General features: G+C 59.3%; 209 protein-coding genes, 3 tRNA genes, 2 pseudogenes and 1 riboswitch (2 of these 215 running past the window's edge). Of the genes and pseudogenes, 92 read left to right on the top strand and 122 right to left on the bottom strand.

Annotated elements, in window-relative coordinates; translation table 11 throughout:
• The 3 genes in view from ACO08A_RS24645 to ACO08A_RS24655 are tightly spaced (at most 56 nt apart) and all read left to right on the top strand, a layout consistent with a single transcriptional unit that may run on beyond the window.
• Positions 1 to 324 carry the 3' end of a thioesterase family protein gene (locus ACO08A_RS24645; RefSeq protein WP_422038507.1) on the top strand. 471 nt of this gene lie to the left of the window's left edge, so only the last 324 of its 795 coding nucleotides appear in the window; the start codon falls outside the window, past its left edge; it ends in the stop codon at positions 322 to 324.
• A 56-nt stretch (positions 325 to 380) separates the two neighbouring features.
• Positions 381 to 1,355, top strand: a complete 975-nt coding sequence (gene lipA, locus ACO08A_RS24650) for a lipoyl synthase (protein WP_422038508.1) — start codon at positions 381 to 383, stop codon at positions 1,353 to 1,355.
• A 19-nt stretch (positions 1,356 to 1,374) separates the two neighbouring features.
• Positions 1,375 to 1,827 carry a type II toxin-antitoxin system RatA family toxin gene (locus ACO08A_RS24655; protein WP_422038509.1) on the top strand — a complete coding sequence of 151 codons (453 nt, stop codon included), beginning with the start codon at positions 1,375 to 1,377 and terminating at the stop codon, positions 1,825 to 1,827.
• Positions 1,828 to 1,849: 22 nt separating this feature from the next.
• On the opposite strand, the gene ACO08A_RS24660 is transcribed toward ACO08A_RS24655, so the two are convergent.
• The 5 genes from ACO08A_RS24660 to ACO08A_RS24680 all read right to left on the bottom strand — a co-directional run bounded on the left by ACO08A_RS24660 (position 1,850) and on the right by ACO08A_RS24680 (position 5,382).
• Entirely contained in the window at positions 1,850 to 2,284 is a 435-nt protein-coding gene (locus ACO08A_RS24660) for a hypothetical protein (RefSeq protein WP_422038510.1), read from the bottom strand.
• A gap of 94 nt (positions 2,285 to 2,378) precedes the next feature.
• On the bottom strand, positions 2,379 to 2,855 hold the full coding sequence (locus ACO08A_RS24665) for a hypothetical protein (RefSeq protein WP_422038511.1): 477 nt from the start codon (positions 2,853 to 2,855) through the stop codon (positions 2,379 to 2,381).
• A 195-nt stretch (positions 2,856 to 3,050) separates the two neighbouring features.
• Positions 3,051 to 3,515: a hypothetical protein gene (locus tag ACO08A_RS24670; RefSeq protein WP_422038512.1), complete on the bottom strand. Its 465-nt coding sequence runs from the start codon at positions 3,513 to 3,515 to the stop codon at positions 3,051 to 3,053.
• A gap of 81 nt (positions 3,516 to 3,596) precedes the next feature.
• Complete coding sequence (locus tag ACO08A_RS24675) at positions 3,597 to 4,121, bottom strand: CinA family protein (RefSeq protein ID WP_422038513.1); 525 nt, start codon at positions 4,119 to 4,121, stop codon at positions 3,597 to 3,599.
• 7 nt (positions 4,122 to 4,128) lie between these two features.
• A complete protein-coding gene (locus ACO08A_RS24680; protein ID WP_422038514.1) occupies positions 4,129 to 5,382 on the bottom strand; it encodes a bifunctional 2-C-methyl-D-erythritol 4-phosphate cytidylyltransferase/2-C-methyl-D-erythritol 2,4-cyclodiphosphate synthase in 1,254 nt (417 codons plus the stop codon).
• Positions 5,383 to 5,517: 135 nt separating this feature from the next.
• On the opposite strand from ACO08A_RS24680, the gene dusB reads away from it, so the two are divergent.
• The 9 genes from dusB (at position 5,518) to hflX (ending at position 17,223) form a co-directional block, all read left to right on the top strand.
• Complete coding sequence (gene dusB / locus ACO08A_RS24685) at positions 5,518 to 6,555, top strand: tRNA dihydrouridine synthase DusB (RefSeq protein WP_422038515.1); 1,038 nt, start codon at positions 5,518 to 5,520, stop codon at positions 6,553 to 6,555.
• A 32-nt stretch (positions 6,556 to 6,587) separates the two neighbouring features.
• Positions 6,588 to 7,703, top strand: a complete 1,116-nt coding sequence (locus ACO08A_RS24690; protein WP_421984477.1) for a two-component system sensor histidine kinase NtrB — start codon at positions 6,588 to 6,590, stop codon at positions 7,701 to 7,703.
• Between the two features lie 2 nt (positions 7,704 to 7,705).
• Positions 7,706 to 9,145 carry a nitrogen regulation protein NR(I) gene (gene ntrC / locus ACO08A_RS24695; RefSeq protein ID WP_319382246.1) on the top strand — a complete coding sequence of 480 codons (1,440 nt, stop codon included), beginning with the start codon at positions 7,706 to 7,708 and terminating at the stop codon, positions 9,143 to 9,145.
• Between the two features lie 204 nt (positions 9,146 to 9,349).
• Positions 9,350 to 11,614, top strand: a complete 2,265-nt coding sequence (locus tag ACO08A_RS24700) for an ATP-binding protein (protein ID WP_422038516.1) — start codon at positions 9,350 to 9,352, stop codon at positions 11,612 to 11,614.
• Entirely contained in the window at positions 11,604 to 12,971 is a 1,368-nt protein-coding gene (locus tag ACO08A_RS24705; RefSeq protein WP_422038517.1) for a sigma-54-dependent transcriptional regulator, read from the top strand. The genes ACO08A_RS24700 and ACO08A_RS24705 overlap by 11 nt, the downstream gene beginning before the upstream one ends.
• A 48-nt stretch (positions 12,972 to 13,019) precedes the next feature.
• Entirely contained in the window at positions 13,020 to 14,396 is a 1,377-nt protein-coding gene (gene trkA, locus ACO08A_RS24710) for a Trk system potassium transporter TrkA (protein ID WP_421983115.1), read from the top strand.
• 102 nt (positions 14,397 to 14,498) lie between these two features.
• Positions 14,499 to 15,362: a D-amino-acid transaminase gene (locus ACO08A_RS24715; RefSeq protein ID WP_422038518.1), complete on the top strand. Its 864-nt coding sequence runs from the start codon at positions 14,499 to 14,501 to the stop codon at positions 15,360 to 15,362.
• Positions 15,363 to 15,552: 190 nt separating this feature from the next.
• A complete protein-coding gene (gene hfq, locus ACO08A_RS24720; protein WP_172670818.1) occupies positions 15,553 to 15,810 on the top strand; it encodes an RNA chaperone Hfq in 258 nt (85 codons plus the stop codon).
• Between the two features lie 120 nt (positions 15,811 to 15,930).
• Positions 15,931 to 17,223 carry a GTPase HflX gene (gene hflX / locus ACO08A_RS24725; protein ID WP_422041804.1) on the top strand — a complete coding sequence of 431 codons (1,293 nt, stop codon included), beginning with the start codon at positions 15,931 to 15,933 and terminating at the stop codon, positions 17,221 to 17,223.
• Positions 17,224 to 17,232: 9 nt separating this feature from the next.
• Here the strand turns inward: hflX and ACO08A_RS24730 are convergent, their stop codons facing one another.
• The 10 genes from ACO08A_RS24730 to ACO08A_RS24775 all read right to left on the bottom strand — a co-directional run bounded on the left by ACO08A_RS24730 (position 17,233) and on the right by ACO08A_RS24775 (position 27,927).
• On the bottom strand, positions 17,233 to 18,519 hold the full coding sequence (locus tag ACO08A_RS24730) for an MFS transporter (RefSeq protein ID WP_422038519.1): 1,287 nt from the start codon (positions 18,517 to 18,519) through the stop codon (positions 17,233 to 17,235).
• Between the two features lie 303 nt (positions 18,520 to 18,822).
• Complete coding sequence (gene mazG, locus ACO08A_RS24735) at positions 18,823 to 19,662, bottom strand: nucleoside triphosphate pyrophosphohydrolase (protein WP_422038520.1); 840 nt, start codon at positions 19,660 to 19,662, stop codon at positions 18,823 to 18,825.
• Between the two features lie 77 nt (positions 19,663 to 19,739).
• Entirely contained in the window at positions 19,740 to 20,885 is a 1,146-nt protein-coding gene (locus ACO08A_RS24740; protein ID WP_422038521.1) for an ABC transporter permease, read from the bottom strand.
• Positions 20,882 to 21,808: an ABC transporter permease gene (locus ACO08A_RS24745; RefSeq protein WP_422038522.1), complete on the bottom strand. Its 927-nt coding sequence runs from the start codon at positions 21,806 to 21,808 to the stop codon at positions 20,882 to 20,884. The genes ACO08A_RS24740 and ACO08A_RS24745 overlap by 4 nt, the downstream gene beginning before the upstream one ends.
• Positions 21,805 to 22,284 (bottom strand): GNAT family N-acetyltransferase, encoded by a 480-nt coding sequence (locus ACO08A_RS24750; protein WP_422038523.1) that lies wholly within the window; start codon positions 22,282 to 22,284, stop codon positions 21,805 to 21,807. The genes ACO08A_RS24745 and ACO08A_RS24750 overlap by 4 nt, the downstream gene beginning before the upstream one ends.
• Positions 22,274 to 23,065 carry an ABC transporter ATP-binding protein gene (locus tag ACO08A_RS24755; RefSeq protein ID WP_422041805.1) on the bottom strand — a complete coding sequence of 264 codons (792 nt, stop codon included), beginning with the start codon at positions 23,063 to 23,065 and terminating at the stop codon, positions 22,274 to 22,276. The genes ACO08A_RS24750 and ACO08A_RS24755 overlap by 11 nt, the downstream gene beginning before the upstream one ends.
• A 296-nt stretch (positions 23,066 to 23,361) precedes the next feature.
• Positions 23,362 to 24,819 (bottom strand): dihydropyrimidinase, encoded by a 1,458-nt coding sequence (gene hydA / locus ACO08A_RS24760; RefSeq protein ID WP_421983109.1) that lies wholly within the window; start codon positions 24,817 to 24,819, stop codon positions 23,362 to 23,364.
• Between the two features lie 198 nt (positions 24,820 to 25,017).
• On the bottom strand, positions 25,018 to 26,274 hold the full coding sequence (locus ACO08A_RS24765) for a Zn-dependent hydrolase (protein WP_422038524.1): 1,257 nt from the start codon (positions 26,272 to 26,274) through the stop codon (positions 25,018 to 25,020).
• 10 nt (positions 26,275 to 26,284) lie between these two features.
• Entirely contained in the window at positions 26,285 to 26,572 is a 288-nt protein-coding gene (locus ACO08A_RS24770; protein ID WP_422038525.1) for a cupin domain-containing protein, read from the bottom strand.
• 26 nt (positions 26,573 to 26,598) lie between these two features.
• Complete coding sequence (locus ACO08A_RS24775) at positions 26,599 to 27,927, bottom strand: aspartate aminotransferase family protein (RefSeq protein WP_422038526.1); 1,329 nt, start codon at positions 27,925 to 27,927, stop codon at positions 26,599 to 26,601.
• A gap of 487 nt (positions 27,928 to 28,414) precedes the next feature.
• Between ACO08A_RS24775 and rutR the strand changes: the two genes are divergently transcribed.
• Positions 28,415 to 29,089 carry an HTH-type transcriptional regulator RutR gene (gene rutR / locus ACO08A_RS24780; protein ID WP_422038527.1) on the top strand — a complete coding sequence of 225 codons (675 nt, stop codon included), beginning with the start codon at positions 28,415 to 28,417 and terminating at the stop codon, positions 29,087 to 29,089.
• Between the two features lie 41 nt (positions 29,090 to 29,130).
• Positions 29,131 to 29,553 carry an alternative ribosome rescue aminoacyl-tRNA hydrolase ArfB gene (gene arfB, locus ACO08A_RS24785; RefSeq protein ID WP_422041806.1) on the top strand — a complete coding sequence of 141 codons (423 nt, stop codon included), beginning with the start codon at positions 29,131 to 29,133 and terminating at the stop codon, positions 29,551 to 29,553.
• 64 nt (positions 29,554 to 29,617) lie between these two features.
• Here the strand turns inward: arfB and ACO08A_RS24790 are convergent, their stop codons facing one another.
• From ACO08A_RS24790 to ACO08A_RS24830, 9 genes are all read right to left on the bottom strand, one after another.
• The gene (locus tag ACO08A_RS24790; RefSeq protein ID WP_422038528.1) at positions 29,618 to 29,890 is read right to left on the bottom strand and encodes a DUF4242 domain-containing protein; all 273 of its coding nucleotides are present in this window, start codon (positions 29,888 to 29,890) and stop codon (positions 29,618 to 29,620) included.
• A gap of 172 nt (positions 29,891 to 30,062) precedes the next feature.
• The gene (locus tag ACO08A_RS24795; protein WP_422038529.1) at positions 30,063 to 30,530 is read right to left on the bottom strand and encodes a hypothetical protein; all 468 of its coding nucleotides are present in this window, start codon (positions 30,528 to 30,530) and stop codon (positions 30,063 to 30,065) included.
• A gap of 429 nt (positions 30,531 to 30,959) precedes the next feature.
• A complete protein-coding gene (locus tag ACO08A_RS24800; protein ID WP_422038531.1) occupies positions 30,960 to 31,484 on the bottom strand; it encodes a regulatory protein RecX in 525 nt (174 codons plus the stop codon).
• The gene (locus ACO08A_RS24805; RefSeq protein ID WP_422038533.1) at positions 31,474 to 32,310 is read right to left on the bottom strand and encodes an MBL fold metallo-hydrolase; all 837 of its coding nucleotides are present in this window, start codon (positions 32,308 to 32,310) and stop codon (positions 31,474 to 31,476) included. Before ACO08A_RS24805 ends, ACO08A_RS24800 begins: the two co-directional genes overlap by 11 nt.
• A complete protein-coding gene (locus ACO08A_RS24810) occupies positions 32,307 to 33,113 on the bottom strand; it encodes a TatD family hydrolase (protein WP_422038534.1) in 807 nt (268 codons plus the stop codon). The genes ACO08A_RS24805 and ACO08A_RS24810 overlap by 4 nt, the downstream gene beginning before the upstream one ends.
• Positions 33,114 to 33,188: 75 nt before the next feature.
• On the bottom strand, positions 33,189 to 34,250 hold the full coding sequence (locus tag ACO08A_RS24815; RefSeq protein ID WP_422038535.1) for a DNA polymerase III subunit delta': 1,062 nt from the start codon (positions 34,248 to 34,250) through the stop codon (positions 33,189 to 33,191).
• Positions 34,250 to 34,936 carry a dTMP kinase gene (tmk, locus tag ACO08A_RS24820; protein ID WP_422038537.1) on the bottom strand — a complete coding sequence of 229 codons (687 nt, stop codon included), beginning with the start codon at positions 34,934 to 34,936 and terminating at the stop codon, positions 34,250 to 34,252. The genes ACO08A_RS24815 and tmk overlap by 1 nt, the downstream gene beginning before the upstream one ends.
• A gap of 123 nt (positions 34,937 to 35,059) precedes the next feature.
• On the bottom strand, positions 35,060 to 36,181 hold the full coding sequence (locus tag ACO08A_RS24825) for a D-alanyl-D-alanine carboxypeptidase family protein (RefSeq protein ID WP_422041807.1): 1,122 nt from the start codon (positions 36,179 to 36,181) through the stop codon (positions 35,060 to 35,062).
• Between the two features lie 125 nt (positions 36,182 to 36,306).
• Positions 36,307 to 37,404, bottom strand: a complete 1,098-nt coding sequence (locus ACO08A_RS24830; protein ID WP_422038539.1) for a septal ring lytic transglycosylase RlpA family protein — start codon at positions 37,402 to 37,404, stop codon at positions 36,307 to 36,309.
• Between the two features lie 579 nt (positions 37,405 to 37,983).
• On the opposite strand from ACO08A_RS24830, the gene ACO08A_RS24835 reads away from it, so the two are divergent.
• The 4 genes from ACO08A_RS24835 to ACO08A_RS24850 all read left to right on the top strand — a co-directional run bounded on the left by ACO08A_RS24835 (position 37,984) and on the right by ACO08A_RS24850 (position 40,004).
• Positions 37,984 to 38,136: a hypothetical protein gene (locus tag ACO08A_RS24835; RefSeq protein WP_422038541.1), complete on the top strand. Its 153-nt coding sequence runs from the start codon at positions 37,984 to 37,986 to the stop codon at positions 38,134 to 38,136.
• Positions 38,132 to 38,221: transfer RNA gene (locus ACO08A_RS24840), tRNA-Ser, on the top strand. The genes ACO08A_RS24835 and ACO08A_RS24840 overlap by 5 nt, the downstream gene beginning before the upstream one ends.
• A 518-nt stretch (positions 38,222 to 38,739) precedes the next feature.
• Entirely contained in the window at positions 38,740 to 39,447 is a 708-nt protein-coding gene (locus ACO08A_RS24845) for a Crp/Fnr family transcriptional regulator (RefSeq protein WP_319387544.1), read from the top strand.
• Positions 39,429 to 40,004, top strand: coding sequence for a DUF4202 domain-containing protein (locus ACO08A_RS24850; protein WP_422038542.1), 576 nt, complete (start codon positions 39,429 to 39,431; stop codon positions 40,002 to 40,004). Before ACO08A_RS24845 ends, ACO08A_RS24850 begins: the two co-directional genes overlap by 19 nt.
• Here the strand turns inward: ACO08A_RS24850 and ACO08A_RS24855 are convergent.
• Genes ACO08A_RS24855 through ACO08A_RS24880 form a run of 6 tightly spaced genes read right to left on the bottom strand, consistent with a single transcriptional unit; the run spans position 39,994 to position 45,451 of the window.
• Complete coding sequence (locus ACO08A_RS24855) at positions 39,994 to 40,266, bottom strand: hypothetical protein (protein ID WP_422038543.1); 273 nt, start codon at positions 40,264 to 40,266, stop codon at positions 39,994 to 39,996. The two genes, ACO08A_RS24850 and ACO08A_RS24855, sit on opposite strands and share 11 nt — an antisense overlap.
• A 7-nt stretch (positions 40,267 to 40,273) precedes the next feature.
• Positions 40,274 to 40,837, bottom strand: a complete 564-nt coding sequence (locus ACO08A_RS24860) for a cytochrome c oxidase subunit 3 (protein ID WP_422038544.1) — start codon at positions 40,835 to 40,837, stop codon at positions 40,274 to 40,276.
• 4 nt (positions 40,838 to 40,841) lie between these two features.
• Positions 40,842 to 42,779, bottom strand: coding sequence for a nitric oxide reductase activation protein NorD (locus ACO08A_RS24865; RefSeq protein ID WP_422038545.1), 1,938 nt, complete (start codon positions 42,777 to 42,779; stop codon positions 40,842 to 40,844).
• A gap of 10 nt (positions 42,780 to 42,789) precedes the next feature.
• Positions 42,790 to 43,605 (bottom strand): CbbQ/NirQ/NorQ/GpvN family protein, encoded by an 816-nt coding sequence (locus ACO08A_RS24870; protein WP_422038546.1) that lies wholly within the window; start codon positions 43,603 to 43,605, stop codon positions 42,790 to 42,792.
• Entirely contained in the window at positions 43,605 to 44,975 is a 1,371-nt protein-coding gene (locus ACO08A_RS24875) for a cbb3-type cytochrome c oxidase subunit I (protein ID WP_306144033.1), read from the bottom strand. Before ACO08A_RS24875 ends, ACO08A_RS24870 begins: the two co-directional genes overlap by 1 nt.
• 23 nt (positions 44,976 to 44,998) lie before the next feature.
• Positions 44,999 to 45,451: a c-type cytochrome gene (locus tag ACO08A_RS24880; RefSeq protein ID WP_422038547.1), complete on the bottom strand. Its 453-nt coding sequence runs from the start codon at positions 45,449 to 45,451 to the stop codon at positions 44,999 to 45,001.
• Between the two features lie 292 nt (positions 45,452 to 45,743).
• Here ACO08A_RS24880 and ACO08A_RS24885 point away from each other — a divergent pair, with 292 nt between their 5' ends.
• The 14 genes and pseudogenes from ACO08A_RS24885 (at position 45,744) to ACO08A_RS24950 (ending at position 57,977) form a co-directional block, all read left to right on the top strand.
• Entirely contained in the window at positions 45,744 to 47,348 is a 1,605-nt protein-coding gene (locus tag ACO08A_RS24885; RefSeq protein ID WP_422038548.1) for a cytochrome D1 domain-containing protein, read from the top strand.
• Positions 47,349 to 47,527: 179 nt separating this feature from the next.
• Positions 47,528 to 48,082: pseudogene (locus ACO08A_RS24890) on the top strand (NapC/NirT family cytochrome c); the annotation flags it as partial.
• Between the two features lie 90 nt (positions 48,083 to 48,172).
• Entirely contained in the window at positions 48,173 to 49,327 is a 1,155-nt protein-coding gene (locus tag ACO08A_RS24895) for an ethylbenzene dehydrogenase-related protein (RefSeq protein WP_422041808.1), read from the top strand.
• A 54-nt stretch (positions 49,328 to 49,381) separates the two neighbouring features.
• The gene (locus ACO08A_RS24900; protein ID WP_422038549.1) at positions 49,382 to 49,804 is read left to right on the top strand and encodes a cupredoxin domain-containing protein; all 423 of its coding nucleotides are present in this window, start codon (positions 49,382 to 49,384) and stop codon (positions 49,802 to 49,804) included.
• 116 nt (positions 49,805 to 49,920) lie between these two features.
• Positions 49,921 to 50,718, top strand: coding sequence for a uroporphyrinogen-III C-methyltransferase (gene cobA / locus ACO08A_RS24905; protein WP_422038550.1), 798 nt, complete (start codon positions 49,921 to 49,923; stop codon positions 50,716 to 50,718).
• Entirely contained in the window at positions 50,711 to 51,016 is a 306-nt protein-coding gene (locus ACO08A_RS24910) for a c-type cytochrome (protein ID WP_422038551.1), read from the top strand. Before cobA ends, ACO08A_RS24910 begins: the two co-directional genes overlap by 8 nt.
• Positions 51,013 to 52,176 carry a cytochrome D1 domain-containing protein gene (locus ACO08A_RS24915; RefSeq protein WP_422038552.1) on the top strand — a complete coding sequence of 388 codons (1,164 nt, stop codon included), beginning with the start codon at positions 51,013 to 51,015 and terminating at the stop codon, positions 52,174 to 52,176. The genes ACO08A_RS24910 and ACO08A_RS24915 overlap by 4 nt, the downstream gene beginning before the upstream one ends.
• A 3-nt stretch (positions 52,177 to 52,179) precedes the next feature.
• On the top strand, positions 52,180 to 53,169 hold the full coding sequence (locus tag ACO08A_RS24920) for an Lrp/AsnC family transcriptional regulator (protein ID WP_422038553.1): 990 nt from the start codon (positions 52,180 to 52,182) through the stop codon (positions 53,167 to 53,169).
• Entirely contained in the window at positions 53,166 to 53,621 is a 456-nt protein-coding gene (locus tag ACO08A_RS24925; protein ID WP_422038554.1) for an Lrp/AsnC family transcriptional regulator, read from the top strand. The genes ACO08A_RS24920 and ACO08A_RS24925 overlap by 4 nt, the downstream gene beginning before the upstream one ends.
• Positions 53,618 to 54,106 (top strand): Lrp/AsnC family transcriptional regulator, encoded by a 489-nt coding sequence (locus ACO08A_RS24930; RefSeq protein ID WP_422038555.1) that lies wholly within the window; start codon positions 53,618 to 53,620, stop codon positions 54,104 to 54,106. Before ACO08A_RS24925 ends, ACO08A_RS24930 begins: the two co-directional genes overlap by 4 nt.
• A 3-nt stretch (positions 54,107 to 54,109) precedes the next feature.
• Positions 54,110 to 55,330 (top strand): heme d1 biosynthesis radical SAM protein NirJ, encoded by a 1,221-nt coding sequence (gene nirJ, locus ACO08A_RS24935; RefSeq protein WP_422038556.1) that lies wholly within the window; start codon positions 54,110 to 54,112, stop codon positions 55,328 to 55,330.
• Positions 55,305 to 56,837: a cytochrome D1 domain-containing protein gene (locus ACO08A_RS24940; protein WP_422038557.1), complete on the top strand. Its 1,533-nt coding sequence runs from the start codon at positions 55,305 to 55,307 to the stop codon at positions 56,835 to 56,837. The genes nirJ and ACO08A_RS24940 overlap by 26 nt, the downstream gene beginning before the upstream one ends.
• Positions 56,794 to 57,744: a hypothetical protein gene (locus tag ACO08A_RS24945; protein ID WP_422038558.1), complete on the top strand. Its 951-nt coding sequence runs from the start codon at positions 56,794 to 56,796 to the stop codon at positions 57,742 to 57,744. The genes ACO08A_RS24940 and ACO08A_RS24945 overlap by 44 nt, the downstream gene beginning before the upstream one ends.
• On the top strand, positions 57,741 to 57,977 hold the full coding sequence (locus ACO08A_RS24950; protein ID WP_422038559.1) for a hypothetical protein: 237 nt from the start codon (positions 57,741 to 57,743) through the stop codon (positions 57,975 to 57,977). Before ACO08A_RS24945 ends, ACO08A_RS24950 begins: the two co-directional genes overlap by 4 nt.
• Positions 57,978 to 58,028: 51 nt before the next feature.
• Here ACO08A_RS24950 and ACO08A_RS24955 read toward each other — a convergent pair whose 3' ends face one another.
• From ACO08A_RS24955 to ACO08A_RS24990, 8 genes are all read right to left on the bottom strand, one after another.
• Positions 58,029 to 59,042, bottom strand: coding sequence for an FAD:protein FMN transferase (locus ACO08A_RS24955; RefSeq protein ID WP_422038560.1), 1,014 nt, complete (start codon positions 59,040 to 59,042; stop codon positions 58,029 to 58,031).
• Positions 59,039 to 59,587 carry a nitrous oxide reductase accessory protein NosL gene (locus ACO08A_RS24960; protein WP_422038561.1) on the bottom strand — a complete coding sequence of 183 codons (549 nt, stop codon included), beginning with the start codon at positions 59,585 to 59,587 and terminating at the stop codon, positions 59,039 to 59,041. Before ACO08A_RS24960 ends, ACO08A_RS24955 begins: the two co-directional genes overlap by 4 nt.
• A complete protein-coding gene (locus tag ACO08A_RS24965) occupies positions 59,584 to 60,414 on the bottom strand; it encodes an ABC transporter permease (protein WP_422038562.1) in 831 nt (276 codons plus the stop codon). Before ACO08A_RS24965 ends, ACO08A_RS24960 begins: the two co-directional genes overlap by 4 nt.
• A 3-nt stretch (positions 60,415 to 60,417) precedes the next feature.
• On the bottom strand, positions 60,418 to 61,323 hold the full coding sequence (locus ACO08A_RS24970; protein WP_422038563.1) for an ABC transporter ATP-binding protein: 906 nt from the start codon (positions 61,321 to 61,323) through the stop codon (positions 60,418 to 60,420).
• Positions 61,320 to 62,603 (bottom strand): nitrous oxide reductase family maturation protein NosD, encoded by a 1,284-nt coding sequence (locus ACO08A_RS24975; protein WP_422038564.1) that lies wholly within the window; start codon positions 62,601 to 62,603, stop codon positions 61,320 to 61,322. Before ACO08A_RS24975 ends, ACO08A_RS24970 begins: the two co-directional genes overlap by 4 nt.
• Before the next feature lie 3 nt (positions 62,604 to 62,606).
• Positions 62,607 to 64,517 (bottom strand): TAT-dependent nitrous-oxide reductase, encoded by a 1,911-nt coding sequence (gene nosZ, locus ACO08A_RS24980; RefSeq protein WP_422038565.1) that lies wholly within the window; start codon positions 64,515 to 64,517, stop codon positions 62,607 to 62,609.
• 29 nt (positions 64,518 to 64,546) lie between these two features.
• Positions 64,547 to 66,712, bottom strand: a complete 2,166-nt coding sequence (locus tag ACO08A_RS24985) for a 4Fe-4S binding protein (protein ID WP_422038567.1) — start codon at positions 66,710 to 66,712, stop codon at positions 64,547 to 64,549.
• 178 nt (positions 66,713 to 66,890) lie between these two features.
• A complete protein-coding gene (locus ACO08A_RS24990) occupies positions 66,891 to 68,132 on the bottom strand; it encodes an NnrS family protein (protein ID WP_422038568.1) in 1,242 nt (413 codons plus the stop codon).
• A gap of 354 nt (positions 68,133 to 68,486) precedes the next feature.
• Here ACO08A_RS24990 and ACO08A_RS24995 point away from each other — a divergent pair.
• Together ACO08A_RS24995 and ACO08A_RS25000 are read left to right on the top strand one after the other, a co-directional pair.
• A tRNA-Ser gene (locus ACO08A_RS24995) sits at positions 68,487 to 68,573 on the top strand.
• A 241-nt stretch (positions 68,574 to 68,814) separates the two neighbouring features.
• Complete coding sequence (locus ACO08A_RS25000; RefSeq protein WP_422038569.1) at positions 68,815 to 69,159, top strand: hypothetical protein; 345 nt, start codon at positions 68,815 to 68,817, stop codon at positions 69,157 to 69,159.
• Between the two features lie 97 nt (positions 69,160 to 69,256).
• Here ACO08A_RS25000 and ACO08A_RS25005 read toward each other — a convergent pair whose 3' ends face one another.
• The 3 genes from ACO08A_RS25005 to ACO08A_RS25015 all read right to left on the bottom strand — a co-directional run bounded on the left by ACO08A_RS25005 (position 69,257) and on the right by ACO08A_RS25015 (position 70,570).
• The gene (locus tag ACO08A_RS25005) at positions 69,257 to 69,505 is read right to left on the bottom strand and encodes a hypothetical protein (RefSeq protein WP_422038570.1); all 249 of its coding nucleotides are present in this window, start codon (positions 69,503 to 69,505) and stop codon (positions 69,257 to 69,259) included.
• A 230-nt stretch (positions 69,506 to 69,735) separates the two neighbouring features.
• Positions 69,736 to 70,194 (bottom strand): hypothetical protein, encoded by a 459-nt coding sequence (locus ACO08A_RS25010; RefSeq protein ID WP_422038571.1) that lies wholly within the window; start codon positions 70,192 to 70,194, stop codon positions 69,736 to 69,738.
• 112 nt (positions 70,195 to 70,306) lie between these two features.
• A complete protein-coding gene (locus tag ACO08A_RS25015) occupies positions 70,307 to 70,570 on the bottom strand; it encodes a hypothetical protein (protein WP_422038572.1) in 264 nt (87 codons plus the stop codon).
• 445 nt (positions 70,571 to 71,015) lie between these two features.
• On the opposite strand from ACO08A_RS25015, the gene ACO08A_RS25020 reads away from it, so the two are divergent.
• From ACO08A_RS25020 to ACO08A_RS25055, 8 genes are all read left to right on the top strand, one after another.
• Entirely contained in the window at positions 71,016 to 71,417 is a 402-nt protein-coding gene (locus tag ACO08A_RS25020) for a hypothetical protein (protein WP_422038573.1), read from the top strand.
• Between the two features lie 200 nt (positions 71,418 to 71,617).
• Positions 71,618 to 71,735, top strand: a riboswitch (guanidine-I (ykkC/yxkD leader).
• A 111-nt stretch (positions 71,736 to 71,846) separates the two neighbouring features.
• The gene (locus ACO08A_RS25025; protein ID WP_422038574.1) at positions 71,847 to 72,917 is read left to right on the top strand and encodes a putative urea ABC transporter substrate-binding protein; all 1,071 of its coding nucleotides are present in this window, start codon (positions 71,847 to 71,849) and stop codon (positions 72,915 to 72,917) included.
• A 71-nt stretch (positions 72,918 to 72,988) separates the two neighbouring features.
• The gene (locus ACO08A_RS25030) at positions 72,989 to 73,810 is read left to right on the top strand and encodes an ABC transporter permease (protein ID WP_422038575.1); all 822 of its coding nucleotides are present in this window, start codon (positions 72,989 to 72,991) and stop codon (positions 73,808 to 73,810) included.
• Positions 73,807 to 74,640: an ABC transporter ATP-binding protein gene (locus tag ACO08A_RS25035; RefSeq protein ID WP_422038576.1), complete on the top strand. Its 834-nt coding sequence runs from the start codon at positions 73,807 to 73,809 to the stop codon at positions 74,638 to 74,640. Before ACO08A_RS25030 ends, ACO08A_RS25035 begins: the two co-directional genes overlap by 4 nt.
• A gap of 9 nt (positions 74,641 to 74,649) precedes the next feature.
• Positions 74,650 to 75,888, top strand: a complete 1,239-nt coding sequence (locus tag ACO08A_RS25040) for an agmatinase family protein (RefSeq protein ID WP_422038577.1) — start codon at positions 74,650 to 74,652, stop codon at positions 75,886 to 75,888.
• Between the two features lie 4 nt (positions 75,889 to 75,892).
• Positions 75,893 to 76,375 carry a hypothetical protein gene (locus ACO08A_RS25045; RefSeq protein WP_422038578.1) on the top strand — a complete coding sequence of 161 codons (483 nt, stop codon included), beginning with the start codon at positions 75,893 to 75,895 and terminating at the stop codon, positions 76,373 to 76,375.
• Positions 76,372 to 76,584: a hypothetical protein gene (locus ACO08A_RS25050; RefSeq protein ID WP_422038579.1), complete on the top strand. Its 213-nt coding sequence runs from the start codon at positions 76,372 to 76,374 to the stop codon at positions 76,582 to 76,584. The genes ACO08A_RS25045 and ACO08A_RS25050 overlap by 4 nt, the downstream gene beginning before the upstream one ends.
• 513 nt (positions 76,585 to 77,097) lie before the next feature.
• Complete coding sequence (locus ACO08A_RS25055; RefSeq protein WP_422038580.1) at positions 77,098 to 78,747, top strand: alpha/beta hydrolase; 1,650 nt, start codon at positions 77,098 to 77,100, stop codon at positions 78,745 to 78,747.
• Positions 78,748 to 78,750: 3 nt separating this feature from the next.
• On the opposite strand, the gene ACO08A_RS25060 is transcribed toward ACO08A_RS25055, so the two are convergent.
• On the bottom strand, positions 78,751 to 79,692 hold the full coding sequence (locus ACO08A_RS25060; protein WP_422038581.1) for a patatin-like phospholipase family protein: 942 nt from the start codon (positions 79,690 to 79,692) through the stop codon (positions 78,751 to 78,753).
• A 228-nt stretch (positions 79,693 to 79,920) separates the two neighbouring features.
• Between ACO08A_RS25060 and ACO08A_RS25065 the strand changes: the two genes are divergently transcribed.
• Positions 79,921 to 81,129, top strand: a complete 1,209-nt coding sequence (locus tag ACO08A_RS25065; RefSeq protein WP_422038582.1) for a mandelate racemase/muconate lactonizing enzyme family protein — start codon at positions 79,921 to 79,923, stop codon at positions 81,127 to 81,129.
• Positions 81,130 to 81,179: 50 nt separating this feature from the next.
• On the opposite strand, the gene ACO08A_RS25070 is transcribed toward ACO08A_RS25065, so the two are convergent.
• The 12 genes from ACO08A_RS25070 to ACO08A_RS25125 all read right to left on the bottom strand — a co-directional run bounded on the left by ACO08A_RS25070 (position 81,180) and on the right by ACO08A_RS25125 (position 95,065).
• Positions 81,180 to 82,244, bottom strand: a complete 1,065-nt coding sequence (locus ACO08A_RS25070; RefSeq protein ID WP_422038583.1) for a BMP family ABC transporter substrate-binding protein — start codon at positions 82,242 to 82,244, stop codon at positions 81,180 to 81,182.
• 101 nt (positions 82,245 to 82,345) lie between these two features.
• Positions 82,346 to 83,260 (bottom strand): ABC transporter permease, encoded by a 915-nt coding sequence (locus tag ACO08A_RS25075; protein ID WP_422038584.1) that lies wholly within the window; start codon positions 83,258 to 83,260, stop codon positions 82,346 to 82,348.
• Positions 83,253 to 84,341, bottom strand: a complete 1,089-nt coding sequence (locus ACO08A_RS25080; RefSeq protein ID WP_422038585.1) for an ABC transporter permease — start codon at positions 84,339 to 84,341, stop codon at positions 83,253 to 83,255. The genes ACO08A_RS25075 and ACO08A_RS25080 overlap by 8 nt, the downstream gene beginning before the upstream one ends.
• Complete coding sequence (locus tag ACO08A_RS25085) at positions 84,341 to 85,885, bottom strand: ABC transporter ATP-binding protein (protein WP_422041809.1); 1,545 nt, start codon at positions 85,883 to 85,885, stop codon at positions 84,341 to 84,343. The genes ACO08A_RS25080 and ACO08A_RS25085 overlap by 1 nt, the downstream gene beginning before the upstream one ends.
• A 60-nt stretch (positions 85,886 to 85,945) precedes the next feature.
• Positions 85,946 to 86,956, bottom strand: coding sequence for a xanthine dehydrogenase accessory protein XdhC (gene xdhC / locus ACO08A_RS25090; protein ID WP_422038586.1), 1,011 nt, complete (start codon positions 86,954 to 86,956; stop codon positions 85,946 to 85,948).
• Positions 86,953 to 89,292 (bottom strand): xanthine dehydrogenase molybdopterin binding subunit, encoded by a 2,340-nt coding sequence (gene xdhB, locus ACO08A_RS25095; RefSeq protein ID WP_422038587.1) that lies wholly within the window; start codon positions 89,290 to 89,292, stop codon positions 86,953 to 86,955. The genes xdhC and xdhB overlap by 4 nt, the downstream gene beginning before the upstream one ends.
• Positions 89,276 to 90,757, bottom strand: coding sequence for a xanthine dehydrogenase small subunit (gene xdhA, locus ACO08A_RS25100; protein ID WP_422038589.1), 1,482 nt, complete (start codon positions 90,755 to 90,757; stop codon positions 89,276 to 89,278). The genes xdhB and xdhA overlap by 17 nt, the downstream gene beginning before the upstream one ends.
• A 3-nt stretch (positions 90,758 to 90,760) precedes the next feature.
• Positions 90,761 to 91,111, bottom strand: a complete 351-nt coding sequence (gene uraH / locus ACO08A_RS25105) for a hydroxyisourate hydrolase (protein ID WP_422038590.1) — start codon at positions 91,109 to 91,111, stop codon at positions 90,761 to 90,763.
• A 90-nt stretch (positions 91,112 to 91,201) separates the two neighbouring features.
• On the bottom strand, positions 91,202 to 92,161 hold the full coding sequence (locus tag ACO08A_RS25110; RefSeq protein WP_422038591.1) for a LysR family transcriptional regulator: 960 nt from the start codon (positions 92,159 to 92,161) through the stop codon (positions 91,202 to 91,204).
• A 13-nt stretch (positions 92,162 to 92,174) separates the two neighbouring features.
• Positions 92,175 to 93,152, bottom strand: coding sequence for a quinone oxidoreductase family protein (locus ACO08A_RS25115; RefSeq protein WP_422038592.1), 978 nt, complete (start codon positions 93,150 to 93,152; stop codon positions 92,175 to 92,177).
• 92 nt (positions 93,153 to 93,244) lie between these two features.
• Entirely contained in the window at positions 93,245 to 93,961 is a 717-nt protein-coding gene (locus ACO08A_RS25120) for a CDP-alcohol phosphatidyltransferase family protein (protein ID WP_421983070.1), read from the bottom strand.
• 183 nt (positions 93,962 to 94,144) lie between these two features.
• Positions 94,145 to 95,065, bottom strand: a complete 921-nt coding sequence (locus ACO08A_RS25125; RefSeq protein WP_422038593.1) for a DUF2182 domain-containing protein — start codon at positions 95,063 to 95,065, stop codon at positions 94,145 to 94,147.
• A 200-nt stretch (positions 95,066 to 95,265) separates the two neighbouring features.
• Here ACO08A_RS25125 and ACO08A_RS25130 point away from each other — a divergent pair, with 200 nt between their 5' ends.
• The gene (locus ACO08A_RS25130) at positions 95,266 to 96,468 is read left to right on the top strand and encodes a UbiH/UbiF family hydroxylase (RefSeq protein ID WP_422038594.1); all 1,203 of its coding nucleotides are present in this window, start codon (positions 95,266 to 95,268) and stop codon (positions 96,466 to 96,468) included.
• 36 nt (positions 96,469 to 96,504) lie between these two features.
• On the opposite strand, the gene ACO08A_RS25135 is transcribed toward ACO08A_RS25130, so the two are convergent.
• Entirely contained in the window at positions 96,505 to 96,921 is a 417-nt protein-coding gene (locus ACO08A_RS25135) for a DUF1801 domain-containing protein (RefSeq protein WP_422038595.1), read from the bottom strand.
• A gap of 74 nt (positions 96,922 to 96,995) precedes the next feature.
• Positions 96,996 to 97,949 (bottom strand): AEC family transporter, encoded by a 954-nt coding sequence (locus ACO08A_RS25140; protein ID WP_422038596.1) that lies wholly within the window; start codon positions 97,947 to 97,949, stop codon positions 96,996 to 96,998.
• Between the two features lie 223 nt (positions 97,950 to 98,172).
• On the opposite strand from ACO08A_RS25140, the gene ACO08A_RS25145 reads away from it, so the two are divergent.
• From ACO08A_RS25145 to hspQ, 3 genes are all read left to right on the top strand, one after another.
• Positions 98,173 to 99,138, top strand: coding sequence for a lysophospholipid acyltransferase family protein (locus ACO08A_RS25145; protein ID WP_422038597.1), 966 nt, complete (start codon positions 98,173 to 98,175; stop codon positions 99,136 to 99,138).
• A 91-nt stretch (positions 99,139 to 99,229) separates the two neighbouring features.
• On the top strand, positions 99,230 to 100,270 hold the full coding sequence (locus tag ACO08A_RS25150) for an HpcH/HpaI aldolase/citrate lyase family protein (RefSeq protein ID WP_422038598.1): 1,041 nt from the start codon (positions 99,230 to 99,232) through the stop codon (positions 100,268 to 100,270).
• Positions 100,271 to 100,372: 102 nt separating this feature from the next.
• The gene (gene hspQ / locus ACO08A_RS25155; RefSeq protein ID WP_029065428.1) at positions 100,373 to 100,696 is read left to right on the top strand and encodes a heat shock protein HspQ; all 324 of its coding nucleotides are present in this window, start codon (positions 100,373 to 100,375) and stop codon (positions 100,694 to 100,696) included.
• A gap of 74 nt (positions 100,697 to 100,770) precedes the next feature.
• Here the strand turns inward: hspQ and ACO08A_RS25160 are convergent, their stop codons facing one another.
• Positions 100,771 to 101,382: an invasion associated locus B family protein gene (locus ACO08A_RS25160; protein ID WP_421983063.1), complete on the bottom strand. Its 612-nt coding sequence runs from the start codon at positions 101,380 to 101,382 to the stop codon at positions 100,771 to 100,773.
• 266 nt (positions 101,383 to 101,648) lie between these two features.
• Between ACO08A_RS25160 and ACO08A_RS25165 the strand changes: the two genes are divergently transcribed.
• From ACO08A_RS25165 to ACO08A_RS25180, 4 genes are all read left to right on the top strand, one after another.
• On the top strand, positions 101,649 to 103,520 hold the full coding sequence (locus ACO08A_RS25165) for an extracellular solute-binding protein (RefSeq protein ID WP_422038599.1): 1,872 nt from the start codon (positions 101,649 to 101,651) through the stop codon (positions 103,518 to 103,520).
• A gap of 24 nt (positions 103,521 to 103,544) precedes the next feature.
• Positions 103,545 to 105,176, top strand: a complete 1,632-nt coding sequence (locus tag ACO08A_RS25170) for an AMP-binding protein (protein ID WP_422038600.1) — start codon at positions 103,545 to 103,547, stop codon at positions 105,174 to 105,176.
• A gap of 116 nt (positions 105,177 to 105,292) precedes the next feature.
• Positions 105,293 to 106,474 carry a hypothetical protein gene (locus tag ACO08A_RS25175; RefSeq protein WP_422038601.1) on the top strand — a complete coding sequence of 394 codons (1,182 nt, stop codon included), beginning with the start codon at positions 105,293 to 105,295 and terminating at the stop codon, positions 106,472 to 106,474.
• 197 nt (positions 106,475 to 106,671) lie between these two features.
• A complete protein-coding gene (locus ACO08A_RS25180) occupies positions 106,672 to 107,337 on the top strand; it encodes a DsbA family oxidoreductase (RefSeq protein ID WP_422038602.1) in 666 nt (221 codons plus the stop codon).
• A 76-nt stretch (positions 107,338 to 107,413) separates the two neighbouring features.
• On the opposite strand, the gene eno is transcribed toward ACO08A_RS25180, so the two are convergent.
• Both eno and kdsA read right to left on the bottom strand, forming a co-directional pair.
• Entirely contained in the window at positions 107,414 to 108,688 is a 1,275-nt protein-coding gene (eno, locus tag ACO08A_RS25185) for a phosphopyruvate hydratase (RefSeq protein WP_421983058.1), read from the bottom strand.
• Between the two features lie 140 nt (positions 108,689 to 108,828).
• A complete protein-coding gene (kdsA, locus tag ACO08A_RS25190; RefSeq protein ID WP_422038603.1) occupies positions 108,829 to 109,665 on the bottom strand; it encodes a 3-deoxy-8-phosphooctulonate synthase in 837 nt (278 codons plus the stop codon).
• A 377-nt stretch (positions 109,666 to 110,042) separates the two neighbouring features.
• Between kdsA and galU the strand changes: the two genes are divergently transcribed.
• A complete protein-coding gene (galU, locus tag ACO08A_RS25195) occupies positions 110,043 to 110,942 on the top strand; it encodes a UTP--glucose-1-phosphate uridylyltransferase GalU (RefSeq protein WP_422038604.1) in 900 nt (299 codons plus the stop codon).
• A 427-nt stretch (positions 110,943 to 111,369) separates the two neighbouring features.
• Positions 111,370 to 111,804: a DUF4864 domain-containing protein gene (locus ACO08A_RS25200; protein ID WP_422038605.1), complete on the top strand. Its 435-nt coding sequence runs from the start codon at positions 111,370 to 111,372 to the stop codon at positions 111,802 to 111,804.
• A 25-nt stretch (positions 111,805 to 111,829) separates the two neighbouring features.
• On the opposite strand, the gene tgt is transcribed toward ACO08A_RS25200, so the two are convergent.
• The 5 genes from tgt to coaD all read right to left on the bottom strand — a co-directional run bounded on the left by tgt (position 111,830) and on the right by coaD (position 115,834).
• Positions 111,830 to 112,963 (bottom strand): tRNA guanosine(34) transglycosylase Tgt, encoded by a 1,134-nt coding sequence (tgt, locus tag ACO08A_RS25205; protein WP_422038606.1) that lies wholly within the window; start codon positions 112,961 to 112,963, stop codon positions 111,830 to 111,832.
• Between the two features lie 10 nt (positions 112,964 to 112,973).
• Positions 112,974 to 114,062, bottom strand: a complete 1,089-nt coding sequence (queA, locus tag ACO08A_RS25210) for a tRNA preQ1(34) S-adenosylmethionine ribosyltransferase-isomerase QueA (protein ID WP_422038607.1) — start codon at positions 114,060 to 114,062, stop codon at positions 112,974 to 112,976.
• Positions 114,063 to 114,237: 175 nt separating this feature from the next.
• A complete protein-coding gene (locus ACO08A_RS25215) occupies positions 114,238 to 114,711 on the bottom strand; it encodes a peptidylprolyl isomerase (protein ID WP_421983052.1) in 474 nt (157 codons plus the stop codon).
• A 40-nt stretch (positions 114,712 to 114,751) separates the two neighbouring features.
• Positions 114,752 to 115,291, bottom strand: coding sequence for a peptidylprolyl isomerase (locus tag ACO08A_RS25220; RefSeq protein WP_422038608.1), 540 nt, complete (start codon positions 115,289 to 115,291; stop codon positions 114,752 to 114,754).
• A gap of 36 nt (positions 115,292 to 115,327) precedes the next feature.
• A complete protein-coding gene (gene coaD, locus ACO08A_RS25225) occupies positions 115,328 to 115,834 on the bottom strand; it encodes a pantetheine-phosphate adenylyltransferase (RefSeq protein ID WP_422038609.1) in 507 nt (168 codons plus the stop codon).
• 161 nt (positions 115,835 to 115,995) lie between these two features.
• Between coaD and ACO08A_RS25230 the strand changes: the two genes are divergently transcribed.
• Complete coding sequence (locus ACO08A_RS25230) at positions 115,996 to 116,412, top strand: phosphopantetheine adenylyltransferase (protein ID WP_422038611.1); 417 nt, start codon at positions 115,996 to 115,998, stop codon at positions 116,410 to 116,412.
• A 94-nt stretch (positions 116,413 to 116,506) separates the two neighbouring features.
• On the opposite strand, the gene gyrA is transcribed toward ACO08A_RS25230, so the two are convergent.
• Positions 116,507 to 119,254 (bottom strand): DNA gyrase subunit A, encoded by a 2,748-nt coding sequence (gyrA, locus tag ACO08A_RS25235; RefSeq protein WP_422041810.1) that lies wholly within the window; start codon positions 119,252 to 119,254, stop codon positions 116,507 to 116,509.
• Between the two features lie 301 nt (positions 119,255 to 119,555).
• Between gyrA and ACO08A_RS25240 the strand changes: the two genes are divergently transcribed.
• Positions 119,556 to 120,191 carry a MarC family protein gene (locus ACO08A_RS25240; RefSeq protein ID WP_422038612.1) on the top strand — a complete coding sequence of 212 codons (636 nt, stop codon included), beginning with the start codon at positions 119,556 to 119,558 and terminating at the stop codon, positions 120,189 to 120,191.
• 262 nt (positions 120,192 to 120,453) lie between these two features.
• Here ACO08A_RS25240 and ACO08A_RS25245 read toward each other — a convergent pair whose 3' ends face one another.
• A complete protein-coding gene (locus ACO08A_RS25245; protein WP_422038614.1) occupies positions 120,454 to 120,831 on the bottom strand; it encodes a hypothetical protein in 378 nt (125 codons plus the stop codon).
• A gap of 151 nt (positions 120,832 to 120,982) precedes the next feature.
• On the opposite strand from ACO08A_RS25245, the gene ACO08A_RS25250 reads away from it, so the two are divergent.
• Entirely contained in the window at positions 120,983 to 121,315 is a 333-nt protein-coding gene (locus ACO08A_RS25250; RefSeq protein ID WP_422038615.1) for a TraR/DksA family transcriptional regulator, read from the top strand.
• A 9-nt stretch (positions 121,316 to 121,324) separates the two neighbouring features.
• On the opposite strand, the gene ACO08A_RS25255 is transcribed toward ACO08A_RS25250, so the two are convergent.
• The 4 genes and pseudogenes from ACO08A_RS25255 to guaA form a co-directional block, all read right to left on the bottom strand.
• Positions 121,325 to 121,864 carry a hypothetical protein gene (locus ACO08A_RS25255; protein WP_422038616.1) on the bottom strand — a complete coding sequence of 180 codons (540 nt, stop codon included), beginning with the start codon at positions 121,862 to 121,864 and terminating at the stop codon, positions 121,325 to 121,327.
• Between the two features lie 230 nt (positions 121,865 to 122,094).
• Positions 122,095 to 124,224 (bottom strand): acyltransferase family protein, encoded by a 2,130-nt coding sequence (locus tag ACO08A_RS25260; protein WP_422038617.1) that lies wholly within the window; start codon positions 124,222 to 124,224, stop codon positions 122,095 to 122,097.
• 341 nt (positions 124,225 to 124,565) lie between these two features.
• A pseudogene (locus ACO08A_RS25265) lies at positions 124,566 to 124,757 on the bottom strand (integrase core domain-containing protein); the annotation flags it as partial.
• 69 nt (positions 124,758 to 124,826) lie between these two features.
• Positions 124,827 to 126,383, bottom strand: coding sequence for a glutamine-hydrolyzing GMP synthase (gene guaA, locus ACO08A_RS25270; protein ID WP_422038618.1), 1,557 nt, complete (start codon positions 126,381 to 126,383; stop codon positions 124,827 to 124,829).
• A gap of 266 nt (positions 126,384 to 126,649) precedes the next feature.
• On the opposite strand from guaA, the gene ACO08A_RS25275 reads away from it, so the two are divergent.
• Positions 126,650 to 127,855 (top strand): tetratricopeptide repeat protein, encoded by a 1,206-nt coding sequence (locus tag ACO08A_RS25275; RefSeq protein WP_422038619.1) that lies wholly within the window; start codon positions 126,650 to 126,652, stop codon positions 127,853 to 127,855.
• Between the two features lie 37 nt (positions 127,856 to 127,892).
• Here ACO08A_RS25275 and ACO08A_RS25280 read toward each other — a convergent pair whose 3' ends face one another.
• The 5 genes from ACO08A_RS25280 to ACO08A_RS25300 form a co-directional block, all read right to left on the bottom strand.
• Positions 127,893 to 129,182 carry an RsmB/NOP family class I SAM-dependent RNA methyltransferase gene (locus tag ACO08A_RS25280; protein ID WP_422038620.1) on the bottom strand — a complete coding sequence of 430 codons (1,290 nt, stop codon included), beginning with the start codon at positions 129,180 to 129,182 and terminating at the stop codon, positions 127,893 to 127,895.
• Between the two features lie 51 nt (positions 129,183 to 129,233).
• Entirely contained in the window at positions 129,234 to 130,736 is a 1,503-nt protein-coding gene (gene guaB, locus ACO08A_RS25285; RefSeq protein WP_422038621.1) for an IMP dehydrogenase, read from the bottom strand.
• Between the two features lie 149 nt (positions 130,737 to 130,885).
• Positions 130,886 to 131,239 carry a YunG family protein gene (locus ACO08A_RS25290; RefSeq protein WP_422038622.1) on the bottom strand — a complete coding sequence of 118 codons (354 nt, stop codon included), beginning with the start codon at positions 131,237 to 131,239 and terminating at the stop codon, positions 130,886 to 130,888.
• 35 nt (positions 131,240 to 131,274) lie between these two features.
• Positions 131,275 to 131,985: an RlmE family RNA methyltransferase gene (locus ACO08A_RS25295; RefSeq protein ID WP_421983038.1), complete on the bottom strand. Its 711-nt coding sequence runs from the start codon at positions 131,983 to 131,985 to the stop codon at positions 131,275 to 131,277.
• Between the two features lie 2 nt (positions 131,986 to 131,987).
• Positions 131,988 to 133,673, bottom strand: a complete 1,686-nt coding sequence (locus ACO08A_RS25300) for a Ppx/GppA phosphatase family protein (protein ID WP_422038623.1) — start codon at positions 133,671 to 133,673, stop codon at positions 131,988 to 131,990.
• Positions 133,674 to 133,950: 277 nt separating this feature from the next.
• Here ACO08A_RS25300 and ACO08A_RS25305 point away from each other — a divergent pair.
• Positions 133,951 to 134,024, top strand: a tRNA-Gln gene (locus ACO08A_RS25305).
• Here the strand turns inward: ACO08A_RS25305 and ACO08A_RS25310 are convergent.
• From ACO08A_RS25310 to ACO08A_RS25320, 3 genes are all read right to left on the bottom strand, one after another.
• Entirely contained in the window at positions 133,992 to 134,753 is a 762-nt protein-coding gene (locus tag ACO08A_RS25310; RefSeq protein WP_422038624.1) for a creatininase family protein, read from the bottom strand. The two genes, ACO08A_RS25305 and ACO08A_RS25310, sit on opposite strands and share 33 nt — an antisense overlap.
• A complete protein-coding gene (locus tag ACO08A_RS25315) occupies positions 134,750 to 135,376 on the bottom strand; it encodes a glutathione S-transferase family protein (protein ID WP_422038625.1) in 627 nt (208 codons plus the stop codon). The genes ACO08A_RS25310 and ACO08A_RS25315 overlap by 4 nt, the downstream gene beginning before the upstream one ends.
• A 62-nt stretch (positions 135,377 to 135,438) precedes the next feature.
• Positions 135,439 to 136,215, bottom strand: coding sequence for a transporter substrate-binding domain-containing protein (locus ACO08A_RS25320; RefSeq protein WP_422038626.1), 777 nt, complete (start codon positions 136,213 to 136,215; stop codon positions 135,439 to 135,441).
• 145 nt (positions 136,216 to 136,360) lie between these two features.
• Here ACO08A_RS25320 and ACO08A_RS25325 point away from each other — a divergent pair, with 145 nt between their 5' ends.
• The 6 genes from ACO08A_RS25325 to ACO08A_RS25350 are packed head-to-tail and all read left to right on the top strand — an operon-like array spanning position 136,361 to position 141,117.
• The gene (locus ACO08A_RS25325) at positions 136,361 to 137,089 is read left to right on the top strand and encodes an amino acid ABC transporter ATP-binding protein (protein ID WP_422038627.1); all 729 of its coding nucleotides are present in this window, start codon (positions 136,361 to 136,363) and stop codon (positions 137,087 to 137,089) included.
• 15 nt (positions 137,090 to 137,104) lie between these two features.
• Complete coding sequence (locus ACO08A_RS25330; protein WP_422038628.1) at positions 137,105 to 137,851, top strand: amino acid ABC transporter permease; 747 nt, start codon at positions 137,105 to 137,107, stop codon at positions 137,849 to 137,851.
• Positions 137,852 to 137,859: 8 nt separating this feature from the next.
• Positions 137,860 to 138,438, top strand: a complete 579-nt coding sequence (locus ACO08A_RS25335) for a carboxymuconolactone decarboxylase family protein (protein WP_422038629.1) — start codon at positions 137,860 to 137,862, stop codon at positions 138,436 to 138,438.
• Positions 138,439 to 138,497: 59 nt separating this feature from the next.
• A complete protein-coding gene (locus ACO08A_RS25340; protein WP_422038630.1) occupies positions 138,498 to 139,466 on the top strand; it encodes an isopenicillin N synthase family dioxygenase in 969 nt (322 codons plus the stop codon).
• A gap of 2 nt (positions 139,467 to 139,468) precedes the next feature.
• Positions 139,469 to 140,044, top strand: a complete 576-nt coding sequence (locus ACO08A_RS25345; protein WP_422041811.1) for a helix-turn-helix domain-containing protein — start codon at positions 139,469 to 139,471, stop codon at positions 140,042 to 140,044.
• Positions 140,041 to 141,117 (top strand): hypothetical protein, encoded by a 1,077-nt coding sequence (locus ACO08A_RS25350; protein WP_422038631.1) that lies wholly within the window; start codon positions 140,041 to 140,043, stop codon positions 141,115 to 141,117. The genes ACO08A_RS25345 and ACO08A_RS25350 overlap by 4 nt, the downstream gene beginning before the upstream one ends.
• Positions 141,118 to 141,127: 10 nt before the next feature.
• On the opposite strand, the gene ACO08A_RS25355 is transcribed toward ACO08A_RS25350, so the two are convergent.
• A complete protein-coding gene (locus ACO08A_RS25355) occupies positions 141,128 to 142,246 on the bottom strand; it encodes an isopenicillin N synthase family dioxygenase (protein ID WP_422038632.1) in 1,119 nt (372 codons plus the stop codon).
• 330 nt (positions 142,247 to 142,576) lie between these two features.
• On the opposite strand from ACO08A_RS25355, the gene ACO08A_RS25360 reads away from it, so the two are divergent.
• From ACO08A_RS25360 to ACO08A_RS25385, 6 genes are all read left to right on the top strand, one after another.
• On the top strand, positions 142,577 to 143,689 hold the full coding sequence (locus ACO08A_RS25360; protein ID WP_422038633.1) for an ABC transporter substrate-binding protein: 1,113 nt from the start codon (positions 142,577 to 142,579) through the stop codon (positions 143,687 to 143,689).
• A 152-nt stretch (positions 143,690 to 143,841) separates the two neighbouring features.
• Positions 143,842 to 144,957 (top strand): ABC transporter ATP-binding protein, encoded by a 1,116-nt coding sequence (locus tag ACO08A_RS25365; protein WP_422038634.1) that lies wholly within the window; start codon positions 143,842 to 143,844, stop codon positions 144,955 to 144,957.
• Positions 144,954 to 145,976, top strand: a complete 1,023-nt coding sequence (locus ACO08A_RS25370) for an ABC transporter permease (protein ID WP_422038635.1) — start codon at positions 144,954 to 144,956, stop codon at positions 145,974 to 145,976. The genes ACO08A_RS25365 and ACO08A_RS25370 overlap by 4 nt, the downstream gene beginning before the upstream one ends.
• Positions 145,973 to 146,779, top strand: coding sequence for an ABC transporter permease (locus tag ACO08A_RS25375; RefSeq protein WP_422038636.1), 807 nt, complete (start codon positions 145,973 to 145,975; stop codon positions 146,777 to 146,779). Before ACO08A_RS25370 ends, ACO08A_RS25375 begins: the two co-directional genes overlap by 4 nt.
• Before the next feature lie 19 nt (positions 146,780 to 146,798).
• Positions 146,799 to 147,416 (top strand): cysteine hydrolase family protein, encoded by a 618-nt coding sequence (locus tag ACO08A_RS25380; RefSeq protein ID WP_422038637.1) that lies wholly within the window; start codon positions 146,799 to 146,801, stop codon positions 147,414 to 147,416.
• Positions 147,416 to 148,228 carry a hypothetical protein gene (locus tag ACO08A_RS25385; protein WP_422038638.1) on the top strand — a complete coding sequence of 271 codons (813 nt, stop codon included), beginning with the start codon at positions 147,416 to 147,418 and terminating at the stop codon, positions 148,226 to 148,228. The genes ACO08A_RS25380 and ACO08A_RS25385 overlap by 1 nt, the downstream gene beginning before the upstream one ends.
• Before the next feature lie 9 nt (positions 148,229 to 148,237).
• On the opposite strand, the gene ACO08A_RS25390 is transcribed toward ACO08A_RS25385, so the two are convergent.
• A complete protein-coding gene (locus ACO08A_RS25390) occupies positions 148,238 to 149,035 on the bottom strand; it encodes an MBL fold metallo-hydrolase (protein ID WP_422038639.1) in 798 nt (265 codons plus the stop codon).
• A 562-nt stretch (positions 149,036 to 149,597) separates the two neighbouring features.
• Between ACO08A_RS25390 and ACO08A_RS25395 the strand changes: the two genes are divergently transcribed.
• Both ACO08A_RS25395 and ACO08A_RS25400 read left to right on the top strand, forming a co-directional pair.
• The gene (locus ACO08A_RS25395) at positions 149,598 to 149,798 is read left to right on the top strand and encodes a helix-turn-helix domain-containing protein (RefSeq protein ID WP_422038640.1); all 201 of its coding nucleotides are present in this window, start codon (positions 149,598 to 149,600) and stop codon (positions 149,796 to 149,798) included.
• Positions 149,799 to 150,094: 296 nt separating this feature from the next.
• Positions 150,095 to 151,192 carry a leucine-rich repeat domain-containing protein gene (locus ACO08A_RS25400; protein WP_422038641.1) on the top strand — a complete coding sequence of 366 codons (1,098 nt, stop codon included), beginning with the start codon at positions 150,095 to 150,097 and terminating at the stop codon, positions 151,190 to 151,192.
• Between the two features lie 45 nt (positions 151,193 to 151,237).
• Here the strand turns inward: ACO08A_RS25400 and ACO08A_RS25405 are convergent, their stop codons facing one another.
• The 6 genes from ACO08A_RS25405 to ACO08A_RS25430 all read right to left on the bottom strand — a co-directional run bounded on the left by ACO08A_RS25405 (position 151,238) and on the right by ACO08A_RS25430 (position 156,369).
• Positions 151,238 to 151,669 (bottom strand): hypothetical protein, encoded by a 432-nt coding sequence (locus tag ACO08A_RS25405; protein ID WP_422038642.1) that lies wholly within the window; start codon positions 151,667 to 151,669, stop codon positions 151,238 to 151,240.
• Entirely contained in the window at positions 151,666 to 152,298 is a 633-nt protein-coding gene (locus tag ACO08A_RS25410; protein ID WP_422038643.1) for an ABC transporter ATP-binding protein, read from the bottom strand. The genes ACO08A_RS25405 and ACO08A_RS25410 overlap by 4 nt, the downstream gene beginning before the upstream one ends.
• Positions 152,295 to 153,020: an ABC transporter permease gene (locus ACO08A_RS25415; RefSeq protein WP_422041812.1), complete on the bottom strand. Its 726-nt coding sequence runs from the start codon at positions 153,018 to 153,020 to the stop codon at positions 152,295 to 152,297. The genes ACO08A_RS25410 and ACO08A_RS25415 overlap by 4 nt, the downstream gene beginning before the upstream one ends.
• 27 nt (positions 153,021 to 153,047) lie before the next feature.
• On the bottom strand, positions 153,048 to 153,977 hold the full coding sequence (locus ACO08A_RS25420) for an ABC transporter substrate-binding protein (protein ID WP_422041813.1): 930 nt from the start codon (positions 153,975 to 153,977) through the stop codon (positions 153,048 to 153,050).
• A 151-nt stretch (positions 153,978 to 154,128) separates the two neighbouring features.
• The gene (locus tag ACO08A_RS25425; RefSeq protein WP_422041814.1) at positions 154,129 to 155,130 is read right to left on the bottom strand and encodes a PQQ-dependent catabolism-associated beta-propeller protein; all 1,002 of its coding nucleotides are present in this window, start codon (positions 155,128 to 155,130) and stop codon (positions 154,129 to 154,131) included.
• 30 nt (positions 155,131 to 155,160) lie between these two features.
• Positions 155,161 to 156,369, bottom strand: coding sequence for an ABC transporter substrate-binding protein (locus ACO08A_RS25430; protein ID WP_422038644.1), 1,209 nt, complete (start codon positions 156,367 to 156,369; stop codon positions 155,161 to 155,163).
• A 108-nt stretch (positions 156,370 to 156,477) separates the two neighbouring features.
• Here ACO08A_RS25430 and ACO08A_RS25435 point away from each other — a divergent pair, with 108 nt between their 5' ends.
• Positions 156,478 to 156,978: a DUF3280 domain-containing protein gene (locus ACO08A_RS25435; RefSeq protein ID WP_422038646.1), complete on the top strand. Its 501-nt coding sequence runs from the start codon at positions 156,478 to 156,480 to the stop codon at positions 156,976 to 156,978.
• A gap of 110 nt (positions 156,979 to 157,088) precedes the next feature.
• Here the strand turns inward: ACO08A_RS25435 and ACO08A_RS25440 are convergent, their stop codons facing one another.
• The 7 genes from ACO08A_RS25440 to ACO08A_RS25470 form a co-directional block, all read right to left on the bottom strand.
• Positions 157,089 to 157,670, bottom strand: a complete 582-nt coding sequence (locus ACO08A_RS25440; protein ID WP_422038647.1) for a PQQ-dependent catabolism-associated CXXCW motif protein — start codon at positions 157,668 to 157,670, stop codon at positions 157,089 to 157,091.
• Position 157,671: 1 nt separating this feature from the next.
• Complete coding sequence (locus ACO08A_RS25445; protein ID WP_422041815.1) at positions 157,672 to 158,517, bottom strand: substrate-binding domain-containing protein; 846 nt, start codon at positions 158,515 to 158,517, stop codon at positions 157,672 to 157,674.
• 31 nt (positions 158,518 to 158,548) lie between these two features.
• Positions 158,549 to 159,034 (bottom strand): c-type cytochrome, methanol metabolism-related, encoded by a 486-nt coding sequence (locus ACO08A_RS25450; RefSeq protein ID WP_422041816.1) that lies wholly within the window; start codon positions 159,032 to 159,034, stop codon positions 158,549 to 158,551.
• 180 nt (positions 159,035 to 159,214) lie between these two features.
• Positions 159,215 to 161,014 (bottom strand): lanthanide-dependent methanol dehydrogenase XoxF5, encoded by a 1,800-nt coding sequence (gene xoxF5 / locus ACO08A_RS25455; protein WP_422038648.1) that lies wholly within the window; start codon positions 161,012 to 161,014, stop codon positions 159,215 to 159,217.
• A gap of 138 nt (positions 161,015 to 161,152) precedes the next feature.
• Positions 161,153 to 161,575: a c-type cytochrome gene (locus ACO08A_RS25460; RefSeq protein ID WP_422038649.1), complete on the bottom strand. Its 423-nt coding sequence runs from the start codon at positions 161,573 to 161,575 to the stop codon at positions 161,153 to 161,155.
• The gene (gene fghA, locus ACO08A_RS25465) at positions 161,572 to 162,435 is read right to left on the bottom strand and encodes an S-formylglutathione hydrolase (RefSeq protein WP_422038650.1); all 864 of its coding nucleotides are present in this window, start codon (positions 162,433 to 162,435) and stop codon (positions 161,572 to 161,574) included. The genes ACO08A_RS25460 and fghA overlap by 4 nt, the downstream gene beginning before the upstream one ends.
• An 11-nt stretch (positions 162,436 to 162,446) precedes the next feature.
• On the bottom strand, positions 162,447 to 163,559 hold the full coding sequence (locus ACO08A_RS25470) for an S-(hydroxymethyl)glutathione dehydrogenase/class III alcohol dehydrogenase (RefSeq protein ID WP_422038651.1): 1,113 nt from the start codon (positions 163,557 to 163,559) through the stop codon (positions 162,447 to 162,449).
• Between the two features lie 217 nt (positions 163,560 to 163,776).
• On the opposite strand from ACO08A_RS25470, the gene ACO08A_RS25475 reads away from it, so the two are divergent.
• Positions 163,777 to 164,349, top strand: a complete 573-nt coding sequence (locus tag ACO08A_RS25475; protein WP_422038652.1) for a hypothetical protein — start codon at positions 163,777 to 163,779, stop codon at positions 164,347 to 164,349.
• 27 nt (positions 164,350 to 164,376) lie between these two features.
• On the opposite strand, the gene ACO08A_RS25480 is transcribed toward ACO08A_RS25475, so the two are convergent.
• Complete coding sequence (locus tag ACO08A_RS25480) at positions 164,377 to 165,414, bottom strand: quinoprotein relay system zinc metallohydrolase 2 (protein ID WP_422038653.1); 1,038 nt, start codon at positions 165,412 to 165,414, stop codon at positions 164,377 to 164,379.
• A gap of 361 nt (positions 165,415 to 165,775) precedes the next feature.
• Between ACO08A_RS25480 and ACO08A_RS25485 the strand changes: the two genes are divergently transcribed.
• On the top strand, positions 165,776 to 166,507 hold the full coding sequence (locus tag ACO08A_RS25485; protein ID WP_422038655.1) for a quinoprotein dehydrogenase-associated SoxYZ-like carrier: 732 nt from the start codon (positions 165,776 to 165,778) through the stop codon (positions 166,505 to 166,507).
• A gap of 82 nt (positions 166,508 to 166,589) precedes the next feature.
• On the opposite strand, the gene ACO08A_RS25490 is transcribed toward ACO08A_RS25485, so the two are convergent.
• From ACO08A_RS25490 to ACO08A_RS25510, 5 genes are all read right to left on the bottom strand, one after another.
• A complete protein-coding gene (locus tag ACO08A_RS25490; protein ID WP_422038656.1) occupies positions 166,590 to 167,000 on the bottom strand; it encodes a hypothetical protein in 411 nt (136 codons plus the stop codon).
• The gene (locus tag ACO08A_RS25495; RefSeq protein ID WP_422038657.1) at positions 166,997 to 167,719 is read right to left on the bottom strand and encodes a hypothetical protein; all 723 of its coding nucleotides are present in this window, start codon (positions 167,717 to 167,719) and stop codon (positions 166,997 to 166,999) included. The genes ACO08A_RS25490 and ACO08A_RS25495 overlap by 4 nt, the downstream gene beginning before the upstream one ends.
• A 93-nt stretch (positions 167,720 to 167,812) precedes the next feature.
• Entirely contained in the window at positions 167,813 to 170,056 is a 2,244-nt protein-coding gene (locus ACO08A_RS25500) for an ATP-binding protein (protein WP_422038658.1), read from the bottom strand.
• Positions 170,053 to 171,222: an FIST N-terminal domain-containing protein gene (locus ACO08A_RS25505; protein ID WP_422038660.1), complete on the bottom strand. Its 1,170-nt coding sequence runs from the start codon at positions 171,220 to 171,222 to the stop codon at positions 170,053 to 170,055. The genes ACO08A_RS25500 and ACO08A_RS25505 overlap by 4 nt, the downstream gene beginning before the upstream one ends.
• A gap of 5 nt (positions 171,223 to 171,227) precedes the next feature.
• Positions 171,228 to 171,950, bottom strand: a complete 723-nt coding sequence (locus ACO08A_RS25510; protein ID WP_422038661.1) for a response regulator — start codon at positions 171,948 to 171,950, stop codon at positions 171,228 to 171,230.
• 643 nt (positions 171,951 to 172,593) lie between these two features.
• Between ACO08A_RS25510 and ACO08A_RS25515 the strand changes: the two genes are divergently transcribed.
• From ACO08A_RS25515 to ACO08A_RS25555, 9 genes are all read left to right on the top strand, one after another.
• Entirely contained in the window at positions 172,594 to 174,198 is a 1,605-nt protein-coding gene (locus tag ACO08A_RS25515; RefSeq protein ID WP_422038662.1) for an arylsulfatase, read from the top strand.
• Positions 174,199 to 174,326: 128 nt separating this feature from the next.
• Positions 174,327 to 175,304, top strand: a complete 978-nt coding sequence (locus ACO08A_RS25520; protein WP_422038663.1) for an HAD family hydrolase — start codon at positions 174,327 to 174,329, stop codon at positions 175,302 to 175,304.
• Positions 175,305 to 175,366: 62 nt separating this feature from the next.
• Positions 175,367 to 176,362, top strand: a complete 996-nt coding sequence (locus ACO08A_RS25525; RefSeq protein ID WP_422038664.1) for an AAA family ATPase — start codon at positions 175,367 to 175,369, stop codon at positions 176,360 to 176,362.
• Positions 176,363 to 176,372: 10 nt separating this feature from the next.
• Entirely contained in the window at positions 176,373 to 177,380 is a 1,008-nt protein-coding gene (locus tag ACO08A_RS25530; RefSeq protein ID WP_422038665.1) for a DUF58 domain-containing protein, read from the top strand.
• On the top strand, positions 177,373 to 177,849 hold the full coding sequence (locus ACO08A_RS25535) for a DUF4381 domain-containing protein (RefSeq protein ID WP_422038666.1): 477 nt from the start codon (positions 177,373 to 177,375) through the stop codon (positions 177,847 to 177,849). Before ACO08A_RS25530 ends, ACO08A_RS25535 begins: the two co-directional genes overlap by 8 nt.
• A complete protein-coding gene (locus tag ACO08A_RS25540; protein ID WP_422038667.1) occupies positions 177,842 to 178,825 on the top strand; it encodes a VWA domain-containing protein in 984 nt (327 codons plus the stop codon). Before ACO08A_RS25535 ends, ACO08A_RS25540 begins: the two co-directional genes overlap by 8 nt.
• Positions 178,822 to 180,336, top strand: coding sequence for a VWA domain-containing protein (locus tag ACO08A_RS25545; RefSeq protein ID WP_422038668.1), 1,515 nt, complete (start codon positions 178,822 to 178,824; stop codon positions 180,334 to 180,336). Before ACO08A_RS25540 ends, ACO08A_RS25545 begins: the two co-directional genes overlap by 4 nt.
• A complete protein-coding gene (locus ACO08A_RS25550) occupies positions 180,333 to 181,628 on the top strand; it encodes a BatD family protein (protein WP_422038669.1) in 1,296 nt (431 codons plus the stop codon). The genes ACO08A_RS25545 and ACO08A_RS25550 overlap by 4 nt, the downstream gene beginning before the upstream one ends.
• A gap of 129 nt (positions 181,629 to 181,757) precedes the next feature.
• Positions 181,758 to 182,444, top strand: coding sequence for a phosphatase PAP2 family protein (locus ACO08A_RS25555; RefSeq protein WP_422038670.1), 687 nt, complete (start codon positions 181,758 to 181,760; stop codon positions 182,442 to 182,444).
• A 61-nt stretch (positions 182,445 to 182,505) separates the two neighbouring features.
• On the opposite strand, the gene ACO08A_RS25560 is transcribed toward ACO08A_RS25555, so the two are convergent.
• The gene (locus ACO08A_RS25560) at positions 182,506 to 184,719 is read right to left on the bottom strand and encodes a peptidase domain-containing ABC transporter (RefSeq protein WP_422038671.1); all 2,214 of its coding nucleotides are present in this window, start codon (positions 184,717 to 184,719) and stop codon (positions 182,506 to 182,508) included.
• Positions 184,716 to 186,431 (bottom strand): peptidase domain-containing ABC transporter, encoded by a 1,716-nt coding sequence (locus ACO08A_RS25565; RefSeq protein WP_422038672.1) that lies wholly within the window; start codon positions 186,429 to 186,431, stop codon positions 184,716 to 184,718. Before ACO08A_RS25565 ends, ACO08A_RS25560 begins: the two co-directional genes overlap by 4 nt.
• 200 nt (positions 186,432 to 186,631) lie before the next feature.
• Between ACO08A_RS25565 and ACO08A_RS25570 the strand changes: the two genes are divergently transcribed.
• Complete coding sequence (locus ACO08A_RS25570; RefSeq protein WP_422038673.1) at positions 186,632 to 196,918, top strand: cadherin domain-containing protein; 10,287 nt, start codon at positions 186,632 to 186,634, stop codon at positions 196,916 to 196,918.
• A 96-nt stretch (positions 196,919 to 197,014) separates the two neighbouring features.
• Here ACO08A_RS25570 and ACO08A_RS25575 read toward each other — a convergent pair whose 3' ends face one another.
• Positions 197,015 to 198,334: an HlyD family type I secretion periplasmic adaptor subunit gene (locus ACO08A_RS25575; RefSeq protein WP_422038674.1), complete on the bottom strand. Its 1,320-nt coding sequence runs from the start codon at positions 198,332 to 198,334 to the stop codon at positions 197,015 to 197,017.
• Between the two features lie 231 nt (positions 198,335 to 198,565).
• Positions 198,566 to 199,048 carry a DUF3291 domain-containing protein gene (locus tag ACO08A_RS25580; protein WP_422038675.1) on the bottom strand — a complete coding sequence of 161 codons (483 nt, stop codon included), beginning with the start codon at positions 199,046 to 199,048 and terminating at the stop codon, positions 198,566 to 198,568.
• A 211-nt stretch (positions 199,049 to 199,259) separates the two neighbouring features.
• On the opposite strand from ACO08A_RS25580, the gene ACO08A_RS25585 reads away from it, so the two are divergent.
• Positions 199,260 to 200,369: a zinc ABC transporter substrate-binding protein gene (locus ACO08A_RS25585; protein ID WP_422038676.1), complete on the top strand. Its 1,110-nt coding sequence runs from the start codon at positions 199,260 to 199,262 to the stop codon at positions 200,367 to 200,369.
• Between the two features lie 77 nt (positions 200,370 to 200,446).
• On the opposite strand, the gene ACO08A_RS25590 is transcribed toward ACO08A_RS25585, so the two are convergent.
• Together ACO08A_RS25590 and ACO08A_RS25595 are read right to left on the bottom strand one after the other, a co-directional pair.
• Complete coding sequence (locus tag ACO08A_RS25590; protein ID WP_422038678.1) at positions 200,447 to 202,426, bottom strand: L,D-transpeptidase family protein; 1,980 nt, start codon at positions 202,424 to 202,426, stop codon at positions 200,447 to 200,449.
• A gap of 496 nt (positions 202,427 to 202,922) precedes the next feature.
• Entirely contained in the window at positions 202,923 to 203,453 is a 531-nt protein-coding gene (locus ACO08A_RS25595) for a single-stranded DNA-binding protein (RefSeq protein ID WP_422041817.1), read from the bottom strand.
• A gap of 452 nt (positions 203,454 to 203,905) precedes the next feature.
• On the opposite strand from ACO08A_RS25595, the gene uvrA reads away from it, so the two are divergent.
• The 4 genes from uvrA (at position 203,906) to trmFO (ending at position 209,537) form a co-directional block, all read left to right on the top strand.
• Complete coding sequence (uvrA, locus tag ACO08A_RS25600; protein ID WP_422038679.1) at positions 203,906 to 206,836, top strand: excinuclease ABC subunit UvrA; 2,931 nt, start codon at positions 203,906 to 203,908, stop codon at positions 206,834 to 206,836.
• 229 nt (positions 206,837 to 207,065) lie between these two features.
• A complete protein-coding gene (locus ACO08A_RS25605; protein ID WP_421982974.1) occupies positions 207,066 to 207,218 on the top strand; it encodes a DUF1127 domain-containing protein in 153 nt (50 codons plus the stop codon).
• Positions 207,219 to 207,609: 391 nt separating this feature from the next.
• Complete coding sequence (locus ACO08A_RS25610; protein ID WP_306144983.1) at positions 207,610 to 207,759, top strand: DUF1127 domain-containing protein; 150 nt, start codon at positions 207,610 to 207,612, stop codon at positions 207,757 to 207,759.
• 359 nt (positions 207,760 to 208,118) lie between these two features.
• Complete coding sequence (gene trmFO / locus ACO08A_RS25615) at positions 208,119 to 209,537, top strand: methylenetetrahydrofolate--tRNA-(uracil(54)-C(5))-methyltransferase (FADH(2)-oxidizing) TrmFO (protein ID WP_422038680.1); 1,419 nt, start codon at positions 208,119 to 208,121, stop codon at positions 209,535 to 209,537.
• Positions 209,538 to 209,562: 25 nt separating this feature from the next.
• Here the strand turns inward: trmFO and ACO08A_RS25620 are convergent, their stop codons facing one another.
• From ACO08A_RS25620 to yajC, 5 genes are all read right to left on the bottom strand, one after another.
• On the bottom strand, positions 209,563 to 210,414 hold the full coding sequence (locus ACO08A_RS25620; RefSeq protein ID WP_422038681.1) for a phytoene/squalene synthase family protein: 852 nt from the start codon (positions 210,412 to 210,414) through the stop codon (positions 209,563 to 209,565).
• Between the two features lie 27 nt (positions 210,415 to 210,441).
• Positions 210,442 to 210,819 carry an Mth938-like domain-containing protein gene (locus ACO08A_RS25625; RefSeq protein WP_422038682.1) on the bottom strand — a complete coding sequence of 126 codons (378 nt, stop codon included), beginning with the start codon at positions 210,817 to 210,819 and terminating at the stop codon, positions 210,442 to 210,444.
• An 11-nt stretch (positions 210,820 to 210,830) separates the two neighbouring features.
• Entirely contained in the window at positions 210,831 to 211,781 is a 951-nt protein-coding gene (secF, locus tag ACO08A_RS25630; protein ID WP_422038683.1) for a protein translocase subunit SecF, read from the bottom strand.
• A 15-nt stretch (positions 211,782 to 211,796) separates the two neighbouring features.
• Entirely contained in the window at positions 211,797 to 213,407 is a 1,611-nt protein-coding gene (gene secD / locus ACO08A_RS25635) for a protein translocase subunit SecD (protein WP_422038684.1), read from the bottom strand.
• Positions 213,408 to 213,475: 68 nt separating this feature from the next.
• The gene (gene yajC / locus ACO08A_RS25640; RefSeq protein ID WP_421982967.1) at positions 213,476 to 213,808 is read right to left on the bottom strand and encodes a preprotein translocase subunit YajC; all 333 of its coding nucleotides are present in this window, start codon (positions 213,806 to 213,808) and stop codon (positions 213,476 to 213,478) included.
• A 238-nt stretch (positions 213,809 to 214,046) separates the two neighbouring features.
• On the opposite strand from yajC, the gene ACO08A_RS25645 reads away from it, so the two are divergent.
• Positions 214,047 to 214,919, top strand: a complete 873-nt coding sequence (locus tag ACO08A_RS25645) for an ATP-binding protein (protein ID WP_422038686.1) — start codon at positions 214,047 to 214,049, stop codon at positions 214,917 to 214,919.
• 46 nt (positions 214,920 to 214,965) lie between these two features.
• Here ACO08A_RS25645 and ACO08A_RS25650 read toward each other — a convergent pair whose 3' ends face one another.
• The 11 genes from ACO08A_RS25650 to nagZ form a co-directional block, all read right to left on the bottom strand.
• Complete coding sequence (locus ACO08A_RS25650) at positions 214,966 to 216,312, bottom strand: peptidoglycan DD-metalloendopeptidase family protein (protein WP_422038687.1); 1,347 nt, start codon at positions 216,310 to 216,312, stop codon at positions 214,966 to 214,968.
• Between the two features lie 280 nt (positions 216,313 to 216,592).
• Positions 216,593 to 217,285: a protein-L-isoaspartate(D-aspartate) O-methyltransferase gene (locus ACO08A_RS25655; RefSeq protein ID WP_421982964.1), complete on the bottom strand. Its 693-nt coding sequence runs from the start codon at positions 217,283 to 217,285 to the stop codon at positions 216,593 to 216,595.
• 20 nt (positions 217,286 to 217,305) lie between these two features.
• Entirely contained in the window at positions 217,306 to 218,064 is a 759-nt protein-coding gene (gene surE / locus ACO08A_RS25660; protein WP_422038688.1) for a 5'/3'-nucleotidase SurE, read from the bottom strand.
• A gap of 116 nt (positions 218,065 to 218,180) precedes the next feature.
• Positions 218,181 to 219,461: a serine--tRNA ligase gene (gene serS, locus ACO08A_RS25665; protein ID WP_422038689.1), complete on the bottom strand. Its 1,281-nt coding sequence runs from the start codon at positions 219,459 to 219,461 to the stop codon at positions 218,181 to 218,183.
• Positions 219,462 to 219,533: 72 nt separating this feature from the next.
• On the bottom strand, positions 219,534 to 220,334 hold the full coding sequence (tatC, locus tag ACO08A_RS25670; RefSeq protein WP_421982961.1) for a twin-arginine translocase subunit TatC: 801 nt from the start codon (positions 220,332 to 220,334) through the stop codon (positions 219,534 to 219,536).
• Entirely contained in the window at positions 220,331 to 220,789 is a 459-nt protein-coding gene (gene tatB / locus ACO08A_RS25675; RefSeq protein ID WP_422038690.1) for a Sec-independent protein translocase protein TatB, read from the bottom strand. Before tatB ends, tatC begins: the two co-directional genes overlap by 4 nt.
• A 40-nt stretch (positions 220,790 to 220,829) precedes the next feature.
• Positions 220,830 to 221,054 (bottom strand): twin-arginine translocase TatA/TatE family subunit, encoded by a 225-nt coding sequence (locus ACO08A_RS25680; protein ID WP_305985536.1) that lies wholly within the window; start codon positions 221,052 to 221,054, stop codon positions 220,830 to 220,832.
• A 133-nt stretch (positions 221,055 to 221,187) separates the two neighbouring features.
• Entirely contained in the window at positions 221,188 to 222,327 is a 1,140-nt protein-coding gene (locus ACO08A_RS25685; RefSeq protein ID WP_422038691.1) for an ABC transporter ATP-binding protein, read from the bottom strand.
• Positions 222,327 to 223,025, bottom strand: a complete 699-nt coding sequence (scpB, locus tag ACO08A_RS25690; protein ID WP_422038692.1) for an SMC-Scp complex subunit ScpB — start codon at positions 223,023 to 223,025, stop codon at positions 222,327 to 222,329. Before scpB ends, ACO08A_RS25685 begins: the two co-directional genes overlap by 1 nt.
• A complete protein-coding gene (locus ACO08A_RS25695) occupies positions 223,015 to 223,854 on the bottom strand; it encodes a segregation and condensation protein A (RefSeq protein ID WP_422038693.1) in 840 nt (279 codons plus the stop codon). Before ACO08A_RS25695 ends, scpB begins: the two co-directional genes overlap by 11 nt.
• 11 nt (positions 223,855 to 223,865) lie before the next feature.
• Positions 223,866 to 224,885, bottom strand: coding sequence for a beta-N-acetylhexosaminidase (gene nagZ, locus ACO08A_RS25700; RefSeq protein ID WP_422038694.1), 1,020 nt, complete (start codon positions 224,883 to 224,885; stop codon positions 223,866 to 223,868).
• Positions 224,886 to 225,005: 120 nt separating this feature from the next.
• Here nagZ and ACO08A_RS25705 point away from each other — a divergent pair, with 120 nt between their 5' ends.
• On the top strand, positions 225,006 to 226,022 hold the full coding sequence (locus ACO08A_RS25705; RefSeq protein ID WP_422038695.1) for an alpha/beta hydrolase: 1,017 nt from the start codon (positions 225,006 to 225,008) through the stop codon (positions 226,020 to 226,022).
• On the opposite strand, the gene ACO08A_RS25710 is transcribed toward ACO08A_RS25705, so the two are convergent.
• Positions 225,943 to 226,242: the final stretch of a DMT family transporter gene (locus ACO08A_RS25710; protein WP_422038696.1), read on the bottom strand. Its footprint extends 678 nt past the window's final position; only the last 300 of its 978 coding nucleotides appear in the window; its start codon lies off the right edge, out of view; the stop codon is at positions 225,943 to 225,945. The two genes, ACO08A_RS25705 and ACO08A_RS25710, sit on opposite strands and share 80 nt — an antisense overlap.

A 226,242-nucleotide genomic window follows, 5' to 3' on the forward strand; every position in this document is an offset into this window, starting at 1 on the left:
ACCTTTCTGGAAACGGGCAGGGTCGAGCTGCTGTTCGGCGACGAGCTGATGTGTGAGGGGGCGTCATTCGTGATCGCACGGCTCGAACTCGACTTCCTGTCGGAGATCAACTGGCCCGGGGAAGTCCAGATCGGTACCGCGGTCAAGGAAATCGGCCGCAGTTCCTTCAAGCTCATTCAGCGTGTCTATCAGGATGGACGTCCGGCCGCCCAGGCGACGACCGTGATTGTCCAGATGGACGATGCGACGCGAAAATCCCTGCCGCTGTCGGAAACGGCACGCCAGAGATTTTCAGAATTGTTGAGGCCTGCGCTCAGCACATAGCTGACGCGGCGCCGATATGTCTTGACCTTTCATAGGAATAACGACACTTAGGTCCCATGGTTACGATCGTAGACACGCTCAATCGCCCGCAGGAAAAATCCGATGTGCGCCCGCGCCATCCGGAGAAGGAACACCGTCCGGACAATCCGGTGCAACGCAAGCCGAAATGGATACGCGTGAAGGCGCCGACGTCACCGGTCTACCGCGAAACCCAGAACGTGGTGCGCGAGAACAACCTGGTGACCGTCTGTGAAGAGGCCGGCTGTCCGAATATCGGCGAGTGCTGGTCCAAAAAACACGCCAGCTTCATGATCCTCGGCGATACTTGCACGCGCGCCTGTGCGTTCTGCAACGTCAGAACGGGGATGCCGGGTCCGGTCGATCCCAAAGAGCCGCAGGGTGTCGCGGACGCCGTTGCGACCATGGGACTGGAACACGTGGTTATCACGTCCGTGGACCGGGACGATCTCGACGATGGGGGCGCCCGGCACTTCGCGGATGTGATAACGGCGATCCGCAAGACCTCGCCGTCGACGACGGTGGAGGTCCTGACACCCGACTTTCTCAGGAAAGAGGGTGCGCTCGAGATCGTGGTCGAAGCAAAGCCGGATGTGTTCAATCACAACCTTGAAACCGTTCCGTCCAAGTATCTCACGGTCCGGCCCGGTGCCCGCTATTTCCATTCCATCCGCCTGCTTCAAAAGGCAAAGGAGCTTGATGCGGAAATGTTCACCAAGTCCGGAATCATGGTCGGCCTGGGCGAGGTCCGCAACGAGGTTCTGCAGCTCATGGACGACCTTAGGGCAGCCGATGTGGATTTCCTGACCGTTGGCCAATATCTGCAGCCGTCCAAGAAACACCATCCGGTGATGTCTTTCGTGACGCCGGAGGAGTTCAAGGGCTATGAGCGGATCGCCTACGCAAAGGGCTTCCTGAAGGTTTCGGCAAGCCCGCTGACACGGTCATCCCATCATGCAGGCGAAGACTTCGCAGACTTGCGTGCAGCACGAAAAGCCAAGCTTGGTCATTGAACGGACGCAGAAACGCCGAATGCCGAGTTTTTCTTCAACGCACAAAGTCAATCACAAGGCGGACGACATGTTCCGCCTCGTTGCTGACGTTGAAAAGTATCCCCAGTTCGTTCCGCTTTGCCAGGACCTTCACGTGCGGGGCAGAAAGCAGCTCGACGGCGGCCTGACGGTTCTCGTCGCCGACATGACGGTGGCTTACAAGCTGTTCAAGGAAACGTTCACGAGCCGGGTTGAATTGCGGCCCGACGATCAGGTGATCCTGGTCGAGTATCTGGATGGCCCGTTCAAGCATCTCGAAAACAAGTGGACGTTCGAGGAGGCCGGGGAAGGGGCATGCAATGTCGGTTTCTTCATCACTTACGAATTCAAGAGCCGCACGCTCGGGTCTTTGATGGGCGTGATGTTCGACAAGGCGTTCCGGAAATTCTCCAGCGCGTTCGAAGCGCGCGCGGACGATGTCTACGGCGTTTAGAGCATCGGACGATCAGTCTGCATCACTTGTATTGCTTGAAGGCGTCCCGGATTGTTCTCAGGCGGCTTGATTTCATGTCGAGCGGTTCGTTTTCCGCCCGTATCTTCGCAAGTTCCGCTTTTGACAGACCGAGATCCTCCAGCGTTGCGAAGGCATCATTGTCCTTGCAGACGATCGTGCGGCTCTTGCCGTCGTTTTCTTCCAGGACAAGGGTGCGGCCGGCTGCGTTCTGTTCCTCTGTCCAGATGACAGTGCCGGACGAAACCCAGAAGACCCGGTCGCAGTAGCTGGCCTGATGGTAGCCTTTCTTCTGCTCGGTCAAAATCTCGTGGAAGCCGGTGAACGTGCCGTTCGAATATTGTGACCGGATGTAGAAGTCACTCTGGGCAAATGCAGCCGTTGCGCTGCAGATTGCTGCCAGCGCCGATATCGTCAGACATGTGAAAGAGCGGTTCATGCGTGTGCTCCTCTCCCGAACCAATGCTCGCCCCACGCATGAATTTTAGGTCATTTTGTTTACCCGTTCGTTACCGAATTGGTAACGAATTGAATCATTCGTCATGAAACGATTTGGCCGCTTTTTCCTTGCCCTGGGACATGAAGGCATCCCGTATTGCCGCGAACCGGCCGGCCTTGTCGACGGTGGTTCTGCCGTTTTGCACGACAACACGGGGGTCTTCGGAAATCCCGAGCCCCTCCAGTGTCACCTGTTCCTCCGGATGGTCGCAAATCGGCCGCCAGCCCTTGCCCCAGTTGAATTCCACCCGCACCTTGTAGCTGTTTTCCACTTCAAGTTGGGTCCAGGCGACCGTGGCGTATCTTACCCAGTAGGACCGGTTGCAGTATTCGACCTCAACGAGGCCCTCGGCCGGTCTGTTGTAGATCCGGTGCGAACCGCGAAAGTTCCGGCCGTCATCCCTGGAAATGATATAGGTGTCGCCAATCCTCGGGATTTCGCCCTGCGCGCCTGCATGTGTCGATGAAATGAGGAGAAAGCCGATCGTGAGTAGGATTTTCTGAAATTGCATTGTCTGTTGTCCCTGCCGCGAAGCTGCTTGCGTGCCGGTAAGTCCAGCGAAATTTTAAGCATTTGTTCTCAGGGTAGGGGGTGAAGTTCACTATCGGATTGAAAGCTGCACGGGTGTTTTATTAAAAATTTAGGTGCTCGTAAAACGCGCATTCATTCAAGGCTTCACCCGCATATTCCAAGCGGCAGAAGCGGGTCACATGCCGAGGCCGCTCTTGGAGTCCTCAAACACGCTTGTCCGGAACATGGCGCCGATCGTCGCCAGCCGGCTCGCAGTCGAGGGGGCTGTCGATACGCCGGCCAAAACCTCTCTTGCGTCCAGGGAAACTCCGATATCGGCAAGCGTCACCTCGCGCTCGGGATTGGCGCAAATCGGCCGCCATCCCTTGCCGAAGTTGAACTCCACATGGACGACGTGGCCGAATTCCGCTTCCAGTTCTGTCCAGGCGACGGAACTGTCGCGAACGAAGTACTCGTTTCCGCAGTATGTGACCTGCTTCAAGTCGTCGCTTTCGTTCTTGAACAGTTTGTGGCTGCCAAGGAACTTGCCGGCATGATCTCTCGAAATCAGGTAGTAGTCCCCGGGCTTTGGCAGAGAGTCCGCATGCGAAGCGGTGGCGGCACAAAGCGCAGCGAGACATGTCGCGAGACGTAAAATCATTCGTGAAAACAACCGATGTTCAACCCAACGTAAGTCATACGGGGAATTGCCATCCAGCGCCAGCACGAACACATTCGATCGTTAATGAGATTTTGCCGCCTTGAGTGCATTTAGAACTGACGTTAGGGCAGTCTTCACGGTCTCAAGTCGTATGGATTGACGGCCGTGATCGGCGAACCAGCAGTGAAAATGCTGTGTCGGACTGCCGGTGGCTGCAACCGCTATGTGGACGGTGCCGACGGGCTTGTGTTCGGACCCGCCGCCCGGTCCCGCGATACCGGTGACCGAGACCGAGATATCGCCGTTCGAACGCGCCAGTGCGCCTTCAGCCATGGCGATTGCAACATCCTTGCTGACGGCACCTTCCCGCGCGATGAGGCTCGCCGGAACGCCGACAAGGTCTGTTTTCGCCTCGTTCGAATAGGTCACGAAGCCCCGGTCCACCGCCACCGACGAGCCTGCAATTTCCGTTAGGGCGGCACAAATCAGACCGCCAGTGCACGATTCGGCCGTAGCGATCATTTTGCCCTGGTCCTTGAGTTCTTCCAGAACCTCCCGGGTCAGGGGGGCAAGGTCATCGAGACTTGCCGGACGATTATCCTTCATTGTCTATTCACTCGTCTTCTGGAAGCGGCAGGCGAACCGTCACGCTCGCAAGTGCCGCAATGCCTTCCCTGCGCCCGGTGAAGCCGAGCCGCTCGGATGTCGTTGCCTTGACGGACACCCTTGAGACCTGAACATCGCAGATCTCGGCGATTGCCTGTCTGATTCCTTTTCGGTGCGGGCCGATCCTGGGTTCCTCACAGACGATGGTGACGTCGATATGGGCAAGCCGTCCGCCAAGCTTCGTCAAACGATCCATTGCATCGCGCTGGAACCGATCGGAGGAAGCGCCTTTCCACTCGGGATCACTCGGCGGAAAATGGCTGCCGATGTCACCGTCACCGATCGCACCAAGCGTGGCATCCGTAATCGCATGTAACACAACATCCGCGTCGGAGTGCCCCTTGAGTTTCCTGTCATGGGGAATGATTGCGCCGCCGAGTACAACGGCCGTTCCGGGTTCAAACGCATGAACGTCATATCCGATGCCGGTTCGGACATCCAACAGCTCTGACAGCCGGGGGCGTGTGCGGGTTTCCTGCTTCATCGGAATTTGTTTTACCTGTCCTTCGGCGCGTGCCAGATCCTGCCGCGTTGTGATCTTGAAGTTTACCGGATCGCCGTCACTCAGTTCTACAGTCATGCCGGCCCATTCGGCCAGACCGGTGTCGTCGGTAAAGTCATGCCGGCCGTCTTCGGCGGCATTCAGATGGGCGGCCAGGATCGTCCCGAACGGAAAAGCCTGCGGTGTTTGCGCTGCCCACAAGCTGCTTCGGTCGACCGTCTGCATTTGCCCGCCTGCGTCGCCGCACCGTTTCAGCGTGTCGACAACCGGAACAGCCGCGAGCACGCCCTCCGCACCCTCGTCCAACCTTGCAAGAATGCCGTCAATCACCGTTTCGGAGACGAAGGGGCGCGCGGCGTCGTGAATGAGCACGTAGTCGCAGCCGGCGTCCTCAAGCGCCTTCAAACCGGCCAGCACGGACTGTTGACGGGTGTCGCCGCCGATCGTCGTCATTAGTTCCGTGGCGTCAGCCCCAGAACGCGTGGCAGCGACAGCCTCGCCGTAAAGCGTGGTGTCATCTGCATGTATGACCGTCATAATTTTTGCGATTCGAGGATGATTCAGGAAGACGTCCAGTGTATGAGACAGGATCGGACGTCCGGCAATCGTCTTGTACTGCTTCGGCTGGCGATTGTCAGGGTCCGAAAGGCGCGTTCCACGTCCTGCCGCGACGATCAATGCGGCGGCCGTTTTGTTCATTGTTGTCTCCTCGAAGGCAATTGAAGCGAAAAACGCTGACGGCCATTAACGATGAACCGTATCAATAAGCAAATTTAGACTTGTTGCGATGCGCAAATTGGCTACAATATAGGCAATTGGCGTTTTGCACAGGTAATGAGCAGAAAAGAGAACTGTGTGTCGATAGTCTCGAACTCTCTTTCCATTGGACCGCATACACTTTCCAACCGGGCCGTTCTGGCTCCCATGTCGGGTGTCACCGATCTGCCGTTTCGTCGGCTGGCCGCCCGGTTCGGTGCCGGTATGGTGGTCAGTGAAATGGTCGCCAGCGAAACCTTCGTGAAAGGGGACGCGGAAACGCAGATGCGCGCCGAGGCCCAGGAGAGCGGGTTGCATGTGGTGCAGCTCGCCGGCAGGGAAGCCCGCTGGATGGGCGAGGCGGCGAAGGTCATTGCCGGTCTTGGTGCTGATGTAATCGATATCAACATGGGCTGTCCGGCAAAGAAGGTCACGTCCGGTTATTCCGGCTCGGCATTGATGCGGGATCTGGATCATGCCCTGACCCTGATTGATGCAACGGTCGCCGCGGTCGATATTCCGGTCACGGTCAAGATGCGCCTCGGCTGGGACGACACATCCCTGAATGCCGCGGACCTGGCGCGCAGGGCTGAAAACGCCGGCGTCCGGCTTGTTACGGTTCACGGCAGAACGCGCTGCCAGTTCTATAAGGGAACCGCGAACTGGCATGCCATTCGGGACGTCAAGAAAGCGATCTCGATTCCGCTGATTTCAAACGGAGACTGCAAATCCGTCGAGGACGCTGAAACCATGCTCTCGGTAAGCCGGTCCGACGGAATTATGATCGGGCGCGGTGCCTATGGCCGGCCCTGGTTGCCCGGCCATGTTGGACACTATCTGGCAACCGGCGAGCACCTCGAAGCCCCATCCGGTCAGGCGCTCGCGGATCTTGTCGCCGGACACTACGAGGACATGTTGAGCCACTACGGGGAAAATGCCGGGATCCGGATCGCCCGCAAACACCTGGGCTGGTATCTCGATGACGCCGTCACCCGTGGGGCAAGCCGGTGTCCGGCCAACGAGAGACGGATTCTCATGACATCCAATTCGCCTGCCGAAGTGCTGCGATTGATCATCGACTGGTTCTCAACATCCAACGATCGGATAGCGGCGTGAGCGAAGTGAGTGTTGAAACGGGCCGCATAGCCATGCTCGCGAGTGATGGTCCGACCATTCTCGACGCGCTTCCGCACCCGGTGCTGCTCGTGGCGCCCGACGGTGTCATCGAGTCGGCGAACATGGCCGCTGAAATCTTCATGCGCTCCAGCGCCTCCGTCTTGCGGCGGCATCCGATCAGCGACTTCGTGCCCTTCGGCAGCCCGCTGCTCACCCTGATCGAACAGGTGCGCGAACGCGCGGCACCCGTCAATGAATACAAGGTCGATATCGGGTCACCGCGCATCGGTGCGCCGAAGATGGTCGACATCAATGCCGCGCCGGTTTCGGACCGGCCCGGTGCCGTGGTCCTGATGTTTCAGGAACGGACCATGGCTGAGAAAATCGACCGGCAGCTCACCTCCCGTGGCGCGGCGCGCACCGTGACCGGACTTGCCGCGATGCTGGCACACGAAATCAAGAACCCGCTCTCCGGCATTCGCGGTGCCGCGCAGCTGCTGGAGCAATCCGTCGTCGATGACGACCGCTCCCTGACCCGGCTCATCATGGACGAGACCGACCGGATCGTGAAACTTGTCGATCGGATGGAAGTCTTTTCCGACGAGAGACCGATCGAGCGCGAACCGGTCAACATCCACGTCGTGCTGGACAGGGTGAAAAGCCTTTCCGACAACGGGTTCGCCCGGAACAAGAGGATCGTGGAGATCTACGATCCGTCGCTGCCGCCGGTCTTTGCCAACAAGGACCAGCTCATCCAGGTGTTTCTCAATCTTGTGAAGAACGCGAGCGAGGCGATTGGAGACGACCCCGACGGCGAGATCCGGATCTCGACAGCCTTTCGCCCGGGTGTCCGCCTCTCGGTACCCGGAACAGAGCAGCGAGTCAGTCTGCCGCTCGAATTCTGCGTGCAGGACAACGGTCCGGGCGTTCCCGACGACCTCCTGCCGCATCTTTTCGAACCTTTCATCACGACGAAGACCAACGGGTCCGGCCTGGGCCTGGCACTCGTTGCAAAGATTATCGGCGATCATGGCGGTGTCATCGAGTGTGACAGCCAGCGCGAGAGAACCATTTTTCGCATCCTAATGCCTGCGTATTCCGGCGAGACGACGCCAGACTCCGACACGGCGAGCGAGGGAACAGAATAACGATGCCGACAGGTACGATCCTTGTTGCAGATGATGACGCGGCGATCCGCACCGTCCTCAATCAGGCCCTCTCGCGGGCCGGGTACACGGTGCGGCTGACGTCGAATGCCTCCACGCTCTGGCGGTGGGTTTCATCCGGAGATGGCGATCTCGTCATCACCGACGTCGTGATGCCGGACGAGAATATTTTCGATGTTCTGCCGCGCATGAAAAAGATGCGCCCGGAGCTGCCGGTGCTGGTCATGAGCGCCCAGAACACGTTCATGACGGCGATCAAGGCGTCCGAAAAGGGGGCTTACGAATATCTACCCAAGCCTTTCGACCTGAAGGAACTCACCAACATCGTGCAGCGGGCGCTCGAGGAGCCCAAGAAAAGACCGGCGCTCGACATCGAGGATGCCGGCGAAGGGATGCCGCTTGTGGGCCGCTCGCCGGCCATGCAGGAGATCTACCGTATTCTTGCGCGGCTGATGCAGACCGACCTGACGGTGATGATCAACGGGGAATCGGGCACGGGCAAGGAACTCGTCGCGCGCGCATTGCATGACTACGGAAAGAGACGGAACGGCCCGTTCGTCGCCATCAACATGGCGGCCATTCCGCGGGACCTGATCGAGGCCGAGCTGTTCGGTCATGAGAAGGGTGCCTTTACCGGCGCGCAAAACCGGAGTTCGGGCCGGTTTGAGCAGGCTGACGGCGGCACGCTGTTTCTCGACGAGATCGGCGATATGCCGATGGAGGCACAGACACGGTTGCTGCGCGTCTTGCAGCAGGGCGAGTACACCACCGTCGGCGGACGGACACCGATCAAGACGGATGTGCGCATTGTTGCCGCAACGAACAAGGATCTGCGCCACCTGATCAACCAGGGTCTGTTCCGGGAAGATCTCTATTTCAGGCTCAACGTGGTTCCGATCCGGTTGCCGCCGCTGCGTGAACGGGTCGAGGACATTCCGGACCTGGTGCGGCACTTCTTCTCGCTTGTCGAGAAGGAGGGGCTGCAGGCAAAACAGATTGACGTCGGCGCGCTCAACATGCTGCGGCGCTACCGCTGGCCGGGCAATGTGCGCGAGCTTGAAAACCTCGTGCGGCGCCTGGCGGCGCTTTATCCGCAGGACGTGATCAGTGAGAGTCTTCTCGACCAGGAACTGAGCCAGCCCAGCGCCGTTTCGAGTTCCGAGGAAGTGAGCGAGAATGTCAATCTGGGGGGCTCGGTCGAGAAATACCTTTCGGGCTATTTCGACACTTTCGGCGAGGCCCTTCCGCCTCCCGGTCTCTATCACCGCATCCTGCGGGAGGTGGAATACCCGCTCATCAGCGCCGCTTTGGCCGCAACACGCGGCAATCAGATCAAGGCAGCCGAGCTTCTCGGGGTGAACCGGAACACCTTGCGCAAGAAAATCAGGGATCTCGATATCCAGGTGATGCGCTCCGCCAGGTGAGCGCATTCCGCCCCAGCGTGTTGATTTCAAACCGTCCGGGGCGCTGAATTTTCCGGAAAACTGACCGTGGCCTCAAGCTCTTCCACTGCAAAATGACGGGAGGGCACAGGTCTGTCGCAATTTCGCAACATTGTGTGATAAGTTTGCAGCGAATGTTTTGGCAAGCCGCAATTATTCAGTGGTTTGCAGTGTTTTAGAGGCTGCATGATACTGGAGACAGTTCAGCAATCCGTCGTGCAATCCAGCGCTTCGGGCAAGCTTTGGCGGCGTGCCGGGCTTGCCGTCATGGTGGTTGCGCTGATCTCGATTGCGATCACGTTCGTCATTCTCATGGGTTTGACATCCGTCGATCCCACCCGAGAGGTCATCATGACGGCGATGGCCATCAACGGTGCGTTGGCGGCCGTTCTGCTGGGTGTGGTCTCCGTTGAAATCTACAAGCTCTGGCAAGCGCGCCGGCGTGGTCGGGCCGCTGCGCGACTGCATGTCCGCGTCGTTGCCCTGTTTAGCCTCGTTGCCGCCGTTCCGGCCGTCATGATGGCAATTCTGGCGGCCGTAACGCTCGACCGGGGGCTGGATCGATGGTTCGAGGACCGCACCAGGCAGATCATCGACAATGCCCTGACCGTTGCGCAGGCCTATCTTCAGGAACATGCGCGCGTCCTCAGGGGCGACCTGATTGCCATGACGAAAGACATCGACCGGGCAAAGGCGATCTATGAGTTCGAGCCGACACGGTTCGACCAGTTCTTTGCGACTCAGGTATCGCTTCGCGGTATTCTCGGCGCCATGATCCTCGATGAGAACGGCGACGTGGTCACGCGGGTCATTCTCGATCCGAACGCGCAGATACCGCTTCCGCCCGCGGACAGTTTCTTCAAGGCCCAGTCGGGCGATCCCATCCTGATCGCACCTGGGAGTTCGAATCTCGTCGGCGGCGTGATGAAGCTCTCGGCATACGACAATTTCTACCTCTATGCCGTTCGTGTCATCGATCCGCGAGTGGTCGAGTACCTGCGCCTGGCGGAAACCGGCGCGTCGCAGTACCAGCAGATGGAAAACAGCCGTTTTGGCGTCCAGGTTGCGTTCGCGCTGGTCTATCTCGGGGTTGCGCTCATCCTGCTGTTGTCGGCGATCTGGATCGGCTTCGGTTTCGCAAACCGACTTGTTTCTCCGATCCGGGTGCTGATATCGGCCGCCGACGAGGTGTCTAAGGGGAACCTTGCGGTCAAGGTGCAGACGGAGAAATCCGGAGGTGACCTGACCAATCTCGGACTGACCTTCAACAAGATGACCGGACAGCTTCTCGGCCAGCGGGACGCCCTGCTTGCCGCCAACGAGCAGATCGACCGACGGCGCAGGTTCAACGAGGCGGTCCTGTCCGGGGTGTCGACCGGGGTGATCGGTGTTGATGACGAAGCGTCGATCATGCTGATCAACCGCTCCGCGCTCGAACTGCTGCAGCTCGATGAGGTTCAGATCCTCAACAGGCCGCTGACGGAGGTCGTGCCGGAGCTTGCCGAATGCATAGACGGCGCTCTTGAAAACAGTACGGAAAAACTGCCTGAAACGCAGATCGAGGTGACGCGGAACGGACGGCTGCGGACGCTGAACGTGCGCATAACCAGCGAGCAGTCGACACGGCGCGAGCACGGCTTCGTGGTGACGCTGGATGACATCACCGATCTCGTTTCGGCGCAGCGGAATTCCGCCTGGGCCGATGTCGCGCGCCGGATCGCCCACGAGATCAAAAACCCGCTGACCCCTATCCAGCTGTCAGCGGAACGCATTCGCCGCCGCTACGGCAAGCGCATCGAAGAAGACCGGGAGGTCTTCGACCAGTGCATCGACACCATTGTCCGGCAGGTGGGCGATATAGGGCAGATGGTCGATGAATTCTCCTCCTTTGCCCGGATGCGCAAGCCCAACAAGATCAGCTCCGATCTGCGCGAGGCGGTGAGGGATGCAGCCTTCATGCAATCGGTTGCCAATCCGGAGATTTCGGTCACCGCCGACGTTCCCGAGACGGCGGTGACCGCCGTCTTCGATCCGCGGCTCGTCGGACAGGCTTTCACGAACGTGGTCAAGAATGCGACCGAGGCTGTTGCCGCCCGGACGGGCGACGACTTGCCGAAAGGTCAGGTTCTTGTCCGTCTGCGTGGAGAATCCGACGAAATGCCGGGACGGATCGTCGTCGACGTGATCGACAACGGTGTCGGGCTGCCTGAGGAAAACCGCAGCCGATTGCTGGAACCTTACATGACGACGCGGGAGAAGGGCACGGGCCTGGGTCTGGCGATTGTCCGGAAGATTATGGAAGACCACGGCGGGGGCGTCGAATTGCTGGACGCCCCGAAATCAACCCCTGATGCAACAGGCACTCTGGTGCGGCTCACTCTGGCAGCTTCTGCCGAGGCCGAGGCGGAGAGCGATGAACAAGAGCAAGCAGTGACAGCTCATGGCGCATGATATTCTAGTTGTAGATGACGAAACCGATATCCGGGAGATGATTGCAGGCATCCTGGACGACGATGGCTACGGGACACGGACGGCACATGATTCCGACAGTGCGCTCGCGGCCGTCAAGGAGCGCAAGCCGTCCCTTGTGATCCTGGACATCTGGCTGCAGGGGAGCCGGCTGGACGGCCTGGCGCTCCTGGACGTTCTGAAGGACACGGACCCCGACCTGCCGGTGGTCATCATCTCCGGTCACGGCAATATCGAAACGGCCGTGTCCGCGATCAAGCGCGGAGCCTATGACTACATCGAAAAACCGTTCAAGGCCGACCGGCTCGTTCATATCGTGGAAAGGGCGCTTGAGGCGTCCAGCCTGAAGCGCGAGATCCGGGATCTCAAGCAACGCAGCGGCGAGACCAGCGAAATCATCGGCGGGTCCTCGGCCGCGCACAACCTTCGGCAGACCATCCAGAAGATTTCCGGAACGAACAGCCGGATCCTGATCGTCGGCCCGTCCGGTGCCGGCAAGGAACGGGCGGCGCGGATGATCCACGACCAGTCTCCCCGAATGAAGAGTCCCTTCGTCGTCCTGAATGCCGCCACCATCACGCCTGCGCGCATGGAGGAGGAGCTGTTCGGCATTGAGGATGAAAACGGCAACCTGAGGAAAATCGGCGCACTGGAGGAAGCGCACGGGGGCACGCTCTATCTCGACGAAGTCGCGGACATGCCGGCCGAAACGCAGGGAAAGATCCTCAGGGTGCTCGTCGAGCAGAGTTTTGCGCGGGTCGGCGGGACCCAGAAAGTCCAGGTCGACATCCGGATCCTGTCATCCACGTCCAAGAACCTCGAGGAACACATTGCCTCGGGTCTCTTCCGCCAGGATCTCTATCACCGGCTCAGCGTCGTGCCGCTCAGGGTGCCGGGACTTGCGGAACGGCGCGAGGACATACCGGTGCTGGTGCATCATTTCATGGAACAGATTTCGGCAGCATCTGGAATTCCGCTCCGCCCGATCGGGGACGATGCGATGGCAGTGCTGCAAACCCATGACTGGCCCGGAAACGTTCGGCAGTTGCGCAACAATGTCGAGCGGCTGATGATCCTGAGCCGGGGTGAGCCCGACAGCACGATTACCGCGGACCTGCTGCCGGCGGAAATCGGGGAGACACTCCCGAACCTGCCGACGTCCGGAACGGGCGAGCATCTGATGTCGGTGCCTCTGCGCGAAGCACGCGAGATCTTCGAACGTGAATACCTGCAGGCCCAGATAAAGCGATTTGACGGCAACATCTCGAGAACGGCAGAATTCGTCGGAATGGAACGGTCCGCCTTGCACCGCAAACTGAAAACACTTGGAATGACCTGAAAACGGTAACGTTCATCAACGAAAAGCGAATCGGGAAAGAGTCTTTCCATGAAAATCGTCATTTGTGGCGCCGGTCAGGTCGGATACGGGATCGCAGAGCGTCTTGCCGCGGAGCAGAACGACGTTTCGGTCATCGATTCTTCACCGCAGCTGATCAACGCGATCGGGGATCATCTCGATGTGCGCGGCTTTGTCGGCCATGGTGCGCATCCGGACGTTCTGGCGCAGGCGGGCGCCGAGGAAGCCGACATGATCGTCGCGGTGACACTCTACGACGAAGTGAACATGGTTGCCTGCCAGGTTGCGCATTCCCTTTTCAACGTCCCGACGAAGGTCGCGCGTATCCGTGCGCAATCCTACCTGCAGGGCCGCTGGCGCAATCTGTTCTCGCGCGACAACATGCCAATCGACGTGATCATCTCGCCGGAGATCGAGGTCGGCGAAATGGTGCTCCGGCGCCTTGCCTTGCCCGGTGCCGTCGAAACCGTCCGTTTCGCGGACGATCATGTGGTTGTCGTCGGCATCATGTGCGAAGAGGACTGTCCGGTGGTCGACACGCCGCTGAGGCAGCTGACGGAACTGTTCCCGGACCTCGGGGCCGTCGTCGTCGGGCTTTACCGGAACAACCGTCTGTTCGTGCCCAAGAGCAGCGACAGCATTCTGACCGGCGACCTTGCCTATGTCGTGGCGCGGCGCGACCAGGTCCGCAGGACATTGAGCATCTTCGGACACGAGGAGCCGGAGGCGGCCAAGGTGGTGATCGCCGGCGGCGGCAATATCGGGCTTTATGTCGCCAAGGCGCTCGAGCAACGTCAGAGCGGAACGAAGATCAAGCTGATCGAGGCGTCCCGCGAGCGAGCCATGTCGGTTGCCGACGAACTCAAGCGATCGGTCATCCTGCACGGCAGTGCGCTCGATCAGATCATCCTGAACGAGGCCGATGCGGGCGATGCCGACACGATGGTCGCCCTCACCAACGAGGACGAGGTCAATATCCTATCGTCCGTGATGGCCAAGAAGCTCGGATGCCGGCGCTCGCTGTCGCTTCTGAACAACCCGAGTTATCCGGCCTTTGCCAATGCGCTGGGGATCGACGCGTTCATCAATCCGCGGGCCGTCACGATTTCCAGAATACTCCAGCATGTGCGCCGTGGCCGGATACGCGGCGTTCATTCGCTGCAAAACGGTGCAGCGGAAATCGTGGAGGCCGAGGCCCTCGATACATCTCCGCTGGTCGGCAAGCCGCTCCGCGTCATCGATCTGCCCTCCGGAATTCGCGTCGGAGCCGTTTTCAGGGGCGGCGAGGTTCTCACACCGAACGGGGAACTTCAGATCCAGGCGCAGGACCGTATCGTCATCTTCGCGGTTGCCAATCGTGTCCGGCAAGTCGAACAGATGTTCCGCGTGAGCCTCGATTTCTTTTAGGCGAATTGCCGCTAATCTGAGCTTGCAATTATCTGACCGAACGTTCAAAAACGTGCGAAAGGCCGTTTGGCTGGATATGTTTTTGCTTGTTTTGGAGTGTTCATGAGCCGGATTGCTTATGTCAACGGTCAGTACGTTCGTCATGGCGACGCAGCGGTGCATGTGGAAGACCGCGGCTATCAGTTTGCAGACGGTGTGTACGAGGTATGTGAAGTCTGGCACGGCAAGATTGTCGACATGCCGAGACACCTCGACCGGTTGAGCCGATCCTTGAGCGAACTTCAGATCGACTGGCCGATGAGCCGGAGCGCGGTTGAATTCGTGCTGCGCCAGGTGGTCCGCAGAAATCTCGTGAAGAACGGGCTGGTCTATATCCAGGTCACGCGCGGCGTGGCCAAACGGGATCATTTTTTCCCGCCTGAGAATGTCGCTCCGTCGATCGTCGTGACCGCCAAGTCAACCAGTCCGGCCGCTGCCGAAGCACAGGCAGAAAAGGGCATCTCCGTTGTCAGTTATCCGGAGAACCGCTGGCCACGCGTCGATATCAAGACCGTTGCGCTGCTGCCCAACGTGCTGGCGAAACAGCACGCCAAGGAAAACGGCGGCAAGGAGGCCTGGTACATCGACGGCGACGGCAATGTCACGGAAGGCGGTTCCACCAATGCCTGGATCGTGACAAAGGACGGGGCGCTGGTGACGCGACCGGCCGAGAACGGAATTCTCCGCGGGATCACGCGGGCGGTGGTGCTTGACCTTGTCGAAAGGGAAGGGCTGACGTTCGAAGAACGGCCTTTCAGTCTCGAAGAGGCCTTTGAGGCCAAGGAAGCATTTGTTACCGCTGCGTCAACGCTTGTGATGCCTGTGACACGTGTCGATGGCAGAATTGTCGGTAATGGTCATCCGGGTTCTGTTGCATTGCGATTGCGTGAACTGTTCCATACTGCTACTGATTTGCAGACGGCATGACTCAATTGGTCTTGTCTAGGTGTATAAATACGACGTAAAAGGGGCTGAGGCAGACAGCTCTTTGAGTGGGCGAAACAAAACGCGGGCAGAACTTCAAACCTTAACGTTTGAAATTCAATAGCTTTTGACGGTAAGCTGCCGACAAAGCCGGATGCTCGGCCGCATCCGGGGGTAAAACAGGATAAAAACACTGATGGCTGAGCGCGCACAAAATCTCCAAGACACTTTCCTCAACCACGTTCGCAAACAAAAAACTCCCCTGACAATTTTTCTCATCAACGGTGTGAAATTGCAGGGTGTCGTAACCTGGTTCGACAATTTTTGCGTCCTGTTGCGCCGCGACGGGCACTCCCAGCTCGTCTATAAACACGCGATTTCCACAATTATGCCAAACGGCCCTGTTCAACTGTTCGATCAGGCTGAGGAAAACGCTGAAAAGGCTGGCTGATTGAAACCTAAGTCTCGCGCAGACGATTTTTCGAAATCAAACGGACCCGAAGAACCGGGACACAAAACGCTCAGAATAAAAGACACTGGGGTGGATCGCCTGCCTCAGCCCTTCCGTGCGATGATTATCGAGCCGGTGCTGCAACTTCGCGGCGAGGCCGGACAGCAGGATCTGCGCGGCAATCGAAGCCCCGAGGCGCGCCTGGACGAGGCGATCGGGCTGAGCGCGGCGATCAACCTCCAGATCATTCACTCCGGCGTCGTCAAGGTGAACAATCCCAAGCCCGGGACCCTTTTTGGCGAGGGCAAGGTCTCCGAACTGGCCGGAGTGGTCGCAAGCGAAGACCTGGATCTCGTTGTCATAGACCATCCCCTGTCGCCCGTTCAGCAGCGAAACCTCGAGCGGCGGCTCAAAACCAAGGTCATCGACAGGACCGGCCTGATCCTCGAAATTTTCGGCGATCGGGCCCGCACCAAGGAAGGCCGCCTGCAGGTCGATCTGGCGCACCTGACCTGGCAGAAGAGCCGCCTTGTGAGGTCCTGGACGCACCTTGAGCGGCAAAGGGGCGGTGCCGGCTTTATGGGCGGTCCGGGCGAGACCCAGATCGAGGCCGACCGCAGGCAGATCCAGGACCGCATCATCGCGCTGCAGAAGCAACTGGAGAGCGTTCGCCGTACGCGAAACCTGCATCGGAAGAAGCGCAAGAAGATCCCGCAGCCGGTCGTGGCGCTGGTCGGCTATACCAATGCCGGCAAGTCGACGCTTTTCAACCGGCTGACCGAGGCAGATGTCTTCGCCAAGGACCTGCTTTTTGCCACGCTCGACCCCACGCTCCGCAAGGTGACCCTTCCACACGGCAAGGAGGTCATTCTCTCCGACACGGTGGGGTTCATTTCGGACCTGCCAACGCATCTGGTTGCAGCATTCCGGGCGACGCTCGAGGAGGTCCTCGAGGCGGACCTGATCCTGCACGTGCGCGACATTTCCCATCCGGACAGCGATGCACAGGCAGAGGACGTCAAGAAAACGCTCGATGAGCTGGGTGTGGATGCGTTGACCGGAGCGCCTGTCATCGAAGTCTGGAACAAGATCGACTGCCTGGACGCGGCGTACCGTGAAAAACTGCTTTCTGAAGCCGGAGAGGACGGGCCTGTCGCCGTCTCCGCGCTGACCGGTGCCGGTGTCGAGCAGCTCTCATCCCGGATCGATCAGTTCATCGCCCAGCATGATGACATTCTGAGCGTTCGTCTCCCAGTTGCAGAGGGCGCGCTCCTGGCGAAGCTCTACCAGATGTCCGAGGTTCTCAACCGTGTCGACAGCGAGGAAGCGGTGACCGCTGAGGTCCGTGTGTCCGACAAGCAGCGGGGCCCGTTCCGCGATCTGTTTGCCGCGTATGTCGAGGCAGACGGCTGACGCGAACTATCAGGCGTCGGCGGAGCCGGAGGCATGGCTGGTATTGCCCGATCGCGTCAGAAAGTAACTGAAAACCGCAGCACCGAAACTTGCCAGGGTTATGAACAGGATGGCCCATGCCGTTTCGTGCAAATGGGCGACGGCAGCCAGTGTCGCCGAAAGACAGATCATTGCAACACGCACAAACGATCTCGCAACGGCGATACCGTTCACGCGCTGTTCCTTGGGCGCGATGTCCATGTAGTAAAGGCTGAGAACGGCACCGATACCCCTGACCGCGACGCTTACGGTGAATATTGCCATCGCATGTATCCTGACATCGTGATCAATATCCAGAAAGTGCAGGGTGGCGAGGGTGGCGCCGGACATGCCGACCAGAACGGCACAGGAAAACATGACGAGCCGGTGCGATATGTTGTTCAGGGTTCCCCAGAGCGGGCCGGCAACGATATAGCCCAGCGCATAGGAAATGATGAGCGCGGTCAGCCCCTTGTTTGAGGCATGATGCGCTTCCGCGGATATCAGGGAAAAGAAGGGAACGGCCAGGATGACACTGGCGAAAACGATCCTCAATGTCACGAACTTGCGGAACCAGTCGAATTCCAGCATCTGGACGGCATTCGAGACATAGGCCATCAGGGCTTTGTAGGGGGACGTTCTGGCCTGTTCCGGAAGCGCTGATTTTTCGGCGAAGTCCCTGACAGCCAGAACGGCGAAGGCCGACAGGGCGAAGCACAGGACGCCGATCGCAACGATGATCGAGTGCCGGTGCAATGGCGGCAATTCGAGCGTCATTTCGTGCGCGAACCAAGTCAGCGCCACGGCAAATATGCCCCCAAGCGCCATCTGGGCGTATTTCAGTTTCAATCGCGCGTGAGATTTCAGATTGTCGCTGATGAAGTCCGTCAGCAAAAGTTGCTGGAATTCGTCGACGATGCCCATGACGAACACGCAAATGACGAATACGACCATCGCCTGGGACCTGTCGCCGAACAGCACGACGACGATGGTCGCGCCGAAACAGAGTGCCAGCGTCAGATCGGTCAGGGACAGTGCCCGCTTCCGGTTTTGAATTCTGGTTATGGCATTGAACAGGAAAATGTCCGTCAGCGAACTCGCCAGCTGCCGTATCGAAACCAGGGCACCAATCAGGAAGATCGGCATGTCCAAGGATACTGCCAGAAACGTGAGCACGATGGACGGGCTCGCCATCATCCAGGCGGCTGTCGCAAGCGTGCTCTGCCCGGTCAGGAGCGGGAGATTTCGGTCATGCGTGGTGTCGGCGTCGCGCGTCATCGTGTTGCCAGGGGTCGCTTCTGGTGTGATCCGGTTCCCATTCTTGCGTCAGGAACCGTTACTTCGAGGCTAAGAACTCTTCTTGGTGAATTTCATGGGTTTGTGGTGAAATTGGTTCGCCGTAAAACAAAAAACAGAGATCGCGCATTGCAGCCCCTGGGCGGTGTTCGCTTGTTTTTCCAGGATGTTGCGGACAGTGAGTGTAAGTTCAATGGGACAGCTGCGCTGCAACCAATGTTGCAGCGAGCCGACGGCTCGGAAACAGAGGCGGCGGAAAAGTTACCGTGTTTCAGGTATCTGCTTCTACCGCCCGTCTGCATCCCCTGATTGTTTTGCCGCCTGCCAGGCTGCTTCCATTTCATCGAGGGGCATTGCCAGGAGCGTGGTGCCGTTCCTGTCGGCGTGCTCTTCGATTGCCGCGAACCGGGTCCGGAATTTCCGGTTGGTCCGCCGCAAGGCCTCTTCCGGATCAATATCGAGATGCCTTGCGAGATTGGCGAGGGCGAAAAGCGTGTCTCCGAGTTCATCGGTGATGCGCGCCTTGTCCGGCGTACTCCGGGACAGTTCCTCGTCGAGCTCGTGGGTTTCCTCGCGGATCTTGTCGAGAACGAGACGCGCATCGTTCCAGTCGAAGCCGACTTTCGACGCCTTGCGCTGCAATTTGTCCGCTTCCTGCAACGCGGGAAAGGCGGTCGGTACCTCGTCCAGGAACCGACTTTTGTCTTCGCTTAGGCCGTGCGCCTGCCTTTCCGCGAGTTTCTCGGCTTTTTCCTCGGCCTTGATCCGTTCCCATATCCCCTTGACGTGATCCGCCTTTTCGCCGTTCTCATCGCCGAAAACATGCGGATGGCGCCGGATCATTTTCTTGGTGACGCCCTCGACGACGTCTCCGAAATCGAAGTGGTCTTCTTCCTCGGCCATGCGGGCGTGGTAGACGACCTGGAGAAGCAGGTCGCCCAGTTCCTCGCGCAGGTCCAGCATGTCGTTCTTGGCGATCGCATCGGCAACTTCATAAGCCTCTTCGAGCGTATAGGGCGCGATCGTCTCGAAGGACTGTTCCAGATCCCAAGGGCAGCCGGTTATGGGAGTCCGCAGCGCGGCCATGATCTCGATGAGGCGGGCAATATCACGGCTGGGTGTCATGAGGGCGCTTTTCCCGTTTGCTTGTCATTCCGGTCAAAGCCTTTTGGCATATCCGGAATGACAAGTGGAGTGGCAAACTAACCCCGTATCGACGGGTGCCAGAAGGTGACGGCCCGTTCCAGAAGAGCGATGACGCCGTAGAAGAGCGAGCCAGCCAGGGCGGCAATCGCGATCTCCGCCCAGACCATGTCCACGTTCATGCGTCCAACCTCCGTAGATATCCGGAAACCCATGCCGACAATCGGCGTGCCGAAGAATTCGGCGACGATGGCCCCGATCAGGGCGAGGGTGGAATTGATCTTCAGGGCGTTGAAGATGAAAGGCATGGCCATCGGCAGGCGCAGCTTGAAAAGGGTCTGCCAGTAGTTCGAGGCGTATGTCCGCATGAGATCGCGCTGCATCGCATCGGAGGCGGCCAGTCCAGAGACCGTGTTCACCAGCATCGGGAAGAAGGTCATGATCACGACAACGGCGGCCTTGGAGGGCCAGTCGAAGCCGAACCACATCACCATGATCGGGGCGACACCGATGATCGGAAGGGCCGAGACGAGATTGCCGATGGGAAGCAGGCCGCGGCGCAGGAACGGCACGCGATCCACGAGAATGGCGATCAGGAACGCGGAACCGCAGCCCATGGCATAGCCGGCCAGAACCGCCTTCAGGAAAGTCTGCTGAAAGTCCGCCCAGAGGATCGGCACAGACGTCGCCAGACGCACCCAGATTTCGGACGGGGCAGGGAGCAGCACTTTCGGAACGCCCGCGCCTGTGACGATGACTTCCCATAGGAGCAGGATGGCCATGCCGAAGAGCGCCGGAATGGCGAGATTGACGAGCCGGGCAGCAAGAGGTGAGGCGGTTTTCCAGATGGCCAGTCTTTCGACAAAAAGCCAGGACGCCGCCCAGGTGGCCGCCGTCAGTGCCCAGAAACCGAGCGCTGCCTCGCCTTCGTGGTTGGACGCCACGCTGATGAGCAACCAGGCGGCGATCGCGGTCACGAGCCCGAGGATCAGATCGCCGATCCGGTTGCGCATGAAGCCGAGTTCGTAGCGGACGGCGGCGATGCCGAGGATCACCAGGCAGATCGACAGACGCGGAACGTCCATCACCCCGAGGTCCGGTTCGAAGATGCGGCTGAAGAGGCCCACGACCACCATCGCGACGATGAACCAAGCGAGGATGGCGGGCATGTCGAAACGCCGTTTCGTGACTTTTGCCGGTGTCATCGCGCCATCCCCATCCGTTTCAGCGTGACTTTTTCCATGATGCCGATCAGCGCCACCAGCGAACCGGCCAGGAACGCCGCGACGATCAATGCCGACCAGATCTGGATCGTCTGGCCATAGTAGGAGCCCGCCAGCAGGCGCGCGCCCAGGCCGGCGACGGCGCCGGTCGGCAACTCGCCGACAATGGCACCGACGAGCGAGGCCGCCATGCCGATCTTCATGGAGGTGAAGAGAAAGGGCACCGCGTAGGGCAGGCGCAGTTTCCAGAAAGCCTGGATCCGCGTCGCAGAATAGGTGTGCATCAGGTCCATGTGGATGACTTCCGGCGATCTCAGCCCCTTCACCATGCCGACGGTGACCGGGAAGAACGACAGGTAGGTGGAGATCATCGCTTTGGGCAAAAGCCCGGAAATGCCAATGGCGTTGAGGACCACGATGATCATCGGGGCAATCGCCAGGATCGGGATCGTCTGGGAGGAGATGATCCAGGGCATCAGCGACTTGTCGAGAACGCGGGAATGCACGATGCCGACGGCAAGCAGTATGCCCAGCGTCGTACCGATCAGGAAACCGAGCAGGGTCGAGGAGAGGGTGATGCTGCTGTGATAGACCAGCGAGCGCTTGGAGGTGATCTTCTTTTCGACCGTGGTGTTCCAGATCTCGATGACGACCTGGTGCGGTGCCGGCAGAACAGGCCGCTCCTGGGCCCAGGTATCGGCGATGAGCTGGCTGAACTGGACATGTTCCTGCCCGGCGCGCTCGTACATTTCCTGCTGGAACGGCGTGTTGAGCGCGGCTGCGGCGATGTACCAGATCGCCAGGATCGCGAGAACGACCACCGTCACCGGTCCGATCGTGCCGGACATGAGCCCGGCAAACGGGCTGTGATTGGTGCGGGGCGAGGCGAGGGCGGTGTCACTCATGCGGCCGCTCCTTCCGGTTGCCAGCGATAGAGAATGTCCGGCAGGTTTTCCTCGTTGTCGCCGTCTGTCCGGCGTTCCTCGGAAAAGCCTTCGCGCTCATAGAACTTCCGGGCACCGGTGTTGGCCACGAAGGTCCAGAGGCTGAGGCCGGACGGATACGCCTGTTTGATCTGGTTCAGCATCTGACGGCCAAGGCCTTTTCGTCGGGCGTCCTGTGCCAGGTAAAATCCGGTGACGACGGCATCGGAGCTTGTCGCAGCAAAGCCCTGAACGTCACTGTCATTGCGCTCCGCAACCAGGACGTCGCGGTTTTTGTGAACGAAGTCAGTATGATACCGAACAACGTCCTGATGAGAGTGGACGCGTGGCATCCAGGGTGTTTCATCGATCCAGTCGTTCAGGATCGTGCCGCACCTTGTCATGTCGCTGCGGGTTGCACTGCGGATCTTGAAAATGTTCCCCGGTTCAATCCTCATAGGAGTGCCCCGCACGCAAGCCGTCGCGGACGCGGTGCGCAATCTTCAGGAATTCCGGGGATTCGCGGATGTCGAGGTTCCTGTCACGCGGCAGGTCGCTCTCGATGACATCGTAGATGCGGCCCGGGCGCGGGCAGAGCACGACGATCTTGGTGGAGAGAAACACGGCTTCCGGAATGGAGTGGGTGACAAAGACAACCGTCTTGTTGGTCTTGGACCAGAGCTGAAGCAATTGTTCGTTGAGATGATCGCGGACGATCTCGTCCAGCGCGCCGAAGGGCTCGTCCATCAGGAGAAGATCCGGCTCAACCGCCAGGGCGCGGGCGATGGACGCGCGCTGCTGCATGCCGCCGGAGAGCTGCCAGGGGTACTTCTGCTCGAAACCGGAGAGGTTGACCAGGTCCATGTTCCGCGCGATCCGTTCCTGCTGCTCGGCCCTGGACAGCCCCATGATTTCCAGCGGCAGGGCGACGTTCTTGGCAATCGAGCGCCAGGGATAGAGGGCGGCCGCCTGGAAGACATAGCCATAGGCCCGGTTGAGGCGCGCCTCCTGCGGGGACACGCCATTGACGGTGATCGTGCCTGCCGTGGGCTGTTCCAGATCGGCAATGACGCGCAGGAGCGTCGTCTTTCCGCAGCCGGACGGGCCGATAAAGGACACGAAGTCGCCTTCGTCGATCTTCAGATCGATGTCGGATAGCGCATGAACGGGACCGTCATTCGTCTGGAAGGTGAGCGACAGCTTGTCGATGTCGATAACCCGCTTGGCCTGTTCCTTCATTGCATCGTCCAGTCCGTCTTCGATTTCAGCGGCAGTCAACATTCTCTTTTCCGTTTTTCTTTTTCCAGCACATGCCCTGCAGTTTCGGCGTTCATGGCAAGTATTCAGCGCAACGGGTTCGCCCCAAGTCACCTCTCCCGTTGGGAGAGGTCGGACCGCAGGTCCGGGTGAGGGGACAAATCTGTCCGCATTCCGCTGCACCCGACCCCCTCACCCCGGCCCTCTCCCGACGGGAGAGGGGGCAATTTGTGCCTTCTGCGAGGTCGCTCATTGGCAATCGCGGAGGACTTCCGCCATCAAACGCCGCTGGCGGGAATGCCGGTGCGCTCCACCTTGCGCGGCGCGGTCAGCTCCTTCCAGGTGCTGAGCGCCTTGTTGACGGCGTGGAACGGTTCGCGCGCCACGAACTCGCCGTGGCCCTGCTTGTGGTTGACCGTGCCGTCTTCTACGGCGACGCGGCCCCGGGTGAGCGTGTAGCGCGGCAGGCCCTTGACCTTCTTGCCTTCGAAGACGTTGTAATCGATCGCCGACTGCTGGTTGCCCGCGGTGATGGTCTTTTCCTTTTCCGGGTCCCAGACCACCAGATCGGCATCGGCGCCAACAAAAACAGCGCCTTTTTTCGGGTAGATGTTGAGGATCTTTGCAATATTGGTTGAAGTGACCGCGACGAATTCATTCGGTGTCAGGCGGCCGGTGTTGACGCCGTAGGTCCACAGCATCGGCAATCTGTCCTCAAGACCGCCGGTACCGTTCGGGATCTTGGTGAAATCGCCGACGCCGGTGCGCTTCTGTTCGGTGGTGAAGGCGCAGTGGTCGGTGGCAACGACCTGGAGCGAGCCCGCGGCGAGACCCGCCCAGAGCGAATCCTGATGCTTCTTGTCCCGGAAAGGAGGCGACATCACACGGCGTGCCGAGTGATCCCAGTCGTGATGGTAATACTCGCTGTCGTCCAGTGTCAGGTGCTGGATGAGCGGCTCGCCATAGGCTCGGATGCCGTTCTGGCGCGCACGGCGGATCGCCTCGTGAGCCTGCTCGGAGGAGGTGTGCACGATATAGACCGGGACGCCGGCCATGTCGGCGATCATGATCGCGCGGTTGGTGGCTTCGCCTTCCACTTCCGGCGGACGGGAATGGGCATGGCCCTCCGGTCCGTTGTGGCCTTCTGCCAGCAGCTTCTGCTGCAGGCTGGCGACGACATCGCCGTTTTCGGCGTGGACGAGGGGCAGGGCGCCGAGTTCGGCGCAGCGCTGGAACGAGGCGTACATCTCGTCGTCGTTCACCATCAGGGCGCCCTTGTAGGCCATGAAGTGCTTGAAGGTGTTGATGCCCTTTTTCTGGACGACTTCCTGCATGTCATTGAAGACCTGCTCGCCCCACCAGGTGATCGCCATGTGGAAGGAATAGTCGCAATGGGCCATTGTCGACTTGTTGTCCCACATCTGCAGCGCTTCCAGCAGCGACTGGCCGGGCGAGGGCAGAGCGAAGTCGACAACCATGGTCGTGCCGCCGGCAAGCGCCGCGCGGGTGCCGCTGTCGAAATTGTCGGAAGAGAATGTGCCCATGAAAGGCATTTCGAGGTGCGTGTGCGGATCGATGCCGCCTGGCATGATGTAGCAACCGGTCGCGTCGAGTGTCTCGTCACCCGAGAGATTCGGGCCGATCTCGACGATCTTGCCACCCTCGATCTTCACATCGGCTTCATAGGACAGGTCGGCGGTGACAACCGTGCCGCCCTTGATCACTTTGCTCGCCATCATCGTTCCCCTTTGCTCTACCGCGTTCTGTCGCATTTCAGGTCCCGATCCGGGTTCGGGACAATCCTCTGGCCTATCGCCAAGGTCCCGGCTCAGGGCCGGGACGGCAACTCTTTTGTCCGTTTTGCCAGCTCTATGCAGGCCTCCAACGTTCCTGTTGCGCCGTCCCGGACCTGATCCGGGACCCATGATCGATCATTACCCCACGATTTCCGCCGTCTCGACAACCGCGTGGAAGAGAACATCCGCGCCGGCCTTGGCCCATTCGCGGGTGATTTCTTCGGCTTCGTTGTGCGACAGGCCGTCAACGCACGGGCACATGATCATTGCCGTCGGGGCCACCTTGTTGATCCAGCAGGCATCGTGTCCAGCGCCGGAAATGATGTCCCGGTGGCTGTAGCCAAGGCGTTCGGCGGCATTGCGCACGGCTTCGACGCAACCCTTGTCGAACTCGACCGGATCGAAGCCGCCGACCTTTTCGAATTCCACCTCAAGGCCCATGTCGTCGCAGATCTTATTCGCGCCGGTCTTCAGCCGTTCTTCCATGTCCTGGATGACGGTCAAGTTGGGGGAACGAAAATCGACCGTGAAGACCACCTTGCCGGGGATGACGTTGCGCGAATTCGGATGAACATCGATATGACCGGCAGCACCGACTGCATGGGGCGCATGCGACCAGGCGATCTCGTCGACAAGTTCGAGGATCTTCGCCATGCCGAGGCCGGCGTTCTTGCGCATCGGCATCGGTGTGGACCCCGTGTGGCTGTCCTTGCCGGTGACGGTGACCTGCGTCCAGGAGAGGCCCTGGCCGTGGGTGACGACACCGATATCCTTGCCTTCAGCCTCCAGGATCGGTCCCTGCTCGATATGCAGCTCGAACATCGCGTGCATCTTGTCCTTGCGGGCACCTACCTCTTCGTCGCCAACCCAGCCGATGCGTTTCAGCTCATCGCCGAAGGACTTGCCCTCGGCGTCTTCGCGGTCATAGGCCCAGTCCTGGGTGTGAACGCCCGCAAACACGCCGGAGGCCAGCATTGCAGGCGCATAGCGCGTGCCTTCCTCGTTGGTCCAGTTGGTGACCACGATCGGATGTTTTGTCTTCACGCCGAGGTCGTTCATCGAGCGCACAAGCTCAAGTCCGCCCAGGACGCCGAGTACGCCGTCATACTTGCCACCGGTCGGCTGGGTGTCGAGGTGGGAGCCGACATAGACGGGCAGGGCATCCGGATCGGTGCCCGGACGGGTCATGAACATGTTGCCCATGGTGTCGACCGCCATGCTCATGCCGGCCTCCTCGCACCACTTCTGGAACAGCTTGCGGCCTTCGGAATCCTCGTCCGTGAGGGTCTGCCGGTTGTTGCCGCCGGCAACGCCGGGACCGATCTTGGCCATCTCCATGAGGCTGTCCCACAGACGGTCCGCGTTGATCCTCAGGTTTTCGCCCGGAGCTGCCATCTGAAATCTCCTATTTCAATTCCGTTTCGACGAAGGACATGCGTTCGTCCCCGCCGTTGATTACATTGTGTTCGACGCCTTCATCGCGGCGGTAGACGGTTCCGGCCGGAACAAGGACCTCTCGGCTTTCTCCGCCGGGTTCTTCCAGAAGCATGCGGCAGTCGGTCAGCGCCGTGATGACGTAGTCCATTTCGTGCCGGTGCCAGCCGGTTTCGGCGCCCGGCACAAAGTCGAAACGGGTGACACGGACCCTGTCGTCGTCAATCAGCTGCGTGGCTATTGCCTGTTCCCGTTTCATGACGCCTAGCCTTCTGTTCGATCCCGTCAGTCAATCGCCTCGAGGACCGCACGCAATTTCCCGAAGAGCTCATCAATCTGTTCCTTCGAGATGATGAGAGGCGGGGAGAGGGCGATGATATCACCGGTCGTGCGGATCAGGATGCCATCATCATAGGCTTTCAGGAAGGCGGAGAAAGCGCGTTTTGTCGGCTCTCCGGCGATCGGCTCAAGTTCAACCGCGCCGATCAGGCCAAGATTGCGGATATCGATGACATGCGGGCAGTCCCTGAGCGCGTGCAGGCCGTCTTCCCAGTATTGTGCCAGCCCTGCCGCCCGTGTCAGCAGGTCTTCCTCGTCATAGGTGTCGAGAGTTGCGAGCGCAGCGGCGCAGGCCACCGGGTGACCGGAATAGGTGTAACCGTGAAACAGCTCGATCATGTGTTCCGGACCGGTCATGAAGGCCTGGTAGATGTCCGAGGAACAGAACACGGCGCCCATGGGGATGACGCCCGAGGTGAGACCCTTGGCCGTCGTTACCAGATCCGGCGTGACACCGAAGAAATCGGTCGCGAAGGGCGATCCGAGGCGACCGAACCCGGTGATGACCTCGTCGAAAATCAGCAGAATGCCGTTGTCGGTGCAGATCTTGCGCAGCCGCTCCAGGTAGTTCTTCGGCGGGATCAGGACGCCGGTTGACCCTGCGACCGGCTCGACGATGACAGCCGCAATCGTGGAGGGGTCGTGCAACTGGATGATGCGGATCAGGTCCTCGGCATATTCGGCCCCGTTTTCCGGCATGCCGCGCGAGAATGCATTGCGCTCCGGATCATGAGTATGGCGCATGTGGTCGACACCGGTCAGCATCGTCCCGAAGGTTCTGCGGTTGGCGACGATGCCGCCGACCGAGATGCCGCCGAAGCCGGTGCCGTGATAGCCGCGCTCACGGCCGATCAGGCGTGTGCGGGTACCCTGTCCAATGGCACGCTGATAGGCGAGCGCGATCTTCAGGGCCGTGTCGACGCTCTCGGAGCCGGAGTTGGTGAAGAAGACATGGTCGAGCGGCGAGGGCATCATGGCCGACAGGCGCGCGGCCAGTTCGAAGGCCTTCGGGTGCCCCATCTGGAAGGCGGGCGCATAGTCCAGCTCTGCGATCTGTTTCTGAACCGCCTCGACGACCTTGGGGCGCGAATGGCCGGCGTTGCAGCACCACAGGCCCGCGGTTCCGTCAAGGACCTGACGGCCATCGGCGGTCGTGTAGTGCATGTCCTTGGCCGAGACGAACATGCGCGGCGCCTTCTTGAACTGGCGATTCGCCGTATACGGCATCCAGAAGGCTTCAAGATTGTTGGTTGCTGCCTGTGCCGGCGCTGACATGCGTCCTCCTTGCAGCCCGGGTAAAAGGGCTGGCGGTCTATCTGCTCGTGCTGGAGAAAGCGCCCACGATTTGCCGGCCTGCAGGGAGCAAGCGCCCGGCGATGCTGGTCCTCTCACCACACTGTTCCCGGCTCTTCCTGCAGTACTCTCCAAGCAAAGAAGTGCCGATCGATCTCTGGATGGCCGTTTCGGCCTTGTCCGGCATTCACCGGTTCTGATTATGATGATCAGATAGGTGCGAAGCTTCAAGAGTTCCCCGTTGCAGGCAACCAGATGTTCGACTAGCCTTCTGACCAGTTGGTCAATTTACCCTAGGAGTAATTTGACCAAATGGTCAAGATGCAATTCCATTCGGCATGACCAATTTGTGGTCAATCAGCTTCAGAAGCAGACATGACCGCTCAAAAATGGCCGAATTCAACGAGTTTGGCCGGTTGCGACACGTGCCCGGCACAGGGCGGTTTAAGGTTGGAAGCGGACGTATTTGATGACAAGTCTTGAAGGGCAGGGATCGATTTCTCAGAAAAATGGAGGCCTCAGCCGGATTCAGGAGCGAAACCGTTCGCTTATTCTGGAGGCCGCCTTGAGCGAATTCTCGAGAAAGGGGTTTTCCGGCGCAACGGTTGAACGCATCGCGGCGGAAGCGGGCATGTCGAAGTCGAACCTGCTCTATTACTTTTCTTCCAAGGAAGCGATCTACAAGGCAACGCTTGCGCACATCCTGGAGGTCTGGCTCGCACCACTGAAAACCCTTGACGCGGACGGCGAACCGGCGCGGGAACTGGCGGCCTATATCCGTCAGAAGATTCAGATGTCGGCGGATTATCCCGAGGCGTCCCGGTTGTTCGCCAATGAGGTCATGCAGGGCGCCCCCCAGATCCTGCCGATCCTGGAAGGCGAACTGAAACGTCTCGTCGAAGAAAAATCGCAGGTCATCGACAACTGGATCGATACCGGCAGAATGCAGCCGATCGACCCCGTGCACCTGATCTTCACGATCTGGGCGACAACGCAGCACTACGCGGATTTCTCCATACAGGTCAGAGCGTTGACAGGGAAGGATCTCGGTGATCCGGAGTTCTTCGAAGAGACCGTTGCCTCGGTGACCAGGCTTCTGCTCAACGGGGTCGGCCTGACAGTTCCGCAGGACGGCGGAGCGTAATTGTGGACGACGAACCGGCAGACCCTCATTCCGCATCGCGCATTCCGGTTCTTGGCAAGATCCATATCAGAAAAGAGGATATCTCCGAAGAGTTCATCCGGGCGTCCGGGCCCGGTGGGCAGAACGTCAACAAGGTCTCCACGGCCGTGCAATTGCGGTTCAATCTCGCGGGCAACGAGAGCCTGCCGGAAGACGTCAAGTCACGCGCGGCGCGGATTGCGGGCAGCCGCCTCACGCAGCATGGCGAAATCGTCCTTCAGGCCGACCGCTTCCGAACGCGTGAGCGCAACCGTGAGGACGCGCTCGAACGGCTGTTGGACCTGCTGCGCAAGGCGATGGAGAAACCGAAGCCCCGCAAGGCAACCAAGCCGACACTGGGGTCGAAGAAACGCCGCCTGGACGCCAAAAAGCAGCGCGGTCAGATCAAGAAAATGCGCGGGCGAGGGGCACGCTACGACGACTGATCCCGCAGTTCGCGTGCCGGGCATGACGGCGCGCCTTTCGCGAAGCTCCGTTTTTCCGTTCTGATCAGCCTGCCGTTGTCGGGTCGATCACGGTAACGACTTCGGTAATCCTGTTCGCCGGAAAACCGCTGATTTCCGCGTGTTTCCGGATCGCCTGCTCGTCCTCAGCAAGATAGATGCAAAAGGTCTTGTCGCCCGTGACATATGAGTGCTGCCACTGCACCTTTGGGGCTAGCTGGGCCAAGGCATCATTGGATGTGTTGGCTGCGCCGCAAAGCTGTTCGGCGTTCATGCTGCCGACACCTTCGATGTCGCGCTCAATGACGTATTTTTTCATGAGACTGCCTCCCTTAGTGACCCTGCCGATCTGATCAAACCGGGCGACAATCTCGACGACCTGTGCGCTTCCAGATTTCACCAGTGCGGGAAGCACAGGCTAACATCCAGATTACGCAGCGTAAATTTGTGCAAATTGACAGGTCTCTGCGAGAAAAAACGTATCTTGTGGTTCACGTCATCGAATAGCCCAGGACGGTCACACGTGCCCAGATGCCCATCGTGGTCATCGCGGATGCACCTGCCGTGAAACCCGGTCCGTTGACATCCTGGCTGCTGAAAAGCATGCCGCCCATGTTGCCGGCCGTGATGCTGCACAGGCCGTAACCTGCGCCAGCACCGGCGCCCGCCGTCGTCAACCGGCCATAGCAGCCGTCCAGGTCGTTGGCGCTGAAAATGCGGTTGCAGTTGATGCGCGTATAGGAGTAGTGCGCAGCTTCGCCGCCGAACTCGGGAAGGGAAATCGATCCGCCGCGACCGCCGAAGCCCAGTCCACCGCCGGCAAATCCGTAAAGGCCTGCATAGTTCGCTGCGCGGCTTCTGAATATGAACGTCCAGTATCCGCCGGCAATACCCGCACCGACGCCGCCATCCATGTAACCGGACACTTCCCAATCAGATGCATTAAAAGTCGCGGACATGGTCGCCATCCTCGTGTCGTGAACCGGATATGTGACCGGCCGGTTTCCCGGCGGACGCTTCAAACAGTCAAACACAAGTCTATCAAAAATCCAGGTTTCGTCCGTGTTCTGAATCACATTGCCGTAGGACGCGCTTGCGGCGCGCGGGCGAACCCTAATCCTGTAGATTGGCAACAAGCAAGTTTCTATTGCCGGTGTGTCTCGACGAAGGCCTGACCCTGGAACGACGACGGCAGGGATACGCGACACGCTGTTCAAGAAGTGCGTGACGGATCGAGGGGTGGGTTTGAAGGTGCCGGTATTGTATCAGGCGAGATCCATATCACTAATTCGCATAATCAATATTATGGAACATTTTTGGTTGGGCGAAACAGCGCTTCATTTCAGACGTTTAGCGCAACGTGCCTGTGGCCGCGTCTGCCTGCACTGCTACGCGTCGTCTTTTGCGGCATCGATGACCCGCAACGCGATGTCGAATGAAAAGCCTGCGCGGCACATGGCAGCAAGATCTTTCTCGCGGCGTGCGGCTCTGTCTGCGGCGTTTCGAAACGGACCGAGCCTGCGTCTTCGTGCATACGCTGCGGCGGCTTCTTCCTCGGTTCCGGCGCCGTCGTCCAGCACGGACCGGATCGTGTCGCGATCGACGCCTTTCTGTGTCAGTTGCGCTTCGATCTTGCGGCGCGAACCGCCGCGGCGTCTGAGGCTTGCCGTTTTGGTCTCTGCATAGCTGCGATCATTGACCAGCCCTGAATCGACACATCTTTTCAGAACCTTGTCGATCATTTCGGAAAACTCTGCCGGGTCCAGGCCGTGATGACGGCAGGCTTTCAGGACACGGCGTTCCAGCACCTTGCGCAGATTGTTTTGCGACGAACTGTAGCGTTCCAGGTAGTGAACGGCCGACCTTGTCAATCGTTCGATCGTCGGCAGTTTCGGGTTTGTTTTACCCGGCATGACTCATCTGACCGGTTTCGTCTTCAAGAACTGTCAGATCGATCTGCATACCGTCATAGGCAGGCTGGATCGTTTCCGGCAATTCGCGGCTCAGTTCGGCATAGTCGAGATCGCAATGCAGGTTCGTGAAAACCGCGGTTTTCGGCTTGATCCGAGCCGTCCATTCCAGCGAATCCTCAAGGCAGAAATGGCTTGGATGCGGTGTGCGTCGAAGGCAATCAAGAATGAGAATATCCAGTAATTTCAATTTATTGAGCGAATTTTCTGAGATATCGGATACATCCGGGATGTAAGCCGCGTTATCTATCCTGTAGCCAAGCGCATCAATGTCGCCATGCCTGACGGTGATCGGCTCGAATGTCAGCGTACCGCCGTCTCCGACGATCTCGACCGGCTTGCCGTGTGCGACCGACCGGTGCTCCAGGATCGGAGGATAGTTCGAGCCTTCCGGTTTTTCGAAACAATAGCGGAAGGCCTCCAGGGCGCGCTGGTGTGTTTCATCGTCCATGTAGACGGGTGTGCGGCGACGGCTGAGCAGCCAGAAGGCGCGCAAGTCGTCGATCCCGTGCAGATGATCGGCATGTGCATGGGTGTAAAGCACCGCGTCGACATGGCTGACATTCGCCGCCAGCATCTGTTCGCGCAGGTCCGGTCCCGTGTCGATCAGGACGCTCGTGCACCCGTATTCACCGCGTTTTTCGACAAGGAGCGCGCAGCGCCGGCGGCGGTTTTTCGGCTCTTCCGGGTCGCAAGCGCCCCAGTCATTGCCGATGCGCGGTACGCCGGCGGACGATCCGCACCCCAGGATTGTCAGCCGGACACTCATTGCTGCGCCGTCCCGCCGACTGCGGCAGGCCTCGGGACCTTTTGAAAAAGCCGGAAAAAATTCTCGGTTGTCTGACGCGCCATTTCCTCTTCGGAGACACCCCGTGTTTCAGCCAGAACGGCAGCGGTCATGGCCGTATAGGCAGGCTCGTTGCGTTTGCCGCGCCGGGGCTGGGGTGCGAGGTAAGGCGCATCCGTTTCAACGAGGAGCCGGTCGGCCGGAAGGTCCCGGGCGATCGCACGCAGGTCTTCGGACTTCTTGAAGGTCAGAATGCCGGAGAAAGAAACATAGAGACCGAGTTCAATCCCGGTAAGGGCAAGATCCCTTCCTGAGGAAAAACAGTGCAGGAGAGCAGGGAAGGCCCCCTTCCCCATTTCATCGCGCAGGATCGCCGCCATGTCGTCGTCCGCGTCGCGCGCATGAATGACAAGCGGCAGTCCGGTCTGGCGCGCGGCCTCGATATGAACGCGCAGGCCCTCGGCCTGTGCATCGCGCGGTGCCTTGTCATAGAAATAGTCGAGACCGGCTTCACCGATTGCAACGACCTTCGGATGCGCCGCCAGGGCAACAATGTCGTCCACCGGGATGCCGCGTTCGACGCCGGCATTGTGCGGATGCGTGCCGACGGAACAGTAGACCTCGTCATAGGTCTCCGCGATTGCCTTGATCCGGTCGAACTTGCGGATATGCGTGCAGATGGTGACCATCAGATCGACGCCCGCGGCATGCGCCCGCGCGATCAGATCGTCCCGCTCGTTGTCGAAATCTGGAAAATCAAGGTGGCAATGGCTGTCGACAAGCATGAAAGATCCTGGAATCGAGACTGTTCGGCGCGCCTTGATAGCCGGAAACCGGTTATTTCCCAAGAGCGGTTCCGCTCAGGCTGCGCGCAAGGCGAAGAAAAAGTCGAGCACCACTTGTTTCCGGTCGAGATTGAGCGCGTCCGCATCGCGGATCGCACGGCTGGCGTTTTCCCAAAGCTCGACGTGGCGATAGGCTGACCGCACGCCGGCCTTGACATCCCGGCTCATGCGTTCGTGACACAGGCGTTCCAGAACATGCTGAAAATTCAACCAGTTGTCGGATTGACCGCGCGCGGTGACGAGATCGGCAAGCGCATGGACGGCGCTGAGGTCCAGTTGTGCTGCATTGTCGGCCAGACGCCGCACGCCCTTGGCGATCGCGAGCCCGTCACCGGACAACAGGGAAATGGCCGCCCGCAGACTGCCGTCGGCCGTCGCTGCAAGTTCATCAAGGTCATTGGCCGTCGGTAGGGGATCCACGCCAAGCAACTGCAGGCCTTCCGATATTTCGGATGGGCTGAGCGCGTCCAGGCCGAGCCGGCGGCACCTGGAGCGAATGGTCGGCAGGAGGCGTCCCGGCGCGTGGCTGAGAACCAGAAAGAGGCAGCGCTCCGGCGGCTCCTCGAGTATCTTCAACAGGGCGTTGGCAGAACTTGCATTCATGTCGTCGGCAGCGTCGACAATGCAAATGCGCCAGGCTTTCGCCGAAGCCGTCGTGCCGAAAAACGAGACGGTTCTGCGGACCTCGTCCACCGGGAGATCGGTTTTGAACCGCTTTGACTTTTCGTCCCAGGGCCTGCGCAGGTGCAAGATGTTCGGGTGACCGCCCGCCGCCACCTGCCTCAACACCGGATGATCCCCGGGAACAGAGAGATCGGCTGCGGCGGACACCTCGGACCCGAACCGGTCGGGATTGGCGACGATGAATTTCGCGAACCGGAAGGCCAGGGTCGCCTTGCCGATGCCCTTGGCGCCACCGAGGATCCAGGCGTGATGGATGCGCTGCGAACGGTAGGCATCCAGGAGTTCTCTCTCCGTCGCCTTGTGCCCGACAAGGCGCGTCTGTTCATTCGGCAACGGGTACCCGGGCAGCGCATCCACCTCCGGGATGTCGAGGGGTTCATTCCGGCGTGCCATCAGAACGGCCTCTCGGGTGTCGTCACATGCTCCACGTCGAGGTCAAATTCCTCGGGAAAGGTGCTCAGTACAGCCTTGCGGACTTCGCGCTCGACAAAGTCCTCGTCGCGCGACCCGTCAATAATCGTGAATCTGTACGCTTCATCAAGCGCCAACTGCAGGAACATTTTGCGTCTTCGCTCGTGAACGGCGACAGCTTCATCTTCGAAACGGTCCGGTCCGCCACTGTCGTCGGACTGGGATCGCTTGGCGACGCGGCTCAGGCCGATCTTTGGAGGAACATCGATCAGGAGCGTCATGTCCGGCCTCAGACCTGCAACGGCGGCCAGTTCGAGAAGCTTGAGGTAGTCCTGTTCGACGCCTGCCTCGCCCTGATAAACGCGCGTGGAATCGGAGTAACGGTCGCACAGAACCCAATCACCGCGTTCCAGCGCCGGCTTGATCGTGGCATCGACATGATCCGCGCGCGCCGCCGCGAACAGCATGGCTTCCGCGTGCGGTCCCTGATCCTTTGCGCCACCCGACAGCAGCAGCGACCGGATCTTTTCCGCGCCCGGCGAGCCCCCCGGCTCTCGCGTGACGACAACCGACTTGCCGTTTTTTTCCAGAAACGCCTTCAGACGGGTAATCTGAGTCGACTTGCCCGCCCCCTCTCCGCCTTCGAAGGTAATGAAATATCCCGACAAGCTTTTCCCGTCTCCTTCAGGCCGGCCCGTCACATGAACGCTTGGCCTTGCCTATCAACTGATACAGGGCAAACGTGCCGCTTTCAAACAGGGAATCGTGTCCGGCTGCACCGTGTTGGGGACTTATCCGATCCAGCCGAACAGGAGTTCCTGCAGACCGTCCATCGCCCTGTTCATCAGCGTGCCCTCGGGAACGTCCGCACCGGTCACCAGCGGTGCCCTGTAGACGACCCCTTCCTTGCCGATGACACGCAGTTCTCCGGCAGGCGTTCCCTTGTTCACGGGAGCCTGCAGCGGGCCATCGTAGACAACGCGCAGCCGGTAATCGAGGCTTCCGCCCCGGGCGAGCAGGACGTTGACATCAGTCTTTGCCACGAGCGGCACCGTGCCGGCAACGCCACCGAAAACGCGTCCGTCGGCGATCTTTTCGCCGGCCGGGTAGATCGTCTTGATGGCGTAGAATTCCCACGCACCGCCGATCACCTCGTTGAGCGACTGCAGCCGGTGCTTGTCCGAATTGAGGCCTGCGACGGCTGCAATGATGCGCCGTCCGTTGCGGTCCACCGAGGCAAGACCGGAAAAGCCGTCCTCCGGGTGATTGCCGCCGCCCAGTCCGTCGAGGTTCCTGATTTCCCCCAGAAGCGGGTTCTTGTTCCGCTGGTAGATCTTGTTCCAGGTGAATTCCGGAATGGAAAACAGATCGTAGAGGTCCGGATGCTGCTCAACGATATATTCGGCGAGCCGCGCCTGGTCGCGCACTGTCGTGCTGTTGGGCGCTTCGTCATAGCCGGTTGCATTGGAAAAGGTGCTCGCGGTCATGCCGAGGGACGCGGCCAGGTCCGTCATGCGCTGTGCAAAAGCCTCTTCGGAGCCGTCGATGCACTCCGCAAGCACAATCGCCGCATCATTGGCATTGTGGACGAGCAATCCTTTCAGAAGGTCCTCGATCGCGATGTCCGACTTGATGGCGGCAAACATGGTCGATTTGCGTGACGGTGCACCGCCCGTTCGCCAGGCGTGTTCACTGACATTGCAAAGCTGGTCGGGCTGCGCCTCGCCTTCCTTCAGAAGCTTGAAAATGGTCGCCGCGGTCATGACCTTGACGAGCGAGCCCGGCGTAAACGGTTCGTCCGGGGCCTTCGAATAGAGAACAGTGCCGGATTCAGGTTCGAGCAGGAAAGCCTTCGGTGCCTTTGTGACGATGGATTCAACCGCCGACGCCGGGCCGGGCGTTGCAGCGGACACAGCCAACAAGGCGGCGCAGAAGGCTCTTGTTTGCAGTCGCTTGCGCCATGCTGAAATTGAGAGGCCCATCACCCTGCCGTTTCCTTTCTTAGGTCAACGGGCACAGTGATCAGATCCCGTTTTTGCTAGTTGCCCGATGGGATCTTAGCAGCCAGCTGACGCATGGAAAGACCTTGCGACGCGGTTGTGGACAAGACCGCGTGAGCCCCGGAAATGCGCTGGTTCGCCGTATAGGACGAAATCGCGCTTCCGGACTGGAAGCCGTCAGCCGAACCCGGGAACGGAGCTTGTAGCGGCTTGTTCGCCGGAGCGTAGCTGGACGAAAGGGACCCCGTGGCTGGCTGGAAGCGGTTGTTGGACGCGACCTTGATGGCGGGGTTTCCGGCTTCGAAGGCAATCGCCGGGTCGAACGCCGCGACCTGTACGCCTGGCTGGCCCCGTTTCGCGGAGGCAAGTGTTGCCGCGGAAAGGTAAGGCCGTGCGGCGGGAGCCGGAACCTTGCCGTAGATGAGTTCAGCCGGGACCTGGGCGATCAGAGTGCCCGGACGCGATGCGCCGGGTGCGACGGAGCCCGGGCCGGTATAGGACGCCATCAGGTATTCTTCGTCCTCACCGTGAAGCGGAGCCCGGCCGACATACTCGACCTTGACCTTGCCCACGCCCGCCGATTTCGTGTCCAGCATCGTTGCAACACGTTCGGACAGGTCGATGATGCGATTGCCATGGAAGGGGCCGCGATCGTTCACGCGGACGATCATCGAACGGCCGTTGGCCGTGTTCGTCACGCGTGCATAAGACGGCAGGGGCATCGTGGTGTGAGCGGCGGTCAGAGCGTTGCGGTCAAAGATTTCGCCGTTCGCCGTCTTCCGTCCGTGGAATGTCGGGCCGTACCAGGAGGCGAGTCCTGTCTTCCTGTAGTCCGGGTCATGCTCCGGGTAGTACCACTTGCCGGCGATCTTGTACTTCTTGCCGATGACATAGCGTCCGCCGCCCTTGGGCACCGGTTTGCCGGCAGCGACCATGCGCGGGCTGGCCTTCACGCCGTATTTTTCGGGGCTGAACTTGGCCTTGGGTTTTTCGGGAGCGGAGCTGCACGCGGCCACAAACGATACCGCGGCGACCGTCAGCACCACCGTGCGCAGTTGTTTCCAGCTGCTTCGCTCAGATCCGCAGCGGTTTGTCCCCGAAGACGTTCCTGCCGTGCGGCAAGTTTCTACGCCCATCCCTTGCATCCTGCCGTCCTACTCATAAACGCGCTGGCGGCCCCGTAGCTCACGCGATACTCCGGCTTCAAACAGGCCGGTTCCAGGCTACTTTTTCCGTCTGCCGGTTTTTACACCGTCGATGTACTGCCCCCGCGGTACATCCCAGACATCCAGCCTGTTTAATCGCAAGTGTCTTACTGCAAAGTAAACGCCCCGTCGAGGCTGTCCGGCGCGCCTTTTCCGGACAGTCACAGGTTTTGACGCCGTTTACGCTCCCGGGTCGAGTTCCGTTGCGGTAAGTAACTGAAATACATGAAATTTGTACGATCCCGAAATTGTTGCAGACAAGTGACAGTCCGCAAAAAATCGTCAAATGATCAGGTTGTGATGTAGGTCACATCGGTTGCCGGCGGTTCGGCCTAGTGTGTCTTCATTGCTCGTGACCGCCCTGTCACAGCAATGCTGGAACCCACCTCCAGCTTTGGCCGCCGGTTCAAACCCTGCCCACGACACCGGACCGGCGGCCCCACACTTTGTCATGTTCCGGTGCCGCTGCGCACCCTGCCCTACCCAACCCAAAGCGCCCGGAACCGGAACATGCCAAAGGCCCCGCCTGCGGCCTTCGCCGCCCTCCACACGATTTTTCCGAATTCCCCGCCCGCCGAATGGCTGGCTCTTGACTTTCCGCTCAAGACCAACGAAACGGAAACACATGCCGCCCGCGCCGACGCGCCATGGCTGCATTGGTGAGGTGGCCGAGTGGTTTAAGGCAGCGGTCTTGAAAACCGCCGTGCGTGAGAGCGTACCGTGGGTTCGAATCCCACCCTCACCGCCATTTATTTTTACAATTAGACTTACTTGCCCGTTTTTTTGTTCTTTTCGCATTCCTCGGCCAGCAAAACACCTATCAAACAGACGAAAGCCGGGCCGGGCAAAGTCAGCTGACTTCGCCCGGCTGCTCCGATCGCCTTTGGCCTCGGAAAGGCGACCAAACACGTTCCTGTCGTTCCAACCAATCGTGCGGCGATCGGCGGAAGAACCTGCGGGCATTCGGAATGCAGCGCATGGACAAGAGGGTCTATGGCATCATTGATCGCGGCGAGAAGCGCGGGACATCGCCAAAGGGCCAGATACTTTGACCTGACCGCATCCGGGCTCGTCATGATGTGCCGCTTTCCCGACTGGCAAGAACCCTAACGGCGGTGCGCCGCGCGCTACATGACATTGGTCAAGGGACAGATATTCGAAACGCGCTTTGATCAGGAGCAAATCGCGTGTCCCGTCATTCTGCTAATCTGAGTTGCAAATTTGGGAGGGAGCGGGTTCGCGCAGGTGAATCCGGATAAAACTGAGATGCCAAACGAACGCCGCCGCAAGATCGCGCAGACCTCTTTGCTGTTGCAGAGTTTTCCGCAGGACATACAGGACACGCTCCTCGGCTTGTCGAGCTGGCGCGAATATGATCGCGGCGAAACACTGTTCCTTCAGGGCGAAACCGCTCACGCCATTCACATTGTCACCGAAGGCTGGGTCAAGCTTTACCGGATCGCCCCGAATGGCGGTGAAGCCGTTGTGAATGTCTTCGCAAAGGGTGAGAGCTTCGGCGAGGCGGTCGCTTTCCGCGGACATGCCTATCCGGTCTCCGCGGAAGCCGTGACGGCTTGCGAAGTCATGCGCATTCCGAGCGTTGCTCTCCTGGAGGCGATGCGACGGGACCCGGAAATCGCGGTTTCAGTGTTGGCATCTACCTTCACGCACCTGCACTCTCTCGTCGCCCAACTGGAGCAACTGAAAGCGCAGACGGGGCCTCAGCGGGTCGCCGAATTTCTCTTGGGTCTCTGTCACCAGGAAGAAGGCAGTTGTGTCGTGACCCTGCCCTATGACAAGTTCCTGATCGCAGGACGCCTCGGCATGAAGCCCGAAAGCCTGTCCCGATCCTTTTCCAAGCTTAAAACGATCGGTGTCCACATCAACAGGAACAACGCCGCAATCGAGAATATCGATCGTTTGCGAGAATATTCCGAAACCGACCCGGTTGAAGCATGGCACAAAGCACAGTGAGTTGCCTGAATGGCGCCCTATCGGCGATTGATGAAGCGAATGCAGCCGATCCCAACCTTGAAGACGGTGAACCTGCCGCGTTACTCTACGGAAGGCGCATGAGCGCCGAACTCGAACGGCTTTATCCAGATGCCTCCGATCCGCTCAGGATCGCCGCGCGGGGACAGCATATCGAGCGTTGGATCTTGCCGCGCGCGACCTACCCTGAAGGCAAGGCGGGCTATCATGCCTGGCGCCGTGAACTTGCCGAACATCATGCGCAGCGGGTTGGTGCAATCATGGCTGCGGCCGGGTACGGCGTTGCGGATATCGACGCAACCGGCCGGATGCTTCGCAAGGAAGGCATCAAGCGCCACAAGGACGTCCAGTCGCTGGAAGACGTCATCTGCTTCGTGTTCCTGAAGTGGTATTTCTCGCCCTTTGCCGCCAAGCACAACGACGCGAAAGTGCTCGGGATCGTGCAAAAGACGGCACGCAAGATGTCGGACGACGCGCGTCAAAGGGTCCTTGCCGAATTCGACCTGCCTGAGCCGCTTGCCGCAGCCTTCAGGCAATGACCTCAGGAGCCAGGTACAGGCCGAGCAGCAGCAGACAGAGAAGACCGAGTGCCCAGTTGAAGCCGGATAGGATGCGCGGTGCCTGGCCGAGGCCGAGATACCTGGAAAGGACGATGCGTGCCTTGATCCAGGCAAACACCAGCACCAGCGCCCCTGTTCCCCAAGCCGCATGCATCTGCGCAGCTCCCGCCGCGACCATAACCGATGCACAGCTGATGATGAGAAGGCTGAACCAGGCCCGGGTTGTCGGGTTGAAACTCATGTCATCGTCACGCCAAAAGATAGATCACGGGAAACAGCAGCACCCAGACAAGATCGACCATGTGCCAGAAAGCCGTACCGACTTCCAGATTTCGGGGCGTGACCTTCCATGCGATCAGCACAAGGATGAGCATGCCTGCCACAACATGCAGGGCATGAAAGCCGGTCAGGAGATAGTAGAACGTGAAAAAAGGATGGGTTTCGGTCGAATTTCCCCTGGCAGCCACTTCGGCGTATTCATAGATCTTGATCGCGAGGAACAGGGCTCCGAGCCCCCCTGCTTCAAGAAGCGCTAGACGTGCGGCAGGTATCCTGCCGGCCAGGCTGAAATCAAGCGCACGGGCGGCAAGGAAACCGCTTGTGATCAAGATCAGCGTGTTGACCCCTGCAAGCGTTGGATGAAGATGGGTACTGGCAGCGGCGAACCCCGCCGGATCGGTGATCCTTACAGCGAGGAAGGCGGCAAGCCCGGCTCCGAAGACCAACAGTTCGCTCACGATCAGGACCCACATCATCAGATCGCCGGGCAGATCATCCAGACCGCCGGTTCTGTCCAGTTGCCCGGCGGACATTCCGTCACCCTCCAACGAGCTGTCTGTAGATCTGCGGCAACGCCTGGGTCAGCCGGTCCGGATGCGGGATAACCGCGAACCCTCCCTGTCCGAACAGGCGCGGGAACCAGGATTTCGCGGATTTGTCGATGGTCACGCCGAAGACCGATTGCCCGGCCCGCCGGGCCTCCCGAACAGCCATTCGGGTGTCTTCGATCCCGTGCCGGCCCTCATAGTGATCCAGATCATTCGGCTTGCCGTCGGTGATGACCAGAAGCAGCCTGCGCTTGCGGGACTGGGTTTCCAGTTCCTTGGATGTGTGGCGCATGGCAGCTCCCAACCGGGTGTAGAACCCCGGTTTCAGGCCACGTATGCGATGTTCTACCGTTGCCGACATCGGTTCGTCGAAACGTTTGCATCTCTGCAGATAGACGCGGTGCCGCTTCAACGAAGAAAAAGCGGAGATGGCAAAATCGTCGCCGCAGGCATTCAGCCCCCAGGCGAGTGCCGTCAGCGCTTCGCGCTCGATGTCAATGACCGCCCGCCCGGTAACCGCACTCTCCGTCGACCGGGACACGTCCAGAAGAATGGAAACGGCAAGGTCACGTGCTTCCGGCCGTGTTTGCTGCCAGATCCGCTCGTTGCCGATGCCGCTGGCAATCCGTTCAACCTGGGACCTGACGGCCGCGTCCATGTCGAGGCCGTCACCCTCAAGATGCCCACGGGTTGTGACACGTCCGGGACGCAAGGCCTCGAACTGCCGCTTGACCGCGCGGATGCGCCTTGCAGCACGGGGATCTTCATCGGCAGTCTCCCGGTCCGGATCGGCATCGGCAACACTCGTCAGAACACAGGCGTGATCAGGCAGATACTTGCCGGTGCGCGTGTCCCACTCCGGATAAAGAACTTTCCCGGACAGTTTTTCCCTGTCGACATCTTCCGGTGCCAGATCAAGATGCAATTTCAATCGTGTTGCCGGCGCCTTGGAAATCTGACCCAAGCCAATTTCCTCCTGATCCTCCGCAGCCTTCTTTGCATCGTCATTGTCATCGTCATCGACGCGGCGGTTCAGATTGAGGAACTCGGCCCAACTCAGAATTGCCTCGAACTTGTGCAGGATCAGGCTGTCCTTTCGTTCCGCCTGGTCGGCTTTTCGTCTCCTCGCCTTCAGGGTCTTGCCTGAGGCCTCTTCGGGCGTACCCTCCGTATCGCGGTCTTCAACCGCGTCGCCTGTCGAGAACATGACTTCACGCACCTTCAGCCAGACCGGGACAGGCCGAAATGGCCGATACCCGCGCTGAGCGCAAATGTCCGAAAGATCCCCCTCCCGGACCTTGGCCTTCAGTTCCTCGACGTCCGCGGCAAGCTCGGTTGGATCGCCAAGCATGTGACGCACGAGCTTTTCAATCCGCGCTTCCATGACGGGAAGGCCTGTCAATTTGCGCGTTGCGAGAGCGCCTCGGCTGAGTTCCCGGTACAGGGGCTCGAGCCCAGGAGCCGTTTCGAGAGTCTTGCGGATACTTGCCTCGACATGATGCAGCGTCCGCAAGTCTGCGCGCAGCAGATCATCCTCCGGCTGAAAACGCGGCGCATGCGCGGCCATGGCCGTCAGCCAGACGTAGAGCGCGGCATTTGCCTCCCGGAAGGGAAAGACGGCCAGCGTCTCCGGCAGACGGAAGGTCTCTCCATCGAAGCTTGCCTGCGGAACGGTTTCCGTTTCAGTCCCGAGCCGCCTCAGGAAACCGAGGCGGTGGTGTGAAACTTCATCGGAGACCGGGCGCAAATCAACACTGTGACTTCCCCCCAGCCCCCGAAAAAGCACTGCAAGCCGCCCGCCGACCTCTGAGAGGCCGACCGCGGCTCCATGATGCACCTCGGGTGCATCCAGGCGGCTTGCAAATGCGTGCCACAGTTTCCCGACGGTTTCTTCGGGTTCCCATGGCTCGAAGTCGATCCTGCCCATCGGTCTGGCCTCACCCAAACACGGCCGTGGCAAGATCGAGGAGCCCGCGTTTCACGTCCTCGTCGTCGGTCAGCGGCTCGACCATCGCCGCGAGAATAGCGCGGTCGACCGGCATACCCTGTGCGATCAGCGTGGCCGCGTAGACGACCAGCCGGGTTGAAACACCCTCTTCAAGATCCTGGCCTTTCAGAGCCCGCAGCTTTCCGGCCAGCCGAACAAGCGCAGTCACCCGGTCCCTATCCAAACCGCTTTCCTCGGCCACGATCTCGACTTCGAGACTGGGTGACGGGAAGTCGAATTCAAGCGAGATGAAACGCTGGCGCGTCGAGGGCTTCAGCGTCTTCAGGATGTTCTGGTAACCGGGATTGTAGGAGGCAATCAGCATGAAACCGGGCGCGGCCGCCAGTTCTTCGCCGGTCCGGTCAATGGGAAGCGTTCTGCGATCATCGGTCAGCGGATGCAGCACGACGGTAACGTCCTTGCGTGCCTCCACGACTTCGTCCAGATAGCAGATCGCCCCTTCCCGAACCGCCCGCGTCAAAGGGCCGTCGACCCAGACCGTTTCCCCGCCCTTGAGCAGGTACCGGCCAATCAGGTCGGCGGCGGCAAGATCGTCATGGCAGGCAACGGTGTAAAGCTTGCGCCCCAGCGTTGCCGCCATATGGGCGACGAAACGCGTCTTGCCACAGCCCGTCGGCCCTTTCAGAAGAACCGGCAGGTTGTTGCTGTAAGCGGCTTCAAACACCGTGCGTTCGTCGCCCTGAGGGAGGTAAAAAGGGACGCCTGCCGCCCCTTTTCCCAAGGATACAGATCCTTCCATCTCCATTACTCCGCAGGCATGCCGGCAGCTTTGCCGGGCTCGATGACCTCGCGTTTCGGCACCGCAATCGCGTAGATAAACAGGACCGCCCCAAGCACGAACACCGCTCCGGATCCAAACCGCATCCAGTAGAACAGGGCCAACTGATCCTGGACGTCCATGAAATACTCACCATTGACGCGTTGCAGATGGGTCTGGATGGTCCCGGCAAAGGTCAGCACGAAGGTCATGAAAGCCATGCCGCTCGACATGAGCCAGAAGGAGGCCATGTTGAGCACCTGGTTATAGGGCTCCCGGTTCCGCAGAAGCGGCATTGCATAGGTGATGATTGCCAGGTTCAGCGACACGTAAGCGCCGAAGAAGGCCAGGTGTCCATGCGCGGCCGTGATCTGCGTGCCGTGCGTGTAGTAGTTGACACCGTGCAGCGTGTGCAGAAAGCCCCAGACACCGGCACCGAAAAAGGCAAGTGTCGCGCAGCCGAGGGACCACAGGAGCGCGGCCTTGTTCGGATGGTCGCGCCGACCCTTCCAGACCATGACGAACGCAAAGGCCATCATCGCGAAGAAGGGGATGACTTCCAGGGCAGAGAAAATGGACCCGATCCACTGCCAATAACCAGGCGTGCCGATCCAGTAGTAGTGGTGGCCCGTTCCCAGAATGCCCGAGAAGAGCGCTGCGGCGACAATGACGTAAAGCCATTTTTCGACGACTTCGCGGTCGACACCGGTCAGCTTCAGCATGAGATAGGCGAGAATGGAGGCCATGATCAGCTCCCAGACGCCTTCAACCCAAAGGTGGACGATGTACCACCAGTACTGCTTGTCCAGCGACAGGTTGCTCGGATTGTAGAAGCTGAACAGGAACAGCAACGCCAGGCCCCACAAGCCCAGAAGAAGGATATTTGTGATCGCGGTCTTCTTGCCCTTCAGCACCGTCATGGTGACGTTGTAAAGGAAGATGAGCGCGGCCACGACGATCCCCGCCTTGACCCATTTGGGCTGCTCGATGAACTCCCGGCCTTCCTTGCCGAGCAGGAAATTGCCTTCGAACAGGTTGAAGACATAGGTGACGACCACGCCCAGAGTGCCGATCACGAGGATCGCCAGTTGCAGGTATGCGAGCTTGGGCGAATGGATCTCTCTTTCCGCTTCCTCGGGAATGAGAAAATATGCGGCTCCGAAGAACCCAAGGAGCAACCACACGATCAGGCTGTTCGTGTGCAGCATGCGAATGATGTTGAAGGGCAGCAGTTCGGACAGGAAGTTCGGCTGAACATAGACCCAGCCCGCCAGTAGTCCGCCGAGCACCTGAACTGCAAACAGGGCCAGCGCGACTGCGAAATACGCCATGGCGACCTTTTGTGATTCGTATTTCATCTTTCGTTCCTCTTGCTTTCGGATCAGCCGGCGTCGTTCGGCGGCCAGCCCTGGGCGTCGATCTTGTCGGTCCAGATCAGGAAGTTCGCGAGGTCGCGGATTTCCTCGTCGGTCAGGTTGAAATTCGGCATCTGCCTGCGCCCCTCGATGCCGGTCGGCATGGATTCCATCCATCCTTTCAGCGTCTCGAAGGCTGCGTCCGGGTCGTCAAGAACACCCCAGCGGGTCATCACGTTGCCCACTTCAGGCGCGAAGTACGCCCCTTCCCCCAAGATCGTGTGGCAGTTGATGCAGGCCTTGTCTTCCCAGACACGCTTGCCGGCAGCCACGCTTGCGGTGATGCCGGCGTGATTGGTCGACGTCCCGGTTATGTAGAGGTGACTGTGGATCGACAGCCCCAGGAAGATGATGATGAAGAAGAGTGACCCGCCATAAAAAATATTTCGGGCCATGCTTTTGGTCATGACTTCGCGCATTACGCGCTCCTTTCCCCGAGTTGATCGTGGCCTTGAGGGTGACAGGGCGCGCACTCGTTTCCTTAACCAAAGTCAAGCCCGGCACCGGCCGGATGCAGTTGCTCGGAAGATGTTTCGATGTCTTGGGAAAGACCGGCTGGCCTTCTTAACGAAAGTCAAGGAAGCCTTCCGGCGTTTACGCAAACTCGCGAGTGCCTCACCAGCATTTGGAGTTTGGAGAATGTCACATCCAAGGAAGAAAAAAGGGTCAGGTTATGCGTTAGCGACCTGTCTGGCGCTGCTGATGGGCAGCATGACGGCGCCTGCCCTTGCCGAAGGTCCGACCCTCAGCGAGGAGGCCTTCGAAAGTTCCAAGCAGCTCTATTTCGAAAGATGCGCAGGTTGCCACGGCGTCCTGCGCAAGGGCGCAACGGGGAAGAACCTGGAACCCGAGTGGAAAAAGACCGCAGCTGACGGCACCGTCACCAAGGGTGGCACGCTGCAGCTGGGACAGGAACGACTTGAGAAAATCATCTCCTGGGGCACAGAAGGCGGCATGAACAACTTCTCGGACATCATGACCGAGCAGGAAATCAAGGACATGGCCACCTACATCATGATGGAGGCGCCGACACCGCCGGAAATGTCGCTGGCACAGATGGAAGCAACCCGGAAAGTCTATGTCGAACCGGAGGACTATCCGAGCGAGCCGTTGCATGGCAGGAACTGGGAAAACTTCTTCGTCGTCATCGAGCGTGACGTGGGCAAGGTTGCGGTTGTCGACGGCGACACCAAGGAAGTCCTGGCACACATACCGACCGGTTACGCGGTGCACGTCCTGAAAGCTTCCGAGCACCACAAACTGGAAGAACCGGAGCATCCGGGACGCTTCTGGTACACGATGGGCCGCGACGGCAAGATGACCAAGATCGATCTCTGGCAGAACCCGGAGAACATGCTGGTTGCCGAAGTGAAGATCGCCTACGACGCACGCGACGTCGCGGTTTCCGGCGACGGCAAATACGTCATCGGCGGAGGCTACTGGCCGCCGCACTTCGCGATCGTCGATGCGGAAACCATGGAGCCGAAAAAGGTCGTTTCCACGCGCGGTGTGAATGTTGACGGCGAGTATGTGGAAGAAAGCCGCGTTGCGGCCATCTACACAACTCCGAACGAACCGACCTGGATCGTCGCCGTCAAGGAACTCGGCCAACTCTGGCAGGTCGATTACAGCGATCTGGACAATTTGCGCATCGACAAGATCGATTCCGCTAAATTCCTGCATGACGGTTTCTTCGATCCGTCCGGCCGCTACTTCCAGATCGCCGCGAATGCGTCGAACAAGATGGTTGTCGTGGACACCAAGACCCACAAGCTGGAAGCCATGATCGACACCGCGCCGCTGCCGCACCCCGGCCCGGGCGCCAACTGGAATGACCCGAACTGCGGTCCGGTGGCAGGAACCACGCACCTCGGAGAAGGCACCGTAACCGTCTGGGGCAATGACCCGGAGAACCGTCCGGATGACGCCTGGAAGGTCTGCTACGAGGTCGAAACAGACGGTGCGGGACTGTTCATCAGAACGCACCCGACTTCGGATTATATCTGGGCCGACCAGACCAAGCATCCGGAACCGGAAGTGCAGCAGTCCGTTCAGGTCATCTCCAAGGAAACGGGAGAGATCGTCAAAACCATCCAGATCACCGAAGAAGAAGGCAACGTCGCCGTTCACTTCGAATTCAACCAGGATGGTTCGGAAGTCTGGGTCTCCAAGTGGAACCGCTCCACCTCCAAGGAGCCCAACGGTGAAATCGTGATCTTCGACGCCAAGACGCTGGAAGAAAAAACGCGGGTCAAGGGCCTCTTCGCTCCGACCGGCAAGTTCAACGTCTACAACCGTTCGAACCACGTCACCTGATGTGAGCCAGCACTCCGGAAGGGCGGGCAAAGATCCCGCCCTTCCTCTTTGCCAGCGGTGAAGGGACTGCATCGACCACGGGTCGCCTGAGTGAGGGCAAACGCTCCCCGCATCCGCATTGCGATCGCTTATGGCCCGGTCAAAAGGGCCTGCGGAGAAATCCAAAACGGAGCCTGGACATGTCCGAGAACAGCCAAGGTGACAAGAAGAAACCGATCTGGCGCAGATACCTGATATGGGGCATGCCCATTGGCGGTGTTGCGGCCGTCTTTGCCGGTGGCATCATTTTCTGGGGCGGCTTCAACACCGCGATGGAAGCTACCAATACCAAGCAATTCTGCATCTCCTGTCACGAGATGCGCGACTTCGTCTACGAAGAATACAAGGGCACGATCCACGACGTGAACCGCTCCGGTGTCGGTGCAACCTGTTCCGACTGCCACGTGCCGAAAGACTGGACCCACAAGATCATCCGCAAGGTCCAGGCCTCCAAGGAACTTTACGGCAAGGTGATGGGCACCATCAGCACGCCCGAAAAGTTCGAGGCGAAGCGTCTGGCGCTCGCAATGAACGAGTGGGAGCGGATGAAAGCCAACGATTCGCGTGAGTGCCGGAACTGCCACGACTTCAATTCGATGATGCCGGAATTCCAGAAACCGCGCGCGCGTCAGCAGCACCTCAATGCCATGTCGACCGGCCAGACCTGCATCGACTGCCACAAGGGCATTGCCCACTCGGATCTGCGTGACCGGGCGGACGAGGCATATCTGGAAGAGCTCGAAGCCCCTCACCCCGGATTCGTCCGGGACGTTCCGCAAGAATACATGGCAAGCCTTGCCCGCGTTGAAGCCAGGGAGGCAAGCGAGGCGGAAGCGGCCAAGGCCGACCAGAAGGCCCGGCAGGAGGCTGTCCAAGCCCAGATTGCTGCTGCCGTTGACGCCGCGGTTGCCGAGGAGCGCGCCAAGGCGGACGGCAACGCGGTCGAGGCTGCGCCAACGTCGCCGGGAGGCGGTGGCAATGTCGCTCCCGATATCGACTGGAACGCGGTCCCCGTGACCGACCTGACCCTGTTCTATCCCGGTCAGGCTTCGTTTGAATGGGTTCAGAACGGCAAGACCCACGGCGGTGCCCGTCCGCTCACCAAGGGCGGCGATGCGTGCACCACCTGTCATGCCAAGGAAGTCACCGCGATCGGCACCAAGATCGTCGCAGGCGGCGAGATCGAACCCACCCCGATACCAGGCAAGCGCGGCACGATCGATGCAGCCATTCAGGCCGCCCATGACGATGAAAACCTTTATGTGCGATTGCAGTGGCCGGATACCGGTCACAACCCCGTTCCGTTCGTCGACGGCGGCAAGATGGATCCCGACAACCAGGTCAAGGTTGCCATGATGATCACCGGGACCGGCATCGAGATGGGAGAGACAACCGGGTGCTGGGCGTCGTGTCATGCGGACAACACCTACATGCCGTTCGATCCCGGTGCCGAGGCAATTGCCGCCAATGCCGATGTTGCAGGCAGACTGGAGGCGAAGGACACGATCACCAAATACCTGACCGAGAGCCGGACCAAGGTCGAAATCAAGGGGCGGCGCGGCAAGGCCCAGGGCGGCTGGGACAAGCTGAAACCGGTCGAAGAGATCGATCAGCTTCTTGCAGACGGCACGTTCCTGGATCTGCTCAGGGTCTATGCGGACGGCTCGTCTTCAAACGGCTATCTGCTGGACCGCCGGGTTGCGAATGACGGCGAGATGGCGGCTGAGGCAAGTCTGTCGAGCGGCGTCTGGACCGTCGTGTTTTCCCGGCCACTCAAGTCCGGTGCACCGGGTGACGTCCCACTGGAACCGGGCAAGGTCTACACGGTCGGTTTTGCGATCCACGACGACTATGCGGCGGCACGTTTCCACCACGTGACCTTCGACACCAGTCTCGCACTTGATGACGAGGCCGCACAGATCAACGTGTCCAAACAGTAGACGGCAGGCGGCCGGCTTTCCGGCCGCCGTTTCCGCATGAAAGGGAGAAATCTCATGTTCATGAATGTTTTGCTTCTTGCCGCTGTCATGTTGCCGGTGACGGTCGCTCTTCCCGCCATGGCCGCCGAAGAAGACACGGCTGTGATCTGCGCGGAAGCGGAAGACCGTTATGTCGAGATGTTCGGCCATTCGTCGTCCGAGGAAAAAGGCGTCAAAGTGGTCAAGATGTACAAATACAGGTTCTGCCCGGAAGACCTCAGCATTCCCGTGGGTACGACTGTCCGATGGGTGAATGTCGACAAGCGAACCAGCCATAGCGTCATTCTCTCAGACGAGGGCATCGCCGAGTCGGACCGGTTGTTTCCCGAAGAGACCTTCGAGTTCACGTTCCTGACTGCCGGGCCGCCGCAAAGCTACCTGTGCGGACCACATTGGGAAACCCAGGAAATGATCGGCAGAGTTACCGTAACTCCCTGATTTTATTGATCTTAAAAATAAGAAAAAGCTGCCGGGCGCTTGACAATAATCAAGCAGGTCGTGCGCGAAATGAGTGACCATTGGCCATCGAGTATTCAGGCGAAGCGAGGGTTTTCATGACTGGAAAAGTCTTTCTCATCGGAGCAGGCCCAGGCGATCCTGAACTTCTGACCCTCAAGTCCGTGCGCATGCTTCAGGACGCTGATGTGGTCGTCTACGACCGGCTGGTGTCTCCGGAAATCCTGTCGCTGGCGCCGGCGGGGGCACACCTGGTTTCGGTTGGCAAGTCGCCTGACAACCACCCGGTTCCGCAAGAGCGCATCAACGAGATGCTCTGCAATTTCGCGCAGGACGGATTGACAGTGGCGCGCCTCAAGGGCGGCGATCCACTGATATTTGGCCGCGGATCCGAAGAAGCCGCGTATCTTGCTGCAAACGGTGTTCACATCGAGTACGCACCCGGCATTACCGCGGCACAAGGCGTTGCTTGCGTGAGCGGCGTTCCCCTCACTCACCGAGGCCTTGCCACCGGTGTGCGCTATGTTACCGGACACCGCAAATCGAACGGGTCGCTCGATCTCGACTGGAGCGGTCTCGCCTGTGAGGACACCACCCTAGTTGTCTACATGGGTGTGGCGAATATCGGCCAGATCGCTCTGCGTCTTGTCGCCGAGGGGTTGAGCGAAGAGACCCCGGTCATGGCGGTCGCACAGGCGACGACGCCTCGCGAAACCAGACTGTTTTCGAAACTCGGCACGGTTGCAATTGATCTGCGGCAGGCTGGTCTCAAGGCCCCTGTCCTCTTCGTCATCGGCAAGGTCGTCACGCTGAGTGCCGATTGGACCGCACATGAACTGGACATTTCAAAGCCGCTACCGGGCGTTTCGGCAGCCGGGCAGCAGGCCCATGCTTAGACTTCTTTCCATCGCTGTCCTGCTTTGTGCGCCTGCAATGGCGGAAGAGAGCAGCGCGAAAACGGAACTGATCAATCTGGTCCATCAGGACTGCGGTTCCTGCCACGGCCTGACGCTCAAGGGCGGCCTCGGACCCGATATCCGGCCTGAATCATTGTCCCACTACGACATTGAAACCCTTGCCACCGTGGTGCTCGACGGCATCCCGGAAACCGCAATGCCGCCCTGGCGGCCGTTGCTCAGCGAAGCGGACGCAGATCGGATTGCGAAGTATCTCTTGCAGGGAGAATTGAAATGACGGCTCTGAAGGGCTCCGCTCTGGCACTTGCAATGGCTGCAGCGGTACTGGCAACCCCATTGAAATCCGAGACCATTGTCGCCACGGGTGACCTTGGCCTGGTGGTGGAGCGCGCAAACGGGTCTCTTCTCCTCATCGACCAGTCCGAACGTGCTGCCATCACCAGGATCGAAGGTCTCGGAGACCTTTCGCACGCCAGTCTCGTCTATTCGCCCGACCAGAGGTTTGCCTATGTTTTTGGGCGCGACGGCGGTCTGACAAAAGTCGACATCACATCCGGGCAGATCGTCAAGCGCGTCGTCCAGTCCGGCAATGCCATCGGCGGCGCGATTTCCGATGACGGAAAACTGGTCGCCGTCTCCAACTATGAACCCGGCGGCGTCCGCATTTTCGATGCGGACTCGCTCCACCTCGTCGCCGACATTCCGACCGGCTCGAAAACAATCGGTCTAGTGGACGCGCCCGGCCGGAAATTCGTGTTTACCCTCTGGGATGACGGTGAAACCTGGATTGCGGATCTGTCAGCCGGGGAGCCGTCGATCACCAGGATCAGGGAGATCGGTGCCAACCCGTACGACGCCCTGATCACCGGAGACGGCCGCCTCTACATCACCGGCCTTTTCGGCGAGGACGGATTGACCGCGATCGATCTTTGGGCAGCCGAACCGGCTCCGATCCGGGTGCTGCCTGAGTACGGCCGTGGCCAGAAAGAGCTGCCGGTCTACAAGATGCCTCATCTTGAGGGCTGGGCCCGGGCCGGACAGGAATTCGTGCTTCCCGCCGTCGGACACCACCAGGTTCTGTGGATCGATGCGAGCGACCTCTCCGAAACAGGGCGAACGGAAACTTATGGGCAGCCGGTCTTCGCCATGTCGCGGCCGGATGGGCGGCAGGTTTGGGTGAATTTCGCCCATCCTCTCAACGACACCATTCAGGTCATCGACACGGTTTCCAAGGAAGTCGTACACGAACTCAAGCCGGGCAAAGCGGTCCTGCACATGGAGTTCACACCTCGCGGTCACGAAGTCTGGGTGTCCGTACGCGATTCAGGAAAAGTCATAATCTACGACACGAGAACGTTCGAAAAGCGGGGCGAGATCGACGCAGAAAGCCCGTCGGGCATCTTCTTCACATCGAGGGCGCACAGAACGGGACTTTGAAAGATGGAACGTATAGGCGACCGACTTGATCTGAAGCTTCTGGATGACTGGCAACGCAGTCTTCCCATCGCACCGCGCCCATTTGCACGGATCGGCCAGGTGCTGGGATGCGGTGAAACGGAAGTCATTCGGCGACTGGAGTTCCTGAAGGCGACCGGCCGCGTCACCCGGGTCGGCGCGACGTGCGCGCCCAACACCGTCTCGGCAAGCACGCTTGCCGCACTCGCCGCACCAGCCGAAAGACTTGAAGATGTGGCGGCAATCGTCGGCAGCCAGCCCGGCGTCAATCATTCCTACGAGAGAGAGAACCATTGGAACCTCTGGTTCGTCGCGACCGGCCCCGACAGAGCGCATGTCGATCGCGTCCTGGAGGAAATACAGGGTCGCACAGGGCTTCGTGTCCTGGACCTTCCACTTGTCAGACCGTTCAACGTCGATCTTGGATTCAGACTGAACGGAGAGATGGACCGGCCACCCGCGCCCCGGCCGGTTCGTAAAGAGCACCTGCAGGAGGGTGACAACGATCTCCTGCAGGCGCTCGCCACCGGCATGCCCCTCACCGAACGGCCCTATCGTGAGATCGCCTCGGAACTGGGCTGGCAGGAAGAAGACGTTCTGGACCGGGTCGCGGTGCTGCAGGACGCAGGGATTATTTCGAGACTTGGTGTGATCGTCCGACACAGGGCGCTCGGCTGGCGCTCCAACGCCATGGTTGTCTGGGAAATCTGCCCGGAACTGGTGGGCTCTGCCGGGCCTGCGCTGGCCGCCGTGCCGGGCGTGACCCTGTGCTACGAGCGCCGGCCCGTTGCTGGCGTCTGGCCCTACCGGCTTTACTGCATGATCCACGCGCGGAGCCGCAAGGAAGCACTTGAGACCTTGACCAGAGCGTCGGCACTTCCGGAGCTGACGGGCGTTGACCGGCGTATCCTGTTTTCATGCCGCTGTTTCAAGCAGACCGGAGCGATGATCGCACCTCAGGGGGCTGCCGCATGACCGTGACGCTGACCGATCTCGATCGCCGGCTGATCAACCGCCTTCAGGATGATCTGCCGCTCGTCCCGCATCCATTCGCCTCGCTGGCCGAAGAACTCGGTTTGTCCGAAGAGGCAATTGTCGACCGGATCCGTCAGCTGCGGGACGACGGTCTGCTGACGCGCTTCGGACCCTTTTTCGACGCCGAAGCCCTCGGCGGCGCCTTTTGCCTGTGCGCCATGTGCGTTCCCGAAGACCGCTTCGAAGACGTCTTAACCAAAGTCAATGCTCATGCGGAAGTCGCGCATAACTATGAACGGGACCACGAGTTGAACATGTGGTTCGTGCTGGCGACCGAGGAGCGCGGCGACATCATGAGAACGGCCAAGGACATCGAGCACGACACGGGATTGGAAGTTCTTCTTTTTCCCAAGAAACGCGAGTTTTTCGTTGGCTTCCGGGTAGACGCATGACACTGGATCCAAAAGACAGGGCAATCATCGAGGCCACACAGGCCGGCCTGCCGCTCGTGCCGCAGCCATTTGCGGTTGTCGCCGAAACGCTTGGCATCACCGAGGCCGAACTGCTGGACCGTCTGGATGCTCTCAAGAAGCAGGGCGTCGTACGACGCATCGGCGCCGCACCGAACCACTATCGCCTCGGCATGACCGCAAACGGCATGTCCGTGTGGGACGTCGACGATACCGTTGTCGACAGTCTGGGTGAAATCATCGGTGGCCTCTCCTTCGTGACCCATTGCTACCGGCGTCCGCGCGTTCTTCCGGTGTGGCGCTACAACCTCTTCGCGATGGTCCACGGTTCCAGCCGCGAGGAGGTCCTCGTCAAGAGGGACAAGGTCGCGGACCTGCTCGGTGATGCCTGCCGGGCCGGCGACATCCTGTTTTCAACCCGGATCCTGAAGAAAACGGGCATGCGGCTTGCCGGCAAGAGAGGTTGAACGATGTTTCGTCTGACGGAATACATGCAGCAGATCACCAATCCGACACCGGTTCGCACACGCGTAAGCAGCGGATCGGTGAAACCGGTCGTGATCTGGAACCTGACACGCCGCTGCAATCTCAGATGCCGGCATTGCTACACGGTGTCCGCCGATATCGATTTTCCGGGTGAGCTGACGCACGAACAGGCCATGGAAACGCTGGAAGATCTTGGCCGCTTCAAGATCCCCGCATTGATCCTGTCAGGCGGTGAACCACTTGACCGGCGTGATCTCTTCGACATTGGCGCACGCGCACGCAAACTCGTGCGCATGCTGGCGCTCTCGACCAACGGCACAAAGCTTCAAGGTGATGCGCTCGATCGTGTCGCGGAGATCGGCTTCGATTACGTCGGCATTTCAATTGACGGCATCGGTGCGACCAACGACTGGTTCCGGGGTGTCGAAGGCGCTTATCAGGCCGCCCTTCGCGGGGTTCGTGAATGCAGGGCGCGGAACATCAAGGTCGGGCTTCGTTTCACGTTGACCGAGGGAAACCACAAGCATCTGCCTGATCTTCTGAACCTCTGTGACGATGAAGATGTCGACAAATTCTACCTGTCGCACCTCGTCTATGCCGGGCGCGGTGACAAGAACCGTGGAGAAGATGCGGAACACAAGCGATCCCGCTGGGCAATGGACCTCCTTCTCGACAGGGCATGGACCGGCGTCAGCGGCGGGCGGAAACTCGATATCGTTACCGGGAACAATGACGCCGACGCGGTCTATTTCCTGAACTGGGTGCGCGCAAAGTTCGGTGATGACATCGCTGACCATGTCCGCAGCCATCTTGCCGCCTGGGGCGGTAATTCGTCCGGACTCGGCGTCGCCAATATCGATACGCTCGGCAATGTTCATCCAGACACCTACTGGTCCGACTACACGGTCGGCAGCGTGAAGGACAAACCTTTCTCCGAGCTTTGGTCCGGCGACGATCCCGTGCTGAAACAGCTCAGGACACGGCCGAGGCCCCTGAAAGGCAGATGCGGCTCCTGCGCAGTCCAGGACGTCTGCGGCGGTAACACGCGCATCCGCGCGCTGCAGCTCACGGGCGATCCCTGGGCAGAGGACCCGGCCTGCTATCTCGACGACAACGAGATCGGCCTCTTCGGCGAGACTTGCGAACGCCTGACCGTGACACCCTTCAGAGGAAAACGCCATGACCCGGCTCATCGTTTCGCTTAGCGCTCTTGTGATGACCGTGTCCGCCCCGTTTGCGGATCCGGTTACGGACTATGCCGAAAACTGCCAGGAATGCCACGGCGTCAATCGCCTCGGCGGCCTCGGCCCTGCCCTCATTCCGCAGACACTTGGCCGAATGCGCGGACCCAACCTAGTCTCCGTGATCCGCAACGGCCGCGCGGCAACGCAAATGCCCGCCTTCGGCGAAATCATGAGCGATAGCCGGATTGATGCGCTTTCTGCTTTCCTGCAAGAGCCGCTGGCCGATGTTCCGCCCTGGGGGGATGAAGAGATCATGGCCAGCCGGGTCCTCAATGAAGACTATCAGCCGGCGGACAAGCCCGTCTGGTCGTCAGACCCGATGAACATCACGCTTGCCGTCGAGACCGGTGATCACCACGTCAGCGTGCTTGATGGCGACACGTTCGAAACGCTCGACCGGTTCGCGACGCCTTTCGCGGTGCATGGCGGGCCCAAATTCAGCCCGGAAGGCCGATACGTCTTCATCATGTCCCGCGACGGCTGGGTCCAGAAATACGACCTCTATGCGCTCAAGGAAGTCGGGCGCGTTCGTGCCGGGCTCAACAGCCGCAACATCGCCATGAGCCATGATGGCAAGTGGATTGCCGTCGCCAACTATCTGCCGAACACCCTGACGATCCTTTCTGCCGAAGACCTGAGCGTCGCGGCGGTGCAGGAAATCAAGGGCAAGGACGGGACCCCGAGCCGGATTTCCGCGGTCTATCAAGCGCCGCCACGCAAGAGTTTTGTTCTGGCGCTGAAGGATGTGCCGGAGATCTGGGAGGTGTTCTACGGCCCCAACCCGCCACATTACGGCTTTGCCCATGACTGGCGGATAGAAGGCCCTGCCCCGCACACCAAGCCTTTTCCGGTGCGCAAGATCACGACGCCCGACTATCTTGACGACTTCTTTTTCGATCAGAGCTACGAATATGTCATGGGCGCTTCGCGCAGTGGTGCGGGCGGCCAGGTCATCGACCTGGTCATCGGCCAGAAAACCGCTGATCTGGACCTGCCGGGAATGCCGCATCTCGGCTCCGGCATCACCTGGAAGCATGGTGATACGACCGTCATGGCGACCCCTCACCTCAAGGACAATGCGGTCTCCGTGATCGACATGCAGACCTGGAAGACGGTGAAACGCATCGAGACGCTGGGGCCGGGTTTTTTCATGCGCAGCCATGAAAACTCGCCCTATGTCTGGGTCGATGTCTTCTTCGGTCCGAACAGGGACGTCATGCATGTGATCGACAAGGAGAGCCTTGAGATCGTGAAAACCCTGCGGCCGGAGAAAGGCGCGACCGTTGCGCATGTCGAGTTCACCCGCGATGGCGCTCATGCCCTTGTTTCGATCTGGGAAGAGGACGGTGCCGTGATCGTCTACGACGCGCAGACGCTTGAAGAAATAAGGCGTCTGCCGATGAAGAAACCTTCGGGAAAATACAATGTCTGGAACAAGATCACCTTCTCGGAAGGAACCAGTCACTGAAGCCCTGATCGTTTCGCACGGTCAACCCTCCTGCCCGGTATCGGGCGAGGCGCAGCTTGAGTTGCTGACACAGCAGATCAGGTCGCGGCTTCCAGATTGGCATATCCGGTCCGCCACTCTGGCCGCTCCCGGCACATTTGAGCGGGAACTGAGGGAATGCGGCGGCATTCCGTTTGTGTATCCCGTCTTTATGGCCGACGGCTGGTTTACAAAAAAGGCGTTGCCGGAACGCACAGGTGGCCGTGAGGTTCGGCAGCTCAGCCCTCTCGGTCTTCATCCGATGTTGCCGCACAGGACCGTCCAGCTGCTGAAACAGGAGGCAGAGCAACGTGGCTGGTCCTTACATTCCTGTAACGTCATGATCGCGGCGCATGGCTCCGAAACCGGTCCGGCTGCGGCTGACTGCGCCCTCTATTTCGCAAAACGCGTGCGCGCCCTGATGCCTTTCAAGAAGAAGATCCACACGGGTTTTCTCGCGCAGGAACCGTTTCTTACAAGGGTGGCGCAGGTGAGTACGCCCAGAACGCTTCTCCTGCCGTTTCTGGCCGGAACCGGATCTCACCTAACAGAGGACATTCCGGATGCCCTCGTCGAAGGCGGTTTCAAGGGCGTCCTGCTCCCGGCTGTCGGAGAGGCCGATTTCATTGCGGACCTCATCGCTCACAGTCTGAGCACTGCCTGGCTGAAAGCGAAAAATTTCGACCCGGTCAGCCAACACCGCACCGTGGAACATCAATCAGCCGGTGTGGAGATAGACGCAGAAACGGTTGTTCCGGGCGGGACAGATCCCGGAATTGCGCGGTGTGCCCAGCCCGATCTCAGTTCTTGCAACAGGTTAAGAGTTGTCTCTTTATTATTGAAAAAAATGCGAAACTTCCGATCTTCGATGAAGAGACAAGCAGCATGACCGCGACAGACAGCACATGGTCGGTGAAAAAGCTCGCCTTGCTGCTTTACCCGTTTACGGCGGCGGCGGTTGCAATCAATCTCTTCCTGTTGGGGCTGATCGGCATTTCACTCGGGCTGCCTGCGATTTCACCTCAAGCGGCTATCTGGTCGAGCATACCGTTGGGTGTTCCCGCGGCCTGGTGGGCTGCCAAATGGGTACGCGGATTGATGGATGAGGCTGACGGGAAATAAGTCGCCGGTCAAACACCACCGATTTTGCACGCTCTTCGCCGTGTCCCGGCTTCACATCCAGCCCGCGGTTCCGTCTTCACGAACAACGAATGCCTTTGTTGCGGGGAGTTGAGACAACGTAGTGCCGAGCCCCTTCCTGCCGGTGACCAGAGCTGCCGTCGACACGCCGTCTGCCAGCGCCGCGCTGGGGGCAATCACGCTTGCAGCGATCAGATCCGCATTCACCGGGTGCCCCGACCGGGGATCAAGAATGTGCGAGTGGTTCCCTTCACGATCGAGTGTCGTTCCCAGTCGTGCAGAACTGGCGACGGCTGCATCCTTCAGACGGATGCCGGTCCTTGCCGACGGATGTGCCGGGTCAGGTCGCAGTGTCACGCTCCAGCCGCCATTGTCGTCATGCTGCCCGCTGGAGCCTCCGCCCCTGGCTGATATTTCGCCGAGATCGACGACGACGTTCCGGCATCCTCGAGCCTCCAGCAACGCGGTGACGCGATCCGTGATGTAACCCTGGGCAATACCGTTTAGGGTCATCGCCATACCGGATTTTTCGTAACGGATCTGCGAAGGATCAAAGCGGACCTTTGCGAAACCCGTGCGGCTCGCGGCATCCGCGAAAGCGCGCATTTCGGAGAGATCTTGAGGCGCGGTGCCATTCGCAAAGCGAATCCAGAGTGGCTGAACGGTCGGATCAAACGCGCCATCGCTCACCCTGTGGACAAGGCGCACGGTTCCGAGAAGCTCAATGAATTCAAGCGACGGTGCCTTGAGGCATCCGTCTTTGTTAAGTCTGACCAGCTCGCTGTCGTCGCGAAAGAGACTGAAAATTCCCTCCAACCTGCGGATTTCATGGTCGACCAGACGGAACAGCGCCCGTGCCTTTTCGCCGTCGACCCCGAGCAGGTTGATCTCGGCAGGCGCTCCGAGCGCGGTACCGGTCCAGCGCTGCAGGGCCTGATTTGCTCCAGGAGCCGAAGAGGGCAGACATGCACTGGCCGAGGCGATGGCGCAGATCCTGAGAAAGCGTCGCCGGTTTATCCTACGCCTCAGTGTACTGGAACACGTCATCTCACGGCCTCACCCGACCCGTTGGAGGTCAACCCGGTCGCCGAGGAGAGCTCAACCGGCGCCAATACGTAGTCAACAGGGATATCATGGAGGCGAAGGATGCGGCCGCCGTTGGCGGCGGCGAATGCCTTTGCGCCCTCTTCAGTTCCGAACGGTATCGTCTCGGGCGCGCCCATCCCGCCGGTCTGTCTGCTGTCAACGACAAACCAGGCCGCCTCTGCTTCGATCCAATTTTCAAAACCAGGCTCCTTCCAGCTGCGTGCCGCACCCATATCATTCACGTAGATCGCGGCAATGTTCTTGGGTTCTTCCGGGGAGTGCATGAACGCAACCGCATCCCTCACCTGTGTGAACCAGAATGGAAACGGATTTCCGGTGAGGTGGATCTGCGCCTTCGGACCGTCGTGCTCCAGGACGGTCATCTGACAATAATGCCCCGCCGCCTCCGGTGTCAGGACTATTGCCGCCGGTTTTACAATCTCAACCTCCTCCTGACATCCTGCGAGGAGACCGAGCGCAAGGAGAAAAATGAACCTTCGTTTCATGGCGTGATCCTCCGGATGAGAGTGGCCGACGCTGCCAGGGCGGCACCGGCGAAGACAACCAACGACACAAGTGCGAATGCAGGATCGAAAGGCAACGTTTCCGCAACACCAGCCATGCCGCCAACAAGATCACTGGCGCCTAGTGCCGCAAGGTTGAAGAGCCGGAAGGCATCAGCCGGGTTCAAGAGAACGGCGTAAGGGAAAACCTGCGATGCGAATATGCCGCTCGGATTGGCGACAAGTGCGCCCAAAAGGGCAAGGTCGTAAAGAACAACAAGGAGGAGCCACGCGGCGATCGCCAGCGCCGCGGCTGTTCCCGACTGACGGGTCAGCGAGCTCAGCACGTAGCCGAGTGCAAGAAAACAGATGCCGAGGAGCACGGATGTTGCAATCAGCCGTGCGAAGTCTGTCAGCCCAGAGAGCGAACCGGTTCCCGTTGCCAAAAGGACAAGAGCCGTGAGGCCATAGCCCGCGACCAGTGCAATTGTGAGCACAAACGCATGCCCGACGGCTTTTCCAAACAGGAACTCCGTGCGCGATATCGGGCACGAGAAGGTCATGAGCAGGGTCCCCCGTTCGATCTCGCCGCACACCGCATCAAAGGCGAGCAATAGCGCGATCAAGGGGACCAGGTAGACGGACAGGCTTGCAAGCGAAGCGACCGTGATCGTCAACCGGTCTATTCCAAGTGTTCCCGCCGGCGCGGACCCCAGCAGGGCCAGAGCCAGCGAGAAAACGGCGAGTATCAATGTGGCCAGCAGAACCCAGCGGTTTCTGATGCCAATCCGGACTTCCTGTTGTGCGATCGTGAGAATTCGGGAGAACATGGCTCATGCCTCCTTTCGCGATGTGTCTGAAAAATGCCGGTAAACGTCATCGAGGCTGGGCGCATGGACATCAACGTCCTCGACCAGGTTGCCGAGCGCGCTTATTGCCGCGAGCGTCCGAACCTTCTCGTCCTTGCCACAGTCGAACTCCACGGATCGTCCGTTCATCTTTCCCGCCCCGAGGTGTTCCGCCACTTCCTGAACCGCCCCCGGCTTCGTCCAGACCTTCAACCTGATCGGAAGGCCGGCCTGGGCTCGCAACGTGGCGAGTTCGTCATCGGCGACGAGTTTCCCCTTTGACAGGATAAGGACCCTGTCTGTCCGGGCTTCCAGTTCGGTCAAGGCATGGGAGGACAGCAAGACGGTCGCTCCCTGATCGGCAATCTCGCCGATCAGTTCGTAGACATTCTGTCTGGAAATCGGATCCAGCCCCGTGGTCGGCTCGTCGAGAAGAACCAGCTTCGGTGTTCCGATAAGCGCCTGTGCCAGACCTAGACGCTGGCGCATGCCTTTCGAATAGGTGTTCACCCGCCGTCTTGCGGCATCGGCAAGACCGACCCTCTCCAGCAGTTGAAGGGAACGGGCAACATTCTCGCCCTTCAGGTGCGCATAAAAGCTTATGACTTCCTCGCCGGTCAGAGCTCCGGAAAACGCGACTGACTCGGGTAAGTAAGCTGCTCCCTGCCGGGATAGTTTGCTGCCGGGAGAGGACCCGAGAACGGAGATCTCGCCGGCGTCCCGGTTCAGGAAACCCAGGATCATCTTGAACAGCGTGGTTTTCCCAGCACCGTTGTGCCCCAGTAGCGCAACCCGTTCGCCGGGTTTCAGATCAAACGACACCTGGTCGACGGCGACGTGGGTTTTGAAGCGTTTCGTGACCGAGCGAACAGCAAGGGTAGACCGGGTCATCCCTGAACTCCTGCATTTGGCGTATGGCGAACGGGCGGATGCATTAGCGGGGCGTTGTCGACGATCCCGCCCGGCAACAAGGCCGGAAACTGAGACTGCGTCCAACGCAGGAGCTGAACGGCAGGACTGCCGATCAGCAGCTTGGCGGAAGGCTGCGTCCACAAGACCTGATCAACCATGTCGTTGGGCCGGTACGCGGTGTCAGCAAGACCATCGCCATTCATGTCGAATGCAGCGTGGTCGCTCCAGTAGTTGCCGCGCCCGTCTGTGCTCCAGTCGAGCATTCGGCTGCCGACATACTTCACCTGTGTCCTGTTGCGGATGAAGGCGTTGCCCTGGAATGTATTCCTGGCCGATCCTGCGGTGAAATGGATTCCGATCGGACATCCTTCAAAGTGGTTGTCCGACACGCTGTTCTTATTGGCGTTGTACATGAAGAGGCACTTCTCACCGCCGCCGGATACAAGGTTGCCCGAGATCCTTGCCCGGTTGGCGTAGTTCAGCATGAGGCCGTGATTGCGATCTCCGATCGAGACATTGTTTCGAACCGTCAGACGGTCCGAGAACATGAGCGCATATCCGATGTCATTGCCTTTGGAGACATTGTCCTCGATCACGCCGCTGTTGCCGTGCATGTAGTGGATGGCAAACCGAAGTTCCTCGAAAAGATTGCCGCGAAAAGTGTCCTTGTGACTGGTATTGACGAAGACACCGTCCCGGCCGAAACGGATTGTGTTGAATTCCGCAAGCAGATCAGGTGCATTCCAGACGTAAATGCCGTTGCCGCGCTCGTTCCGGCGCAAATCACGCCGGCCCTCTATGAGATTGTTCGAGACAATGGCGTTGCGCGCGCCATGAACGTCAACTCCGGTCAGATTGTCGATTATCCGGTTGTTGCGAACGACGGCGCCGTGCGCCTTCTTGGTCAGCTTGACGCCGGCATCGAGCGTTTCGTGTGAGAGCCCCGACCCGATCAGGGTCAGCCCCTGGATCGTCGCACCCGGCACGGTCACGGTGACTACGCTCCCCTCGCCGTTGCCGACAATACGGGCCTTGCCGGCGCCGTCGAGCGTGACCGGCCTGTCCACCGTCACCGGGCCGGCATGATCGCCGGGCGCAAGCCGGAGGATATCTCCGGCTTGCGCGTCTTGCAGGATTTTCTGCAATGCGCCCTCCCTGGCCGGCACCGTCCAGCCGGCAGCCGCCAGCGGTCCGCAGACCACCAGAGCCGTAAAGACCGAAGCAATGCCGCAAGCCAGATTTCGAAGGGCGCTTTGCATGGATCAGGCTCCTCTGGGTTCGACGAACATGCGGCCGCGCATTTCCATGTGGAGCGCGTGGCAGAACCACTGGCAATAGAACCAGTGGACGCCCGGACGTTCGGCGATGAACGTGACCGACGCGGTCGCCTGCGGGCCGACTTCCATCGCGACACCGTAGTTCGCGAGGCAGAAGCCGTGCGTAAGGTCATCGATGTCGTCGATGTTGGTGACATAGACCGTCACCTCGTCACCCTGTTTCACCGTGAATTTCTCAAGGCTGAAGGTCGGCGCGACGGAGTGCATGTAGACGCGCACCTTGTTGCCGTCACGAATGACATCGGCCGCATCTTCAAGATCGACACCGTCCGCCTCAGCCTGCCGGATGGCATCCGCGAAGCTCGGATCGGAGCGGTCCCAGACAATCGCCGGGTTCACCTTCGAGCGATGCACGATTATGCTGTCATGAGGCTCGGCAAAGGTTGGCCCATCGTGAACCACCGTCATTTCATCGCCTGAAATGTCGATGAGTTGCTCATTCTCCGGTTTCAGCGGACCGACGTTCAAGAAACGGTCCTTGGAGAACTTATTCATCGAAATCAGCCATTTGCCGTCCGCTTCCGCAGTCTCGCCCATGGATGTGGAATTGTGGCCCGGCTGATAATGCACATCGACCTTGGATATGATCGGATCGACGGCTTCGCCCGCATAGGCCTGAATGGCCTTGTCCATGTTCCATTTCACCACCTGGCTGTCCAGGAACAGCGTGGTGAAACAATTGCCCTTGCCGTCAAACGCGGTGTGGAGCGGCCCAAGGCCCAATTCCGGTTCGCCGACGATTGCCGAGCGCGGGTCGGCATTGTCGTCGAACAGCGCATCGAGTTTGGTGACATCGATGATCGACACCGTGGGAGACAATTTGCCGTTGATGACAATGTGCCTCTTGTCCGGCGCGGCGTTACAGCCATGCGGGCTGTTCGGTATCGGGATGTAGCGCGTGAATTGGGAATTGGCTTCCTTGCGCCCATCGACGACCGGAACACCCTTCATCTCCTTGTAGTTGCCCGCGGCAACGGCTTCTTCGATCGCCTTGATGTTGAAGACGACGCAGTGATCCAGTTCACTTTCGGTCATCTCGGCAAGGTTCGTACCCATCTCCGAGTTGTAGCTCGTCGAGAAGGCGTATTTGCCCTGATAGTCCGCGTCGGTGTTGTCCAGGTTGCCGGAAACGATCACCTGCCAGGCAACTTTCATTTCGTCGCCGTCGATGGCGGTGAAGATGCAGGCATACTGATCTGGATCGTCCAGAATGCTGCCATCGTTGACGAGCGGAGCTTCGTGTTCGCCGTTGGCGAAGATGTAGCCCGTGCGTGGATACTTTTGCGGGCGCATGCCATGGATGTCGTGCGCGTTCGGGATCTCGATGATCTTGTCGCACTTCATCGTGCTGCAGTTGATGCGGGCAACACGCGTGTTTGCCTTGTCGTTTGCGAAGATGTAGCGGCCGTCATATGTGCCGTCAGTGAAGGACATGTGCGGGTGGTGCAGGTCGCCGTTGTCGTAGGTGACCTTGCCCTGTGCCGCCAGATAAGCCTTCGTTTCAGGCAACAGGCCCTCCGTCAGGATCTTCAGCGACTCGTTGGTCTGGCCCCAACCTGTTGCCGAGCAGCGGTTGAAGACCGGAATACGCATCAGTTCACGCATCGATGGAACGCCCAGAATGCGAACCTCGCCGGTCTGGCCGGAGGACCAGAAACCGTAGTACTCGTCGAGTTCGCCCGGTGCCATTTCAAACTTCTGATGATCGCCTTGAGCAAAGGCGGGCTGGGCTCCGGTGACCGCAACAGCACCCATTCCAGCCACGACAGCCGTTTTCGCGGTTCCGCCCAAAAGGTCTCGGCGGGAAACGCCCAAATGGTTTTCTTTCTCCTTCATGGCTGATCTCCTTGTTTGCCCTTTGAAGGTTAGCCAACCGGCTCCGGCGCGGCCGTTTTGGCCGTCGCCTCCGGTTTTCCAAGCCCGGTCTGCTTTTCGAAACGCCGCCTCTTGGCGAGTTTCTTGATGCAAACGGGACATTTCTGATCGTGCTGATAAAGAACCTGGCAGTGCAGGCAGTTCAGGCACTCGTTTGGATTGATGTTGCCTTCCGGATGGATGGCCTGGACCATGCACTCCTTGGCGCAGCGGTGGCACGGATTGCCGCAGTCGCGGTAGCGCTTGAGCCAGTCGAACATTCTGAGCCGCGCGGGTATCGCGAGTGCCGCGCCGAGGGGGCACAGATACCGGCAATAAAACCGCTCTATGAAGAGACCGGCTGCCAGCAGGGCCACGGCGAACAGAACAAAGGGCCAGGCACGTTGGAACTTCAGAATGATCGCAGTTTTGAAAGGTTCGATCTCGGCATATTGCTCCGCACCGTCCAGCGAATAGAGTGACAGTCCGAAGAGACCCAGGAAGATCATGTATTTGAGCGGCCAGAGGCGCTCGTGCAGAGCCCACGGCATTTCGATCTGCGGGATACGCACCAGCTTCGCGAGCCTGTTCGTCAACTCCTGGAGTGCACCGAAGGGGCAAAGCCAGCCGCAATAGGCGCCGCGGCCCCAGAACAGGAGCGCGGCGGCAACGGAGAACCACAGCAGGAAAACCAGCGGATCCATCAGGAACGCATCCCAGCTGAACTGGCCGGTCAGCGAGGAAAAGAACGCCATCACGTTGACGACCGAAAGCTGGGCGTTTTCGATCCAGCCAAGCCAGACCAGCGTGAACGTCAGGAACCCGATGCGGAACCAGAAGGTGAAACGCTCGTGCCGGGTTACCTGCATCTGGAAGAAGAAAACCAGTGTGAGCACGACAATGGCGGCCGCTAGGATGGCGATATCGGCCTGGCGGTCCTTCCAGATCCGTTGCCAGAGCGGAGCGGTGTCCGCTTCGCCGGTCAAAGAAGCACTGGCAGCCGGCAGGTCCGTCTGCTGTCCCGATGTCGAAACCGGCACCTCTTTCAGGTAGCTGTCCGGCAACCGGTATCCGAGGTCGAATGTCAGGAACACCTTGTCAATCGGTCCGACGGCACGCTGGACGAGGAGCTGGAGCCGAAAGTCCCTGGCGGGATCGAATCCGATATCGGCAGGGATGACGAAAAGGTCCATCTCGACAAAGGCGGGCGCGCCGTCCGCCGCGATCTCACCCACGCGGGCGTGCTGCTTGTCGAAGAACCGGGCTGAAACATCGTCCTGGATCATCTGGATCCGGTCGAAGATACCGCCCCGGACATACCCGGATCCCTTGAAGGAATAACGTCCCCGCGCCATCACCAGGAGAGCGTGTTCGCCGTCCTTCAGGCGTTTCTTCAGATTGGCGTATTCAGCTTCGCCCAGTAGAGAAAGACCGATGGCCGGAACGTCCGCAAGCGCCACATAAAGATCGATGAATGTATCGGTGTCCGGTCCCTTTTCCGGGCGGGCAATCGCACGCGGGTCGCCCTGCACCGCAAAGGCGTCATTCACCTGCACGACGTCCAGCGACATCCGGCGCACCGATCCGTCACCCGTCAGTGTCATCCAGTCAAGAATGTCCTGCCGTCCAGTATCTATCTCTTTCTTCGGCCCCGCTGCGGCGACTTGTGGCGCAAGACCGCCAAGACCGAGCAACCGGGCAACCTTCAAGCCCGCACGGACGATGGAGTCGTCGATCACCATGATGGTCACGGTCGCACCGGAAATGATGTCGAGTTCGTGCGCCGAACCGCCGCTTGCCGCTTCCGCCTTCAGGTCGAGCCCGGCGTATCCTTCCGTCACGGCCCTGACCTTTGCCTCCGGTATACCGATCAAAACGATCGGTTCGGAGTGCTTGACCAGGCGCACACCGGTGACAACTGCGTCCGGGTCAACCCCGACCAGCGTATGGATCGGTTTGCCGGAATAGCCAGTGGTGGACACAAAGTCCGACGTCAGGAAAACCCAGCCGACGGTGTCTCCCCCCTTGAGCGCCGGCACGACGGGCACATCGTCTCGAAGCGCGCCGAAACTGTCTGCTCCCGGAACCATGTCTGCGGGCGAGACCTTTTCAAGAAAGCGCCCAATTTCCGCGTCCGCCGCGTTGGCCACGGGCGTGGCCGCAATCGCAAGCGTCATCCAGACGGCCAGCCAGACGTATCGGAATATAAAAGAAAGAGGATGCACGCTGAGCGCTCCAACAAAGGTCAATCATGACGTTGGAGCGATTTTCGGGGTTCCACCCGGCGAGTGTCTTGACGATAGTCAAGCGCGGAAAAATTTGACCACGACGTTCATGTTTCGAGGTGGTGCCCGGTCACGTGACGTGCGCGTCCGGGTGCCTCGGAGCCCTCGGCACCAGCAGGATCGGTGCGTAGATCCAGACGAAGAGAAAAAAAGCGCCGACCCAGAGCGCACCCGAGACAAGCATCACCGGAAAGTAGTCGAAAGCGAGCGTGCCGAAAGTGCGCACAAGTGCGGCCGAAATCAGCACCAGATACGCCAGCGCGATCGGCCGGGACACCTTGAGCGGCCGCCCGCCGTGTCCCAGAGACGCGCGGGTCATCATGGCAAGTGTCATGCTGCCGATCGCACCTGCCGCCAGCAGATGAAGCGCGGAGGTTTCGCTCATCAATCCGAGGACAAGCGTGCTGCCGTAAACGAGATAACCGGTGGCGAGCAACAGGAATGCGATGTGTAGAATCCAGAGGATCGGAGCATTGCGCACAGCCCATCCGCGCCAACCGGCCAGGCGAAACAGATTTGCAGCACCGGCCGCCAGGCAGATCCAGCCAAGTACCGGAGAAGGCACAAACGGAAACGCGGCCAGCGTTGCCAGCGCAGCGAACAACATGCCGCTGCGGTCCAGCCAGATGCCGGATTGCGGCAAGTCACCCATATAGCCTTTCTTATTAAGGGCGTTGCGCGTGAAAGCCGGAACGACCCGTCCGCCAACGATGCAGATCATTGTTGCGCTTGCGAAAATGCCGATCCGGATACCCGCTTCCGCGTTTCCCCCTGCCCATCCGATCCAGTCCAGATGCATCATCAGGTTGCCGGTGAACAGAGCGCACAGCAGAAACAGGAAGATCAGGTTGCGTGCCTGGGATTTTTGGGCGAGCCGCCCGATGATCGCAGTGCCAAGGACCGGAATGAATACCAGATCGATCACCGCAGCAACGACCGGATCAAAACTCCCCGAAAACCAGACCGCGAGACGGCCCAACAGCCAGATGAAACCGCTGGCCATCACGAATCCGGCCCCTGCTTCCCGTGTTCCGGTCCAGTTGGGTACGGCCGTGATGAAGAACCCTGCCATCACGGCCGCCGCATATCCGTAGACCATCTCGTGTGCATGCCACAGGTGCGGTGCCATCGACATGGGTTGGAATATGAACGCTCCACCCGCGGCGTGCACGCCCAGCCAGACTGTCCAGGCCAGCATGGCAAAGATCGAGAAGAGGCCTGCTGCAAGAAAAAAGAAGCGAAACCCGGTCGTCAGTACGGTCGGAAGTCGATGCAGAGGTTTGGCGTCTTGCGGGTTTAGGACTGCGGCCATGATCACGTCTTCCGGGAAGTTTCCAGCTGAAGGATTGCCGGGAGCGCAGCTTGGCAGTCTCCGGCGGTTGGTATCGTCACCGGATTGGCGATCGAAGGTCTTGACTATCGTCAAGTCCAGAAAGGCCTTAACTTCAAAGACCGGAACAACGTGCCATTCTCCCTTCGACCCTTCCCGCCGATATGTGAGCTGACTTGGGAAAGAATATAGCTCAGTTGCCTGTTCCAGGTGGTGGCCGCGCTGCACTCAGCGCACACCGCAATTCATTTCCGTGCGGCCTTGAGAAAGGACGAGCCAACTCACATAGACGCAGGTTCTCAAATGCCGCCCGCGCCGACGCGCCTTGGCTGCATTGGTGAGGTGGCCGAGTGGTTTAAGGCAGCGGTCTTGAAAACCGCCGCGCGTGAGAGCGTACCGTGGGTTTGAACCCCACCCGCACCGCAATTAATTTCCCAAGCCTCAGAAAAGTACACGTGGCGGCCGAACCTGCGGGTGAGTTCTCGGTGCATGATTTTGCCGATGAGGCGGAGACTAAGCCCTGTCGTGGGCAAGGCTGATACGCAATTGCGTGAAAGCGAGAAAAGCGCAAATGCGGGTGAATTTAATCGAGTGACTTGACCTTTGATTGTAGTTTTGCGCGCTAATCCACCGGCATCGCATTCGCATGTATTGGATTGAAAAAATGCAGAACATTTTCCTGAACAGGAAATTTCAGGTTGTTTCAGTGATTTTATTCTTTGGCTTCCTGTCATACGCAACGAAATACCGGCCACTTGAACACTACAACATCAGATCCAAGCCATACACGCTCTTTCAGGGGTGGATCGACGCCTATCTGGTTTCCTGGATGGGCGTAAACCTGGCGTCGCTCACGCTTATCGGAATGGGCTTGGGTATTTTGCTGCTCGTCTGGATCAAGGAGCGTACAGCTGTTCGAAAACAGCCAAGCAGACTTTCCGTTCCGCCGCAGTATGGACAACAGGGGACGGACGCACACGCCCGCAAAAGTTCCTTCGGAAAACGCTAGCGCGGTTCAAAAGGAAGCTGGTCGGCGTGCCCATGGCAGGGGTTGCGATTTCATGCAGGTGCCTTCATCGGCGCGTCACCAACACGGCAATGCAAGACTACAAAAATTGCGCCAGAACCCGCCGGATCTCGTCCTTGTGGTCCTCACAGAACGCGTCGAGGGCTTCGGGGCCATCTGCGTGGAAGATGCCGACGATCACGCGGTCTACCAGGCTGTCGCAGAGAATGCGGGGTTCGGACGTGTCGGGGACGAGGTTTCCGTCTTTATCCCTCTTGACCGGACAGAGAAACATCATTCCGTTCCGGACACCCATGCCTGCATCAATCACGTACTTTTTTTCGGTCAATGAAAGCCTTCCAGCAGGGGTCCGGAAGCACGTAGCAGGCAGAGTTCATGTGTCAGACTGCGCAACCTGCTTCGGATGTCACCGCATAAATCACAGTGCCGATTTTTACATCCGACACACCGCCACAGTTAAGCAGTTTGCGCATGTTGCGTCAGACGTTCCTGAAGCGCGCTCTGGACGGAAGACTACCCCAGTGTATGCGATTGACCTCAAGTCGCCGGTTCTCCAGACTATGAAGAATGACCGTTTGTGACGAGATCATACGGCTTGAGGCAGTGCTGTATGAAAGACTTGAGCCCGGAAGACACCAGATGAAAGTTGCCATGCTTTTGGCGATGACATTCGGCGGCAAGACACTTCCATCCAGTGATATCGTCAACGCCGCGCTTGAACGTCTGGCGCAGAGGACTGATATCGAAACGTTCGGAGACATCAGGATGTGGCGCCGAAGTGAAATCAGGCGTCGGGCTCATAAATGAAGCCGATTGGCGGCAGAAATCGCGAATCTCGCGAGGATGCGCAGGTAGAGCGGGCTTTATGCCCGGTGAAGTGCAGTGACGCTGCGAAGATAAGCCATTTTGCCGTCCTTCGGATTTGGCCGTTTTGGCCATCTGCATCGTCGCAAAAGGCTTGAAAATGCACCACATTTCCTGCGCTTTCGCTCCTCGCAGCTGGTCAAAACGATCCAAACGAATTTGATTTCATCTATGAGTCCGTACCCTGAGTTTACTCGGCGGCGATCAGGATTCTTGTGACATGCAAATGGGACGCGCAGGGGTCCGCGCGCCCCTCTTCGCGATTTTACCTGGCGGGTATCTTGTGCTCGCGGACCGCGTCGATGGCGCATTCGAGGCCTTCGCCGTAGGGATGGCCGTGCCAGTTGGCGCGCTCCTTGACGATGACCGCCAGGATTTCTTCGGTCGTTTCATGAGGATCTTCGCTGGCTGCCGCCACATGGCTTGTCAGAATGCCAACGATTTGGGCCAGCCCGTTGAGCAGTCCCATTCTGAATTCCAGATCTTCCCAAACGATCTGCCCTGCACTGGGTCTGTCGGTCTGCGTCATGGTGTGAATTCCTTTGTGGGTGGGCAGGGTATCGGCGGCCGGTCCGGCCTGTTGCGGTGCGTTTTCCCGATTTCCCTGCAGCGGTCGTCCGCTGCGCCGGCTTCGCCTGATGCAATGCCGCCAGCGGCATGATGTGTGCATCCCCACAAGGCACACTTTATAGGTGTATCAGCAGCGTTCCGGATCCGCAACAAGACCGGTGGAGTCGTACCGGCAAGAGGGAGGGCTTGGGTGATATCCCTGGAAAATTGCCAGCAAAGGGACGGATTCCAGAACTTTGAAAGAATTTCCAAGTCTCGCATCGATATTTTTACTTAATGTTTGTCATTTACATGCTTCTCAGGCTTTGGAAGTTAAACACCTTTGGAGAAATTTCTTGACTGATGATGCGGTTTTTCGGCTTGATTTCTCTTGATACGATGTTTCTCGAACCCGGCTGGTCGATATGTCGCTAAACATACCGGTGTCGCACGGTGAATTCTTTGATCGGCTGACGATCCTTGAGATCAAGCGCGAAAAGATCACCGATGCGGACAAGCTCGAGATCATCAAGGAGGCCCTGGCCGAATACCGGTCCATCGTGTTCTGCTCCGTTCCCAGGGCCGCGGAAGTGTCTTCCCTCACCGACAAACTCAGGCAAGTGAACGTAGCCCTGTGGGATCTGGAAAATCTTGTCAGGGAATTCATCCGGCGCGGCGACTTCGGGCCGGCCTTCGTGGACGCATCGCGCGCGCTTTATGAGAACCGCGACCGCCGCACGGATATCAAGGCCGAGATCGACAAGCTGCTCGGGTCCGACCTTTGTGAGGTCAAGGACTACAAGCGGTCCGCGGGCAGCGAGACCTGAGTATCGGCTGAACCTTCAACCGACCTTCCCTGGGTGTGTGACCTAAAAGTGGTCACGCATGCCTGTTTTTTGGACAGAACGGTTCTTTCGAGAGATGCGCGTGTCTTCTACGTGACTCGGTGAACCTAAATAAGTTGTTGTTTTAAAAAAATAATCTCAGTTTCAAGAGCAACTGGCATCCAGTTTGCTACTTCAATGGCGTGCAGCGCGCCTAGGGATCCGGTCGATCATGACGCAGGACCAAGAGGTGCAAACCGGACGCAGAAGGTCGCTGACCAGCATAGTCCGGTGACACGGCGGGACAAAAACCCGGGAGACTACTGCACGAGGTTTCGCGCGCGCGAACCTGCTCCCGGACGTGCGCAAGAAACTCATGATTGAAGCCCAGCCGGTTCCTTCCATCGGGCTTAAGACAGGAGACGCGCACGAATGTTGAAATCCATAGCCAAAGCTTCCCTACTCGCAGCGGCGTTGACACTGCCTCTGTCCGTTGCATCGGTTCAGGCCGAGGAAAAGAAAGACTTCAAGGTCTGCTGGTCGATCTATGTCGGCTGGATGCCCTGGGGCTACCTGCAAGACAGCGGCATCATGAAAAAATGGGCCGACAAGTACGAGATCGACGTGGAGATCGTGCAGATTAACGACTACGTCGAATCCATCAACCAGTACACGGCCGGCGAATATGACGGCTGTTCCATGACCAACATGGATGCCCTGTCGATCCCTGCCGGTGGCGGTGTCGACACGACTGCGCTGATTGTCGGTGACTATTCCAACGGCAATGACGGCATCATCCTGAAAGACAAGGCGGATCTTGCCGACATTAAGGGCCAGACGGTCAATCTCGTAGAACTGTCGGTGTCTCACTACCTGCTCGCCCGCGCCCTCGACACCGTGGGGCTGTCGGAGAAGGACCTGACGGTTGTCAACACATCCGACGCCGATATGATCGCCGCCTATGCGACACCGGATGTCACCTCGGTCGTGACCTGGAACCCGCTGCTTTCGGAAATCGAGGCCCAGCCGAACGCCACGAAAGTGTTCGATAGTGCCGGCATTCCCGGAGAGATCATCGATGTCATGATGGTCAATACCGACACGCTCGCCGACAATCCCGCCTTCGGCAAGGCCCTTGTCGGAGCCTGGTATGAGCTGATGTCGATCATGTCGTCAGACAGCGAGGACGGCATTGCCGCACGCACGGCCATGGCCGAAGCCTCCGGAACCGATCTCGCCGGATATGATGCCCAGCTGGCAACCACCAAGATGTTCTACACACCTGCTGATGCCGTGGAGTTCACCAAGGCCGCAGAACTGCCGGCCACGATGAAGTTCGTCGCGGAATTTCTCTACGACAAGGGCATTCTGGGTGAAGGCGCGCCGAGCCCTGAATTCGTCGGCGTGGCGTTTGCGGACGGCTCGATCTACGGCGATGCCAACAACGTGAAGCTCCGGTTCGATCCGAGCTTCATGCAAATGGCAGTCGACGGAGCGCTTTGAGCGTTCACGACCAATGATGACCCGGCCTTTCAGGGGCCGGGTCGCTTGAACGCACGCCGTCAGGACGTCTCATGCGCATCATCAACCGGAAACCGTCCCGGGTAACCGCCCTTGCCCTCGGCATTCTACCGTTCGCATTGACGCTCGTCACCTATGCTGTCGCGAGCCACTACCGGCGGCTGGAAAACCCTGCCGACAAGCTCCTGCCCTCGATCGAGCGCATGGGGGAAGCCTTCTGGCGCATGGCAGCCGTTCCGGACCGTCGATCCGGGGACCTGCTCTTGTGGGTCGACACGTTCGACAGCCTGTGGCGGCTTGGAACGGGAATGGCCGTTTCGACGCTGCTGGCGCTTTGCCTGGGGATCGCCATCGGTTTCATCCCGCATGTGAGAAGTGCGCTTGCGCCCTATCTGGCGACGTTCTCCCTGATCCCGCCGATCACGATCCTGCCGATCCTGTTCATCACCTTCGGCCTCGGCGAGGCTGCCAAGGTCGCGCTGATCGTGATCGGAACAGCCCCGGTGATGATCCGCTCGACTGCCCAGGCCGTTCTCGACATCCCGCGGGAAATGATCATCAAGGCGGAGACGCTCGGTGCGTCGGTCTGGCAGATGATCACGCGGCTGGTTCTGCCTCAGGTTCTGCCCAAGCTGATCACGGCTCTCAGGCTGGGTCTGGTGCCGGCGTGGATCTTCCTCATCTCTGCCGAAGCCATCGCGTCGACCACCGGTCTCGGATACCGGATCTTTCTCGTCCGGCGATATCTGGCAATGGACGTGATCCTTCCATATGTGGTGTGGATCACCCTCCTCGCCTTTCTGCTGGACCGGTTGCTGCTCCTGATTTCCAGGCGCGCCTTTCGCTGGCACCATCTGGGGAGCGACGCGCTATGACGGCCTCCCCTTGCAAGCTTTCGGTGAAAGGCGTTTCCAAATACTACGACGGCACACCCGTTCTGGAACGGGTTGATCTGGACGTCGAGGCCGGCGCCTTCTGCACGATCGTCGGCGCATCCGGCTGCGGCAAGTCGACGTTCCTGCGCATGCTGCTGTCCCAGGAACATCCGACCCGAGGGTCCATCCAACTGGACGGAAACGAGCTGCCGGAAGAACCGACGCCCGACCGGGGCATCGTCTTCCAGAAATATTCGGTTTTTACACACCTGACGGTCGCGGAAAACCTGATCCTCGCGCAGGAATTCCAAACCTCGCGTCTTGCAGGCAAGTTGTTCGGGTCGCGGAAACAGGCGGCTCTGTCCGATATCGGGGATTTGCTCGACCGTATCGGTCTTGCAGCTGCCGCCGACCGCTATCCGGCGCAGCTCTCCGGTGGCATGCAGCAACGCCTTGCGATCGCCCAGGCCCTGATCAAGAGACCGAGCATCCTGTTGCTGGACGAACCCTTCGGGGCGCTCGATCCCGGCATTCGTGTCGATATGCACGAGTTGCTGCTCGATCTCTGGCGCGAACTCAACATGACCATCTTCATGGTGACCCATGACATCCACGAGGCGTTCAAGCTTGGAACGCGGCTGCTTGTCTTCGACAAGATCCGCCATGATCCGCAAGCGCCCGAGGCATTCGGGGCGACGATCACCTATGACCTGCCGCTTCAAGCCCCTCACAGCTCCGGCAGCGCGGTCGAGCCGGACGACATCGCCGAAACAATCGGCACCGGCGCGCTGCGCAAACCAATCCACAGTTCACAAACCAACCCCTCATGAGGAACGTCCATGACCATTTTTGATCCTTCCGGTCCGACGACGCGGCACAAGGTTGCCGGGACCGCCACCCGGCAGCCGACAGTACGGCAGCACCATCCGGATTTCGACAAGCTGCAGCTGCGCGGATGGAAGTCCGCGGAAAAGGAGGGCACCCTGCCGACCGCGGCCTGGGAAAAGGAAAAGGCCTGGGCCCTGCGCATGGGGCTGACCGGTTCCGACAGCCTGACCGACAAGTCGATCCCGACCTTCGCGCGTGGCGAGCTGCCGCATTATGCGGGCATCAACACGTTTCTCAAGGCGCCCTACGTGGAAGACGTGACCCAGGTCGGGGCCTATGATGCCGCGATCATCGGCATCCCGTTCGACGGCGGCACGACCTACCGTCCGGGAACACGTTTCGGACCGCAGGGCGTGCGCAAGATCTCCGCGCTCTACACGCCGTACAACTACGAAATGGGCGTCGATCTGCGTGAGCAGATGACCCTGTGCGATGTCGGTGACATCTTCACGATCCCGGCGAATATCGAAAAGACCTTCGACCAGATCACGCGCGCGGTGTCGCACGTGGCCTCGTCCGGCGCCCTGCCGATCATGATCGGCGGCGACCATTCTATCGGGTTCCCGTGCGTGCGCGGCATTGCCGAATGCACGTCGAAGCGGATCGGCATCGTTCATTTCGACCGTCATATCGACATTCAGGAAAAAGACCTCGACGAGCGCATGCACACCACCCCCTGGTTCCACGCGACGGATCTGGTCAATGTGCCTGCGGTCAATCTGGTTCAGATCGGCATCGGCGGATGGCAGGTTCCCCGCGAGGGTGTCGAAGTCGCCCGCGAGCGCAACACCAACATCTTCACGATGCGGGATGTCGAGGAACTCGGTCTCGCGGAAACTGCGGCGCGCGCGCTTGAACTGGCGTGGCAGGATGCCGACGCTGTCTATATTTCGTTTGATATCGATAGCGTCGATTGTGGCTTCGTTCCCGGGACCGGCTGGCCGGAACCGGGCGGTTTCCTGCCAAGAGAAGCGCTTGAACTCGTCTCGCTGGTCGCTAAAGAAGGGATTTGCGGGCTTGAGGTCGTCGAGGTTTCACCCCCTTACGATTGTTCCGACATCACGGCCTTGCTGGCGACCCGGGTCATTGTCGACGTGCTCGGCACGCTCGTTTCCCACGGCAAGATGGGTTCGCACAAGTCCATCATCGACAAACCGGTTTCCATCCCGGCCGGGCCGGATGTGGGGTAAGCCGATGCCGCACGATCATCCTCACTCCCACGGCCATGATCACCATCACCACGATCACGACCATCATCATCACCACCATGGCCACAATCATGCGGGGGCGGACCATCTCCACTCGCATGTGCATGGCGCGTCCGATGCCGAAAGATCGGACGAGCTGCAGGCGCTTGCCACCAGCTTCATCGACGGCTTCCGCTCCGCGGAAGACAAGACGAGTTATCTGAGGCTTGCCGGGGTTCCGTTTCATCAGGCAGGATCGGACGGTCTCGTCCAGCATCTGGTTGATGCAAAGATCGTATCCAACTGGCAGATCGGCACGGCCTCCCCGGCCTTCGCGTCGCGCGAACTCGTCTATATGCCGTTTCCCGGCTCGATGGTTTCGGACCGCGAGACAATGACTTTCACCTATGTGTCGCTGACCGAACGCCTCGACATGGACCTGATCGACATCCTCACCAACAGACTGAAAACGGGAGACATCGCAGAATGAAACGCCTGATGACCACAGCGGCGCTGACCGTCCTTGCAACACCGGCCCTGGCACACCCGGGCGACCATCACGAAGTTTCGGGTTGGGCAGAAGCTGTCCAACATCTTCTGGGTTCCCCCTTTCACCTTGCACTGGTTGCCGGAGCGATCGTGCTCGGGTTCGGTGTCCTGAAGGTGCGCGGCTCCCGGCGGCAGGTCAAAAAGCGCTGATCTCGTGCAATTCCGGGTGGAGAACTTTCCTCCACCCGGGATTGCCTAGGGTCAGGACTCATTAATTTGGTTGATTTGGCGCAGCAAACGGCGAATGGCTTCGAGGAAAAGCGCGACAAGCGGGCTTCCTGCCCGGTTGAGCGGTTGGCGAAGCAGACGGAAGCCGTTTTTGCGTCCCAGAGGGATAGGATGAATTTGCCCGGCTACGTCGTTGCAAATCTTTGGAAACCTGGCTCATTTTCAAGCCTTTCGCGACGTGGCAGATGGCCAAGACGGCCAAATCCGAAGGACGGAAAAATGGCTTCACCTCGCCGCGTCATCGCGCTTGACCGGGCATAAAGCCCGCTCTGCGCACGCTTCCTCGCGAGATCTTGCCATTTCTGCCGCCAAATCGGCTTTATTTATGAGTTCGTACCCTAGGGTCCTGCAAAAAAGCCGATGGACAAGCACGTGCCTGTCATGCTCATTCCTTGGGATCATCCATCAAAGGCGTGATCCGGGGCCGGAGAAAACATGGGTTTGTTGCAGGTTATTCGAAACGGTCTGTCGGCAACCGCGCTTGTTGTCGCGGTGAGCTGCTTCGGGGCCGCCCTGACACCGTCCCTGATGCCGCGAGACCCCTTGGTTCAGGCCGCGCTTGCGGCCGTCGCGGCCAGCCTCGGTTACGAGGTGGCGATGCTCGTGCGCGCCCTCTGGCGCTACATGGAAATTCCCGACATCAAGGGCCGTTTTCTTTGGGTCTGGTGGGGAACCGCGCTTTTGATGAGTGCCGGAATTCTCGTCTATTCCCTGTCAAAGGCAGCCTCCTGGCAGAACGCGACGCGCGTGGCAGTCGATCTGCCGCCGCTCGACACCGCTGCGCCGTTTTTCATCTTCGCTGCCGGAGGGCTCATGTTTCTGGGCTTGTGGGCGGGCTTCAGACTGGCGGGTGTCCTTCGGCGGTTCGTCGCCCGTGTGCTCGACCGCGTGGTGCCGCAGAAGGTCGGCGTGGTGCTCTCCATCGGCGTTGTTGGCTGGGTCTTCTGGGCGCTGATCGACGGAGCGCTGATAAGATCCACGCTTCGGGCAGCAGATGCATCGTTCGAAGCGGCCGATGTGCTGATCGAGCCGGATATCGCGCAGCCACAGGATCCGTCGAAGACCGGCAGTCCTGCCTCGCTGGTCAGGTGGGACGAGATGGGACGCTGGGGGCGCCACTTCGTTGCGTCGGCTCCAACCATCGACGAGATCTCCGACTTTCAATCCGGACCCGTGATGGAGCCTGTCCGTGTCTATGTCGGCCGAAGATCGGCCGATACAGCGGAAGCGCGTGCCAACCTGGCGCTTGAGGAATTGATCCGGGTCGGCGGGTTCGAGCGGTCCGTGCTCATTGTGATGGTTCCGGTGGGCACAGGCTGGATGGACCCGGGTGCACATGACACGCTTGATTTCATGCTTGCCGGCGATGTCGCAACGGTCTCCGTGCAGTATTCCTACCTGACCAGCATGCTGGCCCTGCTTGCGCATCCCGACTACGGCGTCGCGCAGTCCCGGGCGCTGTTCGACAAGATCTATGACTACTGGACCGGATTGCCCAAGGACGAGAGGCCCCGGTTTTACGTACACGGTCTCAGTCAGGGGGCGTTCAACTCCCAGGCGACCCTGCCTCTGTTCGATATGCTGGGAGACCCGATCCAGGGGGCCATGTGGGCCGGATCGCCGTTCTTTTCCAGGTACTGGACCGAAGTGCGCGATCAGCGGAACGAAGGCAGCCCGGCCTGGCGCCCGACATTCGGCAACGGCTCGCTCGTGCGCGTCATGGACCAATATGGCGGTCTTGACGGTGATTTCAGAACCTGGGGACCGATCAGGGCAGTCTTTCTCAACTACGGCAGCGATCCGATCGTCAACTTCACGTTTGACAGCGCGGTGCGCCCGCCCGCCTGGCTGGACCAGCCGCGCGCACCGGATGTCTCCGACCGGCTCTCCTGGTTCCCCGTTGTGACCATGTTGCAGCTTGCGCTCGATTCCATGTTCGCGCTCGACGTTCCAAGGTTCGGGCACTACTACGTCGCCCCCGACTATATTGACGCATGGGCGGCGGTCGTCGAGCCCGAGGGCTGGTCAACGGATCGCGCGGATCAGTTGAAGGACATCTTCTCCAGGCGCGGCCCGGCGTTCTGAACGCTAGGTCTTTTCCAGAAGTGCGCCAAGTTCGCGCTTGAAGACGTCCTTGGCCGGCTCTGCTGCTTCCAAAATGTCTTCGATCTTGAAGAAATCCATGGTCTTGAACTTGCCAATAGGCGGTTCGATCAGGAGATCTGGGCGCGAGCATGCGAGCTTGGCTGCGACGAGGGAATGCAGCGTAATGGAAAACGACCCGATCCACGTGTCCAGGCCGCTCGGAAGACCGCTCTTGTGCGAGTAGTCGCTGCCCGTCACATCGACACCCACCGTCAGAAGGTCCGGCCTTTCGAAGACGTCGAACGGTGTCGGGTTGACGAAGCCGCCGTCAATCAGAACGCGGCCATTGATCTCGACCGGCGTCAGCAGCATCGGCAAGGCTGAGGAAGCCGCGATTGCCGGCAGCAGTTGCCCCTCGTCCAGCACGACCTGGGACTGGGTGTAGAAATCCGTCGCGATGATCTTGAGCGGGATATCGAGTTCATAAAAGGTCTCGGCCATGGTGTTGGGAAAGACGGTCTCGAACAGGATGATCGGATCGATGATCGCCGGCCGCACCACATTGAAGAGGGACGACCATGTGCGGCCATCCTTCAGGAACAGTTTTTGAAACAGCTGCGTCTTCTTCGTGAACAGTTCGACCGCGAATTCCCGGATCTCGGCACCGCTCATGCCCCCGGCATACAGTCCGCCAAGGATCGACCCCATTGACGTTCCCGCCATTTCCGCCGGCTTGACGCCGAGTTCATCAAGGCCTTCGAGAATCGGAATGTGCGCGAACGCTTTCGCCGCCCCGCCGCCAAGTGCGAGCGCAAACCTGTCTGTCGACTTGTTCGCGGCAACATTTCCGGAGCCGTCGTTTGTCGCCTGGGCCTGTTTCATGGTTTGAAGCGTTGTCCCTCCGGCAGCGATTGCGCCGAGCATGAGTTCGCGTCTTTGTATCATCGCTTGTCCTTCGCCTGGCAAGTGGCATCGGGGTGACGGTCCGGGCGACAGCCGGATCAGCCAGGATGCCGTTCTGATCCGAAAGGTAGCCATCGCGACCCTGGAATGCCAGCTGATATCAGTGCAACTGACCTTGCAACACGACCCGACTTCGCAACAATGCTGTCATTGTGCGGGCGATCGGGTCTGCGAACCGGGCTTTGAACTCCAATGGAACAGGACAGTGCCTTGAAAATAGAAGCCGTTGAAACACTGCGTCTTGCAGAACACCCCAACCTGTTGTGGGTGCGTATTCATACCTCGGACGGCCTGACCGGCCTCGGCGAAACCTATTTCGGTGCGGGCCCGTGCGAAGCGGATGTTCACGACCGGATTGCCCCCATCCTCCTGGGGCAGGATGCACGCCGGATCGAGTTTTTGAACATGAAGATGCAGCCCTATGTCGGCTTCACCGGAACCGGTGCCGAGATCCGCGCCGTTGCCGCCGTCGATGTTGCGCTGTGGGATCTTGCCGCCAAGTCGGCGGGCAAGCCCCTCGTCGACCTTCTGGGCGGTCGGACGCGCGACCGGATCGCGGTCTACAACACGTGTGCCGGACCGGCCTATGTTTCCAAGACCTCCGCTGTCAGGCCGGACAATTTCGGAACGGACGAAGGCTCCGGCTCCGCTGTGCTCCATGACGATCTCAACGGGTTCCTGAATCATCCCGAAGACGTTGCCGCGTCGCTCATGGAAATGGGGATCTTTTCCATGAAAATCTGGCCTTTCGACCTTGCGGAAGGCGCAGCGGACGGGATCGACATTTCGCTGGCGGATCTCAAAAAGGGGCTGGAGCCGTTTGAGCGTGTCCGCAAGGCACATGGTGACCGCATGCGGCTGAAGGCGGAGCTGCATGGTCTCTGGAGCCTCAATGCCGCGAAGAAAATCGCACAAGCGCTGGAACCGCTCGATATCGACTGGATCGAGGATCCGGTGTGGATGGACCGCACGGATGACATTCGCAAGCTGACGGAAAGCTCGCCCGTGCCATTTGCCGGCGGGGAAACGCTTGCAGGCCTCGGCCAGTTCAAGGCGCTTATCGAAGCGGGTGACATTGCGACACCGATCGTCGATGTCACCTGGGCCGGCGGTGTCACACTTGCCCGGAAAATCGCCGCGCTTGCGGAGGCAAACGCCCGTCCGGTCGCGTTCCACGACTGCTCGGGGCCGGTCACGCTGGCGGTCTCGACCCATCTGGCGCTCGGTCTGAGGAATGTCAGGGAGCAGGAAATTGCCCGGGGCTTCTATTACAACTGGTATCAGGATCTTGTCGACGACCTGCCGCCAATCGAAACGGGCACGATCACGGTGCCCGAGAAGCCGGGTCTGGGGATGGATCTGCAGCCGGGTCTCTCCACGCGCGAGGACGCGATCCACCGGATATCCAGACTGGATTGAACAGAAAGAAAACGGGCCGGATCATGTGAGCCGACCCGTTCGATGTCAGCTTACTCGGGGAGCTTGTCGTCGATGCCCTGGACGTACCAGTTCATGCCGAGAATGGCACCGTCATCCAGCCTCACACCGTCTTCCGCGGCAACCGAGCCGTCCTGCTTGGTGATCGGTCCGGTGAACGGTTCCCAGCCATCCTTGATCTTCGCTTCCGTTGCCTGAGCCATCTCCACGACATCTGCCGGGAGGTTGGTGTAGGGCGCCATCACGACGTGGCCTTCAGCCAGCCCTTCCCAGGAGCTGTGCGTGTGCCAGTTTCCGTCGAGCATTTCCTGGACGCGCTCGATGTAATACGGGGCCCAATCATCGATGATGGCCGTGTACTGGGCATCCTTGGCGAAGTTGATCATGTCGGAGGCCTGGCCGAAGCCGTGCACGCCGCGCTCCTGTGCGACCTGAAGGGGTGCGGTGGAATCGGTGTGCTGCGTGATGATGTCCGCGCCCTGATCGATCAGGGCCTTCGCGGCGTCCGCTTCCTTGCCCGGATCGAACCAGGTGTTCACCCAGACAACCTTGACCTTGAAATCAGGATTGACGGACTGGGCTCCGAGCAGGAAGGCATTGATGCCGGCGACCACTTCCGGGATCGGGAAAGACGCGATGTAGCCGGCGGTTCCGGTCTTGGACTGCTTTGCGGCAATCTGGCCGATGATGTAGCGGCCCTGGTGGAACTTGGAGTTATAGGTCGCGACGTTGTCCGCCGTCTTGTAGCCGGTGGCGTGCTCGAACTTCACGTCCGGGAATTTCTTCGCAACCTTGATTGTCGGGTTCATGTAGCCGAACGAGGTGGTGAAGATGATGTTGCAGCCTTCACGGGCGAAACGTTCGATGGCGCGTTCCGCATCGGGGCCCTCGGCCACGCTCTCAAGATAGGCGGTCTCGACCTTGTCGCCGAACTTTTCTTCCACGGCAAGACGGCCCTGATCGTGCTGGTAGGTCCAGCCGAAGTCGCCGACGGGGCCAACATAGACGAAGCAAGCCTTCACATCGGCTGCATTGGCGGCGGTGCCAAGCGCAGCGAACGCAAACGCTGCGACCGTGGTCTTCAAAAGAGATTTCATACGAGTAGTCCCCTCTTGTTTGATCTCTTGTCTTTGCGATCTTCTGTTTGGCCCAGGCCGGGATCGCGTTCAGGCCAGGACCGTTGCTTTGTCCGGCCGGTTCAGCGGTCCGGTACGAACGGTTTCCCCAGACATGCCGGAGTGTTCACCAAAGTCAATCTGCGATTTGCCGATATCAGAACGAGAACCAGAATAGTGGCCAGATACGGCAGGCTGGACAGCAGTTGCGACGGGATATCGAACTCCAGCGCCTGTGCATGCAGGTTCAGAACGCTGACCGCGCCGAACAGGTAGGCCCCGATGACGACGCGCAGCGGCAGCCAAGAGGCAAAAACAACCAGAGCCAGGGCGATCCAGCCCCGTCCCGCCGTCATGTTTTCCACCCATTGCGGCGTGTAGGCCAGCGACAGGTAGGCGCCCGCCAGTCCCGCGCATCCGCCGCCGAACAGGATCGCCATGAAGCGGACCTTCACGACCGAGTATCCAAGGGCATGCGCCGAACCGTGATTGTCTCCGACCGCCCTCAGGACGAGCCCGACGCGGGTTCGAAAGAGGCAATAGGCAACGACCGCGACGAGTACGAAACTCAGATAGACAAGCGCATCCTGCTGGAAAAACACCGGTCCGAAAAACGGGATTTCGGACAGAACCGGGATATAGAGCTGCGGCAGATCAAGGCCCGGAACCCCGATGAACGCTTCCCCGATCATTCCGGACAGACCGATGCCAAGGATCGTCAGTGCAAGGCCCGTTGCGACCTGGTTTGCCACGAGAAACAGCACCAGAACCGCGAAGAGAGCGGACATGGCCATGCCGGCGGCAATGGCTGCAATGACCCCCAGCGATCCCGATCCGGTCTGGTTGGCTACGGCGAAGCCGATCACGGCGCCCATGATCATCATGCCTTCCACGCCGAGGTTGAGGACGCCTGAGCGCTCCACGACGAGTTCGCCGACGGCGGCGATCAGCAGCGGGGTCGCGGCCGTGATGACCGTCAAAAGTACGGCTTCAAACATGGGTTGCCTCCCCTGCGGTCGTGCGCTTCGTGACCAGTCTTATCCGGTACAGGATCAGTGTGTCGCAGGCGAGCACGAAAAACAGCAGCAATCCCTGGATCACGCTGGCGATTTCGTTGGAAACACCCATCGCGGACTGGACGCCCTCGCCGCCTATGTAAGACAGCGCGAGCACGAAGCCGGCGATAATGATGCCGATCGGATTGAGCCGCCCGAGAAAGGCGACAATGATGGCCGTGAAGCCGTAACCGGGTGAAATCGACGGCAACAGCTGGTTCAGGGCCCCGGAAACCTCCATCGTGCCGGCGAGCCCGGCCAGAGCACCTGCGAGAGCAAACGAGAACAAGGTCAGTCCCTTGGCGGAAAAGCCGGCGAAACTGCCAGCGCGGGGACTTTCGCCCATCACCCTGATCTCGAAACCTTTCAGTGTTTTCGCAAGCACCACTGCCAGGATGACCGCGATCACGATCGTGATCGGCGCGGAGAGGCTCATCGCGCCCCCGAACACTTCCGGAAGCGTCGCCGCGTCCGAGAAAATACGGGATTCGGGAAAATTGTAGCCGCCGGGGTCGCGCCATGGTCCGCGGACGAGGTAATCGAGAAGCAGTCCGGCGACATAGACAAGCATCAGGCTCGTCAGGATCTCGTTGGTATTGTAGCGCGTTTTCAACACTGCGGGAATGAGCGCCCAGAGCGCCCCGCCGATGGCTCCGAAAAGCAGCATCAGCGGCAGGGTCGCGGCGTTTTCGAAAGACGGAAACAGAACCGGCAGAATGGAGCCGAACAGGGCACCGACGACAAACTGTCCTTCAGCGCCGATGTTCCAGTTGTTTGACAGGTAACAGACAGCGAGCCCGCAGCCGATCAGGATCAATGGTGTCGCCTTGTCGATGGTTGCTTCCAGGGACCATTGCTGGGTTAGCGGCTCAATGAAGAATTTATATAATGCAACCAGTGGATTGTGACCGGTTATTGAGAAAATGATTGCGGCCGTGAGGGCTGTCAGCGAGACGGCGATCAGGGGGGACAGCAGGGCCATTGCCTGACTGTGTTCTTTTCTTTTGACAAGCTCGAGACGCATCAGGCCACCTCTCCCTGCGTTTCGGCACCACCCGCCATCAGGAGGCCGACGCGTTCGCGCGTCATCTGCGTGGCCGGTTCCGCGGCAGACAGGAAGCCGCGTGAGATGACGGCGATCCGGTCGGCAATCTCGAAGATTTCATCGAGGTCCTGACTGATGACGAGGACGGCGGAGCCGGATCTTGCCAGATCGATCAGGGCCTGGCGGATCAACGCGGCCGCGCCAGCATCGACGCCCCAGGTCGGCTGATTGACGACAAGTACGCCGGGTTCCCGGTCCAGTTCCCTGCCGACGACGAATTTCTGGAGGTTGCCACCGGAGAGCGATCTGGCTTCCGGATCGTCATGCGACATGCGGACATCGAATGCCTTTTTGATCCGCTTCTCCAGGTTGCTTGCCTCGGCGGTCGAGACAAATCCCCCGCCGACGAGCTTGTCGCCGGTGCTGTGGCGCGTCAGAACGATGTTCTGGGAGAGTTTCATGCCCGGCACGGCACCGTGACCGAGCCGCTCTTCGGGAACGAAGGCTGCGTTCTGCTTTCTGCGCCAGGTGATGCTCTTGTTGCCGCAAGGCGTTCTGTCAATCTGCACCATGTCGGCCGACACACGCATTTCACCTGAAATGGCATCGAAGAGTTCCCCTTGGCCATTGCCTGCGACACCGGCGATGGCGACCACTTCTCCGGCCCTGAGGTCCAGGGAAATTCCGTTGAGCGCGGTCGCGAAGGGCGTTGCGGCCGCTGCGCTCAGTTTCTGAAGCGTGAGGCGGGTTTGCCCGACCTGCGCCGCCCCGTCTCCGGAACTGACGGAGGCGACATCGGCACCCACCATCATGCTGGCGAGAGACGCGGCCGTTTCCTTCGTCGGATCGCATTCGCGCACGACTTTGCCGTGCCGCAGGATCGTGGCGTGATGGCAGATCCGTTTCACTTCTTCCAGCCGATGGCTGATATAAAGAACGGCGCAGCCTTCTTTTGCCAGGCGCTGAAGCGTGACGAAAAGCTGATCCGCTTCCTGTGGCGTCAGAACCGAGGTCGGTTCATCCATGATGATGAGTTGGGGTTCCTGCAGAAGGCAGCGCACGATTTCGATGCGCTGACGAATGCCGACCGGAAGATCAGCGACGATGTCCCCCGGGCTCAAGGGCAGTCCGTAATCTCGTGAAACCGTCTCGATTCGCTTTGCCAGATCCTGCATGTTGCCCGGATTGGGCAGCGCCAGCGCAATGTTCTCGACGACGGTCAGGGCCTCGAACAGCGAGAAATGCTGGAAGACCATGCCGATGCCGAGTTCCCGCGCCGCTGCCGGGTTGTTGATCGACACCGGCTGTCCGTTCCAGGAGATCTCGCCGCCGTCGGGATCGAGAGACCCGTAGAACATCTTGACCAAAGTCGATTTTCCAGCACCGTTTTCTCCCAGGAGCGCGTGAATTTCACCCTTGTTGAGAACGAGATCCACCCTGTCGTTGGCAAGGATGTCGCCGAACCGCTTGGTCAACCCGCGGGCGTCCAGAAGCGTTTCTCTTTCGGACCTGTCTATGGGCACGTCGCCACCAAGATCCGGGCTACCTGTTTCTTCCACGTCTTCCCCCACCTGAATGCCGCCTTATTGACCAAGTGTCATGTTCCGGGCAAGCCCCGATCCGCTCGTTTGCCGGTTCTCGCCCGCTTCGAGCCGCTCAAGAAGGTCCACGGCAATTCCGGCGGCAATTGCAGCCGGATGCTTTGATTTTATTGTTGTTTTTCCGACCGGGCACACCATTCTTGTCAACAGGAGATCGCTCAATCCCCGCTGTTTCAATCTCTTCATGAACCGGGCTTTTTTCGTTTTTGAACCGATAACGCCGCAATATCCGAACCGTTGCAGCAGCAGGGCCCGCGCCATGATGTCCTCGTCGAGGGCATGGGAATGGGTCATTGCCAGAACAAAGGCGCCGGACGGCATGTCATCAAGTGCGGCGGCCGGATTGTCGAGCGCGACTTTCGTCACATGGGCCGGCACGGCGCGCGGGAACTGATCCGCGCGGCTGTCGATCCACGTGATGGAAAACGGCAGCGGCGCAAGCGCCAGCACGAGCGCCTTGCCGACATGCCCTGCACCGAACAGCGCAAGCGGTGTCCTTGTTTCCCCGAAATTTTCCACGACCTCGCAGATGGTTTCATCAGCACTTTCAATCAGTTGGAACGGACGCGCGACGGGGGCATCCAGAATGTGCCGGGTCCCAAGGCGTCCGCCCCGCATTTCTGCGCTGGTGGCAAAAACAGTGCCTTCTTTCTCGCGCTGTGCCAGCAGGCCTGCCGTGCCGGCTGATTTCGCCGTCAGGATCTCGATCGACAGCTTGGCCCGCCCGCCGCAGCATTGGCCAAGATCCGGGCCAAGGGCAACGGACTGAATGTCGAGGCGTGCAGTGTTTTCAGCGGCGAGCCGGGCTGCCATGCGGATGATCTCCAGTTCGAGCGTGCCGCCCCCGATCGTTCCGAAAAAGGATGCATCCGGGCGCACAACCATGCGTGCCCCTGCCTCGCGCGGCGCGGAGCCGTCCACCTGCACGACCGTCACGAGGGCGCAGGACCCGCATGTTTCCAGACTGTCGGCGATGTGTGTCCAGACTTTCATGCGCCTGCCCTTCTGCGGCGCATGTCCTGAACGGCGCGCATGATGGCCTCCGGTGTCGCAGGGGCATCGAGGTTCGGTATCTCGAACGGCGCAAGGCTGGCGATCGCATCGTTGATGGCACAGAAGACCGAATTGGCAAGCATCACGGGCGGTTCGCCGACGGCCTTCGAACGATAGACCGTGTCCTGGGGATTGCCGCGGCTGTCATAGAGCTGAACGTCGAAATGGTCCGGAATGTCGGATGCCGTCGGGATCTTGTAGGTCGACGGTGCATGCGTCCGCAGCCTGCCTTCCTCGTCCCACACGAGTTCTTCCGTTGTCAGCCATCCCATACCCTGTGCGAAACCACCTTCGATCTGCCCGAGGTCGATGGCCGGGTTTAGCGAGTGTCCGACGTCATGGAGGATGTCGACGCGATCCACGATCATCTCGCCGGTCATGGTGTCGATGGTCACTTCCGAGCAGGCGCCACCGAAGGCGAAATAGTAGAAGGGGCGCCCGGACACGGTCTCCCGGTCCCAGGTGATGCCGGGGGTGGCGTAGAAACCGGCATGGGACATCTGTATGCGGCCGGCATGCGCCTGTTTCGCGACCTCCGCGAGCGTGTAGCCCTTGTCGCCCACCAGGACCCTGTTTTCACCGAAGAAAATCACATCCGGTCCGCACTGGTGCATTTCGCAAAGGAACGAGATCAGCCGCGACTTGATCTCCTGTGCCGCGATCCTGGCCGCCATGGCGTTCAGGTCCGTGCCCGAAGACGCGGCTGTCGGACCGGTGTTCGGCACCTTGGAGGTGTTGGTCGCCGTGATCACGACCTTGTCCATCGTCACCCCGAATTCCTCGGCGACCACCTGGGCGACCTTCTGATAGAGGCCCTGCCCCATCTCGGTACCGCCGTGGTTCAGGTGGATTGATCCGTCCGTGTAGAGGTGGACGAGCGCGCCGGCCTGGTTGAGGTGCTTGAGTGTGAAGGAAATACCGAACTTGACCGGCGTCAGGGCGAGCCCCTTTTTGAGCACCGCATTGTTTTCATTGAAGGCGCTGATTTCCTCGCGCCTGATCCAGTATTCGCTTTTCGCTTCCAGTGTCGAGATGAGGTCATGCATGACCTCGAACTCCTCGACCGGCATTCCGTAGGGCGTGATGTTGCGTTCGCCGTCGTAGAAATTCAGCTTGCGGACCGTCAGCGGATCCTTGCCGAGACTGATCGCGATGGCGTCGATCAGCCTCTCGGCGGCGAGCATGCCCTGCGGGCCTCCGAAACCGCGGAATGCGGTGTTGGAGCACGTATCCGTCCTGAGCCTGCGGGACCGGATCGATGCGTCGGGATAAAAGTAGCTGCTATCGGCGTGGAACATGGTGCGGTCGTTCACGCCGAGCGACAGGTCCGCGGAATATCCGCAGCGCGCCAGAAACTCCAGGTCGACGGCTCGGATCAGTCCCGCGTCGTCGTGACCGACTTTCCAGTTGACCTTGAAGTCGTGACGCTTGCCGGTCATGATCATGTCGTCGTCGCGATCGAGGCGGACCTTGCAGGTCTTGCCGGTCCTGGCGGCGGCGAGCGCGGCCAGCGCTGCCCACTGGTTCGCCTGGGATTCCTTGCCGCCGAAGCCCCCGCCCATCCGGCGCACTTCCGCCGTGACCGTTGCGTCCGGAACGCCCAGAACCTTGGCCACCGTGTGCTGGATCTCGGTCGGATGCTGGGTCGACGACAGGATCAGCATGCCGTGGTCTTCCTGAGGCGTGGCCATGGCAACCTGGCCTTCCAGATAGAAATGTTCCTGGCCACCGATGTTCATCGAGCCGGACAGGATGTTTTTGGACGCTTGCAAGCCGGTTTCGGGAGATCCCCTTCTGAATTGGTAGTCCGGCAAGACGGTCGTATCGGCAGCGACAGCGTCCTCCGGGGTCAGGATTGGCGTGATCGGAGCGACGTCGATTTTTCCCTTGAGTGCTGCCTTTCGCGCGATGTCCCGCGTTTCAGCGACGACGGCGAACACCACCTGGCCGAAGAACAGGATTTCGTCCTCGGCAAGAACAGGATCGTCTCCGAAGGCGGAAGAGCAGTCATTCGTTCCCGGGATGTCTTCAGATGTCAGCACCGCAACAACGCCGGGTGTCGATCTGACGTCGGCAAGGTCAATTGAAAGCAGTTTTCCCCTGACGGCGTGGCGCGCCCAGCCGGGAGCGACATGCAGTGTGCCTGACGGTTCGACGGCATCGTCGATATAGGTTGCGGTCCCCGTGACATGTTTTTCGGCGCTGTCATGCGGCAGCGCCTTGCGGACGTTCTTGAGGGTGGGCAACTCCTGTGGGCGGTCAGGCTGCGCGGTCATTGTCAGCCCCCCGCCTCGACGAAATCCGAATGTCTCCCGGTGCCGTCCCGCTGATCTCCATCAGGGCCTTCGCGAGAAGGGCCCTGGCCGTTTCCATGCGGTAGCCTGCGCTTGCGCGCATGTCGGTCAACGGATCGAAATCGGAAAGCAGGGCTTTCATCGCGTCGCCCCATGTCGACGGATCGTCGAGTTCGGCGCCGGACAGTGCTTTTTCGGCGTTCGACGCCCGCATCGGTGTCCCTGCCATGCCGCCATAGGCGATCCTGGAAGCGACGATGAGCCCTTCTTCGACCGTGAACCGGAAAGCGCCCACGACCGAGGAGATATCCTGATCGAATCTCTTGGAAATCTTGTAGCAGCGAAATGCCTGGTTGGCGGAAAGCCGGGGGACGAAGAGGCCGGTGACGAATTCGCCGGGCTTCCGGTCCTGTCTGCCGTACTGCAGAAAAAAGTCTTCGAGCGCAATGGCCCTGGACCCTTCGACCGATTGCAGTTCGAGCGTGCTGCCGAGCGCGATCAAGGCCGGCGGCGTGTCACCGATCGGGGACCCGTTTGCGATGTTGCCGCCGACGGTACCCGACGCGCGCACCTGTTTCGATCCGATCCGTCGCCAGAGTTCCCCAAGGTCTTCCGAGAGACCCGTCACGGCTTTTTCCGTTGCCGTGTAGGTTGCCGTCGATCCGATCAGAACGCCCGAGGGGCTGTCTTCGACACGGTCCAGGCCCTCAATCCGGCCAAGCCAGATCATCTTGGGCAGCTCGCGCAAATGCTTCGTGATCCACAGACCGACATCCGTGCCGCCGGCAATGAGGGTCGCATCCGGGTGCTGGCCGTAGAGCGCGGCCAGACCGTCAAGCGTTGCGGGCGCTGAAAAGAAACTGTCTCCGTTGCCCACGAAAATGTCGCGGCTGTCGGCGAGATACTGCAGCTGCTCCCGGGTTTCGTTGGCGCGCCAGGTGAAGGCGTCGTCGGTTGCCTGGAAGCAGGTTTCCAGGGCCGCGTCGACGATCGGGCGGTAGCCGGTGCACCGGCAGAGGTTTCCGGCCAGCCAGTCAGTCACGGTCTTGCGGGTCTGGGTGACGTTCTCCGCGTGATAGAGGGTAAAGAGCGACATGATGAAACCGGGTGTGCAGAAGCCGCACTGGGATCCGTGCAGATCCACCATGGCGCGCTGGACCGGATGCAGCCGGTCGTCCTGGGCCAGGTCTTCGACCGTCACCAGCTCCGCGCCATCGACCATACCGAGCAGCAAAATGCAGCTGTTCACCGGTTGGTAGACCAGCCTTCCCTTGACGAGACGCCCGAGCGCAACCGTGCAGGCGCCACAGTCGCCCTCGCCGCAACCTTCCTTGGTGCCGGTCTGTCCCTGCCGAAGACGCAGGTAGTCGAGAAGGGTTTCCGTTGGCCCGACATTGTCCAGTTCAACGATTTCACCGCGCCTGAGGAAGCGGATCGTGTCGCGCATTGCCTAGCTCCCCCTGTACGTGGAATAACCGAAGGGCGAGAGCAGCAGCGGTACATGATAGTGGCCATCTGCCTCGGCTATTCCGAAGCGAATGGGAATGACATCGAGAAACAGCGGATCGGGTAGCTTTTGTTCCGTCGTCTTCAGATAATCGCCTGCATGAAACCGGAGCTCATATGTACCTGTCCTGAAATCATCGCCGTCCAGGATCGGGCCATCCACGCGTCCGTCGGCGTTCGTGACATGAGACGAGACGAAGACCGGTGTTTCGCCGTGTAACCACAATTCTATCTTGAGCCCGTTCGCGGGCTTTCCCAAAGCCGTGTCGAGTACGTGTGTCGTCAAGCGACCCATCAACATTCTCCCTCGCGTGACGAAGTGTCACAAAGCCTGACAAAAATGTGCCTTAAAAAACCGCGGAACCAAAGCGCTCATTTGAGACCTTTATGATGCCGTTTCGGCATCAATTGAAGGCAGATTGTCCTTCATGGTCAACACTGCGTGGTCAAAAAACATTCCCGGCGCAAGGGCCAGTGCCCGAAGAGACGAGGTTATCACACACAACCGGTCCGCCTGGAGCGGCGCGTCCGTAAGGGGTCTGAAAACGAGCGATCCCGAAGCCAGATCATCCTCGCAACCGATCATCGTCTGAAATCCGATGACGTCCTCCTCGCGCGCGAGTGCCCGCATCAGGCGCAGCGAGTTGGCTTCCACATAGGTCCTCGAAGCGCCGGGTATCCGGCTTCGGACGAGATCCAGCCGCGTGCGCAGGGACAGGCCCTCCGCCGGCAAGGCCACCGGGTATTTCAAGCAGTCATGAAGCCCAAGCCTGCCCTGCTTCGCCAGCGGATGCATGGGCGACATCAGCGCGCCGATCACGAGCTCATGCTCGAACGCGACCGTCAGCGCCGAGTTTTCGGGCGGGTCGAAGGTGAAACCGACATCTGCCTCGGCGGCCTCGACCTTTGCTGCCGCGTCCTGCGAGGAGGAAACGGAGACGCTGACATGAATGCCGGGATACCGTTTCCGGAAACTGCTGATCAGCGCGGGCAGGAGTTTTTCCGACACGCTTTCGACGCTGGCGATCGAAACGGAGCCGCGCCTGAGGCCTTTCAGGGCATCCAGTTCGGCAACCGTACCCTCGAAATCGGAATATGTCCGGCGAATATGCGCCAGGAGCAGTTCGCCCGCCTGGGACAGCCGGATGCGCCGCCCGACCCGATCGAACAGCTGCATTCCCAGAGCATCTTCCAGCCACAGGATCTGACGGTTGACCGCCGAGGATGCAACATTCAGTTCCCGCGAGGCTGCCCGGATCGAGCCGGCCTCGGCAGCCGCCATGAAGTATCGCATGGCGGGAGAGTAGAGATTGCGGGACAGCTCCTGGGCCCGGCCGCTAAGCATTGCACCCGTGCCCTCAGGGTATGAGAACGGTCGTGCCCGTTGTCTTTCTGCCCTCAAGATCCTGGTGCGCCTGGATCGCGTCAGCCAGCCGGTATTCCTGGTTCACCCCGATCTTGACGATCCCTTTTTGAACGACGTCAAAGAGTTCGGCGGCGGTTTTTTCCAGCGCAGCGCGGGTCGCGATATAGGTGAACAAGGTTGGCCGGGTTGCGAAAAGAGAGCCTTTTTGCGCAAGCAGGGCCAGATTGAAGTCGGTGATCGGTCCGGAAGACTGTCCGAAGCTGGCCCACAGCCCGCGCGGTTTCAGGCAATCCAGAGATCCGGGATAGGTATCCTGTCCGACCGAATCGTAGACGACATCACAACCTTTGCCGCCCGTTATCTCCTTCACCCGTTCCACGAAATCTTCGGTGCGGTAATTGATCATGTGCTGATAGCCATGGGCTTTCGCAAGCTCGATCTTTTCCTGCGACCCCGCGGTGCCGATGACGGTTGCGCCGAGATGGGCAGCCCACTGTCCGGCGATCAGTCCGACGCCGCCTGCGGCTGCATGAAACAACAGGGTCGTATCAGGCCCGACCTGGAAGGTCTGGCGCAACAGATACTGGGCGGTCATGCCCTTGAGCATCATTCCGGCGGCGGTCTTGTCGTCGATCCCGTCCGGCACAAGGACGAGACTGTCTGCTGAGATGATGCGCTCCTGGGCATAGGAACCGATCGGGCCGGCATAGGCGACGCGGTCTCCCGGGCTCAGGTGGGTTACGCCCTCGCCGACCGACTGGACAATGCCTGCCCCCTCGTTGCCCGGCGAGAACGGTGTGCCCGACGGGGCCGGATAGAGCCCGGAGCGAAAATACGTGTCGATGAAGTTCAGGCCGATCGCAGTGTGCCGGATGCGCGCTTCGCCCGGACCGGGCTCGCCGACATCGACATGTTCCCAGCGCATGACGTCTGGACCGCCAGTTTCATGGACACGGACAGCCTGAACCATTTTTCCCTCCGGGAGGCCTTGCGCCTCGCATGTGCGTTCGTAAAACGGCACACTAGCGGCATCGGGACGAGCGGAAAAGGAAAATCTGGTGATTAATCAACACGATCCAGCAGTTGCTGAACCGCGGAGACCGAAAACAGGTAGATGCTCGAAACCGTGAAGATCACGGCCAGACTTCCCTCCAGCGACATGCCGTTGACAATCGCATAGGCCGCCAGTCCCATCCAGCCGAGGGTCACGGGCAGAGTGACGATCCGCCAACGGCGGACGCGGACGGGATGAACGAAGCGGATCGGAGCGAATGTCAGGGCGCAGCACAGGATCACGATGGCGATCGTGAAGGCCTGGGAGGGAGACAGGACCATCAGGCCGAAAACGACCATGTTCCAGCCCGCCGGGAAGCCCTTGAACGATCCGTCCGGCGTTTTCATGCCATTGTCGGCGAAATACAACGCACCGGTGAACACGACCAAGCCGCCGCATATCCAGTTCCACGGCTGGGACAGCATGAAGCTCCACGACAGGGCGAACGCGGGGAGAAAAACATAAGTCGCGTAGTCGATGACGAAGTCGAGCGAGGCGCCCGACCATCTCGGCAGACGTTCGGCAATGTTGTAGCGGCGCGCCAGCGGGCCATCTATGCCGTCAACGAAAAAGGCCAGCCCGAGCCAGGCGAACATCTCGGCCCACTTGCCCTGAGCACCTGCAAGCAGCGCGACCAGGGCGATGGGTGCACCGGACGCTGTCAGCACGTGAATCAGAAACAATGCGGGTTCGGGCGCTGCTTTGCCCGGGGTTACGTCCGTCACGGGATTTCCTCACACTAAATGCAGCACGGCGCCGTTTGTTCTATCAGCGGATGATGGGCACCGGTCTTTGTCCCCGGTCCGTCTCTGCCTGACCGCGCCCGGGGACTAATATTGCAATCGTATGACAGTGTGAACCGAAAAAACAGCCCCAGTCGCAAATGAGTCGGGCTGCTCAAGCCTGGATCAGGTGTAAATCAGCCCGACGAGGAGACCTGCCCACGAGATCAGCCCGGCACCTATCATTTTGGGAAACAGCTTGCTGGGGAACGTCTTTTCGAGCGCCATGATGCCTCCAAGCAGCGCAATCCAGATGATGTTCATCAGGCCGACGGCGAACATCACCGTCATGACCGCCCAGCAACAGCCGAGACAGATCAATCCCTGGGAAAGGCCCTCACCATATCCGGTCACAAGTCCGCGACCGGTCATGCCTTCTGAAAAATTCCAGCGAGGATACCAGCAGCGCTGCAAACACGCGGCCTTTGCCGGCGTGAACTGGTAAAGACCTGCTGCGAACAGGACGGTCGTTGTCAGGGCAAGGCTTGCCGGTGCCATCATATCGGTCATACCGCCGGCAACGGAAAGCCCCCATTGCGCGAGTGTCGCGACAAGGGCGTATCCCAGCCAGACGGTCAGGTACCCGAAAATCGCTGCAACGGACGGCACCAAAGCGCCATCCCGGGATCCGCGTCCGCGTCCGATCCGGGCATGATAGGCCTTGAGCATCGGAATGGCTGTCGGGACCATCATCGCCATCGACATCATCGCCCACATCAGGAAAATCCTGAGCAGGTCGGCACCGGTCATGGCCGCCGACGGCATGCCGAACGTCGCCCCCGCCGGCAGACAGATAACGGCCAGCGCCGCCCGGGCTTCAGCCGACAACCCACTGAAGATGTTGAAGTGATTGAACACGCCCATGCCCGGTCCGACCTGCGTCATGTCCATCGCCGGGACCATGTCCGCGACCATGACAAGCAGATAACTCCAGCCGGACAGGCTCAGCATTGCCACCACCAGCACCACGAGCGGCCAGCCGCGCCGGCCAAACCCGGGATCGGGCCGTTGTTTCAGGTCGTTTTTCTCAGTCGCTGCAGTCGTCATCCGTTCCGTCAATGGCCTGTATCGAAATCCATGGCGCTAGGATAGCGAGAATTTCGACGCAGTCTTTGATCTTGCGCATACGGTGTTCTTCCTGGTGTCCGGGATTTCGGGTCCCGCCCGCCTGCGTGGTTTCGCCCCGTTGATTTTGTGCCGCAAAGCCGCATGTTTGAGGAGCAGAGAGTGAACGACAGGCGAACCAGATGTCAAAACCCGATCAGTCGAATGTGCAGGATGTTGTTGTTGTCGGCGGTGGTCCCTCGGGACGGATCGCGGCAATCGGCCTGGCTCAGCGTGGCTTGTCTGTTGCACTTGTCGCACCGGTTGCCGGTGGCCAGGACGGCCGCACGACCGCCCTCTGGCAGCAATCGATTTCCTTTCTGAAGCGCATCGGCGTGTGGGACGACTTGGCGCAGAGCACGGCTCCCCTTGCCAAGATGCGCATGGTGGACGACACCGGCGGGCTCATCAGGGCACCGGAAGTGGTGTTTGACTCGTCCGATCTCGAACTGGAAGAGTTCGGCTTCAATATCCTCAACGATCGGCTGAACGCCGTGCTGGAGGAAAAATGCAGCACCGAGGCGACGCTGACAGTCTTTCCGGAACAGGCCATTTCCGTTGAGACAGCACCAGGAAACATTCTTGTCGAAACGGCATCCGGATCGCGCATTCGCGCACGGCTTGCCATCGCGGCCGACGGCCGCAAGTCCATGCTCCGCGACGCGGCCGGGATCGACGTGAAAACATGGGCCTATCCGCAGGTGGCGGTCGTTCTCAATATTGAACACAGGTTTCCGCATAACAGCATCTCGACGGAGTTTCACACGCCGACGGGGCCGTTCACGCTTGTTCCGCTTCCCGGCAACATGTCATCGATCGTCTGTGTTGAATCGGAAGACGGTGCCGAACGTCTCTGTGTGATGAAGGCGCCAGAGCTCGAGATGGAACTCGAACGCAGGGCGCATTCAATCCTCGGATCCTTCAAGCTCGCGTCGGACGTGAAGAGCTTCCCGCTGAGCGGAATGAGCGCGAGCCGCCTGGCCGGTGACAGGATCGCCCTGATCGGCGAGGCAGCCCATGTCTTCCCGCCCATCGGGGCCCAAGGGCTGAACCTTTCCCTGCGCGATATCATCGACCTGACATCGGTTGTCGAGGCAGCCTGCCGCCGAAACGTCGATCCGGGCGACCGAAGCATCCTGGAGCACTACGAAACGAAGCGCCGGCGCGATATCACGACAAGGACCAACGCCGTCGACATTCTCAACAGGTCGCTGCTGACCCCGTTTCTACCGGTTCAGGCCGCCCGTGGGCTCGGGATGTACGTCGTCGACAAGGTTGCCCCGCTCAAGAGGTTCCTCATGCGGGAGGGCATGTCCCCGGCATCAGGCTTCCGCCGTCCCGGCTGAGCTAGGGCGACGCTGGCGAAAGCCCGGGTACGGACCCTAGGGGCTCGCCTTGTCGAGGTGATACCGCAAGGCCATTGAGACCATCTGGCAGATTTCCGCCTCGGGAAGCGGCTTGTCCGCGGGGAAATGCACGCATCTGTTTCCGCCGAAGGAGAGATGCGGATAAAGAACGCGCCATTCAGACACCAGCGACGTCTGGCAGTGGACGAAAAGCGCCACGTCCGCGGTGTCCACTCCATCCGCTCCGTCCTTGTCAATGCGAATGGTCGTGCCGGTTTTCGGTCTGACGGTCAGGAAACTCGGCTGCCCCCACTTCAGGGTTTCCTGAAGGTCTCCGACCTTTGCATTCTGCTGCGCCGTTTCCAGTATGAGCCGGCGCAAATGCTGCAAGCGGTCGTGGACACGTGGCGCGTACCGGCCATAAATCTCGTCGGATTGAAGTGCCTTGTTCATATGCCTGAAAGTCGCCCTGGGGCTGAGAAGCCATGCATCATGGAAAGAGAGTTTGTTCTTTCAGCGCCCGCGGGTCAACCGACAGGCAGAAACCCGGTTGTAAGAGCCCAGATGAAGGCCGTTACCGTGATGATGGAAACCGCCGTGCCGACCAGAACAAAACTCGACGCGCGCTGAACATAGGTTCCGTATTGCTGCGCAATCACGAACACATTCGTTGCCGGTGGCAGGCAGGACATCAGAACGGCAGTTGCGATCCAGGTCGGATCGAACCCGCCAAGCCATGTGAGCAGCAGGAAGACGAGGACCGGATGCAGCAGAAGCTTCACTGCGAGGACGAGCGGAAGCTCGACGGGAACCCTGCCCATCGGTCTGAGGGCAATGCTGACGCCCATGGCAAACAGGGCGCAGGGAGCCGCCGCGTTGCTGAGGTAGAGCAAGAGCGTGTTGACCGCCTGCGGCGGACGCAGTTCGAATGCGGCGGCCGTCACCCCGGCGATGGTTGCGAGAATGAACGGGTGCGTGAAGATCTTGATGGCAATCTGCTTGAGTGTTCCGACAATCGACTCGTTCTCGGTCCCCGCCAGTGCCATCAAAAGGGGCGCCAGGGTGAACATCAGGGCATTGTCGAAGGTCAGGATCAGTGCCGTCGGAACGGTGGCCTGCTCTCCCAGGACGGCCAGCGTCAGTCCGGGTCCCATGTAGCCAATATTGGAATAGGCCCCGGCGATGCCCAGGATCGTGGATTCCCCGATACTGCCGCGCGTCACGACGACGCCGATGCAGAACGAGACGGCGAAGACGATGTAGGTGGTGAAAGTCGTCGCCGCGATATAGGACACGTTTGCCAGCTGCTCGAACGGCGTTTCGGACAACAGCCGATAAAACAGAGCCGGAAGCGCCAGATAGATCACGAAGAAATTCATCCAGGCGAGCCCGGACTCGGGCAAACGCCTGATTTTCCCGGCGCCGAAACCCAGAATGATCAAGCCGAAAAAAGGCAGCGCCAGACTTATGACTTCCAGCATTCACTTCCTGTATTCTGACGGGACGACAAGCACGGATCGTTCATCGAAAGAAACTTGCATCTCTCATTGAGCTTGGATATGGACGCTTCACCTGCGGAGTGCGTCGTGTCCCGCATACCAATCAGGTCTGGGCGGGTACCGCAAGGTCTCAATGCCGCCAAAACGACCTGAACAGGCCCCGTGTGCGGACCGGGCAAGACAAAGCGAAAGTGACCGCCCCGAAATGTCGCGAAAACTGAGACAGAGGAAACACCCGAAACGGTTCGCACTGCAGAACCGGCTGGAAGGCATTGTGCTGAATGTGGCGGTGTTCCTGTTCCGGCTCATTCCGGTCGACGCGGCGTCCTACCTGATGGGCAAGAGCTGGCGCCTTTTTGCTCCGTTCAATGCCCGCCACAAGCGCGCGCTTGAGCATCTGGAGCATGCGTTTCCCTCCATGAGCGAGCGCGAGCGCGATCAAACGGTTCGCGGAATGTGGGAGAATCTCGGCCGTGTAGCCGCCGAAACCTTTCATATCGACCGGCTCCTGCAGCAGGATCACCGGTTCGAGGCGACAGGGGACGAGACGACCAACGCCATGCTCGACGGGAAACAGGCCTGCATTCTCGTTTCATTTCACAGCGGCAACTGGGAACTGTGCGTGCAACCGGTCGTGAGGCGCGGCGTCGAGATCACCGGCGTATATCAGGCCCTTCGAAACCCGGAGGCCGACAAGGTTGTCCGGACCCTGCGCAAGGATCTTTATCGCGGCGGGCTCTTGTCCAAGGGACCGGAGGCGGCCCGCAAGATCCTGGCAACGCTGAAAAGCGGCGGCGTCCTGGCGATGATGGGAGACCTAAGGGAAGCACGCGGTGTTCAAGTCCCGTTTTTCGGCCGCATGGCCTACGCCAACACCGTGCCGGCCTCCCTTGCGAGATCCAGCAATGTGCCGATCGTACTCGGACGCGTCGTTCGCAAGAAAGGCGTTCACTTCCGAGTCGAGGGACAGGCGATCACGGTTCCGCACACGGACGACCGGCAAGCGGATATTCAGGCCGCGACTGCCCGGATGCATGAGATCTTCGAGGGATGGATCAAGGAACATCCCGAGCAGTGGATGTGGATCCACAAGAAATGGGCGCCGCCCGGCAAGAGCCTCCTTCAAAGGCAAGAGACACGGGCTGCGGCGGTGAAGTCCTTCCATGGCTGATCGGACCCGCCTTCTTCACCCTTCGGGTAATGGTTGCAGCGCAGCATAGGCGCTATAGCTAGGTGATGGACAGCAGGAGGAAGCCAGTTTCATGAAAGCGCCCAGTGCATATTACAAGCCACTCGCCATAGGCGCCCCTGCCCCGTTCCGCGAAATTCCTGTCCGGCTGGAGCGGATGATCCATTTCGTTCCGCCGCATATCGAGAAGATGCGCGCCAAGGTCCCGGACCTCATCAGCAAGGTCGACGTCGTGCTGGGCAACCTGGAAGACGCGATCCCCGCGGATGCCAAGTCGGACGCCCGGTCCGGCTTCATCCAGATGGCGCGTGACAATGATTTCGGCTCGACTGGCCTATGGAGCCGTGTGAACTGCCTCAACAGTCCCTGGTTCCTGGACGACGTGATGCAGATCGTCCAGTCCGTGGGCGACAAGCTCGATGTCATCATGCTGCCCAAGGTCGAGGGGGCATGGGACATCCACTATCTCGACCAGTTGCTTGCACAGCTGGAAGCGAAAGCCGGCCTGTCCAGGCCGATCCTGATCCACGCGATCCTGGAAACCGCAGAAGGCGTGAAGAACGTCGAGCAGATCGCGTCGGCCAGCCCGCGCATGCACGGCATGAGCCTGGGCCCCGCGGATCTGGCTGCCTCGCGGGGCATGAAGACCACGCGTGTCGGCGGCGGGCATCCGGACTATGCGGTTCTTTCGGACGAGACCGGCGCGGGCACCCGCGCGACGTTCCAGCAGGACCTCTGGCACTATACTGTCGCCAAGATGGTCGATGCCTGTCTTTCGAACGGATTGAAGCCCTTTTACGGACCGTTCGGAGACTTTTCCGACCCGCAGGCCTGTGAAAGCCAGTTCCGTAACGCATTTTTGATGGGCTGTCTCGGCGCGTGGTCGCTCCATCCGACCCAGATCGAAATTGCCAAACGGGTGTTCTCGCCCGATCCGCAGGAAGTCGCCTTCGCGCGCAAAATACTTGAGGCCATGCCTGACGGTACCGGCGCGGTCATGATTGATGGTAAGATGCAGGATGATGCGACGTGGAAACAGGCAAAGGTCATTGTCGATCTTGCCAGGCTCGTCGCCAGCAAAGACTCCGGCCTTGCTGAGGTGTATGGTTTTTAGGAAATCGCAAGGCCTGTTGTGTAGACTTTAATATTACAATGCTTGCAAGCCGGCGGTCGACACGCTATCCCGGCAAAGCATGCAGCAGGCGGACGAGTAACCATGCGAACGGCAAAATTTAGAATAGGTCAGGTCGTCCGGCACCGGATTTACCCTTTCAGGGGCGTGATTTTCGATGTCGATCCGACATTCAGCAACACCGAAGAATGGTGGAATGCCATTCCCGAGGACGTGCGGCCGGTTCGCGACCAACCCTTTTATCACCTGCTGGCGGAAAACGAGGAGACGGAATACGTCGCCTATGTCAGCGAGCAGAACCTGGAACCGGACATGACCGGGGAACCGGTCCGGCATCCGCAGGTGGAAGAAATTTTCGAAGAACAGACAGACGGTTCGTATCTGCCGCGCAGCGTCGAGATCCACTGACGCGCAGCAGGTCCCGAATACTAAAAAGGCCGGAACTTGCGTTCCGGCCTTTTTTGTTTGCAGAGCCTGCCGAGTTACTGAGAGGCCTTCTGGGCGTCGATCAGTTTCTGGCGGGCATCGTCGGCTTTCTTCTGCAGTTCGCTCTGCAGTTCTTCCTGACGCTTCTGCAGTTCGGCAAGATCCATCGGCTCACCGTCGTAGACTTTGGTGAAGCCGATCAAGGTCATCTTGAAGACGATTTCCTTGGCCTGCTGGTTATACGGCGAAACGCGCATCTCGCCGCCCTGCTTCATGGCGTTGATGAATGTGTCGTCAATCGCCAGCTCGGCGTAGCAGGCGTTCGGCGCGCAGATGCTGTATTTGGCCTGAACCGGCTTGCTGTCGTCGATCTGGATGCGCAGGCCCGGCTGGATGAGCACTCCGGTTGGAACAGCCACCAGAAGCTTTTTCCGTGCCTCGCCCTCGGTTTCCTGGATTGCGATGTTGCTCAGGAACTGACCCGTGTTCGTGCGCAACTCAATCGAAATGAAGCAGATTTCCTTCTGCGTCTGCGGATTGGTGTTGCATGCCTTCGTCCAAGGGCTCTTGTCTTCCTGAGCGATTGCAGGAGCAGCTGCAAAAGAAGACACCGCCACGAATGCAGCCGCAGCGCATCCGAACAATCCTCTTTTCAAAACACTCGTCATTGAAACGTCCTCAATCGTGCTTATGCGAATTCTTTGCGTTGTTCTGAGGCATTCCGGAAGCATCCGCAAGGCCCGTTCGAACAATTGATCCGTGAATTGCATGGTAAGGCACCCAATTAGGGCAAGAGGGTGGCCGATTTGCAACGCAAGGCTCCAGTTCGATTCAAATCTGTATATCTGTGTCTTTGTGGCTGGTGCGTGGCGCGCTCAAGGCAAGCTTATGCTAGGCTCCGGGGTGAGAATCAAAGGGATCTCCGGTGATGGTTATGCGTATTCTTGACGTCGTCTGGACCGTAAAACGCGTTTTGCGCAAGTCAAAGGGCGCCTTTGCCCTGTCTCTGGCGGCAGTGTTCCTGTTTGCCAACCAGGTTTCGGCTTCCGACGAGGACGTGCCGTGGACGCACGCTATTTCGATGCACGGGTCGCCTGCCCTGGCTCCCGGCGAACCCTTTCCCTATGCCAATCCGGATGCACCGAAGGGCGGGACAATCAGTCTCGGCGTGCAAGGCACGTTCGACAGTCTGAACTCGTTCATCGTTCAGGGTGGATGGACATCGGCACGCGGCATGAGGGAGCGGCAGTTCGGCAACAATATCCTTGAAAGCCTCATGGTGCGGTCCTATGCCGAGCCGTTTTCCCTCTACGGGCTGATCGCGCAACGGGTGCGCATGCCCGAAAGCCGGGAATGGATCGAATTCGAACTCAATCCGGAAGCGAAGTTTTCCGACGGATCCCCGGTCACGGTGGAAGATATCGTCTTTTCCCTCGACATCATCCGGGACAAGGGACGGCCGCCCTACAGGAACTGGTACGGCGCGATTGTCGACAAGGTGATCACGCCGCCGAACCGCATCAAGCTGGTGTTCGAAAACGGCGAAAACCGGGAACTTCCGTTGCTGATTTCGCTTGCGCCAATCTTCTCCAAGAAAAACACGGATGCGGAGAATTTCGACAAGTCGTCGCTGACGCCGCCGGTAGGCTCCGGCCCCTACACATTCAAGACGATCCAGCCCGGAAGGCTCGTCGTTTACGAGAAGAACCCGGACTACTGGGCCAAGGATCTTGCCGTAAAAGCCGGCTTCGACAATTTCGACGAAATACGGATCGAATATTTCAGGGATGAAACCTCCCTGCAGGAGGCGTTCAAGAAGGGACTCGTGAATGCTCTGCAGTTCCGCGACCCGGCGCGTTGGGCCAAGGGCTTCGATTTCCCCGCCGCCAAAGACGGCGACGTGGTGCAGATGTCCATTCCCAGAGGTGTTCCGGCTCCGATGCAGGGCATCGCATTCAACACCCGGCGCGCCCAGTTCGCGGATGTCGGCGTCCGCAAGGCCCTGCGGATGCTGTTCGACTTCAACTGGGTGAACCGCAATCTCTACTACGACCTGTTCACCCGCACAGCCGGGTATTGGGACAATTCCGAACTCTCCTCGATCGGACGCCCCGCCAGTGCGCGTGAACGCGAATTGCTGGCGCCCTATCCGGATGCCGTCGATGTCGACGTCATGGAAGGCAGCTGGAGACCGGCGGATGCGGATGGTTCCGGGCGGGACCGCAAGGTTTTGCGGGCCGCCCTGTCGGAGCTGAACAATGCCGGTTATGCGCTCAAGGAAAGGAAACTCGTCAACGAGACGACCGGGGAACAGTTGGCGTTCGAGATCCTGGCAAAGAACGAAGACGAAGAAAAACTCGCCCTCGCCTATATCAGGACCGTCGAGCTGCTTGGAATTGCCGCGAGCGTGCGCAGTGTCGACGCTTCCCAGTTCGAGGAACGCCGCACGAAGCGGGATTTCGATATGGTGTTCAACACCTGGTACGCGTCGCTTTCCCCCGGAGCGGAGCAATACGGGCGCTGGGGCTCAAAGGCGGCGGATACAGAGGGTTCATTCAATTTCGTGGGGGCCAAGGAACCCGCCATCGACGCGCTGATCGATGAGATCGTGGGTGCCCGCAGCCGTGAAGAGTTTGTCGATGCGGTCCGGGCGTTCGACCGGGTTCTGATCTCGGGCGCTTACGCGGTCCCGCTCTATCACGTTTCCGATGACTGGGTGGCGCACTGGACGAAGGTGTCACCGCCGGAACAACACTCTCTCTACGGCCACGAGTTCGACACGTGGTGGACTTCGGCAACGCAATAATCGGACCAACGGACGAAGGAAAACATGAAAGTCACGAAAGAACACCTTGCCAAGGAGTACCATGAAAGCGGAGCCTGGTCCGATTTGCCGCTTGATGAACTCTTTCGCAGAACGGCGGCAGAGCATCCCGATCGGCTTGCCCTGGTTGACGCGCCGGACCGGGCGACCTGGACGGGCGGCGATCCGCGTAGTCTGACCTATGCCGAGGCGGATCGTGAAATCGACAGGCTTGCCGCGTTCTACAACACGGTCGGCCTGTCTTCAGACCATGTCATCGGGATCCAGGCGCCGAACACCGTCGATACGGTCATTGCCTTTCTTGCGGCGTTGCGGGCGGATCTCATCGTTTCGCCCCTGCCCCTCCACTGGCGGCAGAAGAACGTGCTCGAGGCCTTGAATTCCATCGGCGCGAAAGGCTTCATTGCCGCAGACCGGATTGAAACGCGGGACGTGGGCACAGCGGCGCGCGACGTTGCGGGCGATCTGTTTGCGCTGCGGTTCGTGTTCGGGCTTGGCAAGGATGTGCCGGACGGGCTGATAGAACTCGCGCCTATGCTGGCGGAGATGGGTGACGGGCTCACCTTCGAGCCTCAGGAGCGCCCTGATCCGGCCGATCATACGGCAACGATCTGCTGGAGCCGGAGCGGCGAGGAAAACGTGCCCGTGAGCCGTTGCCACAACCACTGGATTTCGGCTGCGCAGATGGTGATCAGCGAGGCCGAACTCCAGGATGGCAGCACGATCCTGGTTCCCTATTCGTTGAGCGGCCTGACCGGGCTGGGCGGTGGACTTGTTCCCTTTCTGGCGACGGGCAGCACGCTGCATCTTCATCATCCGACATCGCTCGCCAACCTGGCGACACATGCCAATGATGTTGGCGCCGATGTCGTGATGACACCCGGCCCGCTGGCGCAGACGCTCGACCGAAAGCTCACCAACCCGGATACAACGATCCTGGCAGCCTGGAACATTTCCTCGCCGCACCCGAACACATTCGTTGCAAAGCGTCCCCTCGTCGATGTTCATGTCGCCGACGAGTTTGCGCTTGTTGCCAAGGCCAGGGGGCCGTCTGCCAAGGTCAAGGCAACCGCCTTGGGAAAGCATGACGGGCCGAATGGGTGTGAAAGCGGGCCAGCCCTACTAGAAGTCGCGGTGACGGAGGAGATCGAGGCACGCCTGCCAACGCTTCTCGTCAAGGGTCCCATGGTCCCGGAGATAGGCTGGCGCACAGTCAACGGCGACCAGAGACGGGTCCGCTGGGAAGGCACAGGCTTCCTCAACACGAACATCAAGGTCGAACTCGTGGAGGACGGCATTTCCGGTTTCGGTATTCCTGGCGCCTATGCACTGGGAACCGGCAATCTCGAGACAATCGACGTCATCTACTCAAGCTATCCGGGAACGCGAGAGGCGGCTGCCTTCATCGTGGAAGATCCTGTTCTGGGATCGAGACTCTACGCGGCAATCGTGCCCGACACCGCAACCGTACCGGATGCGGCCTCGTTTTTTGCGTATCTCGATGCCGAAGGGGTCGATCTCGCCAAGATACCGCATCGGGTCCTGATCCTTCAGTCGCTGCCGCGCAACCCGGACGGCACGATTTTCCGGGAAAAACTCACGATGCGGACGCAGCGATTGCCGGCCGCGGTAGCCTGAACGTGTGATAGTGCGCGACGCAACCTCCCGGACATCTGCAGGTTGATCGAATCCGTGTAGTAAGGGCATCATGTGTCACATGAACGAGCATCAGGTGCTCTAGGTGGGGACTGGGCATGGACTATGAAACGTCGCTTTCGTGGCGTGGACCTTATTGGTATGCAGGACGGCGGCCGAAGCGGAACAGCAACGGCGACGCGCCGGAAGATCTTGATGTTTCGCTCCTGAACATGTTCGAGCGGAATGCGGTTCCGCCGACTGCACTGCCTGCCGCCGTGGTGATCGACATGGACCGTCTTGATGACCACGACCCGGCGGCTTTCCTCGACTGGCTGTCTCCTCACATCAAGGCCCTGCCCTGCGACGTGCCGGTCTACGTGCTGACCGGTGGCGGCAAGGAATTGCCGCAGGGTATCCAGGCGACAGCAATCATTGATCGCGTGGTTCCCGATGACGTCCTGCTGATGCTCATCTGTATTCATCAGCGTGCGCTGATGCGGTCCGAAGAAGCGCAGCTGCGGCGCAAGATCTTTGGCCGGATTCCCGGATTCGGGTCAGCACCCCACCATACGGGCAGCAGCAGCTTGATGGTGGTCGGCCTGAGCGGCCGCTTTCTCGAATGGCAGGATGCCAGCAACGAAAAAGTGGAGGTTGTCGGTGCCTTTGACGGCAAGATGGCGGTTGAATACATGTCCATGCGTGCATTCGATGCCGTTGTCATAGATGCGGCATTTGAAGATGCAATCGACTACATCCGGCAGATCAGAAGAGACGCCAGATTTGCAGGCCTTCCGGTGCTCGCCGTTTGCGAAGACGAGGAAGACTCGGCGCTATTGTTTCGAAACGGCGCATCGGATGTGATCATCGGACAAAACTGCAAGGAAACGCTGACACAACGCATGATAACCGCCATCCGTTTCGGCAAGAGGCGGCGGCTGGCTGACAGGATTCTTGCCGAAAGCCAGATGTGGCTGCGCCAACAGATCAACGATGGTGGCCTGGGAAGCGAATACTACGCCAATTATCTGAAGACCTGCAGCGATGCCCTTGCGGCACGAGGTCTGGATCTTTGGGAAATGCGCCTGGAGCCGCAGAGCTTCGGCATCGAGGTCACGTCCGACACCGATCTCGACGAAATCTACACCACCCTTCTGTCGATTGCCGACGCAACCAGCCGCGACGAGGATCTGGTCTGCCTGGTCAAGGATCTCGGTCCGGTCGCGGTCCTGAAAAATCAGGCCGGCACCGTGCGGCTGCAAAAGCGCATAAGCTCGATCCTGACCCATACCGTTCGATAGCACTGTTTGACCGAAACGGGCGGCCATGACCCGGATTTCGGGTTTGCCGGAGGCCGCTGTTGTCTACGTGCCGGATATGGGCTGCCTTGATACCATTTGTGAGAGCGCAGCGTGCAAATGGGTTCTTGTTTAAAAACGAACTTGGCATTCGGGCCCAAATCACTAGGGTACAGACAAAAGAACAAATCGGGTCTGATATGAACGAAACCGCTCCGCTTACCGTAGACGTTGTCTCCGACGTCATGTGTCCCTGGTGTTTTATCGGCAAGAGACGGCTTGAGACGGCCCTCAAATCCGTCCCGCAGCTGAATGTCGAGGTGCGCTGGCATCCATTCCAGCTGGACGCGACCCTGCCGAAGTCCGGCAAGGACCGGCAGCAGTATCTGAACGACAAGTTCGGTGGTGCGGCAAATGCCGCTTCCGTTTACGAGCGGATCAGGGAGGCCGGTGCGCAGGAAGGCATTCCGTTCGCCTTCGAGGACATCAAGCTCTCACCGAACACGCTTGACTGCCATCGTCTTGTTCTCTGGTCCCGCGCCGACAATGTCCAGAGCGATGTGGTGGAACGGCTGTTCAAGGCCTATTTCCTGGACGGAGAAGACCTGACACAGGCCGAGACGCTCGTACGGATCTCGGAAGAAGCCGGGATGGAGTCCGATCTGGTTGAACAGCTTCTGGAGACAGAAACCGATCTGGACAAGACGGAAGCACAAATCGCAAAGGCGCAGGAATCCGGCATAAGCGGCGTACCCTGCTTTATCATCGACGGGCGGTTCGTGCTTGCCGGTGCGGAAAGAGCGGAAACGATCGCGGCGGCGCTCATGCACGCCGAAGAGACGCGCTCAGATCCGGACGCCTCGTGATTTCGATTTGCCGTGAAGCAAAAACAAAACCCCGCCTTTCGGCGGGGTTTTTTCGTTTTTCGTATCGCGACCGGTCTCAGCCCTTGAGGATCGATCGTCCCGCGTAGACGGCCTGGGGACCCAGTTCTTCCTCGATACGGATCAGCTGGTTGTATTTCGCGAGCCTGTCGGAGCGGGCCAGCGACCCGGTCTTAATCTGACCGCAGTTCGTTGCAACCGCCAAATCGGCAATTGTTGAATCTTCCGTTTCTCCGGAACGGTGCGACATGACGGCCGTATAGGCTGCCTTGTGTGCGGTTTCCACGGCGTCCAGGGTTTCGGACAACGTACCGATCTGGTTGACCTTGATCAGGATGGAATTGGCGACGCCAAGGTCGATGCCCTTGCGCAGACGCTCCGAATTGGTCACGAACAGGTCGTCGCCAACGAGCTGGCACGTGTTGCCGATCAGGTCCGTGGTTGCCTTCCAGCCGTCCCAGTCGTCTTCGGCGAGACCATCTTCGATGGAAATGATGGGATACCGGGAAGCGAGGTCGCCGAGATACTGCGCCATTTCTTCGGGAGCGAGCGATCGTCCCTCACCTTCGAGCACATACTTGCCATCCTTGAAGAACTCGGTAGAGGCCGCATCAAGCGCCAGATAGACGTCTTCACCCGGCTTGTAGCCTGCCGTTTCGATGGCCTTCATCACGAAACCGATTGCGGCATCGGTCGATTCAAGGTTCGGAGCGAAGCCGCCTTCGTCACCGACATTCGTGTTGTGACCGGCCGCATTCAACGCCTTTTTCAGCGTGTGAAAGATCTCCGTGCCCATGCGCACCGCCTCACCGAGCGTGTCAGCTCCCACGGGCATGATCATGAATTCCTGGAAGTCGATCGGGTTGTCGGCATGTGCGCCGCCGTTGATGATGTTCATCATCGGAACCGGCAGGGTTCTCGCCGAGGTGCCGCCGACATATCGGTAGAGCGGCAGACCGGATGCCTGTGCTGCGGCCCGGGCGACCGCGAGCGAAACGCCGAGGATCGCATTTGCGCCGAGACGCGCCTTGTTGCTCGTACCGTCCAGGTCGATCATGGCCTGGTCGATCTGCAGCTGATCCTCTGCATCGAGACCTCCGACCGTCTCGAAGATCTCGCCGTTGACCGCTTCAACGGCCTTGAGAACGCCCTTGCCCATGTAGCGGTCACCGCCATCACGAAGTTCGACGGCTTCGTGTGCGCCCGTGGAGGCGCCCGACGGGACCGCGGCGCGGCCAAAAGACCCGTCTTCAAGAAAGACGTCGACTTCGACGGTCGGGTTTCCCCGGCTGTCGAAAATCTGGCGTCCGACGATATCGATAATGGCGGTCATGGAATAACTCCCTAGTCGCATGGACATTTATTGGCATCCGCCGATGAAGTACCGGCGCGTATGGGGCCGCGAATTCGGCTATTGGGCTGGAGATGCGCTCCAGTAGTCTGCGTTCTGGCCAGGCGGGCTGCGTCCCGTTCCTAAGCTTTCGTCTTGATGACGGTGTCAATCGCCTTCAACTGCCGGAGCAAGGCCTCGAGGTCCTTCAGCGGAACCATGTTCGGTCCGTCCGACGGTGCCTTGTCCGGGTCCGGGTGTGTTTCAATGAACAAGCCGGCGACACCGGCTGCGACCGCGGCGCGCGACAGCACGGGTACCATGGTCCGGTCACCACCGGTCGAGCCACCTTGCCCGCCCGGCTGCTGAACGGAATGGGTGGCATCGAAGACGACAGGGGCCCCTGTCTGCGCCATGATCGGCAGTGCACGCATGTCACTTACAAGCGTGTTGTAACCGAAGCTGGCGCCCCGCTCCGTCAGCAGAACGTTGGGGTTTCCCGAACCGGTGACCTTCGAAAGAACATGCTTCATGTCCCAGGGGGCGAGAAACTGGCCCTTCTTGACATTGACGACCTTGCCCGTGTGCGCAGCGGCCACGAGGAGGTCTGTCTGCCGGCAGAGAAACGCCGGGATCTGCAGGATGTCGACGACGTCTCCCACCGGTGCGCACTGGTCGGCAGAGTGAACGTCGGTCACCACAGGCAGGCCGAACCGTTCCCTGACTTCGGCGAAAATCGGCAAGGCTTCTTTCATGCCTATGCCGCGTCCGCCGGTGAGCGAGGTGCGGTTGGCCTTGTCGAACGAACTCTTGTAGACAGTCGCTATCCCGACGCGCTCGGAAATTTCCTTGATGGCTGCGGCGCATTCGAACGCATGGTCGCGACTTTCGAGTGCACATGGACCGGCGATGAGACCAAAAGCCGCATCGTTGCTGAACGTAACGTTTCCAACCTGAACTTCCCGGTTCGCCTCAGTCATTCTCAACCTTGCTTCAAAGAACGGCTCCGCGCTTGGCCGTGTCATCAAAACAGACCCGCACCGATTTCGCGTGTTCCATAGCGCTCTTTTGGAAAAGCTGCAACCGTCTGTTTTCTGCAATTTCTCAAGTCGATTAAATCGATTTAACCGAAGCCTTTCACGAATATATTTATGTCGCAATTTTCGGGTACCGATAAGCGCATGGGACTCTGCATGAGCCTGATTGCGATTCGATCAAGAAATTTAACCGCGATGCAATTCTTCGAGATTACAATGCGATATATACCCACTCAGAACCCTGAGTTTATTGTCTGTTTTGTTCTTTCATGAACAGATTGATGCGACTTTGAGTGTCAGTAAGCGTGAGAAGGCTCCACATGAACAAACCCATTCGCAAAGCAGTGCTTCCTGTCGCTGGGCTCGGAACAAGGTTTTTGCCGGCCACCAAGGCGGTTCCGAAGGAAATGTTGACGATCGTGGATCGGCCTATCATCCAATATGTGGTCGATGAGGCGCGGGCTGCCGGAATCGAGCACATTGCATTCGTTACGGGACGCAACAAGCACGTCATCGAAGATCATTTCGACATGGCCTATGAGCTTGAGGACACGCTGAAGGCGCGGAACAAGACCGAGGCGCTCGAACTGCTCGAGAAACACCGGCCGCAACCCGGGTCCACCAGCTTCACCCGCCAGCAGGCACCGCTCGGTCTTGGCCATGCAATCTGGTGCGCGCGTGACATTATCGGCGATGAACCGTTTGCAATTCTTCTTCCCGATGTGATCATCAAGTCGAAAGTCAGCTGCCTGAGGCAAATGGTTGACCTTTATGATCAAACCGGCGGTAACATCATCGCCGTCGAGGAAATTCCGGAAGACCAGACACACCAGTACGGCATCGTCGAACTCGCCGAGCAAATCAACTCCGTTTCCAGCGAAATCTCGAACATGGTCGAGAAACCGGCTCCGGGCACAGCGCCGTCCAACTTGATGATCACCGGACGTTACATTCTTCAACCCGAAATCTTCGATCTGCTCTCCGCGCAAGGGCAAGGTGCCGGCGGCGAGATACAGCTGACCGACAGCATGATTTCGCTCATGTCCCAGCAGAAGTTCGCCTCCCTGAAATTCGAGGGACGGAGCTATGACTGCGGTAGCAAGTTCGGCTTCCTAAGCGCCAATGTCGCCTTTGGAATGGACGATCCGAAACTCGCGGATGATCTGGTCCCCTTCATGAGAGACGTTCTCCAGGGGCAGCGCCAAGTCGCTGCTGAGTAGACTTCTCCGGTCCGGCTCCGGACCAGACCCGCGCAAGAATGAAGCCGGTTCGCAGGGTGAACCGGCTTTTTTTGTCCTCTGGTCTGTTGCCTTTTGGCTGATCCGTATTTCTTACAGGCTTTTTGCGTTCAAGTCGGCGCGCAACCGATTGAGCGGCGGAAAGAATAAGCGGCCGTCTATTCCAGTCATAATGCGCCAATAGACCATAGCGGGTGCTTTGTTCGGTGGCATTCATCATTGATTTTATTGGTTTTATTCACCCATCAGGTGACTTTTTCCGCAAACAACCCCGCTAGAGCATGTAGCCTTGCTGTGACTGTAGTGCGTTTTTCTGTCGTTTCGGCAGTGGACAGCACCAGGGTCACGCGATCCGCTTGGTCGAATGCACCGTATACTTGGTCATGATCCAGCAAAGGAGACAACGACCATGGTGCGTTTCAATTTCCTGAAATCCCTGGCGGGCTTGAGTGTTGCCGGAATGCTTATGGCGGGGTCCGCGGCAGCGGAGGAAACCCTTGATACCAGCGCCTTTCAGGGTATCATCAAGGATCAGATGAGCGCATTTGCCGCCGGCAATGCGCAGGCGGCGTTCTCGTTTGCCACGAATTCCCTGCAGCAGAAATTTCAGAGCCCAGAAATTTTCATGCAGATGGTCAAGCAGGGATATCAACCGGTCTACCGACCGCAAAGTGTGACGTTTGGTCAATCGAAGATGACCAAACTCGGTCCGACACAGGAGGTCTATGTCGTCGGTCCAAAGGGCAAGAACTGGCTCGCCCTTTACAGCTTCGAGCAGCAGGAAGACGGGTCCTGGCGGATTTCCGGATGCTACCTGACCAAGTCCGACGGTTTTGCTGCCTGACAGCGGCTTGCCTCGTCAGCAATGATCAAACGGGCGCGATGTCTCCACGCGCCCAGTTCTCCTTCGTTTCGGCGTAGAAGTCGGCAAACCGGCCTTCTTCTATGGCGTCGCGCATGCCTTTCATGAGCTGCTGGTAGTAGGCGATGTTGTTCCACGTCAGCAACATGCCCGCCAGGCCTTCTCCCGCGCGTACAAGATGATGAAGATAAGCGCGGCTGTAGGTGTTTGCAGCCGGGCAGTCGCTTGCTTCATCAAGCGGGCGCGGGTCGTCCTGATGCCTTGCGTTTTTCAGGTTGACCTTGCCGAATCTCGTATAGGCCAGTCCGTGACGACCGGCGCGCGTGGGCATGACGCAGTCGAACTGGTCGATCCCGCGTTTGACACTTTCCAGCAGGTCGTCGGGCGTTCCCACTCCCATGAGGTAGCGTGGTTTGTCGGCAGGCATCACGGGCGCGGTGATGTCCAGCATGGCCAGCATCACGTCCTGCGGTTCTCCGACCGCCAGGCCACCAACCGAGTAGCCTTCGAAGGGGAGTCTTCCAAGTTCTTCCGCCGAGCGGATGCGCAGGTCCGGCTGATCACCGCCTTGCACGATCCCGTAAAGCCCCTGTCCCTTCTGCGGCCCTTGCATCGCTTCAAACTGTTTGCGTGAGCGTTCCGCCCATCGCAGGGACAGTTCCATCGCCCGTTGCACTTCTTCCCTCGGGCTCGGAAGCCGGATGCATTCATCGAGTTGCATCTGGATGTCGGATCCGAGCAGGCCCTGGATCTCGACCGACCGCTCCGGTGTCAGGTGATACTTGCGGCCGTCGATATGGCTCTGAAACCGTACGCCTTCCTCGTCAAGCTTGCGCAGTTGAGCGAGCGACATTACCTGAAAGCCGCCACTATCGGTCAGGATCGTGTGCGGCCAGTTCATGAACGTGTGCAGCCCGCCGAGGGCGTGGACCCTTTCGGCGGTCGGGCGCAGCATCAAGTGGTAGGTGTTTCCGAGAACCACATCGGCGCCTGTTTCGCGGACCTGGCCCGGGTACATTGCCTTGACCGTGCCTTGCGTACCCACCGGCATGAAGGCAGGCGTGTTCACGGTGCCGTGCGGTGTCGTTATCTCACCGCGCCGGGCCGTGCCATCTGTTGCCAGAAGTTTGAAATCGAACATTTTTTTCTGCTCAGACATCGCGATCGGTCTCGCTCCGTTTTGCGGGAAAAAGGAGTGACGAATCCCCGTAGCTGTAGAACCTGTATTCGCTCGCGATCGCATGCGCATAGGCGGCCCGCATCGTATCCAGTCCGGACAATGCCGACACCAGCATGAACAGCGTCGAGCGCGGCAAATGGAAGTTGGTCATCAGGGCGTCGATTGCCTTGAACTCGTAGCCGGGCGTAATGAAGATCGACGTTTCATCCGCAAACGGCTGGATCGACCCATCGGCTTGCGCGGCACTTTCGAGGATCCTGAGCGACGTCGTTCCAACGCTCACGACCCTGTTGGCGCGCGCCTTGACCTCGCGAAGGGCTGCTGCCGTCTTTTCAGACACCTCGCCCCATTCGGCGTGCATCTTGTGATCGTCCGTATCGTCCGCCTTGACGGGAAGGAATGTTCCCGCGCCGACATGGAGCGTCACGATATACTGCTCAATTCCGCGCTCCGACAGCGCTTCCAGCAGTTGAGGCGTGAAGTGCAGACCGGCGGTCGGTGCGGCGACGGCCCCGTCCCTCGCGGCGAAAATGGTCTGGTAATCCTGTTTGTCCTGCGCATCTTCCGCGCGCTTTTGCGCGATATAGGGCGGAAGAGGAACGTGGCCGACGGAGGCAATCGCGGCATCCAGCTCCGGCCCGGCGGCCTCGAAACACAACAGGATTTCGCCCGTTTCGGACTTTTCCGCGACCCTTGCCGACAGTCTTGCCCCTGCCCTTTCAAATTCGACGACGTCATCAATCTGCAGCTTTTTCGCAGGGCGGGCAAAGGCGCGCCATTGATCAGGGGCGCAGCGCATATGCAAGGTTACGCTGATGCCCGCCGAAACATCGCCTCTCAAGCGCCGGCCTTCGAGCTGGGCGGGAATGACTTTCGTGTCGTTGAATACCAAAGCGTCGCCCGGCTCCAGAAGCATCGGCAGGTCCCGGACACCCATATCCGAGAAAACAGTGCGTTCGCCGGGACGAACCACGAGCATACGCGCGGCGTCGCGAGGCTTTGCAGGGCGCAAGGCAATGCGTTCGTTTGGAAGCTCGAAGTCGAAGTCGTCGACGCGCATGGCGTTCAGGTCAATCCTGTGTTTGCTGCGTTGATCAGGCGATGCCGTCAGGGTCTCAGCCGTTCCGGCGCTCTTATCGCCGTGGCAGGGCAAGGTCAACCGCCGGGAGCAGCACTCAAAACAAAACAGCGCAGACGAGGTGTCCGCGCTGTCGAATGGGTGTCATCTGCGCCGATCAGGAAGCGTCGGCCGCGACTTTCAAAGATACGATGTTGTCCGGATCGACGACCGGTTCGCCGCGCTTGATCTTGTCGACGTTATCCATGCCTTCGACCACTTCGCCCCAGACGGTGTACTGACCGTCGAGCCAGGGAGCGTCCGTAAAGCAGATGAAGAACTGGCTGTCGCCAGAGTTCGGGTCCATCGCGCGCGCCATGGAGCAGGTGCCGCGGACGTGCTTGTGGTTGCTGAACTCGGCCTTCAGTTTCTGGCCCGAGCCGCCGGTTCCGGTTCCCTGCGGGCAGCCGGTCTGGGCCATGAAACCATCGATGACCCGATGGAAAACGATGCCGTCGTAAAACCCCTCGCGCACAAGCTCCTTGATCCTGGAAACGTGTCCGGGCGCAAGGTCGGGTTTCATTTCGATGACGATCGGTCCCTGGCTCGTTTCCATGAGAAGGGTATTTTCGGCATCCTTGATTTCAGCCATGTCTGACTCCTTGGGTCTCTAGATCGGGGCTTGTTCTGATTTATTGCGCGTCTGCGGCGACTTGCATCTTGACGATCTTGTCCGGATTCGCAGGCGGTTCGCCGCGCGTGATATTGTCGATAAATTGCATTCCGTCAACGACTTCACCGAAGACCGTGTATTTGCCGTTCAGCCAGTCGCCGTCGTTGAACATGATGAAGAACTGGGAATTGGCGCTGTTCGGGCTGGCTGCACGGGCCATGCCGAGCGTGCCTCTGCGGAAAGGTGCGCTGTTGAATTCGGCTGCAAGGTCCGGTTCGTTGGAACCACCACGGCCGGTGCCGGTCGGATCTCCGGTCTGCGCCATGAAGTTGTCGATCACGCGGTGAAAAACGACACCGTCGTAAAACCCTTCACGGGTGAGTTTCTTGATGCGTTCGACGTGTTGCGGAGCCAGGTCGGGGCGCAGCTGAATGGTGACACGACCGTCCTTGAGGTCCAGAAAGAGCGTGTTTTCAGGATCCTTGACCTGGGCATTTGCCAAGGCGGGGAGAAAGGCGATCGACGCCAGAACGGCGAAAACTGCAAGTAGTCGTGACACAGGAAGCTCCTAAAGTTCAGATCAGGGAAATTGGCATCAGCCTTGTGGACGCGAAACGCGGCGAAGCGGTGACGCAACCGGTTCAGGCACAAATTCGGAAATTTCACCGCCCATCTTCGCGATTTGCCTGACCAAGGTGGCGGTGATGTGGCGCACCGAAGGAGATGCCGGCAGGAAAACCGTCCTTATGTTCGGCGCAAGGGTGCCGTTCATGCCGGCCATTTGCATTTCGTAATCCAGATCGGTGCCGTCCCGCAATCCGCGAACCAGGCAGGTCGCCCCCTGCTCCCTCGCCGTGTTGACGACCAGGTCGGAAAAGGAAATCACATCAATGCGTTCGGCCTCTTCCTTGGAGAATTCAGCCTGCGCAGAGGCGTGGATCAGTTCCTGTCGTTCGTCAAAGGAAAACAGGGGCTTTTTTCCAGGATGGATGCCGATGGCAACGACGACCTTGTCGGCCAGGGCAAGCGACTGACGCAAAATGTCCATATGGCCATTGGTGACGGGGTCGAAGGAACCCGGGTAAAGCGCGATACGTGTCATGGCCCACTGCATACTCCGCCAACCGGCACCTCACAAGAAAAACCCTCAAAATCGGCATTTTTCCAATTTGGGCACATTTTGTGATCGCCGTCACATCAGACTTTTCCTCCATGGTCCAAGGTGGCTTCATCACAAACAAGGCGTGAGCAGGAGCCAGGACGATGAGGAGCTACGTTACACAAAGCGCAACCGTTTCAAGCAAGACGGGCGCACCGTTTACATTCCAGGGCAAGGCAGCGGACGTATCTGTTCATTTCAAGATGGCAGCGGTGTTTGCACTTGCATTGCTGACGATGGTCGCCGCGGGCATGATGAGCCTGCATCCGAGCAATGCTTCTCAGGCCGAAAACCTGACGAGCCTGGCAACACAGGGTCTGTCCGCAACCAAGACCGACCGCATTGCCGCTTCCCCGGTATCCGAAACCTGCAGTTCCCAGGCATGGGGCGCGTGGAGCGAGGAATGTGCAGCGTCTCTGACCGGTGCTTCGAAGGTCCGCAACGTGTCTTTCGTCACCGTTGAACAGAAGGCACCGACCGCGAACCAGACCATCCTGGCGCGTTACCCGGCCACGAACTGAGTTTACCTACCTCCCAGTTTTCTCCCCGAACGGCAAACAGCGGCGCAGGTTCCACCCTGGCCGCTGTTGTCGTTTGAGCGCATGGTTTGTGCGATCAGCTTTCGGGGCTTCCGCCTTCCTCGCCCTCTCCAGAGCCGTTATCCCCAGAACCGCTTTCGCCGTCAGGTGATGCACCGTCTCCGCCTTCCGCGTCCGCTTCGTCGGCATCCTCGGAGAATTCGTCGTCGTCAACCTCCGAAATGCCCTCAACGGCAACGACCTTTTCTTCCGAGGCCGTCTTGAACACAATTACGCCCTGGGTGGCACGACCGGCGATGCGGATGCCATCCACTGGACAGCGGATCAACTGACCGCCATCCGTTACCAGCATGATCTGGTGGCTGTCCTCAACAGGGAAAGAGGCAATGAGGCCGCCGTTGCGCTCGTTTACCGCCATGGCCGTGATGCCCTTGCCGCCTCTTCCGGTGACCCGGTATTCGAACGACGACGTTCTCTTGCCGTAACCGTTCTCGGAAACCGTCAGGATGATCTGTTCCGCTGCGCTCATCTGGGCGTAGCGCTCCTGAGGCAGGTCCCCGGCAACAACGCCTTCTTCGTCCGCCCCGTTGCCGTTTTCGTCGGCTTCACCGCGCATGGCGCGGGACAGCTTCAGATAGGCCGCGCGTTCCTCGGCGTCGACATCGATGTGATGAAGGATCTGCATGGAGATGACGCGATCGGCGTCCGCCAGGCGGATACCGCGCACACCGACCGAGTTCCTGCCCGCGAAGACCCGGACGTCGGTGACCGGAAAGCGGATGCACTGGCCGGAATTGGTTGTCAGCATCACGTCGTCGTGCTCGGAGCACGTGTCGACACCGACAATGCCGTCGCCCTCTTCCAGCTTCATGGCAATCTTGCCATTGCGGTTGATGTTGACGAAGTCCGAGAGCTTGTTGCGGCGGACCGTTCCGCGTATCGTCGCGAACATCACGTCCAGATTTGCCCAGCTCTCCTCGTCTTCCGGCAAAGGCAGAATGGAGGTTATCTGCTCGCCCTGTTCAAGCGGCAGCATGTTGACCAGGGCCTTGCCGCGCGAGGTCGGTCCGCCGAGCGGCAGACGCCAGACCTTCATCTTGTAGCAGATCCCCCTGGAGGAGAAGAAAAGCACCGGCGTGTGCGTATTGGCGACAAACAGACGGGTGACAAAATCCTCGTCCTTGGTGGCCATGCCGGACCGGCCCTTGCCGCCGCGCCGTTGTGCCCTGTAGGTGGCGAGCGGAACACGCTTGATGTAGCCGCCATGGGACACGGTAACCACCATGTCCTCGCGCTGGATCAGGTCCTCGTCGTCAAAGTCGGCGCCCCCTTCGACGATTTCCGTTCGACGCGGCGTTGCGAACTCTTCCTTGATTTCCAGCATCTCGTTGCGAACGATCTCCTGGATGCGCGCGCGCGAACGCAAAATATCCAGATATTCGGAAATCTCGGCACCGATCTTCTTCAGTTCCTCGTCGATCTCGTCCCTGCCGAGAGCGGTCAGGCGCTGCAGCCGTAGGTCGAGGATCGCTCGCGCCTGTTCCTCGGAGAGCTTGTAGGTCCCGTCCTCGCGAACCTGGTGCCGCGGATCGTCGATCAGCCTGATAAGCGGCTCGACGTCATGGGCCGGCCAGTCTCTTTCCATCAGCTGGGCGCGGGCCGTTGCCGGGTCCGGAGCTGTGCGGATCAGGTGGATGACTTCGTCGATGTTGGCGACGGCGATCCCCAGGCCGACCAGGATATGGGCCCTGTCCCGCGCCTTTTTCAGAAGATACCGTGTCCTCCGCCCGACGACTTCCTCACGGAAGGCCACGAAGGCCTTGAGCATGTCGGAGAGGTTCATCTGCTCCGGCTTGCCGCCGTTGAGCGCAACAATGTTGGCACCGAACGAGGTCTGCAACTGGCTGAACCGGTAAAGCTGGTTCAGGACAACGTCGGGCACCGCGTCGCGCTTCAGTTCGATGACGACGCGCATGCCGGAGCGGTCACTCTCGTCGCGAATGTCTGAAATGCCCTCGACGCGCTTGTCGCGCACAAGCTCGGCGATCTTTTCGATCATCGTCGACTTGTTCACCTGATAGGGGATCTCGGTGACAATCAGCGCGTTCCGGTCTTTGCGGACCTCCTCGATATCGACCTTTGCCCGCATCGCGATCGAGCCGCGGCCGGTTTCATAGGCATTCCGAATGCCGGAACGTCCGAGAATGATGCCTGCTGTCGGAAAGTCGGGACCCGGGACGATTTCCATCAGTTCGGCGAGCGTCATGGCGGGGTTTTCCATGATGGCGATCGCCGCGTCGATCACTTCGCCTAGATTGTGCGGCGGAATGTTCGTCGCCATACCGACGGCGATCCCGCCGGCACCGTTGACAAGGAGGTTCGGGAATTTCGCGGGAAGAACGACCGGCTCGGTTTCGGAGTTGTCGTAGTTTTCCTGAAAGTCGACCGTGTCCTTGTCGATGTCATCCAGGAGCTTGTGGGCAACCTTTTCCAGCCGGCATTCGGTATACCTCATTGCCGCCGCAGGGTCGCCGTCGATCGACCCGAAATTGCCCTGTCCGTCGATCAGGGGCAGCCGCAGCGAAAAGTCCTGCGCCATGCGCACGAGCGCTTCATAAATCGCGCTGTCGCCGTGCGGGTGATATTTACCGATGACGTCGCCGACAACACGTGCGGACTTGCGGTAAGGCTTGTTCCACTCGTAGCCGTTTTCGTGCATCGAATAGAGAATACGCCGGTGTACCGGTTTCAGTCCGTCTCGGACGTCGGGCAGCGCACGCGAAACGATGACGCTCATCGCATATTCGATGTAGCTGCTCTTCATTTCATCGACGATGGAGACCGGTTTGATATCGGACGGCAGACCGTCCGATGGGGTGTTGTTATCCTGGTCGGACAAGGAAGATCTCACTTCATTGTTATTGCTGCGTCTTTTATATCCGATTCAAGGTTGCGGTCCAAATTTCGGGTCACTTTTCCCGTCGGCTTTTCTTGTGTTTATTCAATGCGTTGCGAAGCATATTCACAGGCCGGAAAAATCATTTTCGCGCAGCCACTCGAAGTGATGTCAAATCCCATGTAACAAGGCCGAATCCACACTCACAATTCTGCATCGGATGCCACGAATGCTGGACTATTTCATCAACGCGTTTGCCATGCTTTTCGTGACGATCGACCCTGTCGGTCTTGCTCCGATGTTCCTTGCCGTGACCGCCGGAATGAGCGCGGCCGACAGGCGGAGAGTTGCAATCCGCTCAACCGCGACGGCGGCCGGCATCTTGCTGATTTTCTATGCCTCGGGACAGACGGTGCTGAACGTTCTCGGCATTTCCGTTTCCGCGTTCCGTGTGGCCGGCGGCATTCTCCTGTTCCTGATTGCGATCGAGATGGTGTTCGGCAAGAGACAGGAGCGGAAGGCGGAAACCGCGGAGAAAGCCGTCGAATCCCAGGGGCATCACGGGACAGTCAACGAAGTTGCCATTTTCCCGCTGGCGATTCCGCTGATCTCCGGACCGGCGACGATCTCGGCGATCATTCTGCTTTCCAGCCAGGCCCCCGATACGGTCGCCTATGCGGGCCTTGGCGGCGTGATTGCCGTCATCCTGCTGAGCTGCCTCGGCGCGTTCCTGCTCGCAGATCGGCTGGAACGGCTGCTTGGCGAGACCGCGCAGCTGGTGATTACACGCCTTCTGGGCGTGCTCCTTGCCGCCCTGTCGGTCCAGTTCGTCGCTGACGGCGTTCTGGCGCTCATGGCGCGTTAGGGTGCGGACCCATAAATGAGGCCGAAAGGGTTTGAGGCGGATTGTTTCCCCTCAAGGAGCGGAAGCGCAGGAAATGTGGTTCATTTTCGAGCCTTCCGCGACGCGGAGGAGGCGCAATCCGGTCAAATCCGAAGGACATGGAAATGGCTTCACCCCGTGGCGTCAGCGTGCTTGACCGGGCAGGAAGCCCGCTCCGCGCACCCTTCCTAACGGGATCTCGCCATTTCGCATGCCATTTCAGTCTCATTTATGGGTCCGTACCCTAGCGCGGCAGGACGAGCCGGTATTCCTGGTCGGCAACCCCATGCACGCTGTCCCTTGCGCGGATGACCACCTCGTCGATGCCGTCCGGTATCGCGACGCCTGACAACGACCGCGTAAACGGCTGTTCTTCTACATGCGGGTGCAGCAGAACACGTTCTCCCAGGAGTTTTCCGTCTGGGGCAAAGACCTGCCACAGGTCGGCATAGTGGTCCCAGCCCGTGTCGCCATGCTTTAGCGTCACGGAAAAGGTCCAGGTGCTGCCGGACTGGCGCGCGCTTGCCTCGACAATTTCCACGTCATCGGCTTTCGCCGGGGTGACAAGCAACGCCGCAAGAAGCAGCGGAGCACCAATCACACTCATTCCTCGAAAACGCATTTCTGAACTCCCACGCAGGTCGGAGCAATACTTGCAAATTACGGTTTGCGGCACAAAGTCACGAGTGTGTCATCCGCATTCATGAAGCCGGAGCACGCGGTTGCTTGCGGCCCTGGCCCGAATTCTCCATTCTGTGGCATGGAGGAACGCCATGCCGCTGGATGAAGACCTTGTTCGAGAAAAACTCACGGCGATGAAGACCGAGTTGGAGGCTTATAGCGATATCTCTGAGGAGGCACGCGCACCGGTCACGCTCGATCAGCAGTCGGTCGGGCGACTGTCGCGCATGGATGCCCTGCAGGGTCAGGCCATGGCCCAGGCATCGGAAAGACAAAGGCGAGCCGATATCCAGAAGATCTCCGCTGCCCTTCATCGTCTGGATGCAGGTGAATACGGGGAATGTGTCGAATGCGGCGAGGAGATTGCCGAAAAGCGGCTGGAAGTCGACCCGGCCGCCGCCTTCTGCATCAGGTGCGCGCGATAGGGTAAGGACTCATGAGGGAGGCCGCTCCCCAGTCAACGCCCCGGCGTGATGTTTCAGAGACCGGAGAAACGCATTTGCCTCATGCGTGACGTCGGCAAGCGGGAACACCGCCAGCGTCTCTTCGGTCCACTCGGCATCGGGGTTGAGAATGTCTTCAAGCCTGTCGAGCGTCCGGCTTTCCTCGTCCGATAGCGGCAGGCGCCTTGTCGACGAAAGCAGCACCAGCAGTTCATGAATTCGGCGCAGCACGGACAAGGCCGCCCCCATTCGCTCCTTGAGCGCCGGATCGTTACGCCAGTGGTTGCCGTTGAAGATTTCGTGTGTCACCCGCTGACCGGCGCCGTGGCAGTCATACGTGATGCAGCCGCCAAAACCGAGGTCCTGCCGTTTTTCGAAGATGCGGCAGCGGTCCCGTTCATCCAGATTGGGGCAAACCTCGCAGGCAGCCTTGTCGATCCCGAATGAATCCGACTTGTCGAAAGCAAAGACGACGCAGCAAAGGGCCGCGCAGTTTTCGCAATTCGGGGTCAGATCCAATGAGCGTCTCATGACCAATTCCCGTGAGATCGCCTGGACTGCCTGCTCATGGCCCTTCAGTGATCCAGGCGCAGCGCGTCTTCACTCCCACTCAATCGTGGCAATGGTATAACACACTGATTTATATAGCATCTAAAACCACTTTCTAACTTCTCCCTTCGTTTGTGCGTACGAAGGTAACTATTGAAATTCAATAGTATCACTGCGTTAGGGAAGAGGCGATTGAGACCTTCCACTTGGTCTTAAAAAGCCCTTTCCACTTTTACTATCAGCAACAAATCCGGTTTCTGTTGGCTGTCTACTAACATTTTGGATAACTCTTTAAGTTTGACATTGACGTGGCCAATGTAAGTTACTTCAGCGAAAGTTCGCTCTAAAAACGGTCGCAATCGGTTGGTAAAGGAGTCACCCACAACCCATACCCTCTTCTCGCTTATCGGGTTGTTGTTGAATACAATTTTTTGTTGCCCAAATGAGGTTTCTGCCTCTTTGTCCGAAAACTCAACTTCTTCAATCTCATAAGCATTATCTAAAAACGAAAAAGTCCAATTTTCATTAGTTGGGCGAATAAACTGCTTGTTTTTGGCCCATTCTGAAAGTCCAACTTCGACATCTCCAAGATTTAAAGCATCCAACTTAAATGACACTTCAGGGTATTCAATGTTCAAATGCTTTAACAAGCCAACAAACGATAGATATGCACCCTTATTATTCCAGTGCGTACCAGCTTTAAAATAAAGCATATCGCCATTACTTTTAGCCTCAATAAGGTCGCTGCTAGGGTCATATATAACTAGATCAGGTGTCTTTCTAAGGTCATCTAAAAAGAAGTCTACATACCTTTTCTCTGATGGCTCAACCACATCTGGTAAAAACTCTGAGTAGATCGTGGACTTATTGGGTCCCACTAAAAGACTCACATCAACACCCAAAGTAGAGGCTACGCTGGAAATTTCTTTCAATAAGAGACTTGCTTGCTTATTTTGAACATATGAAGTTGATGGAGCTTCAGAAAGAACGAGCTTTTCAACCGTATTGTCATAAGCATTCCCTAAAAAGTACCATTGATCCTTTCCTTCAAACCATTTTAGGGAGTTGCCAATTGCATATTCGAACCCTTTTCTCTTTATTAGTAAGCTTTCATAGCCGTGCTTCTTTGAAAAATCAGTTACGCTGACTAAGTATCCAACTCCCCCTAAAGAAAAAAGTACTATAGCAATAAGCGCGGCACTTATTTTTCGCTTTGCTGAGCCAAACCTAATTGGCTTTTCTATGTATTTATAAGTAAGCCAAGCTAACAGAACAGAAAGCAGAACAGCAAGGATTCGAGCATCTCTATGTGGCATTTCTCCTTCGACAATCTGAAGGAACGATAAAATCGGCCAATGCCACAAATACAATGGATAACTAATCAATCCAAACCAAACAGCGATTGGATTCATTAAAAATATTCGGTTCAACCAAGCCTTAGAGCCACTAGCTATTATTAATACAGCGCCTAAAACTGGAATTAGAGCCCATTCTGAAGGAAATGAAAGGCTTTCATTAATGCGGATTACGCCATAAGCCAAAAATAGTAATCCGAAGAAAGACATCAGATTAGATGTGGCGGAGCCATCGGCTTCAACTTCATTGGAAGAGATAATTCTAACTACGAACTTATCAACCCATAGCTTAAATCGGCTAAGCGGGTCCGACTTATACAACAGAAGCCAAGCTAGAATACTTCCACTTAACAGCTCCCAAAAACGTCCCATGGGCCAAAAAAAGGTTTCTGTCGGATGTGACTTAACAAAACTCAGATTCAAATAAAATGAAACCGCAGCCACAAAGATTGTAATCGTAAGCAAATTAAACTTAAGCTTCCAAGCAAGCCAAAGCACCAATGGCCAAACGATATAGAATTGCTCCTCAACAGCTAAGCTCCATAAATGAAGCATTGGCTTGGTTTCTGCGGCATTATCGAAATAACCACTCTCATCGACCAAAACAAAATTGATAATGAACGCAGCACCACTCGCAACGTGCTTACCGAGTTGAGCAAATTCATCCGCTAATAAAGCAAACCAACCAAATGCCAACGAGCACGCCATTACTAGGATAAGGGCTGGAAAAATTCGTCTGATACGGCGGCCAAAAAAGTCAGTGAAGCTAAATTGCCCTTTATCTAAGTTTTCAAAGATATGACTAGTTATTAGAAATCCACTAATTACGAAGAAGACATCAACGCCTATGAACCCACCTTTTAGCCAACTAGGAAAGGCGTGAAAGGCTACAACGGATAAGACAGCAAATGCTCTCAGACCATCAATTTCAGCTCGATAGGATGACTTGTAAGGCGATGATTGGTTCACTTGGTTCACTTGGTTCACTCGGTTCACTTGGTTCACTAAGCGAACAAAAGTCTAATTTTATAGAGACCTAACTCGGAAAGACTCCATCGACTACTGATTTTACGGCGTCAACAGTCACTATTTTCTTCCTACTAACAGCACCAGACACCACGCTAAGCTTGTAAGCAACATGCCACTGTTCTTAAGTGTTGCGTTGCTCAACTTCTATCTCAACTTGCTTTGCCAACGCATAGCTATTCACCTTTGCGCCATTAGTCTCTGCCTCATCAATCAAATCAACTAATTTGAGTGCTTTAACTAAGCTCCTAATGGAAATGGCTTTGATAGGCTGTTGATCTGGCCCCCGTTTCACCGGACGCCTAAGCGGTTTTTATTTTGGCCTTGATGAACTCGCGAGGGGATTTCCATTTCAGACCACTGTGAGGATGGTTTTGGTTATAATCTTCGATCCAGTGCCCAATCAATGACAATACGGTTTCGGCATCAGGCAGCGGGTTCCCGCGAACGTAGTCGCGCTTGAATGTCTTCACGTAGGCTTCTGACATTTCGTTGGCTTTCGAATTTTCTAACGACTTGCTAACTAAAAATATCTATAAAAACAGCGCTTTAGTCTATTCTAGCTACTCCCACTCGATCGTGCCGGGAGGTTTGGACGTGATATCGTAGGTGACCCTGTTGATGCCCTGCACCTCGTTGATGATGCGGGTTGCGGTTTCACCGAGAAATTCGTGCGTGAAGGGATAATAATCCGCCGTCATGCCATCCACGGATGTCACGGCCCTGAGGGCGCATGCGTAGTCGTAGGTGCGATAGTCTCCCATGACGCCCACGGTGCGGACCGGAAGAATGGCGACAAATGCCTGCCAGATCTCGTCGTAGAGACCGTGCTTGCGGATCTGGTCGATGTAAACCGCGTCGGCCTTGCGCAGGATCTCCAGCTTGTCCCGAGTGATCTCTCCCGGGCAGCGGATCGCAAGGCCCGGGCCCGGGAACGGATGACGACCGATGAAGCTGTCCGGCAGGCCGAGTTCCCGGCCAAGTTCCCTCACCTCGTCCTTGAACAGTTCGCGCAGCGGTTCGACGAGCTTGAGGCCCATTTTTTCCGGCAAACCGCCGACATTGTGGTGGGACTTGATGGTCACGGACGGGCCGCCCGAGAAGCTCACGCTTTCAATCACGTCCGGATAAAGTGTTCCCTGCGCAAGGAATTCCGCGCCCTCGATCTCGTTGGCGTATTTCTGAAACACGTCGATGAACAGCTTGCCGATCGTCTTGCGTTTCTGTTCCGGGTCGGACACGCCGTCCAGCGCATTCAGGAACAGGTCGGATTCATCGGCGTGGATCAGCGGAATGTTGTAGTTGTCACGGAACATCGTGACCACTTCGCTTGCTTCGTTCAGGCGTAGGAGGCCGTGATCGACGAAGACGCAAGTCAGCTGATCGCCGATGGCCTCGTGGATCAGCACCGCGGCGACTGAACTGTCGACACCACCTGACAGGCCGCAAATGACCTTCTTGTCGCCGACCTGCTCCCGGATCTTCGCGATCGCGTCATCGCGATAGGCGCCCATGGTCCAGTCGCCTTCGAAACCGGCAATGCGGACAAAGTTTTCGTAGAGCTTCTTGCCGTTCGGCGTGTGATGAACTTCGGGATGGAACTGAACCGCGAAGAAGTTCCTGTCGGTGTCGGCCGTGACAGCGAACGGCGCGTTCGGGGATGTGCCGTAGACATCGAAACCCGGCGCAATTTCGCTGACATGGTCGCCATGGCTCATCCAGACCTGTTCCCTGTCCTCGTTGAACCAGCCGTCAAGCAGGGACAAGCGCGCGTCGGCGGGCGTCACGTAGGCACGTCCGAATTCGGCGGTGCCATGCCCTCTTTCGACCTTGCCGCCGAGACAGTGCATCATCACCTGCTGGCCGTAGCAGATCCCCAGGATGGGTATGCCCAAATTGAAAACGCTTTCCGGAGGCATCGGAGCGCCGTCCGCAAAGACCGAGGATGGGCCTCCGGAGAAGATGACCGCCTTCGGCCTGAACTCCGCCAGAAATGCATCGGTCACATTCTGAAACGGGTGAATTTCGCAGTAAACGTTCAGCTCGCGAAGGCGCCGGGCGATCAGCTGCGTGACCTGGGAGCCGAAATCGATGATGAGGAGGCGGTCATGATGGGTCATGGCCAGCTTCTAACCGGTCTTTTTTGGAATGAGAACCCGGATTCGTCGGCAAAATGCCTGTCTCACCACATTTTCGAGCCGGGCAGAATCAAAGCCCCGAGGGGAAGGCTTGCCTTCCGCTGCGCGTTGTGCGCGGCGACAAGCCTGTGTACGGAGGAATTTCCGTTTTGACCCTCGCAACGTCGGTCAACTAAGCTCGGCATTCTTACTGAAAACGGTTTCTTGAAGTCAGACAAGAACCGAATCTCTGACAGCCCGGAACTCAAATGACCGCAAATGCACGATCAGCATTCGAAGAAGGCCTTGCACTGGAGAAGTCCGGTGAACTCGACAAGGCGCTGGTGTCTTATCTGCGGGCTCAGGAGATGTCTCCCCAGGACACGGAAATCGCGTATCGCACCGCCGCCGCGCTTCTTCAGGCTGGATATCTGGAAGAAGCGCAATCGCAACTGCGGCGTATCGTGTTCACGGAACCCGATAATCTCGACGCGCGCGCGAGCCTTGGAAACTGTCAGCTGCTTCTAGGCGATCTGGAAAATGCGGCCCAGAATTTTCAGGATGTGCTGGACCGTTCTGCCGACAACCGCAACGCACTCTTCGGCTTTGCCACGGTCTGCCTGAAGGAAGGGCGGGCAGACGCGGCGCTGGAAAGCGTCGAGAGGCTCACGGTCCTTATGCCCCATTCCCCGGCCGTCCTGACACTACAGGCGGAAACACAGGCAAAAACGGGAAACGGCGCTGCGGCGATCGCGACGTACAGAAAGGCACTGAAGACGGACCCGTCGCAAACCGGCGCATTGCTGGGCCTCTCGGACGTGTTGCTCCGGCGCAAACGTTATGACGAAGTGATCGAGTACACCATCAAGGCAAACGAACTCGCTCCGACGGATCCGCTTGCGCTGGAACTGCTCTCCGATGCCCTTGCCGGGAAAGGTGACTTGCAGGATGCGCTGCTGGCTGCGGACGCTGCGCTCAAACTCGCACCTGCGTCCCAATCCTGCCTTGTGCGGCTCAGTGTCCTGAACCGCAAACTCGGCGAACATGCGCGCGCGCTCGACTATGCCATGAAGGCTCATGACGCGGGCCGGCAGGCGCAGGAACCGCTCAATGCAATCGGCGCGGCGCTGGCCGCCTTGAAACACCCCGAAGAAGCAAGGTCGGTGCTGACGGGACTGGCCGCAGGCAACGGGCTTGATCCACGCGTCCGGGAAACCGCCCAGGAGCTTATTTCCGATTCACGATTGTCCGGATCCCCCCGCGAGGACCAGCCCGCGCGGGCTTTGACCCCAAACGGGCGCCCGGACGTCAATACTCTGAACGAACCGCATCGGACAGATACGCCAACCCAGTCTGGCGATGCGCATCGCGAAGAAATGCCTGCTCCCGTGCGAACAGAGGAAACAGACGCGAGTGGCCCCGGCAACGGGCCTGCTCCGACAGTTCTTGGTCTGCAGCGGCGTGACCGCACCTGAGTTGAAGATGATCGGCCGGTCCCGACGCTGAAGCCTTTCAGGACCTGCGCTTCAGCAACGCCACAAAGAACCCGTCCGTGTCGGTCGAAGCGGGCGTGAACAGCAGCTCCCCGCGGGGGGTGGCATATTTGGGAAGAGGGTGTGCCGGAAACATTTCGCGCCAGGTTTCATTCAGCGAAACGAGCTCAAAGTCGTCATTTTCTTCCAGGAACCAGTCGACCTGAAACTGGTTCTCCTGCCGGAGAAGCGAACAGGTCACGTAGGCCAGCCGGCCGCCAGGCCTGACATATTCACGCGCGCGCTGTAGCACCGTGCGCTGGTCCTCCAACCGGTCTGACAGGGCCTTTTCGGTCAACCGCCATTTGGAGTCCGGACGGCGCCGCCAGACGCCGGTTCCCGTGCAGGGCGCATCTATGAACACGAGGTTCATCTGGCCTTTCAGATCCTCAAGCGTGGACGATGCCGGGTCTCTCACCTGAATGTTGCGAACGCCCGCCCGTTTCAGCCGCTCATGGATCGGTGCCAGCCGCAGGCGGTCCGCGTCAAACGCATAAAGCTGCCCCTTGTTCTGCATGGCCGCCGCCAAAGCCAGGGTTTTTCCTCCACCGCCGGCGCAATAGTCGAGAACCTGTTCGCCGGGCGCGGCCAGAGCCATGCCCGCGGCCAGCTGACTGGCCTCATCCTGCAGTTCGAACCAGCCCTTCTGATAGCCTTCTTCCGCCTGTACATGCGGGAGGCGGCCAGCTCCCGGTTTCGCAGCAATGCGTGCGCCGTGCGGCGACAGTTTCGTTGCCACGGCTCCAGTATGGGCAATGCGTTTCAGAACCTTGTCCTTGTCCGCTTTCAACGTGTTGACGCGAAGGTCGATGGGCGCGCGGGTGGCGAGCGCCCTTCCCTCCGTTACCGCATCGTTGCCGAAAAGGTTTTCAAATTCAGGCCAAAGCCACTCGGGAATGTCCGCCTGCTGCCAGGGGGGCATGTCGGCACCTGCTTCCGTCAGGTTCGCCGTCTCGGCGGTTGTCAGCGGGTCCGGTGCATGCCGGTCCTGCTCGAGAGCCTCCTGCAGAGCCTCGAGCCCCTTTTCCCAGGTCAGCACATAGGTTGCCAGAACGGCAGCCCGTGGAGACATGTCTTTCATCACAGCGGCGAGCGACGCCCTTTTGCGCATGGCGTCAAAGACGAGATTGCCGATCGCGGTTCGATCGCCCGACCCGGCAAAGCGGTGCGAGGTGCCCCAATCCTTCAATGAGGCCTGAACCGGTCTGTGACGGTTCTCCACCTCGGTCAGAACTTCTATTGCAGCCGCGAGGCGTCCGCCGTCTTTCATGTCGACCCTTGGTCCCTGTCCGGCTTCGTTCGCACGACCGGAAAATCAAACTCAAACGCTGGATGGATAGTTCGGGCTTTCACGCGTGATGGTGACATCGTGGGCGTGGCTTTCTCTCAGGCCCGCGCCGGAAATCTGCACGAACCGGGCCTTTTCCTGGAAGTCCAGGATGTCGCGTCCGCCGACATATCCCATCGCGGCGCGCAAACCGCCGGCAAGCTGATGCAAAACACTGCCGAGGGCGCCCTTGTAGGGCACCTGGCCCTCAATGCCTTCGGGAACAAGTTTCAGGCTGTCACGCACCTCGGCCTGAAAGTAACGATCCGCCGACCCGCGCGCCATGGCGCCCACCGATCCCATGCCGCGATAGGACTTATAGGACCTGCCCTGGTGGAGATAGACTTCGCCGGGGCTTTCTTCGGTTCCGGCCAAGAGTGAGCCCACCATGACCGAGGCGGCACCGGCCGCAATTGCCTTGGCGAGATCGCCCGAATACTTGATGCCGCCATCGGCGACCACCGGCACGCCCTGTTTGTCCGCCACGTTGACGGATTCCATGATGGCGGTGAGCTGCGGCACACCCACACCGGCGACGATGCGCGTCGTGCAGATCGATCCCGGACCGATCCCCACCTTCACGGCGTCCGCCCCGGCATCGATCAGTGCCTTTGTCGCTTCGGATGTGGCAACGTTGCCGGCAAGAACCTGAACCGAATTAGACAGTTTCTTCACACGGCCGACCATGTCGAGGACCTTCTGCGAATGACCGTGCGCGGTGTCGACAACCACCATGTCGACGCCTGCGTCGACCAGTCTCTCGGCCCTCGCAAAGCCTTCCTCGCCGACGCTCGTGGCGGCGGCAACGCGCAGCCTTCCCTGCGCATCCTTCGAGGCGTTGGGGTTCAGCTGCGCCTTTTCCATGTCCTTGACGGTGATCAGGCCGATGCAGTTGCGCGCATCATCCACGACCAGGAGCTTTTCGATCCTGTTCTGGTGCAGGAGACGCTTTGCCTCGTCCTGGCTGACGTTGTCGCTCACCGTCACGAGATTTTCGCTCGTCATCAGTTCACGGATCTTCTGCTGGTTGTCGGAGGCGAAGCGGACATCGCGGTTGGTCAGGATGCCAACCAGCTTGCCTGCCGCCTGTCCGCCCGTTCCGCCGTTCTCGACAACCGGAACACCGGAGATGCCAAACCTTTTCATCAGGTCCAGGGCGTCCTGCAGCGTTGCATCGGGGCCGATGACCAGCGGATTGACGACCATGCCGGATTCGAACTTCTTGACCATCCGGACTTCCTCGGCCTGCTGGTCGAGGGTCAGGTTGCGGTGAATAACACCGATCCCACCCGCCTGCGCCATGGCGATTGCAAGCCGACCTTCCGTGACCGTGTCCATGGCAGACGACAGGATCGGGATGTTCAGTTCCAGCTCACGTGTGACCTTTGTTTTCAGGTCCACCTCGCCTGGCAGAACTTCCGAGTGGCCGGGTATCAGCAGCACGTCATCAAATGTCAGTGCCTGTTGTCCGGTCGACGGGACAAAAAAGGATGCCATGGCCAGTTCCCCTTGTAAAATAGCTAGAGACGCAGTCCCGATCGGGAAGACTGCGTCTGGCGAGTCGCTTCGGCTGTGCCGGAGAAGTTGGCGCGGGTGAATAACATGCAGGTGACAGAATGCAAAGTGGAATTCCCTCCCTGTGTTTTTCAATCGGCCTTTTCTTGCGCCAGCGCCTGTTTCACCGCATCGCTCAGGTAGGCGTATTGGCGCGCGTTGGTGTCGCCAAACGCTTCGTCACGTGTCGACGGCACGTCGTCATACACAATCGGTGCGTCGAACTGGCTTTGCGTAAAATCGTAACGCTTGCCATCAATTCGATTGTAAAAGTGCCAGATCGAGCCGTAGCGTGTCTTGAGAATCTCGGCACCCAGCTGATCGCTGGCAATGAGCGCGGTGACGCCGCACTGTCCCGCCGCTGGATTTTCAGCTGTCCAGAGCGTGCTGGACTGATCGCTCCACGATTTTTCAAGGGCCTGCGAGAATTTCTTGATGTGATGCATTCAGCGCCTTCCTTTAACGATCCGTTCGCGTACGATCAGTCTGACGAATCCAGGCTGCTCCCGCGGAACCCCTTCGCGATCACATAGAGCTCCGGACTTTCCTTGCGGCTTGCCGGCGGTTTCAAATGCGCAACAGTCTTGAATTCCCGTTTGAGTTCCTGCAGCAAGGCGTTTTCCGTTCCGCCCCTGAAAACCTTGGCCAGAAACGATCCTCCCGGCACGAGGTTTCGCCGCGCAAAGTCGATCGCGATCTCGAACAGATGGGTCGTTCGCAGATGGTCCGTCTGCTTGTGACCGGTGGTGGGCGCCGCCATGTCCGACAGCACGACATCGGGCCTGTGGCCTCCGAGGGCCTCCATCAGGGCCGCGGGCGCGTCGTCGTCGAGAAAGTCCTTCTTCAGGAAGATCGCGCCGCGCACATGGTCCATGTCCAGGTAGTCGATGCCCACGACCTTTGGCGCTTCGATACTCGATTGCACGCGCTCGACTGCAACCTGGCACCAGCCGCCCGGCGCGCAGCCAAGATCGACGACCCGATATCCCGGTTTCAGAAGTTTGTGCTTGTCGTCGATCTCGATGAGTTTGTAGGCGGCCCTTGACCGGTACCCGTCCGCCTTCGCACGGCGCACGTAGGGATCGTTCAACTGTCGTTCGAGCCAGCGGGTCGACGATTCCCTCCGGCCGGCTGCAGTCTTGACCTTCACGTGCAGGCCACGGTCGCCGGATCCCTTCTTCGAACGGCTCATAATCAGTCCTTCCAGCGCCGTCTGTCCTGGCGCTTGCGGGGGGAACGATGCGACCAGACACCGTCCGCCGCCATCAGTTCGGTCAGGATGCCCTCGCGCAGTCCCCTGTCGGCGACGCGCAGGCGCGAACAGCTCCATCGGCGCCTGATCGCTTCCAGGATCGCACACCCGGCCAGAACGAGATCCGCCCGGTCCGCGCCGATACAGGGGTTTTCAACGCGCGCCTCATACGGCATGTCGCGCAGCTGATCAATCATCTTCGAAACGTCGCCATCTTCCAGCCAGGTGCCGTCGACCTTGCGCCTGTCATAGCGGCGCAAGCCGAGATGTACGCCGGCAAGCGTGGTCACGGTTCCGGACGTTCCAAGCATGTGGACCCGGCCGGAGGTGATGGCTTCGGAAAGGGTGTCTGCAAGACTGAAAGCGGACAGATGATCCGCGGCATCATCGACCATGGCTTCGAAGATATCGGGTGTCACATGAACGCCGCCGTGCCGTTCGGCGAGATTGACGACTCCGACGGGCAGCGAGATCCAGGACCGGATGAAGCGCGTCAGCGCGTAACCCCGCGCGCCGCACCGGTTGCGAAGATCGAGCCAGACGATTTCCGAGGACCCGCCGCCGATATCAAACAGGATGACCCCGTCCGCGTCATGGTCGACAAGAGACGCACATCCGGCAACCGCAAGACGAGCTTCGGTTTCCCGGTTGACGACTTCCAGCGCGAGACCGGTCTCAGACTTGACGCGATCGATGAAGTCCGTGCCATTTTCGGCTGCCCGGCAGGCTTCGGTGGCAATCAGACGCGATCTCAGGACACCGCGGTCGGCGAGCTTCCGGTGGCAATTGGCAAGTGCATCGATGGCGCGGTCCATGGCTGCGGAACTGAGCCGCTTGTTGGATCCGACCCCCTCGCCCAGCCGGACAATGCGGGAATAGGCATCGACCACACGAAAGCCGCGGTCTTCAGGGCGCGCGATCAGCAGGCGGCAATTGTTGGTGCCAAGATCAAGCGCCGCGTAGAGCGGTGACCTGTTGGCGCCGTTTCTGCCGCGACGTGCCGCGGGCCCTTTTGTCGGATTGGCGCGGGCAGCATGTTGGGGCGGCGGCGTGCGCGGGTTCCGTTCCTCCGGAACCCTCTTGTCCGCGTTGCGTGCCTGCGCGACCTGGTTGTGCGCCCGCTCCTCGCCGCTGGCAGGCTGCCCGGCCTTGGGCTCCGGATGCGGAGCGTGCCCGTTCTTCGCGTTTTTGGACGCTTGCCAGCGGCGTCTGCCGCGCCTGTTTGCGGCTTTCTTGCCCTTTGGACTGGTGACAGCGTCCGAATTCTGCGGATGTTCGGAGGGCGCATGATGGAGCGTTCCGGCGCGTCGCTCTGCGTCCGCCCGCCCCCGCCGCCGCTTCTTGCGGCGCTTCGCACCTTCGCCTTGCGCAGGTGGACCGCCATCCTGCGCGGAGTGCGTATGATCGACGTGTCCGGAAACGTGACGAGGCTGGCCTTTATCGGCCCCGTCACCTGGCGACGCAACTTGCCTGTCTTCGGCTGCCGCTCCGCCTTTCGGACCCTGACCGGACCGGCGCTTGCGCCGCCGGCGGTTTGGCCCGCTGAACTCGGATCGAGTTCCGTTTTCCCCGGACGCGTCAGCGGCACGTCGCCCGATTCCGGGCGGTTCCTGACCTGACTCAGTCACGATTTTACCTTTCAGGCCAACCGGTTCCAGCTGTTTTGCCAGCGTCTGCCGTGGCCAATGTGTCGTTGCCAAAACTGTATCAGGTTGCCCGGCGCTGGAAAAGCTTTCTGTCTCAAAATCTTGCACCTTGCCGGTGCAATCGTTTTCCGATTTCACAAAAAAGTCGAAAACGACACTTGAAATCGCGATTGCGATGGATGTATATGCGGCACATTCAACAGCCCACGAGACATCCTCGACACGCTGCTGAAACCGACGCCCGCACCGACGGGCCGATTGGGGAATAGGTTAACGGTAGACCCGCGGACTCTGACTCCGTTAGTCCTGGTTCGAATCCAGGTTCCCCAGCCACTCCTGCAAATCTCCGGTCATGCCATCAACCGCCGCCTCGAGCAGGGCCGTGCCGTGTTCAGGTCTTGCGAGGGCGGAATGTGAGCCGACGCGCCCGTCCGGGAAATCGCGGCGGTGTTCGTCGGGTGGGCCGTGCCGGTCTCCTGCGTGGCTCCTGATGAAGTCCGCCGACAGTTTTCGGGGCGGTTCGGTTGCCGTTCCGGGCGGCAGAATGCGATGGGTTGCCTGGGTGATGGCGACTTCCGAGGGCGTTGCATGCATGCCCTCCCAATCGCCATAGAGTTCGGTCCTGAGTTTTCCGACGGCCTCGAACTCCCACCACGAGCGCAACCGGAATTCCCGGTCTTCGGCTGCTTCGACCCCTAAGGCGGCCTGGCGGATCGGCTCCAGGTTCGCGCCGTGGCCGTTCAGCACATAGATCCGGCGAAATCCCTGTCCATAGAGGCACGTCATGATCTCGGCGACAACATTCCTGAATGTCTCCGCCGAGACAGAGATTGTTCCGGGAAACGCCGTGTTGAACGGTGCCGGCGTATAGGCGAGCGTTGGGGTGACGAGTGTTCCGGTGCGCTCGCCCGCAAGCCGGGCAACGGTCTCGGCGCACAGCGCATCCGTGCCGATCAGTCCCATTGGACCATGCTGTTCGGTCGAACCGGTGGGCAAAATGACCGTCGTATTTCGCTGAAGATAGGCGTCCACCTCGAGCCAGCTGCACAGATCAAGTCTCATCTGGAGGCCATCCATGTCTTCAGGCGCGGTGCGTATTGCGCAAGTTCACCGGCTACGGCGCCGTGCGCATTCAGGCCCTCAAGATAGCCCTGCATGCGGGCGCTCATTATGGAAGGGGCCTGAAAGTGCCGCGCAAGTTCACCGATCCAAAGGCAGGTGACCGGCATGCCGCAATCGGCAAGCGTGAGGTGCGGCGTGGCCTGCGGGAGCAGTGGTTCCATCTGTTCGAGCCTCTCCGCCAGGGCGCTCCATTTTTCAGAAACCGCCTCAGCGCCCGGATTGCGGCCGATCATCGGAAAGAGTGCGCGCAAAGCCGGTTCAAGCCGGGTGTCGTGAAACCGCGACCGTTCGCGGATCCTGGCGCGTTCGAGCTTGCCGCCCGGCAGCATGTCCGGTTCGGGCTGCAGTTCATTGAGATATTCGGCGATCGCCTCCGAATCGCTGAACAGGTGCCCGTCATGGTCGAGAGCCGGCAGGCTGCCGCCCGGAACGAGGTCCTTGTACGCCTGTGACCCGTAGCCCCCTGGAGGCGGGAGTTCTTCCCATTCCAGTTGCTTGTGGCGGAGCACGATGCGCAGTTTGGCGCAGTAGAGGCTCACGGGGACGGCGTAGAGCTTCAGCATGTGGCCGCACGGGGCATCCCGGTTCGAACGCCCCCTGCTCCCAGTTTACAGGCGTACAAGCGTCACTCCTTGAGCCGCCACTTCTTGCCGAGGGCGTCGAAGAACCCCCGCTCCGTCTTCAGCGCGATCCAGGTGTTGACGTAGTTGATCCACACCTGGTCGTCCTGCGGCAGCAGCATGGCAATGGGTGTCGGCGCCTTCGGTGCGCTCACCGGCACGATCATCATCTGCGGGTATTTTTCAACGAGCTTGAGTGCCTCGACATTGGACGTGATATGCGCGTCGGCGCGCCCTGCCAGCACTTCCTGAAAATCACGGGCCGGGGCTTCGACGATCTGGTGCGTCGCGTCGGGGAAGAAATCCTTGACCTGCTTCTCCTGCGTGGTCCCGAGCGTTGCTGCAACGGTCACGTCGCTCTTGTTGAGGTCTCCCCAGTCCTTGAACTTGTCCGCGTTCGTTTCCAAGATGAGCGGAACGGTTGCCAGCGAGAAATACGAGGTCGAATAGCCGGCAGCCTTGGCCCTTGCCGGAGACACGGACGCGGAACCGGTGATGTGATACTTGCCTGCCGTGACACCGCTGACCAGTGTTTTCCAGTCGGTCGGAACGAACTCGACTTCGACATTGAGGTCCTTTGCCAGCTCGGTCATGACGTCGATGTCGTAACCGGTATAGGTGTTGTTCGCGACGTCCTTCATCGTCATGGGGTTCCAGTCCCCGGTCGTGCCGACCTTGAGAACCCCGCCGTTGAGAATGTCGTTGAGCGCCGACTCGGCCGACGCCGGAATGGTGGCAAGTGCCAGAAAGCAAAGCGTCGCCGTTGTCTTGATCAGTTTCATGCCGTTCTCCTCTCAGGGTGAGGTGATGGTTCGTTGTGCACTGCAGTTTTGCTACATGATAAATTTATTGCACTACACTCAAATACATGACTAACTAATGGTCAAGACTTCCTTTTGAGCAAAATCGAATTTGTCCGCGAAGGCCATGATCAAAGTCGAAAATGTTTCAAAGACCTTCGGAGACTTTCACGCCCTGAAAAATGTTTCCCTAGAGGTGCTTACAGGAGAAAAGGTCGTGGTCTGCGGACCATCCGGCTCCGGGAAATCAACGCTGATACGGTGCATCAACGGGCTTGAGCAGCACGATCAGGGCCTCATTGAAGTCGCGGGAAACAAACTGACCCATTCCGGTTCGAGTTTGCGTGCAGTGCGGTCGTCCGTCGGCATGGTCTTCCAGCAATTCAACCTGTTTCCGCATCTCACCGTGAAGCAGAACCTGACGCTCGGACCGCTCAGAACCCGGAAACTGTCGCAGGCGGATGCAGATGCGCTGGCCATGTCCTACCTGGAGCGTGTGCGCATTCCAGAACAGGCCGACAAGTTTCCCCGGCAGCTTTCCGGCGGCCAGCAGCAGCGCGTCGCGATCGCGCGGTCCCTGTGCATGGAACCCGAGATCATCCTGTTCGATGAGCCGACGTCCGCGCTCGATCCGGAAATGATCAACGAAGTGCTCGACGTGATGACGGAGCTTGCCGAGAGCGGGATGACCATGATCTGCGTGACCCATGAAATGGGATTCGCCAAGCGCGTCGCGGACACGATGGTTTTCATGGACCACGGCGAGATCGTCGAAAAAGCTGCGCCGGACCAGTTCTTCAGCAATCCCGGGACGGAACGATGCCGTGACTTCCTCTCAAAGATCCTCGCACACTGACACAGGGAGAGCCGGATGACAGTCTGCCGACTTGCAGGCCTTTGCGGCCTCGCCCTGCTGCTCAGCGGCTGTTCCGGCAACTGGGGCTGGTACGTGGTCGACCCGACGGTGCCGGCCGGATGGAACAATCTCAAGTTCCTCCTCAGTGGCCTCTATTACACATTGCTGTTGTCTTTCACCGCCATCGTGATCTCGATCGTGCTCGGCCTCGCCGTGGCGCTGCCCGGCCTGTCTTCCAATCCCTATCTGAGGCGGTTCAACAGGATCTATGTCGAACTGGTCAGGGCCGTGCCCATTCTTGTCCTGATCCTGTGGGTCTATTACGGGCTGCCCCAGATGACCGGCCTCACGATCACGGTTTTCTGGGCCGGGGTGATCGCACTCGCCCTGTCGGACAGCGCCTTTGAAGCAGAAATCTTTCGCGCCGGCATTCAATCCATCGACAAGGGCCAGTACGAGGCCGCCCACTCTATTTCGCTCAGTTACACCGACATGATGGTCTATGTCATTCTTCCGCAGGCGGTACGGCGGATACTTCCGGCCCTGGGCAACCAGCTGGTCTACATGCTGAAAATGTCCTCGCTCGTCTCGGTGATCGGCATGCAGGAACTGACGCGCAAGGCCAATGAACTTGTCGTCGTCGAGTACCGCCCCCTGGAAATCTACACGGTGCTCGTCCTTGAATACCTGGTGCTGATCCTGATCGTTTCGGCCGGGGTCCGGTGGCTGGAGCGGAAACTGCAGTCAGATCAACGCGGTTAGGAGGAACCATGACAGCCTGGATCGAAATGATCTCCGACGAGGATGCCAGTGCCGAACTGGCGGACGTGCTTCGCCTTGCCCGAACACCGCATGGCACGGTCGACAATGTGATGCGGGTCCATTCCCTCAGGCCGAACACCATGAAGGGCCACGTCATCCTTTATCGCGCCGCGCTTCATGATGACGCCAACACCCTGCCCGAATGGCTTCAGGAAACCATTTCTTCCTATGTGTCGATCCTGAACGGATGCCCCTACTCGCTCGCCAACCACTGGGCGAACGCGCGCCATCTGATCGGTGACGACGCACGTGCGGATCAGATCGAAGCGGCCTTGAATGCCCGGCAGCCGGAAGACGCGTTTTCGGGCCTTGAGCTGCAATTCCTGAAATACGCCGAAAAGCTCACATTGCGGCCCGCGGACATGACCAGATCCGACGTGACGGCGCTTCGGGACCACGGCGCCGATGACGGGCAAATTCTCGAGGCCAACCAGATCATAGGGTATTTCAACTACGTAAACCGGCATCTCAACGGTCTCGGTGTCACCACGGACGGAGATATCGTCGGATATTACGGCTCGGATTAGTTGCATACTGATAAATAATTTGCATAGAATGCAACATTCTACCAATAACGGGCAGCAAGATGGTCTACGCTGAAGCCAAACCGATGGACTCGAACGAGATCCCGGTCATCGACATCACCTCCCTGCGCGACGGAACCGATCCGGTTTCGGTGGCCAGGGCCCTGCACGCGGCCAGCACGGGCCTCGGTTTCATCTATATCGGCGGTCACGGGATACCGGAACAGTGTATTTCTTCGGCGCGCAACCTCGCCTTTGACTTTTTCAGGAGCCCGCCGGAGCAGAAAGACACCGTGCGGGTGTCATCCAGCCACAGAGGATGGCTGGCACCGGGTGGCGCCAGGATGGGCGACAAGCTCAAGGCCGACCTGAAGGAGAGCTTCGTCTGGGGCATGCAGGATGAAAACGGGGACACGGTTGCCGACCATCCGCTCAGAGGGCGCAACCGGTGGCCCGAATTCCTTCCGGATCTGGAACCGGCCGCCATGGAGTATTTTCGGCAGGCCCACGAAGTTGCGCATCATCTCATGCGCGGTTTCGCGATCGGTCTGGGACTTGAGGAGAGCTTTTTCCTCAAAACGGCCTCGCGTCCCCTGAGCAGGGCATCTTTTGTCTATTATCCGGCACAGCCGGAAGACATGGGCGCAGACCAGTTCGGCGTCGGACCGCATACGGATTTCGGTGTGCTGACCGTGTTGTGCCAGGACGCTGTCGGCGGACTGCAGGTCGAAGATGTCAATGGTGACTGGCTGCAGGCGCCGCCGATCGAGGGAACCCTGGTCGTGAATGTCGCCGATCTTCTTGCCCGGTGGACAGGCGGGGCCTACAAATCGACACCGCACAGGGTCGTGAACAGTTCCGGCAAGGAGCGCCTTTCGCTTGTCCTGGCCTTTGATCCGAACCCGGAAACCATGATTGATGCGCGCGAGATCTATGGTACCGAACACAACGCCGTCGAAGATGCCATAACCTGCGGCGACTATCTGCAGTGGCGGTTTGATCGCGCCTTCGCATACCGGAAGACCGAGTGAGCATGGACAATGACATTGACGGCGCGATTGGTGCCGCTCTCAAGGATTTCAGGAACAGAAACGGCTTTTCCGCGCGGCATCTGGCCGAACTCTCCGGCGTTTCCGGAGCCATGATCAGTCGCATTGAAAGCGGACAGGTTTCTCCGTCGATCTCCACGCTGAGCGCCCTGGCCGCGGCGCTGAAAATACCGCTTGTCAGTCTGTTCCGTGAAACGACGTCTGACCACACAGACTACACATTCGTGGAAAGCGGTGCGGGTCTCAAGTCGACCCGGATCGTGGACGAGCATGTGCACGAGTTTGAAAATCTCGCGGTTCATCTGCGGCGCGATCTCCAGTTCGGTGCCCGCATCGTGACGCTCAAGCGGCAGGAGGCTGTTCCACCCGTCTATGTCGGCAGCGGCGTCGTCTTCGTTCATGCGCTGGAAGGTGAAGCGACTTACGGTTACGGCAAGCAGGAATTCGATCTGCACGCGGGAGACAGTATCTGCGTCGATGCCGAAATGCGTCACGGGATCCTGTCGGTCAAGACACCGGAGTTCAGGTTCCTGACCGTGCAGGCCGAGATACAGAGATGAGCGAGACTTTGAAGACAGCCGGCGTCGACAACCTGCTGCAAAAATGCATGAAGGTGAAGGCCGGAACCAGGGCGTTGCTCGTCTGCGAAGATCCGGCGCTCGGCTGGTACGATGCCGGGGCTTCAATGTTGATCAAGACAGCGTTGGAGACCCTTGGGTGCCTTGTTTCGACAATTGATGTCGGTGGACCGGACGGCCCTCTGCCGGAAAACTATGAAGCTCAGCTGGCCGCGCACGACGCGATCGTCTACCTCGCCCGTATCGGCGACCAGGACAGGTTTGCCGACAAGTTGCCCGGCAAGACCGTCGCGATGCTCTATGCGCGGGACGAAAAAACGCTGAAATCCCCATATGCGGCGACAAGCCACGATGCCATGACGGCGTTGAAAAAGGCAATCGATGCGATTGCACGGGCATCGACCCGCGTGGAGATCAGCTGTCCTCTCGGCACCCGCCTGCACGGCGATGTCGTGATGGAGGACGAGATCGAGGGCGAGGTTTCCGTCAAGAGATTTCCGCTGTGCGTTCCGCAGCCTGTCCTCACGCGTGCAATCAGCGGCCAGGTGGCGCTGACGCGCTGGCTGACACCCACCGGGTCACGATCCTATTCACCGGCTGCCGTTCCAATTGACGGGGTCGTCATGGCCAAGGTCAGCCAGGGACGCATTTCAGGGTTTGACGGTGACCGGACCAGTATCAGGGCCATTGAAGAGCATTACGGCCGCGTTTCCGATCTGTTCGGTCTCGACAGGGATGCCATCCACTCGTGGCATGCCGGCATTCATCCTGCTTGCTTCTATGAAGACGATATCGATGCCGATCCGGACCGTTGGTCAAACAACATCTTCGGCAGTCCGCGCTTTCTGCATTTTCATACCTGCGGAAGCGTACCTCCGGGTGAGATCTGCTGGATGATCCTCGATCCGACGATTGCTTTCGACGGCGTACCGCTGTGGCAGGACGGGCGTTTGCAGCCGCAAAATTTCGCGCAGACTGCGACGGTTCTGAGAACCTGGCAGGAATTGCCGGCATTGTTCTCGGCGTCCCGGGTCCCGGTCGGTCTGTCCGGCTAGCCTTCGTTTATCAGCCTTGCGCGATCGTCTTCGCGGGGCGCTTGAACGGGTTGCTTTCGGGCACGGCAAAATCGAGTTCAATCTCGCCGTTGTCAACGGCGTCGGAAATGTACCGGAAGGCACCGACCGTCATGCGCATCAGGTGGTCACCGGCCTTGATCGGCGGATATTTCTCGGCCGTCTCCGCCGTTGTGAATTTCGGCAGCGGCTCAACAACGGCGTCATAATCGAGACCGAAGAACAGCGGCATTGAATACCGTTCCCTGCCGGTGTTGACCACGCGGTGTTGCGTCGACTTGTAAAGCCCTCCCGACCAGGTCTCGAAGATATCGCCGATGTTGACGATGAACGTACCGGGGATCGGCGGTGCCTCCATCCAGTAATCATCGGTATTGAGCACCTGAAGGCCGGGGCCGCCCTGGAGAAGGATGGTGAAGCACTCGAAGTCCGAATGGGCCTCGATACCGACGAAGTCCTTGCTCGCCGGCACATCATTTTCCAGATACCGCAGAAGCCGCAACTGCGATGTCGGGCAGTTGACGTGTTTGCGGAGCGTTCCGGCTTCAACGCCCAGTTCAAGTTCAAGCGCACTCAGCAGCTTCAGGCCGAGCGAGAATACGGCGTCATAGTAGCGCGAGATCGTGTCCTTCCAGCCCGGAATATCCGGCCAGACATTGGGACCGGTCATGCGCCAGCCCGCCAGGTAGTCCGGATGGTCGGCGGGCGCTTCGAACGACATGTCCCAGGCTTCGTTGAAGTTTATCGTCTTGGGGAACGCGCTGCCGTTCTCCTCGAAAGGAACATAGCCGCGATGATTGGTGCTGTAGCCGCACCAGTATTTCATCTTGTAGCGCCGGGACCGGGTGTGGAACGCCCTGGAGGCGGCGAACGCGTCGTCTATCAGGGCCTGATCGACGCCGTGGTTCCGAATGTAGAAAAAGCCCGATGTCTTCGCCGCCTTGCCCAGCTCGCGGGCCACGTTCGCCAGAGCCGATGGATCGTTGCCGTGGAGGCCGGACAGATCGATGACCGGCAGCGTCACGTTGTCCGAACTCAGCGCGATCTGGTCATCGGTTCCGTCCCCCCCCGCCTCTTGAGCAAGCGTGTTTTGGTCCAAGAGATCACGCATGATGAGACTCCGATGTTTGGTCCGGCAAACGATGTGGTTGGTGACGGCTTTGCCCATCACCCTTGTCGGCACAAAGCGCAACTGACTGTTTCAGGATATCAGCAACAACGCTCTGCACAATAAATGTGTTTGTAGAAAAAGTAGGCATTTCGCCTATCAATCGCACAGCATTGCTGCGCGCTTCAGCCGCTCACGTTTCTATCTTATTGTTTTCTTTGTAATTTTTGTTTGGCATGCAATGTGCTTTGTCAAAGGCATGCCTCAAAATCAATGAGGTTCCACCAAGGTTGGCGAGCGAGGGGCCGCCGAATTCTGAGAGGAACACGCTGGATGACGCAGAAATTCAAGACACGGGGCGCGGCTGACCTGACACGCCGGTCGATCCTGAAAGGGGCGGCAGGAACCGCAGCTCTGGCCGCAGGAAGTTCACTGCTTGCCATGCCGGCGATTGCCCAGGCGCGATCGATTAAGATCGGTTCCTACGGCGGATATTTCGAAGACAGCTTCAAGAAGTACGTCTACCCGGCCTTTACCGAAGCGACCGGCATAACGGTCGAGTCGGTCACCCAGCCAAACTCCAGTGACTGGCTCGTGACAATGCAGCAGGCGGCGGCCTCCGGAACGGTGCCGGCCGATGTTTCGCTCTACGGCAAGGACACGATGATCAAGGCGACGCGCATCGGCGATATGCTCAAGCCGCTCGACGCATCGAAAATCCCGGGGGTGACCAATCTCGACGCGGAATTCCTCTACGAAGGTCCGGACGGGCTCGTCGGCGTCGGTTCAATGGCATGGTTCAACGCCATGGTGATCAATCCGAACGAAGTGACGCCGGTTCCGACCAGCTGGAAGGAGTTCTGGGAGAACCCAGCCTTTGAAGGCTCGCTCGGGATATCGAAGAAGATCGACGGGCGCCTGCTCGACATTACGGCAAAGACCTTCTTCGACGGCGCCGAGACGCTGATGAGCGAAGACGGGATCGTCGCGGTTCTGGACAAGGTCGCAGAGCTCAAGCCGCATGTGGCGCTTTGGTGGTCGGCCGAGAGCCAGATGGAACAGGCGATGAAAAACGAAGACGTCATTGCCGGCTCTTACTATCTGGACGTTGCCAATATCATGGCGTCCGACGGATTCCCGATCAAGCCGCTGTTCCCCGCCGAGGGCAACCCGATCGGCTACGGGTCCTGGTGCCTCAGCCCGCTGTCGGAGAAAACCGGCGAAGCCTACGAGTTCATGGCGTTCTCCAGTGATCCGGCAACGCAGGCCCTCATGTCGCGCAACATCGGCACCGCACCGCTTGTGAACAGGGAACTGACCGACCTGACGGATGAAGAGTTCGCATTCGTTTCCGGGTCACCGATCATCACGCCGGCTTACGAGTCGTATCTCGACAACGAGACGTTCATCAAGGAGCGCTGGGACGCGATGCTCGCCGGCGCCTGACGATGTCCTGATTGGGGCGGGTGAGACGGGCGCGGTCCTGTCGATCCCGCCTCTTTCCCGCAACGCGTCAGGTTCTGCGCTTCGCTCCGGGTTTCAACCGGGTGCGCAAGCCGGATACTCACCAAAAAGAACGTTTCGAAAGTAGCAGGTTCATGGCCGGACTGGTCTTAAAGGACGTCAGAAAGACATATGGCGAGGTCACTGCGCTGCAGAATATCGATCTCGTCTTTCCGACGGGCAAACTGACGGCACTTCTGGGACCCTCGGGCTGTGGCAAGACGACCTTGCTGCGTATCATTGCCGGGCTCGAAACGCCGACCCGGGGGAGCCTTTCACTCAATGGTGCGGACATCACGACGCAGCCTGCCAACAAGCGCAAGTTCGGCATGGTGTTTCAGTCTTTTGCCCTCTTCCCGCATTTGTCGGTCGGAGAGAATGTCGCCTACAGCCTCATGATTTCCGGCGTGGAAAAGAAGGCGCGTTCAAGACGCGCACTGGAGCTGCTCGATCTCGTTCAGATGGCGGATTTCCAGGACCGCCGGATCGGACAACTGTCAGGCGGCCAGCGCCAGCGCGTCGCAATCGCACGTGCGCTCGCCCAGGAGCCGGAAGTCTTCCTGCTCGATGAACCCATGTCGGCTCTGGACGCGCAACTGCGCGAAACCATGCAGGTCGAACTGCGCCTGCTGCAGCAGCAACTGAACATCACCACGATCGTCGTCACCCATGATCAGCGTGAGGCCATGACAATGGCTGACGAGATCGTCGTCATGAGCAATGGTGTGTGCGAACAGATCGGTTCGCCGACAGACATTTACCAGCGCCCCGAAACACCGTTCGTTGCCGCGTTCATCGGCAAGGCGAACTTTCTTCATGGCATCGTTCGCGGCGGTCGTGTCTTTGTCGGCGAATGCCCGTTTGATCTCGAAAAACCCGCCCCCTTCGTCGATGGCGCACCGGTTCAGCTCGTCTGCAGACCGGAGAACGTAGAGTTGTGTTCCGTTGACGAGACTGCACCTAACACCCTGACCGGCCCTGTCACCTTCGTGCGGGATGTCGGACCGACCCGGGAAGTCTTCGTCGAGACGCGTGCAGGACGGGTGATTTGTGAAATGCCGTCTTCCAATGCCGCCTCCGTCATCCAGGGCGAAACGACGGGGGTCAAGCTGAAACCCGGTGCCCTCCTCTGTTTCCCCGGCGAAGCCGCCACCGCTGCTGCAGACGAGGCGGGGCAACCTGCCGACCCGCGCGAGAATGTCGCCGCATGAGCGATCTGACCGCAGCGGCCTCCCTAGCGCAAACCCAAAGGGGTTCCCTCAGGGACGGCCAGCAGGAGGCGACGGCAGGTGACGTCCACCGGTTCAGCAAGCGGTCGATCATAACAACCGTGATCTCTGCCGTTCTTGTCTTTGTTTTCCTGTCACCGATCCTGCTCGTGATCGCCGTCAGCTTCGGCGAGAAAATCGAAGGCGCGAGTTGGGTGTGGGCCTTCGATCCGAGCAATTATGCCCGGGTGTTCGTCGGTATCGGATGGCCGGACGAGATCACGCTGCTCTACGCCTACAAGCTGGGGTACACCCTGGCCTATGCAGTCCTCGGATCGCTGATCGCAATCGCCTTCGCCTTTCCCTTCACCTATTTCCTCAGTCAGTGTTCGCGCCCGGTTCAGGCCGCCTGGCTGGTGTTCATCCTGGCCAGCCTGTCCATGTCGGAAGTCTTCATCGTGATGGGATGGGACATCATGCTGTCCAACCGATCGGGCCTGCCTGCGCTCTTCAAGGTTACCGGAGTGACCGATTGGCTGAAGGAAACGGGATGGCTTGCCGTGCTGAAGGATTGGGGTCTGGCGAACCCGCGCAATGTGAAGTTCAAGACGTCCCAGCTGGCGACGGTTCTCACCATGGCTTATCTGGTGTGGCCCTACGCGGTGATCCTGCTCTACGCACCGCTGTCGCGCATTGATCGCTCGATGATCGAAGCCGCACGCACCATGGGAGCCGGATCCTTAACCGTCATGCACACGGTGATCGTGCCCGTTGTCCGCATCCCCGTCATGGGCACCTTGCTGCTTCTGTTCGTCTATCTGCTCGGTGCCTATGTCACCGTCACCTATTTTGCGGAACCCGCGCACCAGACCCTGCCCGTTTCAATCTACGAGGCGATCCGGGGCGCGACGCTCAACGCCCCCTTCGGTGCCGCCCAGGCCGTGGTGCTCCTGAGCACGGCCGGAGTGTTCATCCTGGCGAGCCTGTGGCTCAGCCGTCTTGCGGAGAAACGGGTCAGATGAAAGCCGCATTCAAACACGGGTTCATGCTGATTTGCGCGGCCTATATCAGTCTGCCGATCGTGATCGTGTGCCTGTCCGCCCTCAATGGCGGCCGCTCGATGCTGTTTCCGCCGAAAGATCCGACATTGGCCCGCTTCGGGGAGTTCTTCATATCCGAACCGGTCTGGCTCCGTTCCATGGAAAACTCCGTCATCGTCGCACTCGCAAGCGCGACATTGGCCGTGCTGATCACCTGGCCGATCGCTTATGACCAGTGGAAGCGGAACACGCCCTTGTCCCGGGCCCTCACGGGGCTTGCCGGACTGCCCTTTGCCTTGCCACCCATCGTGTTCGGGGTCGGTCTCAGCTTCCTGTGGACCTTCGTCGGCGGGCTGGGGAACATCTTCACCGGCATCCTGAGCCACACGGCACTGCTTGCGGCGCTTCCGCTCGTGACGATTTCGATCGGGCTGCAATCGATCGACAAGTACCATCTGGACGCGGCGCAAACCATGGGTGCCGACGAAGCGACGATCCTGCGGACGATCATCCTGCCGCAGACCCTGTCCTACACGTTGTCGGGTTTCTTCTTCGTGGTGGTGTTGAGCTTCCACGAATTCATCGTCATCTTTTTCGTGTCCGCCTCCGCCTACAGCACGGTAACGCTGCAGATCTTCAACTCGTTGCGCAACGGTTTCACGCCGACCATGGCAGTCGGGGCGATTACCTTCCTTTTGGTTTCGATCGCCGTCTTCAGCGCAGTTGCCCGTTACGGCGACCTGCCCCGCCTGCTTGGTGCGGATCCCGCGCGCAAGGACACCTGACCTCGGAAGGACAACAGCCATGCCCGAACAGCCCCTGATCGTCGGCAAACCCGTCTTGCTGGTGATCGACATCCAGAAGAGCGCGTTTCTTGAAAACTATGACGGCGGCATCCCGAAGATGTCCGCCTACACGACCGCCATGCGCCAGGCCCGCACGGTGATCGATGCGGCGCGCGCGAGCGATGTTCCGGTGATCTTCTTTCAGGAAGCCCACCGCCCCGACATGGTCGACTTTGGCCGCGAACTGGACGGCACCGAAGATGTTCATTGCGTGGAAGGGCGCGAAGGAACGGAAATCGCCGACGACATCGTCGGGCTCCGGCCGGACGACTACGTCATCAAGAAACGGCGGTATTCCTGCTTCATCGGAACCGATCTCGATATCCTGCTGCGCGGCCTCAAGGCCGATACGCTGGTGATGGTCGGCGGGTTGACCAATGTGTGCGTTCATTACACGTTCGCGGACGGCCACCAGAAGGACTTTTACTGCCGTGTCGTGAAGGATTGCGTCGGCGGGTCCGATCCGGAAGCGCATTCAGCCGCGCTCGATGCGATGGAGTATCTGCAAACGGGAGCGGTTCGCTCATCCGATGAAATCATTGCCGCCTTCGGTTCCTACAGTGCCGCGGCAGCCTGATGCACCGCATCGCGAACACGGTGTCGGAGCCCGTTACAGATCACGCGATTCAAGGTCTTTGGCACCGCGCCTACATCAAGGCGCCGGCAGAGGCGCCAAAGTTTGAAGATCACGACACGCAGGTCTACTGGTTTCAGGCCCGGGGCCTCTATGGCGACTTGCGTATTCCGGCCAGGTTTTCGAACGGGGTGCCGGCGGCCCGCCTCTCCGACCTCTCGCAGGACGACCTGCTGGCCCTCGCCGCTTCGGAGGGGTTTGCCGGCTGGGCGGCGGTGGAAGACGGGATTTGCACCTGGCAGAGGGCGATCAATCTTCAGGGGCCGGAGACCGGGCGGGATATCGGCCGTCTGGAGCGAGCCTCAGGCGGCCTTTTCGAATACGGTATCGACGCTGATTTTGTCGAGCTGTGGCTCGAACAACAACTTGGCGAAAGCGCCCCGGAAGGCCGGGTATTCACATGCGCAGGCGGTTTCTGGGGATTTTTAATCACCGCATCGTCCCGGTTTCTGTTCGCCTGTGACCGGCCCACCCGGAAGAACCTGGCGCGCCCGTGGAAAGAAGCGCTTGCGCAAGCGCTGACCGCTTCCGACCGGGATCAACTCAATGACCTGTTCCAGCCGGAGTACAGTTTCGGCCGGATTGAGCAAGGCGCTGCCGTCATCGCGTTGTCGAGCCAGCCGAACCGCGTCGGGAGGGTGCTCTGCGAGAACCTCCGGGCCGGTAATGATCAGCTGGTGACGCATCACGCACGTTTCGACGGCAACGGGTTCACGCGTCACTGGACCGTTGCCGAACTCAAGGGGCTGTCGTGAGACGGCGCTTCAAACGCCCCAGATCCGGAAGTATTTTTCGACGATTTCGTCCAGGCGTTTCTTGCCGAAACTCGGATCATGACCGCCATGAACGATCGTCACGTCAAGCGCCTGCAGCTTCTTCATGGTCACTACATAGTCGTCAACGCTCATTCCCGGCCCGTCATAGATGAGCGGACCATCATAAATCGCGTCTCCGGCAAACAGGATCCCGGTTTTTTCCTCGAATAGTGCGATGCTGCCCGGCGAGTGTCCCGGCACATGCAGGACGGTGAATTGCCGGTCGCCGAGGTCGACGGTATCACCTTCCTCGAGCAGTCCGGTGGCAGGCGCGCCCTTGAGCTTATAGGTGGCCGGATCGTAGCCCTCGTGCGGCAACGCGGTAATGAGCAGTTCATCCAGCGGCGGATAGCCGGAGGATGCAAACAGCTCCAGCAGGACCGGGTCGATTTGATCCCGGATGATCGTGCTCATGATGGAGGGAGACGCCATCTCGTCCGCTTCGATCGGGTGCACGAGGCGGGTGTCGAATTCATGGACGCCGCCGATATGGTCGATATGCGTGTGGGTCGACACGCAGATGATCTCGGAATGCGGCTTGGCCGACAGCGGGTCGACATAAGGTGCGATCGGAACGATACCCATGCCGGTGTCGATGATCATGTCGCGTTCGGACCCGCGCACGAAGAACATGTTCGCCTGTTCCAGAACATGAACATGGGGCTCCAGCAACATGTCCGTCGCATCGTCGACCCTGGAGATCGAAAACCAGTCGTTTGCAATCGGGTAATTTGAAACGTCGGTCATTCGTGCTCCGATGCTGAAGTCGCTTAAGCGGGAGCAGGATCATGCTCGCGGATGTGCGCATTCGCGCCAGACGAGCAGCGGGCTCTCGTTCCCGTGTCGCAGGCCGGGAGATCCGTTGATCAGCCGGTTCCCTACCACTCTAAACAATTGAAACCGTTGTAAAAGAGCAATTATTGGCTGGCAATGACGCTTAATTGGGCAACGCAGATCCCCTTCCCGCTCTTGCGTATTCGGAGTACCTATCCGGAAACAAGAACAATCAAGAACATGTGTGACCCGTTTGCAGAAGAAGAACATCAACCCCGTCGATCTCAATCTCTTCAAGATCTTCAATGCGATGATCGCATGATCGTCGAAAACGGACGCATTCTGTTCTGACGGCCGCCGTTTTCTTGCGAGTCCGTCTTACGTCCTACGTCCTATCCCGGCTTCAGGCCACGTGGCGCATGCTTCTGGAGAACCTTAAGCGCTCAATGACAGCGGTCCATGCGCAATTTCAAACCTTGGACCCCGGCGCTCGGTTGAAAAAGCTTTCTCTGAGTTGGTAGGTATGGGGCCAGTCATGTACCTGCGCGTTTTGAGACTGAACAGGGCGCGACGGAAAGTTGGGGACCGCGCCTTCTCCGGGCAGAGCATCGGAGACATCGCCGCCGAAGAGGGTTTTTGGGACTGGAGCCGGTTTACCAACTACTATCGAAGGCAATTCGGAGAATTGCCTTCCGAAACGCGCAGCGGTCCCTCGAGATTGAAAGCGTGTGCTTAGGCTGTCTCCTGACAACCGGCTGCGACCACGTAGCCGTCGAGGTGAGCGTTGCGGATTAGCGCTCTAGTTCGTCGGTTCTGAACGGAATGACCTCGCGCCGAAACGGGAAGCAAATTACACGTTAAAAAATGCAATACAGAGAAATCTGCGCTCCAACATATGCTCATTTAGTGTCCTGCCACCTTCTTGCATAGGTTGAATTTTCTTGGATATTTTTTTGTAGTGACAAGAACAAAATGCTAGCTTAACCAAAAATCGTTGTTCGACTTATGCTATCAAATATAGTGAGCATTTTTATGAGAATTAAATTTTTATTAATTTTTGTCTTTTCCGCATTTTTTCCATTTTTGTCTGTTTCGCAGACGATTCAAAAGGAAGATATTTGCGTGGATTTCTTCGGTTCAGGAGTATTCGTCGACGGCAGGTGCAAAACGATTTTCAATCGCGTGGACAAAATTAGTGCTGCAGAATTGCCACAAGCACTCCGTAATGGAACGCCTCGACTCGAAATCTTGTCAGATGACGCGCCTGAAGAACCGTTTGACCTTGCTCCACTGTCAAATCTGGAAACAGTGCACAGTCTTTACATATATCGCGAAGGCGAAATAGATCTATCACCACTTCAGTCAATGAAAGGCCTTTATGGCCTTGAACTCTCTGCCGATGCGGCATCTTCAATGGGGCAATTGACATCAGATCTTGAAGATTTAGTTGAGCTGCGCCTCTGGGCTCCGCGAGAGACAATCGACCTTACACCGCTCTCAAAGTTTCCTAACTTGCGTGTTCTTTTGGTTAGTTCCAAATCTATCGTCGGCCAGGATAGCCTCCGAAAACTCAAACAGTTGGAACATGTCAATCTTCAGATTTCAGGAGAAACCGATTTTTCGGTGCTCTCTGCGCTCCCCGAACTAAAGTGGTTGGAGATTTCCGGCAAGCTAGGCAGACCCGTGCTTTCTGACATCGAATTTGTTTCAGCATTGCCGCGCCTCAAGAAGTTAGTCCTTCGCACCAACAACATCAAAGATCTTTCTCCTCTCTCAGGTTTAAGAGACCTCACAAGTTTGAACTTGAGTGAAAATGCGAAACTTTCGGACATTTCAGCCGTGGCGAACCTTACAAAATTGGTTTCCCTCAAACTTCGCAAGACAAGCGTGTCTAACATAATGCCGATTCATAAATTGTCGGATCTGCAAATCCTATGGCTGGACCGTACACAAGTTTCCGACATTACCCCACTTGAGAACCTTTCCCGTCTGTGGGGGCTGGGGCTTAGTGGCACGCAGGTCAGCGACATAACACCCCTGCGCAACCTGCCTCTAAAACACCTCAATCTACGAAACACGAACGTTGTCGATTTGTCTCCGCTTCCGCTCGGGCTCACCTTGAAGAGATAGTCGCTGCGGCTCCCCGAGTGTCCTTTCACCTGACTGATAGGAACATCACTGGATCGTGATTTCGACCCGCTGATTTTCGCCTTTGGAGCCGGGCTGGCGCAGGAAATACCGGCCGGGCTTGATCGCCAGGAATTCGATTTCCATGGTGCCGGCATCATCGAACTCGACGCTTTCCAATCCGAAGGGCCGAACCTCGAGACCGTTGATCACGACCTCGTTGACCCAGATCGCCCGGAAGAAACCGGGCCCTTCGAGCGCAAGCTCCGCACTTCCGTCTGAAACGATTTCCACCTCGTACATCGTGCCTGATTTCAAAATGAGCGGCGCGTCCGCGATCGGCTTGCCGGAAGACAGGATGAGGTCCGGCAATTCTTCGCGGTTCGATTTGTCGAGAATTCCGGCAAAACCGAATTCGTGAGCGACGGTGGGCGCCGCCAGGATGCTGAGGACAATGGACAGTCCGACGAGTCTTTTCATGATGCTTTCTCCCTTTGATATTGAAACAATGTCCCGTCCCTGACGACGGTTGCGGGTGTGCCGGCAAGCAGCAGCGTGCTGTCGGCCAGTTCGTCCGCCTCGTCCTTGCTGTGGGTGACGAACAAGGTCGACTGCGCGTTTTCGCTGATCAGACGTTTCGTCAATGCGATCATCGCAGCTGCGGTTTTCCGGTCGAGCGAGGCGAACGGTTCGTCGAGGATCAGCAGTTCCGGGCAGCCGGCAAAGGCACGTGCAAGCGACAACCGGCGCTGCTGGCCAAGCGACATCTGCCTCGGAAACAGATCTGTCTTCTCGGCAAGACCGACATGCACCAGCATGTCACGCGCGAACGTTTCCGAAAGTTCAGGATGAACGATCAGGATATTGTCCAGCGCTGTCCGCCATGGCAGCAGCGTCGGTTCCTGGAAAACGAAGGCCATTCTCCCGGAGCGCCGGACGGTCCCTTCGTAGTCCTGGTCGAGACCGGCGACGAGGCGCAACAACGTTGATTTGCCGACACCCGACTTTCCGAGGATTGCGAGGCAATCGCCTTTCGGCACCTTGAACGCAACATTTTTCAGAATTCGCGATGCACCAAAGTTCTTGGCCTTTATGTCGACGCAGATCATGCCTGCCTCCAGGCCCTGGCCCTGCTTTCCGCGGGCTGCAGCAGCACCCATTCGACGGCCAGCATGAAGATGATGAAGCTCAGCGAGTAGACGAGAACCATGGTCACGTCGAACAGCTGAAAATAGAGATGGATCTGGAATCCGATGCCGCTGGACCGGCCCAGAAACTCGACAACGAGCACCACCTTCCAGATGACTGCGAGCCCGGAACGGGCCGCGCCAGCGATGTAGGGCGCAAGCTGCGGCAGAACGAAATGGCGCAGAAAAGCCGCGCGCCTCACCCTGTAGACGCGTGCCATCGCTCTCAGGTCCGGATCGAGCGCGCGCGCACCCTCGCGAAGGACGACAACCACGCCGGGTATCTTGTTGAGCGCAACCGCGGCGACGGCAGCGACATCCGTCAGACCGATCCAGAGATAGCAGAGGACGATCAGCACGAGCGCCGGCAAATTCAGGAACACGACCAGCCAGGGGTCCAGCCACCGGTCAACCTCCGGGTAGGTGCCCATGACCAGTCCCAGACACACGCCTGCCGTCATGGCAATGCAGAACGCCGCGATCACGCGAAGAATTGTTGCCGACATGTGTTCGAACAACGCGCCTGACATCACTTCCTGAAAAAACGGCGCCAGGAGGTCAACTGGCGACGGAAGCACCGTCGGGTCGCCGCTGATCCGCGCCAGCAGGGTCCATGCCGCCAGAAACGCGGCCAGGGAAACCATGCGGACGAGCGAGACGGGCACGTTGTATCACTCAAGCTCAACGAAGAGACCGGCGGGAAGCTCGCGGGCCTTGCCGACGAGTTTCTCGCCACCCAGGCGCGCCATCAACAGGAAGAACGTGGCCGCACCGTCCTCGCTGACGTTCCCCGGCGCGGGAATGCCTGCCCTGAAGTCACGGCGGAGAGTTTCGAACTGTGCGTCTGTTTTTGCACTCATACGCGGGCGCAAGGGCTCCCAGGCCGCGTCGTCGTTTGCCAGCAAATCCTTGGCCTTGCGTGACGCCTTGTAGAATGCAATGGCGATGGCCGGGTTCTCCTGAAGATAACTTTCCTTCAGGACATAGCCCAGGAGCGGGATGTCCGGATCCAGACCGAGTGACGTCGCGGCGGTCTCGACGGAAACGAGTTCGCGCATTCCGGACGCCTTCATCTTGGCAAGGAAATGCCAGAAATTGATGGCGCCGGCTGTTTCGCCCTGCAGTGCCGTCTTGAAAATGAGTGGCGGGGCGCCGAAAACCTGTTCGGTTTCCGCAGCAAGGTCGAAGCCGTATTCCTTCCGGGCATAGGCCTGCAGGATCAGCCAGCTTTTGTCGACAGGCCCACCGGCAATGCCGATTTTCTGTCCCTTGAGATCAGCCAGGTTTCTTGCCGGGCTGTCTTTCGGAACGACAAGCCCGCCGACCGCCTTGGAGTACGGGATGAAAACATAATCCTTGCCGGCGGCACGCTGTCTGGCAACCCAGATCCAGTCCGCAACCGCGACATCCGCCTCGCCTCCTTCAAGTGCGACCCGAGTCGCGCCATTGTCCGCGAACGGCCGGACAATCAGCTCAAAACCGGATTCTGCGTCAAAACCATTGCGCTTGATGGTGTCCAGTTCCCAGTTGACCGTGCCGATTTTAAGAACAGCAGCGCGCAGAACGGGCTGGTCCGAGGCAAACGCAGCGCCTGCGAACATGGACCAGACGGCAAGACCGGCGCCGGAAAGGCCGAGATGCACCGGGAGCCCCCGCAGCAACCGCTCACGCATCCACGTTGCGGACCCTGCAACGATATTTCTCAAACGGTTCATGGTGTTCTCCCGGTTTCCGCGTGTCAGGCCTGGCCGCTCAGTCGGGCGCAACAACAACACCCCACGGCTGTTGACCGACCTGGATGGATTTCACTGCCTCCTGACTGGCGACATCGATGACGGTGATGTCGTTGGAGTTGCCGTTTGTGGTCAGCAGGTACTTTTCGTCCGGCGTGAAATCGAGTTGCCAGACGCGCTGTCCGACAAGGACGTATCGAACCACTTCATTGCTGGCGGTATCGATGACCGCGACCCGGTTGGCCGGGCCCAATGCCACGAACAGCCATTTGTTGTCAGATGTGATCCGCATGCCGACCGGCTGCAGCCATTCCGGCTGGACACCGGAAACCTCGAAGCTGATCTTTCCGGTCAGTTCCGGACCGGTTTCACCAAGCATGTCGATGACGGACACCGTGCCGCCGATCTCAGAACTGACGTAGAGCGTCCTGCCGTCATTGGTAAAACGCGCATAACGCGGTCGCTGATCAACCAGGATGTTGTGCTTGATCTGGTAGTCTTCCGTCGCGATGAAATGGGCCATGTTGGTCGTTTCGGAAGTGTTGACCACGAAGCGGACATCCGGACTGATCGCCATCCCTTCCGGCTCGACGCCAACGGGCACTTCGGCGACGATCGTTCTTTTTTCCGTATCCACGACGGTGACCAGATTGTCGTCCTCGTTGGACACGTAGAGTTTGCTGCCGTCCGGGCTGATCACGAACAACTCCGGATCGGGTCCGGAGGGCAAGGACCACAGGAACTCGTAGGTTTGGGCGTCGAATACCTTGATGGTATCGTCGTCGGACGCGCAAACATAAAGGTGGTCGCCACCGGGGCTGATGCCGATGCCTCTCGGCCTGTTGCCGGCCGGAAATTCGGTGATCGGCTCCCAGGTTTCGCTGTCGATCACGGTGACCGTGTTTCCCTTCTCGTTGCTTACATAGACCTTGTTGGCAAGCGCCGGGGAAGACGGCAGCATCGTTTGCGAGAGCAGGAAGACACCGGCCATCAGGCCGTATCGTCCAGCCAGGGACTGCATCCGGTTCATGGTGTCATTCCTCCATTCGCGTCAGTTTCCGAAGGCCGAACAGGCGCTTTCCGCTTCATCGATCCCCAGGCTGTCGAGGGGCGAGCGGTGGTGCAAAAATCCTTCCTGGGGTGAAACGCTGACCGTGATCTTGCTGTCGGTCAGCAGGACGGGTTGCCGGAGCTGACCGTTCCAGGAGCGGAAGGTCACCTTTTGCCCCTTGAACGCTGCCAGTTCGAAAGCGTCGCTCAGGATGTAGTCCCGAAGAACGGCCGCATTGTCACTGGAAGACCGGGCGACGGCTTCACCGATGACGCGAAACGCGACCCAGACATTGTAGTCTTCCGGGTGCACGTACCTGCCGTTCTGTTTCTCGAACCGCCTCTGGAACTGCGTCGCGCCCCAGGCTTCATGCGCGGCATGGAAGCTCACGGGCCGCAGGCCGCCCGATCCGGCAACCGGGCGCGGCGTCCAGGCGTGGAAAGGCAGATAAAGCGCAAACACGTCGCTTTCATCAACGGCGACCACGACGTTGTGGTCCCTTGTTTCCTGCGTGAAAACGGGTATCTGGCGCTGCACCAGGACATGACCACTGTCGGATCTGCGCGATCCGCCCGTGTCCTCGAACACACGTTCTTCAACAATCTCAGCGCCGAATTTCATTGCGGAGCGACGATAGGCGTCGGCAAGCCGCTGATCGTCCGGATTGGATCCGGAAATCAGCAGCCAGCGGGTCCATTTCTTCCAGACCAGAAACTGTGCGAGCGCGTCGGCGAGCATGGCCCGGCTTGGCGCGACATGAAGCAGGTTGGGACGGCAGCTCTCTTCCCTCAGTTCGACCTCGGGGGCTGCGGCGTTGAAGACAAGGGCCTCGGGTCCGGCTTTATCGGAGACCGTCAGCACGTCCTCCCCCCGGCCCAGAACAACGATGATCCTGAACCCGGCTTCGACCAGGCCCGCGGCGTCGGCTTCAAGGTTCTCCGGTGTCGTGGGCCTTGTTTCGAAGGAAAAGCTGTGTCCCAGAAAGGACCCGGTCGTTTCGTTGTCCTGGTTTCCGAGCTGGGCACCCGCAAACCCCAGATTGTCGGGTTTTCGGTCAAAACGGGAGACGGGCGCCAGGACCGGATAATCGACGCGCAGGACCCCGACATTGATATCAAGCGCCCATGCCGAGCTCGGGATTGCATGACTGAGGAGGCCGGTCGCGAAACCGAAGCAGCAAGTGGCAGCTACAATCAAAGAGCGTATCATGAAACGGTCCGATCCCTGCTTTTATAGATTTTGCCAAAGAAATTACCGTCGCAAAATCGATACTTTAGGATCGATTGTCGTGCATTTTTATCGTCGTATGCTGACACGATGAGAGAGTTCATTGCAGCTTTGACGTGCATTGCGATGACATCCGTCGCGTCAGCCGAAGGCCTGCGACCAGGCGCAAAGGTTGCGTTTCTGGGGCTCGGCTTCGTGGATATGTCTACCGAAGGCGCCTACAACGGCGTACGCGCGGACGAAACCGAGCGGCTGGCGCTGGTCGAACGTCTCGTGTCAAAGAGGTTCGTGGACGAAGGTCTGATGCTTGTGGACCTGGCGCCGATCGAGAACAAACTCGCGAACATTGCCAATCCGGGCCAGTGCTACGGCTGCGATATCCGGTTTGGCCAAACGCTTGGTGCCGACTATGCCGTGGCCGGTTCCGTCCACAAGATTTCGAACCTCATCGTCTCGATGAACCTGTCCGTGAAGGATGTCCGGACGGGAGAGATCCTGCGCGCAATGGCTGTCGATGTGCGATCGAACACCGATACGTCCTGGCGACGGGGCATGACCTACATTCTGAAAAACGGCGTCTTCCGGGATTAGGTAAGGTCTAGACCGACGTTCCATACTGCCCCGATCGCTTTCGTCGGTGCGTTCTGGAGGTTGGTGCGCGCAGTCCCTCAATACAGTCAACGTCACATGGCCAAATTCGATCAATCGGGTCGCTCTTCCGGTTCAACCCGTTCAAGCTGATAGCCTGCCGCCTGCCAGCCATCCGTGCCGTCCGGATACCAGTGGATGTCCGTGTAGCCATATTCGACGGCCCGTTTCGCCGCGTTCCAGGACATCCAGCAGTCTGCCTGGCAAAAGATCACCACCGGTCGCGACTTGTCGCCTGCCGTTACAGCCTCAAGTCCCTGCCTGAAATAGACCGCATCAATTTCCGGGATTGTCTGATACCCCACGTTCGGCAGCCATATGCTTCCTGGGATGCTGTCGCGCGGCTTGTCGCGCCAGACGGTTCCTTCCGGCAGTTTTGCGGGTTTGGGAAGCCGCGGCAACACGTCGATGAAACGCGCCTCCCCGCTCTTCCATATCCGGTGGGCCTGGTCCGTCGATAGAACCGTGGCGCCGGCCAATGTGCCCGGCACAGGTGCCCGGTAGGGTTTGCCCCGATAGCCTTCCGGCTCAGCGATGTCCTGCGCCGAAAGCGGTGTCACGAGAAGTGCCAGGACGAGAATGGCCAGACCGTAGCTTATACCGCCGATCCTCGGAGAAGCGGCCGCGAAACCCATGTCAGTCTCCCTTCAGGGTCTGCGTTCCCATGTCATCCAGCAGCGGCACACCGGCGTCCAGAAGAATGGCGTTGATTTCGGTTCTGTTTCTGCGAATGAGGGAGTTGAGCTTGCGTTGCCACACCTTCTCACCCGGCCTGACCCCCATTGTGATGCGGAAAAACAGGCGCGGCGGATTTTCCTCCTGCAGCAGAGGTGTGAGCTGGAATTCCGGGAAATCCGACTTTACTAGAGGCCCTCCGATCGGGCCCCAAAGCACCGCCGCGTCGATGGTCCCCGCCCTCAGGTCGTCAAGCATGTCGACGGCGGGTGACTCCACCCTGCGGTCAACGAAGAGGTTATAGGGTTTCGCCTTTGCGATCAGACCGTTTCGAGCCAGGTGTGACGCAGGCGGCGATCCAGCGACAACGCCGAGACGCTTGCCTTTCAGGGCAGCGTCGGAAAGCGTTTTCACGTCGGAAAGTGTGCTGTCCTTCGGCACGATCAGGGCGTAGGCCGAGGTCATGTAATGGTTGGTGTTCAGAACCAGTTCATGCCCTTGCGCGTATCCCATGATCACGTCGCAGCGGTTCGCTCTGAGCGTGTTGCGCACGAAGCCGGTTGCCATCGGAAACCATGTATAGGCAACCGGACGCTCGAGTTTCCCGGCGAACAGTTCCGCCAGCCGGTTTTCGTAACCCGATCCGGATTCGTGCGACAGGGGCAAGTTCGCAGGGTCGGCGCACACGCGGAACTCGGACGAGGACACAAGATCCGACGTCTGTGCAAAGGCACGGTCAACGGTGCCTTGAAGCGATACAGCCGGCACTGCGACAAAAGCGGCCAGAAGTGCGGCGAGCCTGTTCATCCACCGGTCTGGTGCCACCTGCCCTCGCCCGTTACCCGAGGCAGGCATTTTCCTGCTCCCGGATGTCATCCGACTTCGCTTCTTTCTTGCTCGGTCTGCCGCGCGCCACGACATCGGTGCCGCGTGCTTTCAGATAGACGTAAATGTCGTCGAGGTAACACATGACGTTCGGATTGGTTCCGAATGCCGGCATGACGGAATTCGCGGAGGCGTTGACTTTCTTCCGTCCATTCGTGACCACATCGACAAAGTCGTAGTAGTCCATCTCGATGGCGGAGACCTTCAAGGCAGGCGCGTAGGTCGACCCCTCTCCTTCGGGTCCGTGGCAGACGTGACATTCGGAGTGATAGCGGCGAAAGCCCGAATAGGTCAGCCAGTCGACGGTTCCGTCCTCCTGGATCTTGTAGGTCGGAATGTCATCATCCGTGAAGTACCGGCCACCTTCTTCATACGCGACCGCAACAAGGGCGTCGTCAACGACATTCTCGCCGTTCGAGGCAGTTGCCGTCGTCAACATGCAGGCCGCTGCCGCCAGGATGCCGGTAAGAGTGTTCGTGCGCATCAACTGTCCTTCGGGGCTGGCTCGCCGGATGGCTTCGGATCCGCCCTGGGGATCCTGGTTCCGGCGACGTTTCGCTTGGATTTCGGCGAAGGCCGGCGCGAAAATCCGCGCCGGCCCAAGGCATCAGGATGGCGATCAGTTCGGGAGCGCGAAGACCGTCAGCTGACCGCCGAGAGCGGTATAGTCACTCAACGCGGCATACCCGCCGACCGCGCCAAGCCCTTCATTCGGGTTGGTCAATCCGGCTGCAAGTCCAATACCGGCCCAGCCTCCGATCCCGGACAGCACGGCGACGTATTGCTTGCCGTTGTGGGTATAGGTCATCACGTTGCCGATGATCCCGGACGGTGTCTTGAACTTGTACAGCTCTTCACCGGTCTTGGCGTCCACGGCCTTCAGATAGCCTTCAAGCGTGCCGTAGAAGACAATGTCTCCGGAAGTTGCGAGGGCACCGGACCAGACCGAGAACTGTTCCGGAATCGACCAGACGATCTCGCCCTTTTCGTTGTCCCAGGCAATGAAGTTGCCCATGCCGCCATGGCTGTCACCCGCTGGATACATGGACAGGGTTGCGCCGACATAGGGTTGACCTGCCGTGTAGCTGACGCGAAACGGTTCATAGTCCATGCAGACGTGGTTGGTCGGAACGTAGAAAAGTCCGGTTTCCGGCGAGTAGGACGCCGGCTGCTGGTCCTTGGACCCGAGCGCAGCAGGACAGATGCCCGTCGTGTTGACATCTTCGCCATTTTGCTTGGTCGAGTATTGCGCAACAACCTGCGGCCGGCCGTACTGGTCCGAATTCGGATCCATGACCACTTCCGTCGCCCAGTTGACCTTGGGATCGAACTTTTCCGCGACCAGAAGTTCGCCCGTCACGCGATCCAGCGTGTAACCGAAGCCGTTCCTGTCGAAGTGGGTCAGGAGTTTGCGCGTTTCCCCGCCGAATTCCTGCTCCGTCAGGATCATTTCATTGACCCCGTCGTAGTCCCATTCGTCATGCGGCGTCATCTGGTAGAACCAGCGCGCCACACCGGTGTCGACGTCGCGGGCCATGATTGTCATGGACCAGCGGTTGTCGCCGGGACGCTGCGCCGGGTTCCAGGTCGACGGGTTGCCGGTGCCGTAGTACATCAGGTTTTCGTCGGCATCATAGGAATACCAGCCCCACGTGGTGCCTCCGCCGATCTTCCACTGATCGCCTTCCCAGGTGTTGAGGCCGCTGTCCTTGCCGACCGGCTTGCCGAGATGCATGGTCTTTTCGGGATCGACCAGAATGTCGCTGTCAGGACCCATGGAATAGGCCCGCCATGCAAGAGAACCGTCCTTGATGTTGTAGGCGGTCACGGATCCGCGAACCCCGAACTCACCGCCGGAAATGCCGACCAGGACCTTATCCTTCACGGGCATGACGGTCGCGGTATTGGTTTCGCCCACCGAAGGATCGCCATTGACGACGCTCCAGACTTCTTCACCCGTCTTGGAGTCGAGGGCGACCAGTTTCGTGTCGGCCTGGTGAAGGAAGATCTTGCCGTCGGCATAGGCAACGCCGCGATAGACCGTGTCACAGCACATCACGGCAATGACGTCGGAATTCTGCTTCGGTTCGTATTTCCAGATGATCTTGCCGTCGTTGTCGAGATCGAGGGCATAGACCGTGTTCGGGAAAGGCGTATGCACATACATCACGTTGTCGATGACAAGCGGCGAGCCTTCATGTCCGCGCAGCACACCAGTGGAAAACGTCCAGGCGACCTGGAGGTCCTTCACGTTGTCCTTGTTGATCTGGTCCAGCTTGGAAAAGCGCTGGTTCTTGTAATCACCCGTTTGAATGACCCATTGGTTCGGGTCGTCCATCATTTTCTGCAGATTCGCATCTGCGTGGGCTGTCCCGGCTCCTAAAGCCAGCACAGCTGCGGATATGAGTATGTGTCTCATGTCTTCCTCCCGTAGCGAGACTGGGGCATTTCATGCGTCAGGCCATCACCGACGGCCGTTCGGGTTGCCGGGGTGCGCGACTGCAGGCGCCCGGGTCCGATACGGCGGCCAGACAAGCCGTCTGTTCCACTGTTGGTCTCAGTTCCCTCCCTCTTCTTCGAACGTCGCCAGGTAAGCGACGATGTCCTGCCGGTCCTTGTCCTTGCGAAGCCCCGCAAAGCTCATTTTGGTGCCGGGCAGAAACTTCTTCGGCTTGGTCAGAAAGACGTCCAGGTTCTCGACGGTCCAAACCAGCTGGTCCTGATCTGCGGCTTCCCGCAGCGCCTTGGAGTATTTGAAACCCGCCTGATTTGCCGCGGCGCCACCAACGACACCGTTCAGAACCGGGCCCGTCTTCACGGCCGCGTCCACACCGACCGCATGACAGGCCTTGCATTTGCGAAAAACCTTCTCGCCCTTGACCGGGTCACCCGGTTCCAGGGCATTTGCCGGATGCAAGGCCCAGAGGAAGGAAAGAGCGAAAAGAGACAGGCTTCGCCGTGATGCGACCGGTGTTCTCATGCGGTCCCCTTGCCGTTTTCCTGTTGGTGGGACTGGCTCTTCAGCCGTTCGGCGTGCCAGGCGATGTGATCGCCGCCGAACGTCGAAACGAAGAAGTAGGAGTGATCGTAGCGTTTCTGCATGCGGATCACGGCCGGCTGACAGGTTTCGGTCACCACGCCGGCGAACGCCTGCGGTCTGAGCAGATTGACGAATTGATCGTCGGCACCCTGGTCAATCAGGATGTCGCCGTTCCAGCCACGCTCGCGCAGCAGGATCGTGGCGTCATAGTCGGCCCACGCGGCCTCATCGTCGCCCAGATACGCCGTGAGCTGCTTGCGGCCCCAGGCGGACTGGGTCGGGTTTGTAATCGGAGCGAACGCGGATACGGATCGATAGAGCCCGGGATTGCGCAATGCGATGGTCAACGCGCCGTGGCCGCCCATCGAATGGCCGGTGATCCCGTGCCGCTCGCTGAGCGGGAAGGAAATTTGCGCCAGTTCGCGCAGTTCCTTCACGACATAGTCGTACATCCGGAAATGCGTCTTCCAGGGGGACTTCGTCGCATTGACGTAAAACCCGGCCCCCTGACCGAGATCGTAGGCTTCATCATCGGCGACGCCTTCGCCGCGGGGGCTGGTGTCGGGAAAAATGAGTGCCACGCCGTGTTTTGCCGCGTGTGCCTGAAGACCGGCCTTGGTCATGGCGTTCTCGTGCGTGCACGTCAGTCCCGAGAGGTACCACAGGCAGGGCACCGCCCTTTCCGCTGCCTGGGGAGGCAGAAAGATCGCAAATGTCATCTGGCAGCAACAGGCTGCGGACTGGTGTTTGTAAACCGTCTGCACGCCGCCAAAACATTTGCTTTCGGCAAGGGTTTCCATGGCTTGGCTACCTAGTAAAGAACGACGGAGCGGATGGATTCGCCCGCATGCATGAGATCGAAGCCCTTGTTGATGTCCTCGAGCGGCATGGTGTGGGTGATCATCGGATCGATCTCGATCTTGCCGTCCATGTACCAGTCGACGATCTTCGGCACGTCCGTGCGCCCGCGCGCGCCACCGAAGGCCGTGCCGCGCCAGGACCGGCCCGTCACCAGCTGGAACGGACGCGTGGCAATCTCGGCCCCGGCCGGAGCCACGCCGATGATGATGCTCTCGCCCCAGCCCTTGTGCGCCGATTCAAGCGCTGCCCGCATGACACTCACATTGCCCGTCGCATCGAAGGTGTAGTCCGCACCGCCCTTGGTCAGATCGACCAGATACGGAACGAGATCTCCCTCCACTTCGCTCGGGTTGACGAAATCGGTCATGCCGAAACGCGTTGCCATCTCCACCTTGGCCGGGTTCAGGTCGACGCCGACAATCTGGTCCGCGCCGGCAAGGCGCAGACCCTGGATCACGTTCAGGCCGATGCCGCCGAGGCCGAAGACGATGGCGCGCGAGCCTTCCTCCACCTTGGCCGTGTTGATCACCGCACCGATGCCGGTGGTCACGCCGCAGCCGATGTAGCAAACCTTGTCAAAGGGCGCGTCGGGCCGGATCTTGGCCAGCGCGATCTCCGGCACAACCGTGTAGTTGGCGAAGGTCGAGGTGCCCATGTAGTGCAGGATCGGATCGCCATCGAGCGTGGTGAAGCGGGACGAGCCGTCCGGCATCAGCCCCTGCCCCTGGGTGGAGCGGATCGCCTGGCACAGATTGGTCTTCGGGTTGAGGCAGTATTCGCAGTTGCGGCACTCGGGCGTATAGAGCGGAATGACATGGTCGCCCGGTTTCAGCGTGGTGACCCCCGGCCCCACTTCCACAACGACACCGGCGCCTTCGTGACCCAGGATCGCCGGAAACAGACCTTCCGGATCAGCGCCGGACAGCGTGAACTCGTCGGTGTGGCAAATGCCCGTGGCCTTCACCTCCACAAGCACCTCGAAGGCACGCGGACCCTCCAGATTGACCGTGGTCACCTCAAGCGGTTTTCCGGCGGCAACTGCAACTGCTGCACGAGTTTCCATACATAGTCTCCGTGCCGGAAATATTGAAGCGTCCGACTGTACCAGCGACTATATTCCCAAGCCCTTTTGAGACAATTGCGACCTTAGTGTGTGTTTCGGCGTATAGACAAAATTTCTGCCTCGATTAGAATGAATACGAGCGAGGACGCAGAACATGAAATATAGTGCGAAAATAGGGACATTTTTTATTTCATCACTACTTTCCGCCGTTTTCGCCATGGGAAACGTGCAGGCGGCCACATTCGATGATCCCACATGGCCCTGCCAGCAGCGAAAGGTTCAGGAGCTGTCCATAGGACTCATGTGGAACCAGGCGCTGCCTGACGGTTTCGACCTGGACGCGCGCCGCCCTCTTCCTTCACAGGCTCAAGATCTTGTTGCGCTGCTTTCGTTGCGCCGCGTGTCGCTGGCAGAGGCGGAAGACGCGGTAAAGTCTTTTTCGGAAGATACCGAATTCGCCGACCCGCAAACCATGCTGTTCATCTTTGCAGAGATTTTCACCACGCTTGGAAAGACACGCCGCGATATCATCAACGGCATTGAACAATACTCCATGAAACAGATAGCCTTGTCGGAGAGGATCGAAACCACGCGATCGGAAATGCGGGACATCGAAGAAACCACCGATCCGGATTTCGACAGGATTGACCGCCTCGAGGAGCAGCTGGATTGGGACGAACGGGTGTTCCGCGACCGGACAAGGTCGCTGACATATGTCTGCGAGACCCCGGTCCTGATCGAAAAACGCCTCTATGCCATTGCCCAGTTGCTTTTGAAATATGCGCGTTAGGGTGCTGATCCAGCTAAGGTGCGAATGTCATTCCCATTCAAGCTCGGTAAAGGCGACCGTTGCGTTGCGGGCGTTATAGACTTCGAAAAGCTCCCACTGCCCCCCTTGCGCAAGACCGATGGTCCCGACCGCATCGCTCATGCGTTCGCCGGCTTCCAGCGACGCGCGCGTGTCCGTGTTTACAAGCTCGAGATAGGCGCGGACCGGCGCAATCGCCGCGGCGGAGGCCATAACAGGGGCACCATGACCGGGCACGACTTTTGCCGGACCCATTTCCTCAATTTGATCAAGGGTCTGCAGCCAACCTTTCAATGATCCATCGAGCACGGGAATGTGCCGGTCGAACACAAGATCACCAGCGAACAATGTCTCCGTCGAACTGTCCCAAACGGTGAGATCGGTCGTCGAATGGGCAACCGGCCAGGAAACCAGTTCAAGGACGCGTCCTCCAAGGTCGATTTCACTCTGAAAAGATGCGGTAAAATCCGTGTCCGTTCCGAGAAACCCGGGTTTCCCAACGTCGGTTTCGAAGGTCAACAAGTAGCTTTCTTCCCTGTCCCTGAGGGCTCTTTCAAGATTTGGATGGCCGATGACCGTTGCACCGGCTTCGGCAAAGACCGACGCCCCGAACAGATGATCCGGGTGGACATGGGTCAGGACAAGATGTGAAATCGGCAACGAACTGACGGAACGGATTGCCCGGTAAAACGCTTCTCCGACAGCACGGGATCCGCCTGCATCGATAACGGCAATGGACTCCTCACCGACAACGAAGCCGAGATTGGCGATGTCGCCTCCATTGACGTGATCTGGCTCCGCAACCGCTCCGGTATGCACGTAGATGCCTTCCGCGACTTGCTGCAGTGGCAGACCGGCATCGGAGAATGCACAAACAGCGCCGGTCGTCCGATATTTCGTTTCGTCGAACGAAAAGGCACCGGCAGACAGGTTGTCCTTGCGCTCGACGCATTCTTGTTCCGTCCGTGTTTCGTGACCGGGAAGAAGCTGCTGACGGCAAACGCCCGGATCTTCGAGCAGGCACAAACTGATCAGAATTTCATACATCTGCGCCGCATCCCTGTCCGGATTTTCCGGCTGAATTGATCGTCGGCACCCAGTTTTTCAACTGGCGAAGATCGCCGCAATACATCCCAAAGGATTGATTTTGGTGACACCGCAAAGATGCTAATATTTCCGAGATGCCGGAAATCGAGAAACCGCAGTCTGGTGCGCGTCAAGCGAGTAGTCGGCAGAATCCTGCGGGCGTGTTCTTGACGGGTCGACGGGAGAGACCTGGAAAATGACAAGACAACCAAACTTTTTTCTGCAAGCCGCTGTTTCCGGATCAACCGCGATCTTTATCGGCTTGCAGGTTTTGCTTTCTGCAAGTTTTGCGGTTGCGGATACAGACGGGATAAGAAATCCTTTGCAGCCCGAAGGCAGCTGGAACGAGCTGCGGGGCGATATCGTCGGTGACACGTTGCCGAAACCTGCCAACGGGATCGTAGAGCTCGATGCGCCCTACCGCGCGCATGACGCGGCCACGGTCCCGATCGTGATCCGCCAGTCCTCGCCGAATTCGCCATCGATCGGCAAGGCCCTTCTGGTCATTGACGAAAACCCGGCACCGGTGGCCGCGGAACTCACCTTCAGCGACTCGATGCACCCGATCGACATGGAAATCAGGGTTCGCGTCAATCAGTATTCCAATGTCCGGGTCGTCGCCGACACGCCGGACGGCCCGGTCATGGCGGGACGCTTCGTCAAAGCCTCGGGAGGCTGCTCGGCACCGGCCACCAAATCGCCTGAACTTGCCATGTCGCAGATGGGTCAGATCCGGGCGAAGCACTTTACGCCTGCGGTCGACAAATCGACCAACCGGCGCGAGGCCCAGATCATGATCCGGCACCCCAACTATTCCGGTTTGCAACGCGATCAGGTCACGCAGCTGTTCATTTCCGCGCATTTTGTCAATTTCATTGAAGTGCGACAGGGCGATGAAACGCTGTTTACGGTCGAAGGTGGTATTTCCCTGTCCGAAAATCCCGTGATCCGGTTCCAGTACACGGACAACGGCACCGACGACCTGGTGATCCGGGCGGAGGACACCGAAGGCAACGAGTGGGAAAAGACCGTTCCCAAGGACAGACAGAGCTAAGCAGAAATGCCCAGTTGGTTCCATCGATGGAGCTTTGCATGCGGCCGAGTAGAACGTCCGGCCCAGAGCGGTTGCACGCGCGCTAGAAACAGCGGATATCGGCTTCGGCCTGGGCCCGTCTGAGATCGGAGACCAGTTTCTTCGCGCTCGCCGCCGTGCGGAACAGGGACATGCGCTCGCCGCCCACAAGCTGCAGAGACAAAACCGTCTCCGCTTCGACGTATCGCTCATAGGAAATGATGGTCGCGATGATGTCGACCGAGCAGGAACACCGGCGCAGAACATCGCTGCTCTGTCCGTTGGTGGCCATGCAGGCAAACACGTATTCGGCACGCGCCTCGGTCGGGTAGTCGTTCAGGTGCTGCAACCCCCTATCCGCTTGAGCGCGCACGGTACCGGTCACGGCAAGTGCACCCAGAAGAGCCAACGAAAAGACCAGATGCCGACGCGGTTGGACCTGCCCGCCGGCAGACGCGTGGATGTCAGCGCTCATTCTTGACCCTCCAGGCCCTGAAAAAGGATCGTACTGCTATAGGCGGGCAAGGTATCCGGAAGCGCTGAACGCGTGCCGCGTTCTTCGCTCGTTTCAGCCTTCAACGCGTAGTACCAGCCGGGGATTTCGCCGGAGACCGTCACGGACAGAGCCAGGGTCTCGATCCCCCGCATCCTGTCGCTGGCCGGATCATTCCGGAATGGATAGAGCACGACCGACTGCGCCGCGACCCGGCGATCTCCCAATTGTACGGTCACCTGCTGCACAGGGTGTTCTTTTAGGAGTTCCGCCTTGATCCGGTTGCGCATGTAGTAAGGACTGCCCCCGGCAAGTCCGGACAGGTCCCTGACCACGGTTTCCAGGAAATACATGATAAGCGGATTGCCGACGCTGGCCGGAAACGCACCGACGCGTCTGCGGTCTCCTTGCGCACCGAAATGGATTTCAGCCATGTCATCGGTGGTCAGTTGCAAGCTGATCGGTCCGGTGTTTTTCTGCTCGAGCGGCCGGCTGCCGGGTGCCGACACGTCGCGCCGGTATTCAAGGGTCACCTTGTCGGAAACGGTGTCGAGCGTTCCTTCCCGGAACAAGAGCTCGTGGGTCCCCGCGGCAAAACCCGGAGACACCGCCGCGCTCAGGAGTGCGAGCGTCAACAGGCCAGTCGCAACCGGACGCTGTCCTGTCGCGGCCTTCAGGGTGTCAATATGTCGTGTAGCCATGCGTTCAGATTCTACGTGTGCCGCCGCATAAGTCAGCACAGACATTTGTCTGTATTCCCTGTGTCCTGCCCCGCGAACCAAGGGCCGGGCGGCTCAGCCGGCGTTCAGTTGTCTCGTCTCCCAGTCGATCAAAGGCCTCAGTCTCGAAAGCTCGACAGGCTTGGTCAGGATCGTGAAGCCATGCGCCCTGCTCTGTTCGGCAAGATCCTCTTCGCGGTTTGCCGTGATCATGATCGCGGGAATGTCGGTTTTTGTCGCGCGTCTCAATTCGACGATTGTCTTTATACCGTTGTCGTCCCCGTCAAGCTGGTAGTCGGCCAGAATGATGTCCGGCGGCATGCCGAGTTCGCGCACGCAGGTGAGCGCCTCCTTCGTGGACGCGGCCGTCAGAACGCTGCCTCCCCAGGACTCGATTTGCCGGGCCGTCGCGAACATCACGTCCGGGTTGTTTTCCACGATCAGGACGATGACATCCATGGCGCCCGGGACCCGCGGCAAGGCCGTGTTTTCACTGTTTTCGGTCACCGCCGGCGCATCGCAGATAGGTATCGAAATCGAAAAGACGGATCCAACCCCCGGTTTCGAACGCACGTTGACGGAATGGTTTAATCTACGGCAGGCGCGATCCACGATCGACAGCCCGAGCCCCATACCGACCCCGGCACTGTCGGGCGCGGCTCTGGTGAACTCGTTGAAAATGCGCTTCTGATCCTTCTTGGATATACCGATGCCCGTATCCCAGACTTCTATGACGACGTTCGGTCCCTTGCGCCTGCACCCGGCCAGCACGCGGCCCTCCTGCGTGTACTGAATGCCGTTTACGATCAGGTTCTGCACGGACCGGACGAGATAGCGCTGGTCGCTTCTGACCCAGATGCTGCTCGGGACGATATCAAGTCTGATACCCTTCTCCTCGGCAAGCTGGCGGCAGTCCCGCTGAACCGTCGAAAGCAGCTCTCCGATGTTGAATGTGCTGAGGCTGAGTTCCGTGCCCGTGGAGTCCAGTCTGGAGATGTCCAGCAATGCATGAAGCAGGGACTCGATCGACTTGAATGAGCGCTCAAGGCGGGAGACCGTTTCCGCAACCACCTTTTCCGACGTGCTTTCGGTCATCGTGGAAATGAGAAGTTTTGCCGCGTTCACGGGCTGCAGCAGATCATGGCTTGCGGCCGCAAAGAACCTGGTTTTCGAAGATACGGCCTCTTCCGCGCGCTCCTTGGCCTGGCGCAGCTGGTCATCTATCCGGATCTGCTCTTCGTGCTGGCGCTGCAGACGCTCATTGGCTTCCGTAAGCTCGCGCGTACGCTCGCCAACTCTTTTTTCCAGCACGTCCGTCATCTGCGCTTCGGCGGTGAAGTCGATGACATTCATGATGAGTCCGGTGTCGGGGAGACGGTGAATGCCGATGTTCAGTATGTCGCCCGAGGTCAGCCTGACCTTGCGGTCTATGCCTTCCCGGTCCGGCGCGATCGCGGCAAGGAATTCCTCCTCGATGCTTGCACCCGTTTCAGCTGCCAGTTCGTGGCGTGCAAAGAAGGCAAGGATCTGGCCGAGTGGCGTGCCCTTCCGGACCAGCGTTACCGGAAGACGCAGAAGCTTGCGGAAGCGCTCGTTCCGCAGGATCAGGGAACCTGACGGCGAAAAGGTGCATACCCCTTGCGATATGTGTTCGAATGCCGCCTTCAAGAAAACCGACTGCTTGTCGATCAGCTGGTCTTTCTCGATACGGTTCTGCAGAACGATATTGGTGATCTCCGTCGAGAGCAGCGCCGTTTTTCTCGGTGACGTACGCTTTTGCGTGATCTGGAACCAGCGGTCGTTCTTCAGGCCGAACACGGAAGGATATTTCGCGGATCCGGCATCGTCGCGGGTGTTGCCGGCGCTTGCCTTGTTCAGCGACGCGCCTTTCGTTATGACCTGCGGACAGCCATCAAGTGCTTCGAAATAGTCGGCGATGCTGATCCCGGTGACGATCTTCTCGCAGATGCCGGGCACCATGTTCCTGAACTGTGCGTTGCAGATCTCAAGCGCATCCCCGGTGAAGAGCGCAAAGCCACCTTCCATCGCGTCCAGCGCGTCGGCCAGATTGCGTTCGGTCTGTTCCAGGGCGAATTCGGAATTTTTGAGCCGGTTGCTCGCCTGTCCGAGCGTGTCCAGAACCTGTTCGAGATGTTTCGTCTTCTCCCAAACCTCACCCTGAAGCGCGATCGCAGACTGAAACAGGGAGTACGCGGACCGGCCGACATCGTTTTCGCGGGCAGCCCGTTGCATGAGCGCCTCGATGATCTTGCCCTGGCGCTCGAGTTGGGTCTCAAGGGGTTCGCTCGGATCGATCAATAGAGTGCTCCGTCGCTTGGCGGAAAGAAGGCGACCCCTATGAACGTCTGGTTCACGTGCACACCCAGATGTTGCTCACCATAGGTGTTGAAACCGAAGACGTGGTTCTCGCGCAGGATTGCCGAAACATCAGCCGTGAGGTTCTTCTGCTCAATTTCGAGCCTGCGCAGATAGCAGTCGAAACCGATGATGAAGTCAGGCTTCTGGTTGCGTTCGCGAAAATGATCGAGCCCTGAATCCAGCGTTTGCAGGATTTCTCTTCCCTGTCCGAGCGTGAGAACCAGTCCGTCGTCGATCGCGGACAGAAACCAGAGGCCGCCGCCCTCTTCTACCTGCTGTATGGCGCGCACATGCCAGCTCTGTCCGCTTCTGATCAGGACGGGGTTCTCCGCGAACACCTGCGGCGAAAGTTGCTCCACCGGGCAGTTCACGTACCGCGCATATTCGCGTGCGGCCGGGACACCGTTTATGTCCAGCACAAGCCTTTCTTCCGGCACCGCGCGCGTCACGACCATCTGCCGGCTGGTGGGCTGGAAATGATTGAAACCGATGCCCCTGAAGGACAGGTCGGTCTCTATGAGAAGAACAAGCGCAGCGTTCCTGTGGGCGTGCCCCCCGTGGGACACGTAGGTTTCACCGAAAGCGAGGCCGTTTCCAGCCGACCCCCCGAATACCGGGATTTCCCCCAAGCCGGCATTGAGGGCCGCGACGAGCAGATCCTCCTGCTTGGACATGCCGTCGGCGATGACAAGTGCCACGGTCCTCCAGTTGCCGGTTCTTGGAAACCTTTCCGCGAGCACCCTGGCCCGGTTCGCAGTCCGCTCGATCGACAGGGGCTTCAGCGGCTCGATGAGCGCGGAGGAACAGCGGAAGTGGCGCCTTGGAAAGGCCATGACCAGCAATGCGTCCTTTTCGTAGCCCTGTGCCGTAATCTGGCCCGCCGTCGAACAGCCGAAGACTGTCGCAGACGACATCTGCCGTGCGAACTCGTTCGAAACCTTCTCCGGATCAAGATGATCTGGCATGAAAAATAGGACGAAGCAGATTGCGTCGGTGTTGAAGTCCGCAATGGCTTCCCGCACCGCGTCCTCCTCCGAGGTTGCATGCGACACGCCGATCTGCACCGCCTTCGGCTTGTCGAGCCTTTTTTCCAGTAGAACCGTCATCCCGGTCAGCTCAGCATCGCCCTCGCATCAGCTTCGGGTATCGGTGGCGCGCCGTCGAGACTGACACTCTTGACCATGACGGCTGCCTGCGTGCGATTGCTGACATTCAACCGCCGCAACAGGGCCGTGATATGCGCTTTCACGGTCGCCTCGGCGAGCGACATTTCGTAGGCGATTTGCTTGTTCGGCTTGCCCGCGCAGATCAGTTTCATGATGCGGTTCTGCTGCGGCGTGAGGTCGGCGATCTTCTGGGCGATCTCCTGGGACGTCAGATCCGATTGCGCCGATCTCTTCGTCGGAGTGAAACCGGGTGGGAAAAAGCGAAGCCCTTCCCGGATCTCAAAAAGCGCTTCCTGCAAAACGGTGACCGATGCGTCCTTGGGAATGAAGCCGGCCGCGCCGGCCGACATGAGCGCACTCACCGACTCATCCGAGGATTCAGCGGAGATCACGAGGACGGGTACGTCCGGTAGCCGGTTCTTCACCTTCATGAAACCGCTGATACCGGTGGCGTCCGGAAGTTTCAGGTCCAGAATGACCAGATCGGGGCGCAGGCGCGAATTGACCTGCCGCAACCCATCCTGAAGGGAATTCGCCTTTTTGACCGTTCGGGACTTGAAGAGCCGCTCCAGTGTGGATGCAAGTGCATCGCAATACAGAGGGTGATCGTCAATCACCAGGATCGAACGGATCTGAACGGGTTCCTGCTTCTTGGCACTGATGTTCATGAGACTGTTTCCTCCCAGTCTGGCGAACAAAGTACCTTTTACTTTGCAAAAGTTGCAAGGATAATACTGACAAAAATATCATGACCCACACAGAAACCGATACCTAAGTATTGGTTTGGCTGCGCGTTGAATTTATTCACGCAAATTTTTGTTCAATTTGGCCTGCAAGCAATCAATGAATAACGATCATTCTCCTTATTTTATGATTAATTTCGCCATATTTTGAATTGAATCCATTCTACAGAACCGAGACTTAACCACGCTTGGTCTGCTGACGTTCATATTCTTGCCGCTGCGTGAGCCTTTGCCATGCGCCGGAATGTGGCACCTCGACCGGTCAGACGATTCCTGCAGGCGCGATCGAAGGACCGATTTGACGCGAGCGCGCAGAAAAAAATTCCGCAACCTCGGTAAAATAGACATTGTCCATCTCCGCACGTTCGCGCGGCAGAGACCATCCACCTTCTCCAACATTAATTTGCTTGGCGTTCGGCGACTGATTATTGGCATGCGGGCCAGATTAATCCGCTGCAATCATTGACGCTGCGGAAAATTCATTTTCTGATTGTTCTGCCGATCACCAAGGCATTGGCGTGTTTCACTTTTTTGACACGCTGAGAATGCGCAGGGGAAGGAATGAGTCATGAAATTCAGGCATAATTTGAAGGCGGCCAGACTGGCCGTTTGCGCTTTCGGCGCGCTTGCACTGGCGGATTTTGCGCCGGCTTTGGCGCAGTCGGAAGACAAGCCCAATATTCTCGTCATCTGGGGAGATGACGTCGGGCAGTCCAATATTTCCGCATACACATTCGGTCTCATGGGATACCAGACGCCGAATATCGACCGCGTCGCCAAGGAAGGCATGATGTTCACCGACTATTACGGCGAACAATCCTGCACGGCAGGCCGGTCCTCCTACATCATGGGCCAGAGCGTTTTCCGCACGGGCCTGTCCAAGGTCGGCCTCCCCGGCGCTGATCTGGGCATGCAGGAAGAGGACCCGACAATCGCCGGTCTCCTCAAGGCGCAGGGCTATGTGACCGGTCAGTTCGGCAAGAACCATCTGGGCGACAAGGATGAGCACCTCCCCACCAACCACGGCTTCGACGAGTTCTTCGGCAATCTCTACCACCTGAATGCAGAAGAGGAGCCGGAAAACGAGGACTACCCGGGTGATGCGGTCATGGCCGACGGACGGACCTTCCGCGAAACCTTCGGCCCGCGCGGCGTGATCAAGTCGTCTGCGGACGGTTCCATAGAAGATACCGGCCCGCTGACCAAGAAGCGCATGGAGACGGTCGACGAGGAAACGATTACCGCCGCAATCGACTTCATCAAGCGCGCCAACGAGCAAGGTCAACCGTTCTATGTCTGGTGGAACGGTACGCGCATGCATTTCCGCACCCACGTGAAACCGGAAATGCGCGAGCAGGCAAACCAGATCGCCGGGCGCAATGTTGATGAATACACCGCCGGTATGATCGAGCACGACATGCAGGTCGGTCAGCTTCTCGACCTCCTGGATGAACTCGGCATCGCCGACAACACCATTGTTCATTATTCGACGGACAACGGCCCGCACTACAACACGTGGCCCGATGCGGCAGCGACACCGTTCTTCGGCGAAAAGAACACCAACTGGGAAGGCGGATGGCGTGTGCCCTCCATGGTGCGCTGGCCCGGCAAGATCGAAGCCGGTTCCATTTCCAACGAGATCATGCACCACATGGACTGGCTGCCGACCTACCTGGCGGCCGCCGGTGTGCCGGATATCAAGGAACAGCTGAAGGAAGGCGGCGTCCAGGCGATCGGCCGGGAATACAAGGTCCATCTGGACGGTTACAATTTCCTGCCCGTCCTGCTCGGCGAAGCTGATGAAGGTCCACGCAGGGAAATCTTCTATTTCTCGGATGATGGCGACCTCACGGCCCTTCGCTACAACGACTGGAAAATGATCTTCATGGAGCAGAAGGCTTACAAGACCTTCCGTGCCTGGATCGAACCGTTCACGGCATTGCGCGTTCCGTTGATCTTCAACCTGCGCCGGGATCCGTATGAGCGGTCCTATCAGACGTCGAACACCTACTATGACTGGCTGATCGACCGAGCTTATCTCCTGGTTCCGGCCCAGCAATATGTGGGTGAGTTCCTGGCGACGTTCCAGGAGTTTCCGCCGCGCCAGAAAGCGGCGAGCTTCTCGCTCGATCAGGTCATGGACAAATTGAGCACGCCCCACGGCGCTCAGTAGCTCCAACCCAAGTCTCCGCCGGCGGTCGCGCAAATAGGCCGCCGGCGGATCCTGAACAAGACGCGCGAACGCGTCCGGCTTTCGTGATCACGCATGAATTTTCGCAGGTCACTTCCAGGGAGAGCGGTATGAGATTTTTTTTGTGTTTTGCCGTTTTGGCTGTTTTCGCGGGACCGGCGATCGCTGACCCGCTTCCCTCCTGGCAAGAAGGTGAAACAAAGTCACGGATCATCGATTTTGTGACCGAGGTGACCGACCCGACGTCGGAAACATATGTCACGCCGGCGGACAGGATCGCCGTCTTCGACAATGACGGGACGCTCTGGTCTGAGCAACCTGTCTATTTCCAGCTCTTTTTTGCACTTGACCGGCTCAAGGAAATGGCCGCGAAGGACCCTTCCATTCTCTCAAGCGATGTCTTGAAGGCGGCTGCAGCCGGCGACATGGAGACCGTCGCCAAGGCTGGGGAAGACGGCCTCCTTGAAATCGTGATGGTGTCTCACTCCGGTCTTTCGGTACCGGAATTTCAGTCTGATGTTGCCAGTTGGCTTGAAACGGCGCGACACCCGACCAAAGATCTCGCCTATACCGACATGACCTACCAGCCGATGCTGGAACTGTTGAGATATCTCAGGGACGAAGGTTTCGAGACCTATCTGGTGTCCGGTGGCGGCATTCATTTCATGCGCGCGTTTGTCGAGGAAGCCTATGGCGTACCGCCGGAGAATGTCATCGGCAGCGCTGGTAAAACGCGCTACGAGGTCGTCGATGGCGTACCGACCATCATCAAGGATCCGGGTATCGCTTTCATTGACGACAAGGCGGGAAAACCAATCGGCATCGACAGCAAGATCGGAAAGCGCCCGATTTTCGTTGGCGGCAATTCCGACGGCGACTTCGAGATGCTCGAGTGGGCGACCGCGGGAGAAGGACCAAGTCTCGGCCTGATCGTGCACCACACGGACGGCGAAAGGGAATGGGCCTATGATCGGGACAGCCATGTGGGCAAGCTGGTCAGAGGGCTCGACGAAGCCGAAACACGCGGCTGGTTGCTTGTCGACATGGCCGAAGACTGGAAACGTGTGTGGTCGGGCACCGGCAACTGAGGCCGCCCGATACCAGATCTTATCCGCAACCATTCCCCTAAACGTTTCACGGACTGTTTCAAATGTCGGAAGCACTTCAACAGGTGCAAAAGCTCAAGGAGCGCATGCAACGCGCGATTGTCGGACAGGAAGATGTCATCGACCGTCTGATCATCGGATTGCTTGCGAACGGCAATCTGCTGGTCGAAGGGTTACCGGGCCTGGCCAAGACACGTGCGATCAAGGCGATGGCCAAGAACATGGAAGCGGATTTCAGCCGCATTCAGTTCACGCCTGATCTGCTGCCGTCGGATGTGACGGGCACGGAGGTCTACCACCAGTCCGGCGGGACCGGCACGTTCCGTTTCGAAAAAGGCCCGATCTTCGCCAACATCGTCCTGGCCGACGAGATCAACCGGGCGCCGGCCAAGGTTCAGGCGGCTCTTCTGGAGGCCATGGAGGAACGCCAGGTCACGGTCAGCGGCAAGACCCACAAGATGGAGCCGCTGTTCATGGTCATGGCGACGCAGAACCCGGTTGAACAGGAGGGCACCTATCCGCTTCCGGAGGCGCAGATGGACCGGTTCCTGATGCATGTGCTGATCACCTATCCGCCGGTGGAGGACGAAATCGAGATCATCCGGCTGGTGCGCGGCGAAGAAACGGCGGCCCTCAGTCCAGGAACCGGTGACGGCGGCGGGAAACCCGCGCCTAGCCCGATCGAACAGGACGCGATCTTCCAGGCGCGGTCCGAGATTGCCGCGATCCACGTGTCCGAGGCAAGCGAACGCTACATGGCGGATCTGGTCCAGGCGACACGAACCCCGGACAGGTTTTCGCCGGATCTCGCGTGCTGGATCGAAATCGGGGCGAGCCCGAGAGCTTCGCTTGCGCTCGACAAGTGCAGCCGCACGCATGCCTGGCTGCAGGAACGCGACTACGTCGATCCGCTCGATATCCGGGCCATTGCCCATGATGTGCTGCGCCACCGGCTGAGCCTGAGTTTCGAGGCCGACGGGGACGGTGTGTCCCCGGACAAGGTCGTCGACGAAATCGTGGCCCAGGTTGCGTTGACTTGAGGAGGCTGGAATGCGTGATGCCTCTGCAAGGTCCCGAACCGGTCTGAATTCGGCCGCGGATCCAGGGCCTGAACAGATCGATACCCGGGTAAGGGTCAACCTGCCGCATCTACGGTCGCTCGAAGGCCGGGCCAGGAAGCTCACCCTGCTGCCGCGGCAGCCGGTTTCAAGCGTATTGAACGGACGGCATGCGTCCAGACTGCGTGGCCGCGGCCTCAATTTCGAAGAACTGCGGGGCTACCTGCCGGGAGACGATCCGCGAACGATTGACTGGAAAGTCACGGCAAGAACGGGCGAAGCCCATGTCAGGGTCTACAGCGAAGAACGCGACCGCCCGGCATTGCTGGTCGTCGACCAGCGCATGTCGATGTTTTTCGGAACCCGGCTGAACATGAAATCGGTGACGGCTGCAGAGGCGGCGGCCCTCATTGCCTTTCGCGTTCTCGACCAGGGTGATCGCGTCGGGGCCGTCATTTTCGGAGACGGTCATGTCTCCGAATTTCGCCCCAAACGGGGACGGACGGCGGTCAACCGGTTCCTGACGGCACTTGATCGTGCCAACCGGATGCTTCATGCCGAGGCACCGCGCGCCGACCATCCGCTGTTCTTGAACCAGCCACTCGCGTCGGTCGCCCGCATCGCCCGCCGGGACCATCTCGTCATCGTGATCAGCGACTTCGACGGCCTCGACGCGCGGACCGGAAAGCTCGTTGGCACCATCGCCAGGCACAATGATGTCATTCTGTGTCCGGTCACCGACCCGATCTCGGAAGATGTGCCCAGGAACATGAAACTTGTCGTCTCCGATGGCGAACTTCAGGTCGAACTTGATACGGGCACGACGGAAGCCCATCGAAAGCTGTCGGACTTCGCCTCGGGCCGCATTGCGGAAATCCTGAAATGGCAACAGAAATACGGAACACCCGTCCTGCCGCTCAGCGCCGGTAGTGATACGGTCGATCAGATGCGCCGCCTCATGGGTCTTCGCTCCAGGCGCCGGGAAACTGCCGATGCATGAGGAGTGGAAAGGCCTGAGCCTCGCCGAGTTGATTGACCTCCTGGAGCCCGTACCGGAACCTGCACCGGTTTCGATGGCCCCTCAGACAATGGGCTGGGTCTGGCTGGGACTGTTGCTGCTGGGGCTTGGCGCCGCACTCATCTGGATGTTTGTGCGACGTTGGCGCCGGGATGCCTACCGCCGCGCGGCTCTGGCTGAACTCGGAACCACCGCGCAGGATGCGTCATCCCTCGCCAGCCTCGTGCGGCGCACGGCGCTTGCCGCCTATCCCCGATCGGCCGTTGCTTCGCTTTTCGGCGATAGCTGGCTGACGTTTCTGGACAACGCTTATGGCGGCAGCGGATTTTCCAACGGCCCGGGAAAGGTGCTTGCAACGGCTGCCTACCAGGAGGAGCAAGCCGGTGAACCCCTCACACGGCTTGTGAAAGAGTGGATCAAGCGACACCGACGAGAGCTTCCGGATGCTTGAGTTCGACCAGCCCCTCGCGTTTCTGATGCTGCCGTTGCCGCTGCTGGTCTTCTTGCTCATGCCGGCGCACAAGGAGCGCGTTTCCTCCGTGCGATTCCCGTATTTCCGCAGCATTGCTTCTGCAGCCGGACAGCAGCCGACATCCGGTTCCGTGGTGATCAGCCGTTCGCGCCTTCAGTCTCTTGCGGCCTCTCTTGTCTGGTGCCTGGTCGTCTGCGCGCTGGCGCAGCCTGTGCGCGTCGGCGATCCGATCGTACAGGAAAAGGCCGCACGCGACGTCATGCTGGCGATCGACATTTCCGGGTCCATGGATCAGGTTGACTTTCCCTCCAGCGACGGCGAACGGGCGCAAAGACTCGACGCCGTCAAACGCGTCGTCGGGGACTTCATTTCCGAACGGGACGGCGATCGGGTCGCCCTGATCGTTTTCGGGTCGAAGGCCTACGTACAGGCGCCCTTCACCGAAGACCTTTCGTCTGTCCGTGCCCTGCTTGACCAGACCGAAGTCGGCATGGCCGGCCCGCAAACCGTCATCGGAGATGCCATCGGGCTCGCAATCAAAACCTTTCAGGCCAGCCAGATCGAGGAACGGCTGCTAATCCTGCTCAGCGATGGAGCCGACACGGGCAGCCGCATGACGCCGATTAATGCCGCAGGTATTGCAGCAAAGGAGGGTATCGACATCGTCACAATCGGTGTCGGTGACCCGGCCGGTACGGGAGAACAGCGGCTGGACGAACAGAGCCTGAAGGACATTGCGAACGCGGCCGGCGGACAGTATTTCTTTGCCAGCGACGAAAATGCACTGAGCGAAATCTACGCCAGAATAGATGCCCTCGCCCCGCGTGAGGTTGATACCGCCAGCTACCGTCCAAGGGATGCCCTTGGCCCGTACTTTCTCGGGCTCGCGGTCCTGATCGGACTGCTCGCGCTTGGATCGATCGTACTCGGTTCTTCCTTGAGGAGAGCCGCATGACCTTCGATAATCTGGAACAGGCTCTCTCGCAATTTCATTTTCTGAGGCCTTGGTGGCTGCTCGCATTGGCTGTCATCGGAGGTCTGTGGTGGTATGCGCGTTTCAGATCGGGGCCGAGGACCGAGATGCCATCCGTCATCGCGCCGCATCTTGCCGCCGCCCTGACAATCGGGGCGGAGAAACGGACCGTTCTGCGTCCCATCGATACGGTTGCGCTCGTTCTGGCGTTGCTGGTTGTCGCGACGGCCGGACCCACATGGTCGCGGCAACCCAATCCACTGGTGTCCGATGAAGCCCCCCTTGTGATCGCGCTCAAGGTTTCGGAATCAATGATGGAGCCGGATATACCGCCAAGCCGCCTTGAGCGGGCCAAACACAAGATACTGGACCTTTTGCAGGCGCGCGCCGGCGCAAAGACGGGCCTGGTGGCCTATGCCGGCTCCGCCCACCAGGTCGTCCCGCTCACCGAAGACCCCGATGTTCTCAAACCGTTTCTCGAGGGTCTCGACCCGAGCGTAATGCCCGTGAAGGGAAGTGCCGCAGGAAGCGCGCTGCAGCTTGCGCAATCGCTGCTGGACGGTCAGGAGGAACCCGGCTCGATCCTGTTCATGCTGGATACGCTGTCAAGCGAGGAACAGACCGCGATTTCCGGAAGGGATCCTGCCAGCAGTGCTTCGCTGAGTTTCTGGGTCTTCAAGAGGGATACGGGTGACCTCCTCTCGGGCCGCGTTGTGACGGTCAGCGCGGATACGCGCGATGTGGAACAAGTCGTCAGGAACATAGACGCGGCCTATCAGGCGGCGCTGTCACAGGACGAAAAGGCCAAGTGGCGTGATCAGGGCGTCTGGTTCGCGTGGCCCGCCGCGCTGATCCTGCTGTTCTGGTTCCGGCGCGGGTGGTCCATGCGCTGGTCGGTGATCCTGTTCGTCGCGGTGTTTTCACTCCCCGCCGACGACGCGCACGCGGAGGGATGGCGTGACTGGTTCTTCACGCCCGACCAGCAGGGTCGAATGGCCTTCGAGGCAAAGGATTTCGCAAAGGCGGCCGAGCTCTTCACCGATCCCTCCTGGAAGGCCTACGCGCTCTACAAATCCGGCAAATACGAGGAAGCGGCGGAACTCTACGCCTGGCAGGACAGCTCTGACGCTGCCCTCGGCGAAGGCATGTCCCTGATGAAATCGCGGTCCTACCGGGACGCCATTGACGCGTTTCAAAAAGCGCTAGACCGCGATCCGGCGAACGAGGCCGCCGCAAAGAACCTGGAGCTCGCCAAGTACATACTGGAGTATATCGAAAGAACCCGGGAGCAGTCTGACACGAGCGAAGAGGCGGGCATCGGTGCAGATGACACCGTCTATGACAACGAAGCCGGCCGCGGAACGGAGACCCAGCAGCAAAGCGGTGATACGATGCCGGAAACGGCCGAACAATGGATGCGCACCGTCGACACGCAGACCGGCGATTTTCTGAAGAGCCGGTTTGCCCTCGAAAACGCAAGGGGGCCGCAATGACCATCGTCCGGCTGCTGTTCCTTGTCTTGTGCCTGGCTGCTGCTCCCGTCTGGGCACAGGACGCCCAGATCCCCGAAATCAGGACGTCTCTGGAACAGGATACCGCCATTCCGGGCCAGCCGTTGATCTTCAGGGTCACGGTTCTGGTTCCCACCTGGCTCCCCTCGCCGCCCGTGTTCCCGAGTTATGAAACGCCCAACGTCGTTGTGCGGCTGCCGTCTCGGGCATCGGGCCCGACGAGCGAAACGATCAACGGCGAGACCTGGTCCGGCGTGACACGGTCGTACCGTCTCTATCCCATGACGGCGGGCACGTTTCAGATCCCGCCCGGCACTATCAAGGTGACCTACGCGGATCCGGACAACCAGCAACCGGTCGTCGTCGACGCTCAGACCGACGGGTTCGAAATCACCGGACAGATCCCCGAAGGTGCCCAGGACCTCGACCCGTTCCTTGCGGCTAAGTCGCTGAAGCTGGAACGGACTGTCGAAGGCACTCCCGAAAGCATGGAAGTGGGCGATGCGCTGACCATAACCACGACCGTGAAGGTGACGGGTGTCGCCCCGATGTTCGTGCCGCCGCTCTCAGACGCGGACCCGGGCAACGGCCTGGCCGCTTATCCGAAGGAGCCGGTTCTTGACGAAAAGGAAGACAGGGGCTTGCTTTCGGGCACGAGAAGCGAAGAAACGTCTCTGGTCGCAGAGACCGCAGGTACGTATACCATCCCGGAAAAAAGCCTTTCCTGGTACAATCTTGAAAGCGGAAAAATCGAAACCGCCACCGTTCCGGAGATATTTCTTCAAGTGACGGGAACCGCGGAGGCTCAGCCGGAGCAGCAGGCAACTCCTTTCGATTGGCGGGGCCTGTTCGGATGGCTCGTCCTCGTCGCGCTTGCCGCTGTTCTGGCCACGGTCGCGTGGCGATTGCTGTCTCCAGGTGTCAAGCGATCGGCAGCGGCACTCAGGGAACGATACTACACGTCGGAAAGCTATCTGTTCCGTCAGTTGGCTGCCGCCATAAGACAGCACGACCTTAACGGAACACTGCAGCGTGCGTCCAGGTGGAAGACTGCCGTTGGCGGCGACATACAATCCGGTAACTGGAGGGATTTTGAGCAGGCAGTCCACGCATGCAGCGCGCTCTCCTTCTCACCAGCGAAGCCAAACGTGCGTGAGGATGCCGACATCCGATGGAGACATCTTCTTGAAACGGTTCGAGGCATGCGTCAGCGCCTCCGCAGGAAAAGGCAATTGCAAACACATGCCCATCTGCCCGACATCAATCCCCGTTAACCTCAGCCGGGCCTTCAGCACCGAGATTAAAACAACTTAATTTGCAATCTTTCCCGCCCACCTCATCTCCAATGCAGACGAAATCCAGTTGCGGGCTGTTGCTCAACTGCAAAGTGGAGGTGCACATACATGAACAAGTCCCTAGCCGCCCTGTCTGCACTCGCGGTCGGCATCGTGGTTTTCACGGCGCCGGTTCAGGCCGTCCAACCGTCCGGCCAACTACTTCCGCCCGCGAGTGTCGATGCACACGGTCTGATCATGGAGCCGCCCGCGCTCGGAACACCCAGATTTCACGAAGAACTCTCGACCGTGCTCTGGCTGCAGGAAACGCGCACGCCGGAACAGGCGGAGTTCGTGGAAACCACCTTGAACACGGAGCGTTTCGCACCGGTGATCGGTGATGCAATCTTCGAGGTGGACGGCCCTGCCCTGAAAACCGTCATAGACACTGCGATCGATGAGGTCCGTGCGGATTATGATGCCGTGAAAGGCGTCTACGACTACCCCCGGCCGTTCGAGATCAACAGTGCGGTGGAACCGCTTGGTGATGCACGGCCCGTTGCGTCCTACCCGAGCGGCCATTCCATCCGCGCCGTCGTCTACGCCCGGCTGCTCGCAGAAGTCTTTCCAGAGAAAGCGGATGAGCTTGCCGATCTTGCGACCCGTATCGGCCATGGCCGTGTTGTCGCCGGCGTGCACTATCCGATGGATGTGTCAGAAGGCCAGAAACTCGGCCACGCCTATGCCGACGCGATCATCGCCGGGCCTACATTCCAGGATGCGATTGAAAATGTAAGGCCAGGTAACGCGTCCTGAGGAACGATCGGCGCGTACGGCCAGGCCGCTGCGCGCCGATCTCAGTCAGTCACCGCCAGTTTCAGCCCGCCTTTGCGGGCTGTCCCATCAGGACCGGAACGACCTGGCTCGGCGGGCCCATCATCGCGATCTGGCCGGAATTGAACACGACCACCCGGTCGGCCATTTTCATGTGACTGGGACGCTGCGTGTTGATCAGAACGGTGGCCTTGCCATGCAGCTGTCCGATCATGTCCATGAACTTGCGGTCGCCGTCGAAATCGAGATGCATGCCGGGGTTGTCGAAGAGGTACAGGGGCACCCTCTTGACGAGCGCCCGGGCAAGTACGATGCGCTGCTTCATGTTGTCCGGAATCTTCTTCAGAACTTCGCTGTTCAGGCGCGTCTCCAGACCCTCGAAGTTTTCCTCAAGATAGGACAGGAGACCGAGGCCTTCCGCGGTTTCGAAGATCCGGCTGTCGCTGGCTCCCGGCTCTGAGAGAAGCAGGTTCTGCTTAACGGTTCCGTAAAAGAAATCGAGGTCATCAGGTGCGTAGCCGATCCGCGATCGCCATTCGCCCGAGTCCAACTGGCGAACGTCCAATCCGTCGAAAAGTATGGAACCGACCTGGGGCTGATAGAGACCGGTGATGGCTTGAAAGAGGGTCGATTTGCCGGACCCGCTCGGGCCGGTGATCGCGAGCAGCTCACCCTGTTTGACCGTCAGTTCGATGCCCTTCAGCGATGCCTCGGTGGCACCGGGATAGCGCAGCACCAGCGAGGTGATCTTCAGGTCGCCCTGAATGTCGCGGGTGATCCTTGGCAGATAGCCGGGTTCGCGTTCCAGCGGCACTTTCATCAGGTTGTCGATCTGCTCGAGCACCGTTCTGCTTTGTGCAAGCTGCGTGATGCTCAGGAAGGCCTGGTTCATCGGGTTGAGAACACGCCAGGACAAGGCCATCGTGGCAATGAGCGCCCCGAGACTCATGTCGCCATTCATCACCTGCAATGCACCTATTCCCAGCACAAACACGCCGCAGATCGTCATGAGCGTCTGCGACACCGTCTGCAACTGGTGTGTCAGATTGCGCGCATGGATGTTCGACTTGTTGAAGTTGGCCGACAGGCCGGAAAAGCGTTCGAGCCAGGTATCTTCGACCGAAAGATCCCGGAGTGTGCGCTGATTTCGAAGCGTTTCGATCATGAAACTGTTCAGCTTCGACTTGTGCTCACCGACCGCGGCCACTTCGCGCTGGACCTTGGGCAACACGTAGACCGCGATCACGGAATAGATGATCAGCAATGCAAGCGGCGGATAGGCCACCGGGCCGCCGATAAGAAAGATCGCCGCGATGAAGATCAGCGTGAACGGGATATCGACGATCGCGGTGAAAAGCGCGCTTTGAAAAATGTCGCGAACGCTGTCGAAGTACCGCAACCGCATGACCTGGGTTCCGATCGGGGCTTCGGCAAGCATCGAATAGGGAAGATGCAGAATCCTCTCAAAGGTCTTGTTGCCGACAATCGCGTCGACACGCCCGCCGAGATAGGACTGCAGGGTGTTCTTGGTCTTGCGCAGTGCCAATTCGCTCAGGACGATGATGCCAATGCCGGCTGCCATCGTCAGAAGCACCTCGATCGACTTGGCGCCCATCGCCTTGTCGTAGATCGCCATGATGAACAATGGCGGTCCCAGAGCGAGAATGTTGAGCACAAAGCCAATTGCCAGGATTGAAACGATGCTGGTCCGGAACTGTTTCGACGCCAGTGACGACCATCGGCGGTTGCCGGAAGCGTTCCTGTCCGTTTCCGTTTCTTCCGCAACCGTGTAGACCTCGTGCCGCGTGATGTCCTTCGCCGAGATGATGACCGCTTCCCCCTTCAAGCCGGAAAAGGCGCGAAAGTCGCCGTTCTCGGTCTTGGTCGCGAGCACCAGAACATCGTCGGCGGTCACGCTGATGCACGGAAGTTGCGAGACGGCAACATCGGCGGGATTGGCGCGGTAGCGGGTGGACGAAACGTTTATCCTGTTCAGAACCGTTCTGAGGTCCTGGATCGACGCGATCCGATCGAAGTGCGGCAGAGCTTCGAACAGGAGCCGGTCATTGCCCTGCCAATTCATCTCGCGCAGCAATGGCACAAGACATCTCTCGGCCGGGGTCTTTCCTTCACTCAGCTTGTTGAAAGCCGTTTCGGCGGCTTCGTTTCCCAATTGATCAGACAAATCATTCCATTGACGGTGAACGGGATTGGTCTGCGGGTTCAGGTCCTCAAGATCGAACAGAGCACGGGTCACGCTGAAATCTCCACACTTTGCGGATTGGGCCCGGTCTCCTGCGTGATCTCGTGGATCCTGCCGTCTTCAAGCCGGTACTGGCGGTCGGCAACGGCAAGCATTGACGGACGGTGCGCAACGATGATGACGGTCAAATGCCCCTTCAAGCGGTAGAGCGCGTTGATGAGTCCCTTTTCAGCCTGCTGGTCCAGCTGTGCATTTGCCTCGTCGAGGATCAGGACTTTCGGCTCGCCCGCCAGCGCCCTTGCGATGCAAATGCGCTGCAAGGTCGAGGCCGGAACCTTTCCTCCGAGATCGGCGCCGAGCTGCGTGTCATAGCCTTTCGGAAGCAGATGAATTTCCTTTTCCAGACCGATCAGTTTGGCGGCCATTCGGGCGCGGGCGATGTCGGAGACCGCGCCGAACATGGTCAGGTTCTCGATGATCGAGCCGTTGAACACGGCCGACCGGCTGTCGACATAGGCAACGTGTTTGCGCAGGGCATGTTTCAACGGACCGGAGAAATCATGCCCACCGACAAGGACGTCCCCGGCAAGCGGAGACAGCTCCCCGGCGAACAGCTTCATCAAGGTGCTCTTGCCGCTCCCGTCCGCGCCGCTGAAACCGACAAATTCACCCGGTTTGATCGTCAAATTCACATTCGTGAAAACCTGCCGCCGCGCATTCTGGATATCCATTGAGACGTTTTTCAGTTCGACTGAACCGACCGGATCCGTCTCCAGCTCCGCCCGTTTCTCGACCGGCGGCAGATCGAACAACTTTTCGACCTGCGCGTAATCATGCTTCAGGCGCTGCATGTCCGTCAGATGATTGATCGCGCGAAGAAAAGGCTGCACGAACTGCCCGGACAAGAGCGTGCTTGCCGCGACACCGCCGATGCTGAAGCCGTCGTTGATGACCATGACGGCACCGAACAGGACGACGAAGACGGTCGTCAGCGTTGCAAACACCGTCGAGGCGTCGCGGGCCTGCCCCGCCAGCAGCATGTAACGGGCGCTCAGGTTCGCCGTTTCCTTCTGCAGGCGCTCAAAACGGCGAATCATCAATGCTTCCATCGACTGTGACTTGACCGTCTTTGCGCCAGACAGCACTTCGAGCACGAAATCGGATTTCCGGTCGTCCTGCCCGGCCCGGTCCGCAACCACTTTCTGAAGAACCTTGCTCCGGTGAAGCGCGAACAGGATGAAGACCGCGAGCAGGACAACAGGCACCAGAGCCAATGGTCCGGCTATGAACACGAGAACCGCCAGGAAAATTCCTCCCGCAGGAAGATCGATTGCGAGCAAACGGCCCTGGTCGCCGTAGTGATCCGCGATGGACTGCAGCGACCTCAGCCGGTGAACCTGAAGCGAGACCGGTGTGCCGGCGAAGTTTTCGGGTTTTGCATCCAGCACGCGCCGGAACAGCTCCTTGTGCGCCTGGTGATTGAAACTTGCCCCAAGTCTGCCGACAACGGCAGCCCGCGCGACCTTGATGAGACCATCGGCGGCAAGAACGCAAACGACCCCGAACGTGAGAACCAGCAATGTGTCCGTCGATGCATTCGGCAGAACCCGGTCATAGACCTGAAGCACCGCGAGCGGCATCGCCAGACCGAGAACATTTGCGAAGATCGAAGCGATCACAACATCCCGGGGAAGTCGCGGTGACGATATCCATTTGCCGCTTGGAGAATGCTCGACACGCATCCTGCGCAGAAAAAATGATGACAAGAATGATTTCAACATTGACTAACCAGAGTCGACCCCACGTTCTAGCAAGGTGCTCCGACGGGTTTAAAAAACCGTTTACCTTAAGGGTCTGCCCACGAATATATTTCTGAAATTAAAAAGAATTTTCTCGGAAATTTTTCGCTTTATTAAGGACAACATCGTTCACTCGCATGATGGAAATCGTGTGAGCAGGCGGCCGCATGGCAAAAGACACCGAAAATCGGACCCCCGACAGCAAACCCCAGGCCAATGAAGGCAGCGGGGGAACCAGTTCGACGCTGGGCTCCGACGAATATCTTCATTCCGGCCTTCTCGATGCCAAGGACCGGCACCTCGACAAGGCACACGACTATCACCTTGAACAGGACATGGGCGTTTCCAGCGAACAGGTGATCTCCAATCTTCATCTGGGCAGCCACCTGGACAAACCCCTGCCGGAGGGGGACCTCAGGGACGGTGCCACCTCGCCCGGCGTTGAAGACGGCGCGCAGCCAGCAAGGGACGACGCGCCTGTCACCGCGGGTGCGGCCGACGAGAGCGCAGAAAAAGTTGCCGAGCCCGGAGCCGACGAGCGTCCTTCCACGGATACGATCGTCAGGAACAGCGGCAGTTCCGCTTCGGCGCCCCTCATTGAGCGGGCAGAGCCGTCAGGTGTCAGCCTCAACGATCCCGCCGCCGTCAATCCCGGAACCGGTCAGCCGGGGTCCGAGGCTCAGGCCGCCGCGATGCCGGCGCCACGTTCCGTGCCGGTCGCCGGTTCGGACGAGGAACCGGAGCCGGCACCCGAGACGAGTTCCGATTTGTCCGGCATTTCGGATGTCGACAGCGACCAGAATGCCGTTGACGAAGATGCCGCGATCGGCGCGCTCACCGGCATTACCGCGAACGCCGATACAGCCGACGCCTCCGGTGTCACCTATAGCTTGCTTGACGACGCGAACGGCCTGTTTGCCATCGACCCGATGACCGGCGTGGTGACCGTTGCCGGTGAACTGGACGCCGAAACGGCCGGTTCACACGATATTGTCGTGCGCGCCCTTGCCGCGGACGGTCAATCAAGTGAAGAAACGTTCACGATCGAGGTGGGCGACGTCGACGAGAGCGACATTTCCGCCGTAACGGATGTCGACAGCGCTGCAAACCAGATCAGCGAAGACGCCGGGGCCGGGACTGCTGTCGGCATCACGGCCCGGGCCGTCGACGAAGACGCCACGGCAACCGTCTCCTACGCAGTCGACGATCCCCGTTTCGAGATAGATGCCGACGGCGTTGTCACGCTGGCAGAAGGCGCCGTTTTCGATGCTGATACGGAGGGCGATGTCAGCTTCACGGTAACGGCGACTTCCAGCGACGGCTCCAGCTCGAGCGAAACCTTTTCGATCAGCGTCATGGACATCAACGACGAAACACCGTCCGATATCCAGCTTTCAAACGCCGATGTCGATGAAAACAGTTCCGGTGGAACGGTTGTTGCGAATCTGTCCGTAACCGATGCGGATGCAGGCGATACGCATGTCTATGAAATCGCGGATGATCCGTCCGGCTATTTCGAGATCGTTGGAGACGAGATCCGCGTCAAGAGCGGCGCCCTGCTCGATCATGAAGCGGCGGACGGGCACACTCTGACCCTCACGGTCACGGACGCCGCGGGTCATTCCTACTCGGAAGATGTCACCATCGCGGTCAATGACATCAACGAGAACCCCGAAAACATCAATCTCAGTGCTACGCCTGCCTCAGCGGACTTTACCGCTTCGGACGGTTATACATCTCCCACAAGTATCTCCGACCTCGGCCTGGAGGCAGACAGGACTGTCGTGACCGTCTCGTTTTCCACGTCTGGTGACGTGGAGACCGCGCAGACACTGTTCGAAACCGGCGGGAACTACTATGGCCTGAACATCGTCATCGAGAACGGCGTCCTCAATGTCTATGCCGGTGAAGGCAACAATGTCGAACTGAGCACGTCTGTCGAGGCCGGGACAGACTACAATCTTGCGCTTGAACTCAACAAGGAGACGAACACCCTCACCTTGTTGGTGTCGGACGAACTGCCCTTTCATGAGATGAACGCGGACAACAGCCTCGCTGACCGGCAGGACGGCTGGACCGATAGTGACTGGGACGGGGGCAACAGCATTGGCGTTGGCACACTGGCGGACCACAGCCAGGGGCACGTGGGCGGTGACTTTCTCGGAACTATCGGCGACGACGGCGTTTCGGTCTATGCCGATGCGACTCTCGAAACCTACATGCAGCCCGTTGTTGATGAAAACAGCACGGGTGGAACGGTCGTCGCGAAGCTCTCGACCACGGACCCTGACGACGGGGACACGCACACCTACGAAATCACGAGCGATCCGTCCGGCTTTTTCGAGATCGTGGGAGACGAAATCCGAGTCAAGGACGGCGCCCTTCTCGATCACGAAACCGCTGACACCCACACGATCACCGTTCAGGTGACGGACGCCGGCGGGTTGAGCCATTCTGAGGAATTCTCGATCGCGGTCCAGGATGTGAATGAAGCGCCGGCCACGCTCGAACTGGATACGGAAAACAAGGCCGACTTCAGCGCCGCCGACGGATACACATCCAGCACCAGCATTTCCGAACTCGGGCTTGAGACCGACAACAACGTGTTCGCCCTGTCGTTTACGACGGCCGAGGACGTCATGACGGCACAAACGCTTTTCGAAACGGGAGGCAATGTCTACGGGCTCAATGTCGTCATCGAAGACGGACACTTGAATGTTTATGCAGGCGACAGCAACAATCTTGAACTGAGCGCGGAAATTTCTCCCGGCACCGACTACAATTTCCTTCTGGAACTCAGCAAGGATGCCGGCACGATCACGCTGCTTCTGTCGGATACGCTTGCGCTCGACGATATGGATCGGAGTAACAGCCTTGCAGCGCAGCGCTCCGATTGGCCTGACGGCGACTGGGATGGCGGCAACAACATCGGTGTCGGCGATATGGCCGGACACAGCCAGGGCCACGTCGGCGGAGATTTCCTTGGAGAAATCCACGACGAGGGTCTCTCCGTCTATGCGGATGCGACCCTTGACAATTTCAACACCGGCGCTCTCTCCGAAAACAGCACAGGCGCCATCGTCGGGGCTTTGTCCGTCTCGGATCCGGACGTTGGTGACGTGCATACCTATGCCGTCTCCGACGACCGTTTCGAGGTCCTCGGTGGTACCTTGAAGCTGAAAGACGGCGTCAGCATCGATTTTGAAACCGACCCTTCTGTCGAGGTCACCGTGATCGCGACCGATCCAGGCGGTGCCTCCATCGAAAAGACCTTCACCATCGGCTTCGACGATGTCGCCGAAGACCTCGTCCTGAGTGACGGCGGTACTGTCTTCACCGACACGGGGGTCGCCGAAACAAGCATTACCGGCGGTTCCGGCAATGACATGATCACCGCGCATGAAGACGGCGGTGTCCTTGACGGCGCGGATGGCGACGACACGCTGGCCGGCGGCGCCGGGGACGATCAACTGGACGGCGGTGCGGGCACCGATACGGCGGTCTTCAGTGGAAGCCGCGATGACTACGATATCACCGAGAACCCGGATGGAAGCTTTACGGTCACCGATATGCGCGATGGCGCGCCGGATGGCACGGATACCGTTCGCGATGTCGAGAGTTTCCGTTTTTCAGATGGCGATGTTCTCGCCGGCGATCTTATCGCGCACGATATAACCGCTATCACAGACACGGATGAAGTCGACAACGCGCTCTCGGAAGGCACAGTTGCCGGGTCGCTCGTCGGCATCACGGCGCATGCCGAAGATCCGAATGTCAGTGACACCGTGTCCTATTCCGTCGACGACAGCCGTTTCGATATCGATGCGGTCGGCACGGTGCGCGTTGCGGAAGACGCGGAATTCGATGCGGAAACCGAAGGGTCGCTCGACGTGGTCGTGACCGCTGTATCGAGCGATGGAACGTCGAGCCAGCAGACGTTCACGATCACGGTTGCCGACGTCGACGAGTTCGATGCCTCCGATGTCGAGGACGTCGATGCGTCCCAAAACACCGTTTCCGAAGATGCTGCTTCGGGAACCGAAATCGGGGTCACGGCCTTCGCCGCGGACGAAGACGTTTCGGACACCGTCACGTATACGGTCGACGACGACCGCTTCGACATCGCTGATGACGGCACGGTTACGGTTGCCGAAGGCGCATCCTTCGATGCCGAGAAAGAGGCTTCGGTCGATGTCACTGTCACGGCGGTGTCCTCGGACGGTTCGACCTCTTCGGAAACCTTCACCGTGGAAGTCGGAAACGTCAACGACAACGCGCCGACGGACATTCTGATCACGGGACAGCCCGGAAACCTGATCCAGAACGGAAGTTTCGAAGCATTTGACGTTTCGAACGGATCCTGGACACACACCAAGTCCGATCCCTCCGGTTCCTGGTCCGCGGAAGGATCAATCGAAGTCTGGAACAATCTCGGCAGTGTCGATGCCACGGACGGCGACAAGCATCTGGAACTCGACTCGGACGGCGGTGTGAATTCGATTTCGCAGTCCGTTGAAACGACACTCGGGCAGGTTTACGACCTTTCCTTCGATGCCATGGCGCGGTCAAGCTCAGAGACCAGCACGGTCGAGGTCTACTGGAACGACGAACTGATCTCCCGGTTCGATCCGGAGACCGGCGACTGGGCTTCGATGGACCTTCAGGTTGTCGGCACCGGTGGGGATGATGTTCTAGAGTTCCGCGAAACGACGGAAGACAACGACAGCTACGGTGCGCTGCTCGACAATGTTTCCCTGACCCAAATTCCGCTGACCATTGCCGAAGGTGTGAACGGCGCGGTAGTCGGAAGCGTCTCGTCCACCGACGCGGACGTCAGCGACAAGCACACCTATTCCGTCTCGGACAACCGCTTCGAGATCGTCGCGAACGGCATCGGCATGATGGTGCTGAAGCTCAGGGATACCGAGAGCCTTGATCGCGAAAGCGCCGAGAGCGTCACATTGACCGTGACGACGACCGATGCCGGCGGCCTCACCTACAGCGAAGACGTGACCGTCCTCATTGCCGACATTTCGGAATTTTCCGTATCGGCGATCAAGGACGAGGACGCGGCTGCCAACATCCTGAGCGAAGATGCGGGCGCTGGCGATGAGACCGGCGTGAGCGTTGCCGCGACGGATGACGACGCAACCGATACCGTCTCCTATACGGTCGACGATGACCGCTTCACCGTTGCCGATGACGGTTCGGTCACCGTGGCGGATGGCGCGGCGTTCGATGCGGAAACAGAAGCAACAGTCACTGTCACCGTCACCGCGACATCCAGCGACGGATCGACGTCCTCCGAGACCTTTGAAATCGCGATCGCGGATGTCGACGAAATGGACGTGTCCGCCGTTGCCGATACGGATGCTTCGGTCAATTCAGTTGCAGAAAATGCCGCGACCGGCACAGAGGTCGGAATTACCGCGTCAGCGTCCGACGGTGACGTCAGCGATGACGTGTCCTATTCGGTCGATGACAGCCGTTTCGACATTGCCGATGACGGCACGGTGACCGTCGCCGACGGAGCGGCATTTGACGCGGAAACGGAAGGCACAATCGATGTAGTGGTGACGGTCACGTCGACCGATGGCTCCTCCTCCCAGGAAACCTTCACGATCACCGTCGCCGACATCAACGAGTTTGCGGTCTCAGGCATCTCGGACACGCACGGCAACGCCAACACGATTGCCGAGGATGCAACTGAGGGAACAACTGTCGGCGTGACTGTATCGGCCGCCGACGACGATGCATCCGACACGGTGACTTACACCGTCGATGATGCACGCTTCGATGTCGCTGCCGACGGCACGGTGACGGTTGCCGCAGGTGCGTCGTTCGATGCGGAAACGGAAGGCTCGATCGACGTTACGGTCACCGCTCACTCCTCGGACGGATCGACGTCCGAAGAAACCTTCACGATCGACGTGTCCGACGTCAACGAAACCGGCGTTTCCGCGGTCACGGATACGGACATCAGCGCCAACACGATTGCCGAGGATGCAACCGAGGGAACAACGGTCGGTGTGACGGCATCAGCCGCCGATACCGATATCACCGACACGGTTACCTACACCGTCGATGATGCACGCTTCGATGTCGCCGACGACGGCACAGTCACGGTTGCCAAAGGTGCGTCGTTTGATGCGGAAACGGAAGGCTCGATCGACGTCACTGTCACGGCTCAGTCCTCGGACGGCTCGACGTCAGAAGAAACCTTCGCAATCGACGTATCCGACGTCAACGAAACCGGCGTTTCCGCCGTCACGGACACGGATGGCAGCGCCAACAAGATTGCCGAGGATGCGACCGAGGGAACAACGGTCGGCGTGACGGCATCAGCCGCCGATACCGATATCACCGACACGGTTACCTACACCGTCGATGATGCACGCTTCGATGTCGCCGACGACGGCACAGTCACGGTTGCCGCAGGTGCGTCGTTTGATGCGGAAACGGAAGGCTCGATCGACGTCACTGTCACGGCTCAGTCCTCGGACGGCACAACGTCAGAAGAAACCTTCACGCTCGATGTATCCGACGTCAACGAAACCGGCGTTTCCGCCGTCACGGACGCGGATGTCAGCGCCAACACGATTGCCGAGGATGCAGACGAAGGAACGACGGTCGGCGTGACGGCATCAGCCGCCGATGCCGATGTCACCGATACGGTTACGTACACCGTCAACGATGCGCGCTTCGACGTCGCTGCTGACGGCACGGTCACCGTTGCGTCCGGTGCGTCGTTCGATTTCGAAACCGAACCGACCATCTCGCTCACGATCACGGCCACCTCTTCCGACGGAACGAGTTCGCAGGAGGTCGTTGAGATCGCCGTTTCCGATGTTGCCGAGACATTCAGTCTGCAGGCCGGTCAAACCGTTTTTGTCGATGAAGGTGTCGCCGAACCGGAGATCCACGGAACGGACGCTGCGGAAACCATCACCGCGCATGACGATGGCAGCAAAATCTTCAGTGGCGGTGGCGACGATACCATCCACGGCGGCAAGGGCGATGACCACATCGAATTCGGCACAGGCGCCGATACGGTTTACGGCGGCGACGGCGACGACTTCATCGACGATGAGATCGGAACAAGACCCAGCACCGAAGCAAACCTGCTCGATGGCGGCTCCGGCAACGACACCATTTATGGCGGCGGTGGCGACGACACGCTTCTCGGCGGCACCGGAAACGACAACCTCTCTGGCGAGGAAGACGACGATACGCTCCGGGGCGACGCCGGCAACGACCGGATTTCCGGCGGCAGCGGCACCGACACCGCCATCTATTCCGGAAACCGCGACGACTACGACATCGTTCAGAACGCCGGCGGATCCTACACGATTTCCGATACACGCCCGGATTCGCCCGACGGGACGGATACAGTCCATGACGTAGAAATCTTCACCTTTGCCGACGGCGACGTGCTGGCCGGCGACCTGATCGCGGAGCGGGTCGGTGCCGTGAGTGACACGGACGCATCGGACGATGCGATCTCGGAAAACGCGGCAGCCGGAGACAGCGTCGGCGTCACGATCAGCGCCGAAGACTCAAATGTATCCGATAGCGTTTCCTATTCCGTCGATGACGCCCGCTTCGAGGTTGCGAACGATGGCACAGTCACCGTCGCAGCCGGTGCGGAGTTCGACTACGAGACGGAGCCGAGCATTGATGTCGTCGTGACGGCAACCTCGACGGACGGGTCGACCTCCGAGGAAACATTCACAATCAATGTGGCCGATGCCGCAGAAAGCATGGGACTGGCTGACACCGGCGTCACGATGACCGATACCGGGGTTGCGGAAAGCTCCATCACGGGTGGAACCGGCGACGACACGATCACCGCGCATAACGATGGCGGCGACATGGATGGCGGCGACGGTACGGACACCATCATCGGCGGTGCCGGTGATGACACGCTGGACGGTGGCGCAGGCGCGGACAACGACGCCCTGCAGGGCGGCGAAGGCAGCGATACCTACATGCTTCGCGGCGACGGCCGGGCGGACATCATATCGGACACCGGCACGGCAGGAACGGACCGGATCGTTCTTGCTGAAAACACCGGCACCGAGTTCGAGCTGGAAGACACTTTCAATGCGGCGACCCAGGGCATTGAGGAAATCGACGGAAGCGGCGTCTCCGGCGAGACGCTAAGAGCACAACGCAGTGATTCCCAAGTCGACTGGGACTTCACCGGTGTCGAGCTGACCGGCGTGGACCAGATCGAAGGCCGGGACCGGGACGACGCCATTACCGGTTCGACCAGCGACGACAACATCATCGGCGGCGCCGGTGACGATACGCTCGCCGGAAGCGAGGGTGATGACACGATCGACGGTGGCACGGGTACCGACACGGCCAGATACTCCGGCAATCTTTCGGACTACACCGTTTCCGAGAATGCCGGAACCGTTACGATCGTCGACAACCGGCCCGGTTCACCGGACGGAACCGATACGCTCACGAATGTCGAAAATTTCGAATTCGCCGACGGAACCTATTCACTCGGTGACATCGTCAACCTGGCCCCCACCGACGTCACGTTGTCTGCCAATGACAGCCTTTCGATAGCCGAGGTGGCCGGCGGCGATGCGGTGGTCACGGGCGAGATCGTTTCCGACGGGTTCGGAAACCAGTCGGTCGACCACTGGTCGATCAGTCACGATGGCGGCGACCTGACCATCGACGTGCTGGCCGGGGGGTATGAATCAGGCAGCCTCGACAGCCAGATCTACCTTTATCGCGACAATGGCGGCGGCGATTTCACGCTCGTTGCCAGCAATGATGATGGTGCCACCGGCAGTGACGGCAGCACCTCTTCCTATGACAGCTACCTGAGCCAGACCGGTCTGGAGGCCGGCACCTACATGGTTGTCATCGGAAGCTATCCTCTCGACAGCGGCGAAGCGCTGGATAGCGGATCGGACTATCCGGCATCCGGTTCATCGACCGGGCCTTACCAGATCACGGTCAGCGGCGACGCCACCATCACCGGCATCACCGAACATCCGGTTTCCGGCGGAGACTGGGGTGATCCCGGCAGCAATGCCGTCATCGTCTCCAACGGTGCCGGGGAAGAGACCATCGCAGCGGGCTCAACGCTGACCGGCATCGAGTCGGTTGCCGACGAGAACAGCGGAGACACGTTCCATTTCAGCTTCCTGGACGACGGCGACGGCGCATTCCAGATAGATTCGAATACCGGGTCTGTTTCGCTCGCGCGCGAACACGATGCAAGCACGGCGAAAAGCGACACGGTCACGGTTCAGGTCGCAGATGCCGAGGGGGCTACCTTTGACAAGACGGTCGGGATAGAACTCGGCACGACGGACGCCGACACGATCGTCGGCACGGATGAAGACGACGTCGTTTTCGGGTTCGGCGGAGATGACAGTATCGACGGCGGTGCTGGCAACGACATGCTGGTTCTGTCCGGGAACCAGGCCGATTATGCGATCTACGACAACGGCAACGGCAGCCACACGATCGTGGACACCCGTTCCGGGTCTCCAGACGGCACCAAGACGGTCAGCAATGTTGAAGACTTCACCTTCGCGGATGGCAAGGTTGCCGCCGGTGACCTGTCACTCAGCAGCGAGATCACGCTGCTCGATTCAAACTCGACCGGCAACCAGATCCATGAAACCGCGGACGTGGGTTCGGAGGTCGGCATTTCCGTTTCGGCCCTGACGCCCGGCGATGGCGCCCTCACCTATGCACTGAGCGACGACCGTTTCAGCATCGACGCGGATGGTGTCGTTACGATCGCAGATCACGCCTTCTTCGACAGTCAGGTGGAAAGCTCGATCGATCTTACCGTCACGGCGACGGCCGAAGACGGCAAGGAGGCATCCGAGACCTTTACCGTCAACGTGAACGGCTCCTACAGCTACGACATGACCGGCGGCCTCGCCGACGGAAGTTTCACCGGCACGGGCGACCGCTCGTATTCTGTCGACGGCGTCGGGGGCAACGACACGATAACAACCGGCGACCACAACGACCGCATCGAAGGCGGATCGGTGGCCGGGAATGACCAGATTACCGGCAATGGCGGGCGCGATCTCCTGTTCGGAGACGGTGGTGACGACACGATATCGGGTGGCTCCGGCGACGATATCATCGTCGGCGGTACCGGAAACGACACGCTTTCAGGCGGTGACGGGTCGGACCTGTTCATGCATGGTCTGGGCGACGGCAATGATGTCATCGAAGGCGGTGCGGGCACGGCCTGGACCGACGTTATCGACCTTGGCGGCGGTCCGGGTGTGACGGCAGCCGGCGAGTATGGAACCGACTGGACCGTGACGATCACCAACGGCTCGGTTGAAAAGACCGATACCGAGAATGGCCGGCTGGAGCTCTCGAAAGACGCCGAAGGGACCATCGATTTCAGCGATGGCAGCAAGATCGACTTTGCCCAGATTGAGGAAATCCGCTGGTAAGTGAGCCAGGTGCCCGCGACTATCGGCGCACAAACAGATAAGCCCGGTCGGTTCGACCGGGCTTTTTTTCAGACTTCGCCGCGCATTGCGCGTCGGTCAGCGCTCGCTCAACGGATCGCCGATGGCGCGTGTGACCGGTTTGAGCAGATACTGCATGACGGATTTGGAGCCGGTGACGATCTTGGCGTCAACGACCATGCCCGGCGAAATCGTTTCCGCCTGGGCACCGCGCCCGATCATGTTGGATGAGAGCGGGATAGACGCCTTGAAATAGTAGTTGCCGTATTCGTCGCGGAAACTGGACGCGGACAGGACGGTGACCTCGCCTTTCAATGTTCCCTGAATATTCGGATCGAAGGTGGTAACTGCGATCTCGGCTTCGTCGCCCACTTCCACGTGGCCGATATCCCGTGGTGAAACGCGGACCTCGGCGACAAGATCGCTGTTGCTCGGCACGATCTCGGCAACGACATCTCCGGGAGCCAGGACGCTGCCGGGACCCTTGAGATTAAGCGCCTTGATATGACCGCTCGCAGGCGCTCTCACGAAGAGCCTGTCAAACCGGTCCCTTTGTTTTTCCGCCTCGAAGGCAAGCTCGTTTCGCTCCTGAACAACCTTGCTCCGCTCTTCGGCCAACTCTTCGGCCGCAGAAGCTATCGACCGTTCGAGGCTTGCCCTTGCTTCTGCAAGCTGGGCTTCAGCTCGACCCTTCCTGCCGATAAGTTCACTCAACGCGCTCTGCGACAGTTGAAGCGCGGATTTCGCGTCGAGAAAACGCCGCTTGGACGAATAGCCCTGATCGAAGAGTGTCTGCTGGATCGTGAACTTCTCCTGCTCGATCTCGACCTGCGTCCGCTGGAACGCAATTCGCTCCACGACGCTGGCAAGCTCCGCCTCGCGTTCATCGATCCTGGCCTTCAAGGCCTCTTGCTCCTGTTCGCGCGCCCGTTGCTGCGCCTCGGAGGCTGCCTGCTGGGCTTCGCTGAAATCGAACCCCTCGCCCGATCGCAAGTCACTTATGTTCGAGAAATCCGGGTTAAGGACAAGACGCTGTTCCTCGCGCTCTAGAAACTGAAGCCGTGTGCGTACACGCTCAAGATCGCTGGATGTCGCGGTTTCTTGCAGACGGACAAGCGGCGTTCCCTTTTCGACGAGTTGGCCTTCCTGGACCAGGACTTCGGCGACAATGCCGCCTTCCAGGTGACCGACGGTCTGGACCTTTCCCGCCGGGACGATTTCCCCGGATGCCTTAGCGACTTCCCGGACCTGTCCGACAACCGACCAGCCCAGAAAGGCGGCTGCGCCCAGGGACAAAACCTGCAGAATGCGCCTGTATGCAAAAGGAGGCGGTCCCTCCTCCAGCTCCAGGGGCATATCCAGCGAATACTCTTCTTTGGCTGACTTGCGGCGAAACATGACGTACTGGAACCACTTTGAAACTCGTGCCTGAACAGTGGGCCATTAAAGTAAACATCTGCTGAATCCGGGCGCGTTTCCGGCGTCCGGCCGTCTCTGTCAATCGAGTTATAAGTTGTTCCTTTTTCTGCGATTTCTGTTTTTCGGTCTCAGTTTCCGTTTTCCCGATAACGTAAAGATCCGAATGCGGTCCAGATGCTCCGCGCATTTATGTCAAAGAATGAAATTCGTTCAGGCAGCCGTCTCAGAGCAGCGTTGGGTCCGCCAGATTTCATTGGTTCTCGCATAGTCCCATCCGAACGCCTCTTCAGAAGGCCCATGGGTGTTGAGCCTGTCGAGCCTGTCCAGGGCTTCGGACAGATCGGGCCGGTGCCCGGCAGGCACGGGCCACATGACGAAGTGCATCTTTTCCATGGCCCCGAACCATTCCGCCCTGCGCGCATAGATGCGTCTGTGAACCGTTTGGAACACGAATTTCTCCAGCGAGACAACGTCCTCCCACACCGACAAATTCGGGATGATCCGCGGATCATCCAAGATCACGGTCGTTTCGCCTTTGCCGGCGTCCTCGGCAAGACGCCAGACAAATCCGTCGCTTCGTTCTGCAACCGCATTTACCCTGTTGAGGTTATTGACGAAATCGGCGACGCGCGGATCCGTAATCTCGTATTTGAGCCGGGCTATATTCAGTTCCGCGATGTGACCTTCTGACATCTGACCCTACCTCGTCGTTGGACATCTGCACTGCGTCATGTGCGCTTGCACGGGTTTCGAAGCAACGTTATAAAGTAACGCGTTACGAAATTTTCTCTGGAAGACGGTTCGACACATGACACCTTCTAACACGTTTAATAACACTGCATGGAAATCCGGCCGCTGGCTGACCGGGTCGGTACTCGCAGGCTCCTTCGCTCTGGCCGCTGGAATGTCGGCTGCAAACGCGGACGCACCCAGCGTCGTCGCGACGATAAAACCGATCCATTCCATCGCTGCGGCGGTCATGGAAGGTGTAGGCGAACCCGAGATCATCATCGATGGTGCCGCTTCTCCGCACGGTTTCGCCCTGAAACCATCCCAGGCCGCTCTGATTCAGGGCGCAGATGTTGTGTTCTGGGTGGGCCCGTCCCTGTCTGCGTCCCTTGCCAAGCCGATCGAAGCCATAGCTGCCGACGCTGTTGAAGTCGAACTGATGGATGCCAAGGGCATCGACCTGCTGCCCTATCGGGAGGGTGCCAATTTCGACGCGCATGATCACGATCATGACGATCATGAGGAGCATGCCGATCACGATGATCACGACCATGAAAAGCATGAAGAACATGCCGAGCATGATCACGACGAACACGATCATGAAAAACATGCCGATCATGATGATCACGACCATGAAAAGCATGAAGAACACGCTGAACATGACCATGACGAACACGATCATGAAAAACATGCTGATCACGACGAGCATGATCACGAAGAGCATGCCGGGCACTCGGATCATGAAGGACACGACCATGCGGGCGGCATGGATCCGCATATCTGGCTGAACCCGGACAACGGCATCGCGATTGCGGCCGCCATGGCGGAAACGCTTTCAGAAGTCGATCCGGATAACGCAGCGACCTACAGGGAAAACGCCGCGGCTTTCGCAGAGCGGATTGAAGCGCTCGAAGGCGACCTTGCCGAAACGCTGGCGCCCGCAAAAGGGAAGAATTTCGTGGTCTTCCACGACGCCTACCACTATTTCGAACATCATTTCGATACCGAGGCCAGCGGTGCGATCACGCTCACGCCCGAGACGGTTGCAAGTGCCAGCCGTGTCGCGGAAATCAAGGACCAGATGTCCGATCTGAACGTGACGTGCGTCTTCCAGGAACCGCAATTCGACGCCAAGCTTGTCGATGTTGTTCTGGAAGGAACCGACGCACGGAAAGGCACTCTGGATCCGCTTGGAACAGAACTGGAGAACGGACCGGATCTTTATCCGAACCTTCTCACCAGCATGTCGCAATCTCTCGCGGACTGCCTGTCCGGACAGTCGTAAAGCAACGCGGTTTCGCGGGAACCGTAACAAAAAACGCCGGGCAATTTGCCCGGCGTTTCTCGTTCAAGGATCTGGCTTTATCCGGCAGACCGTGCCTTTGCGCGCTCGGCCTCGGTTTTCTCGATCGCCTTCAAGAGGTAACGGTCGCGATCATAAATGTCCGAGTAATAGCCGATACCGCTGCCATCCAGTTCAGGCCATGCGGTGAAATAGGAAACATAAACCGGAATGTCGCCCGTGACCTGTTCCTGTTCGTTCTGTCCGGCAGCAATCCGGGACGTTACGTAGTCCTTGGACTTGCCGAGAACGGCTGCCGCCATGCCCTTGGGATCGTGCAGCCGGATGCAGCCGTGGCTGTAAGCCCGCACATCCTTGTTGAACAGGTTTTTCGACGGCGTGTCGTGCATGTAGATGTGGTGCCGGTTCGGGAAAAGGATCTTGACTTCACCCAGCGCGTTGGAGCGGCCCGGATACTGCCTCACATTCACCGATGTCTGCTTTGCGGCAACGGCATACCAGTTGACCGAGGCTGAGGAAATCTTGCGGCCACCCGGCGTCGTCACTTCGTAACCGGCCCGGTCGAGGTAAGACGGGTCTCGTGCAAGCTTGGGAACCATTTCATTGACGATGATCGAATACGGCACGCCCCAGTAGGGATTGTATTCGACGATCTCGATCTTGTCGTAGAAGAAATTGGTCTGGTTGGATTTCTTGCCGACCACGACGCGCATCGACAGGGGATCTTCGCCCGGCGCGGTATATGTTGCCGTGAATGCCGCCTGGTTGATGAACACCTTGCGGTTGCCGAGTTCTTCGGGGATCCAGCGGCTGCGCTCCATTGCAAGCTCGACCTTCGCAATCTTCGCGGCGTTGGTTTCACCGACAAGAGCCTTGATCGTGTTCTTGCCGACGATGCCGTCCGGCGTCAGTCCGGCCTCCTTCTGGAATGCCTTCACCAGGCTCACCAGAGCCGGGGCGTAAGCATCGGAGCCGTCATATTCGCTCAGCGCGTCGCCATGGGCTGCCTTCAGTTCGTCCGAGCCGTTTTTGCCGATTGCCGCGACGATGTTCTTCATCTCCGGGCTCGATTTGCCGGCTTTCAGGAACGTTCCCGGTGCAATGACGATCTGGTCAGCCTCTTCATCCTCAGCCTTGAGGCGCTTCAGTTCGGATGCAAGCGCCCGGAAATGATCGTTCTGCGGCTGATGCGAGACCAACTCGCCTTGCGTGTCTTTAGACGCAGAAAGGCCTTCAAGAGCGGCGACCAGATCCACGTCGTGCCTCGGAAGGTCATGATACTGGGAGATCTTGTTCGGATCGACCCTGCCGCGGGTCGCATCAAGGACATAGGACAGTGCTGCGGCACTCATCTGCATTTCAAACCGCATCAGCGCGGCGTCGCGTTCCGCTTCGCCGAGACCGGAAAGCGCCGGGAGCGGTACGAAATAGTCCTCGGGAACGAGCGCGTATTCGGCGGCGGACGCCATTTCCCGGCGTGCTTTTGCAGCTTTCAGCGTAACGCCGTCTTCGTCGACCCAGACAAAGTCCGGATGCTCGCGGTAATAGGCGATCAGGGCTTCGCCGACTTCGGGGAGAACGGTGACCGAAAGGCCCTTCAGCGCCGGGCGGGCTTCGTCGAAGGCCGTCAGGACGGCGGGCTCTACCGGGGCGATATCCGTCTCGACCTTTGCGGCGTCAGCGGTTTCGGCACCTTCGCTCGCCGGTTGAAGTTCCGCGGTTTTCTTTTCCGACAGCGGTGCCAGGGACACTTTTTTCAGCGTGTCGGGCGTGTAGTTGAGATAGCGCGGCGCCGCGACCTTTACGGAAACAGCCTTCTTCCGCAACTCTTCCTGACGCTGGCGCTCCTGTTGCCTGCGGTGATTTTCAGGATTGAAAAGACGCTGGAACAGCCCCTGCGCCGACGCCGTTTCCGGTGCTGCCACACTGAAGCCGGATGCAAGGACAGTTGCCATCAGACAGGCTTTCAGGGAATTGACGGTCAGCCTTCGCACCCCGCCCTGTTTCGAAACGCCAACACCGTCCGTTGCACTTTTCATCTTGTTTGCCTGCATTGTCTCAACCCACGAATTCGTAAACCGGTCAAAAATCGGCGCGCCACCTCAAGCCGTCACTCGTCGCGCACCGACGTAAATCATTTGCCCGGAAGGCTGCCCTCCCGCACCAAGTCCCCTCGCGTAACGGCCCACTTCATTCGGAAAAAGTCCGGAAAACGGCCGCGAAATACGAAAAGCAAACTGGTTAATACTATATCAGTCTTGATGAGATGGTTAAGAGCAAGCTTCATTCACAGCTTTTGAATTCAAAACAGTGTGACGAATTTGCCGCGCGTGTTCGGGATCGCCTGTCGTCCGGCACCCGAATGCAGCGCAAGGGCACCGTTTCGGCAAGAGCGCCGGCAGGCCGTCAGCGGGAGCGCTACGAGATCATGGCCCCGCTTAAGCCTTTGCGCAACCTGCTGCTTCCGTCGCCATGTGCTGTCCGGCTGCGATAGCCGGACAGTTCTTGTTTCCCTTAAACGTTCGACAGCCCACCCTAGAACGGGATCTCGTCGTCCATCGGGCCGCCGCCGCCACTCTGGCCGCCGAAGCCGCCGCCCTGTGAGCCGCCACCACCCGAGCTGCCGCCATATCCGCCACCGCCGCCGCCGAAGCCGCCGCCGCCCTGGGAGTCGTTGCCGTAGTCGGGCAAACCGCCCGGCTGTCCGCCTTCGCCGCGTCCGTCGAGCATGGTCAGGGTGGAATTGAACCCTTGCAGAACCACTTCGGTGGAGTACTTGTCCTGGCCGGACTGATCCTGCCATTTGCGTGTCTGAAGCTGGCCTTCCAGATAGACCTTGGAGCCTTTGCGCAGGTACTGCTCGGCGACCTTGCACAGCCCTTCGCTAAAGATCACAACGCGGTGCCATTCGGTTTTTTCGCGCCGTTCGCCGCTGTTGCGATCGCGCCAGGTTTCAGACGTCGCGATACGAAGATTGGCGATCGGACGACCGTCCTGGGTCCGGCGGATCTCCGGATCGGCACCCAAATTGCCGACCAATATGACTTTGTTGACGCTGCCCGCCATCGTGTACTCCTGTTCATTACCACGGCCGTTCCGGCTCTTCGTGCCGCTCACACGCATGTCCACGACAGACCGCTTGCCTGTGAAGCTGCCAGAAAGCAGAACCGTAACGACACTCCAACCGTTTCGCCGCAGTTTTCCTGTGGCTGCCCTCATTTTCCACAAGGCAGGACCGGGAAAACCGGGATGCGACCTGCGTTCTTGCCGACAGCGGGACAAATCCGATCGCCTTCGACAGCGATGTACTTGTTTTGTTCTTATCATTTCTGTAAAAGGAATTCAATCGAAGGACCGCATGCAGCGTATTTTTGAAGGCGACCAATTGGTCTCACTGGATGTTGCGCACATAGCTGCTATATCGGGTAGAGGCGACCTGGTGCGACGCGGTCGAAACCAGTTGCAATCCATTCAGCGGCGGGCTTGGACCGGCGCACCTCATGGCAGGAAATTTCAGAATGTCGAAGTCCGGAAACAGTCGGAAAGAAGATAACTGGACGCGTGACCCCACCAAGGTCATCAGCATTCGCGGTGCGCGGGAACATAACCTCAAGGGGGTGGACCTCGATCTTCCGCGCGACAAGCTCATCGTCATGACCGGCCTGTCCGGTTCCGGCAAATCTTCGCTCGCGTTCGACACGATCTACGCCGAGGGACAAAGACGGTATGTCGAGAGCCTGTCCGCTTATGCGCGGCAGTTTCTGGAAATGATGCAGAAGCCCGATGTCGACCAGATCGACGGTCTGTCGCCGGCGATATCCATCGAGCAGAAAACCACCTCGCGCAATCCCCGGTCCACGGTCGGAACGGTGACCGAGATCTACGACTACATGCGGCTGCTGTTTGCGCGCGTCGGCATTCCCTACTCGCCGGCAACCGGACTGCCGATTGAAAGCCAGACCGTCAGCCAGATGGTCGACAGGATCATGGATCTGGAGGAAGGCGCCCGGCTCTATCTGCTGGCGCCGATGGTACGCGGACGCAAGGGTGAGTACCGCAAGGAACTCGCTGAACTCATGAAAAAGGGCTTCCAGCGCGTCAAGATCGACGGAACCTTTCACGAGATTTCCGAGGCCCCTGCCCTCGACAAGAAATTCAAACACGACATCGATGTTGTCGTGGACAGGATTGTCGTGCGCGATGATATCGCGGGCCGTCTCGCGGATTCGCTCGAAACGGCGCTCAAGCTCGCGGACGGTATCGCCATTGCGGAGTTCGCCGACAAGACCGATGACAAGGGCGATCCGGAGCGGATCATCTTTTCGGAAAAATTCGCCTGCCCGGTTTCCGGTTTCACGATCCCGGAAATCGAGCCGCGCCTGTTTTCGTTCAACAATCCATTCGGCGCCTGCCCGACCTGTGACGGCCTGGGCACGACGCTTGCGTTCGAAGAAGATCTTGTTGTCCCGGATCACTCGCTCTCCCTGCGCGAAGGCGCGGTTCTGCCGTGGGCGAAAACCGGTTCGACATCTCCGTACTATGCACAGACCCTCGAAGCGCTCTGCAGGCATTACAAGGTGACGATGTCGACACCCTGGAAAGATCTGCCGGCGGAGGTTCAGGACGCGATCCTTCACGGAACAGGAAAGACGGAGATCGAGTTCGTCTATGACGACGGTGTGCGCAGTTACAGGACCGAAAAGGCGTTTGAAGGCGTCATCGGCAATATCGAGCGACGCTGGCGCGAAACCGAATCCACCTGGGTGCGCGAAGAACTCGCGCGTTTCCAGTCCGATCACGCCTGCCCCGCCTGCAGCGGTTTCCGGCTCAAACCCGAAGCGCTCGCCGTCAAGATCGCCGACCAACATATCGGCGAGATCACCGAACTCTCGATCCGCATCGCCAGGGACTGGTTCGATGCCCTCCCCGAGAAGCTCAACGACAAGCAATCGGAGATCGCCGGCAGGATCCTCAAGGAAATCCGCGAGCGGCTGAAATTTCTCAATGATGTCGGCCTGGAATACCTGACCCTGTCACGTTCCTCCGGCACCCTGTCGGGCGGCGAAAGCCAGCGTATTCGCCTGGCTTCCCAGATCGGCTCCGGCCTCACCGGCGTGCTCTATGTTCTGGACGAACCGTCGATCGGCCTGCACCAGCGTGACAATGCCAGGCTTCTGGAAACATTGAAGCATCTGCGTGATCTCGGAAACACCGTCATCGTTGTCGAGCATGACGAAGATGCCGTTCTGACGGCGGATTATGTTGTCGACGTCGGACCGGGTGCGGGTGTTCACGGAGGGCAGGTTGTCGCCAAGGGCTCGCCATCCGAGATCATGGCCAATCCGAAATCCCTGACCGGTGAATATCTGTCCGGCAGCAGGATGATTGCGCGTGCGGACGGTCAGCGCAAGATCAACAAGAAGCGCAAGGTATCCGTCCGGGGCGCCCGCGGCAACAATCTCAAGGACATTGACGTCGATATTCCGCTGAGCACGTTCACCTGCGTGACCGGCGTTTCGGGCGGCGGCAAGTCCACCTTCCTGATCGACACACTGTACAAGGCTGCCGCCCGGCGTCTGAACGGCGCCCGCGACAACCCGGCGCCGCATGACCGCATCGAAGGCCTCGAAGTGCTCGACAAGGTCATCGATATCGACCAGTCGCCCATCGGTCGCACGCCGCGCTCGAACCCGGCGACCTATACCGGTGCCTTCACCCCCATTCGCGAGTGGTTCGCGGGCATGCCGGAAGCCAAGGCACGCGGCTACCAGCCGGGCCGGTTTTCGTTCAACGTCAAGGGTGGGCGCTGTGAGGCGTGCCAGGGCGACGGCGTCATCAAGATCGAAATGCACTTCCTGCCGGATGTCTATGTGACCTGTGATGTCTGCAAGGGCAAACGCTACAATCGCGAAACGCTTGAAGTGGAATTCAAGGGCAAGTCCATCGCCGACGTTCTCGACATGACCGTCGAGGAAGCCGCAGGTTTCTTTTCCGCAGTACCGGCTGTTCGGGACAAGATGGAAACCCTGGCACGCGTCGGTCTCGGCTATATCAAGGTGGGACAACAGGCGACGACGCTGTCAGGCGGTGAAGCGCAACGCGTCAAGCTTGCCAAGGAGCTGTCGAAGAGGTCGACGGGGCGCACGCTCTATATTCTGGACGAACCGACGACCGGCCTACATTTCCACGACGTCGCCAAGTTGCTCGATGTGCTGCACGAGCTCGTGGACCAGGGCAACACGGTTCTGGTGATCGAGCACAATCTCGAGGTCATCAAGACCGCGGACTGGATCGTCGATCTCGGTCCGGAGGGCGGCGACGGCGGCGGCACGGTTGTCGCCACCGGGCGCCCTGAGGATGTTGCTGAAATCGAGGCAAGCTACACGGGACAGTTCCTGAGGGAGCTTCTTCAGCGCCGGCCCCACCGCGCATCGGATGCCGCTGAATAGCGGCATCGCGCCTCTTGATTTCTTGTGCGTCGCACTTATCTCTTTATGTAACTGATTAAAGAGAGTTTTCTTGATGCTTGCATTTGTGTTCACATAAATTTTATTGCATTGCACAAATTGCATGCCTGTCATGCGGATATGGCACTTCTTTTATTTCAGTTGGTGAATTATATATCTAATCAACAACGACGCAGACGGCAGAACGTGCTGCGCAACAAGGAATAAGAAAATGTTCGATACTGTGCGCAAGAAGTACAGCAACTGGGTGAGCTACCGTCGTGCGGTTGATGAATTGTCCCGCCTTTCGGTCAGAGAACTCCAGGATCTCGGCATCAGCCGTAGCGACATCAAGTTCGTCGCTCGCCGGGGTATTGACGGCTAGAAATTAGAGATCGCGTCCGAGGGCATCCTCCTCCCAGCCTGACGACGTGTGACACGCAGGACATCCTCCTCCCAGTCCTGCATCGTCGAAACGACGCCCGCCAGTACCTCCTCCCACTGGCGGGCGTTCGTTTGTCCGGCATCCGGTTTCATGACATTTCAACAGCCGTCATGCCTATTTCGCGCTTGCGAGATAGAATCGGAAAACGTGTGTCCTCCGCCATGCATTTCATTTGTTAACTATCTGTATCCTTGCAATTTTTGCATATCTGCCGCGCAAAATTCCCACTACCTCGCAGTGCACAATCTTTCTATATACCCATCGTAAGAGATGAACGGGCCAGACGCCGATCCGCGGTGCCATGGCCAAGAGATAGCGAAAGGCCTAAACCATGATCGATACTGTTGTACGCAAATACAATAACTGGAAACGCTTCCGTCAGACCTATGACGAGCTGTCCAGCCTGACCAACCGCGAACTGGACGATCTCGGCATTGCACGTGCCGACATCAGCCGCTTTGCACGTCAGGCCATCAAGTAACACCTGATTGCGGTCCGGAAACATCCTCCTCCCAGTTTCCGGACTGCATTTGCTCTGCGCTTCTCGCGCAGATGCTCATAAAAAGCACCTGCCGGTACCTCCTCCCACCGGCAGGTGTTTTTTTGTGCCTGGTCAGGGGAAACGCTGTGCCAGTCCAGTGACCGGCTCTGTTAATGCGGCCATTTCGCCGGTCAGCTTTCCGATTGGCGACATATGAGCTGCAGGTGGCCGGCTTGATGTCCCCTGAAGTCATTGCGGAGACCGGCCGTTGCCTGTAATCAGGGCGTCATGATTTTGACCGGGCCGGTGCGCAGACAAATCGTGTTCCCAGTGACCCGACAAGACCCCAGGATACTCAAATGAGCCCGATTCATGTCATTGGTGGCGGCCTGGCCGGATCCGAGGCCGCGTGGCAGATGGCCCAGGCAGGATTAGACGTCGTCCTTCACGAAATGCGGCCCGTCCGCAAGACCGATGCGCATCAGACGGACGGACTTGCAGAACTGGTCTGTTCGAACTCCTTCCGCTCCGACGACTCGGAACAGAACGCCGTCGGGCTGATCCACCACGAACTGCGGCAGCTCGGCTCGCTGATCATGGAAGCCGCCGATGCGAACCAGGTTCCAGCTGGAAGCGCGCTGGCCGTGGACCGGGAGGGATTTTCGAATGCGGTGACGGAGGCGCTTGAGAAGCACCCGCTCATTCGTATCGACCGGGAAGAAGTCGCTGGATTGCCGCCCGCGGACTGGGAGAAGGTGATTATCGCGACCGGCCCCCTCACCTCGCCGGCGCTTTCTGCGGCCGTGCTGGAAACGTCCGGAGAAGACTCGCTGGCATTTTTCGACGCGATTGCACCGATCGTGCATTTCGACACGGTCGATCTGTCAAAAGCCTGGTTCCAGTCGAGATATGACAAGGTGGGACCCGGTGGCACGGGCAAGGACTACCTCAACTGCCCATTGGACAAGGACGGCTACGAAGCGTTCATCGATGCGCTTCTTGGCGGAGAAACCGCTGATTTCAAGGAATGGGAAGCCAATACGCCCTATTTCGACGGCTGCCTGCCAATCGAGGTCATGGCGTCCAGGGGACGGGAGACGCTGCGTCACGGGCCGATGAAACCAATGGGCCTGACCAACGAACACCAACCCGACGTCAAACCCTATGCCGTCGTCCAGCTCCGACAGGACAATGCACTCGGCACGCTCTACAACATGGTCGGGTTTCAGACGAAGTTGAAATACGGCGCACAGGCCGACATTTTCCGCATGATACCGGGGCTCGAAAACGCCCAGTTCGCGCGGCTTGGCGGGCTGCACAGGAACACGTTCCTGAATTCTCCGAAGGTCCTGGACGGTTCCCTGCGCCTGAAAGCGGATCCCCGCATCCGGTTCGCAGGCCAGATCACGGGCTGCGAAGGATATGTCGAATCTGCGAGCGTCGGCTGCATGGCGGGTCTTTTTGCCGTCATGGAGGCCCAGGGAAGACAGGTCGTCGCCCCGCCTGCCACAACGGCGATGGGAGCCTTGCTCGGCCATATCACCGGCGGCCATATCACGCGCGAGGACGGCGCCGGAAAACCCCGCTCGTTCCAGCCCATGAATGTCAATTTCGGCCTGTTTCCGACCGTCGAAACGCCGACAAGGGATGAAGACGGCAAGCGCCTCAAGGGCAAGGAAAAATCCAGGGCGAAGAAACTGGCCATGACCAACCGCGCCAAAGAGGATTTCGCGCGATGGACGGCGGATCTCGGCGCGGATGTGCTTGCTGCGGAGTGACGCGCTTACTGCACGACTGACATGTTCAGATCCGGTCGAACGGCCGCTTTGATCCGCGCCACAAGAGCCATTGTATCCGGAGCTGCGACATTTCCGTGGGCTGTTTCAGCGGGTCCGGGGTCCGGGTTTCCAGCAGCTTGAGATAGGGCTCAACGAGAACGAGCGGCAGAAAGGCGTTCCAGCAGGTTTCAGGTACGTTTGCGCTTTCCTTGCGGACGCGGTTCAGATGATGGCGCACATGATCCCGCAATTCCCCGAGTACGGCGTGTAGTTCGGGTGTCGTTTCACCGCGGAACACCGTCTCCGGATCGAGCGCGTGCCTCTCGCAGACATCGCGCGGCAAAAACATCTGCCGGCGCGACGCGTGCCACGGCAGTGACCGCATCAACCCGGTAAGCGCGTAGGCAACACCGGCATGCCCCGCGGCCGTCGCCGTACCGGGGTCCTTTCCCGCGTTGAGAACAAGGCAGGCAAGCTGGATCAGGCCTGAAGCGGTTTCGCCGGCATAGCCTTCTAGGTCGTTGAGGCTTGGCATCTGATCGTCATAAAGGTCGAAGACCCGTGCCTCAGTCATGGCGATGAGACTTTGCCGCGGCAGGTTGTAGGCCGCAATCGTCTGGAGAAGAGCGTTCGCGACCGGATTGGATGCCGCCGCGCCGTGTTCGGTGCCCTCCAGCAGGTCGCGCCACCATTGCAGCCTGACTTCGCCGGGCAGCGGCTCGGAAACAACGTCACGCACGCGCGCGATCTCCGCATTGAACGCATAGAGCGACATCAGTGCGGCGCGATGCGCCTCCGGAGCCAGAAGCGCGCACAGATACCTGTCCCGGTCATAGAGGCGTGCCGTGTCGGCTGCATGATCGAAGTCGGTTGTCATAAACGCCCATATGGCACTGGTTCGAGATTAGTCTACCGGCAACAGGGCAGCCGCGACGGCCCGGTCCTCGGACAGCAGCACGTTGAAAGTTCTGATGGCAGCCCCTGTCGACATCGGGTCGGACAGGATCGACGCCTCGCGAAACAGCGTTTTCAGGTCGGGAGGCAGCGGGCGGAGATCAACACCGGTTCCGACCAGCAGAACCTCAATATCGGACTGTTCCTGAAACACCCGTTCGAACGCCTCTTCGCTGAATTGCGAGGGATCATCGACGTGCCAGCCGTAAATGCCGCTGGGGACGCACAGCAGCGCCCCCTTGTGCGACATGTTTGCAAAACGGAACCCGCCATTGCCATAGGCATCAATGGGAGCACGGCCCGGAAAGTGGGCGTCGCGGATCTCCATCGGGACGGCCCTTAAGCCGTCGCTTTTTCTTTTGCTTCCTTCTCGTCGTCACCGTCGTTCCGCGACATGGCGTCCGGGCGCAGCTTCAGAAGGATCAGGAACGGAGCAGCAAGGAAGATCGACGAATAGGTCCCGATCACGATGCCGAAGATCATGGCCAGCGTGAAGGACTGGATCACCTCGCCGCCGAACGCGTAGAGCGCGATCAGTGCCAGAAGTGTCGTGACGGAGGTCATCGTCGTGCGCGACAGGGTTTCGTTGATCGACTGGTCCAGGATGTCGGTCAGCGGACGCTTCTTGTATTTCCGCAGATTTTCCCGGATGCGGTCATAGACCACCACGGTATCGTTGAGCGAATAACCGATGATGGTCAGGACCGCCGCGATACTCGACAACGAGAAGTCGAGCTGCAAAAGCACGAAGAGACCGATCGTCACCACGACGTCGTTGGCTGTCGTCAGGATCGCACCGACCGCGAAGTGCCACTCGAAGCGGAACCAGATATAGATCATGATCGCGAGAAGAGCCGCCGCCACCGCGATCGCGCCGGCCTGGGCAAGTTCTCCCGAAACTCTGGGACCGACCACTTCGACGCGGCGGAAGTCGACATTGTCGTCTTCAAAGATCGTGCGCACGTTCTGCACGACGGTCTGCTGGGCGAGTTCCCCGCCCGGCTGCTCCTCAACGCGGATCAGAATGTCGTCGGGTGCACCGAATTCCTGAACCTGGACATCACCGAGATTGAGCGAGGACAGTTCGGAGCGGATCGCACCGATATCTGCGGGTCCGTCCGTCTTGATCTCGATGATCGTCCCGCCCTTGAAGTCGATCCCGTAATTCATGCCGACGGTGAAAAAACCGGCAAGGGAGGCAATCACGAGCACGATTGACAACGGAAAACTGAACTTCCGCAGCCACATGAACTTGATGTGCGTGTTGTCCGGAACGAGTCTTAGCAACATTTCTTTTTCCCCGGATCAGATCGGAAGGACGGAAGGACGGCGGCGGCGTATCCAAAGCGCAACCAGCAAACGGCTGAAGGTGAACGCACAGAAGACGGTCGTGAAGATCCCGATCGCGAGCGTGACGGCGAAGCCGCGCACGGGTCCGGACCCCAGCTGGAACAGGATGACTGCCGCAATCAGCGTGGTGATGTTGGCGTCAAGGATGGTCCCGAGCGCGCGGCTGTAGCCTGCGTCGATCGCGGATATGACCGATCTCCCCGCTCGAGATTCCTCGCGTATTCGCTCGAAGATGAGCACGTTGGCATCAACAGCCATGCCGATCGTCAGCACGATGCCCGCGATACCCGGCAGCGTGAGCGTGGCCTGTAGCACCGTCAGCGCGCCGAAGATCAGGAAAATATTCGTCATCAGGGCCAGATCGGCAATGATGCCGAAGCGGCCGTAGGCGAGGATCATGAAGATGATGACAGCAGCACCCGCGATGATCGATGCGATCTTGCCGGCCTCGATCGAATCCGCACCGAGACCCGGCCCGATGGAACGTTCCTCGATCACGGTCAATTGCGCAGGCAGCGCACCTGCGCGCAGCAGCGTGGAAAGGTCCTGCGCGGCTTCGATCGTGAAATCACCGGAGATCTGGCCCGACCCGCCGATGATCGGTTCACGGATCACCGGAGCGGAAATGACTTCCTCGTCAAGCACGATCGCGAAGGGGTAATTCACGTTCTCGGTCGTGATCCGCGCGAACTCCCGCGCACCCGACTGGTTGAAACGGAAGGTCACCACAGGCTCGTTCGAATACTGGCCGAACGCGACCTGGGCATCGACTAGGTCCTCACCACCCAGAAGCGGCCTGGTTTCAAGAAGATACGGAATTGGCGGATCGTCGACGGACAGGAACACGGACGTTCCGGCCGGCGGCCGGCTTTGCATCGCCTGTTCGCCGGTCATGTTCCGGTCGACAAGATGGAAGGTCAGCTTGGCCGTCGTGCCGATGATTTCCTTCAGACGTTCGGGATCGCCTTCACCTGGTGCTTCCACGAGGATCCGGTCCGTACCCTGTCTTTGAATGTTCGGTTCGGTCGTGCCGAGGTCATCGACACGGCGCCGGATGACTTCGATCGACTGCTGAACAATGGCCTGGAGCCGGTTGTCGAGGCCCGCATCGGAATAGGTGAACCGCACGAGCCCGTTGTCTTCGACAGTCATTTCGAATTCGTCGACCGGCTGACCGCTGAACAGGTTGGAAACCAGCGGATTGACCAGCGGAGCAAGCCGCTCCCGTGCCTCGTCCAGGCGTGTCAGATCCCGGATCCTGACCTGAACGGAATCCGGCCGGGCGTCCAGCCCCGTGTAGCCAATTCTCGGGTTTTCGCGCAGCGTGTCACGCACGTCGCCTTCGAGCGCTTCGAAGCGTTTCTTGATGTAGTCGGCCTGATCCACCTCATAAAGCAGATAGGCCCCGCCCTGAAGATCAAGCCCCAGTACCATCTGGTTCTTCGGCAGGAAGTCAGGCCAGCTTTCCAGTTGTTTGGCCGTGAAGAAATTCGGCAGCGTCGTGATGAAACCTGCGGCGACGACAATCAGGATCAGCACAATTTTCCAACGGGCGAAATGGAGCATGTTTAAGCCTTAATACGGCCGGACGGACCCCTGTCCGGCCGGCAAATAGATCGGAGCGGGCCGTTCTGTCAGGAGTTCTCTTTGGCGGGCTCTGATTTGGAGCGCACTTCCTGAACCATGGAGCGCACCACGCGAACCTTGACCCCCTCGGACAGTTCCACCTGAAGCTCACTGTCATCTACCACCTTGGAGACTTTGCCGATAAGCCCGCCCGTGGTCACAATGGTGTCACCGCGGCGTAGGTTCGACACCATTTCCTGATGCTGCTTCATGCGCTGGCGCTGCGGCCGGATGATCAGGAAATACATGATCGCAAAAATGGCCACGAAGGGCAGGATCTGGATCAGGAAACCCGGACCTGCAGCTCCGGCGGATTGCGCGTACGCTGGGGTGATGAACATTCAACTCTCCTAGGTGGCGTTTGTTAGGCGTCTTGCCTCTTCGCAAAACGGTCAAACGCACTGAATTCTGGTGGCGCGGACTATAACGGCGGCGCGCCTCATTTCAAGCTTTGCAAGCGGATTCTGGCGTACCGGTATGGGAATAACAGATGTTTTCGCCTTCCCTGCCCCATGCTAATCCTCCCGCCACGTGCTTCAGGGCCTCACATGGGCCTTTTTGAATGGGGTTGCAAGAAAAATGAACTCGCAAAACGACCTTGCATCTTTGAATGCCAAACTCGATTCCCTGATCGAGTTGATCGGGAGAGCCGTGCCACTTCGGGCGGAGACACCGGACTGGACAAGCGCCGACGCCTTTGTGTGGGTTCCGGACCCGGGAAACCTCCAGGCCGTGAAGAAAGTCAACCGCGTTGAACTCTCGCTCCTGTGCGCCGTCGCGCGCGTTCGCGACCTCCTGATGGACAACACGCGGCGGTTCGCGGAAGGGCTGCCGGCGAACAATGCCCTTCTGTGGGGTGCACGGGGCATGGGCAAATCCTCGCTGGTGAAGGCCGCGCACGCGGCCATCAATCAGGAAAGGCAAAGCTCCGACCTGAAGCTGATCGAAATCCACCGGGAAGACATCGAATCGCTGCCCGGCCTCATGTCCCTGATCCGGACGGCGCCGTTTCGCTTCATCATTTTCTGCGATGATCTGAGCTTCGACAACGATGACACGTCCTACAAGTCACTCAAGGCGGTGCTTGAAGGCGGTATCGAAGGCCGCCCGGACAACGTGATCTTCTACGCGACGTCGAACCGGCGCCATCTTCTGCCGCGCGACATGATCGAGAATGAACGCTCGACAGCCATCAATCCCGCCGAAGCCGTCGAGGAAAAGGTTTCGCTGTCCGACCGTTTCGGTCTCTGGCTCGGCTTCCACAAATGCAGCCAGGACGATTATCTGGAAATGGTCCGTGGATACGTCGCGTTTCACAAGCTGGAGACGCCGGAGGAAGCCTGGCGGCCAGAGGCCCTGGAATGGGCGACCACCCGCGGCAGCCGTTCCGGACGCGTCGCCTACCAGTTCATACAGGATCTGGCGGGACGGCTGGGGAAACCGCTGACATGAAAAAGCCCGGCGATGGCCGGGCTCTCAGCTCTTCGTATGCAATTCGTTAGCGCTTCGGCAGGTGGTTCAGCGGGTCGACGGGCTTGTTGCCCTTGCGCAGTTCAAAATGCACCTGCGGCTGGTTCACTGACCCCGTGGCACCGGCAAGGCCGATCACGTCGCCCCGGCGGATCGTGTCACCGCGCTTGACCTTCAATTCGCTGTTGTGCGCATAGGCGGACACCCAGCCTTCGCTGTGCCGTACGAGCACGAGATTGCCGTAACCCTTCAACTCGTTGCCGGAATAGATCACGGTCCCGTCGTCCGCGGCCTTCACGGGCGTGCCTTCCGGGACTGCCAGGTTGACACCTTCGTTCTTGCCGCCGCCCGGCTTCGTACCGAAGTCGGAGATGATCCGGCCGCGCACGGGCCAGCGGAACTTCGCGTCCGATGTCACCGCTTCCTTGGGCGTATTGGTGACTTTCGGCGTCTTGATCGGCTCCGTCGGACGGGGCTCCTGTGTCAGAGCGGGTTGCGGCAGTGCAACTTTCTGAACCGGTGCAGACGGCGCGGCGACTGCCGGCGCAGCCGAGGTCTTGGCAGGCGTCGCCGTGGCAATGGATGCTGTCGTGAGGCTGGCGTTCGAGACCGCGGGCTTGCGCTTGGGCAGAGCGGCAACCTGTACGACGTCCACTTCCTCGACAACGGCCTCGCTGACACTGATCTGCGTGAAGGTCGGTTGCTGAACCGGCTTGCGGCCGGGACGCGGGGCAGTTCCTGAGTTCGTCGGCACTGAACCCGTGACGACCGTCTCGTTCCTTGCCACTGCCGGAAGCTTGACCTTGCCGCTCTCGCCTTCCGTCGCGCTGGAATGGCCGTTGCGCTCGGAATAGACGTAGGTCGGAATGATGATGCTCTGCCCGGGCTTGACCTGGCTTGGATCGCTGATGCCGTTGACCGATGCAACGGCCTGCACCGGCACACCGTAGCGGCGAGAGATCGAATTGAGGCTGTCGCCCTGGCGAACCGTGACGCGTGTGCCGCCGGTTCCGGTCCAGCCTTTCCAGTTCTTGCCGTTTGCAGCACTGACTGTCTCAGGCGCAGGCAGCGTCGAGACCGGCGCCGCGGACTGACTGACCGGTGCGGACGCCACCGCCGGCGCGGGCAATGGCGCTGACTGGATGTCGGACCGCTGCCTGGATACGGAACCCGTCGTGACCGGAGCCGAACTTGACTGCGGCAGTCCCGCGGATGTACCGCCCGGACCGTTGGCAATGTCCTGATATGTCGGCTGAGCAGGCGCTGGTGCCCCGTTCAGGATCTCACGCTGATTTTGCGTGTTTCCCGTGTAGTAAGGAGGCTCTCCAAACCGCTCAACGGCGCTGGAACAACCCGAGAGAAATACTGCGACCAATGATGCTGTCGCTGCTTTACCCAGTAGATCCCCGCGGAGGGAACGCATCCGCTTTTTCATCGCCTATACTCATACCGCTAACAATGGCTGTTATGGTTAAGAGTAAACGGCAGTAAGGTTTATAAAGACTAAAGATACGGGGCGAATACCATGAAATCGGCCTGTTTCCGTCGATTTTTCGTATGGAATACCTTTTCCATCTCGCGCAACATAGTAAATCGGCCGACGACTCACCCTCAGGGATTCGTCCGCCTGCCGTGCATTTCACGGAGATCCCGTTTCAAAGCGTCATTGCGATTCCTGGTTGCAGCATGACCGTTCTCACCGGCATCAGAGTGTCCGCCGTCATCACGCTCTCGGACTTTGTGAACCGGATCAGGGACTGCGGTTGCTTCGCCTGCCCGATCGGGGCGACCAGGATACCGCCCGGTTTGAGTTGCTGAACCCATTTGTCCGGGACGGCCGTGATCGCAGCCGTGACCACGATGCGGTCAAACGGGCCTTTCTGTTTCAGTCCGTCGAACCCGTCTGCCTGGGTGGCCGTGACATTGTCGAGTTTCAGGGCCGCGAAACGGCGGTTGGCGAGGTCAGTCAAGGTGGCGAAACGGTCGACGGTCTCGACCCTTTCCGCCAGATGCCCCATGACAGCAGACTGATAGCCTGATCCGGTTCCGATCTCGAGCAGCGAATGGTCCGGCGCGATATCCAGCGCCTGAACCGTGTAGGCGACCATGGACGGTGCCGACAGCGTCTGACCGCATTCGATCGGTAAGGTGACGTCCTCATAGGCCAGGCCATGATGGCGGGCGGGAAGAAACAGGCGCCTCGGCACACGTTCAATCGCCGTCAGGACATTTCGGGCACCGACACCGCGCTGTCTCAGCGTCAGGACAAGCGCGGCACGTGCTTCCGCTTCGTCCGGCAATGCCGTCGATTGCCTTGCCCCATCGTCGCCGGGCGGGAGACCGGCCATGCACAACTCCCTTCGCGGGCTTATTTCAGCGCATCATTCAAATGACCAACCAGATCGTGCGCCGTCAGATCTATGCGTAGCGGGGAAACGGACACATATCCATCGGCAATTGCCTGCAGGTCCGAATTATCAAATACGGATTTGCCCCTTTCGCGAAACCGGAGCCAATAATAGGGGTAACCGCGACCGTCCTGGCGCTCGTCGATGGTCAGCCCGCTTTGTTCGTGATGCCCCTGAACCGTGACCCTTGTGCCCTTCACGGCGTCAGGCGCGCATGCGGGGAAATTGACGTTGAGCAGGCTGTAGGGCGGCAGTTCGAACTCGATGAGTTTCGCGAACAACTCCGGCGCATGGGTCTCCGCGACGGCGAAATTCGGTTCTGCCCTGACATCCCAGTCATAGGCCTGCGATACGGCGATAGACCGAATACCGAGGATGGCCCCTTCCATCGCCCCGGCCACCGTTCCGGAATAGGTGACGTCTTCTGCAATGTTCTGTCCGCGGTTGATGCCGGACAGAACAAGGTCGGGCTTACCTTTCAGAACGTTGTGTACGCCCATGATCACGCAATCCGTCGGTGTGCCCCTGACGGCGAAATGCCGCTCATCAAGCGCGCGCAGCCTCAGCGGATCGCTCAGCGTCAGCGAATGCGCAACGCCGCTCTGATCGGTCTCAGGTGCAATGACCCAGACGTCGTCCGACAGCGTGCGGGCGATGCGTTCCAGGGCCGTAAGTCCCGGCGAGTGAATTCCATCATCGTTCGTGATCAGGATACGCATGCGGAAGTGTCCCCCTCCGGAATGAGAAAACCAAACGCGGGCCGAGGGCGCCTGGCGCAATGAAAGGTTCACGGGCGGCAAGTCAGTTCGCTTGCTGCCCGTTCGGGTCTATTCACTCAGCCGATCGTTTCCAGACCACCCATATAGGGCCGCAGAACGTCCGGTACCGTGACCGTTCCGTCGCCATTCTGGTAGTTTTCCAGAACCGCGATCAGCGCCCGGCCGACGGCAATGCCGGAGCCATTCAAGGTGTGAACGTGCAGCGGTTGCTTGCTGTCCGCCGGTCTGAAGCGCGCATTCATGCGCCTTGCCTGAAAATCGCCGCAGACAGAGCAGGACGAAATTTCGCGATAGGCATCCTGCCCCGGCAACCAGACTTCGATGTCGTAGGTCTTGCGCGCGCCGAAGCCCATGTCTCCCGTGCACAAGGTCATGACCCGGTAATGGAGCCCGAGCTTCTGCAGCACCTTCTCCGCGCATTGGAGCATGCGGTCCAGTTCGTCCAGGGAGGTATCCGGCGTCGTCACCGAAACCAGTTCGCATTTCTGGAACTGGTGCTGGCGCAGCATGCCGCGCGTGTCGCGTCCAGCAGACCCGGCTTCGGACCTGAAACAGTAGGTCAGCGCCGTCACGCGAAGCGGCAGGCTGTCTTCAGGAACGATTTCGCCGGCGACCAGGTTCGTCAGCGGCACTTCCGCAGTCGGGATCAGATAGTGATCCGTGGTCGTCTTGAAGAGATCCTCTTCGAACTTGGGCAGCTGGCTTGTTCCGAAGAGCGGCGCGTCATTTACGAGAAGCGGCGGCGACACTTCCGTGTAGCCATGCTCCTCGGTATGCAGGTCGATCATGAACTGACCGAGAGCCCGCTCCAGGCGCGCGATCTGGCCCTTCAGCACGACAAAGCGCGAGCCCGACAGCTTTGCAGCTGCCGCGAAATCAATGTCGCCGAGCGCTTCACCGAGTTCAAAATGCTCCCTTGGAGCCTCGTTGAACCGGAAGGCCGGCTTTTCACCGTGGGTTCTCAAAAGGGCGTTGTCGTTTTCGTCCTTCCCCGCCGGCACGTCGTCATGCGGCAGGTTCGGAATGACCGCCATCGCGGCTTCCAAGTCGCCGACCAACCGGCGTTCTTCTTCTTCGCCGGACTGAATGAAGGCCTTGATCTGGGCAACTTCGTCAATCAGTTCCTGCGCACGCGCGTCATCGCCAGAGCCCTTCGCCTTGCCGATTTCCTTGGACGCAGCGTTGCGCCGTTCCTGTGCTTCCTGAAGCTTGGTGATGTGAGAGCGGCGGGAATCATCCAGTGCAATCAGTCGGGCCGAAGACGCTTCGAAGCCGCGTCTGGCCAGAGCCTGGTCAAAACTGTCCGGGTTTTCCCGTATCCACTTTATGTCAAACATCTTCGCTTCCCGAATGACGGTCGTTGTTCAAAAACTCCGTCCGGGAGACCAAAAAACGCTGACTGAAAAGGATCAGGCTGTTGCGTCTTCCGCTTCGCGTTCAGCTTCCCGCTGCGCGCGCTGGCGTTCTATCAGCCTCACGGACAGAATGGAGACTTCGTAGAGAAGCAAAGTGGGGAGCGCAAGACCGATCTGCGAGATCGGATCAGGGGGTGTCAGAATTGCAGCCGCTGCGAAGGCTCCGACAATTGCATATTTGCGCTTCTTTTTGAGATCTTCGCAACTGACGAGCCCTGCCCGTCCCATCAGGGTAAGGACCACCGGCAGCTGGAAAACCAATCCGAAGGCGAAAATCAGGATCATGATGAGCCCGAGATACTCGCTCACCTTCGCCAGGTGCTGAATCGCAACCTGACCTTCGCCGGGAAGCTGCTCCTGGGACAGGAAGAACCCCATCGCCATCGGCATGACGAGGAAATAAACGAGGCACGCGCCGATCAGGAAGAGAATCGGGGTCGCGATCAGGAACGGCAGAAACGCACCGCGTTCATGCTTGTAGAGGCCGGGAGCCACAAACATGTAGATCTGGCTGGCGATCACCGGAAAGGCCAGGAACAGCGCGCCGAACAAGGCGAGTTTCAACTGGGTGAAGAACCATTCCTGCGGCGCGGTGAAGATCATCTCCACCGGATGTCCCTCGCCGACGGCGCGCAGATAGGGGATCGTCAGGATGTTGTAGATGTCGGTCGCAAAATAGAAACAGACGACGAACATCACCAGGATGGCGCCGATGGACCACATCAGCCGCTGGCGCAGTTCAATCAGATGTTCGATCAAGGGCGCCTTCGAGGCGTCGATATCATCCTGGCTCATGCCTTAACATCTTCCGTCGCCGGTGCCTTGGCCGGCGTGTTGGCGGTATCGGCCTTCGCGGCTGCCGGGCCTGAGTCAGCTTTGGCGGTGCCAGCTTCGGCCGGGGGAGCGGGAGCGGCTTCCGTCGCCGGTTCCTTCTCGGCTGACGCCGGTTTGGTCGTCATCGGCCTGGATGCTTTTTGCGCCGCATCTTCCTCGATCGACTTCTTCAGATCACCGAGCGGATTGAAGTTGGCCGCGTCTTCGACCTGCTTTTTCATGTCGGCAATGTCGGCCTGCTGCTCGGCTTCGCGCAAGGCATCATTGAACGTCGACTGGAACTCACGCGACATGCGCCGCATCTTTCCCAGTGTCTGCCCAAGCGTGCGCAACATGCGCGGCAGGTCTTTTGGCCCTACAACGATGATTGCAATACACGCAATCACCATGAGCTCGGTCCAGCCGATATCGAACATGAGAACTCTCGTCCCTTAAGGAGACGCGATGCAGATTAGATCAGCTCGCCTTGGTCTGATCTTCAGCTTTCGCAGACGGAGCCGCGTCGCCGGCCTGATGATCGATGGTCTTCGGAGCATCGGCGGTGTCGTCTTCGGCCATGCCTTTTTTGAAGCTTTTGATTCCCTTGGCAACATCACCCATAAGCTCGGAAATCTTGCCACGTCCGAAAAGCAGAACCACCACCACTGCGATGATCAAGATCTGCCAAATACTAATGCCCATACGCCAAACTCCTGATAAACGGCTTTAAAGCCCTTCGGCCCTTTTACAAAAACGGCCCTCTCCCTGCAACATACACCTGAAGAACATTTTTCGCCGTTAGACAGATTGATGACACCCAGGGCAGTCTCTTCACCTAGACTTGGGACTCCTTGCGGGAAAAAACAAGCACGTCTTTCGGATCAGTATCAACCGCAACGTCCATTCCCGCTTCCCAGTCGCTTCCGGCACGGACCCTTGCCTGCACAGGATGATCGAGACCATCGATCGCAACGGACAACAGATCGACCTCGCCGACGAATCTTTTCGACGTGATCCGGCCGGGCACACCGCACAGCCCCGCCTTGTTCAGGCATATCCCCTGCGGGCGGATGCAGACGTCGACGCGCTCACCGCTTTCGCAATTCTCGATTTTCAAAAGTCCAAGCGCAGTTTCAACACCCGTAGCCGTTACTTTTCCATCGATCTGGTTCAGTTCGGAAAAGAAACGGGCCGCAAACAGGTCGACCGGCTTGTTGTAGAGTTCGGCGGCCGTGCCATGCTGCACCAGCCGCCCCTGCCGCATGAGCGCAATCTTGTCGCCCATGCGCATCGCCTCTTCCGGATCGTGGGTGACGATGATGCAGGTTGCGCGTGTTTCCCGAATCACGGCGAGCGTCTGATCCCGCACACTGTCCCTCAAGCGCTTGTCGAGGCCGGAGAACGGTTCATCCATCAGGAGGATGCCCGGCCGCGGAACGAGTGCGCGGGCCAGCGCAACCCGCTGCTGCTCACCGCCTGACAAGGCGTGCGGGTAGTCCGCGGCGTAGTCCGCAAGACCGACCCGGCCAAGCGCAGCAAAGGCAGCGGCCTGCGCCTCCGTCTTCGACAGTCCCGTCAGCCCGAACATGACATTTGCCAGAATGCTCATATGCGGAAACAGCGCGTAGTCCTGGAACATCAGGCCAACGCCGCGTTTTTCCGGCGGCAGGAACACCGTGTCGCCCGCGATTTCGCGTCCGTTGATCAGGACCTTGCCCTGGCTTTGCCGTTCAACGCCGGCAGCGATCCGCATCAAGGTCGTCTTGCCGCAGCCCGAGTGGCCCAGAAGACAGAGAATCTCACCGGGCGCGACCGAGAGACTCAGATGCCTGACGGAGGGCACACCATCATAGTCATGGGAGATGTCTTCAAAGACGAGACCGGCCGCAATGGTGGCACCGGCCGTTCCGGGCGCTCCCCAGTTCAGCGAATGTCCGTTTCCGCTGGAAAATTGCGGCTTGTCTTCCTGTGGCATCAAGCTCCGGCGGTCTCTTCCGCGTCGTCATCAAAGAAAGACCCGTCTTCTAAAGGATCTTCGTCTTCCGTCAATGCCACTTCGTCGTTTGGTGTCGGGACAACAAACGAGGCGGGAACCGCACTGTCGAGCAAACCGGCGCCTTTCAGCTCCTCGAGCCCGGGCAGATCCTTGACGTTTTCAAGCCCGAAATGAACCAGGAACTGTTCCGTCGTTCCGTAGGTCACCGGCCGTCCCGGTGTGCGCCGGCGGCCCCGCATCCTGATCCAGGTTGTTTCAAGCAGGACGTCAAGCGTGCCCTTGGACGTCGAAACGCCCCTGATCTCCTCGATTTCCGCGCGTGTCACCGGCTGATGATAGGCAATGATTGCAAGGGTCTCGAGCGCGGCCCGCGACAGCTTGCGCTGTTCCTCGACATTGCGGTGCATCAGATACGAGAGATCCTCGGCGGTCCGGAAACACCACTTGCCGGCAAGGCGCACCAGGTTGACACCGCGTGGTTCGTAAAGTTTCTGCAGCCGCTCCAGCAGCGCAAGCACATCCGTTCCCTCGGGCACGCGAAGGGTCAGTTCTTCGAGCGAAAGCGGCTCATTGGAGGCAAACAGCAAGGCCTCGACCATCCGCTGGCCGGCAAGATCGGCATGGAGGTCTTCTCCAGAGTGTCCGACGAGATCCGGCTGCCCGTCCTCAGACGTCATGCGCGTCTTCCTTCACGATGGAGCGGATATAGACCGGCGAGAACGCTTCGCCCTGGCGGATCTCGACCTGGCCCTCGCGCACCATTTCCAGGCTTGCGGAAAAGGTGCTCGCAACGATCGTCGCCCAGTCCTTGTTGTCGTAGAGATAGTCCCGCAGGTAGGCGTTCAAGGGCGCCCATTCACTGACGCGGCCGACCAGCCTGGTAAGGAGTTCCCGCGCCTCCTGCAGCGACCAGACCGTCCGTTTCAGAACCCTGACCGACGTGACCGACTGCCTCTGCCGCTGGATGGCATAGGCCGAGAGCAGGTCATAGATGGAAGCATCCCAGATGCTCTTCTGCTGCACCGACATGGTCTCGGGGTCGCCGCGATGGAAGACGTCCCGCCCCTGCCGGTTCAGGTTCATCAGTTTTTCAGAGACCTCACGCATCGCTTCCAGCCGCCGCAGCCTGAATGCGAGAGCTGCCGCCAGTTCTTCACCGGTCGGTTCGTCCTCGTCCTTTTGCTCCGGCAGAAGCAGCTTCGATTTCAGGAAGGCAAGCCATGCCGCCATGACAAGATAGTCGGCCGCCAGCTCCAGACGCATCCGCCGCGCCTCGGCGACAAAGGTCAGGTACTGTTCGACGAGTTGCAGAATTGAGATTTTCGCAAGGTCGACCTTCTGCGTGCGCGCCATGCCGAGCAGAAGGTCCAGGGGGCCTTCGAACCCCTCGACATCCACGACCAGCTGCGGTTCGGAGATCGCACGTTCTTCCTCGGCACCGACAGTGCTCAGCAGGTCGTAAGACCCGTCGTCTGAAATCTGCCTATGCGTTTCCAGTTCAGCCATTCAATCTCCGGTCAGGCCGTGGTCAACCCGGTGATGTCACGAAACTCATCCCGGGCCGCGGCCAAATCAAAGCCGGGTTCGGGCGATTTCAAGCCGTCCAGCGCCGTTGCACATCGCTGCGCTGATACACCGGACAGGTCCGGCACTGCCTCGGCGACGGCAATCATCTCGCTCATCTCGCCGTTGCAATGCAGGACGATGTCGCATCCTGCCGCTATGATCTTCCGCGATCTCTCGACGTAGTCACCTCCAAGCGCCTTCATCGAGATATCGTCACTCATCAGACAGCCTTCAAATCCGATTTCCCCGCGGATCACATCCTGGATGACCTTCGCACTCTGCGTTCCGGCAGTCTCCGGGTCGATCGCATTGTAAATGATATGGGCAGTCATTCCCAATGACACGCCCGAAAGTGCCTTGAAGGGGCGGAAATCCACGCTTTTCAGCGCGGAAATGTCCGCATTGACACGCGGCAGCTCCAGATGACTGTCCACCTGCGCGCGACCATGACCCGGAATATGCTTGATCACCGGCAGGACACCCCCGGCGACAGCACCGTCGATCATGGCCTGGCCAAGACGCGTGACGACGTCCGGATCGCCGGAAAGCGATCGATCACCGATTGCATCAACGGTGTCCGGAAACCGCACATCCAGGCAGGGCAGACAATCGATCGTAATGCCGACCTCGATCAGATCCGACGCGATCAGCCGCGCCCCAAGCCACGCGGCGCGCTCGCCCTTTCCGGGATCCGACAGGAAGAGGTCGCCATAGAGCTTCGGCGCCGGATATTTGGGCCAGTTCGGCGGCTTCATCCTCTGGACACGGCCGCCTTCCTGGTCAACAAGAACGGGAGCGTCCGGCCTTCCGACAACCTCTCGAAACGCAGATGTCAGCGCGCGAAGCTGATCCTGCGATTCCACGTTGCGGGCAAACAGGATCAGGCCCCAGGGATCGGCTTCCCTGAAGAACGCGATTTCATCCTGGGTGAGTGTCACTCCGGCGCAGCCGGACACAAAAGCCTTGGTCATGTTCCCGGCTTAAACGCCGCCCCATAACGCGTCAAGAAACCGAGAGCTTCCTCTTGCGTCCATCCCCTGAACTTGCAATCTAGGCAGTCAATTGCTCACTCAGTCAGGATTGGAGACCCCATGCGCGCACGACTAGACATTCCGGCCGGCACGCTCCACAGGGTCTCCCACCGGTCCGAAATTCTGGGTCAGAACCGGCTTGGCGACACGGCAACCCGCGAAATCGTTGTTTACGTGCCGCACGGGCACGATGGCGCAGGGTTGCCGCTTCTGGTCGACATTGTCGGTTTCACCGCGGGGGGGCCTGCACATGTCAATTGGAAGAATTTCGGTGAAAACGTTCCGGAACGGCTGGATCGGCTGATCCATGACGGTGAACTGCCGCCGGTTGTCGTCGCGTTCCCGGACTGCTTCACCCGGCTTGGCGGCAACCAGTATATCGACAGCCATGTCATGGGCCCCTGGGCAACCTGGCTGACAACGGAAATGCTGGAAGATGTCGAGGGACGCTTCAAATGCGGTGGCCCCGGGTTGCGGGCGCTGTTTGGCAAGTCCTCGGGGGGCTACGGCTCCATCGTGCATGCAATGAAGCACTCTGACGTCTGGTCGGCGGCTGCGTGTCATTCCGGCGATATGGCGTTCGAACTGTGCTACCTGCCCGAGATGCCGAACGCCGTGCGGGCGATTGCCAAGGCCGGATCGATCGAAGCCTTCGTCACCGGCTTCGAGCAGGGGCCGAAATACCCCGGAAATGCGCTGCATGACCTGATGACGCTCGCAATGGCGGCGACCTATGACCCGGATCCGGATCCCGAGGTGTTTTGCGGCATCAGGCTACCCGTTGACATGGAGACCTGTGAAATCATCCAGGAACGCTGGCAAGCCTGGCTGTCCTGGGATCCGGTCGAGATGATCGACAGCCATGTTCCGGCGCTGAAGTCGCTGAAGGGCCTGTGGATCGATTGCGGTTCCGTCGATCAGTACAATCTCGTTTACGGCGCAAGACGTTTGCGCAGAAAACTCGAGGCACACGGCGTCGACTGCGTCTACGAGGAGTTCAACGACAACCATTCCTCGATCGACTACCGGCTGGATGTGAGCCTTCCATTCCTCGCCAAGAAGCTGCTGGGTGACTGACCGGGCGTCCAATGGTCAGGACCAGGCCGCCCAGGACGATGAGGCCGGCACCAACCGCAGCAATCGGCGAAGGAACTTCGCCCCAGACAAAGTATGCGAACGCGGCGGCCAGAACGACGGAACTGTAATAAATCGGCGCCAGCGTTGCGGCACCGGCGCGCCGGTAGGCGGAAATGTTGAGTGACTGGCCGATAATGGCGACCGGTCCGAGCCACGCAAA

Origin of the sequence: Roseibium sp., from assembly GCF_965232425.1 — a bacterium.
Classification (GTDB): domain Bacteria; phylum Pseudomonadota; class Alphaproteobacteria; order Rhizobiales; family Stappiaceae; genus Roseibium.

What these genes read in the sequence shown, in the direction of transcription:
- lipA (WP_422038508.1), top strand. Translation starts at nt 381, where the DNA reads ATGGTTACGATCGTAGACACGCTCAATCGCCCGCAGGAAAAATCCGAT.
- ACO08A_RS24655 (WP_422038509.1), top strand. Translation starts at nt 1,375, where the DNA reads ATGCCGAGTTTTTCTTCAACGCACAAAGTCAATCACAAGGCGGACGAC.
- ACO08A_RS24660 (WP_422038510.1), bottom strand. Translation starts at nt 2,284, where the DNA reads ATGAACCGCTCTTTCACATGTCTGACGATATCGGCGCTGGCAGCAATC.
- ACO08A_RS24665 (WP_422038511.1), bottom strand. Translation starts at nt 2,855, where the DNA reads ATGCAATTTCAGAAAATCCTACTCACGATCGGCTTTCTCCTCATTTCA.
- ACO08A_RS24670 (WP_422038512.1), bottom strand. Translation starts at nt 3,515, where the DNA reads ATGATTTTACGTCTCGCGACATGTCTCGCTGCGCTTTGTGCCGCCACC.
- ACO08A_RS24675 (WP_422038513.1), bottom strand. Translation starts at nt 4,121, where the DNA reads ATGAAGGATAATCGTCCGGCAAGTCTCGATGACCTTGCCCCCCTGACC.
- ACO08A_RS24680 (WP_422038514.1), bottom strand. Translation starts at nt 5,382, where the DNA reads ATGAACAAAACGGCCGCCGCATTGATCGTCGCGGCAGGACGTGGAACG.
- dusB (WP_422038515.1), top strand. Translation starts at nt 5,518, where the DNA reads ATGAGCAGAAAAGAGAACTGTGTGTCGATAGTCTCGAACTCTCTTTCC.
- ACO08A_RS24690 (WP_421984477.1), top strand. Translation starts at nt 6,588, where the DNA reads ATGCTCGCGAGTGATGGTCCGACCATTCTCGACGCGCTTCCGCACCCG.
- ntrC (WP_319382246.1), top strand. Translation starts at nt 7,706, where the DNA reads ATGCCGACAGGTACGATCCTTGTTGCAGATGATGACGCGGCGATCCGC.
- ACO08A_RS24700 (WP_422038516.1), top strand. Translation starts at nt 9,350, where the DNA reads ATGATACTGGAGACAGTTCAGCAATCCGTCGTGCAATCCAGCGCTTCG.
- ACO08A_RS24705 (WP_422038517.1), top strand. Translation starts at nt 11,604, where the DNA reads ATGGCGCATGATATTCTAGTTGTAGATGACGAAACCGATATCCGGGAG.
- trkA (WP_421983115.1), top strand. Translation starts at nt 13,020, where the DNA reads ATGAAAATCGTCATTTGTGGCGCCGGTCAGGTCGGATACGGGATCGCA.
- ACO08A_RS24715 (WP_422038518.1), top strand. Translation starts at nt 14,499, where the DNA reads ATGAGCCGGATTGCTTATGTCAACGGTCAGTACGTTCGTCATGGCGAC.
- hflX (WP_422041804.1), top strand. Translation starts at nt 15,931, where the DNA reads ATGATTATCGAGCCGGTGCTGCAACTTCGCGGCGAGGCCGGACAGCAG.
- ACO08A_RS24730 (WP_422038519.1), bottom strand. Translation starts at nt 18,519, where the DNA reads ATGACGCGCGACGCCGACACCACGCATGACCGAAATCTCCCGCTCCTG.
- mazG (WP_422038520.1), bottom strand. Translation starts at nt 19,662, where the DNA reads ATGACACCCAGCCGTGATATTGCCCGCCTCATCGAGATCATGGCCGCG.
- ACO08A_RS24740 (WP_422038521.1), bottom strand. Translation starts at nt 20,885, where the DNA reads ATGACACCGGCAAAAGTCACGAAACGGCGTTTCGACATGCCCGCCATC.
- ACO08A_RS24745 (WP_422038522.1), bottom strand. Translation starts at nt 21,808, where the DNA reads ATGAGTGACACCGCCCTCGCCTCGCCCCGCACCAATCACAGCCCGTTT.
- ACO08A_RS24750 (WP_422038523.1), bottom strand. Translation starts at nt 22,284, where the DNA reads ATGAGGATTGAACCGGGGAACATTTTCAAGATCCGCAGTGCAACCCGC.
- ACO08A_RS24755 (WP_422041805.1), bottom strand. Translation starts at nt 23,065, where the DNA reads ATGAAGGAACAGGCCAAGCGGGTTATCGACATCGACAAGCTGTCGCTC.
- hydA (WP_421983109.1), bottom strand. Translation starts at nt 24,819, where the DNA reads ATGGCGAGCAAAGTGATCAAGGGCGGCACGGTTGTCACCGCCGACCTG.
- ACO08A_RS24765 (WP_422038524.1), bottom strand. Translation starts at nt 26,274, where the DNA reads ATGGCAGCTCCGGGCGAAAACCTGAGGATCAACGCGGACCGTCTGTGG.
- ACO08A_RS24770 (WP_422038525.1), bottom strand. Translation starts at nt 26,572, where the DNA reads ATGAAACGGGAACAGGCAATAGCCACGCAGCTGATTGACGACGACAGG.
- ACO08A_RS24775 (WP_422038526.1), bottom strand. Translation starts at nt 27,927, where the DNA reads ATGTCAGCGCCGGCACAGGCAGCAACCAACAATCTTGAAGCCTTCTGG.
- rutR (WP_422038527.1), top strand. Translation starts at nt 28,415, where the DNA reads ATGACAAGTCTTGAAGGGCAGGGATCGATTTCTCAGAAAAATGGAGGC.
- ACO08A_RS24790 (WP_422038528.1), bottom strand. Translation starts at nt 29,890, where the DNA reads ATGAAAAAATACGTCATTGAGCGCGACATCGAAGGTGTCGGCAGCATG.
- ACO08A_RS24795 (WP_422038529.1), bottom strand. Translation starts at nt 30,530, where the DNA reads ATGTCCGCGACTTTTAATGCATCTGATTGGGAAGTGTCCGGTTACATG.
- ACO08A_RS24800 (WP_422038531.1), bottom strand. Translation starts at nt 31,484, where the DNA reads ATGCCGGGTAAAACAAACCCGAAACTGCCGACGATCGAACGATTGACA.
- ACO08A_RS24805 (WP_422038533.1), bottom strand. Translation starts at nt 32,310, where the DNA reads ATGAGTGTCCGGCTGACAATCCTGGGGTGCGGATCGTCCGCCGGCGTA.
- ACO08A_RS24810 (WP_422038534.1), bottom strand. Translation starts at nt 33,113, where the DNA reads ATGCTTGTCGACAGCCATTGCCACCTTGATTTTCCAGATTTCGACAAC.
- ACO08A_RS24815 (WP_422038535.1), bottom strand. Translation starts at nt 34,250, where the DNA reads ATGGCACGCCGGAATGAACCCCTCGACATCCCGGAGGTGGATGCGCTG.
- ACO08A_RS24830 (WP_422038539.1), bottom strand. Translation starts at nt 37,404, where the DNA reads ATGGGCGTAGAAACTTGCCGCACGGCAGGAACGTCTTCGGGGACAAAC.
- ACO08A_RS24835 (WP_422038541.1), top strand. Translation starts at nt 37,984, where the DNA reads ATGCCAAAGGCCCCGCCTGCGGCCTTCGCCGCCCTCCACACGATTTTT.
- ACO08A_RS24845 (WP_319387544.1), top strand. Translation starts at nt 38,740, where the DNA reads ATGCCAAACGAACGCCGCCGCAAGATCGCGCAGACCTCTTTGCTGTTG.
- ACO08A_RS24850 (WP_422038542.1), top strand. Translation starts at nt 39,429, where the DNA reads ATGGCACAAAGCACAGTGAGTTGCCTGAATGGCGCCCTATCGGCGATT.
- ACO08A_RS24855 (WP_422038543.1), bottom strand. Translation starts at nt 40,266, where the DNA reads ATGAGTTTCAACCCGACAACCCGGGCCTGGTTCAGCCTTCTCATCATC.
- ACO08A_RS24860 (WP_422038544.1), bottom strand. Translation starts at nt 40,837, where the DNA reads ATGTCCGCCGGGCAACTGGACAGAACCGGCGGTCTGGATGATCTGCCC.
- ACO08A_RS24865 (WP_422038545.1), bottom strand. Translation starts at nt 42,779, where the DNA reads ATGGGCAGGATCGACTTCGAGCCATGGGAACCCGAAGAAACCGTCGGG.
- ACO08A_RS24870 (WP_422038546.1), bottom strand. Translation starts at nt 43,605, where the DNA reads ATGGAGATGGAAGGATCTGTATCCTTGGGAAAAGGGGCGGCAGGCGTC.
- ACO08A_RS24875 (WP_306144033.1), bottom strand. Translation starts at nt 44,975, where the DNA reads ATGAAATACGAATCACAAAAGGTCGCCATGGCGTATTTCGCAGTCGCG.
- ACO08A_RS24880 (WP_422038547.1), bottom strand. Translation starts at nt 45,451, where the DNA reads ATGCGCGAAGTCATGACCAAAAGCATGGCCCGAAATATTTTTTATGGC.
- ACO08A_RS24885 (WP_422038548.1), top strand. Translation starts at nt 45,744, where the DNA reads ATGACGGCGCCTGCCCTTGCCGAAGGTCCGACCCTCAGCGAGGAGGCC.
- ACO08A_RS24895 (WP_422041808.1), top strand. Translation starts at nt 48,173, where the DNA reads ATGGCAAGCCTTGCCCGCGTTGAAGCCAGGGAGGCAAGCGAGGCGGAA.
- ACO08A_RS24900 (WP_422038549.1), top strand. Translation starts at nt 49,382, where the DNA reads ATGTTCATGAATGTTTTGCTTCTTGCCGCTGTCATGTTGCCGGTGACG.
- cobA (WP_422038550.1), top strand. Translation starts at nt 49,921, where the DNA reads ATGACTGGAAAAGTCTTTCTCATCGGAGCAGGCCCAGGCGATCCTGAA.
- ACO08A_RS24910 (WP_422038551.1), top strand. Translation starts at nt 50,711, where the DNA reads ATGCTTAGACTTCTTTCCATCGCTGTCCTGCTTTGTGCGCCTGCAATG.
- ACO08A_RS24915 (WP_422038552.1), top strand. Translation starts at nt 51,013, where the DNA reads ATGACGGCTCTGAAGGGCTCCGCTCTGGCACTTGCAATGGCTGCAGCG.
- ACO08A_RS24920 (WP_422038553.1), top strand. Translation starts at nt 52,180, where the DNA reads ATGGAACGTATAGGCGACCGACTTGATCTGAAGCTTCTGGATGACTGG.
- ACO08A_RS24925 (WP_422038554.1), top strand. Translation starts at nt 53,166, where the DNA reads ATGACCGTGACGCTGACCGATCTCGATCGCCGGCTGATCAACCGCCTT.
- ACO08A_RS24930 (WP_422038555.1), top strand. Translation starts at nt 53,618, where the DNA reads ATGACACTGGATCCAAAAGACAGGGCAATCATCGAGGCCACACAGGCC.
- nirJ (WP_422038556.1), top strand. Translation starts at nt 54,110, where the DNA reads ATGTTTCGTCTGACGGAATACATGCAGCAGATCACCAATCCGACACCG.
- ACO08A_RS24940 (WP_422038557.1), top strand. Translation starts at nt 55,305, where the DNA reads ATGACCCGGCTCATCGTTTCGCTTAGCGCTCTTGTGATGACCGTGTCC.
- ACO08A_RS24945 (WP_422038558.1), top strand. Translation starts at nt 56,794, where the DNA reads ATGTCTGGAACAAGATCACCTTCTCGGAAGGAACCAGTCACTGAAGCC.
- ACO08A_RS24950 (WP_422038559.1), top strand. Translation starts at nt 57,741, where the DNA reads ATGACCGCGACAGACAGCACATGGTCGGTGAAAAAGCTCGCCTTGCTG.
- ACO08A_RS24955 (WP_422038560.1), bottom strand. Translation starts at nt 59,042, where the DNA reads ATGACGTGTTCCAGTACACTGAGGCGTAGGATAAACCGGCGACGCTTT.
- ACO08A_RS24960 (WP_422038561.1), bottom strand. Translation starts at nt 59,587, where the DNA reads ATGAAACGAAGGTTCATTTTTCTCCTTGCGCTCGGTCTCCTCGCAGGA.
- ACO08A_RS24965 (WP_422038562.1), bottom strand. Translation starts at nt 60,414, where the DNA reads ATGTTCTCCCGAATTCTCACGATCGCACAACAGGAAGTCCGGATTGGC.
- ACO08A_RS24970 (WP_422038563.1), bottom strand. Translation starts at nt 61,323, where the DNA reads ATGACCCGGTCTACCCTTGCTGTTCGCTCGGTCACGAAACGCTTCAAA.
- ACO08A_RS24975 (WP_422038564.1), bottom strand. Translation starts at nt 62,603, where the DNA reads ATGCAAAGCGCCCTTCGAAATCTGGCTTGCGGCATTGCTTCGGTCTTT.
- nosZ (WP_422038565.1), bottom strand. Translation starts at nt 64,517, where the DNA reads ATGAAGGAGAAAGAAAACCATTTGGGCGTTTCCCGCCGAGACCTTTTG.
- ACO08A_RS24985 (WP_422038567.1), bottom strand. Translation starts at nt 66,712, where the DNA reads ATGACGCTTGCGATTGCGGCCACGCCCGTGGCCAACGCGGCGGACGCG.
- ACO08A_RS24990 (WP_422038568.1), bottom strand. Translation starts at nt 68,132, where the DNA reads ATGGCCGCAGTCCTAAACCCGCAAGACGCCAAACCTCTGCATCGACTT.
- ACO08A_RS25000 (WP_422038569.1), top strand. Translation starts at nt 68,815, where the DNA reads ATGCAGAACATTTTCCTGAACAGGAAATTTCAGGTTGTTTCAGTGATT.
- ACO08A_RS25015 (WP_422038572.1), bottom strand. Translation starts at nt 70,570, where the DNA reads ATGACGCAGACCGACAGACCCAGTGCAGGGCAGATCGTTTGGGAAGAT.
- ACO08A_RS25020 (WP_422038573.1), top strand. Translation starts at nt 71,016, where the DNA reads ATGTCGCTAAACATACCGGTGTCGCACGGTGAATTCTTTGATCGGCTG.
- ACO08A_RS25025 (WP_422038574.1), top strand. Translation starts at nt 71,847, where the DNA reads ATGTTGAAATCCATAGCCAAAGCTTCCCTACTCGCAGCGGCGTTGACA.
- ACO08A_RS25030 (WP_422038575.1), top strand. Translation starts at nt 72,989, where the DNA reads ATGCGCATCATCAACCGGAAACCGTCCCGGGTAACCGCCCTTGCCCTC.
- ACO08A_RS25035 (WP_422038576.1), top strand. Translation starts at nt 73,807, where the DNA reads ATGACGGCCTCCCCTTGCAAGCTTTCGGTGAAAGGCGTTTCCAAATAC.
- ACO08A_RS25040 (WP_422038577.1), top strand. Translation starts at nt 74,650, where the DNA reads ATGACCATTTTTGATCCTTCCGGTCCGACGACGCGGCACAAGGTTGCC.
- ACO08A_RS25045 (WP_422038578.1), top strand. Translation starts at nt 75,893, where the DNA reads ATGCCGCACGATCATCCTCACTCCCACGGCCATGATCACCATCACCAC.
- ACO08A_RS25050 (WP_422038579.1), top strand. Translation starts at nt 76,372, where the DNA reads ATGAAACGCCTGATGACCACAGCGGCGCTGACCGTCCTTGCAACACCG.
- ACO08A_RS25055 (WP_422038580.1), top strand. Translation starts at nt 77,098, where the DNA reads ATGGGTTTGTTGCAGGTTATTCGAAACGGTCTGTCGGCAACCGCGCTT.
- ACO08A_RS25060 (WP_422038581.1), bottom strand. Translation starts at nt 79,692, where the DNA reads ATGATACAAAGACGCGAACTCATGCTCGGCGCAATCGCTGCCGGAGGG.
- ACO08A_RS25070 (WP_422038583.1), bottom strand. Translation starts at nt 82,244, where the DNA reads ATGAAATCTCTTTTGAAGACCACGGTCGCAGCGTTTGCGTTCGCTGCG.
- ACO08A_RS25075 (WP_422038584.1), bottom strand. Translation starts at nt 83,260, where the DNA reads ATGTTTGAAGCCGTACTTTTGACGGTCATCACGGCCGCGACCCCGCTG.
- ACO08A_RS25080 (WP_422038585.1), bottom strand. Translation starts at nt 84,341, where the DNA reads ATGCGTCTCGAGCTTGTCAAAAGAAAAGAACACAGTCAGGCAATGGCC.
- xdhC (WP_422038586.1), bottom strand. Translation starts at nt 86,956, where the DNA reads ATGAAAGTCTGGACACACATCGCCGACAGTCTGGAAACATGCGGGTCC.
- xdhB (WP_422038587.1), bottom strand. Translation starts at nt 89,292, where the DNA reads ATGACCGCGCAGCCTGACCGCCCACAGGAGTTGCCCACCCTCAAGAAC.
- xdhA (WP_422038589.1), bottom strand. Translation starts at nt 90,757, where the DNA reads ATGCGCGACACGATCCGCTTCCTCAGGCGCGGTGAAATCGTTGAACTG.
- uraH (WP_422038590.1), bottom strand. Translation starts at nt 91,111, where the DNA reads ATGGGTCGCTTGACGACACACGTACTCGACACGGCTTTGGGAAAGCCC.
- ACO08A_RS25110 (WP_422038591.1), bottom strand. Translation starts at nt 92,161, where the DNA reads ATGCTTAGCGGCCGGGCCCAGGAGCTGTCCCGCAATCTCTACTCTCCC.
- ACO08A_RS25115 (WP_422038592.1), bottom strand. Translation starts at nt 93,152, where the DNA reads ATGGTTCAGGCTGTCCGTGTCCATGAAACTGGCGGTCCAGACGTCATG.
- ACO08A_RS25125 (WP_422038593.1), bottom strand. Translation starts at nt 95,065, where the DNA reads ATGACGACTGCAGCGACTGAGAAAAACGACCTGAAACAACGGCCCGAT.
- ACO08A_RS25130 (WP_422038594.1), top strand. Translation starts at nt 95,266, where the DNA reads ATGTCAAAACCCGATCAGTCGAATGTGCAGGATGTTGTTGTTGTCGGC.
- ACO08A_RS25135 (WP_422038595.1), bottom strand. Translation starts at nt 96,921, where the DNA reads ATGAACAAGGCACTTCAATCCGACGAGATTTATGGCCGGTACGCGCCA.
- ACO08A_RS25140 (WP_422038596.1), bottom strand. Translation starts at nt 97,949, where the DNA reads ATGCTGGAAGTCATAAGTCTGGCGCTGCCTTTTTTCGGCTTGATCATT.
- ACO08A_RS25145 (WP_422038597.1), top strand. Translation starts at nt 98,173, where the DNA reads ATGTCGCGAAAACTGAGACAGAGGAAACACCCGAAACGGTTCGCACTG.
- ACO08A_RS25150 (WP_422038598.1), top strand. Translation starts at nt 99,230, where the DNA reads ATGAAAGCGCCCAGTGCATATTACAAGCCACTCGCCATAGGCGCCCCT.
- hspQ (WP_029065428.1), top strand. Translation starts at nt 100,373, where the DNA reads ATGCGAACGGCAAAATTTAGAATAGGTCAGGTCGTCCGGCACCGGATT.
- ACO08A_RS25160 (WP_421983063.1), bottom strand. Translation starts at nt 101,382, where the DNA reads ATGACGAGTGTTTTGAAAAGAGGATTGTTCGGATGCGCTGCGGCTGCA.
- ACO08A_RS25165 (WP_422038599.1), top strand. Translation starts at nt 101,649, where the DNA reads ATGCGTATTCTTGACGTCGTCTGGACCGTAAAACGCGTTTTGCGCAAG.
- ACO08A_RS25170 (WP_422038600.1), top strand. Translation starts at nt 103,545, where the DNA reads ATGAAAGTCACGAAAGAACACCTTGCCAAGGAGTACCATGAAAGCGGA.
- ACO08A_RS25175 (WP_422038601.1), top strand. Translation starts at nt 105,293, where the DNA reads ATGGACTATGAAACGTCGCTTTCGTGGCGTGGACCTTATTGGTATGCA.
- ACO08A_RS25180 (WP_422038602.1), top strand. Translation starts at nt 106,672, where the DNA reads ATGAACGAAACCGCTCCGCTTACCGTAGACGTTGTCTCCGACGTCATG.
- eno (WP_421983058.1), bottom strand. Translation starts at nt 108,688, where the DNA reads ATGACCGCCATTATCGATATCGTCGGACGCCAGATTTTCGACAGCCGG.
- kdsA (WP_422038603.1), bottom strand. Translation starts at nt 109,665, where the DNA reads ATGACTGAGGCGAACCGGGAAGTTCAGGTTGGAAACGTTACGTTCAGC.
- galU (WP_422038604.1), top strand. Translation starts at nt 110,043, where the DNA reads ATGAACAAACCCATTCGCAAAGCAGTGCTTCCTGTCGCTGGGCTCGGA.
- ACO08A_RS25200 (WP_422038605.1), top strand. Translation starts at nt 111,370, where the DNA reads ATGGTGCGTTTCAATTTCCTGAAATCCCTGGCGGGCTTGAGTGTTGCC.
- tgt (WP_422038606.1), bottom strand. Translation starts at nt 112,963, where the DNA reads ATGTTCGATTTCAAACTTCTGGCAACAGATGGCACGGCCCGGCGCGGT.
- queA (WP_422038607.1), bottom strand. Translation starts at nt 114,062, where the DNA reads ATGCGCGTCGACGACTTCGACTTCGAGCTTCCAAACGAACGCATTGCC.
- ACO08A_RS25215 (WP_421983052.1), bottom strand. Translation starts at nt 114,711, where the DNA reads ATGGCTGAAATCAAGGATGCCGAAAATACCCTTCTCATGGAAACGAGC.
- coaD (WP_422038609.1), bottom strand. Translation starts at nt 115,834, where the DNA reads ATGACACGTATCGCGCTTTACCCGGGTTCCTTCGACCCCGTCACCAAT.
- ACO08A_RS25230 (WP_422038611.1), top strand. Translation starts at nt 115,996, where the DNA reads ATGAGGAGCTACGTTACACAAAGCGCAACCGTTTCAAGCAAGACGGGC.
- gyrA (WP_422041810.1), bottom strand. Translation starts at nt 119,254, where the DNA reads ATGAAGAGCAGCTACATCGAATATGCGATGAGCGTCATCGTTTCGCGT.
- ACO08A_RS25240 (WP_422038612.1), top strand. Translation starts at nt 119,556, where the DNA reads ATGCTGGACTATTTCATCAACGCGTTTGCCATGCTTTTCGTGACGATC.
- ACO08A_RS25245 (WP_422038614.1), bottom strand. Translation starts at nt 120,831, where the DNA reads ATGCGTTTTCGAGGAATGAGTGTGATTGGTGCTCCGCTGCTTCTTGCG.
- ACO08A_RS25250 (WP_422038615.1), top strand. Translation starts at nt 120,983, where the DNA reads ATGCCGCTGGATGAAGACCTTGTTCGAGAAAAACTCACGGCGATGAAG.
- ACO08A_RS25255 (WP_422038616.1), bottom strand. Translation starts at nt 121,864, where the DNA reads ATGAGACGCTCATTGGATCTGACCCCGAATTGCGAAAACTGCGCGGCC.
- guaA (WP_422038618.1), bottom strand. Translation starts at nt 126,383, where the DNA reads ATGACCCATCATGACCGCCTCCTCATCATCGATTTCGGCTCCCAGGTC.
- ACO08A_RS25275 (WP_422038619.1), top strand. Translation starts at nt 126,650, where the DNA reads ATGACCGCAAATGCACGATCAGCATTCGAAGAAGGCCTTGCACTGGAG.
- ACO08A_RS25280 (WP_422038620.1), bottom strand. Translation starts at nt 129,182, where the DNA reads ATGAAAGACGGCGGACGCCTCGCGGCTGCAATAGAAGTTCTGACCGAG.
- guaB (WP_422038621.1), bottom strand. Translation starts at nt 130,736, where the DNA reads ATGGCATCCTTTTTTGTCCCGTCGACCGGACAACAGGCACTGACATTT.
- ACO08A_RS25290 (WP_422038622.1), bottom strand. Translation starts at nt 131,239, where the DNA reads ATGCATCACATCAAGAAATTCTCGCAGGCCCTTGAAAAATCGTGGAGC.
- ACO08A_RS25295 (WP_421983038.1), bottom strand. Translation starts at nt 131,985, where the DNA reads ATGAGCCGTTCGAAGAAGGGATCCGGCGACCGTGGCCTGCACGTGAAG.
- ACO08A_RS25310 (WP_422038624.1), bottom strand. Translation starts at nt 134,753, where the DNA reads ATGAGACTTGATCTGTGCAGCTGGCTCGAGGTGGACGCCTATCTTCAG.
- ACO08A_RS25315 (WP_422038625.1), bottom strand. Translation starts at nt 135,376, where the DNA reads ATGCTGAAGCTCTACGCCGTCCCCGTGAGCCTCTACTGCGCCAAACTG.
- ACO08A_RS25320 (WP_422038626.1), bottom strand. Translation starts at nt 136,215, where the DNA reads ATGAAACTGATCAAGACAACGGCGACGCTTTGCTTTCTGGCACTTGCC.
- ACO08A_RS25325 (WP_422038627.1), top strand. Translation starts at nt 136,361, where the DNA reads ATGATCAAAGTCGAAAATGTTTCAAAGACCTTCGGAGACTTTCACGCC.
- ACO08A_RS25330 (WP_422038628.1), top strand. Translation starts at nt 137,105, where the DNA reads ATGACAGTCTGCCGACTTGCAGGCCTTTGCGGCCTCGCCCTGCTGCTC.
- ACO08A_RS25335 (WP_422038629.1), top strand. Translation starts at nt 137,860, where the DNA reads ATGACAGCCTGGATCGAAATGATCTCCGACGAGGATGCCAGTGCCGAA.
- ACO08A_RS25340 (WP_422038630.1), top strand. Translation starts at nt 138,498, where the DNA reads ATGGTCTACGCTGAAGCCAAACCGATGGACTCGAACGAGATCCCGGTC.
- ACO08A_RS25345 (WP_422041811.1), top strand. Translation starts at nt 139,469, where the DNA reads ATGGACAATGACATTGACGGCGCGATTGGTGCCGCTCTCAAGGATTTC.
- ACO08A_RS25350 (WP_422038631.1), top strand. Translation starts at nt 140,041, where the DNA reads ATGAGCGAGACTTTGAAGACAGCCGGCGTCGACAACCTGCTGCAAAAA.
- ACO08A_RS25355 (WP_422038632.1), bottom strand. Translation starts at nt 142,246, where the DNA reads ATGCGTGATCTCTTGGACCAAAACACGCTTGCTCAAGAGGCGGGGGGG.
- ACO08A_RS25360 (WP_422038633.1), top strand. Translation starts at nt 142,577, where the DNA reads ATGACGCAGAAATTCAAGACACGGGGCGCGGCTGACCTGACACGCCGG.
- ACO08A_RS25365 (WP_422038634.1), top strand. Translation starts at nt 143,842, where the DNA reads ATGGCCGGACTGGTCTTAAAGGACGTCAGAAAGACATATGGCGAGGTC.
- ACO08A_RS25370 (WP_422038635.1), top strand. Translation starts at nt 144,954, where the DNA reads ATGAGCGATCTGACCGCAGCGGCCTCCCTAGCGCAAACCCAAAGGGGT.
- ACO08A_RS25375 (WP_422038636.1), top strand. Translation starts at nt 145,973, where the DNA reads ATGAAAGCCGCATTCAAACACGGGTTCATGCTGATTTGCGCGGCCTAT.
- ACO08A_RS25380 (WP_422038637.1), top strand. Translation starts at nt 146,799, where the DNA reads ATGCCCGAACAGCCCCTGATCGTCGGCAAACCCGTCTTGCTGGTGATC.
- ACO08A_RS25385 (WP_422038638.1), top strand. Translation starts at nt 147,416, where the DNA reads ATGCACCGCATCGCGAACACGGTGTCGGAGCCCGTTACAGATCACGCG.
- ACO08A_RS25390 (WP_422038639.1), bottom strand. Translation starts at nt 149,035, where the DNA reads ATGACCGACGTTTCAAATTACCCGATTGCAAACGACTGGTTTTCGATC.
- ACO08A_RS25395 (WP_422038640.1), top strand. Translation starts at nt 149,598, where the DNA reads ATGTACCTGCGCGTTTTGAGACTGAACAGGGCGCGACGGAAAGTTGGG.
- ACO08A_RS25400 (WP_422038641.1), top strand. Translation starts at nt 150,095, where the DNA reads ATGAGAATTAAATTTTTATTAATTTTTGTCTTTTCCGCATTTTTTCCA.
- ACO08A_RS25405 (WP_422038642.1), bottom strand. Translation starts at nt 151,669, where the DNA reads ATGAAAAGACTCGTCGGACTGTCCATTGTCCTCAGCATCCTGGCGGCG.
- ACO08A_RS25410 (WP_422038643.1), bottom strand. Translation starts at nt 152,298, where the DNA reads ATGATCTGCGTCGACATAAAGGCCAAGAACTTTGGTGCATCGCGAATT.
- ACO08A_RS25415 (WP_422041812.1), bottom strand. Translation starts at nt 153,020, where the DNA reads ATGGTTTCCCTGGCCGCGTTTCTGGCGGCATGGACCCTGCTGGCGCGG.
- ACO08A_RS25420 (WP_422041813.1), bottom strand. Translation starts at nt 153,977, where the DNA reads ATGTTCGCAGGCGCTGCGTTTGCCTCGGACCAGCCCGTTCTGCGCGCT.
- ACO08A_RS25425 (WP_422041814.1), bottom strand. Translation starts at nt 155,130, where the DNA reads ATGCAGTCCCTGGCTGGACGATACGGCCTGATGGCCGGTGTCTTCCTG.
- ACO08A_RS25430 (WP_422038644.1), bottom strand. Translation starts at nt 156,369, where the DNA reads ATGATACGCTCTTTGATTGTAGCTGCCACTTGCTGCTTCGGTTTCGCG.
- ACO08A_RS25435 (WP_422038646.1), top strand. Translation starts at nt 156,478, where the DNA reads ATGAGAGAGTTCATTGCAGCTTTGACGTGCATTGCGATGACATCCGTC.
- ACO08A_RS25440 (WP_422038647.1), bottom strand. Translation starts at nt 157,670, where the DNA reads ATGGGTTTCGCGGCCGCTTCTCCGAGGATCGGCGGTATAAGCTACGGT.
- ACO08A_RS25445 (WP_422041815.1), bottom strand. Translation starts at nt 158,517, where the DNA reads ATGAACAGGCTCGCCGCACTTCTGGCCGCTTTTGTCGCAGTGCCGGCT.
- ACO08A_RS25450 (WP_422041816.1), bottom strand. Translation starts at nt 159,034, where the DNA reads ATGTTGACGACGGCAACTGCCTCGAACGGCGAGAATGTCGTTGACGAC.
- xoxF5 (WP_422038648.1), bottom strand. Translation starts at nt 161,014, where the DNA reads ATGAGACACATACTCATATCCGCAGCTGTGCTGGCTTTAGGAGCCGGG.
- ACO08A_RS25460 (WP_422038649.1), bottom strand. Translation starts at nt 161,575, where the DNA reads ATGAGAACACCGGTCGCATCACGGCGAAGCCTGTCTCTTTTCGCTCTT.
- fghA (WP_422038650.1), bottom strand. Translation starts at nt 162,435, where the DNA reads ATGGAAACCCTTGCCGAAAGCAAATGTTTTGGCGGCGTGCAGACGGTT.
- ACO08A_RS25470 (WP_422038651.1), bottom strand. Translation starts at nt 163,559, where the DNA reads ATGGAAACTCGTGCAGCAGTTGCAGTTGCCGCCGGAAAACCGCTTGAG.
- ACO08A_RS25475 (WP_422038652.1), top strand. Translation starts at nt 163,777, where the DNA reads ATGGGAAACGTGCAGGCGGCCACATTCGATGATCCCACATGGCCCTGC.
- ACO08A_RS25480 (WP_422038653.1), bottom strand. Translation starts at nt 165,414, where the DNA reads ATGTATGAAATTCTGATCAGTTTGTGCCTGCTCGAAGATCCGGGCGTT.
- ACO08A_RS25490 (WP_422038656.1), bottom strand. Translation starts at nt 167,000, where the DNA reads ATGAGCGCTGACATCCACGCGTCTGCCGGCGGGCAGGTCCAACCGCGT.
- ACO08A_RS25495 (WP_422038657.1), bottom strand. Translation starts at nt 167,719, where the DNA reads ATGGCTACACGACATATTGACACCCTGAAGGCCGCGACAGGACAGCGT.
- ACO08A_RS25505 (WP_422038660.1), bottom strand. Translation starts at nt 171,222, where the DNA reads ATGACGGTTCTACTGGAAAAAAGGCTCGACAAGCCGAAGGCGGTGCAG.
- ACO08A_RS25510 (WP_422038661.1), bottom strand. Translation starts at nt 171,950, where the DNA reads ATGAACATCAGTGCCAAGAAGCAGGAACCCGTTCAGATCCGTTCGATC.
- ACO08A_RS25515 (WP_422038662.1), top strand. Translation starts at nt 172,594, where the DNA reads ATGAAATTCAGGCATAATTTGAAGGCGGCCAGACTGGCCGTTTGCGCT.
- ACO08A_RS25520 (WP_422038663.1), top strand. Translation starts at nt 174,327, where the DNA reads ATGAGATTTTTTTTGTGTTTTGCCGTTTTGGCTGTTTTCGCGGGACCG.
- ACO08A_RS25525 (WP_422038664.1), top strand. Translation starts at nt 175,367, where the DNA reads ATGTCGGAAGCACTTCAACAGGTGCAAAAGCTCAAGGAGCGCATGCAA.
- ACO08A_RS25530 (WP_422038665.1), top strand. Translation starts at nt 176,373, where the DNA reads ATGCGTGATGCCTCTGCAAGGTCCCGAACCGGTCTGAATTCGGCCGCG.
- ACO08A_RS25535 (WP_422038666.1), top strand. Translation starts at nt 177,373, where the DNA reads ATGCATGAGGAGTGGAAAGGCCTGAGCCTCGCCGAGTTGATTGACCTC.
- ACO08A_RS25540 (WP_422038667.1), top strand. Translation starts at nt 177,842, where the DNA reads ATGCTTGAGTTCGACCAGCCCCTCGCGTTTCTGATGCTGCCGTTGCCG.
- ACO08A_RS25545 (WP_422038668.1), top strand. Translation starts at nt 178,822, where the DNA reads ATGACCTTCGATAATCTGGAACAGGCTCTCTCGCAATTTCATTTTCTG.
- ACO08A_RS25550 (WP_422038669.1), top strand. Translation starts at nt 180,333, where the DNA reads ATGACCATCGTCCGGCTGCTGTTCCTTGTCTTGTGCCTGGCTGCTGCT.
- ACO08A_RS25555 (WP_422038670.1), top strand. Translation starts at nt 181,758, where the DNA reads ATGAACAAGTCCCTAGCCGCCCTGTCTGCACTCGCGGTCGGCATCGTG.
- ACO08A_RS25570 (WP_422038673.1), top strand. Translation starts at nt 186,632, where the DNA reads ATGGCAAAAGACACCGAAAATCGGACCCCCGACAGCAAACCCCAGGCC.
- ACO08A_RS25575 (WP_422038674.1), bottom strand. Translation starts at nt 198,334, where the DNA reads ATGTTTCGCCGCAAGTCAGCCAAAGAAGAGTATTCGCTGGATATGCCC.
- ACO08A_RS25580 (WP_422038675.1), bottom strand. Translation starts at nt 199,048, where the DNA reads ATGTCAGAAGGTCACATCGCGGAACTGAATATAGCCCGGCTCAAATAC.
- ACO08A_RS25585 (WP_422038676.1), top strand. Translation starts at nt 199,260, where the DNA reads ATGTCGGCTGCAAACGCGGACGCACCCAGCGTCGTCGCGACGATAAAA.
- ACO08A_RS25590 (WP_422038678.1), bottom strand. Translation starts at nt 202,426, where the DNA reads ATGAAAAGTGCAACGGACGGTGTTGGCGTTTCGAAACAGGGCGGGGTG.
- ACO08A_RS25595 (WP_422041817.1), bottom strand. Translation starts at nt 203,453, where the DNA reads ATGGCGGGCAGCGTCAACAAAGTCATATTGGTCGGCAATTTGGGTGCC.
- uvrA (WP_422038679.1), top strand. Translation starts at nt 203,906, where the DNA reads ATGTCGAAGTCCGGAAACAGTCGGAAAGAAGATAACTGGACGCGTGAC.
- ACO08A_RS25605 (WP_421982974.1), top strand. Translation starts at nt 207,066, where the DNA reads ATGTTCGATACTGTGCGCAAGAAGTACAGCAACTGGGTGAGCTACCGT.
- ACO08A_RS25610 (WP_306144983.1), top strand. Translation starts at nt 207,610, where the DNA reads ATGATCGATACTGTTGTACGCAAATACAATAACTGGAAACGCTTCCGT.
- trmFO (WP_422038680.1), top strand. Translation starts at nt 208,119, where the DNA reads ATGAGCCCGATTCATGTCATTGGTGGCGGCCTGGCCGGATCCGAGGCC.
- ACO08A_RS25620 (WP_422038681.1), bottom strand. Translation starts at nt 210,414, where the DNA reads ATGACAACCGACTTCGATCATGCAGCCGACACGGCACGCCTCTATGAC.
- ACO08A_RS25625 (WP_422038682.1), bottom strand. Translation starts at nt 210,819, where the DNA reads ATGGAGATCCGCGACGCCCACTTTCCGGGCCGTGCTCCCATTGATGCC.
- secF (WP_422038683.1), bottom strand. Translation starts at nt 211,781, where the DNA reads ATGTTGCTAAGACTCGTTCCGGACAACACGCACATCAAGTTCATGTGG.
- secD (WP_422038684.1), bottom strand. Translation starts at nt 213,407, where the DNA reads ATGCTCCATTTCGCCCGTTGGAAAATTGTGCTGATCCTGATTGTCGTC.
- yajC (WP_421982967.1), bottom strand. Translation starts at nt 213,808, where the DNA reads ATGTTCATCACCCCAGCGTACGCGCAATCCGCCGGAGCTGCAGGTCCG.
- ACO08A_RS25645 (WP_422038686.1), top strand. Translation starts at nt 214,047, where the DNA reads ATGAACTCGCAAAACGACCTTGCATCTTTGAATGCCAAACTCGATTCC.
- ACO08A_RS25655 (WP_421982964.1), bottom strand. Translation starts at nt 217,285, where the DNA reads ATGGCCGGTCTCCCGCCCGGCGACGATGGGGCAAGGCAATCGACGGCA.
- surE (WP_422038688.1), bottom strand. Translation starts at nt 218,064, where the DNA reads ATGCGTATCCTGATCACGAACGATGATGGAATTCACTCGCCGGGACTT.
- serS (WP_422038689.1), bottom strand. Translation starts at nt 219,461, where the DNA reads ATGTTTGACATAAAGTGGATACGGGAAAACCCGGACAGTTTTGACCAG.
- tatC (WP_421982961.1), bottom strand. Translation starts at nt 220,334, where the DNA reads ATGAGCCAGGATGATATCGACGCCTCGAAGGCGCCCTTGATCGAACAT.
- tatB (WP_422038690.1), bottom strand. Translation starts at nt 220,789, where the DNA reads ATGTTCGATATCGGCTGGACCGAGCTCATGGTGATTGCGTGTATTGCA.
- ACO08A_RS25680 (WP_305985536.1), bottom strand. Translation starts at nt 221,054, where the DNA reads ATGGGCATTAGTATTTGGCAGATCTTGATCATCGCAGTGGTGGTGGTT.
- ACO08A_RS25685 (WP_422038691.1), bottom strand. Translation starts at nt 222,327, where the DNA reads ATGCCACAGGAAGACAAGCCGCAATTTTCCAGCGGAAACGGACATTCG.
- scpB (WP_422038692.1), bottom strand. Translation starts at nt 223,025, where the DNA reads ATGACGTCTGAGGACGGGCAGCCGGATCTCGTCGGACACTCTGGAGAA.
- ACO08A_RS25695 (WP_422038693.1), bottom strand. Translation starts at nt 223,854, where the DNA reads ATGGCTGAACTGGAAACGCATAGGCAGATTTCAGACGACGGGTCTTAC.
- nagZ (WP_422038694.1), bottom strand. Translation starts at nt 224,885, where the DNA reads ATGACCAAGGCTTTTGTGTCCGGCTGCGCCGGAGTGACACTCACCCAG.
- ACO08A_RS25705 (WP_422038695.1), top strand. Translation starts at nt 225,006, where the DNA reads ATGCGCGCACGACTAGACATTCCGGCCGGCACGCTCCACAGGGTCTCC.